Below are 228,166 nucleotides of genomic sequence, written 5' to 3' on the forward strand. Positions count from 1 at the left end.
GATTGTGGTCTAAACATGGGTCAACTTAGGGTGCAAATTTCCTGGATAAGTGGGTCAGTTTTCAGTGCAATTCAACACCGGAGTGCAAGGGTTGCCGCCGTAGCAGTTTTCATTCAGTCAGTTAGGCCAGTACGGCGTTCATGGTTTGGCAACTTTGCCGAGTAAATGACATATCGCCCCTCCCGCTTCGAGTTCGCCGTATTGTCCATGACCAGTTCCTTGAGGTCGAACGAGAGCGACAACGGGGCCAAGCCGGTCAGTGCAGCCAGCCTGCCGGCAGGTAACCCTTGGGGACGTGCTTGAACAAGATGGCGGAACACGGCGAGCCGGGATTTGTGTGCGATGGCGCTTAGCGCTTTAGATATCTCTAATTCTTCCATATTTCAGTAATAGTCGAATAATAGGAATAATCAAATCACTCCTTATGTCCTTTTTGCTGTACATATATCCAGTATAGAATGCAGTATGACAAACAACGTCGTACGCTATCAATGAGCGCTCAGCCTAATGCATCCAGTTTAGAAATTCGCACCTTCGGAAGCTTCGAAGAGATTCAAGCACTCAATCAGTTTGAAGTGAATGCGCCACTCAATCCGGCTAATTACAAACGATTGTTTGGCGACTATCACTTACCGGAAAAAGTGCGCTGCTGTGTGCAGAAAGAAAATGGAAAACTGTGCGAGGAACCGCATAATCATGGCTGGCTTGTCGAGAGAGCCGACGGAAAATTGACTTTGGTCGGAGGCGATTGTGGCGTGAACAAATTCGGCGCCGATCGCCGATTGATGATCGATCTCAGTCATTATCGGAATGAAAAGGCGCGGCAAGAGCGCATCGCCTCATTGTCGGAAGCGCTTACAGCCAAGTCCGAGCGCCTCGGAGCGCTAGGAAAGATGCAGGCGGACGTCAAAGCCCTTGAATCTCGGATGCAAAAGACAACAAGCCAGTTCGGTTTGCTGACAGCGAGACGTTTACAGGACATGGTCAGAACGCGTCGCTATGAAGTCTTCATCACTGCCACACGGCAGCGAACCGAGACAGATTCGAATGGACACACGACATACGAAAATAGCTCATTCCAACACCGGCTTGGAAGCCTTGCCGCACTTGATCTGGTTACTGCAGGAGCATTTAATGCGCTCTACGATGCAGTCAATGACATTGTACGTGCGTATGAACTTGCCGAAACATTGATCAAAGAGCCGGATTTGCGACGTAAATCTAAGCAAGTCAATGCTGTTGCAGGAAGGCTGCAACAATATGCCGGATCTATCCAAGAAGGGCAGCGTCTACTCGATCTCGAGCGGAAATTTTTCGAGAATGATTTTTCTCTGTTTTGTTTTCTGACAAAGGATAAAAACGAGCGTGCCAAGGCCGCTATGCTGGCCATGTCACGGTTAGGGAAAAAATCTGAAAAGATCGAGCCAGGGAATTGGCTGGCCAAACGTGAGGCGAATATCAAAGAGCTGCTGCAGGTACAGAGCATATCGATCGGATAAAAATGGACGGAGGAAGAATCCTCGTGAGGAAGCATCTTTATTGAAAAAGTATTTGAAGTGCAGAATGAATGACACCTCCAGACGCGACGATTCTAGTAATTGACCTTGAAGCGACTTGCTCAGCGGCGCGCGGCCGGTGGTACTGTCCATCAACGACGGCTGCGCCGTGGCGCGCTCCAACGAGGCCAAGGCCCTGGGCATCAAGATGGCCGCGCCCTGGTTCATGATGCAGGACCGGGCTCGCCAGCGCGGCATCGTCGCCCTGTCCTCCAACTACACCCTCTATGCGGACATGAGCAACCGCGTCACCGACGTGCTGCACCAGTACAGCCCGCGCCTGGAGGTCTACTCCATGATGAGAGCTTCCTCGACCTGTCCGGCTGGCCGGCCTCTGGCCGAGCATGAGCGACATGGGCCAGGCCATCCGCCATCAGGTGCTGGGCTGGGTCGGCGTGCCCGTCTGCGTCGGCATAGGTGCCACCAAGACGCTGGCCAAGCTGGCCAACCACATCGCGAAGAAGCAGCCACAATTCGCCGGCGTGCCCGAGCCGACCGACGAACTGCGGGTGATCGTCAAGGCGGCGACGTGGGGTCTGCGCCGGATCTACCGGCCCGAGTTCCTCTACAAGAAGGCCGACATCATGCTGACGGACCTGGTCGAGGGCCAGGCGCGGCAGGGCACGCTCTTTGGCAGCGGCGTGTCGACGATGTCGTTGGCCCCGCTGATGGCCGCCTTCGACAGTATCAACAAGCGTTTGGGACGCGACACCGTGCGTCGGGCCAGCGCCGCCGGACCGCACCGATGGGTGGCGCGCTTCTAGCACGTGACGCCGCATTACACAACCGACTGGAAGGCGCTGCCGCGCGTGAGGTGAGCATGCAAGTGATCGTTTATCAGATGCGCCGCAACGGCGTGGAGATGCCCGGGAGCTGCTGGGCGATGAGGCGCGCAATATCGCCGAGCTGCGCCTGGGCGTCTTCGAGGATGGGGACCGCCGTCGGCCGACCAAGGGAGCCCAGCTGCAGCGTGACAGCGGCGAAGTCATCATGGAGCTGGCGGATGTCCAGGTGGACGCCATCAAGGCATCGCGCATGGTCATCAAGGGGATCGAGCGCCGCCAGACCGAACGTGGAGTGGTGGAGTTCGCGCAGGCCTGGCGGTGCGTGCAGGCGGGAACGCCTTTGCTGGAGACTTCACGGGAGAGGTTTTTCAAGCAGAGTGGCGAGGGTAGGCAATGAACTGCGCATTTCAGCGAATACGGTCAATCTGTTCGGCGAACAATGCATCGAGCAATCTGGAAGAATCTGACTTCACATCAACTGCTCCCATTGTTTCTTTGAGCCAAGATGTCCGCAATCGGCCCAGAAACGATCATTCTTAACCAAAAAATAAGTGGTTGATGAGATATCAAAAGAGAGCGCCGCGTTAGCGACGCTCTCTTTCTTTTCGCTCAATTGCAGTTGCGGAGCTCCTGGAAATCGAAGTCTGAAAGCTCCACCCATCCAATAGGTTTGCCAGCATTTGGATTGCTACCATCCGCGCCAGGCACTTCTGCCAGTTGCACCAAGCCATTAGCTTGCTTGATCACCTTGAATCCATCGAGCTTCGTTAGGGGGCTGCTAGCGCTTTTGACGTTAGCGGCGCTATAGATAGGGATGGCTTTCTTGAGCTTCATATTCCCATTCGTTTGAATCTCATACTTGGGAAATACGCATTGACCAACGCTATTGGCAGCGAAGGAATTCAATGAGAGCAGCGCCAGGGCCGCAGTTGCGAACAGCTTTTTCATAAAGACCTTTCTTATCGATGAGAAAAGGGGATTACTTGCGACTCGCCATACCGGCGAGATACATGTAGCGAGAGGCGGTGGATTCGTAGAGGCACATCAGGTTGCCATTGCAGTAACCGTCAACCTTGTTACCCCAAGCTGCCTGGTCATTTTGGAGCTGCTGCTTTTGTTGCTGAGTGAGCTTGGGCGAAGCCATGAGGAACTGATAGTTCTGCTTGATGAGACTGACATTGGATTCAATCGCGTTCTGATAGCAGTTTTGTTGCTCCCGACGTGATGGCCGGCTATCGCAATAGCCATTGCCGGCAAGTGCTGCAGACGACGCTACCGACAGGACCGTCAGCACGAGTACTGAATTTTTCATTCCGGGGCTCCCTAACTCATCGTACGAATAGCGACCAAGATCAAGAAAATACCTAGGAGCACATACTTGGACTGCTTCGGAACCGTCTGCAGATGACCCTCCTTCTCGAAGTAGATATCGCCTGTGAAGGCAATCAGGAGCGTGATAGGCATGAAGATGACGGCTGACAGGATGACTAGCCCACGCTTGCGATACCAAGGTACTTGGTCGTAGGAGGTGTAGGCGCTGGTAGTGACAGTCTGGTTGGGCGCACCGCATTTAGGGCATGCAGGTGCGGTTTCGTGCAATTGTTGTTGGCAGTGCGGGCAATTCACAAAGTTAGACATAGTTTTCCCCTTGTTGAAATAGAGTGGCCTTATGAGCCGATCAGAATGAGAAAGGAGAGTGCGGCTAGAACGATTGCCGTCACAGAGATCCCTTTCCCGGGCTTCTTTTGCTGCAAGTTGATAGCCCCGGCGGCCAAGGCCAGGAGCGCTATGGCGCAGCCTCCGACGAGTTGATCGTGGTCGAAGCTGTTCACTTGGATGGCGCAGATGGCCGCGAAGATGGCCGAGACGATGCTGGTGATGGCCAGCCAAAGTGAGCCGCTGGTGGTGCTGGTCGCTTGGGTTTGAGGAGCCCCACAATGGGGACAGAGCGGGGCGGTGTCGTGGATTTCCTTGCCGCAGCCGCGGCAGAAGACCATTGGCATTTTTGTTCCTATCGGCTTAAACGTGATGGAGTGGCCCGCATGCGGGGTGCTATCTCCCGCAGATGAGCAAAGATGATTCCCTCAAGAATCAAATACTACCAAATCGGTAGTATTTGGCGCAACAAAACACGTGAGCATGCTTTGCAAATCAACATTGCTCGCAAATATGTCCGTTCTCGCCAATCGATTAAAAAGCGCCCGCCTTAAGGCCGGGTTTTCTCAAGAAAGGTTGGGAATAGAGGCTGGGCTTGATGAGATGTCAGCAAGTACGAGGATGAATCGTTATGAATTAGGAAAGAGAATCCCCAATCCCGCCTTGGTAGAGCGGTTTGCTCAAATCTTAGACGTCCCAGCTTGCTACTTCTATGCCGTGGATGAAAAGGAAGCAGAATTGCTGGTTTATTTCCATTCATTAGATGCCAGAGGGAAAGAAGAGGTTATTTCGTTTTCTAAGCGGCTGTCTAATAAATAAACTCTCAGATAGTTGCTGTATTTCCTCGAACTCATGGTGTTGAGGAACGCAAGGCTGCTCTTCTGACTTTGCTGAGGCCTGCGGGAGCACTGTCCTGTAAAAGATTGGGCTCGCGAAGTGATGAGTTAAAAAACTCCTCCTTTACCTCAGAAAACTCCTCTTCCGACTCCTCAAACACTCCATTGGCTAATCCTGCCTTTGCAGCTAAGTCCAGTGCCATCTGGTCAAAGCCGGCTTCCATTCGCCGCTGATGCAGATCCCGCGCTTGCTGAATAGCCCCTTCCAAGGCAATTCCCTCCCGAATTGTCAGATCCACGTAGTAGATCGGCGTCCGGTGCGATTGCGCGGTGCTCTTTCCGCGCAGTCTCAGTTCAAGCGGTAAGGAGGCAAGCAGACCGCCCGAGACCGCTTGGTAGTACTGCAGCCTGGCGGTCAGGGTACGGATGCTGTTGTAACCGGTCGTGCGGAATATGAAGGTACCCAGTTCATCGGCGGCGTCGATTTGCACATTCAAGCGACCATAGGGTTTGCACTGGCCCTGACCAAACTCACAAGTATCTGGGCCAGGGCAGGGAAGGGAGCTTACGCCCTCTGAAATCAGACGTCGGCAGTGCATGCCATTGCCGCTGCAAAGCGGTCGGCCGGCATGCCGATCAAAGAAGCAATAAGAGGCGCGCAGGTTGAGATCTGGCTCGCTGAACATGACGGTGACCGGAATGGTGCGTAGCTTCTCGGCGGGAGAGGCCTTGCGATAGATAGCATCCAGCGGGTGCGGTGCCCAGCCTTCATGCGTTTGTACCTGGCTCGTGATGGTGAATTGATCGTCTTTCTCAGGTAGGCGGCGTCCGTTTTTCTCGACCATCTTGCCAATCGAGATTCGCCCTAAGACGGGCGGGGTGATGCAGAGACCTTTAATCATGAGTGCTCCATAAACGAAAACCAGGCATCCGAGGATGCCTGGCCCCTAGGGTTGGATAAGAAAGCGGCGACTGCCGGCCTTGGGCGAGAGATAGGACTTGACCAAGTCCGGGTGATCCGCTTGCAGCCTGTCGGTATCGAGCTGGGCACCATCCTTGCTGCGCTTCCAGCTCACCGAACCAGTTTCGAAAAGCGCTCGGCTGGAGCTGCCCATCATTTGCTGGATGGTCTGCTTTAGCTGCTGTTCAACCTTGTCGCGGGTCGCAATTTCTTCCCGGATGGCCTGCAGGTCGGCAAATACGGCCGACATAGGTCGGTTGTCGCGGAAGTCAGCCACATCCCCGTAGTCGTGCGGATAAAGCGAGCGCAAGGCACGATCGGCTGATTCCGAGCCATCGGCTGGCGGTTGGGTATCGGTTTCCACGTAGTTCCAGAATTCCCGCTCGAGCTTGATGAGGCCATCAATCAATTCCTCATCTCGCTCAATGCGGTGAATTCGGATCTCCTGCCCACAGATCAGAACACAAACGTCTGCAGCAGCTTTGCCGGTAACGGCTAGCTGGTGCTGCACTTGACATTGCACGTATTCCGGGACCCCTTCGCGCCAAGCTCGGGCGCCGTACTCGCCGGCGGTTTTGCACTCAAGAATCTGGACGTCGGGGGCACCTAGAATCTCTCGATCGATATTGGCTAGCATCCAGGTCTTGTCTGGATCAGGGTGTTGGAGAACGGCATTGATTTTGCGGACCTTGTTACCGGTTTCGTGGGTGTAGTGGGCCGCCACGATGGGCTCCAGAAGACTTCCCCAATAAGTGGGACTGGTCCGATCACGCGGATCCTGCTGTGGCAGCATTTGTGACCGGCCGGTCTTGATCATCCACAGTTCCAGCATGGATTGATGAGGATTTAAGCCAATGGCCGCCGCGGCATCTGAACTGCCAATCCCGCGACGGCGTATCGAGAGCCATTCTTCCCGTGAGAGATCGTGCGTTTTAACCAGGCGTAAGGCGGCCCGCCCTGCCCGCCGCGTCAACGGGACGGTTGTAAAAGACATGGAATTCCTTTCGAGAAAAGAAAAGCCCGGGCACGAGGCCCGGGCACTATGCCGCAGAGAGGCTGGTCATCTAAGCAGGGAAATCGCCTGATCGAAGGCCTCGTTCTTGAGATTGGCGCCCATACCGAACCAAGCTGAATCGAGTCGATAGTCGGTACTCCTGGCGCGTCGCTCGTGGTCGACGAACTCGGTAACCGCATTCAACAGCCCGAAAGCGGTCCCTTTGGACGAGGCCAACTCGGCGCCGCGGCCATGGCCCGAGTAGAGCTCAAGGACCTTCTTCACGGCGCGCTCATTGGTGAACTTGGCGGTGGGATCGGTCAGTAGCGCCGAGACAAATGCCTCGGCTTCAGTGCTTTTAACCTTGCGCTCTGAGAGCTTCTTCATCTGGTAGATGAATTCATCCCAAGACGCGGACGACAGCCCCAATTGCGCTTTTACCACCTTCGGATCGAAGGTCGTGGAGTGGAGCACTTTGACCGCTGCGTTACCGTCCTTCAGCGCGATGGCCAGGGTGTTGTTGCACACCACACGAATGCTGGTGAACTGGGCGGTGGTGGCGAGCGTGCCGTCGCATCCAGTTGCCAAGAGCAGGTAGCCATTCATGGTGTCATTGCCCTTAATGTTGGCCGACATGTTCGTCTTGGCTAAAGCCCAGACTTTTCTGCCACCTTTCAAGACGCCAGCAGTTTCCAATGTGAAGCCATGCGCCTTGGTCAGATCCCGATAGAACTCCAGCACATCGCGAGGTTGGACAACGCGGAAGCGCTGAGAAACGACTGACAGAGCGGCGCCGGTATCTGAACGATAGAGCACCTTCTGCTCGTCGAACGGCACATGGGCTGCGCCTTCAGTTGGCATGAAGTAGACAGGCGACTCCTGGATTTGCCACTCCATGTCGGCTTGTTTGGCCCAGACGGAAATGGGGGACTTGGCGGACAGCTGATTGCCCACGCCGTGCCAGGGTGTTTCATTGGCATAGGCCATGGTTTCGATTAGATGAGCCATGAGTTAGTCCTTATAGACGTGTTTATACCTGCCGAGAGGCATTGTGAAAGAGAGAAATGCAAGAATTAGAGCTGCTCGGTCTCGTCAGAGAACGAGTGCGCGCAGTCGGCGCATTGATAGGTACCGAGTATGGTGCGGTCTACCATCTGGCCTAGCTTGGTCCCGGCAATGCAGCCGGCAGTCCCGGCGGCCAAGGCACCGATGATGGCTCCTGCAACGCTACCGACTGGCCCAACGATGGCTCCGACCACTACACCGGTCTCGGCACCCGCCCAGGCATTAGACAGTCCAGCGACGGCACCCGCTGTAGTACCGATGAGGCTGCCTGCGCGTTCACCCGCACGTTGGAGATGAATGTTGGGAGACCGGCAGCGAGGACATGTAGCGGTCATGGATCATCCTTGCGCTGCCAGGATGATTGTCATGAAGAGGGCATTTCCGAGCAGGCTAAGAATGAGGATCACACGAAGAATTGGCATATAGGCTCCAGATGAAATGGCGATAGAGTCGGCAATAATGTTCCGATCTCACTTGAAGAATATGAGGTTGAGATTTTTTATAATCCAATCAAGCCCGTTCGCTTCGGCAGGCAGGTGGAGGGTGGTTCAGGTGGCAAGGAACAAGTCTGGGAGCAAATCAGTTCCCGTCATGCTCTCTATTTGCTGGCGCCAAGTTGCTGTGACCTGCCTCGGTAATTTTTAGCCAGTCAGGCAGCGAGTCGGTTGTCGATCATATTCGATTCCAGCCGGGCTCGACGGACCGTAACTGGAGGTTGGTACTGATGTGCGCGGCCTGCGCTCGTTGTAGAACTGACGCCATCTTTAAATCAGCACTTTTGCCTCTGCCCGGCTGCGGAACCACTCCTGGTTAAGCAGTTCGTCACGCAGCTTGCCATTGAAGCTTTCCACGAATCCGTTCTACCATGAACTGCCTAGCGCAATGAAGGCCGGACCAACTGAGGCATCCCGCAGTCACCGCATGACTTTGGCCGCAGTGAACTCGGCGCCGTTGTCCGACCTGACGTGGGCCGGCTTTCCATGTAACCGCATCAATCGCGAGAGCGTCCGCACGACCACTCATATCACAGTTATTTCAAATCCAGGAATATCTGTTTCAGGCTTCTTAGTTGCTTACGAGATTTAATGGATTCAGCGCTCAGCCAACCGGAGAGACTGGGAACAAACACGTCAAGAGAGCTAAGCGAAAGCTCTGCTGGGTATGCTGGTTCGATCGCGTTTGACCGAATATAACGGCGAACCGTACTGCGGGAGATGTTGAGGCGGTGGACGGTTTTCTGGATGGAGATATCGTCTCTGATGTACCTGCATCGAATAATTCCAACTAGGTCCGCGTTTATTACTGCGTTCTCTCACCCGCAGTCATGAGCGGGATTGTGGTCTAAACCTGGGGCAACTTGGGATGCAAATTTCCTTTGAAAGTGGCTGAGGTTTCAATTCAAATCAAAAAGTTCGCGGATGAGCTCGGCGAGATCAATAAATCTATAATCGGTGAGTGAGATTTCCAATGGATGGGGGAAGAGTGAATTTTGCAGCGAATGGTAGCTGGGGAGCTATTGAGCCGGTAGATGTGCCGGGGAGCAGAATGAGGCTGGACTTTGGCTTGAGGGCGTCCATTATGAGCTTCAATGAATGGGCGGTGCCGGGATTGGGCGGTGCGTCTTTCGTGCGGCAACTGAGCTGGAGCTGTATTGGGATCGCATTGGCCGATCAGATGGGCAAGCCGACCATGGCAGCTCAGGTGGCCGAAGGCGTAGAGGCATTGGCCAGCTGGATTGCTTTGCGTCGTAATAAAGGTTACGAGAAGGATCGACGGGTACAGGGTAAGCGCAAGTTCGGCAGCACCGTTAGATTGTCCTTTGACGACGTGCGCAAGCGCGGTGCCTACGTCACGGTACCTTTTCGTCGACCGGCGTCGTCGTCGCTGGCCGGGCTGGGTTTTTGCCGCAAAGCAGAACAGCGCTTCAGCGCCTTGAAGCTGGACAGTCCGGGACTTGAGCTGGTGGATGCAGCACTGGGAAAGAATGGCGCGCGCAGTGATCTGCTGAAATGGTTCTCCTGTCCCGAAAAAGACTTCTCTCAAGTATCTGCTGAATTGAGTTCGGCGCTGTTGCCCGACTATCAGTCTGCCCAGGAGCGGCAACTGGTCTTGCGGCAGTTGCAAGGATTTGGTGAGTTTGCCGAACGACGTCGCAATGTCATGGAGCTCCTTCAGGGACAGTTGAATTTATCGTTGTCCGACTTTGATGCCAGTGCGCGCGCGCATTTCCTTTATGGAATCCGCTCTCCCGAGCACCGGGATCGACTGGATGGAAGCTTTGCACTGGAGCGAGTGCGTTTGTACGCCTTGCGTTGTGCCCAGAAGATCGTTGACAGTTTTACCGGCATGGCGCGCATCGCCATTGCTGATCTGGTCAAAATGGACGGAGTCGCCCGCGCGTTCGCCGAGCTGGCGGAAAGTAGCCGGCTGATGCGGGAGAAGCTGCGCCTTCTGCCCGAGCCTCCCATCGATATTACCCAGTTCTGCCAGGAGCAAGATGCGCAGAATGCGCTGGCGGATCGGTTCCGCTACCTGGTCATGCGCGTTCCGCTGTTGTTTGCGCTCAATGGCGAACAGCTCACGTGCCACGGTCGGGATCGGGGTCGCCTGGTGGACGAGGCTGAACCCGGCGAGGCTGAAATGAATCTGGTTACCGGCGATGTCCCAAGACCTTTGTGGCGACTGAAATGGCTCTTGCTTGATACCACCACCGAGATACTGGAGTCCCCATGATGGAACACGGAATTGCAGCACTGGACGCTTTGTTTTCCCCGCCAGAGGGGCGCTATGGCACGCATATGGCGCTATGTGCGATGACTGCCGATATCGATACGCTTAACCGCGCCTTGTCCAGTTTTACCGGCCAAGAATCGCTCACACGCGCCGCCACTGGTTGGCCACGTGCCGTATTGATGCTGGATGCCTCGCAACCCTTGCCCAGCGCCTCGGCCGTGCCCGGCATGGTGTGCCTCGCCCATGATGGCGTCGAGCAGTGGCAGCGGCGCACCACGCTGATGCATGCCAAGGTGGCACTGCTGGCGTTTGCCGATCAGCCAATGGGAGCGCCTACTTCATTCCGTCTGGTGGTATCCACTGGAAACTGGACCCGGGAAAGCTGGGGGGCCATGTCGTTGATCGATATGTACTGGACCTGCGAATGGAACTGCGCGGAGCTGCGGACCCAGGAGCAGTCCGATGTAGTGGCCGCTTATGATTTCCTGGACAGACTCATGCTGGGCCTCTATGCGCGCAGCGTGCAGGCTTTTGGCGAGGGTCTCTCCTGGTGGGGGGACTGGCGTGTGCGCATGAGCCGGGAGGGTATCCGTTTGCCCGCAAGCCGTTTCGTGCATAGCCTGGATCAGTCCTTGTATCAGCAGATCAAGCATGCCATGCACCGTGCTGATTTTCATACCGTCATTGCCGGTTCGGGTTTCTTTGAGCGGCCGCAGGCTAACGCAACGTCGGATGCCATGCCGCAGGTGCTGCAAAGCTTGGACAAGATAGGTGAAATTGGCCAGGCCAAGGAGAAGTACCTGATCTTCAATCCTGATCAGGCAGGGGCGTTGGCGACTTGGGGTGCTGACAAGCGCGCCGGATGGGACCTGTGTATTCCGGCCGATCCACTCGGCGAAAAATTTCGAGGCAGCAGGAATTTGCATGCCAAGTTCATCGTCGGCTTACGCAGGTGGAACCGGGATGACGGGAAGCTTGGTTTCCTTTATCTCGGTTCAGGCAACCTTTCCCGACTTGGCTTGCTTTCTCGAGCAGGTCTTGACGGCAGCCTGGCGAGAGTGGACGTTGGTAATATCGAGACGGGCATCGTTACCAACGAGGAACTCAAGCTGAATTCCGTATGGCGGTCATTGGCATGCGGAGACTACCTGGCGGATCATCCAGCGAGGACGCTGGAGCCGGGTGAAGGCGAGCCGCTGCATACCCCCTTGTCCCCTCCGCCGGTATTGCTGGCCCGTCATGAGGCGCAACAGTTGCTCTTTGTGCGCAGTGGGGATGCGTCGGCTTTCCAGTTCCAGTTGCCGCGCACTGACCAGTGGCAGGATGTTGCAGCTGATCAGGATGCGGTGCCCTGGGAAGGGCCTACGCCGATGGTCCTGGCCGTGCGGCGAACGGCCGGGGATCTCGAGAAGTTCGAGCTGCCGGTGATGTCTGCCAGCGGCGCCCTGTGCCGCCAGACACCTCCGGAACTGGCTGCGGAAGACGTTCTTGAGGGCTTGTTACAATTTCCGGATGCACCTGCCTATGCCATCGATACGATCGATGATGGCAGCGGGACCGGGGCAACGAGGGTTCGGCAGGCGACCAGCGCCCGCATGAACTATCCGCTGCGCTGGCTGGCCTCGGTCATCGAAGCCATCGGTAACCGGCAATCCAGTGTGACGCCGGAACAATTCCCGATCTGGATCAGTCAGGTACGCATGCTGCTACTGGAGCAGGTCGCGCCGCTGCATCGCAAGCAGATACGGGATTTACACCTGGATCTGTTCCCGGCCTTGCTGGAAGAAGGATTCAGGCCATCCTGGCTGATCGCGGAGCATCCGTTGCTGCCCGCTTATCAGGCATTGGTGGAAGCACTGCGCAGTTTCTGGTCGCTGCCAGAGCAGCTCCGGGAGCCGGGCGCAGACGGACATGAACACTATGTGGCAAGCGAGGCATCTTATGGAATGGAATGACGTCATTGGCCGCCTGCGCGGCTTGGTGGAGTGCGACAAGGCGTTGGCCGGAGAGGACGCACCGCTATGGCGTTCCGGTCAGGATGCATCGCTGGCCTGGATGGCCGATCGTCTGGAACAGCAGCCTGGCGTATTGGTGGCCGACGAGGTCGGTCTGGGCAAGACGCGCCTTGCCTTGGCGCTGGCGGTTTGCGTGGCCTCATGTGGCGGACGCGTGGCATTCCTAGTCCCGCCCGGCCTGATCGCCCAGTGGCGCGATGATGAACTGGGCGCGTTCCTGCGGCAACTGAGACAGTTGCCTGATGGGCGTCGACCCCCATGGATTGACGATCTGCAAGATCTGGACAGTGTCGAGCTAAAGACCTATCGCGACCTTTTTGTCCAGCAGGATGAGGAGCAGGCCTATCCACTGTCGAAGCATGCGCCGTGGCTATTCATCTCGCATCGTTTCGGATTGCCTCAGCGTATTGGGAACCAGAGCCGTGACGAACGCTGGGGGCTGCCATTTGCGTTAAAGGGGAAGATGTTCGGCGGGCGTAGCGTCAAGGGGGCAAAGCAGTTGGATATATCGGAGGCTCAGCAGCAGGCCATCACATGGCTGAGCGAAAAGAGGCATATGCGTCAACGGCTGAAGAATATGCTCGAAGCGGCCGATCTTGGGCGTGTGCGGGGCGAGACAGTCCGGACTCCAGAGAACGAGAGCCTGTTCCAGGAACTGATTGGAACCCTGATCGGTGATGTCGACCTTATCATCATCGATGAGGCGCACAAGAATCGCCTTGGCGCCGATCTGGCTGACCTGTCCAAAAAAACGGCGGAGAAGAGGCAGGAATGGTTGACCTCGCGCATGTCGGCCTGCCTGAACAACATTCTGTTGCGCCCCGGATCGGGCACGCTGGCCGCCAAGCGCCTGGCGTTGACGGCGACCCCGATGGAAATGGATGCGAGTCAATGGAGTGGTGTGCTGTATCGGATCGGACTGGACAAGCCGGAAGTCGAGCGACTCTCTGCCATAGCCCTGCGCTATTCTGACGCGGTCAAGGGCCTGACTGTGGGCAGCCCGGCACAGGTCGAGACACTCAAGCAGACGGCAGCGCAGTTCAGGCAGGCTTTCGCTGCGGTCATGACGCGACGTCTATGGCGTGATCACCCAAGTGTGCGGAAATATAGTGAGGCGACCGGCGTGGCCCACTCGGCGCATCCCCATCGGCGGCAGATGCCACCTCGCACCGTGCGTCTGAGTACGTTGCCGCCAGCACAGCGACGTATGCTTGCACATGCGGAGTGCCTGGCTGTGGCCTCGCACGGCATCGAAACGGAACAGGCGATGAAGACGGCGGGAGCCCGTCTGTCACAGGGCTTGCCGCTTTGGTCGGAGGACGTGAGTGACGTGGCGGACAAGTCCAGGTCGGACGCAGAGCAGGCCGTGCCAACTCCTGCGGCGCGTGCCAAGCAGCTTCGGCAAGCCTATTGGTTGCAGAAGATGCGTCCACCAGAAGGCAGTAATGCAGTCGTCAGACTGCAATGGCATCCACGTATCAAAGCTGCCGTTGATTTGATCGAAGAGCTCTCCCGGAATGGCGAAAAGGTATTGGTCTTTGGCGCCTTTCTGGCACCGATGCGGGCGCTGGACCGGGCACTCAATATTCGCCATTACTTGCGTGACGTGCGCAACAACACGCCTACTGCCTTGCCAACGGGGCTTTCCGTTGGTGACGCCGATATGGCCCAATGGATGCGTGACAAGGAGTTTGCATTCACCGACGAGCAGATCGTCGCGTTTCCTGCAACGGCGCAGCGGCTGGGCGAGCAGTATAGTCGCGGGCGCGAGAAACTGCGTGATCTGTGTCGCAAGGCGGTAGACGAATTCCTGCGTGTTCCCCAATTGGACCAGAATGGCGAACGTGAGCATGCCGCCGAGCAGGAAGACAAGGTGCGGCTGACCAATTGGCTAGTCCAAAGCATGATCGTAGGAAGCGATGATGATTCGCGCAGCGTTGCAGGAAGCCATGAGGAACAGGCCGAGCAACAGCGTGCCCGATCTCTGCTGGAAGATATCTGCGACACCGATACTGCGGCTACCGAAGGTGATGGTGCAGTAGAGGCCGAAGCCGAAGCGCTTACCCTAACGTACTCCAGTCGCCAGAAGGCCGTGAAGCGACATTTGGCTGAACTGGATGATGCGGGAGATGGCGCCACAGGGATTTTCCGTATGAGCCCTTTCTCCCAGATGCTGTATGGCGACACCAAGCCCGGAACTCGGCGTGTACGTCAGCGTGCCTTCAATGAACCCAGGATGCATCCGCGCGTACTGATAGGACAGGCTGCCGTGGCCAGCGAAGGATTGAATCTGCATCGTAGCTGCCGCAAGCTGGTGCTGTTTCATCTGGATTGGAATCCTGGGCGCATCGAGCAGCAGATCGGGCGGGTTGATCGCCAGGGAAGTCACTGGATGGAGAAATTCCAAGATTGGCTCGGCAACCGCGTGGATGAGGCGCCTACGATCGATATCCACACGATTGCGATCGGAGAAAGCTACGATGAGCTCCGTACAGAAGTCATTCAGGAACGAGCCAAGGTTTTGCGTTCCCAGCTGTTCGGAGAGATTCTCCCGTTCGATGTCCTGAATCGCTTGCCTGAAGAGGCTGTTGCTGCGATCAGCCAGATCAGAATCGATTTCACGCCACCGAAATTGCCTTGGCAAGCATGAAGGCCGTGTATGGGAAGAATGCTAGCTCCATCGCATCTGATCGCTTATAGCGGCGAACTATATAGCGGGAGATGTCCGGTCGGCGGGAAATTTCCCGGATTGAGATATGGTTTCTGCTGTGCCAGCATCGCATAATTCCAAGTAAGGCCACGTTTATCATTCCGGTCTTCCGCTCGCTGTCATGAGCAGGATTGTGGTCTAAACATGGGGCAATTTTGGATCCAAATTTCCTGGGAAATTGGGTCAGTTTTCGATGCAACTCAACAAGGGGCAATTTGCATGCAACTGACCCACCTGAAGACCGCAAACCCAGAGCGGTATTGAATATACAAAAAGAGTTATGGTCTGAAGATGCAATGAAAAACTCAAGCGATTGAAGAAGCTGACCCGGCTTGCAATTGGCCGGAGATGCTCTGCGTTGAATGAATATTCGTGCCGCCAGCAGTCATACGAACTGCTATTGCACGCATCATCAGTTCTTGATTGAAATGCGCCATATATTTGCATTTCAGATCAAGATGTGAACAAGTCGACTAGTCTATGTCTGGAACTGCGACCAGTGGTACGTCTTCGTACCACGGTATATTTTGCTTGATATTCTGCTGAACTCTGCGCAATGCATCGTAGATTTGGTCCCTAACATTTTTTGAGTCCGAGATCGTTGAGGACCACTCTGAACTCCAGAATTTAGAGGTCTGTAGGCGGAGAACTTTTCTAGTGGCAGTAGTCACATCCTCCTCATTCGATAAGTCTAACTCGTCCAAGATGCCCGCCATAAGGTCGATTGAATCGATAATGTAGCGATTCATCGTAATCATTCCGACCTTGGATAGCAATTTGGATTCCCCGATAAACAGCTCTGGCCAGACACTGTGTACCTCGCGCCACACTGCAAGGAACAGACCGGACACGGAATCCTCGTCATCGATTCCAACGATCTTTTTCGATTGGATATAGCTAATGCAGGATTCAATTGCAGCTGCAACGACAAGCCTGTCTTGTTCAGGTACCGAGGGGATATCTACTTTGCCGCGGAACGGACTGCCTTCCGTTTCATTTGCAATTTTAACGAAGAAGAGGTTCTTGCTTAGCGATAGCTTTGCCGTGCGAAGACGCGGCTCCAGCGCATCGTTGGAATAAGCGAATGTCAAAGCGCGTATGTGGTCGGGCGCAACTTTTGCTGCCTTATTATTAATGACAATAAACTGAAACGCCTTTTCGTCATTCGTAGCGTCGAGAATTGCCACGATTGGAGCGCGCGCGGACGCGTCAAACGCGTTCAGCCCATAGAGGCGATGTTGGCCGTCAATTACGAAAATATTGTTCGCATTTGCCGGATCGAGCGAAATCAACTGATGCCCTGTTCCGTCGTCAGCGAGTCGGTATGCCCCAGCAGACAACGCGATGACGAGAGCAGTTGGGATCGTGTTCCGTACCTCGTCGCCGAGGAACTTGGCAATTCCCTTGACACGAAAGTCGCTCCTGACGCGCTGGACTCCGTCTTGGTTATCATGGGATAAGCGTGGAACGCTCGACCAACTAAGTATTTCCCCGACAGGTGCCTCAAAGAGGCAAAACCGCGGCGCGCCCTCGCCATTTCGCTGTTGAAAAACTATGCATGGGTAATCCAAGTTGGCTCTCCCTTAAAAGTGGATTGTGAAGAAGTCAGAAGCATCGTCTAGATCGACCGGCGCGCTGGCCGAAAAGTCTACGGGGCCGTGAGTTATCGCCGCTTCCTTCAGTGTGGTATGGCGCGAAATGGCAAGCTCGAAGATTGCCTTCCGATGCCACGCGATTTTTGCGCGTCTGTTGATTGTCGTGATGTCATTTGCAGATGGATTTGGCGGAAGAATGAATGAGTGGACAGGACCATCTTGCCACAATAGCATTGAGCCTTTGGCATTATTACAGTGCGGGCATGCCGGCAAAAGGTTTTCTATGATGCTGTCTCCACCGAATGAGCTCGGCCAAATGTGCTCATACTGAACGCTCGTTTCTTCGAGCTCTCCGGATACGAAGATTTGAATGCCGCAGATGTAGCAATAGCACTGCTGCTTAGAGGTCGCTACCCCATTTTTAACGGACTGCGAGATTGTCTTCCCCGAGCTAAACGCAGCCTCAATGCTTAAGTTGATCAGTGCATTGATATTTGGTCGCCCGAATCGAAACTCAGAAATGCCGCAGTGGTTCGCCAGGAAACTAAGCATCGAGCTACGATACAAAGCTTCGCCGTAGGCATCATGTGCGATCAAAGCCTGTGCTGTCTTAATGAGTCGAGCGGTCAGATTGAAACAATAGAGTCCCGCGACATAGTCTGCAAATTCAGGCGCACGATTTCCAATAAGGGCACTTCCTCGAAGAGTGCCGACCGCGCTCTGCAGCGCCTTCTGATCATCGATGAAAAGTTCAACGAGTTTCGTATAAAGCCACTCTCCCCGCGTCACTGGGCGAAATCCGATCATCCCCTGTTCCCCTTACATTCCTACACCGTCAGAGGCCGACGCGAGGCCAAGTAGTCCTGTTAAATCTTCTGCGCCATGCACCCCCGTCAGATAGGAAATTCCTCGGTGCAAATGTAATCGAAAATAATGGGCCAGTGCCTGCTTTTCCATCGGAATCCCATCTCGGTCCGCGCGCACCAACAGCATGCCTAGATATACTTGATCAGTCTGACCGGCAAAGGTCCTCCACGACATTTCAATCGAGCTATCGGCAGGAATCACTTCATCTGGTGGAATGGACTTCTCTTGCATTGACAAGCAAAACGCCCAACGACATATCACGTTCCAGTTTGCTATGCCTGTTCGACGTTTCATAGTGATCAACTGGAGCTTGGCCTTCTCAGAAAGGCGAATTGATTCAATCGGGGTCACGCAAATGCCTCATCGGAAAAGTACTCATTCTCAAAACGCGACGTTTTGTTCGCTTCATCGTGCACAATGGTGTAGTGCTTAGCCACGTGCGGTGCTAGCATTTCACTGTAGCGTCCAACGATTTCTTCGTCCGTTGACAGCAGGATCACCTGGCTTCCGGCTTTCGGGAAATAGCTCCGAACCAATGCCGTCCTGTGAAGACTGTCCAGCCGGCTCAATGGGGTATCGATTACGGTCGGCAGCTTTCTACCAGACTCACGAGACAAGCCCCAAAGTGTCGCTACTGCAAGAAGCTGACGTTCACCGGCAGAAAGTCGATCAGCTGGCACAAGGTGACCGTCCGCGCTCGAAAGAAGAATCTGGAAAGAATCAGGATCAATAACAATCTTTTTGACCAAAGTCTTCTTGCGAAGCAGGGCCTGATAGCGCTCAAGGATGGCGTCCTCCAATTTGTGGAGGTTTTCGCTAAGTAGTAGTTGCCCAAACGTCTCTAACATTTCGCGCGCTCGAGAGGAATGGGATATGACACGCGACGACACTTGATCTCGCGTTAGACGCTCGCCCAATCGCTGTGCTTCCCTTGCAGCTTGGCCCTTCAAACGATCTGCTTTATAGCGCAAGCTGCGCAATTCTTCGTCTACGGCGCGCATAGATGTTTCGAATTCGATTCGTTCGCGACGGCATTGCTCCAATTGCTGCAAGATTGGTTGAACTGACTCGTCAGACGGTATTGCGCTGAGATTTCGTTCTGCCTCAGACAGTTTTTCGATGACATCCTTATGATCGGAACTGACTTTCGATAGTCGTGTTTTCGCTTCCTTGAGCGCCTGTCGGCTGAATTGATCCAATAACGAATCTGGAAAGGAATCGAGCCCTTCAACGACTTGATATCGGTGCGCTCTGTCGGCCACGAGGAACGCCCGCAGCTGATTGCTTACTGAAGGTGAACCACCCGCAGCTAAAATAAAGCGCACGATCTCGTCGTCACGTGTTTCTGCTTCTGCTCGCAACATCCTTGCCTGCTTGCCAATGCGGGCCTCGTTTGCCTTTTGCAGTGTCGACTCCAATAGATCACCGACAATGGCGAGGGGTAGGCTGCTTCCGGCGAGCGCGCGTAACTCGTCTTCCAGCTCCACCTTACGTTCCGCCAGATGGTCCCGGCGCTCGATCAGTGCGTCTCGCTTTCCAATGAGTTCGCCGCCAGAGCGTTTGAAAGCATTCATCGTAGCCGCTTCGCGCTTGTCTAAGTCGTCGATGAGGTTTTGGATGCCGGCGCGGCGTTGGCTGCGCTCGGAAATTGCGCGCTGCATCTCTGCATACTCGGCTTCGATTCGAATTAATTCCGCTTTCTCGTCCTTGCTAACAGTATCGACCTTACGTTTTCGCTCGACTTGAAGTAGGCTAGTCTTCAAGTCTTCAACTAGGTCAATTCCTAGAAGTGTATGCACGCCTTCTCGCAGCAAATCCGAGGCCGTCACAGGATCGGCCAATGCCTCAATCTTTTCTCCATCGAAGAAGAAGAGATCAGCCATCTTCGCAGGCATGAATTCCTCCACAAACTCCACCCAACGTTCTGATGCGACCGAATCAAGCATCGCACCACGATAGACTTCAAAGGACTCCTTTACCGCGGCACCTTTCTTAGTCCATGTGCGGACGAGTCGCATGTGCGTGTCCTTACCGCCGTGGCGTGTACGGAAATTGAACTCAACGCTCGCACCTTGGTGTGGCGGTGCGTTTCGATTAATCATCGAAGCCAAGTAATCCGTGTATCCAACACGGTCCCGGCCCGAACACTTGGCGTTCTTGCCGTAAAGGGCAAGCTGCATTGCATCGAGCAGCGTGGTCTTACCCGAACCATTCAGGGCGCCAATCAGAATAATGGGGCGGTCTCGCGATACGGAGAGATCGATCTCGTGTCGTCCAAGATAGGCGCCAAAATTATTGAGTACAACCGAGTCAAAGATCATTCCGTCACCTCTCCCATTACGGCGCCCGGGAAGAAGGTGAGGACTTCTTCGGCATTACGCATTTCATACATTATTTCGATACCACCAGCCTTTTTCTTCAAAGCAAAGTCAAGGGCTTCCGCCTCATTTTCAAACGAACGGTTCTCGAGGATCGAGTCCAGGTCGCCTGTTAGCCCCACACGGCGACTCGCTCCGCGATAGCTGTATTGGATGCCAAGAAGTTCGCGCAAGTCCCTGAAAAGCATCTCTTGAGCGGAGACCGGGCCAATATGTTTAGCGTCGATCTCGGCTTTTGCGCAGGCGGTTCGCAGCATGCGCAAATCATCAGGACGCAGCGGTGTCGCATCATCCAGCTCTCCGCAAGGATACGGTTCGCCAACGGCCGCCGCATAGATGTCCGGCACTAAGTCTTCAAACTCATGCTTCTCATGGACCCAAATGCGCCGAATCTCTTCCAGCTCTTCTTCGCTGATCACGGAAAAATGTGCCACCGAGTCCGGGAGTTTTCCACGGATTTCCGTCTGCGCCTGAAGCAGCGCATTTAGCATTGCCGCCCTATACGCCTGTGTATATGGTCCATGGACCAAGACGGCTACCTTCTCGACTTCATATTCGACTTGAGTTTGCTTGCCATGTGCATCGACCAAGCGGATCTCTTGTACAAGAACGCGGCGGTTCGGAAGTGGAAATTCAGGATCATCCGCGTCATCAAGTCGTTTAATTAGTCGCTCTGACAACACTCGTCCGCGTCGCACAACACGATCATGCTTCAGGTTGATGAACTGTAATTGAAGGCTGCCATCCATTTTGGAGAATTCGCGGACCTCCCGATCACCAGAAGTCTTTAGGAACGCGTTCCGGAAGTCGAGCAATGGTTTCATCCAGAGCTTATCTTCGTCGTTTTGGATCATTGCTTGCATGGACTTGTCTTCGCTGACCATCGTGCAAACGAAGCACCCAAATCGGCTATCGCCACAACTAGGCGTACTTTTATCAACGACGAGTGGGCACTCTGAATCTGCAGAGGCGCCGCGGTAGATATGGAAAAGCTCGATATTGTTGTAATTCCAGGGATTGGCCGTCTCGATCAGGTATTCCCACACATCGTCAGTGGACCAGTTTGCGACGGGCGTATAGACCCAGACTCGATCAAGTGTCGGATCGCTGTTTCGACTTAACAAGGCGCGAGTACTATTTTCATACTTGCTGATAACACGATCCCTTGCAGCACTTTCAGCACGACGCGTGCCAAGAACAAGAATGGCTTCGCCGGCGCGGTTCGCGAGTTCAGTTATGAAGGTGTTCGATGCACTGATCTTCAAGCGACTAGTGCACCAACGGAACTTCGGGCGAGGAGCAGGGTAGCCTTTTCCTATCAGATTAGTCCAGAACCTATCCTCAACTTTGGGCGTAAGCCGGTGAGGAGTGATAGGCATTTCTTGCTGGCCTGCAGCCACTGTCATGGCTTCCAACGAATGGGTGACCCAGATCGCTACGACAGGGTTCTCGACCAACGTATCGGTACTGATTACGTGAATTTCCTTGTGCCGCTGGTGTGGCGGTAGTTGACGAATGGATTCCCAGATCAACTGTAAAGTCGCGGTGGAGTCTTTTCCTCCGCTGTAACCGACGATCCAGGGTAAGGGATCGCTTAAGTAGAGTTCCTGGGTGTTTTTAATAGCTAGTGCGACGCGGTCGGCCAAGTTTAGGGATTCCATGAGTTACGATTGTGTCTTTCCGCGGTTGAACGACTGTTCGACCCGCTCTTCCTCAGGGCCGAGAGGCAATCCAAGGTGTTTTTTAATGAGATTGGTAGTGAGGGTTACGTTGTGAGATGCTTTGGATACGCGTCCACCAATTAAAGCGCGCCCTTCCCACAACTGTGCGTTAGATCTCGACCAGTCGATCTTCCCGATTCCGGCAAGCTTCTTGCGCCAACTCTCCTTATGAAGACGAGTCAGTTCGCGTCCAACGATGCCAAACGCTTGTAGGGCAATAGCGTGTGAGTGCAGAAAGTCTCGCCGGATCTCTCCGGAGGTCATGCGCCCGGTGCGTACAAAAGACCATTCAGGAATTTGTTTGGACACCTCGCCCCAGAACTCGACACAAGCTTCTGCTGCATGATTAACATCGGAGTATTCTTCATTTTCCAACAGAGCAGAGCAGGCGCTATGAATCGCGCTGAGGGTGAAAAGCTTACGCGAGCGCTCCGACAAGGTGCTACGCTCGGTTTCAACCAGATCTTTGAACGCCGGTGATTTGAGTGACACCAGTTTGGCGATCTGCGACATATCGGTCCGATGATCGTACAGCAGCGCCAAGGACCGGCTAGGACGCACTGCATGCTGATTCAGATCTGAAAACATCTGTTGGCTGCGCACCAGTCCACGGTCTATGAAAAAAACAACGGAAATCGTTTCATCGCCCATTTCTGGCGCACTTGCCAATGCCTGTTCAATGGCGGCACGTCTATGTTGTCCATCGTTGATGATGAAGCGAGCTGACATGTCGACGTGCAGCGCTCCTAGACGGCTAGCTTCGCCGTCTGTTCCTAATGGCTGGAACCGAACTGATCCGTCCACGGAAGCAGTGATGGCCGAGAAAACGTAGCCATTACGGTTGCTCAAGACATATCGCGCAATTTCAGGGATTCGCCCCTTGTTCAGGGTCCGCTGAGCTCGCAGCTCAGGCAGAAGTTCCTCGTCGTCAAACAGGAAGATGCGAGGGATCAGGCGAAGCGGGCACATCGAAACGAAGTATTCGCGTTCCGCCTGGATCCCACGTATAGCAGGGAAAATGTATTCGAAGTTGGCACTCATGCTTGACTCTGGATGTTTGTGAAAATTATAGCAAACAATCAGCTATAAAGTAACGAACACCGGCAGGAAACAGACGTGCCTAAACCGCTATTCTAAATGTTGCATTATTGAAATTTTTTCTCCGAAAGTAGTTCCCAGAAAGCGCGGTCCCGCATCTTGTGGACAACTTTCTCTCCGTCAATATAAAGACTGTAATGCTTGTCGAGCTTGCGTACCGTCTCCATCAACTGCTCCTGGTCGGTGCGATCATCCTTGTTGAAGATAATCTTGATATCGGCATTCTTAATTTGGCCCACGCGATGCACAACCCAGGTCAAGATATATGCCGAGTAATCGTTCTCCGCTGTTCGGAAGTGGGTTATGTCTTGCGTCGACAAGACCAGACCCACTCCATATTCACGTCCTTCCTTGAGAATCTTCCTCAGCGCGGGGAAGTCTTGGGACATGAAATTATCTGCTTCATCGACAAGAACCATTTTGGTAATTTGTCTGAAGTCTCCGTGAACACGCGGCTTGCCTTGCTTTTGCATCTGAGAGTAGAACAAGTCCAGTGTCAGGCCGACGACCAGGTTCTGGACATCAGGTGAGAATCCTGCAAGCTCTATCACGGTTACGCCATCCAGGAGTTCGTAGAGGCTCTGAATCTTGGACTTGTCGCTCTCAAATATTTTGAACCGCGCAAGTTTGGAGAGCGCTGCAAAGAGAGAATCTTCCTCCACCTTGTCTTGAGAGAGGAAAAGATTCCACACATCGTCGATAGTAGGAGGCGGTAGTGACCAGCTCGATGGTTCTTCCGGCATGATTCCCGCCTCAGCGTAGCTGGCAATTACCAGATTTTCTAGTTTCATCTGCTGCTTCTTCCCGAGCGCATATGCGCGGGTCATCGTTTCGGCAAATCCCGCTGCGGTATGAAGCGGCAGCATGGGCATGTCGCCGAACAGACTCAATGGGTTGTACGGTAACTTTGCAAGCTTGAATTTGCGAGCTCCTGTCGCTTCCACGAATTGGTCATCCACATAATCCGACTTGTAGTCGAAAATAAGGATGCCGATCGATTGGCCATCGACATTGGAGTCCTGGCTCCATGAAAGCTGGGCGATCAACGACTTGGTGAACTGCGTTTTTCCGGTTCCCATGGTCCCAATGATGCCGGAGTTCGTATTCATGAACTTCGCTGTATTGGTGGGTTCCCAATACAGTGGTGCGGCGCCGAGTGATTGATGTCCGATCAGGATGCGCAAGGGATCGTTGCTTCTAATTGTGGTGTGCGATTTCACGGAGCTTTCAACCAGCGCAGCTGGCACGCCAGTCGATGTCGACGGGACCACGTCGATCGTCGGGGCTTCGTCATTTAAATCAGCATTGGTTTGATTCTGATTCTGCTTGAGGAGGTACTGCCGAGGGACGTGGCATCCTACAGTAACTTCTTGCAGCTTAGCGCTGTCATTTGCATTGATCAGGCTATCAAGCAACGAAATAGGTAGTTCAATTTTCAGCACATCGTCAACCTGGCTGTAGGACGGGTCGAAGCACATGGCGCTATCCAAATGTGCGATGACCATACCCTGCGGGTAGTCCTTCAATTGACCAACACTATACTCGCCCCGCATCCACCATTCACGGTTTGGAAGCAGCGCGCTCAAACTCGCGTCGTCGAGCACTCCATAAAGTTTGTACTTCTCTACTTGCATGAGAACTTGTCGAACGAAGAGTCCTCGATACAACTTCGACGCAAATGACTTCGGACCTAAAATCCTTTCTTCCATGAATTGGCGCAGTGATTTGGCCTGCTCGATCGCTTTCCCAAAATCAGGTCTTGCTCCAGTCTTGACTTCGACTGGCAGCAGGTACATTTCTTGACCTTTAAAGCCGACGAAAAGGACGTCATCCGAAATCGCTCCTTTATTGCTGCCGTGAAGTCCACGTGCAAAGTCACTCGACTTGATGTCGAGACCAACATTTCCCGAAACTCGCACCATTTCAGCGACAGAGAGTGGTATCCAGCTAATTCCGGACTCCGCAAGCATTGCTCTGACAAATTTGTAAGCGCCAATGATTCCGCGCCGCTCCTTGCGTGTGTTGGCATTCGAGGTCAGCATTTCGAGCAACCAGCCGCCGTTAAAAGCGTTGAATTCCGTGAGCAGCGAATCGGACCCGAGAAGCCTCTGGAACACATCGACCTGCTTGGTGACCGTAATAGCGTCATAGCCAGCGGAACTCGTGTACTGATCTGAATAGTGAATCAGCACAACATCTTTTTGGGAAGTGAAGAAATCGAGGGTGACTTTAGGGTCGATGATTGTAGTCCACAGAGCACTATCGTAAGAGCTATTTAACAACCCTTTGAACTCTGTGGATGCAGCTACGCCGATCCCGTGGCCGGTGAACTGCGCATTATGTTGTCGCGCAGGCTGTAGTAGTCCCCCAATGGCGCGCGCAAGTCGAAGTGTTTGGAACTGCTCGTACTCTGTATTGCGAAGACCAAACGCCGTGAAGTACGACTCCGCCATCGCTTCAGATGCCTCTCCTGCGATTAACCCGTCGCAAAGCACTCCGCTGAGTGAAGATTCAATGTTAATAGTACGCACATCGACACGAGCGTTATTGCGGAAGAACGCGAGGTGTGCATACTTTAGCCCCTGGCCGGCCTTTGGGGTCGTAAATTTGCTATAAGTAAGGCGGTTACGAACCAGGTCAACCAGGAAATCGAGGTCATCATTGCGTCCATCCTCCCCAAGTCTTAACCACGCCTTTAAATCGGACACCGATGCATTCTCAGAGAACCGATCGAAATCGCTAAAGATAAGCTCTTCGTCATAGAAGTTGACGTGGATGGAGCAAGCATCAACGCCACCAGATCGCACATAGTCCAAGATGCCCAACAGGAGTTCATACGCTCGACCGAGGTTCAACGCATTCACCACAAGCGTATTTCTTGCGCCTTTGGAGAGCAGCCGTCTGTAGGCTTCGCCAAATTCGTTCAGCTTGTCCTTTACCAGGCGACGAACGAATCCGTAGCTCGCTTCTCGCTGGGGCACGAGTTGAAGCCAGAAGGAATTTTCCTTCACCGCCATCATGTGCGCTGCGGCGTTATCGGTCTCGTAAATGAACGGAATCAACCCAGCGGGCGTCAGTCGCTCTCGGGTAACGGAGGGCATGGTTTTGAGACTGTCAAACCCTTCGTCCCGTTCGTTCTTCAATGCTGAAACAATTTGAAGATGGTAGGACAGAACAAGCGGGTGGAACGGAGTGAAGTACTCGGTTTCGCCCACTCTTGCCATGCCTAAACTGAGCAAAGTCCGTTGTTTCTCCGTCAGCACACTATTTTTCGCAATACCTGCGAGGGTTCTCTCGTAAGCATCGAGTACAGCGCGCGTTAATGAGCAAAACGCTTTGCCCCAGGAGACAAGACTTGGGGTTGTGCGACGCTCATTCAAATAGCTTAACCAAATGTCATACGCATCCGCTAATTCTTGATGGTCTGAGACAATGTCTGTGGTTGTGATTGGGGATGCCGAAAATGACAGCATGCGCCCGGACACCATCTCGCTTTCGATATTCAGCAGCTGGAGTCGGACCCCAACAGCCGCGCTTTCTCGGTTATCTAAGATCAGGCGATTTGTCCGAGGGTTGTATTCCGCGTAGTAGCTGTCATCGAGCAGTTTTTCAGATCGGTCTTTGTCAAACAATAAGGGGATGCTAATCGCTTCGTCCGGAGCCGCACCTTCGATATTGAATTGGAGTGTATGTCCGCCACATGAGATGCCGAAGCGAATCTGCTCGTATGAGTCTGTTAGCCTTGAGAAGTCCACTCCTGCATATGCGGCTGCGTCGATGACTTGCTCGGCATCTTTGAGATGTTCGATTGCTCCTTCAGCGGGGCGCAATGCCAAGAAGTTGTCGACCATTTGTAGCGTAATAAAGCGCTGTTTTGGGTCAACGAGAAATAGGCTCTTGAACGCGTCCACATAGAATTGCCCCTTCTGTATGAGCAGCATTCTAAAATAATGATTCTCTGCGCTATTGGTTCTTCTAAGTCGGACCGTCAGGTAGGTGGGAGCGCCGTTGAATGGAGCAGAGAAATTGACGCGGCATTTCTTGCCGCCGCCTCGATTGATATGGATGTCGTCTCTGGCAACTGCTTGTGGCAACCCAGTTACCCGAATCTCTTCTTTCTTGATATCGTTTCCGAAGAAGACAAACTCTAGTCGAGCCTGACTTTCGCCTTCAGGAATCTCTATAATTACGCTAACATGCCGCTGCCCCGACTTGGTTGCGCTACGTGCCCGCGTGTGCACCACTGACCCAGTGGCCGGTTCGATCTTCTCAAAGCTGACTGTTGGCTTACTGCTGGCATCGCGCTCGCTCAGGTATTCGGCAAACGTTACGTCGGCCCAATCATGGCCCGCGATGAAGTGCTTTTGGATGAATTGTTCACCGAATTCGGAGAGGTGTTCTGCTGCCTGATCCGCGTACTTTTCAGCGACCAGCGCTACCTTCTCACGCAGCTCGCGATTATCCTTAATGCGACGTTGGATTTGGCCCTTGTTTCCGTCCATCTGTTCAAGAGTAGGGTCATTGAATAACTGCAACGCAGGATAATCAATCTCTGGTCCGGTGATGGATCGATAGATAGCGGCTAAGCCAAACACAGTAGACTCGTCGGTCTCAACCTGTTCACTTAGGTCTTCGAGCAGGCATAGAAGGGCCGTGGCTTTACCATTACCAGGAGAGATCAGTCGTGCTAGTCTTTCGGTTAATGATTCTGGGTGCCAAATGTTGCCCTGATCGGCCAGGTTCTCCGCGCTGTTAATAATGGTATCAAGGCGGCTGTTGTGAATAATCAGGAGTACAGACCCTTCGAAAGGCGCGTCACCTCCTGCGATCAAATCTCTGAGATGAGAAATGTAGTTCTCAGTGAATCCGCCGTCGGCGTCAGAATGCAGCACGGGAAGCACATTGAGCGAATCCAATCGTACCAGCGGAAGCTCAGTGCGGTCGTAAGTTAACGACCCAGTTGCCTTTGCAAGGAAAGCGCGGTGCAATTCGATGGCGTTGACAGCATCCGGGGATTTGAATTGAAAGCGGAAACCTGGCTTGGCGTTTCGATTGGCCCAGGTCAGAAAGTCCTCAGCTAAGAATTGTTCAAATGGTCTTGCGGACATATACAGCCTCTCCACTATCACTCATACGGTCAACATTACCCATGCGTTCATAGAACTCGATCAATACCTGCTGCGACTGAAGGTCAAAGTAGAACCCACGGCGTTCGAACTCCTTGACGAGTTCGAGGAAGCGCAGCTTCTCCTTCTGACCAACCGCTAGATTCGTGAGTAGTAGCAGCTGATCTTGGTTCAGTTCTAGTACGTTGCCTGCGCGGCCACGTGATTTAATGAAGTCACCAAATATCTTCCTTTCAAGGTCTCGGACGTAATTTTGGTTGACGCTGTGGCGTTCGCCGTTGTTCTTGCTAAACTGCGCTTTCGCGAGGGCCATCGTGGTGCTGAAAGCGGAGTGGGTATTATCTTGCGGGCCAGTGAAATCTAGTTTTCGGTCGGCGGCAAATGCTTCGTTGTATTCGTTCAGTGCCTGCAGTACCACGTCAGGACTGGCCGAAGAGATCTCTATATACAGTTGCCAAAGAGGGAGAGCCGGCGCCGAATCTTGTAGCGCTTCCGAAGCCGAAAGAAGAGGGAACAGCCATTCGGTCTGCGCGCTCAAAAATTTGTAGCCTAGGTCCCTTGGCTTCGCACGCTCAGAAGACGACTTTTCAATGTCCAAGATAAAGTAGAGTGGCTTGGTCTGGGGAACGCCTTCCGCCCATCTGGTAATTGACAATGCGAGCTGCGAGCAGAATGCAAATGCATACTGCCTCAGGACGTTAGTGAGTTCGGTGGTCAGGTATTTGGGATGGTTTGAGAGAAAAGTTAGATCTTCCTTAAACGCCTCCGCAAGATAGGGAAGATAGGGCAGTTCCTTTACAGGCACATGCGCTGGAGACTCGCACAACTTGGTGCGAAGTACCGAAATCAGTTCCTGTTCTAGAAAGTTCAGTTGGTTTTGCGGCTCGTCGGTGAATTTGAAGTCGCCGTATAGCGAAGCGAACAATTCGCTCATCCGTCGATTGGCAGCATTGTCTTCATTCGCATTTCCCTGCTTTGAGCTTCTAAATAGCAGCAGCAGTGGTGAGATTTGGTGGACGGCATCGCCTTCGAAGTACATCGAGCGGAGCAACGGCCAATTCGAACTGTCATCTAACAGTTGGCTAAAGCGTTCTTCGCAGTCAGCCTGGAATTGTTCCATGCTGTATTCCCCGAGATCCCTGCGTATGAGGTGCCCGAGAACGATGCCAGTTACGGTTTCCCACGAAAAGTCATTCCCCTTTTTGCGAACCGGAAGATAGGAAGTAAGCTGGTTTCTGTTGGAGATTTTGAGTGGGTGAGAAAATGGAAGCACTATACTTCTCCGCTAATTTCGATCTGTTCGTCAAGATATCGAGCTGTTGTTCGTTTGCCGTTTTGGACTAGCGTGAGTCGGTGTGAAGTTTTGGCGATGTCGCGAAGTCGCTCGACTACCGCTTCCAGAAGCACGATGGCGTTCTTGTCGTATTTGTTAGGGCGATATCCTTCGTTTAGCCGCTGAAGCAGTTGCAATAGGCTTAGATTTACAGGGAAAGTTTGAAGATCTTTTTCGCCGATACGGATCGATACGTTAAATTTCGACAAACTGTTCTTGCCGGCGGAAGAGGACAAGCGAGTGTAATCTGGGACCATATCGACTTCTGCGCCAACTTTCACCCCGTTAAATTCGCCAAGAAGAATGGCCCCTCTGGGCAGTTCGGGTGCGTTCCTGTTGGCATATCGGACAATCCCGGCAACCAAAAAATTTTGGTAATTCTTCCGAATCTCTGCACGCATTTCAGCGCTACCGTCAAATTCACGGTGCAAGTGCCAGAGCCTTGCGTACCGATGTAGAGCCTCGTCGGAGAATTCTGCCGAGAATTTCTTATGGAAGTTATTCCCAAGATCGGATTCCTGCGCCACGTAGAAAAGTTGAATTAGCGCCTCTGCATGCGCACCGCATGATGTGTTGAATCGAATGCCCCACTGCGCTAATGAGGCGACAAACGCATGGCATTCATCTTCGATCAAGCCTAATTCGTACTGGAGCACAAACTGATCAAGAGCCTTAGTGCGAAGCAGGGAAGGGTCGAATTCCGCAATGCGTTCGGAGAGTTCACTTCCTGACGAGTTAAACAAATTCTCGAAAAGATAACCAGGACCCGTCAAGAGATGGAACAGGAAGTCCAACAGCGTTCGCGATGTCATGAACTGGTCTTTTAGAAGTCGGACTTTGACCAGGCTCTTGACAATATGTCGTTGTACTCCGTCCATCGACAGGAGCTGATAGTTTGCGATTAGTTTCGGATCGCCATGGCTATCACGCCATGCTGCGGCTGACCGGAAAAATGGATTGTCATCCGTTGGTTGCGTTAGGCGGTGCATGATCTCGAGCGCGAAATCCGCGTAAGTCTCTCCTTCTTTCGTAAATCTGAACTTGGGATACGATTCAAAATCGAAGAAGGAGAATCGCTCGTTGTCCTTCGCTCCGTCGAGAAATCGCTGCATCGCGACTTTGATACTAGCGTGTTCGTCTGAACCTTCCTGGACGTAGTTGCCTAGTAGTCCGATGTTGATCCCAACTGCGAGCGGGATCGCCTGAGCCGAAGCCTGGCTAAACAATTGATCAAGGGCGTCAATCGCCGATTGGTGTGGCTGAAAACTATGTGTGGCATCAAGGTGAAACCTTACGCTGTCCCCGAACCGACGTGCCGCCCTGGTCAAGATCTCGGACTTTCCGTCGCCGCTACTACCGCAAAGAAAAAGTATGCTTTCCGGACCAGCTTCGTTCAGACGCTTGACAAAATCGCGTTCAATATCTTGTTCAATATAGAGCCATGCCTTGTACTCGTCGTATTCATCCGGTTCGCGCTGAGTTAGCGTTTTAACGGAAAAGGGGGAGGACTTAGAGAGAACCGAGAGGGCCTCAAGAAAGGTGATATTTGACATTGTCAGTAGGTCATCCGCCCTGCATGGGGTAGTCGAGGTAATCGTCAGTGGGGTACGTGGTTAGCAACAGTTTCTTAGTTGAAATCGTTGCAGGTTTTATATTATCGGTCAAGAATTGCAGAGCTGTTTTTCGTCTAGCTTCTAACCTGGGGGAGGCTGACTTCGATTCTATTGAATTGTCACGCTCTCCCAATGGTGATCAATTAGATAATTTCATGAGAGTTAGTGGAAGCAGTGTCTGGAGTGAGCCTAGGGGGAGCAGTACGGTAAGTGTTCTCGGTTGAAGCTAGCTCGAATTCCCGAAGTCAGAAGGACTTGCTGGCCTCTGACGATAAAAGCCGTCACGAAACAGGAGAAAAAGATTGATGCTTACCCACAGTACTGCGAAATCTCAAGCCTAAGCCTAAGATTTTTTGTAAGGCTTCAGGCCGCTACGGGATGCTCGAAACGGTATTGCCTAACTGTACTATTCTTTCCACTACGACGGCCTGTCCGAGACCCGGGGGATCCTTCGTTCCCGGTGACGGTCGATGCCCGTGCGACAGAAGCCGACCATGGCACGTGCGACTTGATCTGGTCGCTCAGCAAGCCGTAGGGGCAAACTGGCCATCTTCCACAGCGCTCCGTCCCTTGCGGCGGGGCGCGGAGTAGAGGGCTACCAGCGCATTCTGCTTGTGTAGATCGTGAAGTTCTGAATAAACAATTCGATGAAGCGACGACTGTTTTTTGCGTATCCGGCTGCGAGAGTTCGAGCGCGAATGCTCCATCTTGAAGCTCTTGCAATATCATTCGTGGGGAGTAGATATGCCAGTCGGCACGACCTATCGGCATCCAAGCAAGTACATCGTTATGTGCCGAGACTGATTTAGCTGCTTCTTCAGGCCGCAATTCATCGTTTTCTTCAAAGGCAACCAACGCGTTCATCATCTATAAGCGCTCGAAGAGCAGTTCTTCAAGAAGATGCTCGCTCAATGGCATCTCGCGCTTTTCCAGCCCTGCCAGAGTTTGCCAGAACTGATGCTTACCACCAGCCCATGCTCAAAGGAACAGCGCAGAGACCACTCGCTGGAAATGTTGTTTTGGCAAATTAGAAAATAAGTTTACGAGTAGCTGAGATCAAAAAAGAAGCCTTCATGCTTTCGACGACAGCATGGCGATTTCTTTATGTGGGTTTTTATGTGGGATTAAATGAAAAACGGGCCGTAAAGGCCCGCTCTATATGATGTTCTGGCGGAGGCTGTGAGATTCGAACTCACGGACGGGTCACCCCGTCGGCAGTTTTCAAGACTGCTGGTTTAAACCACTCACCCAAACCTCCTTGCGTGGCAGCCGGGCATGTCGCCCGTCGCACGAGGGCCGCATTATACATCACATCACTTGCTTTGCATCCACCCTTTCCGGCATGCAAGGCATCCGCCCACCAGACCACCCTGCATCCCGCTCAGAACGTCCCCGGATAAGCCCCCCCATCCATCAGCAGATTCTGCCCCGTGATGAACCCCGCCTGCGCACTGCACAGATAAGCGCAGGCATCCCCGAACTCGGCCGGATCGCCAAAGCGTCCCGCCGGATTGAGCTTGCGCCGGTCCGCCAGAACCTCGTCCACCGTGCGCCCACTCTCCTTGGCCGCCCCCGTCGCAGTGGAACGCAAGCGATCCGTCTCGAACGGCCCCGGCAGGAGATTGTTGATGGTCACGTTGTGCGCCACCGTCTTGCGCGCCAGCCCCGCCACAAAACCCGTCAGCCCCGAGCGCGCGCCATTGGAGAGCCCCAGGATATCGATCGGTGCCCGCACCGCACTCGACGTGATGTTGACGATGCGCCCGAAGCCGCGCGCGATCATCCCATCCACCGTCGCCTTGATGAGATCAATGGGCGTCAGCATGTTGGCGTCGACCGCCGCGATCCAGTCATCCCGCGTCCACTCACGAAAATCGCCCGGCTTGGGTCCGCCGGCATTGGTCACCAGAATGTCCGGGGCAGGGCAGGCGGCCAGCGCCAGGGCGCGTCCTTCCGGGGTGGTGATGTCGCACGCAACCGTGGTGATGATGGCACCGGTGGCGGCGGTCTCCGTGCGGATGGCCTGGGCCGTTGCTTCCAGTGCCTCCGCACCGCGTGCCAGCAGGGTGACGTGCACGCCTTCGCGCGCCAGCGAGAGTGCGCACGCGCGGCCGAGGCCCTTGCTCGATGCGCAGACGAGGGCGGTTTTACCTTTGATGCCGAGATCCATTCTGTCTTCCTTTGCTTGAGGGGGATGGCAGGAAAGCACAGCCGCCGGGACAGCCCGGTCCGCCTGCGCTACACTGTCGGGCCTGATCGGCGGCGCTATTTCTTCATCACCATGTAGATGGCCAGCGCAATGAGGGCGACCACGCCCATCTCCAGCGCAAACACGATGACGCCGCTCATGTCAGTCTCCTTTTTTATCCTTCGATGCGGCCACTGCACCTTGCAGCCGGCCAGCAGAGGCATCACTGTACACCGATGACGGCTTCCTTGTTTTTCTCCGGCGTAGTCAACTTCCTGCTCGGCGGCCTGCTGGGCGCCATGGGCGGTCTCTTCGGGATCGGCGGCGGTCTCATCGCCATCCCCGTGCTGGGCTACCTCTACGGCATGGACCAGCAACTGGCCCAAGGCACGGCACTCGTGATGATCGTGCCCAACGTCGTCATCGCCTTCTGGCGCTACAAGCAGCGCAATCACATCCAATGGAGTACCGCCGCCATGATGTGCGTGCCGGCTGTCTTCACCACCTATGTCTCGGCCCGCATCGCCACGGCCATGGCGGCGCGCAGCCTGCATGTCTGCTTCGCCGCCTTCATGGGCTTGCTGGCGCTGTACTACCTGTGGACACTGATGCGCAACAAGCGCAGCGTGGAATCGTCCGTGATCCTCTCGCGTCGCTACATTCCGCTGGTGGGGATGGCTGCCGGCGCCTCGGCCGGTTTCTTCAGCGTGGGCGGCGCCATCGTCGCCGTGCCCTTGCTGACGGCCTTGTTCGGTGTGACGCAGACCGCCGCGCAAGGACTGGGGCTGGCCATGGTCACGCCCGGTACGCTGGTGGCGCTGTGGACCTACGCCCAGGCGGGGCACGTGGACTGGTCAGTGGGGATTCCGATGGCGCTGGGCGGCGTGCTCAGCATCTCCTGGGGCGTGGCGCTGGCACACCATCTGCCGGAGCGGCGCCTGCGCATCCTCTTCTGCGCCGCATTGCTGTTGCTGTCGGTCTGGATGATGATCGCCGGCTGAGGGCCGGCCATCTCCGCCGCTCAGGCGGTCTTTCTGGCGTGTGCGGCGAGCTTGTCTTCGTCGCTCTCCTGCGCCATCTGCTCGCGGATGAAATCCACCAGATTGCGTGCATGCGGCGACAGCGTATCCATGTTCTGGAACACCAAGCTGCGCTCGCGCACGCTCCACGGATCGTTCAACTCCACCACCGCCAACTGCATGGTCTGCTGATGCCGCTGCGCCGCTGAACGCGGCACGATGCCGATGCCGACATTGGTTTCGATCATGCGGCACATGGCTTCGAAGCTGCGCACCTGAATGCGCAGCTTGAGACGCTGCCCCTGTTCGGAAACGATCTTGTTGAGGAAGTGGTGCAGGGTGCTGCCTTCGTGCAGGCCGATGTGTTCGTACTCCAGCGTGTCCTGGAAGGGAACGCTGCCGGCGCCCGCCAGCGGGTGTTCCAGCGCAGTGGCCAGCACCAGCCTGTCCGTCGAGAAGTTGAGTACCTGCAGTCCCTCCCCCTGCACCGGACCGGCCACGATGCCGATATCGGCCGTGCCTTCCTGGATGCCGCGCAGGATGTCGTGGTTCAGGCGCTCTTCCAGTGAGACGTTGACCTGCGGATGTCTGGCCAGGAACTTGCCCAGGATTTCGGGCATGAATTCGGTCACCGCCGTGGTGTTGGCGAAAATGCGGATATAGCCCTTGATGCCGTTGTTGTACTGCTGCATGTCGCTCTTGAGGTGTTCTACCTGCTGCATGAAGAGCTGTGCGTGATGCAGCAGGGTATGCCCGGCCGGCGTGAGCTGCACGCCCTTGCTCTCGCGATAGAGCAGGCGGGTGCCGAAGCGCGTTTCCAGTTCCTTGATGCGATTGCTGGTGGCGGCCAGCGAGAGATTCATGCGCTCGGCGCTGCGGGTGAGGCTGTTGAGTTCGGCGATGAGGATGAAGAGGCGCAGGTCGGTCAGATCGAAAAGCATGATGTCTCCCGGAAAGATTCGGTGAGGATGCCGCCTGCACTGCGGCAAGCCTGGCCATCCTGTATTGCGGCACGCTTCCGCCATCGGTGCGCGCGTGCTCTCGGTGGCTGCCCATGGTACGCCGAATCGCGTCGCTGCATGGCGTGAAATACGGACGAGTTGTGACGCGATGCCGCATCCCTGTGCTGCGCGTGACTTCAGTTCTGCGTAAGCCCCCCTTCCAAAAATACAGATTGTTCCCGGCGGGTGGACACCGCAGACTCGTGCCCAACCAACAACCACGATGCGAGGAGCCATGTCGCACCCCGACCTCGATCTCGCCCTGCTGCGGCAGTGGCTGGACAAGACCGAAACGCGCCACGACCAGATCAGCCCGGCCTTCGCGGCAGCGCTGGCGGCCACGCTGGACGGTCCGCGCCAGCCGCAGGTCGGCGACGCGCTGCCGCCGCTGTGGCACTGGATCTATTTCTGGAGCGTGTGCCGCCAGTCCGAAGTGGGCGCGGATGGCCATCCGCAGCGCGGTGGTTTCTTGCCGCCGGTGCCGCTGCCACGCCGCATGTGGGCCGGGGGAAGGCTGCGGTTTGCGGCTGCGTTGCCCATCGGCGCAGGGGCCGAGAAGGTCTCGCGCATCGCCAGCGTGGACGTGAAGCAGGGCCGCACCGGCGCGCTCGCTTTCGTGAGCGTGCAGCACACCATCCGTCATCAGGGTCAGCTGTGCCTGAGCGAAGAGCATGACATCGTCTATCGCGATCTGCCCCAGCCGGGCGCCCCGGTGGTGGTGCCGAAGAGCGCGCCCACCGATGCGCGCTGGTCGCGCCGGTTGGAACCGGATCCGGTGCTGCTGTTCCGCTATTCGGCGCTGACCTTCAACGGTCATCGCATCCATTACGACCGTAGCTATGTCACTGAGGTGGAGGGCTATCCCGGCCTCATCGTCCACGGTCCCCTGATCGCCACTTTGCTGGCCGACCTGGTGGCGCGTGAAATGCCGCAGGCGGTGATGCGCGAGTTCAACTTCCGCTCGGTGGGCACCCTGTTCGATATCGAGTCCTTCACGCTGTGCGGCAAACCTGCCGCCGATGGCAAGAGCGTGGCACTGTGGGCGCAGAATGAACGTGGCGAACTGGCGATGCAGGCTGAAGCCCTGCTGTACTGAAACGAAATAAATCATTTAAATAATATAGAGCCGGAGCCCCCTCATGTCGTATCAAGCCGTCCCTGATGCCTACACCGACCTGCGCGACGCCGTGCGTGACCTGTGCCAGACCTTCCCGCCGGAGTACTGGCGCAAGGTCGACGAAGCGCGCGGCTATCCCGAGCAATTCGTCGATGCGCTCACCAAAGCCGGCTGGATGGCGGCCCTGATTCCGCAGGAATACGGCGGCTCGGGACTGGGGCTGACCGAAGCCTCGGTCATCATGGAAGAGATCAATCGTACTGGCGGGAATTCCGGGGCCTGTCACGGCCAGATGTACAACATGGGTACGCTGCTGCGCCACGGCTCGGAACGGCAGAAGCAGCAGTACTTGCCCAAGATAGCCAGTGGTGAACTGCGCCTGCAATCGATGGGCGTGACCGAGCCCACGACCGGTACCGACACCACGCGCATCAAGACGGTGGCGGTGAAGAAGGGCGATCGTTACGTGGTCAATGGCCAGAAGGTCTGGATCTCGCGGGTACAGCATTCCGACCTGATGATCCTGCTCGCCAGGACCACGCCTTTGGATCAGGTGAAGAAAAAGTCCGAGGGCATGTCGATCTTCCTGGTCGATCTGAGGGAAGCCATCGGCAAGGGGCTGGAGGTGCGGCCCATTCTGAATATGGTCAATCATGAGACCAATGAACTTTTCTTCGACAACCTGGAAATCCCCGCCGAGAACCTGATCGGCGAGGAGGGGCGCGGCTTCAGGTACATCCTCGACGGCCTCAACGCCGAGCGCACCCTGATCGCCGCCGAGTGCATCGGCGACGGCTACTGGTTCATCGACAAGGCGAGCGCTTATGCCAAAGAACGCGTGGTCTTCGATCGCCCCATCGGCATGAACCAGGGCGTGCAGTTCCCGATTGCCGATGCCTACATCGAGATCGAGGCCGCCAACCTGATGCGCTACCAGGCCTGTGCGCTCTTTGATGCCCATCAGAACTGCGGTGCCCAGGCCAACATGGCCAAGTATCTGGCGGCCAAGGCCTCGTGGGAGGCGGCCAATGTCTGCCTGCAGACGCATGGTGGGTTTGGCTTTGCCTGCGAATACGACGTCGAGCGCAAGTTCCGCGAGACACGGCTGTATCAGGTGGCGCCGATTTCGACCAACCTGATTTTTTCCTACGTGGCCGAGCACATTCTCGGTCTGCCCCGTTCCTTCTGAATCAGGCCGCCCAAGGGAGTCTCCATGTCGCACGCCAATCGCCCGCTGGAGGGTATCACCGTCATCAGTCTGGAACACGCCATCGCCGCGCCGTTCTGTACGCGCCAGCTGGCAGACCTGGGGGCCCGTGTCATCAAGATCGAGCGGCCCGGTGTCGGGGATTTTGCGCGCGGCTACGATACGCGCGTCAACGGCTTGTCCTCGCACTTCGTCTGGACCAATCGTTCCAAGGAGAGTCTGACCCTCAACCTCAAGGATGAAGAGGGCAAGCGCATCATCGACCAGCTTCTGGGCGAGGCCGATGTGCTGGTGCAGAACCTCGCACCGGGTGCCGCCGCCGGGCTCGGCCTGTCGGCCAAGGCGCTGCATGCGAAGCATCCGGGCCTGATCGTGTGTGACATTTCCGGCTATGGCGAGGATGGCCCTTATCGCGACAAGAAAGCCTATGACCTGCTGATCCAGAGTGAAGCCGGTTTTCTGTCGGTCACCGGGACGCCGGATGAAGTGGTCAAGGCCGGATGCTCGATTGCCGATATCGCCGCCGGCATGTACGCGTATTCCAACATTCTGGCCGCCCTCATCAAGCGCGGACGTGATGGACGCGGCAGCCATATCGATCTGTCGATGCTGGAGGCATTGACGGAGTGGATGAGCTTTCCGCTGTATTACGCCTACCAGGGGGCCAGCGCGCCGGGCCGTTCGGGCGCGGAGCACGCCACCATCTACCCCTATGGACCATTCAAGGCCGGTGATGGCAAGACAGTCATGCTGGGCTTGCAGAACGAACGCGAATGGAAAGTCTTCTGCGAGGTGGTCTTGCAGGACGCGGCGCTGGCCACCGATGAACGCTTTTCCAGCAATGCGCGCCGCCATGAACATCGCGAAGTGCTGCGCCAGCGGATCCTGGGCATGTTCGCCGACATGAGTGCGGAGCAGGTGGTGGCGCGCCTGGACCAGGCGCAGATCGCCAATGCGCGCGTGAATACCATGCAGGAACTGTGGCAGCACCCGCAACTGGCCGCGCGCGAACGCTGGACCGAAGTGGATACGCCGGCCGGCAAGGTGGCGGCGCTGCTGCCGCCGGGTGCCAATGACAGTTTCGATTACCGCATGGAAGCCATTCCTGCCTTGGGTCAGCACACCGAGGCCATCCTCGCCAGACTGGGCTATGACGCAGCAGCCATCACTGCGCTGCGCGAACGGGGGGCCGTGTAATGGCACCGCACATCACCACGGCCAGCAGCTACCTGTTCGTGCCGGCCAATCGTCCCGAGCGCTACGTCAAGGCGCTGGAGAGCGGGGCCGATGCCGTCATCGTTGATCTGGAAGATGCAGTCGCCCTGCCGCAGAAGGAGGAAGCGCGCGCCACATTGGCCCGCTGGCTGCGCGGCAATGGTCCGCAGCCGCGCCTGTGGGTGCGCATCAACGCGGCCGACACCGTCTGGCACGGTGATGACCTGTTGACGTTTTCTGCACTATCGATGGCGGGCATTGTTCTGCCGAAGGCAGAGGAGGCCAAGACCCTGTCTGCCATCGCGCGTCGGCAGGGGCCTGGGCGTGGTCTGATTGCGCTGATCGAAAGTGCCGCCGGCCTGGCCGCGATGCGCGAGATTGCCGCCGTGCCGGGGGTGCAGCGGCTGGCCTTCGGGTCCATCGATGCGCAGGTCGATCTGGGCATGCAATGCGGCCCGGAGGAAGAAGAGCTGATGCACTTCCGCATGGAGATGGTGATGGCATCGCGCCTGGCAGGTATCGCGCCGCCCATCGATGGCGTGACCACGGACTTCAATGACGATGCCTTCCTCGCACGCATGGTGCAGCGGGCCAGGCGCATGGGCTTTGGCGCGAAGCTGTGCATCCATCCTAAGCAGGTGGAGGGCGTGCGGCGTGGCTTCATGCCCGGCGAGCAGGAGCTGGCGTGGGCCGAGGAAGTGATGGCGGCCGTGCGTGCCAGCGATGGCGGTGCGATTTCGCTCAAGGGAAAAATGATCGACAAGCCGGTGATCCTGCAGGCAGAGAAATTTCTGCATCAGGCTGGCCGTCTGGTGGACTGAGCCGGGATTGACCTGCGTTGCGCCGGGCGGCGCTCGTGTAATCTAGGCGTTTTCCAACAAGCAGGGAGACGACACCATGAAAATCCAGGCCGCCGTATTGCGTGAAATGACCGAGGCTTACCCATTTGCGGTGAGCCAGCCGCTGAAGATCGAGGAACTCGATCTCGATCCGCCGGGCCCCGGTGAAGTGCTGGTCAAGATGAAGGCAGCGGGCCTGTGCCACTCAGACCTGTCGGTCATCACCGGTGTGCGTCCGCGTCCGGTGCCCATGGCGCTGGGGCACGAGGCATCGGCCGAAGTGGTCGAGGTCGGGAGCGGCGTGAGCGACCTGCGTGTGGGTGACCTGGTGGTGCTGGTCTTCGTGCCGAGCTGCGGTCACTGCCTGCCGTGCATGGAAGGACGTCCTGCGCTGTGCGAGCCGGGTGCGGCAACCAACGCGGTAGGGGAATTGCTCTCCGGCCAGCGCCGGCTGCATGACCGCGCGCAGCATGTGCACCATCACCTGGGCGTATCGGCCTTTGCCGATCATGCGGTGGTGTCGCGCCGCTCTTGCGTGAAGATCGAGGCGGACATCGATCCGGTACAGGCGGCCCTGTTCGGCTGCGCCGTGCTGACCGGCGTGGGTGCGGCGGTCAATACGGCCGAGGTCAAGGCCGGGACCACGGCGGCCGTGCTGGGATTGGGCGGCGTGGGCCTGTGCACCATGCTGGGCGCGCTGGCCTCCGGTGCCCGCGAAGTGATTGCCGTCGATCTGCATGACACCAAGCTGGAAGTGGCGCGCGCCCTGGGCGCCACGGCCACCGTCAATGCCCGTGATCCGGATGCGGTGGAGAAGGTCAAGGCGCTGACCAAGGGCGGTGTTGATTACGCCTTCGAGATGGCCGGGTCGGTCCAGGCCATGGAGGCCGCCTATCGCATGACCCGGCGCGGTGGCATGACGGTCACCGCCGGCCTGCCGGCACCCAATCAGAACTGGCCATTGCAGCAGGTCAGCCTGGTGGCGGAGGAACGGACCGTCAAGGGCAGCTACATCGGCTCCTGCGTGCCGGTGCGCGACATCCCGCGCTATATCGGCCTGTACCAGGCCGGCAAGCTGCCGGTGGACAAGCTCATGGGCGAGCGCCTGGCACTGGCCGACATCAATCGCGGCTTCGACCGCCTGCACAGCGGGGAGGGCCTGCGTGACCTGATCGTGTTCTAACGCCAGAAGCCGAGGTCATCGGCTTTTGGCTTAACCCCCGGAGGAGACATCCATGACCATCATCACAAAGCGGGCGGCACTGACCGCCTGCGCCTTCGCCGCGCTGAGCCTGTCGGCCACGGCAGCGCTGGCCCAGCAGACCATCGTCATCAAGTTCAGCCACGTGGTGGCCAATGACACGCCCAAGGGCAAGGGCGCGGAACGCTTCAAGGAGCTGGCCGAGAAGGCGACCCATGGCCGCGTCAAGGTCGAGGTCTATCCCAACAGCACGCTCTACAAGGACAAGGAAGAACTGGAAGCCCTGCAACTGGGCTCGGTGCAGATGCTCGCTCCTTCGCTGGCCAAGTTCGGCCCGCTGGGCGCCAAGGAGTTCGAGGTCTTCGATCTGCCCTACATCTTCCCCAACAAGACCGTGCTGAAACGGGTGACCGAAGGGCCGATCGGGCAGGGGCTGTTCCAGAAGCTGGAGAGCAAGGGCATCAAGGGCCTGGCCTACTGGGATAACGGCATGAAGGTGATGACGGCCAACCGGCCGCTGCACAAGGTGGCGGACTTCCGGGCACTGAAGATGCGCATCCAGTCCTCCAAGGTACTCGATGAACAGTTCCGCGCCCTCAAGGCCAATCCGCAGGTGCTGGCGTTTTCCGAGGTGTATCAGGCCATGCAGACCGGCGTGGTGGATGGCAGCGAGAACACCCCGTCCAATGTCTATACGCAGAAGATGCACGAGGTGCAGTCCAACCTGACGGTGTCGGACCACGGCTACATCGGCTATGCGGTGATCGTGAACAAGAAATTCTGGGAAGCCCTGCCGGCGGACGTGCGCAGCCAGCTGGACGGGGCCATGAAGGAGGCGACGGTGTATGCCAATACCATCGCCCAGAAGGAAAATGACGATGCCCTGGTTGCCATCAAGGCCAGTGGCAAGACCAAGATCTATACCCTGAGCGAGGACGAGAAAGCCGAATGGCGGCGCGCACTGCTGCCGGTGCACAAGAGCATGGCCTCGCGCGTGGGGCAGGATCTCATCGATGCAATCTATAAGGAAAGCGAGGCGGCGGGCGTGAAGATGAATTGAGCGTACAGCCCGCAACAGCCGAAAGCGCGGCCTGCAGCGATGCAGGCCGTTTTTTCATGCGGCAGAGGAGGGAAGAAAAAACTTACTTTTTCTTGCGCTCGCGGACGTATTGCTCGGCCGCCGTGACGGCATTCTGCAGGGCTTCCATCTTGGAATTGCCCGGCTTGAAATCGCCGAATTCATGCGTGGTGCGGTCCGGAAAGTCGATATGGACGAACGCCGTCCACTTGCCATCGGTACGCAATACGGGAGTCAGTTTGATGGTCGCGTCAAAATACTTGCACGCGATAGCGCCTAAGGTGGTGGACATCTTGCTTCGAAGCGGGCGGCGGTCACTGCTGAGGGGGGAGGGCCGGCACCTGCAGGTTGGGTGGCAAATCGAGGTGCCATCATGCCACAGCCTGCGCTTTCCTGCCTTGCGCTATTTCAGTCCTTTACCGCAATTTACGAGTCAGGCGCTTGACGGCGGGCGCGGCCTCGTGGGTGTCGCCCGCCGGTCAATGGATGCGTGCTGATGAGCTTGGCCCTGATACACGAGTCAGTGGGCACCCAGCATGAGGTCCAGGTTCTGCACGGCGGCACCGGAGGCGCCCTTGCCCAGGTTGTCGAACACGGCGCACAGCAGGAGGTGTCCTTCGGCGGCATTGCCGAAGACCCCCAGCGTCATGTCGTTGCTGTTGTTGTGGCGGGTTGGATCAAGCTGGGCCGTGGCCGCGCTTTGTTCCGCATCCAGCACGGTGACGTGGCGCGCACCGGCGTAATGCGCCTGCAGGGCGGCCCGCAGGCTCTCCAGCGTGGCGTTCGGCGGCAGCAGGCGGGCCTGCAAGGCGATGGACAGCACGATGCCCTGGCGGAAGGCGCCATAGCTGGGCACGAATACCGGGCGCTGCGACAAGCCGGCGTGCAACTGCATCTCCGGCGGATGCTTGTGCGCCAGTCCCAGTCCGTATAGCACGAAGGGCGCGGCTTGCGCGGCCTCCGCCCCTTCGTATTGCTCGACCTGGGCGCGGCCGCCACCGGAATAGCCGGAGACCGCATGGATGGCCAGCGGATAATCGGCGGGCACCAGGCCGGCGTGGACCAGCGGACGCAGCAGGGCAATGGCACCGGTCGGGTAGCAGCCCGGATTGGTCACGCGCTGTGCATGGGCAATCGCCTGCGGCTGTTCTGCCGACAGTTCGGGGAAGCCATAGACCCAGCCGGGGCTGGTGCGATGGGCCGAGCTGGCATCGATCACGCGCACCTTGGGATTCTCGATCAGCGTGATGGCTTCGCGGGCAGCGGCATCCGGCAGGCACAGCAGGGCGATGTCGGCGCTGTTGATGGCCTCGGCGCGGCGGGCTGCATCCTTGCGCTCGGCGGCCGGCAGGGTCAGGATGCGCAGGTCCTTGCGGTCGCGCAGACGCTCATGGATCTGCAGGCCGGTGGTGCCTTGGTCGCCATCGATGAAGATCAGGGGAAGTGTGCTCACGGGTTGCTCCAATGCAGGGAAGACAGGGATGTGCGCCGAATCAGGACGGCTGGCGCTTGCCGAAGACCTGCATGGTGAACCGGATCGTATAATTGTAAAAGTTGAATATCACAAAGAGATCGTTCAGTTTTCCTGAACGTGGTCTTTTCCATGGGAGTCATGCAATGCGTGAATTGAGCCTGGACCGTCTGCGTACCCTGGTGGCCATTGCCGACCTGGGTTCCTTTGCCGCCGCCGCGCGCGAACTGCACCTGGCTCCGCCCACGGTGAGCCTGCACATCAGCGAACTGGAAGAGCGCATCGGTGCGCCGCTGCTGTTGCGCCAGCGCAGCCAGGTGCGGCCTTCCGGCATCGGTGCCACCCTGATCGCCCGCGCACGGCAATTGCTGGCGGCGGCCGACCAGGCACTGGAAGAAGTCGGCCGGCAAGTGCTGGGGCTGGCCGGGCGCGTCAGGCTGGGTGCCTCCACCGGAGCCATTGCCACGCTGCTGCCGCAGGTCCTTGAACGGCTGGGGCAGCGCCATCCCGACATCGACGTGCAGATCCACATCCTGACCTCGCAGGAGACACTGTCGCAGTTGAATGAAGGGCTGCTGGACATCGGCCTGGTGGCCTTGCCGCAGTCTCCCGTGAGCGGCCTGACGGTCCGGCCGTGGCGGCGTGATCCGGTGATGGCCTTCCTGCCGGCGGCCTGGCGCGCGCCGCGGCTGGTCACGCCGGGCTGGCTGGCCGCGCAGCCGCTGATCCTCAATGCGCCCGAGACGCGGCTCTCGCGCCTGACCAGCGAATGGTTCGCGGGGGCCGGTGAACAACCGGAGGCGCGCATCCAGCTCAATTTCAACGATGCCATCAAGAGTCTGGTGGCCGCCGGTTACGGTGCCACGCTGCTGCCGCATGAGGCCAGCGCGCAAGGGCGGCCGGTGCCGCTGGATCCGCGCATCGTCATGCGCCCATTGCGCCCTGCGCTGTGGCGGCCCCTCGGCATCGCCCATCGCGCCAGCCAGCTGGAACCGGCGACGCGCCATGTGCTGGAGGCGCTGTGGGAACTCAAGCAGCTCAAGACACCGCGTTCGCCTGCGTGAGCGCGGCGCGCGTCAGGACAGAAAGTGACTGGCGCTGCTGGCCCGCTGCATCGAAATTGCCGTCGTCCAGCCATTGTTCAAAGGCTGCGCGTAGTGCCGGCCATTCGCTGTCGATGATGGAAAACCACGCCGTATCCCGGCTGCGGCCACGATAGACGATGGCCTGGCGGAAGATGCCCTCGAAGCGGAAACCCAGGCGCTGCGCGGCAGCGCGCGAGGGCGCATTGAGGCTGTCGCACTTCCATTCGTAGCGGCGATAGCCGAGATCCTCGAAGACGTGGCGCATCAGCAGGTAGTGCGCTTCGGTGGCCATGCGGCTGCGCTTGAGCAGCGGCGAGAGTGCGATGTGCCCGACCTCGATCACGCCGTGCGCCGGTTCGATGCGCATGAGGGCTAGGGTGCCGATGGCGTTCCCCGTGCGCAGGTCGATCACGGCATGGTGCAGCGGATCCTGCGTGGCCTGCATCTGACCGGCTTGTCGGCGGTAGCTGGCGGCATCGGGGAAGGGGCCGCTCATCATGTAGGTCCAGTCGCGTCCATCCGGGGCGGTGGCGAAGGCGGCGTGCAGTTGCGCGGCGTGGCGGTCGGCATCCAGCCGCTCCAGCCGGCAGCTGCGGCCTTGCAGGGTGCGGCCATCGGGACGCGCACGCGGCTGCCAGTCCGGCAGGGCAGGGCCGATGGGTTGCTGGTAATCGTTGCTGCGGACGAGATCGGTCATGGTGGCTTTCATGGCGAGGGAGAGCTGGCACGATAGCGTTTTCGTGGCATCATCAAAAGTGCCACAAGACGATGATTTGATGGAGCCACGAAAACCTGCTTGCCATGCCACTTTCCTTGCTGTCTTCCCCGCTCGATGTACGGCCCGGTGCGGCCTCGCGCCAGCAGCAATTGCTGGCGCGCTTCAAGCGCGCCATCCTCGGTGGCCAGTTGCCGCCCGGCAGTCGCCTGCCTTCCACCCGCAGCCTGTGCGAGCAGTTGCAGGTAGCGCGCAATACCGTGCTGGCAGTCTATGAACAACTGGTGGCCGAGGGCTATGCCGTAGCGGATCGGCAGGGGACGCGCGTGGCGACCCTGCTGGCAGCGCCGGCAAGGCTGCATGCCGTGTCCCCTGCGTCACGCACCGGCCACGCACGCCCATCGCGCCGGGTCAGCATCATGCAGCCCACGCGCGATGCCGGTGACCGCGGGCTGGCCCTCACGCCGGGGATGCCGGCGCTCAATCGCTTTCCGCTCAATGCCTGGCTGCGCGCGCAGGAGCGCGCGCTGAAACGGGCCGGCCCGATGGCGCTGGCCTATGGCGATCCGCTCGGCGAGCCAGCCTTGCGCGAGGCCATCGCGCAATATCTGCGGGTGGCTCGCGGCGTGCGTTGCGAAGCGGGACAGGTGGTGGTGACCGAGGGCTCACAAGGGGCGCTGTCGCTGTGCGTGCGGCTCTTTGCCAATCCGGGCGAGCGCGCCTGGCTGGAGGATCCCGGCTATGGCGGAGTGCGTGCCGCCTTCCATGCGGGCGATATGAAGATTCGTTCCATGCCGGTCGACGAGGAGGGCATCCTGATTGCCGAGCGGGCGTGGCGCTCGCCGCCCCGGCTGATCCATGTGACGCCTTCGCACCAATATCCGACCGGCGCGGTACTGTCGCTGGCGCGGCGGCTGGCGCTCATCGCGCGGGCCCGCGAGCACGGCTGCTGGATCATCGAGGACGATTACGACAGCGACTTCCGCCATCACGGCCATCCCATCCCGGCCATGCAGGGACTGGTGCCGGATGCGCCGGTGCTGTACGTGGGCACCTTCAGCAAGACCCTGTTCCCGGGCTTGCGCATCGGTTTTCTGGTACTGCCGTCTTCCGTGGAAGAGGGGGCGGGGCGCGCGCTGTCCGAGTTGTTGCGCGGCGGGCATCGGCTGGAGCAGCTGGCGTTGGCGGAGTTCATGGCCGGCGGCCAGTTCGCGCGCCATCTGGGACGCATGAAGCGGCTTTACCGGGAGCGTCAGCAGGCCTTGCGCGCGGCCTTGCAGGCGCAGTTGCCGGAGTTCGGCATTTCAGGGGGCGACAGCGGCTTGCATTTGACCTTGCGGCTGCCGCCGGATTGTCCGGATACCGCCGTGAGTACGGCGGCGCGGGCGGCGGGCATGAACGTCGGGGCGCTGTCGTCGTTTTCGGCAGGGCCGGCGCAGGCTGGCAACAACGGGCTGGTGATCGGTTACGGCAATACGTCACACGAGCAATATGCAGCGCTGATCCGGCGCCTGGCGGGCATCGTCAGGCGCGTGCGGCGTGATCAGAGTGTGGCCGGCTGATGCAGGCGCTGCTTCACGCAGCGCGTGACCAGGTCCATGTAATCGGCCGCGCGGGCCGGCTTGGCGGCATACCAGATGCGGCTGTCCTGTTCCTGGGCGAAATCGGCGGACATCGGCGCGGCCGTGAACAGCACCAGCGGGATATGCGCCAGTTGCTGGTAGATGCACAGGGTGCGCAGCAATTCATACCCTTCGGTGCCGGGAAAGCTGCGCGGATCCAGCAGGATCAGGGCCGGCAGCTCCTTGCTGCGGCACAGCGCCTTGGTCAGCAGCGAAGCATTGGCCAGTTCGGCATCGTCGAACCATTCGAACTGGCAGGGCAACTGGCTGCGCCAGACGGCGAAGCGGGCGGTTTCGATGGCGTCCAGGTCGGCATCGACGACGAGTACGCTGGGCAGGTGATGGGTCAGGGACATGGCAGCCTCCTTGCTGGTATGGAGGCATCTTAGGGGAGAGGCTGCGGGCAGGGTATCAGGGGCTTCCTGATGGGCTGCGCAGGTGTTGCCGGCAGCCCCGGTGCGGATCGAAATCAGGCGCTTTCGCGGGCGCTGCTTTCGAATTGTCTGGCGTATTCGGCACGGCGCGCCTGGTCCGATTCGATCAGCAGGCGATAGCGGGTTTCCGATACGCGCTGCTGCAGCACCGCGGCATAGCGCTCGCGCTGCAGCCACTCGATGATGATCGAGGCGGTGGCGACGATGACCATGTAGACCAGGATCAGGAAGATGTCCTTGTCGTTGAGCCCGTCCATCGTGTAATACGGCTTGCGGAAGAAGAACATGGCCGTGGGGATGCTGATGGCCAGCAGGCCCAGGGAGTACAGATAGCCGAACAGATAGCTCATCACGATGCAATTGACGGCAAAGAACAGCATCGACAGCGATTCCTCGACAAAAGGCGCCAGCGCATAGCGCAGCCCGAAGGCGGCGACGAAGCCGAACGTACTGACGTACAACGGCCTGAAGCCCTGCGGGCGCCAGCTTTTGGCGTTCTTGAGTCGGATCAGGCTCATGATGGTCTTGGAGTGGGGGCGCGTCGTATCCATCTTGGTTCACATTGCACGGTGGTGCAATGGGCTCATGTTAAGAATGCTGTCTGTCAAAAGACTTACTGGCGGCCAAATTGCCGGGCTGCGTTGTATCTTCACATCAAGTCAGTGTCGTCTGTCCTTCAGCGGCGAGGCATGGGCGAGATACTTGCGGTTCATCTCGTTGCCGTGGATCTCGATGCTGCGCTTGATGAACATCACCGTTTCGTTGGTGACGATTTCACGTTCATTGTCGACGGTGATGATGTGATAACAGTCGCCCAGCCAGATCACCTTGCGTACCTCGGCGTTGATCTGTTGCAGGATCAGCTCGGCATTGCGCGGCGATGCGGTTTCATCGTCGATGGAGTGAATGATCAGGGTATCGGTGCGGACCAGGGGCAGGGATTTGCGCACGAAAGCGATCATGCGCAGGGCGGCGCGCAGGTGGCGTGCCGGGATGGCAGCGGCACCGACGGCGGCCACGCCATCCTTTTCCAGTGCGGCGGCCACACGGCGGCGCATCTCGTAATTCTTGATGCCGTAGGGTTCGCTTTCCTTGTAGGACCAGTTGCGCACGCCCATGTCATAGACCACGGTCAACATTTTCCAGTACCAGGGCACTGACCAGCCATCGTATTGCAGCACCGGCGAGAGCAGCACCACCGACAGCAGTTCCTTGCTGCGCGCCGCCACGGCCAGCGCCAGCGTCGCGCCCATGGACAGGCCGCACAACGAGACGGTACGGAATTCTTCCTTCAGGCGCGCCACCCGGCTTTCGACCACGGCGCACCAGTCTTCCCAATTGGGCGAGACGCGCGGATTGGTCAGGGCAGCGGAATAGTTGTCGATGTTGAGCGGGATGACGGTACAGCCAGCCTTCTTCAGCTGCTTGGGGATGGACCCCATTTCCAGCTGCGAACCGCACAGGCCGTGCAGCAGGATGACCGCATGCTCCTTGTGCGGGCCGCCGTGTCGCTCTTCAGGCTGAGGTTGCTCGACAGGCTCGGCCGCTGTGCTGGCCGGGCTGCTGGTATCGGTGGATGACAGTGAGTCCATAAATCTTCAAACGCTTTTCGCGCCCCGTGGGCGCCGCCCGGCGAATTCTTCGCCCCCCGTTCAGTACGAGTAAGCGGGTCGACGCTTCAGCGTTCTGTTTCCCGACTACCAACTCCGCTGCCGTCCAGGCGGATGACTTTTCGCGAAAGTCTAACTGCCTCGTTGAAATGTTGCCAGCGTTTATCAATTGCCTTCCCGGAAACGCCGGGTGAGGGTGGCCTGGCATGCCATCCGGCAGGAAAATGACAATCTGATGTCAGGATAACGTTGTAAAGACGCAATTGGTGCACAAATCTTCATATCCAGCACCAAAAGACAAATACCGGGCGGTTAAACGACAACAAAGAAAAAGCCCTTCGAGGTGACTCGAAGGGCTTGTTTGCTCGCGCCCGGAGACCGGGCGAAGGGGCTGTCGGACTTAACCGCGGCCTTCCAGGCGGCCATTGACCACGCGCACCTGGTCGCCGACACGCCAGTTTTCGCTGGTTTGCGGGAAGCTGCGGGTCTTGCCGTTGTCCATGCGCACGTCGACGACGTAGCTGGTGGTGGAGCGCACGTTCTTTTCCACTTCGTTGCCGGCGTAACCGCCGCCGACAGCACCGGCAATGGTGGCCAGGGTACGGCCGGTACCGCCACCGATCTGGTTGCCCAGCAGGCCGCCGACCACGGCGCCGCCAGCAATACCCACACCGCTGGTCGGGACGCTGTGGCGCACGGTCCGCACGCCGATCACTTCACCGCAGCTGCTGCAGACGGCCGCGGCGCGCTGGGCCACGGGTGCTGCTGCCTGGGCCGGGTAGGCGCCCTGTTGCGGCTGGTAAGAGGTGGATTGCGGAGCTTGTTGCTGCACCAGCGGTTGCTGGCCCTGGGCGGCTTGGCCCGGCTGGCCGGCTTGCTCCATGGCCGCGACCTGCTGCGGCGAATTGGCGCTCTTGGAGCTGGGCAACAGACCCGTCATCGCGGCCACGCCGATCAGGCTGACCAGAATCACGGCCACCGAGGCACCGGCGACCAGCGGATGAATCCGTCCCGACGAAGCAGGTGCGGAAGGCTGGCTCACGGCGTTGTTGCTTGCGTTCAGGTTTTGCGGGGTATTGGTATTGGCATTGGTTTCCATGATGACCTCTCTAGTTGTTCTGTTGTCGTTGATGAGTGGATGACTGGATTATGGAGTGGTCAGGGGCCAAAAAAAATCCCGATTCTGTGTCAGTTGTAAGGACTTGTAATCCTGCAACAGTCGGTCTGGACACGGGTTTGCGGCAAGACAACGCTGCTCTGGAGCAATCGAAGGGCGTTTCAGGCGGGAAGGGAGGGGCGTGCAGGGGGGATGGGGTTCCGCATCCCGGGCGGGATGCGGAGGCAGCAAGGCGGGATGCGCCAACGCGGGAGCGGCGCAGCGCCGTCCCGCGTGACGATCAGTCTTCGCGGCGCAGGTGCGGGAACAGGATCACGTCGCGGATGTTGGGCGAGTCTGTGATCAGCATCATCAGGCGGTCGATGCCGATGCCGCAGCCACCGGCCGGCGGCATGCCGTATTCCAGGGCACGGATGTAGTCGGCGTCGTAGTACATGGCTTCTTCATCGCCAGCGTCCTTGGCGGCCACTTGCGCCTGGAAGCGGGCGGCCTGGTCCTCTGCGTCATTCAACTCGGAGAAGCCGTTGGCGATCTCGCGGCCGGTGATGAACAGCTCGAAGCGCTCGGTGATGCCGGCGACCGTGTCGGAAGCGCGCGCCAGCGGCGAGACCTCGACCGGGTAATCGATGATGTAGGTCGGGTTCCACAGCTGCGATTCGGCCGTTTCTTCGAACAGCGCCAGTTGCAGCGCGCCGATGCCGGCACCGGCCAGCGGGGCCTGGTCGGTCTTGACGCCGAACTTCTTGAGTTCAGTGCGCAGGAAGTCGATGTCGGCCAGTTGCGCTTCGGTGTAGTTCGGAGCGTACTTCAGGATCGCGCCGGTGATGGTCAGGCGGTCGAAGGGCTTGGACAGGTCCAGCTCGCGGCCCTGGTAGGTCAGCACGGCGGTGCCGTGGGCGTCGATGGCGGCCTGGCGGATCACCTGTTCGGTGAAGCCCATCAGCCACTGGTAATCCACGTAGGCAGCGTAGAACTCCATCATCGTGAATTCGGGGTTGTGACGCGGCGAGACACCTTCGTTGCGGAAGTTGCGGTTGACCTCGAAGACGCGCTCGAAACCGCCCACCACCAGGCGCTTCAGGTACAGCTCGGGGGCGATGCGCATGAACATCTGCATGTCCAGCGCATTGTGGTGGGTGATGAAGGGCTTGGCCGCCGCGCCGCCCGGGATCGGGTGCAGCATCGGGGTTTCCACTTCCATGAAACCGTTGGTTTCCATGAAGCGGCGGATCGACGACATCGCCGCAGTACGCGCCTTGAAGGTGCGGCGCGTCTCTTCGCTCATGATCAGGTCGACGTAGCGCTGGCGATACTTCATTTCCTGGTCGGCCAGGCCGTGGAACTTGTCCGGCAGCGGGCGCAGCGACTTGGTGATCAGCTTCAACTTGGTGACCTTGATGGACAGCTCGCCGGTCTTGGTCTTGAAGAGGGTGCCTTCAGCGCCCAGGATATCGCCCAGGTCATAGTGCTTGAAGGCGGCCATGGTTTCTTCGCCGGTGACGTCGCGGGTCACGTAGAGCTGGATGCGGCCATCGGCGCGCGCGCCCGAGGCGTCCTGCAGGGTGGCGAAGGCCGCCTTGCCCATGACACGCTTCAACATCATGCGGCCCGCCACGGTCACCTGGACCGGTTCGGCTTCCAGCGCTTCATTCTCCAGGCCATCGTAATTGGCGTGCAGGTCGGCGGCATTGTTGGCCGGGCGGAAATCGTTGGGGAAGGCGACGCCCTGCTCGCGGATGGCGGCCAGCTTGGCGCGGCGCTCGGCGATGATGCTGTTCTCGTCGGCTGCCGGCTGGGCGGCGGGGGTGTTTTGCGTGGTCATGGTTGGAATTCTTGGTAATTGAACGGTCAGTCCGGAAAGCCGGGCCGCGCAGCACAGCCGCGCGGCCCGCCTGGATCAGACGCCCTGTTTCAGCGAGGCCGCGATGAAGTCGTCGATGTCGCCATCGAGGACGGCCTTGGTATTGCCGGTTTCGAAGTTGGTACGCAGGTCCTTGATGCGGGACTGGTCCAGCACGTAGGAGCGGATCTGGTGGCCCCAGCCGACGTCGGTCTTGGAGTCTTCCAGCTTCTGCTGTTCGCTCATGCGCTTGCGCAGTTCCAGTTCGAACAGCTTGGCGCGCAGCATGTCCCAGGCCTCGGCCCGGTTGCGGTGCTGGCTGCGGTCGTTCTGGCATTGCACGACGATGCCCGTCGGGGCGTGCGTCAGGCGCACGGCGGAGTCGGTCTTGTTGATGTGCTGGCCACCCGCGCCGGAGGCACGGTAGGTGTCCACCCGCACATCAGCCGGGTTGATCTCGATCTCGAAGGATTCATCCACTTCAGGGTAGACGAACAGGCTCGAGAAGGACGTATGGCGGCCATTGGACGAGTCGAACGGCGACTTGCGCACCAGGCGGTGCACGCCCGTTTCGGTGCGCAGGAAGCCATAGGCGTATTCGCCCTCGACCTTGATGGTGGCGGTCTTGATGCCGGCCACTTCACCGTCGGACTGTTCCAGGATTTCGGCCTTGAAGCCCTTGCGCTCGCAGTAGCGCAGGTATTGGCGCAGCAGCATGGAAGCCCAGTCCTGGGCTTCGGTACCGCCGGCACCGGCCTGGATGTCGATGAAGCAGTTGTTGGCGTCCATGGGGCCGCTGAACATGCGGCGGAATTCCATGTCTTCGACCAGCTTCTTCAGGGTCTCGGCATCGGCTTCGATGGCGACGATGGTGTCCTCGTCCTTTTCCTCGCGGGCCATCTCGAAGAGGTCACGCGCATCGCTGAGCTCGCTGTCGATCTTGATGAGGGTGTGGACGATCGCTTCCAGCGATTTCTTTTCCTTGCCGAGGTCCTGGGCCCGCTTCTGGTCGTTCCAGACGTTGGGATCTTCCAGTTCGGCGTTGACTTGTTCGAGTTTCTCCGACTTCACATCGAAGTCAAAGATACCTCCGAAGCTCGGTGGCACGGGTGGCCAGATCATCGAGCAAGGATTGGAGGGAATTGAGGCGTTCTGCTTCCATGATGGTTTCTTTTGCGATCAAACCTCGAATTATACAAGAGGAGGAGGGCAGTTTCACCCCCGTCACGCGCCTGTCATTTTCCGTCGCTACCATCGGCGCGCTTGTTTGACTGACAAAATACTGACGGGTGCGTCCGCCGCTGCCCGACATCTGCTAGCCACTACCGGAGAATCCTCGATGAGACAGCCTGCCCCCACCGCCACTCCCGCCGTCGCCGACCAGCCGCAAGCCGGCCGCCGCAACCTGCTCAAGGCCCTGGGCGCTGCGCCCCTGCTGCCGCTGGCGGGCGGCCTGTCGGCCTCGGCCCTGCTGGGCGCCTGCGCCACCCCGGGTGCGGGCAAGCCCTTCGCCTCGGCCCGTTTCACCGGCATGCCGGCCCCGACCCTGGACAACCCGGCCGCCATGGCCGCCACCACCGTCGGCTCGGCCCTGGAAGTGACTTTTGCAGATGGCAGCAAGCAGAGCTACAAGCTGGCCTATCAGCCTTTCTTCATGACCGGCGACATGGTCCCGAACGGCAAGGGCGGCAGCATCCTCGCCGGCGGCTACCTGGACATCAACAACCAGCCCATCATCGACCGCTCGGTTGCGGGCCGGGAGCGCCAGTTCTATTCCGACTGCCCGGACGGCTCTTCGCTGCTGACCGTGGCCGGTGCCAAGGTGCCGGGCGTGATGGGCAATGCGGTATTTGCCGTGGTGCAATTCGAATACACCACGCGCGACCAGAAGCAGGCGGCCATGTACGGCCAGCTGCCGTCGCCCATCGCCGTGCTGACCCTGGACCAGGATCCTTCGTCGGGCAAGCTCTCGCTGGTGCAGTACCACAATGTTGATACCTCCCAGGTCAACGGCCTGTGGATCACTTGCGGTGCCAGCCTGTCGCCCTGGAATACGCACCTGTCGTCGGAAGAATATGAACCGGACGCCTCTGCCATCGCCTCCAATCCGCAATTCAAGGCCTTCAGCAAGAACCTGTATGGCGACGAAAACCGCGCCAATCCCTATCACTACGGCCACCTGCCGGAAGTGACCGTCAACCCGGACGGCACCGGTTCCATCAAGAAGCACTATTGCCTGGGCCGCATCTCGCACGAACTGGTACAGGTCATGCCGGACCAGCGTACCGTGCTGATGGGCGACGATGCCACCAACGGCGGCCTGTTCATGTTCATCGCCGACCGCGCCGCTGACCTGTCCGCGGGCACGCTCTATGTGGCGCGCTGGGAGCAGGTCTCGGGCGTTGGTCCGGGTGCCGGCAAGCTGTCCTGGGTACGCCTGGGCAGCGCCACCAGTGCCGAAATCAAGGCCATGGCGGACCGCTACAAGTCCTCCGACATCATGGACATCCGCACTACCGATCCGGCTGACGGTTCCTTCTCCAAGATCCCGTTCAATGGCAAGTTCAACTGGGTGCGCGTCAAGCCGGGCATGCAGAAGGCCGCCGCCTTCCTGGAAACCCACCGCTACGCGGCACTGGCCGGTGGCAGCCTGGGCTTCACCAAGATGGAAGGCACCACCGTCAATGCTCGCGACAAGATCGCCTATTCGGCCATGTCCTATGTGCAGACCTCGATGCTCAACGGCTCCGGCCACATCAAGGTCGAAGGCCCCAAGGCTGGCGCCGTGTATGCCCTGAACCTGCGCGGTGGCCAGCGCGATGCTGGTGGCAATGCCATCGACAGTGAATGGGTGGCCATCGACATGGCCCCGCCGGCCGCCCTGGTGGGCGTGGACCTGAAGACCCCGGATGCCTTGGGCAACCTGGCCGACCAGGAACACATCGCCAATCCGGACAACATCAAGTTCTCCGAAAAGCTGCGCACCTTGTTCATCGGTGAAGACAGCGGCATGCACGTCAACAACTTCCTGTGGGCCTACAACGTCGATACCAAGGCGCTCACCCGCGTGCTGTCCTGCCCGGCGGGCGCTGAATCGACCGGCCTGCATGCGGTGGACGAGATCAACGGCTGGACCTACGTGATGAGCAACTTCCAGCACGCCGGCGATTGGGAGAAAGGCTTGCACGACAAGGTCAAGGACACCCTCGATCCTCTCGTGCGCGCCAACTTCAAGGACCGCTTCGGTGCCACCGTGGGCTACCTGACCGGTTTGCCGCAGACCGGCAAGGCCTGAGGTGAAGTAAAAGGCTTCAGTCTGAAGGGGGCGGACGGAACGCATTCTGCTAGGATCAGTCCTATCAGCTCGTTTCGTCCGCCCGCCGATGACCAGAAAGCTGTTTCACATTCTGCCGCTGCCCTTGCTGTGCGCCGCCCTGCTGGCGGGTTGCGCTTCGGCTCCCGCGCCGCATGGCGAAGTCAAGGGCGCCGAGGCCAGTTCACGCGAGATGGGGCAATCCGACAGCAATCGTGTGGCCACCCTGGCCATGCGCGCCAATCTCGATAGCCTGTACCTGCTGATGTCCAAGCTGTATCGGCGCAATCCGGCCGAGTGGAAGAAAACCGCTGGCAGCCGCGACGAGGCCGAGAAGAAGGTGAAACAAGCCATCGAACAGCGCCAGGCCTGGCCCGAATTGCAGGGCAAGCGCGATATCCAGGCCATGACGCTGGCCTTGTCACCGGAGTTCAAGGGGGATCGGGTCGCCGCCTTCATCGATGCGACCGCCGACATGATCATCGTCGCGCATGGCAACAAGATCGAATTCTTTCTGGTCGACGGGCTCGACGCCCAGCATCTCTACAATGCCGCGCGCAATGTGGAAATCGCCGCCTGGATCCTCTCCAGCCGCAAGAATGCCAACGGAGCGCCCCTGCTGCTGTCCGACGAGATCGGCAGCGAGGCACGCAACCTGAGTTTTGAACGGGAATTCGGCAAGATCGTCGGCCGTCTCGACCTGATGGCCGAATTCATGACCGAGCGCTATCGCCGCGCCGGCATCAGCTATGTGCAGAACCTGCTGGGCGGGTCATTCCTGCAGTTCCTCCCGGTGCGCTGAGTTCTCCTGGCACTCCCGGCCAAGCCGGTGCAATCACGTAGCAACCGCGCCCATTGCCCTTGGCGGCATACATGGCCTTGTCAGCGGCCTGCAGCAGGCTGTCGGCGTCACAGCTGCCATCACACACGGCGATGCCTACTGACACGCCCAGCTGGTACTCGCCCTGCGCCAGGTGCAGTGGTTCGGAGACCACCCGGATGCATTTTTCGGCCAGTACCTGCGCGCCGTTTTCATAGGGCTGGCCGAGGTCGGTGATGAGCAGCACGAATTCATCCCCGCCCACACGCGCCAGCGTGTCGCCGTGGCGGGCCACCTGACGCAGCCGCCGCGTGACTTCCTGCAGCACCTGGTCACCGGCCTTGTGGCCGAGGGTATCGTTGATCGGCTTGAATCCATCCAGGTCGAGGAACAGCAGCGCCACCCCATTGCGTTCGCGGCAGGCGTGAGTGAGTGCGGCTTCCATGCGTTCGGCCAGCATCATGCGGTTGGGCAGGCCGGTGAGTACATCGTGATGCGCCTGGTGCTGCAATTCCGCCTGGTGCAGCTTGAGGCGCGACAGCAAGCCGTTGAAGGCCATGGTCAGGTGGCCGACTTCATCGCGCCGTTCCACTGGCAGCGGCGACAAGGGCAATTCACCGCGCGTCATGCGGTCTGCCAGCGCGGCGGCGCGGCGCAGCGGGCGGAAGAACCACAGGTAGGCCAGCGTGACCAGCAGGATCACCATGGCTCCCTGGATCAGCCCGCCGCGTCCGATCAGGGCGCGCGTGCGCTCGACCGTCGGCAGGGCGTCGGCCAGCGGCAGCGTCACGGCCACCAGCCAGCTGGTACCGGGAATCGACGCGAAGGCTTTGATTTCATTGATGCCATTGGCGGCCAGGCCCACGCCATTGCCGCGGAAACCCTGTTGCAGGGCGCGATCCATCAGCAGGTCCTTGCCGACCGGGGGCAACTGGCTGTAGACCAGGGCTTCGTCACTGGAGGCGATGATCAAGCGCTGGCTCGGTGAAATCAGCAGGAAGCTGCCGGTCGGCCCCAGCCGGGCCCGTTGCAGATGATCGAGGAAGCCCGGCGCATTGAGTTCGGTACTGCCGCCCAGCACGCCCACCACCTTGCCTTCGGTATTGCGCAGCGGGGTGAGCATGGCGATGATGGGTTTGCCGCTGGCCGGGCTGGTCATGGGGGGGCAGATCACCGTCGCCCCTTGCAGCACCCGTTCGAAATCCGTGTACTGGGTCAGCGAGAGCGCGCGGCGGCCATTGAGCGTGGGGTAGTCGACCACGATGAGCCCATTGGCATCGGCCACGAACAGGCCCTGGGCAAACAGCGGCTGCAGCTCCTGGTGGTCCTGCAGCCAGGCGCGGATGGCGGCACGGTCGTCCAGCATCGGCGAGGGCATGTGCCGGGCCAGGCGCTCCAGATAACGTGCACGTTCCTGCACGCGGTAGCCGATGTCTTCGGCCAGATAGCTGGCGATGGTGCTTTGCTGGTCGGCGGCGACCTGGGCCTGCTCCTTTTCGAGAAAGCCGATCAGGATGTGATAGCGCAGGAGCGCGCTGCCCACGATCAGCAGGAGGCCGAAGAGGACGAGACGAGTCACCAGGCTGCAATGGATGCGCTTGAGCTTCATTCAGGGGTTTGCTGTTGTTGTTATTCCTCGGAGCGCCCGTGTTGTCCACTTCCCTCAAATCGATTCGGAAGTCGCTCCAAGCCAACATTGTGCCACTGCAACGTTGCGATTGTTGGCTTTTTTTACGCTTGTTTCCATGCCGCAATCCATGTCTGGCGCGGGTTCGCGGCCAGACAAGGGTGTGATGATCCGTCAGTTTTCCGGCAGGAAGCGGCTGTGTCCGATCAGGCCGGCTCAGCGTGCTCCACCATCAGCTGCACCGTGGTTTTGCCGTTGTACTCATTGGCATCGAGCCGGAAGGCAACCTGGGCGTGATCGGGCAGGGCATCGGTATGGCCGAACCAGATGGCATCGTACTTGCGGCCCCCCTTTTCCAGCTGCAGCTTGAGGTGCTTTTCCTTCAGGATGCGCTGGCTGAGTACGCGGAAATGGTCGCAGAACACCGGCGGGGCGAAGCCCTGGCCCCAGACCTGCTGGTCCATCAGGGTGATGAATTCGACCGAGTAATAGCTGTCCTCCAGTTCACCATCAGTCTCGATGACACGTTCCAGCTGGTTCTGCGTGAGCCAGTCGCGGCCGACCGCCTCAAAGGCCTGGGAGAAGGCATCGAAGGCGTCGGCATGGATGGTCAATCCGGCCGCCATGGCGTGGCCGCCGAACTTGGTCATCACCGAAGGCGCGTGCTTGGATACCAGGTCCAGCGCGTCGCGCAGGTGGAAGCCGGCAATCGAGCGGCCCGAGCCCTTGATGAAACCTTCATCGCCGGGCGCGAAGGTGATCGTGGGGCGGTAGAACTTGTCTTTCAGGCGCGAGGCCACGATGCCGATCACGCCCTGGTGCCAGGAGGGATCAAAGATGGCGATGGTACGGCGGTCGGCCGGATTGAAATCGTCCAGCAGCAGCAGGGCGGTGTCCTGCATGCCGGCCTCGATGTCGCGCCGTTCGCGGTTGATGGCATCGAGTTGCTGGGCGATGGCCCAGGCCCGGCCTTCGTCATCGGTAGTGAGGCATTCGATGCCCAGCGACATGTCGGCCAGGCGGCCGGCTGCGTTCAGGCGCGGGCCCACGGCAAAGCCGAGGTCGAACGGGGTGGCGCGGCGGGCTTCACGGCCGGCGGCGCGGAACAGGGCGGCGATGCCGGGATGCATCTTGCCGCTGCGCATGCGCTTCAAGCCTTGGGCCACCAGGATGCGGTTGTTGGCATCGAGCTTGACCACGTCGGCCACCGTGCCCAGGGCCACCAGGTCCAGCAGGCTGTCCAGGCGCGGCTGGGTCTGGGCATCGAACAGGCCGCGCTTGCGCATCTCGGCGCGCAAGGCCAGCAGCACGTAGAACATCACCCCCACGCCCGCCAGGTTCTTGCTGGGGAAGCCGCACTGCGGCTGGTTGGGGTTGACGATCACGCGTGCGTCCGGCAGGGCGTCGCCCGGCAGGTGGTGGTCGGTCACGACGACGTCGATGCCGCGCCGCTTGGCTTCGGCCACGCCGTCGATGCTGGCGATGCCGTTGTCGACGGTGACGATGATGTCGGGATTCTTCTCGCGCACGGTCAGTTCGACGATCTCGGGCGTGAGGCCATAACCGTATTCGAAGCGGTTGGGCACGATGTAGTCCACCTGCGCGCCCAGCAGGCGCAGGCCGCGCAGGCCGACGGCACAGGCGGTAGCACCGTCGCAGTCGTAGTCGGCGACGATGACCAGCTTCTTGCGCTCGGCGATGGCGTCGGCCAGGTAAATGGCGGCCGCCTCGATATGCAGCAAGCCGGAAGGCGCAATCAGGGCATTGAGCTCGCTGGCCAGTTCGCGCGCAGTGGACAGCCCGCGCGCCGCGTAGACCCGCGCCAGCACCGGATGCACGCCTTCGGCGATCAGTTGCTCGGCTTGGGAAATGTCATAGGAACGGGTGGTGACGCGAATCATGCCGACAGCCCCGAAAGTGAAGCTTTACGCCAGAACCGGCGCAGTGCGCCCCGCGTGACCGCCACTTCCTGGCTGCGGTCAGCGCCGGTCAGGATCAGGTTCAGCGATTCCAGGCTGCCGGCCTTGAGCGACACCAGCAAGGGCGCCAGCCAGTCGCGATCCAGGTGTTCCAGATGCTGCAGCCACAGGCCCCATTCCTCGGCCAGTGCCGCTTCGGCCAGCGCATCCAGTACCAGCAGGCGATGGCCACTGCCTTGGGCTACTTGGGCCGCACCACCGTCGGCGCGCTCTTCGCCGAAGGCGCGCAGCCAGCCGCGCAGGCCGAAGCGGGCGGCGTAAGTGGCGTCGGCGCGTACGCCAGCATCGGCTCCACCCCAGATCCAGATCGAATTGATGGCCTTCTGGCCGCGCATTTCGCGCTGTTCATTGAGCGACTCGGCAAACCACTGCATCTGCACTTCGTTCTGCAGCTTGCGCCAGGCCAGTTCGCCCGGTCCTTCCGGCATCCAGATGTCGACGTTGCGCCCGCTCGCGGCCGAGGGCGTGGAGGTGCGCAGCCCGGCCCAGGCGTCGGCCCGGATGAACCAGGTGCGGGCATCGCCATAGACCAGCTCATGGCCGATCTCGGTGAACAGGGGCAGGGCGGCGGCAAACAGGCGGCGCGATTCATCCTCTTCCAACTGCAGCTGGCCGATGTCGGTCAGCACCAGGTGGTCGCGCGCCACGTGGATGTGGGCCGGATGCAGCACGAACCAGTGACCGGCCGCAGGCGCGTGGCCCAGGCGCTGCATCAGGGCGCTGGCGGCAGCGGGGCTGGAATCCTGGGGCGCAGGCGGCAGGCCGAAGCGCCGGGCCAGCCAGTGCTCATGGGGCAGGGCGCGCGAAAACGGGTCATGCGCCTGGCGTGGCGCAGCCTTGCCACGGCCCAGCAGCATGGCCAGGGCCGGTGCCTGGCTCTGGCGCAACAGGTCGCGCGCCAGTTCAGCCGGGGGCAGGGCAAAGGGAATGAGGATGTCGAGTTGATTCATGGGGCGCTATTTTAGCGGCTGGCGCGCCGCTTGGCCCCGGTTGCCTGAACAAGGCTTCACTTCAAAGCGGGGTCAGCCATTGTTCCAGGCCTTTTTTGCACGCTGGCGCACCAGCATGCGCACGCTGTCGGGCATGGGCGTGCGCGCGCCATTGGTCTCGGCCGAGAACCACAGGCTGTCTTCGAAGAACGGCAGCATGCGCGGCGTGATGAAGCGGCTGCGGATGCCGTTGACGTGGCGGTCCCCCTGCGCGGTTTGCTGGGTGATGTAGAAGCGCTGCGGCACCACCAGGTGTAGATACTCCTTGGCGCGCGTCATGGCCACGTACAGCAGGCGCCGCTCCTCGGCGATCTCGGCCTCGCTGCCGGTGGCCAGGTCCGACGGGATGCAGCCATCGACCACGTTGAGCACGTGGACCGAGCGCCATTCCTGGCCCTTGGCGGAGTGGATGGTGGAGAGTGTCAGGTAATCCTCGTCGCGGTAGGGCGGAGCGGAGAAGTCGCTGCTGGCTTCGGGCGGATCCAGCGTCAGTTCGGTCAGGAATTTCTCGCGCGAGGCATAGCCATTGGCCAGCGCGGTCAGTTGCTCGATGTCGGCAGCGCGGGCGTCGGCGTCTTCATAGCGCTGCTCCAGGTGCGGCAGATACCAGTCGCGCGCGGCCTGGATGTCGGTCGGCCAGCTGGCACTGGCGCGGCGCATCAGGTCGTAGGTGTCGGCAAAGGCCTGCCATTGCAGGGCGATACTGGCGGGTGCGCCGAAGTTCAGCAGCGCATCGGCCGGGTCGCTGGCGGCGGCCATGAGGTCCAGTACCTTCCTGGCCGTAGCGGGACCGACCCCGGGAATCAGTTGCAGCGCCCGGAAGCCCGCCATGCGCCCGCTGGGATTGTGCGCCAGGCGCAGCAGCGAGAGCAGGTCCTTGATGTGGGTGCTTTCCAGGAATTTGAGTCCGCCGAACTTCACGAAGGGGATGTTGCGCCGGACCAGCTCCAGTTCCAACGCCGCGCTGTGGGTGGCGGTACGAAACAGCACCGCCTGGGATTTCAGGGTGAGCCCTTCTTCACGATGCGCCAGGATGCGGTTGGCGACCCAGCGCGCCTGTTCGGCCTCATCCGGGATGACCACCAGTTGCGGCTTCTGTGAGGACGGCTTGTCGCTCCAGAGCTGCTTGACGTGCCGTTCCGGCGCATCGGCGATGACGGCGTTGGAGGCCTGCAGGATGGGCTGCGTGGAGCGGTAATTCTGTTCCAGCGTCAACAGCCGCGCCGGCTGGGTGAACAGCTCGGGAAAATCGAGGATGTTGCGCACCGTCGCGCCCCGGAAGGAATAGATGGACTGGGCATCGTCACCCACGGCGGTCACGCCGGCGCCATCGGGCTTCATCCGTTGCAGGATCTCGGCTTGCAGGCGGTTGGTGTCCTGGTACTCATCCACCAGCACATGATCGAAGCGTGCACCGACCGATTGCGCAATCTCGCGGTCGGAGAGCATGTCGGCCCAGAACAGCAGCAGGTCGTCGTAATCGAGCACGTGCTGTGCTTCCTTGGCCTCGACATAGCGGGTAAAAAGTTCGCCCAGCAGCCTCTCCCATTCCCGGCACCAGGGGAATTGTGTCTGCAGCACGGTGCCCAGGTCTTGCCGGGTATTGACCGCACGTGAATAAATCGACAGGCAAGTGCCCTTCAGCGGAAAACGCTTGTCGTTAGAGGACAGCCCCATCTCGTGGCGCAGCAGTCCGATCAGGTCTTCGGAATCGCCGCGATCCTGGATGGTGAAGTCTTCTTCCAGGCCGATGACGGCCGCGTACTCGCGCAACAGCCGCGCGCCGATGGCATGGAAGGTGCCTGACCAGGGCAGTTGCGGCGGGCTGTCGGTGGCCGCCAGCCCCAGCACCTGGCGGATCACCTGGCCCACGCGCCGGCCCATGTCGGCCGCCGCCCGGCGCGAGAAGGTCAGCAGCAGGATGCGTTGCGGGTCGGCCCCGTCGAGGATCAGCCTGGCCACCCGGTGCGCCAGGGTATTGGTCTTGCCCGAACCGGCACCGGCCACGATGAGCAGCGGCGGCTGCTGTGCTGCCGGCAAGGCGCTGCCATGCTCGACCGCCTCGCGCTGCTGTGCGTTCAGGCACGCAAACGGGTCGCGCTCGCCGGTGGGCGGGCTGCTGGTGTCGGGGACGTCCTGGGCGAGTTCGGGTGGCATGGTGCGGGGAAATTCATATCGGCGATGGCTGGGCAAGGATGTACTGTATATATAACCAGTCCCCGATGCAACATCAGGCACATCCACTATATGAAACATCTTGGCGCGAACCTCTGCCGTAGAAGTGAATCTACAGGCTTCACGGCAGACGACCGACGGGTCCGGCGCGAGTATGGAGCAGATGGCCAGGGATGGGCCATGACTGCAAACTGTGGCAAACTTCGCGCTTTGTCTTCGCCCGTGTTGGCGTGCGGCCAGAGGATTGCGTCCCGGAACCGGGAGGCGAGGCCACTGGCAGCACATTGTGCAGGCCCTCTCCCGGAGCAATTTTGAGTCTGATTAAAAACCTGCCGTTCGAATGGCTGGTCGGCATCCGCTACACGCGGGCCGGCAAGCGCAGCGGCCGCAACAGTTTCATTTCCTTCATTTCCCTCATTTCCATGGCCGGCATCGCGCTGGGCGTGGCTGCCCTGATCGTGGTGCTGTCGGTCATGAATGGTTTCCAGAAGGAAGTGCGTGACCGCATGCTTTCCGTGCTGGCCCACATCGAAGTCTTCGATGCCTCCGGCTCCATGAAGGACTGGCAGGCGGTGGCCAAGCAGACCTTCCAGAACCCCGAGGTGCTGGGCGCTGCGCCCTATGTATCAGGCCAGGCCATGATGACGCGTGACGACAACCTGCGTGGCGTGCTGGTGCGCGGCGTGCTGCCCGAGGAAGAGCCCAAGGTCTCGGACGTGGCCAAGCAGGTCAAGCAGGGCAGTTTCGATTCCCTGAAACCCGGCGAATTCAACATCGTCATCGGCGGCGAGCTGGCGCGCGGCATGCGCGTGGGCCTGGGCGACAAGGTCACGGTGATCGTGCCGCAAGGGCAGGTGACCCCGGCCGGCGTCTTGCCGCGCCTGAAGCAATTCACGGTGACCGGGATCTTCGAAGCCGGCCATTATGAATTCGATTCGTCGCTGGCCTTCATCCAGCTGCAGGATGCCGAGACCCTGTTCCGTATGGATGCCCCCACCGGCGTGCGCCTGCGCATCCGCGACATGCTGCAGGCCCCGGAAGTGACCCAGCAGCTGGCGCGCACCCTGAGCGGCGACCTGTACCTGCGCGACTGGTCGCAGCAGAACAGCAACTGGTTCGCGGCCGTCAAGACCGAAAAGCGCATGATGTTCATCATCCTCGCGCTCATCATTGCGGTGGCGGCCTTCAACCTGGTGTCCACGCTGGTGATGACGGTCACCGACAAGCAGGCTGACATCGCCATCCTGCGCACGCTGGGGGCTTCTCCCGCCTCCATCATGAAGATTTTTGTCATCCAGGGGGCCCTGGTGGGCCTGGTTGGTACTGCCATCGGCGTCGGCCTGGGGGTGGTGGTGGCACTCAATATCGACGTGCTGGTACCGGCCATCGAGCGGGCTTTCCACGTACAGTTCCTGCCCAAGAGCATCTACGTGATTTCTGAATTGCCATCCGAACTGATCTGGTCGGACGTCTATACCATCGGCGGTCTGGCCGTGGTGCTGGCCTTCCTGGCTACCTTGTATCCGAGCTGGGCAGCGGCCCGTGTCAAACCGGCGGAGGCGCTGCGCTATGAATAACAACGATCCGATCAAGAATCGCCAGGCCGTGCTGTCGTCGCGCGGCCTGGGCAAGACCTTCACTCAGGGCAAGTATTCGGTGAAGGTATTGGGTAATGTCGATATCGACGTCTACCATGGTGAGCAAGTCGCCATCGTCGGTGCCTCGGGCTCCGGCAAGTCGACTTTGCTGCACCTGCTGGGCGGGCTCGATACGCCCAGCACCGGCACCGTCAGCCTGCTGGGCAAGGATTTCGCCAGCCTGGGCGAGAGCGAGCGTGGCACGCTGCGCAACCAGTCGCTGGGCTTTGTCTACCAGTTCCACCATCTGCTGCCGGAATTCTCGGCGCTGGACAACGTGGCCATGCCGCTGATGATTCGCCGCGTCAAGCGGGCCGAAGCGCAGGAGCAGGCGCGCGAGATGCTGGACAAGGTCGGCCTGGCGCAGCGCGTGACGCACGTGCCGGGTGAGCTTTCCGGTGGCGAACGCCAGCGCGTGGCCCTGGCGCGCGCGCTGGTGACGCGTCCGGCCTGCGTGCTGGCCGATGAACCGACCGGCAACCTGGACCGCAGCACGGCCGACCGCACCTTCGAGCTGATGATCGAACTCTCGCGCACGCTGGGCACGGCCTTCGTGATCGTGACCCACGACATCGAACTGGCAGGCCGCTGCGCGCGCGTATTGCGCTTGTCCGACCAGGGCCTGAAAGTGGCCGGTCAGCAGCCTTGATGCATTCCGGGTAAGCTATCGCCTTTGACGCCGCCGTCTTGATACAAGACGGCGGTCTGCTTTTGAAGACACGAATACCTGTACAGACGGAAACTGGAGCAAGACAATGAACACCCGCCAATGGCTAGAGACCCTGGTCGCCTTCGATACCACCAGCCGCAATTCCAACCTGGAACTCATCACCACCGTGCGTGACAGCCTGGAAAAGCAGGGCATCTCCTCCTGGCTGGCGCACAACAAGGAGCAGACCAAGGCCAACCTGTTCGCCACCTTGCCCGCGACCGCCGGCCCCCATGCCGGCAGCACCGAAGGCGGCATCGTGCTCTCCGGCCATACCGACGTGGTGCCGGTGGATGGCCAGAAATGGGATACCGACCCCTTCAAGCTGACCGAGAAGGATGGCAGCCTGTTCGGTCGCGGTACCTGCGACATGAAGGGTTTCATCGCCACTTCGCTGGCCTTGGTGCCTGAATTCCTGGCCATGCCGCGTGTAAAGCCGATTCACCTGGCGTTCTCTTATGATGAAGAAATCGGCTGCATCGGCGCGCCCGTGATGCTGGAAGAAATCGTCAAGCGCGGCATCAAGGTCGATGGCTGCGTGGTGGGTGAGCCCACCAGCATGAACGTGGTGGTGGCGCACAAGGGCATCAACGTGTTTGCCTGCAAGGTGCACGGCAAGTCTGCGCACTCTTCGCTGACCCCGCAGGGCTGCAACGCCATCGAGCACGCCGCACGCCTGATCTGCGCCATCCGCGATTTCGCCGATGGCTACAAGGCCAATGGCCCGTATGACCAATTCTTCGATGTGCCCTTCAGCACCATGACCACCAATCAGATCCGGGGCGGCATCGCGGTCAACACGATTCCCGAGCTATGTGAATTTACTTACGAATTCCGCAACCTGCCCGGCATGAGCGTGGCCGACATCCAGGCGCAGATCGACAAGTACATCGCCGAGGTCCTGCTGCCCAAGATGCGCAGCGAATTCCCGGAGGCCCGCGTGGAGATCGACAACTTCGCCGGCAGCCCGGCGCTGGAAGCGGTCGAGCAGGCGGCCATCACCGAGCTGGTGCGCGCCCTGACGGGGGATCGTGAAACCCGCAAGGTGGCGTATGGCACCGAGGCCGGCCTGTTCCAGCAGATCGGCATCCCGACCATCGTCTGCGGTCCTGGCGACATCGGCAATGCCCACAAGCCCAACGAGTTCGTGACACTGTCGCAGATGGAACGCTGCGAGCACTTCCTGCGCAAGCTGGGCAAGTCGCTGCAGCCGGCCTGATCAAGCCTGATCGGTGCGCCCGGGTAGCGTGCGAGATGAAGGACGCGAGCGATCGCGTCCTTTTTTCATGTCCGCGCGTGAAGGATCTGGAATTTCTTTACCATTGTTAATTACTGCAAGAGGGCGTTAGACGGTAAACTGCGCGGGTTGAAGCCGGTTCAAACCGGCTATGCTGTTCAAACAACAAGACGCTTCGGGGGAAGCGAGCCGCATCAGCAGCCTGGCTGAATCATGCGATCGCGGCCCCTGCGGCGGGTGTCGTTATCCGGAACCGCTGCCCTGAGGCCGGTCTTCCGATTTTCGCCAAGCCAGCACATGTGGGTCGATACGCACTGCCATCTCGACGCCGGGGAATTCGGCGACCGTTCCGCTGCCGTGGCCGCCGAGGCTGCGCAGGCCGGCGTGCGCGCCATCGTCATTCCCGCCATCGCCAAAGTGAACTTCAAGGAAGTCGGACGGCTCGCGCGCGAAGTCGGCAATGCCGTCTATGCGCTGGGCATTCATCCGCTTTACGTCCCCACTGCCAAGGAATCCGATCTGGAGATCTTGCGTACGGCCATCGGCGAGGCGCTGGACGATCCGTTGTTCGTGGGGATCGGTGAGATCGGGCTGGATTTCTTCGTGCCGGCCCTGAAAGAAGCGCCGCTGCGCGAGAAGCAGGAATTCTTCTTTGCCGAGCAGCTCAAGCTGGCACGCGACTTCGACCTGCCGGTGCTGCTGCATGTGCGGCGTTCGCAGGACATCATCCTCAAATACCTGCGCCGCATCCGCGTGCCTGGCGGCATCGCGCATGCCTTCAATGGCAGCGACCAGCAGGCCCGGGCCTTCGTGGAGCTGGGGCTGCACCTGGGATTTGGCGGCGCCATGACTTTCCCGCGTTCGCTGCAGATCCGCCGGCTGGCGACCGAATTGCCCTTGTCCTCGATCGTGCTGGAAACCGACGCGCCGGATATTTCGCCGGCCTGGCGGCATCCCGGCATCAATACCCCGGACCAGATCCCGCGCATCGGTGAAGTCCTGGCCGAGCTGCGTCAGCTGCCGCTGCAGGAGATCGCCGCCGCCACCAGCGCCAATGCCCGGGCCGCGTTGCCGCGCCTGGCGCATGCAGGATTGCCACTCTGATGCGCGCGCTGATCATCGGGTTTGCCATCGGCGTGGGATTGCTGCAGGTGCAGGGCCAGTTGCCGGGCACCGAATGGGTTGCGGTCGGGCTGGTGCTGGCGCTCTTGCTGGGTTTGACGGCCTGGAAGTTCTGGCAGCCCTGGCTGCGGGTGCCCCTGTTGCTGACCTGTGGTGCCTGGCTGGGCTTTCTGTGGGCGGCTTCCTTTGCCCAGTATTACCTCGATCAGGAGCTCCCCAAAGCCTGGGAAGGACGTGATATCACCGTCATCGGTACCGTCGCGGATTTGCCCGCGCATACCGAGCAGGGCGTGCGCTTCCGTTTCGATGTGGAGCAGGTGGTGGTACAGGGGGGCGTGAAGCCGCCGGTGCCGCCCCGGCTGGCGCTGTCCTGGTACGGTAACCAGCGCTACCAGCAGCCCTCCGAGGATGGCGAGCAGGCCGCGCCGCCCAGGATGGCCGTGCCCGACCTGCGGCCGGGTGAGCGCTGGCGCTTGCAGGTGCGGCTCAAGCGTCCGCATGGCAATGCCAATCCGGATGGCTTTGATTATGAATTGTGGCTGCTGCAGGACGATGTGCGGGCTACCGGCTACGTGGTCGGCCGTCCGGCAGCGGCCGGGGCAGCGCTGACGGCGCTCAACCGGCGTGTTGACGACTTCGTCTGGACGCCTTCCCATATGATCGACAGCGCCCGCGGCTGGCTGCGCGACCGCATCTACTCGGCGCTGCCCGGCGCCCCTTATGCCGGGGTGATCGCGGCGCTGGTCATGGGCGACCAGCGCGGCATCAACCAGGCGGACTGGACCGTGTTCAATCGCACCGGCATCGGCCATCTGATGGCCATCTCCGGCCTGCACATCACCATGCTGGCTGCCTTGTGTGGCGGTCTGGCAAGCTGGCTGTGGCGGCGCTCCTTCTTCACGGGGGCGCAATTGCCGCTGCGGCTGCCGGCCCAGAAGGTGGCGGTGATCGTCGGGATGGGGGCGGCGTTCATCTACGTGTTGCTGGCCGGGTTCGGGGTGCCGGCGCAGCGCACGCTGTACATGCTGATCGTGGTCGGGATCGCTTTCTGGCGCGGCCGCATCGTGCGCGTCTCGGTGGTGCAGTGCCTGGCCTTGGCGCTGGTCTTGCTGCTGGATCCCTGGGCGGTGCTGTGGCCGGGCTTCTGGCTTTCCTTCGGTGCGGTGGCCTTGTTGCTGTATGGCTCGGTCGGGCGCATGCAGCCGCCGCAGGCCATGGCCGCTGCCGCTTCGCACAAGCACTGGTGGTCGGCGCTGCTGCAGCGGATCAAGCAAGCCGGTTATGCCCAATACGTCGTCACGCTGGGACTGGTGCCGCTGACGGTGCTCTTGTTCGGACAATATTCGCTGGTCAGCCCGATTGCCAATGCGGTGGCCATTCCGCTGGTCTCGCTGGTGATCACGCCGCTGGCGCTGCTGGGCAGCATCCTGCCGGCCGTGCTCGCGCAATTCGTGCTGCAGGTGCCGCATCAACTGCTGGTCTGGCTGGCCGAATTCCTGCAGGGGCTCAATGCCATGCCCTGGGCCGTGTGGCAAACGCCGCTGCCCAGCACCTGGATGTTTGCGCTGGCCCTGGGCGGAACCCTGCTGGTGCTGGCACCGCGCGGCTGGCCGGTGCGCTGGCTGGGCCTGTTCGGCTGGTTGCCTTTGCTGCTCAATGCCCCGGTAGCGCCGGCGGAAGGAAGCATGCGTGTGACTGCCTTCGACGTCGGGCAGGGGATGGCGGTGCTGGTGGAGACGCCGGGCCATCGCCTGCTCTACGACACAGGCCCGTATTACACGGCCGAGTCGGACGGGGCCACGCGGGTGATCCTGCCCTACCTGCGTGCGCGCGGGATCGACCATCTGGATCGCGTGGTGATTTCACACAATGACAACGATCATTCCGGCGGGGCGGTATCGCTCTTCAGGCATTTGCCGGTTGACAGCGTCTATTCTTCGCTGTCGCCGGACAGCCCGATCCTGCGCGCCGCCCCCGAGCACACGCGCTGCCAGGCCGGACAATCCTGGAACTGGGATGGCATCGGCTTTACCGTGCTGCATCCGGATGCAGCCAGCTATGACAGCGACAAATGGCGGCCGAATGCCCGCAGTTGCGTGCTGAAGGTGCAGATCGGACGGCAATCGGTCCTGCTGGCCGGGGATATCGAGGCGGTGCAGGAAGATGAGCTGGTGAGCGGGCCGCTGGCCGACCGCTTGCCCTCCACGGTGTTGCTGGCTCCGCATCATGGCAGCGGTACTTCGTCCACCGACCCTTTCCTGCGCGCGGTGCGGCCGGAACTGGCGGTGTTCCAGGTCGGCTATCGCAACCGTTTCAATCATCCCAAGCCGGAAGTCTATGAACGTTATGGCCGACTCGGCATTCGCCGCCTGCGCACTGACGAAACCGGCGCGCTGACCATGACCTTGGGCGACCAGTTGCAGGTGGAGCAATACCGCAAGCAGCACGCGCGTTACTGGTACGAGCAGTGATGCCCTTGGGCGGGGTCGGTCCTGCCTGATCCTTCATTTCGCGATGCGGGAAAATAGCACGCTCGCGGCGCTGGCCGTTTTGCTATGCTGCGGCCATTGCCCAGCCTGTGCCTTTCCATGAGCCATCCGATTCTTCATTTCGCCCACGCCAACAGCTATCCGGCGGGGACTTACGGCATGTTCTTCGAGCAGCTGCGCGCCCATTACGATGTGCGTGCCTTGCCGATCCACGCCCACAATCCGCGCTTCCCGGTCGATGACGGCTGGCGTACCCTGGCCCGCGAGCTGCGCGAGGAGCTGGAGCGCAGCTACACCGAACCGGTGATCCTGGTCGGCCATTCCATGGGCGGTATCCTGGCGCTGATGGCTGCGCGCAAGCGGCCTGCGCTGGTGCGCTGCGTGGTGCTGCTGGATTCGCCCATCGTGGCTGGCTGGCGTGCGCACCTGCTGCGTCTGGCTAAGATCCTCAAATACGAGAGCCGCCATTCGCCCTCGGTGGCCTCGGCGCGCCGCCGCGACAACTGGCCCGACATGGAAGCGGCTTATCAGCATTACGCGGCCAAGTCCCTGTTTGCTGCGTGGCCGCAGCAGGTGCTGCGCGACTACGTGCAGCATGGGCTGGTGCCCCAGCCGGGCGGGGGCGTCAGGCTGCGCTTCTCGAGGGAGACCGAAACGGCGGTCTACCGCACCATTCCGCATCACCTCGGGCGTCTGGCGCGCCAGACCTATCCGGTGCCGGTGGGCTTCGTCGGTGGCGTCGATTCGGTCGAGTGCCGCCTGGCCGGACTGGACGCCACGCGCCGGCTGGTCGGACCGAATTTCCTGCAGATCGCCGGAGGGCACCTGTTCCCGATGGAGTCGCCGGTGGAGGCGGCCCAAGCCACGCACGCCATGATCGGGCAGCTGTTGCAGGGCAGGGGGCTTCAGGTTAAATAGCGCGGAGATGAACCAATCTGCCGGGATGATGGTCAAGAAGCCATTCCCGGCGGCCGGGCATGTTTTCCTGCTGCAAGTTTGTCGATGGCGAGACACTAATCGCAAGCAGGCTTAAAAAACGAGCCGGTTTTGGGGTATAATTTGAATTTCCCGCATGTGCCGTTCGGCACTCATCTGTAATGACCAAGTTTGTATTTGTCACTGGCGGCGTCGTGTCTTCCCTGGGTAAAGGGATTGCCGCCGCGTCCCTCGCTGCGATCCTCGAATCGCGCGGCCTCAAAGTCACCCTCCTGAAGCTCGATCCCTACATCAACGTCGACCCCGGCACGATGAGCCCGTTGCAGCACGGTGAAGTGTTCGTCACCGATGACGGCGCCGAAACCGACCTCGACCTGGGCCACTACGAGCGTTTCATCTCGGCCAAGATGAAGAAGGTGAACAATTTCACCACCGGCCAGGTGTATGAATCGGTGATCCGCAAGGAACGCCGTGGCGAATACCTGGGCAAGACCGTCCAGGTGATCCCGCACATTACCAACGAGATCCAGGAATTCATCCATCGTGGTGCCGAAGGTTTCGAAGTGGCGCTGGTGGAAATCGGCGGTACCGTCGGTGACATCGAGTCGCTGCCCTTCCTGGAAGCTGCGCGCCAGCTGAGCCTGCGCTCCGGCCGCAACGCCACCGCCTTCGTCCACCTGACCCTGGTGCCGTTCCTGGCCTCGGCCGGCGAACTCAAGACCAAGCCCACCCAGCACAGCGTGCAGAAGCTGCGCGAGATCGGCATTTCGCCCGACGCGCTGCTGTGCCGTGCCGACCGCCGCATTCCTGACGACGAACGCGACAAGATCTCGCTGTTCTCCAACGTCGCCGCCGACGCCGTCATTTCGGTGTGGGATGCCGATAGCATCTACAAGATTCCGCAGATGCTGCACGACCAGGGTTTGGATACCATCATCTGCGAAAAGCTGGGCCTGTCGCCCAAGCCGGCCGATCTGTCAATGTGGGACAAGCTGATCGATGCGCAGAACAATCCTTCGCACGAAGTCACCATCGGCATGGTCGGCAAGTATGTCGACCTGACCGAGTCCTACAAGTCCCTGACCGAAGCGCTGCGCCACGCCGGCATCCATACCGGCAGCCGCGTCAACATCGAGTATCTGGATTCGGAAGAGATCGAAGCCAACGGCACCGACAGCCTGAACAAGTACGATGCCATCCTGGTGCCGGGCGGCTTCGGCAAGCGCGGCGTGGAAGGCAAGATTGCCGCCGCCCGCTACGCCCGTGAGAACAAGGTTCCGTATCTGGGCATCTGCTTGGGCATGCAAGTGGCCCTGCTGGAATACGCGCGCAACAAGGCCGGCCTGTCCAAGGCCAACTCGACCGAGTTCGATCCGGATACCGAGCAACCGGTGGTGGCCCTGATCGACGAATGGCAGAACCATGATGGCAAGGTCGAGCGTCGCGATGCCAATTCCGACCTGGGCGGCACCATGCGCCTGGGCGCGCAGACCTGTGCGGTCAAGCCGGGTACCCTGGCGGCAGAGATCTATGGCGACAGCGTGACCGAGCGTCACCGCCATCGCTATGAAGCCAACAACTTCTACCTGACCCGTGTGGAAGAAGCCGGCATGGTGGTTTCGGCCCGTACCCCGACCGAAGACCTGTGCGAAATCATGGAACTGCCGCGCACCGGCGAGAACGCTCACCCGTTCTACATCGGCGTGCAATATCACCCGGAGTTCAAGTCCACCCCGCGTGATGGCCATCCGCTGTTCATTTCCTACATCCGTGCAGCCCTGGCGCATCACGCCGAGTTGCAGCAGGATGCCGCTGCAAAGGGCAAAGCATGAAACTGTGCGGTTTTGATGTCGGTCTGGAACACCCGTTCTTCCTGATCGCCGGCACCTGCGTGATCGAGTCCGAGCAGATGGCGCTCGACACCGCCGGTACCCTGAAGGAGATCACGACGGAACTGGGTATCCCGTTCATCTACAAGTCGTCCTTCGACAAGGCCAACCGTTCTTCGGGTACCTCGTTCCGTGGCCTGGGCATGGAGAAGGGTCTGGAGATCCTGGCCAAGGTCAAGAAGGAAATCGGTGTGCCGGTTCTCACCGACATCCACGAGATCGACGAGATCAAGCCCGTGGCCGCCGTGGTGGATGTGCTGCAGACGCCGGCCTTCCTGTGCCGCCAGACCGACTTCATCCGCGCCTGTGCGCAATCGGGCAAGCCGGTCAATATCAAGAAGGGCCAGTTCCTGGCACCGCACGACATGGTCAACGTCATCGACAAGGCCCGTGCTGCTGCCAAGGAAGCCGGGCTGCCGACCGACCAGTTCATGGCCTGCGAGCGCGGCGCTTCGTTCGGCTACAACAACCTGGTGTCCGATATGCGCAGCCTGGCCATCATGCGCGAAACCGGCGCTCCGGTGGTGTTTGATGCCACCCATTCGGTGCAGCTGCCGGGCGGGCAGGGCACGTCGTCAGGCGGTCAGCGCGAGTTCGTGCCGGTGCTGGCGCGCGCCGCCATTGCCGTCGGCATTTCGGGTGTGTTCATGGAAACCCACCCGAACCCCGCCGAAGCCAAGTCGGATGGTCCCAATGCCGTGCCACTGGCGCGCATGAAGGATTTGCTGGGCACGATGATCGATCTGGATCGCATCGTGAAGAAGGCAGGCTTCCTGGAAAACAATTTTTCCTGATGTGTGCATGAAACGGCTGCCGCCCGGCGGCCGTTTCATCATGGGCGCAACGCACGCTGACAGGGTGCGGCTGTCCCGGCCACCGGGCCTGCACCCGCCAACAATTTTTAAAACCTCGATGGAGATCTGGAATGAGTGCAATCGTTGATATTATCGGCCGCGAAGTGATCGACTCGCGTGGCAATCCGACCGTGGAATGCGACGTGCTGCTGGAATCCGGCGTGCTGGGCCGCGCTGCCGTGCCTTCGGGCGCCTCCACCGGTTCGCGCGAAGCGATCGAACTGCGCGACGGCGACAAGAGCCGCTACTTCGGCAAGGGCGTGCTGCAAGCCTGCGAAAACATCAACACCGAGATCTCGGAAGCCATCATGGGCCTGGACGCCAATGAGCAAGCCTTCCTGGATCGCACCCTGATCGACCTGGACGGCACCGAGAACAAGAGCCGCCTGGGTGCCAACGCCATGCTGGCCGTCTCGATGGCCGTGGCCAAGGCCGCTGCCGAAGAATCGGGCCTGCCCCTGTACCGTTACTTCGGTGGCAGCGGCTCCATGCAGATGCCGGTGCCGATGATGAACGTCATCAACGGCGGTGCCCACGCCGACAACAACCTGGATATCCAGGAATTCATGATCATCCCGGTCGGCGCACCGAGCTTCCGTGAAGCCCTGCGCTACGGCGCCGAGGTGTTCCACACCCTCAAGAAGATCCTGCACGACCGCGGCCTCGCCACCTCCGTCGGCGACGAAGGCGGCTTCGCCCCGAACGTCTCGAGCCACGAAGAAGCCATCAAGCTGATCATCGAAGCCATCGAGAAGGCCGGCTACGAGCCGGGCACCCAGATTGCCCTGGGCCTGGACTGCGCCGCTTCCGAGTACTACAAGGACGGCAACTATCACCTGGCCGGTGAAAACATGGTGCTGACCCCGGCGCAAAAGACCGGCCTGCTGGCATCCTGGTGCGACAAGTACCCGATCATCAGCATCGAAGACGGCATGGCCGAGAACGACTGGGCCGGCTGGAAGCTCTTGACCGAAACCCTGGGCAAGAAGGTGCAACTGGTGGGCGACGACCTGTTCGTCACCAACACCAAGATCCTCAAGGAAGGTATCGACAAGGGCATCGGCAACTCGATCCTCATCAAGATCAACCAGATCGGCACCCTGACCGAGACCTTCGCCGCCATCGAAATGGCCAAGCGCGCTGGCTACACCGCCGTGATCTCGCACCGTTCGGGCGAAACCGAAGACTCGACCATCGCCGATATCGCCGTGGGCATGAACGCCCTGCAGATCAAGACCGGCTCCATGTCGCGTTCGGATCGCATGGCCAAGTACAACCAGCTGCTGCGTATCGAAGAAGATCTGGGCGACATCGCCAGCTACCCCGGCCGCGCTGCGTTCTACAACCTGAAGTAAACAAGCTTGCGGTGCCGACCCTGAAGGCAGGCACCGCATCGAGAGCTCCCGGCTATGCGCCTGATCATCCTTTGCCTGTCCTTCCTGCTGGTCGTGATCCAGTATCCTCTTTGGCTGGGGAAGGGTGGCTGGTTCAAGGTCTGGGAGCTCGACCGCCAGGTTCAACTGGCACACAAGAAGAACGACGAACTCAAGGAACGCAACGCCAAGCTGTCCTCTGAAGTGGACGACCTGAAGCAGTCCAAGGGGGCCGTCGAGGAACGTGCACGCTTTGAGCTGGGCATGATCCGCCAGAACGAAATCTTCATTCAGCTGCTCGATGGCAGCTCCGGCAAGCCTGCGGCAGCCGTCAATCCGAATCCCTACATGCCTGGTTCCGGGCAGCCCAACAGTGTCTCCGTGCCGGCCAATGCGCCCGCCGCCGGTGGCCGTGTCGCCTCGCGCTGAGCACCTGCAGTTTTTTCCTTCACATGCGTCCTGATACCCCGCTGGTGTGGCTTGGCCTGAGCACCACGCCACTGGAACTGGTCTCCTTCGCGCTGGCCGTGATCACGGTCTGGCTCAATATTCGCCAGAATCACTGGGCATGGCTGTTTTCGATTCTCTCTTCGTTGTTGTACGCGGCCGTCTTCGCCGATGCGCGCCTCTATGGCGACGCCGGCTTGCAGTTCGTCTTCGTGGCAGTGTCAGTATGGGGCTGGACGCAGTGGCTGCGTGGCGGCGACCAGCACCAGGCTTTGCAGGTATCGCAGTTGGCCGCACGTGGCTGGGCAATCATGGCAGTCGCCTGGCTGGGCGGGTGGCTGCTGCTGTCCTGGTTCCTGCAGCGTTATACCGACACCGATGTGCCGCATATGGATGGCTTCCTCACGGCGGGCAGCCTGGTCGGGCAGTTCCTGTTGTCTCGGAAGAAGCTGGAAAACTGGCTGGTCTGGATCGCGGTGGACGTGCTCTACGTCGGCCTGTATCTCTACAAGCACCTGACGCTCACCGCCATCCTGTACGCACTGTTCGTGCTGATGGCGATGGCCGGCTGGCGCAGCTGGCAGCGTGCGCTGGCGGACATGCGGCGCTGAAGCGCCGGCAGCGGATCCCTTCAGTCCGGCGACGGCAGGCTGGGAGCGTCCGCCGGCGGATCGGCAAAGACGATGCGGTTCTTGCCGGCATTCTTTGCCTTGTACAGCGCCACGTCGGTGCGCTTGAGCAATTCGGCCTGGCTCTCGCCGGGATGATAGACCGACACGCCGGCACTGAAGGTAATCAGCAGGCGCTGGCTTTCATGCATGAAGATGCGCTTGGTCAGTTCGCGCTGTACGCGGGTGATGATCTGCACCGCATCCTGCGGGCTGGTCTCCGGCATGAGGATGACGAACTCTTCGCCGCCGAAACGCGCAATCACATCCAGCTTGCGCAAGGTTTCCCGGATCACCTGCACCAAGTGCACCAGCACTTCGTCGCCGGTGGCGTGACCATGCGTGTCATTGATGCGCTTGAAATCATCCAGGTCCAGCAAGGCCACACACAGTGGCGTTTCGCGGCGCAGGGCGTTGGCGATCTCGCGATCCAGGGATTCATCCATGCCGCGCCGGTTGAGGCTGCCCGTCAACTGGTCTTCGCGCACCAGTTCACCCATCTGCTGCAATTGCTGTTCCAGCGCCTGGATACGTTCTTCGGCTTTTTCCACTTCCTGGCGCGCATCGACCATGGCGTCGCGCGAGCGGGTGGCTTCTTCCTGGGCCTTCTGCGTCTCGGTCATGATTTCGCTGAGCACGCTGTTCAGATCGGCGATGTTGCCGGCCTGGCTGATCTGCTGCGAGAAGCCGCGAATGGTGCGCTGGTAGTTGTCGGTGGTGGAGACCATGGCCGAGAGCCGGTCCACGAAGGTCAGCATCATGTTCTTGACCACCACTTTTTCCTCGGACAGCGTGTTCTTCAGCAGGCCCTGCTTGTAGATCACTTCCTTGAGGTTCTTGGTGGCATCGGCCAGCGAGGTATTGCTGAGCGGACCGGCGATCAGGCTCTGTACGGTTTCGATCTGGCTCGACAGCCAGGAGCCTTGTTCCAGTAGCCCGTTGATGTTTTCCAGCAGCAGCTGGAACAGGCGCATCAGCAATTCCTGCTGCTGGGCCATGTCGTCGGTCTTGAGCTCGATCTGGAAGCTCAGCTGCTTGACGCGGGTGATGATCTCGTTCATCGCCTGCTCGGAGAACGCCATTTTGAGATCCTGGCCGCTGTTGCGCGACTCGTTGGCCAGTTCCGGTGCGGTCGAGAGCAGCGAGGGCAGGTTGAAGACCAGGATGCGGGCCAGCATTTCGCGCAGCATCTTCTCCTTGATGCTGTCGCGGATGAATTGCCGTTCCAGGTCGATCGGCACCAGTTCACCATGCGGCACGGCCGGTTTGGCCGGTACGATGGGTCGGCTCTGCCAGTTGGCGTCAGCGAACTCGATCAACTGGCGCTCGAACTCGGTCCAGTCGCCATTCTCGCGGGCGCGCACCAGGCGCGTGCCCAGCAATCCGTTTTCCCCTGGCTGGCGCGAGAGCTTGGTGGCGAAGGTACTCAGTACCGACTCGGCCGTCACGCCGGGCATGCCCCCCTGGATTTCCTCGTAGGCGATGCGATAGGCATCCGGGGTAGGCGAGATGCGACGCGCCCCAAGCCTCTGGAAAGCTTCTCGGGCGATCTCGACGGGCGTGAGCGTGGTCGGTTTCTTGGACATGCCGGCTGGTGACTGTATTGTTGGTGTGATTGTCTGTGTGCCACGGGGAATTTCCTACGGTATCGGCGCAGGCAGGCATTGCTTGAGCACGGCCTTCCACCCCGATCATCGTGCGGACGCACCCTGGTCTCCCCCCTCAGTTGCAGTCCGTTGCCGCTCGCCCGGAAGGGAGAGGCAAAAATGACAACTAATTGTACGTCAGCGCCTGTTCTCTGGATGCATTTAATAGGAGGAGAAAAGCCCCTTTCCAACTGGGAAGCCAGCGCTTCCCGCGTGACGGGAGCGTGGCGATGGCTTACTCGACCAGATTGTTCTTGAGTGCGTAGTGGGTGAGTTCCGCGTTGTGGCGCATCTTCATTTTGGCCAGCACGCGCGAGCGATACATGCTGATGGTCTTGACCGACAGCAGCAGTTCGCTGGCGATGTCGCTGACGGTCTTGCCGGAGGCGATCATGACCATGGTCTGGTATTCCCGGTCGGAGAGGGTTTCATGCAGCGGGGTGTCGTGGTCGAAGCCGATCTGGTTGGCCAGTTCCTGCGCCAGCGAGGGGCTCACGTACTTGCGCCCGGCCGCCGCCTGGCGGATGGCGGCCAGCAGCTCACCCGGGCTGGCCTGCTTGTTCAGGAAACCGGCGGCCCCCGCCTTGAGCGAGCGGATCGCGTATTGGTCTTCGCGATGGATGGACAGGATCAGCACCGGCAGGTCCGGCTGTTCCTTGCGGATCTGCTTGAGGATATCGATACCGCTGCGGTCGGGCAGCACGATGTCCAGCAACATGACATCGCCATTGCCTTCGCGGGCCAGCTTGATGGCCTCCAGCCCGTTGGCGGCATTGCCGGCCACGACGATGTCCTTGCTGCCGGCGCAGATCTGGCGCAGGCCTTCGCGCACGATGGCGTGGTCGTCGGCGATCAGGACCTTGATGGCGGCGGTGGATTTCTTGCTCATGGGCGGACGGCGACACTCCTCTGGAAGCCTTGCTGCATGCTGCTGAAGGCGAGGGCGTATTCTATAGCGTTCATTCAGTGTGCGACAGGTATGCAGATATGTACGCGAGAACCATGTCCTGCGCGCGCCTCCCATGCGGCGCTGCCGCCCAGGGCTGCGGCGCGCTGGCGCATGTTGGCCAGGCCATGGCCACGCCTGCCATCGCGCCCGGTAGCGGCGGGGTCGAAGCCACGGCCGTTGTCGTCGATGTGCAGATGCAGGCTGTCGCGGGTCTGCTCCACGCGAACCTCGACCTGACTGGCGGCAGCGTGTCTCGCAATATTGTTGAGTGCCTCCCGCAGGATGCGCAGCAGGCTCAGTACCAGGAAGTCGTCCTGTACTGCCAACTGATCCGTGGCCAGGAACCGGCAATCCACTCCGCTCTGGCGGCTGAAGTGGCGGCACTGCCAGCGCAGGGCATCGGCCAGGCCGAACTCGACGATGGGCGGATGCAGATCGTCAATGATGCGCTCCATGCCCTCGCGTGCCTGCTGCAGCAATTGCGCCGCGTAGTCGGCTTGGGGCAGGGCGGCATGGCGCTCCAAGGCCAGCTGTTCGCGCAACTGGCCCAGCGCCATGCCGATGCCGGTCAGCTGCGCGCCCAGCTCATCATGCAGATCGCGGGCGATGCGCGTGCGTTCTTCTTCACGTAGGCGAAAAGCGGCGGACAGGGCGGGGGCAGCTGGATCGGACATTCGGGGCGGATCAGGTCAACGGTGGTGAATATTCCTTCATAATAGCTGTGAGGGACCGGCTGGTCATCCATCCTGCATCAATAGCGTAGATGCGCCGTTGGCGTTCGGTGGCCGTGGCGTTCAGGACCCATGGGATGAAGAGGGAAGAAAAGCCGAATTTCTCGTCAGGCAAAAAAATTTCAAAAAGGGCCTTCCCAAACGGGAAAACATGCTGCTATAATTTTGTTTTTCGCGGCTGTAGCTCAGCTGGATAGAGTACTTGGCTACGAACCAAGGGGTCGTGGGTTCGATTCCTGCCAGCCGCACCAGATTTAAAGGGTCCATCGCAAGATGGACCCTTTTGTCTTTTCTGCTTCCGTTTTTGTTTTCCGGTGTCTTCTCTGTGGTGTCGCTCCGTGCGGCAGGCAGGGTGTCGTCGCAGGATCAGCCTGGTTCTGTTGTCACCGGAGGATGTTGCAGCCAGTAATTCACGGTCTGGTTGATCAGCAGCATGAACTCCCTTGCATCCACCGGTTTGACCAGATAGTCATTGGCCCCCGCTTCTCGCGAGCGGGTGGCGTCGGTTTCGTCGTAGGACGTGGCAAACATGATGACCGGCAGGGTCTGTGTATGTGGCTGGCTGCGCAGCATGTGCAGCAGGTCCAGGCCTTCCATGCGCGGCAGGCGGGGTTCCAGCAGGATCAGGCAGGGCAGGGTGTCGGGGTGGTGTTGTGCGTGCGGGCTGAACAGCGATTCCATGGCCCGTTCCGCATCTTCGAACCAGCCGAAGTCGCACTCCAGCTTGCTGCGCCAAAGGCTGAAGCGCGCCAGTTCCACCGACTCCGGACTGGGATCGACCATCAATATGCTGGGGCGAGACATGCGTTATGTGCGGGACTGGGTATTGTTTTTTGAATGTTGCATTTCTGATTTCCGGCAAGTTTGACATAGCAGGGTGCAGAAATCCATTATTGAATACGCTCGCCAAGCCCGGCAGCGCTTGAGTCTCCCCGATACGACGCATTCCGCCGCGAGCGCGCGTTACCGCAGTGAGCTTACGTGAGAATTACAACGCAAGCTTGATTGCCCCCTCCCGACGCCATTTGCCGTGCTCCTCGGCCTCGATACTGGATCATTCAATTTCTGAATGCCAGATATGCGTGAATAAAATCTCGCACTGCAGCATTTCTTCATTGCTGCTCGGCTATATTCCTGACAGCCGCGTCACAGGTTGAGACGAAATTACGTCGTAAACCGTCATCGCGTACGTGGCAGCGATGCTTCCGGTGCATCGCACAAAAAATCCAAAAAAATCAGGACAGGCATTCAACAAGGGGAGTGCAATGAAGGTGTCGCCACGACGAAACAGAAAGGCCTTGGTCATCGGGGGCGGGGCGCCCAATTCGACCTTGATCGCCGGGGCACTGGCGGCCTTCCTCGCGGAAGGGGTGGAGTTCGATGTCATCTCGGCCTCCGGTGCCGGGGTGCTCATGGGCTTGCTGGCGACCGCACCGCGCGACGCCGCGCCGCAGGACGCACTGATGCAATGGGCGGAAGTGGGTGTGGCCGACAGCATCTACAAGCTGTTCCCGGTCAACTACAAGGTCTTCAAAAAGCCGGGGGCGCAGGCGGAGAACTACCGCGATGCCATGCTGGCGCAATGGCAGCAGATGCCGGGCCTGGCCGCCTCGCCCTTCGCCGCCATGTTCAATCAACACTTCGCCGACGCCTCGGCCAAGTGGAATGACTGGATGCATCTGATGATGTCGGCCTTGTCACCTTCCGACCTGCATTCGGGCAGCCTGGGACTGTGCGCCCATCTTCCCTTCCTCGAGCAATCGATCGATTTTTCGGCGGTGCCGCAGATGCGCCCCGAGTTCTACATCAACGCCTACAACCTCGACCGCCACCAGATGCAGATCTGGAGCAAGGAGCAGATCACGGCGGCGCATGTGCGGGCCTCGCTGTCCTTTCCCTTCCTGTATGCACCCACCGAGATCGATGGCGAGCACTACATCGAAGGCGCGGCGCTCGATACGCTCAACTTCACGCCTTTCATCACCGATCCGGCCACCGGCGTGGCGCCGGCCGGTGAGGTCGATACCCTGGTGGTGCTGGACATCTTGGGCGAGGATCGCCTGATCCGCAAGCCGCGCAACCTGTATGACGCCTGGGTGCGTTCCATCATCACGCCGCTGGTCAAGATCTCCCAGACCGAGCAGCGTCTCTTCGAGCTGGAACACAACCGTGATCCCGCGACCGGCGCGCCGCTGCGCCAGGTGCTCAAGGTCGATCTGATGGCCGGAGTGCCGCAGGATCACTGGCCGCAGGTGCTGGACTGGTCCGCTTCCAACATGCAGCTGCTGTTCGGCGTGGGATATCGCGCCGGCGTCGACTTCTGTCGCCAGCACGGCGAGCTGCTGGGTGCCGTGGCGCAGGATGCGCCGCTGGCCGCGTAGGCGGGCGGGTTGGCCAGCGGGCCTGTTTCTTCATCTCCTTGTTTTGTTGTGTAGCTGAACCGGCGCGCTGCGGCGCGCTTTCCTTTCTCCGGTGAATTTTCCATCATGACCATTACCAAGCGCCTCATCCTCACTCTCTCGACAGCCCTGCTGGCGCTGCTGTTCGTCGGTGCCGACGGACTCTGGCAATTGCAGCGCGCCCAGCAGCGTCTGGAACTGATCCAGAACCGCATCATTCCGGGCATGGACAGCCTCAACCTGCTGAAGGGCTATCTGGCCGATTCACGCCTGGCCGGCTATCGCCTCTCGGTCTTTGCCAACCTGCCCGACAAGACCGCGTTGCAGAAGGCGGTCGATGCCTCCAACAAGGCGCTGGATGAGGAATTCGCCCACTATGAGCGCGATCTCATCTTCGATGAGAAGGACCGCGCCCTGATCCAGGCCGACAAGGCCAACATCGAGGCCTACCGCAAGGCTCTGGTGCCATTCTTCGCCGCGGCTTATGCCAATGACATGGACGGCGTGCGCGCCACGCTGCAGGCCGGGACACCGCTGGCGGTGTCGGCGGCTGCTGCCAAGAAGGGTTTCGACGACCACATTCTGGTGGGTCGCCAGATGATCGATACCGTCAAGCAGGAGAGCGATGCCGCCTATGCCTTCGCATTGCGCGCGATGATCGCCGTGATCGTGGTGGCGGTGCTGCTGACCGGCGTGCTGGGCATCCGCACCCTGCGCAGCGTCACGCGCAGCCTGGGCAAGATCCAGCAGACCTTCGAGCATGTCAGCCAGACGCTGGACCTGTCGCGTCCGGTGCCGGTGGAACGCATGGATGAAATCGGCCGCACCGCTGCTGCCTTCAACAAGCTGCTGGCCCGCATTGTCGATGTGGTGGCGACGACCCGTACCTCGACCGATTCGGTAACCGTGGCGGCGCGCCAGATTGCCGCCGGCAATGCCGACCTGTCGGCCCGTACCGAACAGCAGGCGGCAGCGCTGGAGGAAAGCGCGTCCAGCCTGGAGGAGCTGACCTCGGTGGTGCTCCAGAACACTCAGAACGCCCGTCAGGCCAATGAGCTGGCGCAATCGGCGTCGCACATCGCCTCGCAAGGCGGTGACGTGGTGCGCCAGGTCGTCGATACCATGAACTCCATCAATGCCTCCTCGCGCAAGATCGTCGACATCATTGCGGTCATCGATGGCATTGCCTTCCAGACCAATATCCTGGCGCTCAATGCGGCAGTGGAAGCGGCCCGTGCCGGAGAGCAGGGACGCGGTTTTGCCGTCGTTGCCTCTGAAGTTCGTTCGCTGGCGCAGCGCTCGGCCGCCGCTGCCAAGGAAATCAAGGAGCTGATCGACGACTCCGTGGACAAGGTCGGCAGCGGCAGCAAGCTGGTCGAGCAGGCGGGCGCCACCATGAGCGATATCGTCGATAGCGTGCAGCGCGTGACCCAGATCGTGGGCAACATCGCCGACGCCAGCGAGGAGCAGAGCGCCGGCATCACCCAGGTCAACCAGGCCATTTCGCAAATGGACCAGGGCACCCAGCAGAATGCGGCGCTGGTGGAAGAGGCGGCCGCAGCAGCCCAGGCCTTGCAGGGCCAGGCGGAGAAGCTGGAAAGCGTGGTTGCCGTCTTCAAGCTGGAAGGGCGCGCAGCCATGCCTGTGCGCAGCGTGGAGGTGAAGCCGGTGGCGGCACCGCGAGCACCGGTGGCCGCTGGCCAGATCGCTGAGCTGGAAGAATTCTGAGCGCTGAGTTCCGAATCCTGACTCCCGGATTCTGAACCCGGCACCGGTGGCAGCCTGCCGCTACCGGCGCACTCCGCACCCTGAAAAACCGCCCGGTTTCAACGCCGGGCGGTTTTTCATTTTTTGCCTGTTTTTACGCTTTGGTCAGCATTGCTGTGAAGGATTGCACTAAGGTGCGGCGTCGGCTGCCTCAAAGGGTGATATACTTAATGCTAATCATTATCATTTGTCACCAGGAGAATACGCAATGATCGGTTTCAAGAAACTGGCGGTCGCCGCAGCACTCGGACTGTGCTTTGCAGGTACCGCTTCGGCCGCCGAATACCCCATCGGCAAGCCGCAGATCCAGAACGGCTTTGAAGTCAACGCCGTCTACCTGCAGCCGGTGAAGATGGAGCCGGACGGCATGATGCGCAAGGCAGAGGAATCCGATATCCACCTCGAAGCCGATATCCGCGCCGTGGCCAAGAACCCCAATGGTTTCGCCGAAGGCGACTGGATGCCTTACATGGTCATCAAGTACGAACTGACCAAGGTCGGTTCCACCAAGTCCATCAAGGGCGACATGATGCCCATGGTGGCCAACGACGGTCCGCACTACGGCGACAACGTCAAGCTGGAAGGCCCGGGCAAGTACAAGCTCAAGCTGACCATCTCCTCGCCGCAAGCCAATGAACACGCCCACTTCGGCCGTCACGTCGACAAGGAAACCGGCGTCGGTCCGTGGTTCAAGACCTTCGAGCTGAACTACGACTTCACCTTCGCCGGCATCGGCAAGAAGGGCGGCTACTAAACAGGTCGCCGGGTCTTGATCCAGACCGCACGTTTGCAGTGATGCGATGCCGGTCCGCGCCGTGATGGCGGACCGGCTTCACCGTTTTGAGAGTTCCGGAGTTTTCATGATCGCAAGAATCGTCCGACTGATCTGCCTGTCCCTGGCTGCGATGGCCATGCTGGGCAGCGCCGTGCAGGCCAGCGCTTCCGACCTGCTGACCTTCAAGCTGGAGATGCAGGATGGCAAGCTCATCCCGCCGCGCATCGAAGTGCCGGCAGGACAGCGCATCAAGATCGAAGTGCACAACATCGGCAAGTCCGCCGCCGAGTTCGAGAGCGTTGAACTGCGCAAGGAAAAGGTGCTGGCACCGGGTGCGCAGTCCTTCGTGGTGATCGCTCCCTTGCGTCCGGGCGAATACAAGTTTTTCGATGACTTCCACCTCAACATGCCGCCCGGCGTGATCGTCGCCAAGTAAGAGGGGATGCGCGCAAGCAGTAAGGAAGCAGGGAAGTCCAGGTTTTCAGGAAGGGAAGAGTTTCATGGGACAGGTCATGTTCATCGTCTGGCGCGAAAGCGTCGAGGCGCTTCTGGTGGTCGGCATTCTGTATGCCTGGCTGAAGAACGGCGATGCCGGCGCGCGGCGCGGCATTCCCTATCTGTGGGGCGGCGTGGTTGCCGGCGTGGTGTTGGCGGGTGCCCTGGGCGCAGCGCTGCTGGGCTTTTCGGAACTGCTCTCGGGCGATGCCCAGACCTACTTCCAGATAGCCATCGTCCTGATTGCGGCGGTGCTGATCGTGCAGATGGTGTTCTGGATGCGCAAGCACGGACGCACCTTGAAGAAGGAGATGGAAAGCTCCATGCAGTCCAGCTATGAAAGTGGCAACTGGTGGGGCGTGTTCGTGCTGGTGATGCTGGCGATCGCCCGCGAAGGCAGCGAGACCGCCGTGTTCCTCTACGGCATCGGCCTGGGCCAGCAGGATGCCAGCACGGCGTCGCTGGTGCTGGCAGGCGCGATCGGTTTCGGACTGGCTTTCCTGACCTTCTATCTGCTGCAGCTGGGCGGCAAGATTTTCTCCTGGCGGCGTTTCTTCCAGGTCACCGAAGTGATTCTGCTGTTGCTGGCGGCCGGTTTGCTGGTCACCGGCGTGGAAAAGCTGTTCGACGTATTGCTGGAAAGCTCCGACATGCTGGCCTCGGCCAACTGGACCATGACCCTGACTGGCCAGCTCTGGGATACCTCGGCGCTGCTGGATGACTCCACCACCCTGGGCAGCCTGGTCTCGACCCTGACCGGCTACCGCGCCCGGCCGGCGCTGCTGTCGGTGATCGTCTACGCCCTTTACTGGGTCGTGGTATGTTCGTTCCTCTATCGAAAACCCCAGCCTCAGCTCAAGAGCAAGAGGCAGGAAGCCGTCTGAACCTCATGACAACCTGTACGCAATCGCCGACTCTGCTCACGCGTACCGGAGACTGGATGCGCCGCCATGGCGCATTCATCCGAGGCCTGCAATGGATCGTGGTGGCTGTCTATGCGCTGCTGATCCTGGTCCCGGTGTTCCTCCCGCTGCCTGATGAAACCGCGCATCTCTGGTCCAACCTCACCCTGATCGCCCAGTTTGCCTTCTGGGGCATCTGGTGGCCCTTCGTGCTGGTCAGCATGGTGCTGATGGGCCGTGTGTGGTGCGGCGTTCTATGCCCGGAAGGGGCGCTGACCGAGTTCGCCAGCCGCCATGGACGCGGACGTGCGATTCCCAAATGGGTACGCTGGGGCGGCTGGCCCTTCGTGGCCTTCGCCCTGACCACCGTGTATGGCCAGATGGTCAGCGTGTACCAGTATCCGAAGGCGGTGCTGCTGGTGCTGGGCGGCTCCACCGTTGGTGCCATGATCATCGGCTACCTCTATGGCCGCGACAAGCGCGTCTGGTGCAAGTACCTGTGCCCGGTCAATGGCGTCTTCGGCCTGCTGGCCAAACTGGCCCCGGTTCACTACAAAGTGAACGAAGATGCATGGCGCGCCTCCTATCATCCCGAGCACAAGATCATTCCCATCAATTGCGCGCCGCTGGTCCCCTTGCGCAATATGAAGGGTGCTTCCGACTGCCATATGTGCGGCCGCTGCAGTGGCCACCGCGATGCGATTGCCCTGAGCTTCCGTCCGCCTGCCGTCGAGGTGGTGCACTTCGGCAAGACCCAGAACAACCTGTGGGAAAGCGCCCTGGTGCTCTACGGCCTGCTGGGCATCGCCATCGGTGCCTTCCACTGGACGGTCAGCCCCTGGTTCATCGCCATCAAGCAGGACATCGCCACCTGGCTGATTGACCGCGACATCATGTGGCCTTTCGGGACCCAGGCACCGTGGTGGCTGCTGACCAATTACCCGCAGCAAAGCGATGTCTTCACCTGGCTCGATGGCGCCATGGTCGTGGGCTACATTCTCGCCACCGGCCTGGTGCTCGGCACCGGGGTGGCGCTGATGTTCGGGCTGGCCACGCGCCTGCTGGGCAAGTGGGAGTGGAGCCGCTTCAACCACCTGGTACAGGCATTGATCCCGCTGGCGGGCTGCGGCGTCTTCATCGGCCTGTCGGCGACCACCATCAGCCTGCTGCGGGCCGAGCACTGGCCGGTCTATTGGGCCAATGACGTGCGCGCGGCGCTCCTGACGGTCATGACGCTGTGGAGCCTGTGGCTGTGCTGGAAAGTGGTGGCGCGCCATGCCACCCATTGGGTTCAGCAAGTGCTGGCGATGCTGCCGCTGATCGGTGGCCTGGCGCTGGTCAATACCGCCTGGTGGCTGATGTTCTGGGGCTGGTAAAGCGTCTTCCGCAGCAGTGATATGAAGGAAAATGGCAGGCTTGCTCGCAAGCCTGCCATTTTTATTTGCGTCTTATTTGATCTTGGGTCCCGCAAGCTATGTGAAGTTGGCGACCGAAGCAGTACAATCGCTGCCTTTTCAAGCCAATTGCCGGAGTTTAATTTACATGAGCACCTTGCCCGCCTGTCCCCAATGCCAGTCCGAATTCACCTATGAGGATGGCAGCCAGTTCGTCTGCCCCGAATGCGGCCACGAATGGAGTGCCCAGGCTGCTCCCGCCGAGCAGGCCCGCGTCTGGCGCGATGCCTCGGGCAACGTGCTGCAGGATGGCGATACCGTCACCGTCATCAAGGACCTGAAGCTCAAGGGCGGCGGTGGCGTGGTCAAGATGGGCACCAAGGTCAAGAACATCCGCCTGGTTGAGGGCGACCACGATATCGACTGCAAGATCGACGGATTCGGCTCCATGGGCCTGAAGACCGAATTCGTGCGCAAGGCCTGATCCTGGCCTGCATCCTGAGCGGAGCCCTGCAAGCCGGGCCCGCTCTCACGTAGAATGGCGGTTTGCCTGCAGCCTATGTATACATAAGCTTGCGGGTTTCCCGATCAAGACAACAACGAAACCGCCATGGCCCGTCCCCGCTTCCTGCCCGATAACATGACCCTGATGCTGCTGGCCGTCGTGCTGACCGCATCCTTCCTTCCCTGTACCGGCCAGGTGGCCGAGGCCTTCGACGGGCTGACCACGTTCATGATCGGCCTGCTGTTCTTCATGCACGGGGCCAAGCTCTCACGGGAAGCCGTGGTGGCCGGGTTCACGCACTGGAAGCTGCACGTCACCGTGCTGCTGTGTACCTTTGCACTGTTCCCCCTGATCGGCCTGGCACTGAAGCCAGTGCTGCTGCAATTCATCACGCCCGAGCTGTATCTGGGCTTGCTGTTCCTGTGCGTATTGCCCTCTACCGTCCAGTCTTCGATTGCCTTCACCTCGGTGGCGCGCGGCAATGTGCCGGCGGCGATCTGCGCGGCGTCCGCCTCCAACCTGCTGGGCATCTTCCTGACGCCGCTGCTGGTGGGCGTGCTGGTGGTGGCCCATGATGGCGGCGGGCATTCCTCGCTCGATTCCATCCTGAAAATCGTTTATCAATTGCTGCTGCCCTTCGTGGCCGGCCAGATCGCGCGTCCCTTCATCGGCCGCTGGGTCGAGCGCAACAAGTCCTGGCTCAAGTTCGTCGACCAGAGCTCCATCCTGCTGGTGGTCTATGTAGCCTTCAGCGAGGCAGTGGTGCAAGGCCTGTGGCACCAGGTGCCGCTGTCGATGCTGGTGGCGCTGCTGGTCATCAATGCGGTGCTGCTGGCCATCATCATGGGGCTGACCACCTTCGGTAGCCGCCGGCTGGGCTTCAACAAGGAGGATGAGATCACCATCGTCTTCTGCGGCTCCAAGAAGAGCCTGGCCTCGGGCGTGCCCATGGCCAAGGTGCTGTTTTCCAGCGGTGCCATCGGCATGGTGCTGTTGCCGGTGATGCTGTTCCACCAGATCCAGCTGATGGTGTGTGCCGTCATGGCCGCGCGGTATGGTGCGCGTGACGAACAGGTGAAGGCGGCCGTGGCTACTGAAAGCGGCGGCGACTGAGATTCCCGGGCGCTGTATCCGCCAACAAAAAATGACCGGCACAAGCCGGTCATTTTTTTGCTTTGGCGGTTCGCTCGTTTCGGCTCAGGGCGCCGGATTGGGCTGCTTGCGGTGGATGGCTTCGATGCCCGCCAGCACCTCGTCGCTCAATTGCACCTGGGCGCTGTCGATATTGCTGCGCAGTTGTTCCAGGGTGGTCGCGCCGATGATGTTGGAGGTCAGGAAGCGGCGGCTGTTGACGTAGGCCAGCGCCATCTGCGCCGGATCCAGTCCGTGCTGGCGCGCCAGTGCGACGTACTGCGCGGTGGCGCTTTCCGCTTGCGGATTGTTATAGCGCACGAAGCGTTCGAACAGCGTCAGGCGGCCGCCTGCAGGACGTGCACCGTCCAGGTATTTGCCGCTCAACATGCCGAAAGCCAGCGGCGAGTAGGCCAGCAGGCCGACTTGCTCGCGATGGGCGAATTCAGCCAGGTTCACTTCGAAGCTGCGGTTGAGCAGGTTGTACGGATTCTGGATGGTGACGATGCGCTCAAGTCCATGCTGCTCGGCCGCGCGCAGGAATTGCGCTACGCCCCAAGCGGTTTCGTTGGACAAGCCGATGGTGCGGATCTTGCCGGCCTTCACGAATTCAGAGAGCACCGTCAGCGTCTCTTCGATGGGCACCGTGGTTTCATCTTCCACATGCTCGTAGCCCAACTGGCCGAAGCTGTTGACGCTGCGGTCGGGCCAGTGCAACTGGTACAGGTCCACGTGATCCAGTTGCAGGCGCTCCAGGCTGCCATGCAGTGCATCGGTGAGGCCCTTGCGGTCCAGCTCGTTGTTGCCGCCACGGATGTGGCGCGGGTTGTGTGGTTTGCGGGCGGGGCCGGTGCACTTGGTGGCGATCAGCAACTGGTCGCGCTTGCCGGATTTCTTCAGCCAGGTGCCGAGATAGCGTTCAGTGAGTCCTTGCGTTTCCGCCTTGGGCGGGACCGGATACATTTCGGCGGCGTCGATCAGGTTGATGCCGCGTTCGACGGCGTAGTCCAGTTGCGAGTGGGCGTCGGCTTCCGTGTTCTGCTCGCCCCAGGTCATGGTACCCAGAGTGATGAGACTGACCTTCAGGTCGGTGCGGCCGAGTTGGCGGTACTGCATGCGGATTCTCCTTGTGATGCGCAGGCAGGGACCGGGGCGTGTCCTGCCGGCTGGCGCGGGATCGGGTAGTATAGCGGCGCTCGTCCTGCCTTGCAGGGCAGGGCCGCAGCGGCGCCAAGACCGCTCGCGCCAGGCCGGTTGCCGCTTGCAGTGCCCGGACTCGATAACGCCAGAACACTTCCTTCCCATCCACGAGACATGTCAGTTCCTTCCCCCAGTATCCCCCCGGATGAAGCCGCCGAATCCCTGCGCCATCACACCCCATTCAAGCTCTTCTGGTGCGCCAGCGTCGCATCCACCATTGCCCTGCAGATGCAGATCGTGGCGGTTGGCTGGCAGGTCTACCAGCTCACCCACAGCGCCTTCGATCTCGGCATCGTGGGCCTGGTGCAGTTCATTCCTTCGCTGATCCTGGTGTTCGTGGTGGGCCATGTGGCCGACCGCTTTGATCGCCGCAACGTTGCGCGCGTCAGTTCGCTGGTGGAAGCCGCCGCTGCCGCCACGCTGGCGCTGGGCAGCCTGCATGGCTGGCTCAGCCGCGAGATGATTTTCGTGATCGTGGCCATCATCGGTGCAGGCCGGGCCTTTTCCAAACCGACCATGTCGGCGCTGCTGCCCAGCCTGATGTCGCCCAAGGCCTTGCCGGGCGCGGTGGCGGGCTCGGCCTCGGCGACCCAGTTCGCCATCATCATCGGCCCGGCGCTGGGGGGCTTTCTCTACGTGGCGGGACCAGCGGTGGTGTATGCCAGCAGCTGCGCGCTGTTCGTTGCATGCAGCGTACTGTTGTCGCTGATCCGGCGTCCGGCCCAGGTCGCGGCGGCCCAGGCTGCACCGGCCAAGCCGACCGGGGCCAGTCTGTCGTCGGTGTTCGCAGGACTGGCTTTCATCCGCAGCAAGCCCGCCATCTTCGGTGCCATCTCGCTGGACATGTTTGCCGTGCTGCTGGGCGGTGCTACCGCCTTGCTGCCGGTCTTCGCCAACGACATCCTGCATACCGGTGCGGTCGGCCTGGGTCTGCTGCGCTCGGCACCGGCGGCCGGGGCCTTGATCGTGGCGCTGCTGCTGGCGCGCTTTCCGCTGGGCGGCAGGGTAGGGCGCACCATGTTCATCGCCGTGGCCGTGTTCGGATTGGCCACCATCGTGTTTGGCCTGTCACGCTCCTTCCCGCTGTCGCTGGCCGCGTTGGCGGTGCTGGGCGCAGCCGACATGATCAGCGTGGTGGTGCGCTCGTCCTTCGTTCAGCTGGAAACGCCGGACGCCATGCGCGGCCGCGTTTCGGCCGTCAATTCGGTCTTCATCGGAACGTCCAATCAGCTCGGAGAATTCGAATCGGGCCTCACCGCCGCCTGGTTCGGTGCGGTGCCGGCCGTGCTCATCGGCGGGATCGGCACGCTGCTGATCGTGCTGCTGTGGATGCGCCTGTTCCCCTCGCTCTATCAGGTCGACCGGCTGGCCGCACGCCAGTCCTGAAGCCGGCGGCAAGCAGCCGCGCGCTCACGGCGGATCGCCCTCGGTCACCAGCATCTGGCTGGACTGGCGCGTGAGCTCCTGCTGCATCACCAGCATCTGCAGGAACTGCGCATAGGGAACCGGCTTGCTGAAGTAATAGCCCTGGTACTCATCCGAGCCGAACTCGCGCAGCGCCTGCAACTGTTTCTCCGTCTCCACGCCTTCGGTCACCACCTTCAGGTTCAATGCATGGCTCATGGCGATGATGGCCTGCACGATGGCGCTGCTGTTGGCATCGTCGGGAATGTCGTTGATGAAGGATTTGTCGATCTTCAGCGTATTGACCGGGAAACGCTTGAGATAGGCCAGCGAGGAATAGCCGGTGCCGAAGTCGTCAATGGAAATGGTGAAGCCTTCTGCACGGATGCCATCCATGATCGCGATCGCACGGTCGCGGTTGTGCATCACCATGCTTTCGGTGATCTCGAACTCCAGGCAGGCCGGTGGCGTGCCGTGGCGCTGGACCACGCTCTTGATGTCTTCCAGCAGATGTTCATCGCCGAACTGGCTGCCTGTCAGATTGATGGAGATGCGTCCGCACACCAGTTCGCGTTCCAGCATCAGGCCGATGTCGCGGCAGGCCACGTCCAGCACCACCAGGCCGATCTGGTCGATCAGGCGGGTCTCCTCGGCCAGCGGGATGAATTCACCCGGCGGCACCAGGCCGCGCACCGGATGCTGCCAGCGGACCAGGGCTTCCGCACCGACGATGCCGCCGGTGGCCAGGTTGATCTTGGGCTGGTAGTGCACCACGAACTCGGCGCGTTCGATGGCGCGGCGCAGTTCCGCTTCCAGCGCGATGCGCTCTACCGTATTGGTGTTGACCTCGTCGGAGAAGAAGCGATAGTCATCCTTGCCATGGTGCTTGGCGCGGTACATGGCAATGTCGGCATTCTTGATGAGCGTTTGCGCATTGTCGCCATCGCCCGGATAGGTGGCGATGCCGATACTGGCCGAGAGCATGGCTTCCTGGCCGTCGATGATGAAGGGCTTGCGCGCCTCGGTGAGCAGCTTCTGTGCAATCTCGCCCAGTTGCAGCGGATCGTCGAAGTCATCCACCAGCACGATGAATTCATCGCCGCCCACGCGCGCCAGGATATCCAGCTCGCGCAGGGTATTGCGGAAGCGCTGGGCGATTTCCTGCAGCACCGCTTCGCCGGCCTCGTGACCGAAGGTATCGTTGATGTTCTTGAAGCGATCCAGGTCCATCAGCAGTACGGCCACCATGCCGTCGCGGTGCTCGGCGTGGGTAATGGCATTGGAAACGTGCTGGGTGCACAGGAAGCGGTTGGGCAGGCCGGTGAGCTCGTCATAGTGCGCCAGGTGGCGGATGCGCTCGTCGGCGCGGCGGCTCTCGATGGCCACGCTGGCGAGGTCGGCGGCGATGTTGGCCAGCTGCAGGTATTCATTGCTGGGGGCCTGGTTTTCCTTGAGCAGGGCGGCGAACACGCCCAGCAATTGGCCTTCCTTGCCCATGATGGGCCAGGCCCCGCAGGACGGGTAGATCTCCACATCGATGAGCACCCGCAGGTGTTCGGTCACCGGATCGCGCGCGATGTCGGTGACGATGCAGGGGCCGCGCCGCAAAGCCGCTTCAGCGCCGACGCCGCAGCCGTGACGGATCGGCATGCCCTGCAAGGCACGCAGCAGGCGTGGCGGATAGCGCTTGCTCAGCACGGAAGTGAAATGCGAGGCTTGCTCATTGACCAGCATCACGCAACTGGCCCCATATGGAATCTGCGCATCGGCAAAGCCGATGATCTCGTTGAGGATGCCGTCCAGGTCATCGTCGGCCATCACCATGTGCAGCACCCGGTTCTGTTCGCTCTGCAGCAACTCGGCGCGCTTGCGGGCGCTGATATCGCGCAGGATGGCGAAGATCGCATAGCCACGATCGAATTCGGCGCGGTTGAGGGTAACGTCGGTATGAATGATCTTGTTGCGGCGGACTGTCACCCATTCGAACTGCTGCGGTTGCCCCGCGAGCACCCGGCCGACCAGCTCATCGATGTCCGGCTGGTCGGGCTGGCGCGCCTTGTGGCGAGAAAACAGGCCGACCTTGCGGCCGATGATGCGGTCCTTGTCCGGCACGCCGAAGAAGCGCAGCGCGGCCGCATTGCAGTCGAGGTAGCGCAGCTCCGAGGAGATCAGCACGATGGGATCGCTGCCTTCCTCGTAGAGCTTGCGGTAGCGGTATTCGCTGCTCGACAGGGCGTGATCCAGGCGGCGCTGGTAGCGGTAGTACACCAGGAAGGCAATGAGCGCGATGAGGATGAAACCAAGGATGCCGGTGGTCAGCAGGATGCGGTTTTCGGTGCGGCTGCGCCATGGCGAGAGCACGTCTTCCATGCGCCGCGCATAGACCGCCACCAATGACCATTTGTCCAGGCGCTTGTAGGAGAACAGCAGTGGTTCGCCGGTCAGATGCGAGATCTCTTCGAACGACCCTTCCTCGGCCCCGGCACGGATGCGTGCCATGCTTTTGGCATCGGCCAGGCTGACGCTGAGCCAGCGCTCTTCGAAAGGCGAGCGCAGCATCATCGAGCCGCTGTCGGTGCGCAGCGAGACGATGGATTCGAAATTGGTGATGCGCTTGTAGAAGTCGAAGAAGGTTGCAGCCTTCAGTTCGGCGACCAGCAGGCCGATGGGGCGGCTGCTGCGGTCGTAGAGATTCATGGCCACCGGCAGCACCAGGTCACGGTTGTAGCGACTGCGCATGAGCTGGCCCACGAACAGGTTGGGCCTGGCCGGATTGCCGTCCACGTGGGTCAGCTTGTGGTCTTCGGGGATGCTGGTGGTGTCGAAGGGGCGCAGCGAACTGGCGCGGGTGTTGCCGTTTCGGTCGATGTAGCGCAGCACCATCACGGTGGACAGCCGCTGTTGCGTGTCCGACAGCAGTCGGTACAGCGCCTGGTCGTCGTCCAGCAGGTCGGGGCCGGCGACGTGGATTTGCTCGGCGGCGGACCAGAGCAACTTGTCCAGTTCGCCGAAAACGCGTTCGGCGTGCTCCTGCACGCTGCGCACGGCCGCCATCGAGCTGGCGCGTTCGGCGTCGATGGTCAGCTGGCGGTCCTGGCGGATTTCCCACCAGGTCTGCACGACAATGAACGACCCGACGAAGCCGACGAACAGCAGCAAGGTTTTCAGGGTGTAGCCTGGGCGTCCTGGCGATTTGTTCTGTTTTCCCATGTGACCCACTATCACATTACCTGTCGTTAGGCAGCAGATTGCTGCACGTCCCTTGGCCCGGAAAGATGCCGGACGACCGTTTCGACAGCCCTCGCACGCAATCGGCACGTTCCTGCCAGCGGAACGGCGGCTGCTGACACGGGCATGGTGGATAGCCCTTGTCAGTGCGGCAAGCCGCGCGCGTTCACACGGTGTGATCGCGCTTACGCCAAAATTACGTGGATGCCCCCACTTCGTGATACGCGAGGCGTCAGTATGCCACCTCGTGTCCTGCTGCGCTTTGTTGGCGCTTGTCCTTGCTTTGTGCCCTTGTTGTGCGCTGATCAATGGCCGCTGCGCCAGCCACGTTCACCGTTTGTTTTGTAGCAACCTTACCGCAAGCTCAGGGCTTTGTCATCCTGCGCGCAACGTCGCTGCAACGCGACAGCGTGATTTTCATGTCAGATGGAAATTTTCACTTGTTCTGGCATCAACATGAAGGGTGTTAAGCGTGGCAGATGCGTTTTCGTTTGCAATGCGATAATACCGCCCAGCCGGAAGTTTCACAGGCATCACCAGTTTTACTGAATTTTCCTGACGAGGCCCAACTGGCCGGTCGGGAAGTTTTACTTCAATCATCACGCAAAGGACCCATCCCTATGAAGACAAGAGCAGCGGTAGCATGGCAGGCAGGCAAGCCCTTGACCATCGAGGAAGTCGAACTCGGCGGCCCCAAGGCCGGCGAAGTCCTGGTCGAGATCAAGGCCACCGGCATCTGCCATACCGACTATTACACGCTCTCGGGCGCCGACCCGGAAGGCATCTTCCCGGCCATCCTCGGCCACGAAGGCGCGGGTGTGGTGGTCGACGTCGGCCCGGGCGTGAAGTCGCTCAAGAAGGATGACCATGTCATCCCCCTGTACACGCCGGAATGCCGCGAGTGCAAGTTCTGTCTCTCGCAAAAGACCAACCTGTGCCAGGCCATCCGTGCCACCCAGGGCCGCGGCCTGATGCCGGATGCCACCAGCCGCTTTTCGCTGGACGGCAAGCCGCTGTTCCACTACATGGGCACCTCGACTTTCTCCAACTACATCGTCGTACCGGAAATCGCCCTGGCCAAGATTCGTTCGGATGCCCCTTTTGACAAGGTCTGCTACATCGGCTGTGGCGTGACCACCGGCGTGGGTGCGGTGCTGTTCACCGCCAAGGTGGAAGCGGGTGCCAACGTGGTGGTGTTCGGTTTGGGCGGCATCGGCCTGAACGTCATCCAGGCGGCCAAGATGGTGGGGGCCAACAAGATCATCGGCGTCGACCTGAATCCGGCGCGTGAAGCCATGGCGCGCAAGTTCGGCATGACCGACTTCATCAATCCCAAGGACGTGCCCAACGTGGTTGATGCCATCATCGGCATGACCGATGGCGGCGCCGACTACAGCTTCGAGTGCATCGGCAACACCACCACCATGCGCCAGTCGCTGGAGTGCTGCCACAAGGGCTGGGGCCAGTCCATCATCATCGGCGTGGCCGCAGCCGGCCAGGAGATCTCGACCCGTCCGTTCCAGCTGGTGACCGGCCGCGTCTGGAAGGGCTCGGCCTTCGGTGGCGCGCGTGGGCGTACCGACGTGCCGAAGATCGTCGACTGGTACATGGAAGGCAAGCTCAACATTGATGACCTGATCACGCACAAGCTGCCGCTGGAGCGCATCAATGAAGGCTTCGACCTGATGAAGAGCGGTGAGTCGATCCGCTCCGTGGTCGAGTTCTGAGGAGAGCGCGATGCTGGAGACTCTCTCCGAGCACGGCTGTTTTGGCGGCGTGCAGGGCTTTTATCGCCATGCCTCGTCCGCCATCGGGCTGGACATGCGATTTTCGGTATTCGTGCCGCCGCAGGCCGGGCAGGGCAGCGGCAAGCTGCCCGTGCTGTTCTACCTGGCCGGGCTGACCTGCACGGAAGAAACCTTCATGATCAAAGCTGGTGCGCAGCGCGTGGCGGCTGAACTGGGCCTGATTCTGGTGGCTTGTGACACCAGCCCGCGCGGTGCCGGCATTGCCGGTGAAAGCGACAGCTGGGACTTTGGCGTGGGTGCGGGATTCTACCTGGATGCCACACAGACGCCGTGGAGCCAGCGCTACCGCATGGAAAGTTACGTGGTCGAGGATTTGCGCCGTGCCGTGCTGGAGCACTTCCCGGCTGACCCGCAGCGCATGGGCATTTTCGGTCATTCCATGGGCGGGCATGGCGCACTGACGCTGGCCTTGCGGCATCGTGATCTGTATCGCTCGGTATCGGGCTTCGCGCCGATCGCCGCGCCGGTGCACTGCCCGTGGGGGCAGAAGGCCTTCAGTCACTATCTGGGCGACGATCGGGAAAGCTGGCAGGCGCATGACGCCAGCGAACTGATGCGCAAGCTGTATGCGCCTTTCCCGCAGGGGATCCTGATCGATCAGGGGCTGGCAGACAAATTCCTGATCGAACAGTTGCACCCGGAACGCTTCGAGGCAGCCTGCAAGGAAGCCTCACAGCCGCTGACCTTGCGTCGGCATGCGGGTTATGACCATGGGTATTACTTCATCGAGAGTTTTGTGGAAGATCATTTGAGATTCCATCATGCGAATTTGACGGGTTGATGCCTCTGAAGGGGAGGTTCGGGTTGAGCAAGGGGACTGCGATCAGTATTGGCAGTCCTCTTTTTTTGCTCAGCTTTTCTCGATGTCGCGATCAGCCAACAGCCTCATCTTTCTGAACGATTGTAAATAACTGCCTCCTTGTTTTGCCAGCTCGGCTCAGCAATAGTTGGCCATGATGATGTTGCCGAGAAATCGTCATTTGACGATGGGTCGATCAGCGGCCGCGGCTTACCTTCTCTGTTTTCAGAGGAGAAAGCATGTCATCAGCAATCATTCGAAAAGGAGATTCGACGTCGCACGGCGGTACGGTTCTCGAAGGACTTGTTTCGTTTAAGGTACTCGGCCTGCCTGCTGCGTTAGTTGGACATATGGTGTATTGCCCACGCTGTAAAGGTAGCTACGCCATTGTGCAGGGTGTCCAACATTTCAGATGTGGAGGAAACCCAGTTGCAGTGGCTGGTATGAAGACAGCGTGTGGGGCGGAGCTACAAGCCAGCCAGAGTGCTTTTCTCATCGGTGTCAGCGCAAGTCCTGTTGTCGCTCCCTTGCGAGCCGCCGAAAAATCTGATGAAGAGGTTATTGAGCATTGGTATAGCCTGGAAGACGGCGATGGAAACCCTGTAGAAGGCTATCTCTTCGACGTTTATCAGCAAGAGAAAATCGTTGCCCAAGCGTGCCATTTTCTTGGGGGGAGGAGTGTTTCCTTTGCAGGTGATTCATCAGGCATGATCATGTGGTTAGCTGGCGAGTCAGAACTTTTCGCCAAGGACATGCCATGACAAAGAACATCCCAGAGCCTGCCGTGAAGCCGATAGGGCAAGAGGTTCGATTGCTCGCGGCGATGGCCTATGGAGAGGCATCTACCCAAAATAACGCGGATGAAATATATGGCCTTGCCAGCGTATTAAAAAGGCAAAGAGACGCCAGAGGATATTCATCTATGGAGGCGTTTGTTCGCGGAGAATCGAGTTTCAGCTTCGTCGTCAATGATGGCAACAAACGATATCAACTTTTCCGGCGTTCTACGGACACGCAGATTCTGTCAGATCCGGTAATGAAGACGGCTGTTGAAGCAGCCGAAAATGCTTTGGCAGATGGGCCTGATAAGTCCAATGGCGCTTGGTTTTGGGACGGCGCAGATATCAGCAGCAACTATGCGAAGCATTTCAAAGTAAAAAATGGCATTCGCTTTGGGCACCCTTCTCACAACATTTATTCCATCAAGGAGTCTTCAAAGCTGGTCATCAAGTACAAGACGGTAAAAAAGAAGATCAACGGTGAAATCAAGATCGAGAAACAGGAGGTTTATCGTTATGACCATATTTATGTTTCAACCGCTGCGCATGGTGGAACCATCTTCTGGAAGCAAGATGCTGCCTATTTGAAGCATACGAAAGCTAAGGAGTACAGGTGAGGCACTGCTTGCTAGTTTTGTTCGTGCTATCGACGCGAGTGCTCGCCGCTCCCTCAGGGGAGGCCGTCAGAAGCTGCCTCTCGGCCAAAGCCCTTGATGGAGTGTCGCTGACTTCCATTGAAACCCGTGATATCTATCTCGAGGACAATTACCGGCCCGGTTACCAGGCCGAGTATCTTTTGTTTCGTGGCATCGAGATCGGGATGGCCCGATCTCAAAGAGGCGATGCGCTAGTCTATCGCGGCTTGCTCCACCCACTGCAGAAGGCAACTGCCTTGCCGCACACAAGGACCAAAGCAGGAAAGACGATGCAGGTTGCGCTCGCAGACTGGTCCTTGATCCGGGAGAACGGCAAGCAATATCTGTGCGTCAGCGATCAGTTCGACGGTATCGGTCGCAGTGGCAGTTTCCAGAAAGCCAGATATGGCTATCTGCTGGAGACGTGCAAGAAGGGGAGGCTGTTCTTCTTCGATGGGCTAGTGGACTGATTCAGCGCTCAAAAGCGGAAAAATCGGCCCGAGGGCCGATTTTTCTGAATCGATGCAGCTAGACGCCGCGTGCGCGTAATCAGACGAACGCGTCAGTAACAACATGCTCCCCCAGCATGAACGCATCGGCCACATGCCGCAGCGGTGCCACATCCACATCGGACGATCCGCTGCGGATCAATTGGCAGAAATATGCATACAGCGAGGGATACTCCCCCTCCACCAGCAGCTCGCACGGCGCATCGTTGATCCAAAGTTCATGTCCGCCCTTTTTCAGGTGGACCCGGGTGCTGTCGGTCTCGATGACGATGTCCCAGGTCTGTTCACCCGTCTGGCGCCAGTCGAAGTCCGCTTGCACATCCGTGCCCAGGGCATCGGTAAAGCCCAGGCGCGCGGCAATCGGCGTCTGGCGGTTGGATGGCACTTCCAGCGTGGCCTGCTTCAGGAACATCGCCTGCGGCAGGATCTCGGTGACGATCGACAAGGCATTGATGCCCGGATCGAACACGCCCAGGCCGCCCGGCTGCCAGATCCATTCCTGGTCCGGGTGCCAGTGGCGCACGTCTTCACGCCAGATCACCTTGACCTTGCGCGGCGCATGTTCCTGCAGATGGCGCTTGACCACCTGCACCGCCGGCGCATGGCGCGAGTGCCAACTGGCGAACAGGGTCACGCCTTTTTCGGCCGCCAGGTTCTTCAGCGACTCGACTTCGGAGAGCGTGGCACCTGGCGGCTTTTCCAGGAACACGTGCTTGCCCGCGCTCAGTGCTTCACGTGCGGCTTCATAGCGGTACTGCGGCGGCATGCACAGGGAGATGGCCTCGATGGCCGTGCCCGAGGCCAGCATCTCGGCCATGCTCTTGTAGGCGGTCACGCCCTCGATGCTGTGGTTGCGGCTGGCGGTCGCGACCAGCTTGAAATCGGCATTGCCGGCAATGGCCGGGGCATGCTGGTCATAAACGATCTTGCCGACGCCGGCGATGGCGAGCTGGATGGGTGTCATGGTGTCCTTGCTTATTATTGGTTACATGAAGGGGAGGGGCCACAGATTACCAGCGTTGATGCACGTACGGTGCAATGTCATGCAGATAGAGTTCGCGCAGCGCCTGCATCACCTCATCCGTGATCGGCGGCAGGGCGCTGGCAGCACTGTTGGACTGCGCCTGCGCGACGTTGCGCGCACCGGGGATCACGGTGCTGATGGCGCTTTCCATCAGGATCCAGCGCAGCGCGAATTGCGCCATGGGAACACCCTGCGGCAGAAGCGCGCGGATCTTCTCCACGGCGGCCAGTGCGACCTCATATGGCACGCCCGAGAAGGTCTCGCCGACATCGAAGGCTTCGCCGTGGCGGTTGAACTGACGATGGTCGTCGGCGGCAAAGGTGGTCTGCGCATTCATCTTGCCGGTCAGCAGGCCCGAGGCCAGCGGCACGCGGGCGATCACGGCGATGTCGCGGCGCTGCGCTTCCTGCAGGAACAGCCCGATGGGGCGCTGGCGGAAGATGTTGAAGATGATCTGCACCGATTTCACGTTCGGATATTCGATGGCCTTGAGCGCTTCTTCCACCTTCTCTACCGAGACGCCGTAATGGCGGATCTTGCCGGCCGCCACCAGCTCATCCATATGCGCGAACACTTCCTGCTGGTAATACACCTCGGTAGGCGGGCAGTGCAGTTGCACCAGGTCCAGGCAGTCGACCTCCAGGTTCTTGAGCGAACGGTCGACGAAGGCGGTGAGATTGTCCTTGTTGTTGTAGCCGCTGGCCACATGCGGCGAGAGCCGGCGTCCGGCCTTGGTAGCCACGAACGGACGTGCGCCGCCGCGTTCCTTCAGGACTTGCGCAATCAACTGCTCGGAGCGGCCATCGCCATAGACATCGGCCGTGTCGATGAAGGTGACGCCCGCATCCAGTGCGGCGTGCAGCGCGGCCTTGGCATCCTGGGAGGAGACGTCACCCCACGAGCCGCCAATGGCCCAGGCGCCAAATCCGATTTCGGAAACTTCCGCACCCGTGCGGCCAAAGCGTCTTGTTTTCATGCCGGTACTCCTTCTGAGCATTCCAAAAGCCGTAGTTATACCGCGCACCACGCGCGAGGGTGGCTGGTTTAAGATGAGCCAGATTCATTCCTGAAGTGATTTCAATTCATCCATGTCCCTCCTCGACCATATCGAATTTTCCGATCTGCGGATCTTCGTCACCATCCTGCGCACCGGCAGTTTCAAGGCCGCCGCGATCCAGCTTGGCCTGACGCCCTCGGCCACCAGCCATGCCATGAAGCGGCTGGAAGAGCGGCTGTCGACCCAATTGCTGTACCGGTCCAGCCGCGCGATCTCGCCCACGGCGGCCGGCAGTGAACTGGCGGCCCGGCTGGAAGAAGGATTTGAGCAGATCGCGCAGGCGCTGGGCCAGCTGGAAAGCTCGGCAGAGGGGAGCCTGGGCGAATTGCGCATCAACGTTTTCGCCGACGCCGCCCATCTGCTGATCGAGCCGGCCATTCCCGAATTCGTGCGGCTATGTCCCAAGGTCAAGCTCACCATCGTGGTTGATGACAAGCCCATCGACATCGTCAGCGAAGGCTATGACGCCGGCATCCGTTACGGCCACTACGTGCCGGAGGGCATGGTGACTGCGCCGCTCACGCGCGCGCATCGCTGGGTGGCAGCGGCCTCGCCGGCGTATCTGGATCGGCATGGACGGCCGCTCACATTGGAAGACCTGCAGCAGCACACCTGCCTGCAATTGCTTCTGGGTGACAACTCCAGCTACCAGTGGGAATTCGGTAAAGGCAAGCACCGCCAGCGCATTCGCGTGCCGGGCCTGGTGACGATCAACAATACGGCGGCCACCATCGCGGCGGCCAAGGCCGGGGTGGGTATCGCCTATCTGTTGGAGGGAAGGATCAGCAAGGAAATCGATGAAGGCTCGCTGGAAGCCATCCTGGAAGAATGGGCGGCCCCCAGCGAGCCGTTTCACATGTACTACAGCAGCCGCCGCCATGCGCATCCGGCCTTGCGCAAGCTCATCGACATCATCCGCCTGCAGCACGGCCTGTCACGGCTGCGTTAGCCGCCACAGGCCGGCCAGTTCAGTGTGCCGCCGACGCTTCGGCCGCACCCGCGCCGCCCTTGGAGGGCTTGATGATCCAGATCAGCGGGATGATGACGATGAAGATCACCGCCGAGACATAGAAGATGTCATTGATGCCCAGCATGGCCGCCTGGAAGGTGATGGTCCGCTCCAGCATGCCTGCGGTCTGCTCGGCGTTCAGGCCCAAGGTGCTGCTGAGGTTGTTGACGGTCTCCTGCAGCCAGGGGCTGTAGGGGGTGGCGTGTTCGGTCAGCTGTGCGTGGTGCATGATGGTGCGGTTGTTCCAGGCCGTGGTCGAAATGGAGGTGCCGACCGCGCCGCAGAAGACGCGCACGAAGGACGACAGCCCCGCCGCCGCCGGGATGCGTTCCGGTGGCAGGCCGGAGAGCAGCAGCACCGTCAGCGGCACGAAGAACATGGCCGTCGGAATCCCCTGCAGCAGCGTGGGCAGGATCACCGTCATCTGATCCACCTGCAGGTTGTAGCGCGAGCGCAGCCAGAACACGATGGCAAAGCCGATGAAGGACGCCGTGGCCACCTTGCGCGCATCCACCAGCGGCAGGAAGCGTCCGATGAGCGGCATCAGGATCACCGCGAAGATGCCGATCGGTGCGGTCGACAGCCCCGAGTCGATCGAGCGATAGCCCAGGTATTGCTGCAGCCATTGCGGCAGGATCACCAGGTTGCCGAAGAAGACCCCGTAGCCGATGGAAATGGCGATGGTGCCGCCGGCGAAATTGCGCCGGCCGAACAGGCGCAGGTCCACCACCGGATGGTCATTGTTCAGTTCCCACACGACGAAATAGGCAAAGGCGATCAGCGCGATGATGCCCAGCGTGACGATGGTGGGCGAGGAGAACCAGTCCAGGTCCTTGCCCTTGTCGAGCATGATCTGGAAGGCCGCGACCCAGGTCACCAGCAGCGCCAGGCCGATCTTGTCGATGGGCAGCTTGTGGGTCGGTGTCTCGCGCGAACGGTAGATGGCCAGCGTGATGCCGGCGGCAATCAGACCCACCGGGATGTTGATGTAGAAGATCCAGGGCCAGGTGTAGCTGTCGGTGATCCAGCCGCCCAGCGCGGGGCCGGCCACCGGTGCCACCACCGCCGTCATGCCCCATAGCGCCAGGGCGAAGGAGGATTTCGATTTGGGGTAGGCCCCCAGCAACAGCGATTGCGACAGCGGCACCATGGGGCCGGCCACCAGGCCTTGCAGCACGCGCGCGGCCAGCAGGATGGGCAGGGTGGGCGCCAGGCCGCACAGCCAGGAGGCCAGCACGAACAGCAGCACCGAGGTTACGAACAGGCGCACCGCGCCCAGGCGCTGCGTCAGCCATCCGGTCAGCGGGATCGAGATGGCGTTGGCAGCGGCAAACGAGGTGATGACCCAGGTGCCCTCATCGACCGACACACCCAGGTTGCCCGAGATGGTCGGAATGGCGACGTTGGCGATGGAGGAATCCAGCACGTTCATGAACACCGCCAGCGACACCGACAAGGTGCCCAGCACCAGGTTGGCACCCGTCAGCGGCGGTGGCGGCGTGTAGGGTTTGGGGGGAGTAGTGGCCATAAGGCTTGATCAATGTCCGGTGAAGGTCGGGTAGGGACAGCCGCACCCCATCAGGTGTGCGGCACCGCCACCGGTGCGGCGGCCGCCTTGCTCTTGCGCGCCTGCGGCAGGCCGCTGGCGTTGTCGCTGATGATGCGCTCGACGATGGCATCGGCCTGCTTGCCGAGGTCGTCATAGACATTGGTCTGGTAATTGGTCGGCACCGCTTCCAGCGCACGGCCATCGCCATGGATGTCCACGGTGGCGGTGGTGGACAGGCCGATGCGCAGCGGATGTGCGCGCACCTGTTCCGGATCGAGCGCAATGCGCACTGGTACGCGCTGCACCACCTTGATCCAGTTGCCGGTGGCGTTCTGTGCCGGCAGCAGCGAGAAGGCGCCACCGGTCCCGGCCGAGAAGCCGATCACGGTGCCCTTGTACTTGACGCTGGAACCGTAGACGTCAGCGATCACTTCCACCGGCTGCCCCAGGCGGATGTGCTGCAACTGGCTTTCCTTGAAGTTGGCGTCGATCCAGATCTGTTCCAGCGGCACGATGGCCATGAGCGGATTGCCGGCCGCGATGCGCTGGCCGACCTGCACCGAACGCTTGGAGACGAAACCGGAGACCGGTGCCACGATGTTCACGCGGGCATAGTTCAGGTAGGCATTGCGCACGGCGGTGGCCGCCTGCAGCACGTTGGGGTGCTCGGTCACGCTGGTGTGGTCGGTCAGGGCGCGGTTGGCGGCTGCAGCAGCGCGGGCCTGGTCGAGTGCGGCGACGGCGCTCTTGACGGCGTCGCGCGCGTGCGAGACGTCTTCCTGCGAGACCGCACCGGAAGACAGGCCAGCCTGGCGGCGCTGCAGGTCTTCCCGGGCACGGGCCAGGTTGCTGTCGGCTGCGGCCACATTGGCGGCGAGCGTGTCATTGTTCAGGAACAGCTGGCGCGTTTGGCGCACGGCTTGGGCCAGTGCGGCCTGGGCCTGCTCCAGCGCGAGCTTGGTGTCCGCTGCATCGAGTGCCACCAGCGGCTGGCCGGCCTTGACCACTTGCGTGTCGTCGGCCTTGACGGCCACCACGGTGCCGCCAACCTGGGCGGAGATTTGCACGACGTTGCCGCCGACATAGGCGTCATCGGTTTCTTCAAAGAAGCGGGCATGCAGGAACCAGTACAGGAAACAGGCGATGGCGATCACCAGCAGGACCAGCGTGAGCAGGATCAGCTGACGCTTGCGCTTGCCGTTGCCATTTCCGTTGCCATTGCCATTGCTGTTGGCTTGCGGGTTTTGTTGGGTGGTGCTGTCACTCATGGAGGACTCCGTTCTATCTTTTTGTAGTCGGTCGATCAGCCCCGCCGCAGCAGCGGGGCCGTCCCGTCACCGGCGGCAGGGTGGAGAAGCCGGTGGCGGGCTGGGTTCAGTTCATTGGCTCAGGTCGTCTTGGGGCAGGCTCATCGCGACGGCGGCGGGGCTGCCGCCAGTCCGGCCTGCTGGGCGTCGAAACCGCCGCCCAGAGCCTTGTAGAGCGCCACTTGCTGTTCACGGCGCTGGGCTTCCAGCGCCACCAGCGACTGGCGCTGGGCCAGCACGCCGGTTTCCGAGGACAGCAGCGTCAGTTGCGACACCAGGCCCAGGCGATAGCGTTCGCGCGCCAGGTCGTAGGCACGCTCGGCGGCTTGCAGCGCTTCACGGCGGATCGGCAGCTGGCGCTCGATGGAGTGGATTGCCGCAATCTGGCGCGCCACATCGGCATAGGCATCGTTCAAGGTCTTGTTGTAAGTGGCGACGGCCAGCTCATAGTTGGCGTATTCGCCCTTGAGCCCGGCCCGCAGTGCGCCGCCTTCGAAGATCGGCAGCGTGATCGCCGGACCGAAGGCGATGCTCTTGCTGGCGGCCGTGAAGGGATTGGCATCGACCAGACTGTCGAAACCGATCATGGCGCTCAGGTTGATGTCCGGATAGAAACGCGCCTTGGCGACATCCACACCACGGCTGGCGGCTTCCACCTGCCAGCGCGCGGCCACGATGTCGGGACGGCGGCCCAGCAGGTTCAGCGGCAGGTCGGCCGGCAGGCCCGGCGTGGCCAGGTTCTGCAGGGCGGGCGGGGCCAGTTGCAGGCCGCGGTCCGGTCCCTTGCCGCTGAGCGCGCCCAGTTGCTGGCGCAGCAGCACGATCTGGCCGGCATTCTGTTCCAGCTGGGCGCGGGCATCGGCACTGCTGGTGCGCGACTGGTTGCGTTCGATCTGGCTGTCCAGACCGGTCTTGACGCGGTCGGCGGTGATGGTCTCCAGATTGCTGCGCTGCTGTACCGTGCGCTGCAGGATGTCCTGTACCGCATATTGCGCCGCCAGCTGGCTGTAGACCGAGACGATCGAGGCCGTGAGTGCCAGGCGCGCTTCCTGCTCGCTGGCCTGGGCCGCCTTCTCGCTGGAGATGGCTTGCTCCAGGGCAGACTGGTTCTTGTTCCAGAGGTCAAGCTCATAGCCGACGTTCAGGCCAGCCTTTTTTTCGTTGTACCAGTTGCCACCGTAAGGCGGCGGGTAGATCGAGGTACTGGAAAACTGATTGCGGATGACCGAGGCTTCGGCGTTCACGGTCGGCAGCAGCGGTGCACCGCGTGACTCAGCCAGTGCGGCCGCTGCACCGATGCGGGCGCGCGCCTGTTGCAGGCCGGGATTGGCGGCGAGAGCGTCCTCGATCAATGCGGTGAGCTGGGCGTCACCGAACTGGCGAACCCAGTCGCTGCCCGGCCATTGACCGTTGGGGGCACCGGGATTGGGATCGGAGAGGCTGCGTGTGGTACTGAAGTCGCGCGCCTGGGCCAGCTGCTTGTCGCTGCCGATGCCCTCGAAGCTGGCACAGCCCGCCAGGCCGATGGCCCCGATCAGCGCGGCCAGCACGGCGCAGGCTGCCTTCGCCCGCGGCCGGGTGGCGGGCGAGATGATGCGTTGCATAGAATTCTCCACGAAGAATGTTTGGCGATACGAGTTGTTTTTCGAGTTTTGCGATACGCGCCGCGACGTTCCGACAGCCTTCAGTCGCGAAGACTCGCAGGACCGGGCCGATGGGGCAGGCAGCGCTTGCCTGGATTTACGAGTACCATGACGGGGTCGGGCGAGTAAAAACTCATTTTTCGTATTATACTTCGATATACGAACAATCACTCACGTTGCGAATTCGCGTCGGGGGCGGGCGAATTCCTCACCAAAGCTGCCAATGAAACTGCAACCCAGAAAAGAACCACGCCAGGCACGTTCCCGGGCGATGGTCGATACCATCCTTGATGCCATGTCGCGCGTGCTCGTCGAGCGTGGCTATGCCAAGACCAATACCAATCTCGTGGCCGAATCGGCCGGCATCAGCGTCGGTTCGCTGTACCAGTATTTCCCCAACAAGGATGCGCTGATCTTCGCGCTGCGCGAGCGCCACAGCACGCGCATGCTCACGCTGTTCGAAGACGTGGTGGCGCACATTGATGCCTCCGGGACGCTCTCGGGCGATTTCGAGAAACTGATCAACGCACTGGTGGCGGCGCACCTGCTGGAGCCGGAACTCAATCGCATCCTCGAAGAGGAATTTCCGGCCTTCAACCTGCCGGTCTCGCAGGAAATCCGCCAGGGCTTCTTCGATTCCATCCGCCGGGTGCTGGAAAAGCACCGTGCCGCGATTACGCCGCCCGATCTGGACGTAGCGACCTTCGTGGTCCAGCGCATGATGAAGGCGCTCATCAAGGCGGTGGTGCTGACCGGTTACGGCGGCGTCTCCCCGGCCAGCGTGCGGACCGAGATCCTGCCCGCCGTGATCGGCTATCTGACCGCTCCGCGCAGTCAGTAGCGCGACATCAAATGATCTGGTTGCTGAGGGGCATCCAGTATTGAAATTCACGGGCATAATTGCCAGAGTGAAGATTGAAACGGGGATCGAGGCGGCCACCGAGGGCGGGAAGGCCGATGATCCTGGAATATTGCGCACAGGCAAGTCAGAAACTCCCCGATATCCATCCCGCAGGGCTTCCGTATAGTGCGGGGATGGAAGGCTGGAAGGATGCGCTGTTGCCGCGGTCGCCGCCGGTCATCTTCATTGCCCTTATTTTTCAATGACAGCGATATGCAGAAAAAGAACATGCGCCGCGCCCCCCTCCTGACTCTCTTCCTGTTGTGGGCAGGAACGTGGGCCTTGAGCGCTCAGGCCGCCGTCTCGGTGCAGGTGCTTGACAGCGCCGGCCAGCCGGTGCCCAATGCCGTGGTCTATGCCGAACCGGCGGGTGGCGGGGGCGCCATCAAGGCGGCGCGCCAGGTGGAGATTGAGCAGAAGAACAAGACCTTCATCCCCTTGGTGACGGTGGTGCAGACCGGGACAGCGATCCTGTTCCCCAACCATGACAATGTCCGGCACCATGTCTATTCGTTTTCCCCGGCCAAGACCTTCGAACTGAAGCTGTATTCGGGCGTGCCGGGCAGTCCGGTAGTGTTCGACAAGGCCGGTACCGTGGTATTGGGTTGCAACATCCACGACGAAATGGTGGCCTACGTGCAGGTGGTCAACACGCCGCATTTCGGCGTGAGCGAACGTAACGGCGTGGTGAAGCTGGACGGCATCGCCAATGGCCGCTACACGCTCAAGGCCTGGTATTTCACCATGGGACCGAACCAGGCCGCCGTCGAGCAGCCGCTGGAAGTACAGGGAGACGGCCGGGCCGTCATCAAACTCAACGTCAAGGCGGTGCCGCTCTGAAGCGGCGGCATCACGCCAATCTGAACAACAGGAATCGGGGCCGGGGTGCGTCTTTACCGTCTGGAAAGCAAGATCGTCGCGCTGTTCATCATCCTCATCGTGGTGGTGCAACTGGCCGGCTTCGTGGCGATCCGAACCGCCATTGATCGCAATGCGCGCAGCGCCATCAGCGAGGAGCTGATCATTGGCGAGCGCGTCTTCACGCGCCTGCTGGACCAGAATGCCCAGAAGCTGACCCAGGGCGCACGTCTGCTGGCCTCCGATTTCGGCTTCCGCCAGGCCATCGGCACCGATGACCGCGACACCATCGCCTCGGTACTGGCCAATCACGGGGCGCGCATCGGTGCGTCCATGGGCATGCTGGTCGGCACCGACGGCCTCATCCACGCCTCCACCCTCGAATATCCCGATACCGACCTGCAGCGCAGCAGCCTGGAACTGGTCCGCAAGGCCGGCAACGGCAATGGCGCGGCCGAAAGTGCGGTGGTCGGCGACAACCTGTTCCAGATCGTAGCGGTGCCGATCAAGGCCCCGGTCACCATCGCCTGGGTGGTGATGGGCTTCCCGGTGGACCGCGACCTGGTCAACGACATGCGCGCGCTGTCGCAACTGCAGGTCTCCATCCTGGTGCGCCAGCGTGGCAGCGCGGGCTGGACGGCCGATGTATCGACCCTGCCCAAGGCAGAAGCGCAGATGATGGCCAAGGAGGCCAGCAGCCCGCAGATGGGCCAGGCGGGTGCCACCGACCTGCAGATCGACGGCAACCAGTATCGTGCCCGCGTGCTGCCGCTGGCACGCGCCAGCAATGGCCAGGAAGCGGTGGCCATATTGCAGCGCTCGGTAAGCGAGGCGGTGGCCCCATACCAGCGCCTGCAACTGATCTTGCTCAGCATCACCGTGCTGGGCGTGCTCGGTGCGGCGGTCGCCAGCGCCGTAATGGCGCGCCGCATCACCAGCCCCCTGCGTGACCTGGCCACTGTGGCCAAGCGGCTGGGGGAGGGCGATTACAGCGAAGGGCTCTACATTCGCCGGCAGGACGAAATCGGCCGCCTTGGCGCGGCCTTCGAAACCATGCGCTCGGAAATCGCCAGCCGCGAACTCAAGATCAGCCGGCTGGCGTATCAGGACCAATTGACCGGCCTGCCCAACCGGGTGCAATTCGGCGACCTGCTGCGCGAAGCGCTCGGCCAGGCGCAGGCGCTGCCGGGAGGCAGCTGCCACATCCTCATGATGGACCTGGACCGCTTCCAGCAGGTCAACGATGTGCTCGGCCACAGCTTCGGCGACGACCTGCTGCGCCAGGTAGCGGCACGCCTGGACGCGCAGCTGCTGTATCCGGGGGCCAAGGTGGCGCGCCTGGGCGGGGATGAGTTCGCCATCCTGCTGCCGGGCGTCGATCTCGCTGGCGCGCTGGATCAGGCGGCACACATCCTGCGTGCGCTGGAACAGCCCTTGTCGCTGCAGGAACAGACCGTGGACCTGGGGGCCGGCATCGGCGTGGCCGGCTATCCGGCCCACGGTGACAGCAGCGAAGTGCTGCTCAGCCGGGCCGAGGTCGCCATGTACACCGCCAAACGCAAGGGCAATGGCGTGACGATCTACGATCCGGCCATCGACCAGAGCAGCCAGGAAAGCCTGTCGCTGCTGTCCGAACTGCGCCGCGCGCTGGAACGCGACGAATTCATGCTCTATCTCCAACCCAAGCTGGACCTGGCCACGGGTGCCGTGGTCGGCGGCGAAGCGCTGGTGCGCTGGGTGCATCCGGAGAAGGGCTTCATCGGGCCCGACAATTTCATTCCGTTTGCCGAGACCACCGGTTTCATCCGCATGCTGACCATCTGGATGATGGAAAAGGTGGCGGGGCTGTCGGCCCGGTTGCAGGCGCAGGGGCTGCGCCTGAAGTTCTCGGTCAACCTCTCCACGCGCGACTTGCTGGACCAGGAATTGCCGAACGCCTTCGGGGCCATCCTCGAACGCCATCGCCTCACGCCCGCCGCGCTCTGCCTGGAAATCACCGAGAGCGCCATCATGGATGATCCGGCCCGCGCCCAGAGCACGCTGGACCGGCTGGCCGCCATGGGCTTTGCGCTGAGCATCGATGACTTCGGTACCGGCTATTCCTCGCTGGCCTACCTCAAGCGCTTGCCGGTGGATGAGCTGAAGATCGACAAGTCTTTCGTCATGAAGATGGCGCAGGATCAGGATGACGCCAAGATCGTGCGCTCCACCGTGGACCTGGGTCACAACCTGGGCCTACGGGTGGTGGCCGAAGGAGTGGAAAGCGAAGAGGTCTGGTTCCTGCTGCGGCAGATGGGCTGCGACCAGGGACAAGGGTATTTCATGGGCAAGCCGATGCCGGTGGAGCGCTTCCTGGAGTGGCTGCAGCAATGGCGGGCGCCGGAGATGCTGGATCAGTCGGAAAACGTCGCAATATGAAGGATGGCGCGAGGGGTCGCGCCAGCAAAGAATCACCAAGAGGGGGGCAGGGGACAGCATGAAGAAAATCACCAAAAGTGGCGCGTTCGCGCTGCTGGCGACACTGTCTGCGCCGGCGTTGGCGCAGCTCAGCGATGCTGACCGCGAGGCGTGGATGCAGGCCCAGCAGCGCAAGGCCGCCCAGGCCATGCGCGCCGCGCCGGGCCCCGTCAGTTCCGGCGCGGCAGCTACTGCCGCCGAACCCGCTGCCGATCAGGACAAGACGCGCTGGATGCCCGACCTCGGCAAGCTCACCGCCACCGGCGGCGTGATCCAGGTCGAGGGGGCCGGCGGCGGCGGCCTGACGCCCTGGGCGCTCATCACCGGCTATGGCACGCGCGACAGCTATGGTGCCAACGCCCATTACACCTATCTGGCGACCCAGGATTACACGCTCAAATCCTATGGCGTGGCCGTCGGGATACTGGACCGGTTGGAACTGTCGCTGGCCAAGCAGGAGTTCTACGGCAGCCTGGCCCCGTTGGCCGATCTCAAGATCACGCAGGACATCGTCGGCATCAAGCTCAAGCTGGCCGGTGACGCCGTCTATGATCAGGACCGCTGGCTGCCCCAGATCGCCGTCGGTGGCATGTTCAAGCACAACAACGGCATCGGCGGGCTGGGCACGGTCACCAGCGTCAAGCAGCTTGGCGCGGCCAGTGATGCCGGCATCGACTATTACCTCTCGGCCACCAAGCTGCTGCTGGAGCAGAGCCTGCTGCTCAACGGCACGCTGCGGCTGACCAAGGCCAACCAGATGGGACTGCTCGGTTTCGGCGGCGACCTCAACGACCGCTACCAGGCCATGGGCGAGTTCTCGGCGGCTTATCTGATCAACCGGAAGCTGGCGTTGGGCGTGGAATACCGCATGAAGCCGCGCAACCTGGCGGCCGACCACGAGAAGGATTATTACGATGCCTTCCTGGCCTGGTTCCCCAGCAAGAACCTGTCGATGACCCTGGCCTACGTGGCACTGGGCGACATTACCGTCTACAACCCCAAGCGGCAACGCGGCGTCTATCTGTCGCTGCAGGCCGGTTTCTGAGCCCACGGGAGCCGCGATGAACAAGTTCAGAATGCAGCATGCCTTGCTGGGATTGACCCTGGCCGGTGCCCTCGGTTTGGCGCAGGCCCAAGCTCCGGCCACGCCCGATGACAGCCTGTTTCGCGCACTGGGCGGCTTGCCCGTGATCGAGCGGGTGGTGCAGGATTTCATGGACAACATGCTGGCGGATGCCCGCATCCGCCATACCTTCGACAATTCCAACGTCAAGCGCGTCAGGGAAAAGCTGGTGGAGCAGTTCTGCCAGCTCAGCGGCGGCGGTTGCGTCTATACCGGCGATCCCATGCGCGAAGTGCACCAGGGTCTCAAACTGAGCAATGCGGACTTCAATGCCTTGGTGGAAGATCTGCAATTGGCCATGGACAAGAATGGCATCCCGTCCCGCACCCAGAACCGCCTGCTGGCGCTGCTGGCACCCATGCAGCGCGAGACGGTCAGCCGATAGCAAAAAATATTTTGTGGCGGCGGGAATAAAGCAGGGCCGCCTTCCGTATACGTCGGCATGGGTATGGCACATCGCGCAACCCGACCACGAAAAGGAAACATCATGAGACTGCTCGCAACCTCCCTGCTGGCGCTGGCCTGCGCCTCGGTTTCTTTCACCGCCTCGGCCCAGAGCGCCGGTGTCAAGACCATGGACGGCATCCTGGTCGACGCCAGCGGCATGACCGTCTACACCTTCGACAAGGACACCGCCAACAGCGGCAAGAGCGTCTGCAACGGCCCCTGTGCCAAGCTGTGGCCGCCGGTCGCACCGATGGGCAAGCCGGCCGCGCCGTATTCCACGGTGACGCGCGACGATGGCAGCGCCCAACTGGCCTACCAGGGCAAGCCGCTGTACCTGTACGAGGCCGACAAGAAGCCGGGTGACCGTACCGGCGACAACTTCAAGGACGTCTGGCACGTCGTCAAGCCCTGATCGTCCTTCAGACCCTCCGGCCCGCCATGTTCGGACGCACCGCCAGGCTGCAGCGCCAGCAACGGGAACGTCAGGCCGACGAGCAAGCCATGCTCGCCTGCCTGCCGCGCCTGCGGCGGTACGCCCGCGCGCTGACGGGCGGGCGCGACAGTGCCGACGACCTGGTGCAGGACACCCTGGAGCGCGCCTGGCAGAAGCTCGACAGCTGGCAACGCGGCAGCGACATGCGGCCCTGGCTGTTTGCCATCATGCACAACCTGCACGCCGACCAGCGCCGTCAGCCGACGCTGGTCACGGTGGACCTGGAGCAGGCAGCAGACGCTGCGGCCCCGGCGTCGGTGGCCGAACACGGCTTGGCCCTGGATCTGGAAGCGGCCTTGCAGCTACTGCCGGCGGAGCAGCGGGAAGTCCTGCTGCTGGTGGTGCTGGAAGAGATGCGTTATGAAGAAGTCGCGGCCACGCTGGGCATTCCGACCGGGACCGTGATGTCCCGCCTGTCGCGCGCCCGCGAGCGTCTGCGGCAATGGATGGAGGGACCCGGCGGGCAGGGTGAAGCCGGTGCGACCCTGAAGGTGGTGAAATGAAGACCCCGGCATTCCCCGAAGAAGATTTGCACGCTTACACCGACGGCCAGCTGCCGGCGGCGCGTGCTAGCGAGATGGCCGCCTGGCTGGAGCAAGACCCGGCACACGCCGGGGATCTGCACCGCGTGCGCGCCTGGCGCGCCCAGAACCGCGCCTTGCATGCTCATTACGACCCGGTCCTCGAAGAACCCCTGCCGCCGCGTCTGGCTGCAGCGGTGCTGGCCGGGGCGGGGGAGCCGCACCGCCGCCGCGATGAGGCAGGCGAGGGGGCGGCCAATGGTCGGTTCTGGTGGCGTTATGCGGCCATGCTGTTGCTCACGCTGGCGGGCGCTACGGGCGGCTGGCTGGCGCATGACCTGAGCGGCGGCGGCCGCGCCGGCACGCTGGCATCCGCGCCCGTGATGCTGGCGCGCCAGGCCGCGGTGGCCCATACCGTCTTCAGTGCCGACTTGCGGCGGCCGGTGGAAGTCGGGGCCGATCAGGAACAGGCGCTGGTGACCTGGCTGTCGCGCCGGCTGGGCGTGAACGTGCGCGCCCCCCAGCTGGCACCGCTGGGGTACGACCTGATCGGTGGCCGGCTGCTGCCGGGTCAGAGCGGTCCGGTGGCGCAGTTCATGTATCAGGATGCGGCCGGACAGCGGTTGACCCTGTATGTCTCGCACGACCAGGTGCAGAACAGCGAGACCGGCTTCCGCTTCGCTCAGGAAGGCAAGGTCAACGTCTTCTACTGGATCGATGGCCAGTTCGGTTATGCGCTGTCGGGCGGCGTTGCACGCGCTGAACTGTCGCGCATTGCCAGTTCGGTCTACGAGCAACTGGTGCCATTGCAGCCCGCGCCGTCACGCTGAGCGCCTTACGGCGGACCTTGTTCCGACTTGAGGTTTACACATGCAAAAGTGGGTAAGGGCAGGGCAACTCCCGTCAAGACTGTCTGCTTGCCTGCCGCTAACACATTTACCCATGACGTAAAGCCTGATCAACCATGGTGGGGGGATGTGGAAACATGCGAGATCAGGCTGACGCCGTGGTCCGGTTGCACTTCAGACAAGGAGTTTCATATGGAGCTAGCAACTATCGCCAGCGGTGCAGCAACGGCCTGGCTGGTCGACAAGGCGGCGCAGTCCGTCGGCATCGATCTGGGCAAGGTCGCCAAGGCGGCGGTGGATGATGTGGTAGGTGTCGCGACGACCGTGGCGCGCCTGCCGGCCAATGTCAACATTGGACGCATCATCAATACCATCGTCTAGGTGGCCAGGGCTTGCTGCCTTGGCGTTCGCTTGATCGCACCCTTCGGGGTGCGATTTTTTTTGTGCGGGCTTTGGGGGCTTTTCAGGCTACGGTCAAAGTCAGGCATCCGAGGGAGGCGGCTGCAGGCCGCACCTGGATCTCGATGTCGTAGCCCAGCCGTGTCAGACAGTCCATCAGCTTGCGCTCGGACAGGTTGCTGAAGTCGCCGCGCATCATGCCCGACACTTTGGGTTGGGGAATCCCCATGCGTTGGGCCGCCGCCTGTTGACTCAGTCCTAGTGCACGCATCGCCTTGCGGATTTCGATGACCAGACCAGTCTTGATGCGCAGCTTGTCGGCATCCGGCAGACCAAGATCGGCGAAGACATTGCCGCTGCTGCGGAGGATGTCGGTTCCCTCAACGATTGTTTTTTGCATGATGACGTAGCTCCTCGGCTCTGGCAGTAGCGATCTTGAGTCTGGTCCGGATGATTTCCATGTCCGGCTGGGGTGTGGCTATTCCGCTTTTGCTTTTCTTCTGAAAGCAGTGCAGTACGAACACGGCTTCTTCGAACTTCACGGTGTAGACAGCCCGGAAGGTGTCGCCAATATGGTCTTCCAGAATCTCCAGTACGCCGGCACCGCTGAAACCCTTCAATATCTTGGTTTTTTCATAGCGCTCGCCCATCTGCGCCAGCGACAATGCGAAGCCGAAACGCTGGCGGACTTCCGCTGGCAATGCCAGCAGATCCTTGTAGCTGCTGGCGATCCATTCGAGTGGTTTCTCATTGATAAACATCGTAGCAGGCTATACCTGTTCAGGTAAATAGCTGGCTGGCTGCGATTTTTAATGGGAGGTTCTCGAACAACCTTGATACGAGTCGACGTTCGCGTGTGAGTATCTCGAAATTTTTCTTGATTGATGTAAAGAAACGGCGTCCAATGCCGTAACCAAGGCACCGGGCGACGCATCCTGTTTCCCGGTATTCCCCAAGAGGAGAGCACCATGGATGTCAATCAAATCGCATCACTGGCCACCAGCATGGCGTCGGCGCAGACTTCGGATTCGGTCAACGTACTGATGCTGAAGAAAGCGCTCGACAGCCAGGCTTCTGCTGCCGTGGGCCTGTTGCAGGCATTGCCGCCGTTGCCGGCCAACCCGAACATCGGGCGCAACGTCAATACCACTGCCTGAACACCGTCCTCTTGAAATCGCAGTCCTTGCCGGACTGCGATTTTTTTTGTGCATCGTCGGATCGCCGCCTGCCAATTCTTCGGAAGAACAATAGATTGTGCGTTTAGGTAAATGCACAATCTGTTGTTCTTGATTTCGTGCAGATGACCAATATAATGGTTATATGTAAAAAGAACCATTTAATTGGATCTTCTGATGACCAATCTGCAAGACATCGGCCGTCGCATCCGCACCGCGCGTAAAGCACGGGGGATGACGGCTGTCGCGCTGGCCGCGCTGGCCGGAATGCACCGCAACACCTTGCTGGCGCTGGAAACCGGGCGCGGCAACATCGAACTGGTCAAGCTGCTGGCCCTGTGCGAGGAGCTGGAGCTGGACCTGCTGCTGTTGCCGCGCCAAGCAGCGCCGCTGCGCGCCGCCGAGGCGCAAGGCGCTGGCAGCCAGACCGAACTGTGGGCGCGGCTGCAAGCGCTCATGGGCGAAGGAGGCGGGGCATGAGCATGCTGCGTTCCCTGCGCATCCGCCTCGGGCAGACCGAGGTCGGTTCCTTGTTCGCCCTGGATGACGGGCGCTGCTATTTCCGTTTCGATGACGCCTATGCCTTGCAGGGGGACGATCGTCCCGTCCTCTCGCAGCTTTATCTGGCCTCCACCGAAGAGCGTACCCGCGCCCAGTTGCTCGATCCCACGCTGGCGGCCAACCGGGGGGATGGCCGTGGCGGATTGCCTCCATTCTTCCAGAATCTCCTGCCCGAAGGGCAGTTGCGCAAACACCTGATCCAGCGCGCCGGTCTCGCTCCGGACGATGAATTTGGCCTGCTGGCCTACTGCGGACGCGATCTGCCCGGCGATGTCTCGGCGCTGGCCGAAGAATTGGATGAACGCGGTCTCGGCCGCCTGCTGGGCCAGGGCCATGACAGCTACGAGATGAGTTCCGGCCAGTTGCCGGTGCCGGGCGGGGAATCGCTCTCGGGTGTCCAGCCCAAGCTGGCGCTGGTGCGGGAGAGCGGGGGACGCTACGTCATGCGCTCCAAGGATAGCCAGGGCAGCCACTTCATCGCCAAGCTGCCGGCCACCGACTACCCCAACATGCCGCAGGTTGAGTTTGCCTCGCTGACCCTGGCCGCTGCCGCTGGCGTGCAGACTTGCCGGTTCAGCCTGGAGCCGTTGTCGGCCATCGGTGATCACCTGCCGTTCGGCCTGCGCAACGACGCCAGCCGTTTCCTGCTGGTGCAGCGCTTCGACCGCGACGCGCCCACGCCCACCGGACGCTTGCACATGGAGGATTTCGCCCAGGTCACCGGTACTGCGCCGGCGGCCAAGTATGTCGGTACCTACGCGGCCATCGGCGTGGTACTGCTGGAGCGCAGTACGCGCGGGGCCGAGGATGTCTACGAGTTGCTGCGGCGGATCAAGGTCAACGAGCTGCTCGGCAATTTCGATGCGCACCTGAAGAATTTCAGCCTGCTGTATTACACGCCCCAGCAGGCGACGCTGTCGCCGGCTTATGACATCGTGGCCTATGCGGCCTACGTGGGCGGCGATGGCCATGCGCTGGCCTTCGTGCCGGGACAGAAGGGCAAGCAATTGCTCACGCCCGCCATCCTGCGCCAGCTCGCCAACCTGTGGCGCCTGCCGGAGCCGCGATTGCAGGCGGTGCTGGTGGAGACGGTGGAACGCGCCATGACGCAATGGCCGGCCCTGATTGAGAGCCTGCCCTTCACCGACGCCCAGCGCGGCAAGCTGCTGGCGCATCTTGAGGCCAATGCCAGCGTGGCCGCATGGCGCCGCCGCGCCGCGCGCAGAAAGCCTGTCGACGGGGAGGGCGCATGAGGCCCACGCCCACCCTGCCCATGCGCGAAGGCCTGTCGCCCAGCTACCTGTGGCTGCAACCGGGGCCCTGGCGCGACATGCTGTCCTTCCTGGCCGAGCGCTTTACGGCCGTCCCCGAATCGATCTGGCGCGAGCGCCTGCTGCGGGGGGAAGTCCGCAACCAGCATGGTGAAGCATTGCGCCCGGAGTCGCCCTATCGCAGCGGCGATTGCATTTTCTACTACCGCGAATTACCCGAGGGTGAAGCGCGCATTCCGGTGGAAGAAAAGATTCTGCATCTGGACGACCATTTGTTGGTAGCCGACAAACCGCATTTCCTGCCGGTGATCCCGACTGGCCGCTTCGTGCAGGAAACCCTGCTGGTGCGACTCAAGAAGGCCACCGGCCTGCAGGACCTGGTCCCCATCCACCGGCTGGACCGGGAGACGGCCGGGGTGATCGTCTTTTCGCATCAGCCGGCCAGCCGGGGCAAGTATCAGTCCATGTTCCAGCAACGGTCCATGTTCAAGGTGTATGAAGCGATTGCCCCGCTGCGGCCGGATCTGGCGTTGCCACGGGTGCACCGCAGCCGAGTGGAAGAGATCCCTGAACAGTTCTTTAAGATGTATGAGGCCGAAGGCGCGCCCAATTCTGAAACCCACATTTCCCTCCTCGAGCAGCGGGGAGAACTGGGCCTCTACCAGCTGGAACCGGTCACCGGACGGCGTCACCAGTTGCGGGTGCACATGGCCTCGCTGGGCATTCCCATCCTCAACGATCTGTTCTATCCGCACGCCGTGCCCGTGGGCGTGGCCGATGATCTGGACAAGCCCCTCAAACTGCTGGCCCGTTCCCTGTTCTTCATCGATCCGCTCGATGGCAGCGAGCGGCATTTCGTCAGCCAGCGCAGCCTTTAGCCGGGACGTTAACGCGGGTCAGGCAGCCGATTTTAGCTGGTGCAGAGAAGCCACCAGATCAGCAAACCGCTGCCCCTGGATCATGATGTGCTGGCGCAGCACCTCGACGGTGCGTTCCGGGTCACCGGCGATGATGGCATCCACCACGGCCTGGTGTTCGTCATAGGACATCCTGAGACGATCCCGCACCCGCAACTGCAGGCGGCGATACGGCCGCAAGCGGCGGTGCAGGGCGCGCGCCTGCTCGGCCAGGAAGCCATTGTGGCTGCCGGCATAGATGTGGTCGTGGAAGGCTTCGTTCAGGTAAAAATAGGCATCCGGATCGCTGGCATCGCGCGCTGCCTGGCAGGCCTGGTGCGCCGCCAGCAGCTCGGCATGCTCGGCCGGCGTCATGCGGCGCGCCGCCAGGCGGCCGCACATGGCTTCGAATTCGGCCATCACTTCAAACATCTCGATCAATTGCTGCGGGCCGATCTCGGCCACGATGGCACCCCGGCGCGGCCGCATCTCGACGATGCCCATCGAGGCCAGCTGGATCAGCGCTTCACGGATGGGCGTGCGCGAAACACCGAATTCCTCGGCCAGCGAGGTTTCATCCAGATGCTGGCCCGGTGCCAGCTTGCCGACGGCGATCAGCTCTTCAATCGATTCGCGCAGGGTTTCAGAACGGGTCTTTGGCGTGTCCATGGTGTGTTGCCTCTAAAACAAGCATTGTAAAGGGAAGGGCTTCCACGGGATTAATGCTTGACAATGTATGCTTTTCGGCTGAAATTGTATACACGATGAGAGCATAAAAACACAGTAGTTCCATCAATTCCTGGAGGAGATACCAGCATGACCGCATTCAACCGTCGCCATTTCCTTGGCACCCTAGCTGCTGCACCGCTTGCCGCCGCCATGCCCGCCGCCTGGGCGCAAACGGCCAGCCTGAAGATTTCTCACCAGTTTCCCGGTGGCACCCTGACCGAAGGCGACTTCCGTGACCGCCTGGTGCGCATGTTCGCGCAGCAGGTGAACGAAAAGACCAAAGGGGCCTTGAAGTTCGAGATCTATCCCGGCTCCTCGCTGATGAAGACCAACGCCCAGTTCTCCGCCCTGCGCAAGGGCGCGCTGGACATGTCGCTGGTGCCGCTGAACTATGCCGGCGGCGAAGTCCCGGAAACCAACATCGGGCTCATGCCGGGCCTGGTGACCTCCTACCAGCAGGGCGCGGCCTGGAAGAATGCCGAAGTGGGCAAGGAATTAGCCCGCATCCTGGGCGAGAAGGGCGTGGTCATCGTCAGCTGGATCTGGCAGGCGGGCGGTGTGGCCTCGCGCGGCAAGCCCATCGTCGATCCGGCCGATGCCAAGGGCATGAAGGTGCGCGGCGGTTCACGCGAGATGGACCTGATCCTGAAGGAAGCGGGCGCCGCCGTGGTGACGCTGCCTTCCAATGAAATCTACGCCGCCATGCAGACCGGCGCGATGGATGCGGCGATGACTTCGTCGACTTCCTTCATGTCCTTCCGCCTGGAGGAGGTGGCCAAGGCACTCACGACCGGCCGCGACAAGGCCTACTGGTACATGTTCGAGCCGCTGATGATGTCCAAGGCCGTGTTCGAACGCCTGCCCAAGGACCAGCAGGCCGTCATCATGGCCGTCGGTGCAGACATGGAACAGTTCGCCACCAAGGCTGCCCAGGCCGACGATATCGCCGTGGCCCAGGTCTACCAGAAGGCCGGTGCCAAGGTGGTTGACCTCAACGCCGAGGTCGTCAAGAAGTGGCAGGACATCGCCCGCAATACCGCCTGGAAGGACTTCGCGGCCCGCAACGCCAACTGCGCCAAGCTGCTGGCCCTGGCGGAGAAGACCGTATGAGCCACGGCTTCGAGATGCCTGGCGCGGCGGCCACGCGCCCGGCCGTACCGGCCAGCGCCCCGGTGGCCTGGCTGGCGGCCTTCCTGCAGGGCTACCACCGCGTGGCCGTGTTCCTGGGGATGATTGCGCTGCTGGTCACCTCCTGCATCCTCACCTATTCGGTGGTGGTGCGTTACTTCTTCCATCAGCCGACCGACTGGCAGGATGAAGCCTCGGTCTTCATGCTGGTTGGCGTGATCTTCCTGTGCTCGGCTTATGTGCAGTCGCTGCGCGGGCACATCGGCATCGAGGCGCTGGCCGGCTTGCTCTCGCCGCTGGCCAACAAGGTGCGCATGTTCATCGTGGATGTGGTGTCCTTCCTGTTCTGCGCTTTCTTCACCTGGAAGTCGTGGACCCTGTTCCATGAAGCCTGGGTGGAGGGGCAGACCACGTCGTCCACCTTCGCGCCGCCGCTGTGGATTCCGTATTCCCTGATGGCGCTGGGCATGAGCATGCTGACGCTGCAATTGCTGGTGCAGGTGCTCACGCGCATTACCGGCACCGTGCCTGCTGCAACGTCCGGAGGTGCGCAATGAGTCCGCTGACCCTGGGTGTGCTCTATGGCGTGGTCACCATCCTGGTGATGTGTTCGGGCATGCCGATCGCCTTTGCGCTGGGCGTGGTGGCGACCGGCTTCATGTATTTCTTCATGCCGGAATCGTCGCTGGATACCATCACGCAAAACGTTTATGAAGAAATCGCTTCCATCACGCTGCTGTCGATTCCGCTCTTCATTTTGAAGGGGGCGGCCATCGGCAAATCTCCTGCCGGCAAGGACTTGTATTCGGCCATCCACGCCTGGTTGAACAAGGTGCCGGGTGGACTGGGCATCGCCAACGTGTTTGCCTGCGCGCTCTTTGCCGCCATGGCCGGTTCGTCGCCGGCGACCTGCTCGGCCATCGGTTCGGCGGGCATTCCCGAGATGCGCCGTCGCGGCTATTCACCGGGGTTTGCAGCGGGCATCATCGCCGCAGGCGGCACGCTGGGCATCCTGTTGCCGCCGTCCATCACCATGATCCTGTATGCCGTGGCCGCCGAGCAGTCGCTGGGACGCCTGTTCCTGGCCGGTATCGGGCCGGGCGTGCTGCTGGTGATCCTGTTTGCGGGTTATGCGGTCTTCCGGGCGCGCAAGGAATACAAGCTGGCGCATGCCGTCTACACCGCCGGTGGGGCCAAGTCGGCCTACCTGGATGACGAGCATTTCACGCTGGCCCAGAAAGTGGAAATGCTGCCGCGCGTGCTGCCTTTCCTGATCTTGCTGATCGGGGTGATGGTGGCGCTCTATGGGGGCCTGGCCACGCCTTCCGAAACTGCTGGCCTGGGCGCGCTGCTGGCGCTGGTGCTGATCGCGGTGGTCTATCGCATCTACAAGCCGAAAGAGATCGCGCCCTTCCTCAGTTCCACCATCAAGGAATCGGGGATGCTGCTGCTCATCATCGGCATGTCGCTGCTGTACTCCTACGTGATGAGCTACCTGCACATCAGCCAGTCGGCAGCGCAATGGGTGGTGGACCTGCACCTGTCGAAGTGGCTGCTGCTGGCCGTGATCCTGGGCATGGTCATCGTGCTGGGCTTCTTCCTGCCGCCGGTGTCGATCATCCTCATGACCGCGCCTATCATCCTCCCGCCGCTCAAGGCCGCCGGTTTCGACCTGATCTGGTTCGGCATCGTCATGACGGTGGTCATGGAGATGGGCCTGATCCACCCGCCGGTGGGGCTGAATCTGTTCGTGATCAAGAACATCGCACCCGATATCGCACTGGGCGATGTCATCAAGGGTACGATTCCTTTCCTGGCGCTGATGTTTCTCGCGGTCCTGCTCTTGTGCATGTTCCCGGGCATCGCGACCGTATTGCCTGATCTGTTGATGGGAGCCAAGTAAATGAGTAGTAGCGAACGCGTGTGGAATGCGCGCCAGAAGAACCGTGAACAGCGGCTGGCGCGCGCCACCGCCGCATTGGGCAGCCAGTTGCAGGGCAAGATCGCCCCTGCGGACAAGCTGGCGGACCTGCTCTATGCGGTGCTGGAAAACGGCGACCGGGTCTGTGTCGAGGGCAACAACCAGAAGCAGGCCGATTTCCTGGCCAAGGGCCTGGCGGCACTCGATCCGGCGCGGGTCAAGGGCTTGCACATGCTGTTTTCGGTGCTGGCCTTGCCGGAACATCTGGACGTGTTCGAGAAGGGCATTGCCGACCGGCTCGATTTTTCCTTCTCCGGTCCGCAGGCCGGCCGCCTGGCCAAGCTGGCCTCGGCCGGCAAGCTCAACATCGGTGCCATCCATACTTACCTGGAGCTGTTTGGCCGCTACTTCGTCGACCTGACCCCGCGCGTGGCGCTGGTGGCCGCGCAGGCGGCCGACCGCCACGGCAATCTCTATACCGGACCCAATACTGAAGATACGCCCGCCATTGCCGAAGCGACGGCCTTCTCCAGCGGCATCGTCATTGCGCAGGTGAACGAAATCGTCGATGAGCTGCCGCGCGTGGACATTCCGGCCGACTGGGTCAGCTTTGCCATCAAGGCCCCCACGCCGCATTACATCGAACCGCTCTTCACGCGCGACCCGGCGCAGATTTCCGAGATCCAGGTGCTCATGGCGATGATGGCCATCAAGGGCATCTATGCCGAATACGGTGTGCAGCGCCTGAATCACGGCATCGGTTTCGATACGGCGGCCATCGAGCTGATCCTGCCCACCTATGCCGAATCGCTGGGCCTGCGCGGCAAGATCTGCAAGCACTGGGCGCTCAATCCGCACCCGGCGCTCATTCCCGCCATCGAGGCCGGGTTTGTGGAATCCGTGCACTCCTTCGGCTCCGAGCTGGGCATGGAAGATTACATCCGCGCACGGCCCGATGTCTTCTTCGTCGGACCCGATGGCTCCATGCGCAGCAATCGCGCCTTCTCGCAGACGGCCGGCCACTATGGCTGTGACATGTTCATCGGGTCGACCTTGCAGATCGATTTGCAGGGCAATTCCTCCACGGCCACGCTGGGCCGCATCGCCGGCTTTGGCGGCGCCCCCAACATGGGTGCGGATGCACGCGGACGCCGCCACGCCAGCGAAGCCTGGCTCAAGGCCGGCCAGCAGGCGCGCGCCGGACGTAATACCATTCCGCGCGGGCAGAAGCTGGTGGTGCAGACGGTGGAGACCTTCCGCGAGCACATGCAACCGGCTTTCGTCGAGAAGCTGGACGCATGGCAGCTGGGCGAGCAGGCCAAGATGCCGATTCCACCCGTCATGATTTATGGCGACGACGTCACCCACATCCTCACCGAAGAGGGCATCGCCAACCTGCTGCTGTGCCGTACCGAAGAGGAGCGCGAGCAGGCCATCCGTGGCGTGGCCGGTTATACGGCGGTCGGCATGGGTCGCGACAAGCGCATGGTGGAAAACCTGCGCGACCGTGGCATCATCCGCCGCGCCGAAGACCTGGGCATCGACAAGCGCATGGCCACCCGCGACCTGCTGGCGGCCAAGAACATGAAGGACCTGGTGCGGGCTTCCGGCGGGCTGTACAACCCGCCCAAGCGCTTCCGCAACTGGTGATTCCCCTGCAATGAAAGCGACACTATGGAAACTTTGACTTTTCGCTTCGAGCACGGCCACCGCCGCCTCAAGGCCACGCCTGAACTGGTCGGCGTGGTCAGCTCGGGCAACCTGGAGGTACTGATCGAGCATGCGGCCCTCAATGGTGCCTGCGCCATCGAGGTCAAGACCGCCGCGCGCGGCTTCGGCACCATCTGGAAAGCGGTGATGACCGACTTCCAGCAACGCTGGCAACTGGCCGATACCCGCATCTCCATCAATGACATGGGGGCCACGCCGGCCGTGGTCAGCCTGCGCCTGGATCAGGCCGTGGAAGCCATGGTGGAGGAGGGCGCATGAGTGCGAGCTATCTGGAAGCCACGGCGCGCGAGCGCATCCTGGCGGTGCTGGACGCCGCCAGCTTCAAGGAACTGCTGCCGCCCGCGCAGCGCGTAGTCAGCCCCCATTTGGGTCAGCTCGATGCACCGGTCTCCTTCGATGATGGCGTCATCATCGGCGAAGGCCTGCTGGGCGGACGCGCCGTGATGGCCGCCGCGCAGGAAGGCGGATTCATGGGTGGGGCAGTGGGCGAGGTGCACGGTGCCAAACTGGTGGGGCTGCTCAAGCGCGCCATGGCCAGGCAGGCCGCAGGCGTGATCCTGCTGCTGGAAACCGGCGGCGTGCGCCTGCATGAAGCCAATGCCGGGCTCATCGCCGTCTCCGAAGTGATGCGTGCGGTGCTGGAGGCGCGTGCCGCCGGCATTCCCGTGATCGTGCTGGTCGGTGGCGCCAATGGCTGCTTCGGCGGCATGGGCATCGTGGCGCGCTGTGCCAATACCATCATCATGTCCGAGGAAGGGCGGCTGGCCATGTCCGGTCCGGAAGTGATCGAGACTGCCAATGGCGTCGAGGAATTCGATTCGCGCGACCGTGCCCTGGTCTGGCGTACCACCGGCGGCAAGCATCGCTACCTGATCGGCGATTGCCAGCAACTGGTGAGCGACGATATTGATGCCTTCCGCACGGCAGCCATCGCCGCGTTGTCCGCCGTCAGCGATGCGAAGCTCACGTTGGCCGGGCTGGAAGCCGAGCAGGAGATGCTGCGCCGTCGCATCGCCACTTTCGGCCATGCCGAGGACCCGATGGATATCTGGGCCGAGCTGGGCGTGGCCCGACCGGAAACGGTACCGATGCTGGAAGCCGCTGCCTTCACCGCCATGGCCGAGCGCCTGCGCATCGTCTCCAAGGCCTGAGAGGAATTCATGAACCAGACTGTTACTCAACCCCAGGTCGACTGGCGCGCACTGGCGCAGGACTTGTTCCCGCAAGGCCACGCGATCACCGACCAGGATCACTTCCTTTCCGGCACGGCGCAGGTGGATGGCCGTACCGTCACCGTAGTCGGTACCACCGGGCATACGCCCATCGGCATCGAAATTGCGCTGGCCCAGGCCAGTGCGATCCTGCAGACGGTGCGTGAACATCCCGGCCGGCCCATCGTGATCCTGGTCGATACCCAGGGCCAGCGCCTGCGTCACCGCGATGAAATGCTGGGCATCAACAGCTTCATGGCGCATCTGGGCAAATGCGTGGAACTGGCGCGCCGCCAGGGTCATCGCGTGGTCGGCCTGGTGTATGACCAGGCGCTGTCGGGCGGCTTCATCACCAGCGGCCTGATCGCCGATGCCTGTTATGCCTTGCCGGAGGCGACCATTCGCGTCATGGGCCTGCCCGCGATGGCTCGCATTACCAAGGTGCCGGAAGAGCGGCTGACCGAACTGGCCAAGAGCAATCCGGTGTTTGCCCCCGGACCTGAAAATTATTTACGCATGGGCGGCGTTGCCGCGATCTGGAATGGCGACCTCGCCAAGGCGCTGGCCGATGCGCTGGCCCAGGATCGCAGTGCCGACACGCGTGCGGCCACGGGTCTCGAACGGGGCGGGCGCAAATGGGCGCAACGCGTCATCGATGCGGTCGCCAACGATACGCCCTTGAACGGATGAGCATGCCGTCCGCGTCCGCTCTGGCCGACTCGCGTCATCACCTGCTCTGGCTGAGCGAGGCGGGCTGGTCGCGCCTGCTGGCCGGTGGCAGTGATGCACGCCAGCAGGCCACGCTACAGCACTGGCAGCGCATGCGCTGGCCGCTGATCGTGCGTCGCCGCGACGTGGAGGCCAAGGACGAAGAGATCTGTGTCGGCATCGCCTTGCCGCCCGATGCGCAGGGCAACAAGCCGCGCATCGCGCTGCGGGTGAGGGCCGATGAAGTGGCATCAAGCCGCGCGCCTTTCCTGCTGCGCGACATCGTCGCTGCGCGTCTGGCCGGTCTGCCGGCCGCGTGGCAGGCTGGGCTGGCGGAGTTGCAGGAGCACATGGAGCGCGCCGGTATTGCTCTCTCTGTATTCGGTTCTCTGGCCTGGCAGGCGGTGACGGCGCAAGTCTATCTGCGCAGCAGTTCCGACATCGACCTGCTGTTCCAGCCGCGCAGCCAGGCCCAGCTGGAAGCAGGCGTGAGGCTGCTGGCCTGGCAGGCGATGTTCCTGCCGCTGGATGGAGAAATCGTGTTTCCTGACGGGGCCGCCATGTCGTGGAAGGAATGGCGACAGGTCGCGGTGCTGGGCAGCCATCCCGAAGGCCAGGTGCTGGTCAAGCGGCCAGCCAGCGTAGCGCTCGAACGCGTGGGCGCACTGCGCGCCAGCCTGCCGCAGGAGCAGACATGCGCCGCCTGATGCAGCACCCCGATACGCTGGCCCGGCCGCTGCACCACACGCAGAAGCGCCGGGCCGCCCGCGAGAACCTGGCGTTCTGCCGCCAGCTGGCGCGCCTGGCGGTGCGCAGCCTGTACCAGGAACTGGTGCTCTATCCCAAGCCCGGCCTGGTCTCGCGCGTGGACAATGGCAGCCACACCGACATGACGGCCGAGACTTTCCTGCGCAGTCTGTTTGCGCTGCGCCATTACTTTTTCCAGATCGCCGCCGCAGGCCTCGACGGCGCGTCTTTCCGCGCCCTGCAGACGCTGGCGATTCGCGCCGAAGAGCGCATGTTGCGCGCCACCGGCGGCATCAACACGCATCGCGGCGCGATCTTTGCGCTGGGCATGCTGTGCGCGGCCACGGGATATGCGCGGGGCCGTCACATGCCCCTGCAACCGGCCACTATCCGCGCCACCTTGCTGATCCAGTGGGGCGATGCACTGGCCCGCCATAGCGCGGCAGCGATGCCGTGCGGCCAGCACAGCCATGGCCAGCGCGTGGCCGCCGAGCATGCCGTGGGCGGGGCGCGAGAGGAGGGCGCGCTGGGCTTCCCGGCGGTGTTCGAGGTGGCCTTGCCGCAATTGCAGGCCACGCTGGCGGCTGGGCGCGATCTGCATCACGCTCGTATCGATGCGCTCTTTGCGCTGATGGCGCATCTCAGCGATACCAATGTCTACCATCGCGGCGGGGCCGAGGGCGCTGCCCTGGTTCGCAGTCGCAGTGCGGCCTTCCTGGCGGCGGGCGGTACTGCGCTTGCCGATTGGGAAGCGCGTGCGCTGGACTGCCATCGCGAGTTCGTCACCCGCCGCCTGTCGCCGGGCGGCGCGGCCGATCTGCTGGCGGCGGCTTGCCTGGTCCATGAGGTTTGCAACTTATGAGTCTGCGCCTGGCTATCCTGTGTCCGGGGCAGGGCGCGCAGCATGCGGGCATGTTCGATCTGCTGCGCGAGGATCCCGTGGCCAGCGCTTTCCTGACGCAAAGCGATCTGTCGTCGCATCTGCAAGCGCCGGTGGAAACGGTGCTCAACGATCCTGCGCAGCTGTACGCCAATCGCAACGCCCAACCGCTGATCGTCGCGGCGCAACTCGCCGCATGGCAAGCGTTGCGGGAGCCGTTGTCAGCCTTCGCGGGTGCGCCTTTGGTGGTGGCGGGTTACAGCGTGGGCGAACTGGCCGCCTATGCGGTCGCCGGGGTCCTCGATCCCGCGCAGTCCGTCGCGCTGGCTGCACGACGCGCAGCAGCGATGACCGAGGCTGCCAGCGTGCAGCCGGAACAAGGCTTGATGTCCATCGGTGGAGTGGCGTTGTCCGTCGCGCAGGAATGCCTGGCGCGTCACGGTGGCGATGTGGCCATCGTCACCGGTGACGATACCCTCATCGCCGGTGGTGCCGGAACAGCCTTGCAAGCCGCTGCGGATGAGCTTGCGGCCGCTGGCGCGCGGATTTCCTCCCTGCCCGTCGGGCTGGCCTCGCACACCCCATTGATGCAGGCGGCCACGGACTTGTTTGCGGCAGAGCTTGCCGCACTCCAGCTGCGCTCGCCCGGTCCGGCCTTGCTGGCGGGTGTCACCGGGCAGGCGATTGCCGATGCAGCGCAGGCGCGGACACTGCTGGTGCGACAGCTGGTCGCGCCCATCCAGTGGGCCGGCTGCATGGATGCCATGGCTGAGCGTGGCGTGACGGTCGCGTTGGAATTGGGGCCTGGCGCGGCACTGTCGCGCATGCTGCGCGAGCGCCATCCGCAGATGGCCTGCCGTTCGCTGGCGGACTTCCGCAGCCTCTCGGGCGCGCTGGCATGGCTGCGTCGGCAAACTGACTGAATCGGCGCGCGGTCCGCCCTCGGCTGGCTTCTGCGCGATGCTGGTGCTATCGTGAAATGAAGAATTCTTCCATTGTCCATGCGCCTGTCGGATCCGGCTGACAGCGCAACCCGCTTTGTGCAGTTCAGTCCATCGCGGCGGCGAACCAATGACCGAACCCTCAGTCGCATCTTGAAGCAGTGCCCATGTTCAACCCGACCAGGAGGCCCCAAGATGAAAGTCGATGTGTACAAGCGCCCGGACGGCGACGGTTTGTTTTCCTACCTCGTCCTGCCCCACGAAAAGCCGATGCCGGAAGAGGTGACCAATACCGACTGGCAGCTCCACGAGCAAAACGTGGACTTTGAGCGCGACGGGAAGCGGCATTTCACGCTGGAGCCGGAAGATGCCTTCATGCAGATCGGCGAGAAAGGCTACGCCATCACCCATCTGGACCAACGCAGCGGCGACGGCGCGGCCTGAGACCCCAGGCTATCGGCCCATCCGCAGAGGAGACCATCATGCCCACTGAACAAGTAGGCGATTACGAAGTGGAATACGCTGGCGTGCGCCTCATAGGCGGCGACGAATGGGTGGCCCAGGTGGCCATCTTCGGCCATTCCACCAATCCCATGCATCGCAACCCGGTATTCCCGGTGCAGCGCGTGCTGCCCGACCAGACCTTCGCCGATGAAAAGGCGGCCGAGGAGGGCGCGCGTCAGGCTGCGCATGACCTGCTGGAGAAGCAGACAGCGCGGCATTGACCGCCGTTTCCCACTAGGGCCTGTTCACATTTAATCTGCGAGATGCGTTGCCCCCAGAAGGCGGGGTGGCAAGGCGCGCGTCAGGGCTGGTGGTGGTGCCACCAGCCCTGACGTGCAACGCGGCCAGCGCGCCTTCTGGGGGCAACCCTCCGGGAGAGGCCGCCAAGCGTCGCCTGCCGTTGTTGCAGCTCCTTGCCGTGGCACCACCACGGCGCGTCGCCGCGCCTAGGCAGACAACGCTTGGCGACCTCTCGCACTCGCAGATTAAATGTGAACAGGCCCTAAAGAAGCCCGATCCGCCTGTTGGTGCATCGGGCTTCTTCGCATTGATGGACGCTGATGGCATGGAATTCGCATGCTGACGGCAGCGGCTGATGAGTGGCAGGCTGCTCACTCTGCTGTTTCGCAATAGAATGGCGTTGATTGCGTTTTCCTTCACGTCTTCCTTTTCCTCGTCCGGCCAGGTCCCCCTCATGAAACCGCCTCTGCTCGTCCTGATTCACCTTTCCGAAGAAAGCACTGCCACCATCGCCGCCCACTACGACATCCTCTACGCGCCGGATCGCCAGCGCCGTGACGCGATAATCGCCGGCCCGGCCAAAAAGGTGGCGGTGGTGCTGACCAACGGCTCCACCGGCCTCACTGCCGACGAAATGCGCGCCTTGCCGCATCTGCAGCTGGTGTGTGCCCTGGGCGCCGGTTTTGAAAACATCGATGCCGCCCACGCCAAGGCGCATGGCATCGAGATCGCCACCGGTGCCGGTACCAACGAGGACTGCGTGGCCGACCATACGCTGGGCCTGCTGCTGGCCATCCTGCGCAACATCCCGGTGCTGGACCGCTACACCCGCGACGGCGGCTGGCGCGAAACCATCCCCCTGCAACCGCAGCTGGCGGGCAAGCGGGTAGGCATCGTCGGCATGGGCAATATCGGCAAGAAGATCGCCCGCCGCGCTGCCGCCTTCGATGCCGAGATCGCCTATTGCAACCGCAAGAAGCGTGATGACGTTGATTTCCACTACTTCCCGGACGTGGCCCAGATGGCCGGCTGGGCCGACTGCCTGATCGTGGCAGCGCCCGGCGGCGCCCAGACCCATCACCTCATCAATGCACGCGTGCTGGAAGAACTCGGTCCCAAGGGCTACCTGGTCAACATCGGCCGTGGCAGCATCGTCGATACCGAGGCCCTCGCCGCGGCCTTGTCGGCCGGCCGCCTGGCCGGCGCCGGGCTGGATGTCTACGAAGGCGAGCCCAAGCCGCCTGCCGCCCTGATCGGCCTGCCCAATGTGGTCCTGACCCCGCACATCGCCGGCTGGTCGCCGGAAGCCATCAGCGCTTCCGTGCGCCAGTTCCTGCGCAATTGCGAGGAGCATTTCGCGGCAGCCGAGCCGGTGGTGCGGGCCTGAGCGGGCGGCTGCGCGACAGCTGACGCGAGTTTTTTTGCCATAGCCGGGCTGGCTGGCCGATAATGTCGGCCGCGGCCGGGGTGCTTTCCTCCACGAGAGCGTCCCGGCCGGTCGCCTGCGCGCGCTCGGGGGAGCGTGCCGGCGCACGGCACTCCGGTGTCATTTCATTCCAAGATCAACCCATCGCCATCACACTACAGAGAGAGCCACGCACCATGGATCTGCCATCTCACCAACTCACCATGACGGTCCTGATGACCCCGGACATGGCCAACTTCGCCGGCAATGTACACGGGGGCACCATCCTCAAGCTGCTTGACCAGGTGGCCTATGCCTGCGGCAGCCGCTACGCCGGCCAGTACGTGGTGACCCTGTCGGTGGACCAGGTGATGTTCCGCCAGCCCATCCACGTGGGCGAGCTGGTGACCTTCCTGGCCAGCGTCAACCACACCGGCAAGTCGTCCATGGAAATCGGCATCAAGGTGGTGGCCGAGAACATCCGCACCCAGGAAACGCGCCACGTCAACAGCTGCTTCTTCACCATGGTGGCCGTGGACGACCAGCGCAAGCCGATCCCGGTGCCGCCGCTGCGACCCTTCTCGCAGGAAGAAAAGCGCCGCTTTGACGCCGCCGTGATCCGCAAGTCGCTGCGCCAGGAACTGGCGCGCCGCTACGAGGAAGTCAAGCCCGGCACGGACAAGGCCACCTGAGCTTTCCGGATCGCCCAATGAAAAAGGGGATGAGCCAGCGCTCATCCCCTTTTTTGATTCCGGCCGGACTGGCGCTCAGTCCAGATGCACCACCACCGAGCCAAGCACGCCCAGCTCGGCCAGCACCGTCTGTCCTGCCCGCACCGGCATGGGCACGATGGTGGAGCCGGTGGCAACCAGCTGTCCGGCCGCCAGTGTCAGGCCGTACTCGCGCAATTCATTGGCCAGCCAGGTCAGCGCCACGCGCGGATCGCCCAGCACTTGGGCACCACTGCCGGTGCGCCTTTCACCGCCTTCGATGGTGGCCGAGGTCGCCAGCGCGGCCAGGTCCAGGCTGCGCCAGTCGATGCTGGCCGGTGCGCCCAGCACGAACTGGTCGGCACAGCTGTTGTCGGCGATCAGCTGCGCTGCGCCTACTTCGCGGAACAGGTCATACCGGGTGTCGGGGATCTCGATGGCCGGATGCACCGTGGCCACGGCCGCCATCACTTCTTCCTGCGTGTAAGGCGTATTGCGTGGCGCGAGCGTGCTGCCCATGCGGAAGGCCACTTCCACTTCGGCCACGCGCATCAGGTTGTCGCCCAGCGTGATGCGGGCACCGCTGCGGTGAATGCGCTCGGCCAGCAGGCGGCCAGCCAGCGGCGCATCGACCTTGAGCAATTGCTGTCCGCCGGGACCGGTGGCGGCGTTCTTCCAGCCGGCCAGCGGCGCGAAGCTGCGCGCCTCCAGGCGGCGTTGGATGTCATAGGCCTGACGCCGGTCCCCCGGCTGCAGATGCGCCGGCAATTGCGGGATGCGGCGGTTGTGCGCCCAGCAGTCCCACAGCAGGTCGGCGGCTTCCTGGCATTGTGAATCGGTCAGCACGGCGGTCTCCCCAAAATGAAGGCTTGTGTTCAGACGCTCAAGGGGCCGAGTGCGCCGATGGCGATGGTCAGCAGGCCCAGGCACAGGTTGATGCCTACCAGCATGCGCACCTGGCGCAGGGCGCGCGAGGCGCGGTCCCAGTCTTGCTGGGCGGCCGCCAGCTTGAGGCGGCGGAAGGGGGCGAAGAAGATGTGGGCGAAGATCAGCATCATCACGATACCGATGCCGGTCATGGCGTGGACATAAGGCGGCAGCTTGGCAGCGCCCATCATGGCCATCATGTGCAGGCCGCTGCCCAGCACCAGTGCGATGGCGACCCAGACCCAGATGAAGAAATTGGCCAGCACGGCCGCCATCAGGCTCAGCCGCTGCTCAGGATGCAGCACGCCCAGCGCGGGGCGCAGGGCCATGTGGGCGAAGAACATGCCGCCGACCCAGATCGTCAGGCCCAGCAGATGGAAGAATTTGGCAAACAGCATGGCGCTCCCGTCAGAAAAGTTCATATGCGTCCGTGGCGCATTGTCGCATGAGTGGGAACACGGCGTATCGTCAGCCGGGCGAAACCGCCAGCTTGTGGTAATGTCTTGCAGAAACTTCATCACTAATACTACTCATCGGGCGCTTCTTTGCGCCGCCATCCGGGGGGACGGTCACACCATGTCGAACACTAGCTTCAGCGGTACTACGCTCAGTGCCATCTTCTTCTATCCGATCAAATCCTGCGGCGCGCTCTCCCTGAGCCGCGCCGAGATCAGTCCGCTGGGCCTGGCGCTGGACCGCCACTGGATGCTGGTGGACCGCCAGGGCCAGTTCCTGACCCAGCGCACGCATCCGGCGATGGCCTGCATCACGCCCGCTTTCGAGGGTGATGCCCTGGTGCTGCGTGCGCCCGGCATGCCCGCGCTGCAGCTGGCCGCCGCCGGCCAGGATGGTGCCACGCTCGCCGTCAAGGTCTGGGACAGCCGGATCGAAGCGCTCGACCAGGGTGAGCAGGCGCGCGAGTGGTTCTCCGCCTACCTGCAGGATGACGCCCGCCTGGTGCGCTTCAATCCGGCCGTCAAGCGCGCCTGCAGTACCCGCTGGACCGGCGAGCATCGGGCCACGACGCAGTTTTCGGATGGCTATCCGCTGCTGGTGATCGGCCAGGCCTCGCTGGATGACCTCAACGCCCGGCTCGCTGCCAAGGGCGCACCGGCCTTGCCCATGGATCGCTTCCGTCCTAACCTGGTGATCGCCGGTTGGGAGGCCTATGAAGAAGACTTCATCGATACCGTGCGCCTGGGCAGTGAAGACCGTCCGGTACAACTGAAGCTGGTGAAGTCTTGTGCAAGATGTCCGATCCCCGGCATCGACCAGCGCAGCGGCCAGCGCGATCCGCAGTGGCCCAATGAACCCATGGACACGCTGGCCACCTATCGTGCCAATGCCAGGGTGAATGGCGGTCTCACCTTCGGCCAGAACGCCATCGTGATCGGCGGGGAGGGCGGCGTGATCGAGGTCGGCCAAGCCTGCGAGTGGGAACTGAATTTCTGAGCGTCCCGGCGGGTAGCCCCGTCAATCTCAATCCAGACTCAAGCCATCTCGGCAGTACCGCAGCAAGGAACAAGATGATCAAGGCATTGCGACAATCCCTCCTGCTCACCCTGGCTCTGGCGGGCGCAGGGTGCTTTATTGCCAGCGGCAGCGCAGGGGCCCAGGCACGTACCGTGCTGATCGGCCTGGCCGCGCCCATGAGCGGCCCGTCCGGCAGCACGGGCGTGAGCCTGGAACGCGCCGCCCAACTGGCGGTGGACGACATCAACAACAGCAAGCCCGTCATCGCCGGCGAGCCGGTACTGTTCAAGCTGCTGCCGCAGGACGACCGGGCCGATCCGCGCACGGGCGAGCTGATCGCCGATTACTTCGTCAAGAGCAAGGTGGCCGCCGTAGTCGGTCACTGGAACAGTGGCGTGGGCATCCCCGCCGCACGCATCTATGCCGCGGCCGGCATTCCGCACGTGGCCCCCGCCGTAACGGCCCCGGCTTACACGCAGCAGGGCGACGCCAGTGCCTTCCGCATCGTGCCGCACGACGGCGAGGGCGCGCGCCTGACCGCCGACTATGTCGTCCGCGAGCTGAAAGGCGTCAACGTCGCCGTGATCGATGACAGCACGGTGTTTGGCTCCACTTACGCCGATGAATTCGTCAAGTCGCTGACGGCCTTGCAGGGCAGGGTCACGGGACGCTATGCGGTGAGCAGCAAGACCTCCGACTTCAACAGCGTCCTGCGCAGCATCCGCGACAGCCATCCCGACGTGGTCTTCTTCGCCGGACTCGATGCTCAGGCCGCGCAACTGGTACAGGACCTGCGGCGTCTGCAGATCCGCGCCCCGCTGGTGGGGATCGGCGGACTGGTGGGGCCGACCTTTCTCAAGCTGGCCGGTGCCGCCGGGGAGGGGGTGAGCGTGGTGGAACCGGGACTGCCTTCCTACAAGGGCCCGCAGTGGAGCCATTTCGAACAAGCCTGGAAGGCGCGTTATCAGTGCGAGATCTATCTCTATGCGCCCTTTGCCTATGATGCCGTGCGCGTGATCGCGGCCGCCATGCGCGAGGCCGATTCGGTGGAGCCGGCCAAGGTCACGGCCAGTCTGCACCGGATTCGATACAAGGGGATTTCCGGCACGATCGCCTTCGATGCCCAAGGCAACTTGCGTGATCCCGTATTTACCTTGTATCGCGTCAGTGGCGGACGGTGGCGCGTCGTGCGCAGCATCGGCAATCCGGACAGGAGTTGAGGGCGATCGAAGAATTCGAAGGAAATTCTCGCTGCCAAAAACAATGCCGCCCGGATGAACCGGGCGGCATTGCTGTTTGCGAAGAGCAGGGGGGCTTACTTCTTGGGACGTCCCACCTTCAGCGGGGTCAGGCTGCCGAGGATGTCCTTCAATTCGTTGATCTTGAGGTTCTTGATCAGCGACACGCCGATACGCAGCAGGTCGCTCTTCTTGATCTCGACACCGGACTTCAGGCAGGTCTTCTTGACCTGGGCCAGCACGGCGTACTCGTTCTCGGGCATGGTGAAGCTGTCGCGCACTTGCTTGACCTTCTTGGCCTTGGGGGCTTTCTCGACTTTTTCTACCTTCTCGGCCTTGACCGGCTTGTCGGCCTTTTCAGGCTTGACGACTTTCTCGACCTTCTTTTCGGCCTTGGGTGCTGCCGGTGCAGCTGCTGCAGCGGCCGGCTTGGCGGCTGCGCGGGTGGCGGGCTTGACGGCTGGTTTCTTCACCGCGGCGGGCTTGGGGGCTGCCGGCTTGGCGACAGGTTTCTTGGTTTCGGTTGCTGCTGCTGCGGCTTGAACTCTGGTGGCCATGAACGCTCCTCTGAAAATTGATATAAACAATATATATTTTTTGCGCCTTTGCCGCAACATTCCTGCCGCCTGGCAACGATTTCATCGTCGTATTTCGATGTTGCAAACGTTTTCAGGGGTGCGGTGACCACAGCATACGCGCCTGGCCGTATTGCGGCGAATTACTTGTCCCGGGCGAAATGAACTTCTCCAGATTCATGGCCGCGATGCTAGCAAGTCCAGGTTAAAACTCTGTGACAAAGGTCAAAACAATTTATACGAAGCGCAAAGCCACAAAAAAAAGCAGCCCGGCCTTGCGGACGGACTGCAATCAACAACGCTCTCTACCGGGGACTTACATGATGCTGTTGGCGACGGCTGGCAACTTATCGCTGGAGACCGGTGTGCTGCCAGGCTGGTTGCCGGCAGCAGTCTTCAGTGGGGTCACGGTGGCCGGGCCCTTGGGCTGGGCGGCCTGCGCCAGATCGTTCTGGCTGGTGAATTCCTGCAGGAACTGGGCGAAGCCGGTGCCGACTTCCTTGTGCTTGAAGCCCATGGCGACGGCTGCCTTCAGGTAGCCCAGCTTGGAGCCGCAGTCGAAACGCTGGCCTTCGTAGCGATAGGCCAGGATCTGTTCCTGTTCCAGCAGGGCAGAGATGGCATCGGTCAGCTGGATTTCGCCACCGGCACCGGTGCCGATGTTTTCCAGGCGCTCGAAGATGGCCGGGGTCAGCACATAGCGGCCCACGACGGCGAGGGTCGACGGTGCGTCTTCCGGCGACGGCTTTTCGACGATGCCGCTCAGCAGCTCGGTACGCTCGCCGTGTGCGGTGCCGCTGACGATGCCGTACTGGCGGGTTTCCGGACGAGGTACGTCCTGCACGGCCAGCAGGCTCTTGCCTTCACGTTCGTACAGTTCGGTCATCTGTGCCATCACGTTTTTCTGGCCGGGCGCGGCATCCATGAAATCGTCAGCCAGCAGCACGGCGAAGGGCTCGTCACCCACCAGCGGCTTGGCCAGCAGCACGGCGTGGCCCAGGCCCAGCGGCTCGGCCTGGCGTACGTAGACGCAGTTGATGTGCTTGGGAATGACGTTGCGGATGGTTTCCAGCAGCTTCACCTTGCCGGCCGCTTCCAGTTCGGATTCCAGCTCATAGGCCTTGTCGAAGTGGTCTTCGATGGCGCGCTTGTTGCGGCCGGTGATGAAGATCATTTCGGTAATGCCCGCTTCCACCGCTTCTTCAACGGCGTACTGGATCAGCGGCTTGTCGACGATGGGCAGCATTTCCTTGGGCTGTGCCTTGGTGGCGGGAAGGAAGCGGCTGCCGAGGCCAGCGACGGGGAAAACGGCTTTGGTGATTTTTTTCATGGTAAGTCCAGTTTTGGTTGAGTGAAGGGCGTGACACCCAAAGGCACACAATGCAGGCTTGCTAGCGACTCGCGCCTCCTCACGCCTGTCTGTTGTTCTTGATCATCTTCATTTGCAAAAACGCGCGGCATCCCTGAAACAGGGGCGCGACGCCGGGGAATGCGTGGCTCAATGCATGCGCCGCAGTCTCCAGCAGGGAAGCGCGCGGCTGACGGCGCGTTGCCGGTACAGCGGCCGCTGCCTGCTCATCGACCAGCGCGATGCGCTGCGGCAGGCTGCCTTCGTTGAGTTGGTCCAGCACCGAAGCCAGCTGTGGTGCCTTCATCGAAATCTGATGCAGCATCTCGGCCGATTCGCGGGCGTAGCGGGCATAGTGTTCGACGAAATCAGCGCCCTCGGCGGCCTGCGGTGCAGTGCCGAAGGTGTTCAGCGCGAAGGCATTGGCAAAGACGGGTGACGGACGGGCACTGGTTTCGGTGGCGGACATGATGGCGGCTCTCTTGGAAATCGGGCTGGCGAATGCGGTATTGGGCAGGCGCGGCGGCAAGCGATGGATGCTGGGTTCGATGCTGCACTGCGCTTATGTGCAGCAAGAGTAAAAAAACTCGCGCTTCCTCTCTATAGGAATGCCGCCTTTTGCGATGTAGGAAAAGAGGAAGGCGCGGCCATGACCGCTTTGCGCGCCGCAAACCAGCCTGGCCTGGCGCTGATCGGCTCAACAGCGCCACATGCCGGGCTTGTCCTACAAGGAAATGGGCCGCTGTCCGATACCTTGCCGACGCGCGCTTTTCTATCATCACCTCATCTGTTGCGCAGAGCGCTTGCAGAGAAGTGGAAGCAAGAGGAAGCCCCTGCATTGCACGGTTTCCGACATCAACCCAAGAACGACAGAACGATTGAAAGGGAACATCATGGAACACGGACTCATCGCATGGCTGATCATTGGTGCCGTCGCCGGCTGGCTGGCCGGTGTGCTGGTCAAGGGTGGCGGCTTCGGTCTGCTGGCTGACATCCTCATCGGTATCGTCGGTGCCGTCATCGGTGGCTGGCTGGCCGGGCTGCTGGGCATCGCCGTGGGTGGCGGCATCCTGGCCTCCATCGTCACCGCGACGCTGGGTGCGATCGTGCTGCTGGTGATCGTGCGCGCCTTCCGGCGAGCCTGACCAGGCCAGCACGCGGCCACGCCTGAAGGGGCGCGGCCGGTGTTTCTGCCCTGACCGAATGCGTCCGTGCCAAGGCCCGGACGCGTTTTGCTTTTCGGCAAGAAGCTTCATGCGTCAGCGGCACTCGCGCATCGCCGTGGCCCGCAAAGCCCCGTGAAGAGTGCCTCGTGGCAAGCTTTCTGCAAGAATCTTCATATCGATGCTGCAGCGCGCCATCCTGGCGTTACAATGTCCGGGACGTTGAAAAAAGATCAAGTAGCGAAGTGGCCGTGCCACCTCGTTTCCTCAGATATCCATTCATCCAGAACAAACCTATGAGTAGCGTCAATCCCCTCGCCGGCAAGCGTGCCGCACCCTCAGCCCTGGTGAACCTGCCGGTGCTGCTGTCGAACTACTACAGCCTGCGTCCTGATGTGGCCGATGCCAGCCACCGTGTGGCGTTCGGTACCTCCGGCCATCGCGGCAATGCCAATCTGCACAGCTTCAACGAATGGCACGTGCTGGCCATCACGCAGGCCATCTGCGACTACCGCAAGGAGCAGGGTTTCAAGGGGCCGCTGTTCCTGGGCATCGATACCCACGCCCTGTCGGAACCGGCCTGGCACAGCGCACTGGAAGTGCTGGCCGCCAACGAAGTGGTGACCATGCTGGCCGAGGGCAGCCCCTATGCGCCCACGCCGGCGGTGTCGCACGCCATCCTCACGCACAACCGCGTGCACCGCGACAAGCTGGCCGATGGCATCGTGGTCACGCCTTCGCACAACCCGCCGGACAATGGCGGTTTCAAGTACAACATGCCCAATGGCGGTCCCTCGGATTCCAACGTCACCAGCTGGATCGAGAAGCGCGCCAATGGCTATCTGGAGCAGAAGCTGGAAGGCGTGCGCCGCATCAGCTTCGAGAAGGCCCTGAAGGCCGAGACCACGCGCCGCTACGACTATCTCGACAACTACGTCGGCGACCTGCCCAACATCATCGACCTGGGCGCCATCTCGGCGGCCAATGTCAAGATCGGCGTGGATCCGCTGGGCGGTGCCGGCCTGCATTACTGGTCGGCCATCGCCGATCGCTACAAGCTCAACCTGGAAGTGGTCAACACCGATGTCGATGCCAGCTTCCGCTTCGTGCCGCTGGACTGGGACGCGCAGATCCGCATGGATCCGTCCTCGCCCTATGCCATGAGCGAGCTGATCGCCCTGAAGGACCGTTTCGACGTCGCCATGGCCTGCGACACCGACCATGACCGCCACGGCATCGTCGCCAAAAGCACCGGCCTGCTGCCGGCCAACGACTACCTGTCGGTTGCGGTGTATTACCTGTTCCGCCATCGTCCGGCCTGGCGTGCTGACGCGGCCGTGGGCAAGACCCTGGTGTCGAGCCAGATGATCAATCGCGTGGCCGATCACCTGGGCCGCAAGCTGCTGGAGATGCCGGTCGGTTTCAAGTGGTTCGTCGATGGCCTGTACGACGGCAGCCTCGGCTTCGGTTGCGAGGAAAGCGCCGGCGCCTCCTTCGTGCGTTTCGACGGCCAGCCCTGGAGCACCGACAAGGACGGCATCACCGCCGCCTTGCTGGCCGCCGAGATGACCGCCCGCACCGGCAATGATCCCGGTCAGATCTACCAGGACCTGACCCGCCAGTTGGGCGCGCCTGTCAATGGCCGCAAGGAAGCCGCCGCCACGCCGGAGCAGAAGGCGCGCCTGTCCAAACTGTCGCCGCAGGATGTGACGTCGACCGAGCTGGCCGGCGAGACCATCCGCGAGGTGATGACGACCGCACCGGCCAACGGCAAGCCCTTCGGCGGCCTGAAGATCGTCACCGACAATGGCTGGTTCGCGGCCCGTCCTTCCGGTACCGAAAGCATCTACAAGATCTATGGCGAGAGCTTCCGCGACCAGGCGCATCTGGACCGCATCTTCGCCGAAGCGCAAGAGATCGTGACGCGCGCGCTCAAGGCCAGCTGATTGCGCTGACGTCCTGCATTGCGCATGCCGATGACGCCGCCACCCCTTGGGGCTGGCGGCGTTTTTTTTCCGGCCTTCCTACAGGCGAATGGGCCGATGTCTGGCTGAGGGCAGGGCAGGGGCTTCGTAAGATGAGGTATTGTTTGCCACCTTGTCAGGAGGACCGCCATGAACCTGCCTCGTCCGGATCTCGCTGCAGAGTCCGCTGCAGCGCAGGGCGCGCGACCACCGGAAACCCCGGCAGCCGCACTGCTGCGTCCACCCGGCACGCCGCCTGCGCCGTCAGGCGCGCCCGTGCCGGATCACATCGTGGCCGATCCCGGCCATGTCGTTGAGCCCGACGGCACCGAAGACCCGCTGGCCAATGCCGATGATGGCTTGCTGCCCATGCTGCCGGCACGGCCCGGCGACCACACTACCCCGTTACCCTCAGAGGAGAACACCATGCACAAGCCCCAGGACACCCCGCCGGTCGAGGTCCCGCCGCTCGATCCGACGCCGCCCCAGGACCCGATTCCCCATCAGAACCCGATGGCCGGCCAGGGTTGAGCTTGCCTGCCGGATCTGCCACCCGAATTGCCCTGTCCGAGGAGGTCTGTTTGTACCATTCCCTGCACACTCCCCAAGAAACCCCGCCGGTCAACGAGCCCAACCTGCCGCCGCCGGCACTGCCCGATGATGAGCCGGTGCCGGTGCAAGATCCGCCCGACAATCCCCGGCCTTCCGACAAGCCTTTGCGCATGTAAGTAGCTGTCGTTGAGCGCGCTTGCGAAGCAGGCGCGCCGTTCTTCGTTGCGCTTGCAGCCGTCCATCGCGACCTTGGTTTTTGCATTTCCGTTCACGTCTTGCGAGCGATCGAGCGTGCAACATGCCGCTACGCGGCCATTGCGACTGCGCGCTGTCTTTTTCTTTCATATCGCCCCGGAACCGCCCTGATTTCGGTCCGCACCATCTCCTTTGCAGTCTGCCATCTCTCCCCGCCATTCTTTCGCGTTGATTGAGACTTTTCTCGTTCAAGCCGCTTTGCATTTGTGAAAGCATCTGCTTTTTGCGGAGACAGCAGATGAATTGAGCAGGACTGCCACCTCCGCCGTCCTTGTCAGGAGTGGCACCTTGTATCCCTATCCTCCGCAGTCCATGGGTTTTCCCGCTGGCCGCCGCCACACCGTGCTGGCGGCGCTTCCCCTGCATGTGCTGGTACGCCTGCAGCCAAGCGGCAGCAGCACCGCCCGGGTGCTGTGCGAGCCGGTCAAGGCCGGGCCGGCTGCCGGTGCGCAGGCCATGGTGCTCTACCTGTCTCCCTTTGATGCGCATCTCGATGCGCTCTGGCTGGGTCTGGCTGTGGAGGATTACCAGATACTGCCGGTGGCGTCCTTTTCCCCCGATGAACTGGTGGCGCGTCATCAGGGCCACTTGCCGTACTGCCTGCATCTGGCATGGGGCGCGCACGATGGCCGCATCGCCGTGCGCGCGCAGGGCGATCCCGTGCGGCTGTCGTCGGCGCGCGTGGCGCAGGTGTCGGCGAGCATCGACAGCATCCCGCTGGACATCGGACTGGCCGATCTCGAATGCCACGCCCGGCTATGGGAGTGCGCCGGTCTCTACGCCCATGCGGAGACAGCGGCCCGGCTGGAACAACTGAACCCGCAGCAGCGCCACCGGCATGCCGAGCGGGCCATGGAGCGCATCCCGGGCCGCACTGAACCGGGCCGGGAAATCAACCAGATCGCGCTGTATGACGCCGAATCGGCGCAATGGCACTTCGTCGCCCTCGATTTTCTTGCCGAGATGGTCGCCGGGCCGCGCTGAGGCCGTCGCGAGCCGACATCGGCCTCTCGGTGTTGTCGCCGGGCGCACAACAGGGCGCACGCCGTCCGTGGCAAGTGACTTGTTCCTGCTCATTGAGAGTTTTCTGATATCCATGGCATTGCCCTTCTGCAACCATGGTGGCCGGTTGTGTTTCTGCTGCAGCCGATCTGATCCGCCGTCTGTTGAAGGAGCTGTCAATGATTTGCTTCCTTGTCCATGCCTCTCCCTGGAAGAAGTGCGCGCTGCGCTGCCTGCCCTTGGTCCTGCTGTTCGTCTGTCTGGCGGCGCTGCCCGGTCCGCCATCGCCGCCCGAAGAAGTGCTGGCCAGTTGCCTGGCCGTAGACCATTTTCCCCTCAGCCGGGTCAGCATCGATCCGGTCGCAGGGCGGGTCGAGGTGATGGAAAGCGGCCCGGCATCCCCCTACAGCCTGTATCTGCCCGATGGCGACAATCGTCAGTGGCGCATCGGTTATGCCAGCGGCAAGCCCCCCGGACGTGACTATCTGTTCGTCAATTCCCATCGCGGCTACCTTGACCGGGCCATCGGCCTGTCACCGGAGCGCGCCCCCCGGCTGTCCCGCCCGCAAAAGGCCTCGTTTGCCGTGCTGGGCTTCCTGGGGGATCGCTACCTGTGCCTGATGGAAGTGCACGGGCACGGTCCCCGGTCCGGCCAGCGCTCGGTGTACGTGGCGCGCATTCCCACCCGCATGGGGGCGGAAATGAGCCTGTATTACAAGCTGGCCGCTTCGCCTGCCTTGCCGCAACTGCCGGCTGCTTCCTCCAGTGCATCCCCCTCATCCTCCTCGCCGCTCCAGCCCGCCTTGCCCCGCTGAAGTTGCCGCCAGCCCCGTGCAGGCTGACAATGCAGGTTGCCCAAGCCCGCCCCCGCCTTTATACTTCGCCCCTTAGCATTGCTTCTGGTATTCCGTGCGCACCCGCGCCCGGGATTGAAACGGGAAGCCGGTGCGGCCGGTGCCACAGCATCGGGCCAAAGCCGGCGCTGCCCCCGCAACGGTAAGCGAGGAAGGACACGCACTACGCCACTGTGCCCCGCGCATGGGAAGGCGCCTGTCCCGAAGCCCAAGGCTTCCCCTCGCCAGCCCGGAGACCGGCCCGAGGCAAGTTCTTGAATGCATCGCGGAGGGCGATCATGCGGAAAGCTTCCATCATTTCCCGCTGGTGTGAACCGGTGCCGTCAGCCGACGGCGGGATTGTGCTTGGGCGCTCGCCGTGTGGCTTCCTTCGTTTCATCCACCTGCCAAGGAAAGCGCATGTCCACTCCCTCCGGTCTCGACGCCCGTCACACCGCTGATTCTTCCTCTTCCAGCCGCTCCGGCAGCCAGGTCTGGCGCGACCGCATCGCGCCCTCGCTGCTGGCCTTCGCGCTGGGCGTGGCGCTGATCTACGGCGCCGGCTTCGCCTCCAAGGTCGAGCTGCACAATGCCGCCCACGATGGCCGCCACTCGGCCGGTTTCCCCTGCCACTGAGGAGCGGACGATGAACTGGACCGTATTCCGGCGCATGGCGTCGGCAGTGGTGGTGGCGGGCGCCTTGTCGGGCGTGCTGCTGTCGGGCGTGCAGCAATTCCAGGTCGAAAAGATCATCCTCAAGGCCGAGGAATATGAAAAGGCCGGCGAATCGGCGGCCCCCGCGGCCGATGACCACGCCCACGAACCCGCCGCCCAGGCGGCTGCGCACGAGCACTCCCATGCGAACGCACATGAGCACGAACACGCGCATGACGCCAATGCCTGGGAGCCGGCTGACGGCGCCGAGCGCACCGGCTACACCGTGCTGGCCAACGTCAGCATGGCGGTCGGTTTCGCCTTGCTGCTGGTGGCGGCCTTTGCCCTGAGCGGACGCCAGATCAGCTGGCGCAGCGGCCTGCTGTGGGGCCTGGCCGGTTATGGCGTGTTCTTCGTCGCGCCCTCGCTGGGCTTGCCGCCGGAAGTCCCCGGTACCCTGGCCGCACCGCTGCAGGCGCGCCAGCTCTGGTGGGTGATGACCGCCGCCATGACGGCGGCCAGCCTGGGCCTGTTCGTCTTCACCCGTGGCTGGCCGTGGAAGCTGGTCGGCGTCATGCTCCTGGTGGTTCCGCATTTCATCGGCGCACCGCAGCCGGATGTGCATGGCAGCGTGGCACCCGAAGAGCTGGCACAAGCCTTCATCCGCGCCACGGCGACGGCCAATGCCGTGTTCTGGCTGGCGCTGGGCGGCTTGACCGGTTTCTTCTATCGCCGCTTCGGCTGATGGGCTGGCCCTGACGGCCCCTGTCCGGCGTTGCTGCGCCGGGGAAAGTAAAGCATCAAAGCCATGAGAACTCATCATCGTCACGTGCTCATGTGCGTGGGTCCGCGTTGTACCGAAAACGGCGTGCTGGCCGAAGCCATGTTCGGCGTGCTGGGCGAGCAGATTGACGCCCGCCCCGAGCTGCGCGTCAAGCGTACCCGTACCCACTGCATGGTGGCCTGCAAGGCGCAGGCCCCGGTGGTGGTGGTCTATCCCGAGGGCGTGTGGTATCGCTGCGAGGATGCCGCCGCCATCGAGCGCGTGGTGGTGGAGCACCTGGAAGGCGGGCGCGAAGTGAGCGACCTGGTCTTCCATCGCATGGGCAGCGGCGATGTGTTGCCGGAAGCGGAGGTCTCCGATGCATGATCCCGTGGCTCGCATCGTCCTGCTGACGCACGCCCCGACCGACCTGGCGCTGCTGGCTGCTGCACGCGCGCAGTTGCCGGCGGAATTCCCCGCCGTAGCGGGCTACGACCTGCAAGCCCTGCAATCCGGCACCGATGAGCAGGGTCAGCCGCTGCGCTCGCTGGCGACCCTGCTGCGCGCGGAGCTGGCCAGCGCGCAGGTGATCGTGCTGCGCGTACTCGGACGGCTGGGGGCAGTAGCCGGTTTTCCTGAATTGCTGCGCGCTGCGCGCGCCGAAGGGCGGCACTTGATCGTGCTGTCCGGCACTGGCGAGCCCGATGCCGAACTGGCTGCGGCGTCCACTGCTGCGCCCGATGTGCAACAGCAGGCGCTGGCGTATTTCAACGGCGGCGGCAGCGTCAACCTGGCGCAGTTGCTGCGCTGTCTGTCGGACCGCCTGCTGCTGAGCGGCTACGGCTACGAACCCGCGCAAGCCTTGCCCGAACACGGCCTTTATCATCCCGACCTCGAACAGGACGCCCGCCTCGACGACTGGCTGGCCCTGCGCGCTCAGGCCCCGGCGGGCAAGCCGGCGGTGGGCATCATCTTCTACCGGGCGCATTGGCTCTCGGGCAATACCGCCTTCATCGATGCGCTGGTGGCGGCGCTGGAGGCGCGCGGCATGGATGTGCTGCCAGTGTTTACTTCCTCGCTGCGGGTGTCGGCCAGCAGTGGGGCAACGCTGCCGCCTGCGCTGGCGTATTTCGCCGAGGGCCGGGTCGATCTCATCATCAACACCACCAGCTTCGCCATGGGCGAGATTACGGCAGGCGGCATCACGCCGGCGGGCTGGTCGGTCTCGGTGCTGGAACAGTTGAACCGCCCGGTGCTGCAGGCCATCACCAGCGGCATGACGCAGGACCAGTGGCAGCATTCCACGCGCGGCATGAATCCCCTGGATGCGGCCATGAACGTGGTCCTGCCCGAATTCGACGGCCGCATCATCGGGGTGCCGCTGTCCTTCAAGCACACCAGTGAAGCGGGCGTGGTGCAGTACCAGGCCCTGCCGGACCGCGTGCGCCGCATCGCCGGGCTGGCGCAGCGGCTGGTACGCCTGCGCTGCACGCCCAATGCGCAAAAGCGCATCGCCTTCATCTTCACCAATTCCAGCAGCAAGGCCGCGCAGATCGGCAATGCCGTGGGGCTGGATGCGCCCGAGTCGCTCATGGCCGTGCTGCGCGCGCTGGCAGCAGATGGCTATGCCATCGGCGGTCTGCCCGACACCGGTACGGCCCTGATCCACGAACTGGTGGACTGCTGCTCCTACGACGACATCCTGCTCTCCGAAGACCAACTGCGCCGCGCTGCCGCGCGCATTCCGGCGGCGCGCTATGCGCAATGGTTCGCCGCCTTGCCCGCCGTCTTGCAGGCCAGGATGCAGCGCCAATGGGGCGCCGCGCCCGGCGAGGCTTACGTGCACGACCAGCATCTGGTGATCGCCGGCCTCGACCTCGGCAATGCCTTCGTGGCCCTGCAACCGCCGCGCGGCTACGGCATGGACCCGGACGCCATCTACCACCAGCCCGACCTGCCGCCCACGCATCACTACTACGCGCTGTACCGCTGGCTGGATGAAGAATGGGGCGCGGATGCCATCGTCCACGTCGGCAAGCACGGCACTCTGGAGTGGTTGCCGGGCAAGGGCGTGGGCCTGTCTGAAGAATGCTTCCCGGATGCCTTGCTGGGCGACGTGCCGCTGTTCTATCCCTTCATCATCAACGATCCCGGCGAAGGTTCGCAGGCCAAGCGCCGCGCCCATGCCGTGGTGGTGGACCACCTGACGCCACCCATGACCACCGCCGACAGCTACGGCGCGCTGGCCCAGCTCACGCAGCTGGTGGACGAGTATTACCAGGTCGAGGTGCTCGATCCGGCCAAGCTGCCGCTGCTGCAGCAGCAGATCTGGGAGCTGGTGCGGCAGACCAATCTGGATACGGACCTGCAGTACAAGCTGCTGCATCATGACCACGATCATGACCATGAGCACGGGCACGACCATGGGCATCACCATCATCACGGACATCATCATCACGATGACCATCACCATCATCACGACCATGACCATGCGCACGACGACGGCGCGCTGCCGCACGCGCTGAGTGAACTGGATGGTGCCGGTGTGGCGCACCTGATTGAGGATCTCGACGGCTACCTGTGCGAACTGGGCGCGGCCCAGATCCGCGACGGCCTGCACATCCTCGGCCGCATGCCCGATGAACAGCAACTGCCGGACATGCTGGTGGCCCTGACGCGTCTGCCCAACCAGGACCTGCCGGGCCTGCAGGAAGAAGTGGCGCGTCTCTTCGGCCTGTCGCTGGATATGCTGCTGGAACACAAGGGCCGCCGCCTCAACATCGACGATGCGCTCTCCCGCACGGCCGGGCGCGCCATCGTTACCCGTGCCGATGCGCTCGAAGCCATCGATGCGCTGTGCCTGTCGCTGATGCAGGCCCTGCAGCAGCAAGGCTTTGCAGTGCAGTCCATCGAGGGCGTGATCCAGGCCTTGTTCGCCCCCTTGTTCAGCGCCCCCGCCGAAGAAAAACCGCGCCTGCAACCGACCCTGCAAAAAAGTGCGGGCAGCGTGCTCGGCGGCATGCGCGCCATGGCGCGACCGGCCCCGGTCAAGCGCGCAGTACCGGCCGCCGCCATCAAGGCCACCGACACCAGCGCCGTGCGCCGCATCCTCAGCTTCGCCTGCGAACAACTGGTACCGCGCCTGCAGCGCACCGATGAGGAAATCAGCAACCTGCTCAACGGCCTGCGCGGTGGCTACATTCCGGCCGGACCCAGCGGCTCGCCCACGCGCGGCATGGCGCATATTCTTCCGACCGGGCGCAATTTTTACTCGGTCGATCCACGCAGCGTGCCCTCGCAGTCGGCCTGGCGCGTGGGCCAGCAACTGGCGCGCGAAGTGCTGGAGCGCCATCACCGCGAGAGCGGCGACTATCCCGAGAGCGTGGCCATCAGCATCTGGGGCACCAGCGCCATGCGTACTCATGGCGACGATGTGGCGCAGATCCTGTCATTGATGGGCGCGCAGCCGGTCTGGCGCGAGGGCAACCGGCAGGTGGCGGGCGTCGAACTGATCCCGCTGGATCAATTGCAGCGTCCCCGCATCGACGTGACCACGCGCATCAGCGGCTTCTTCCGCGATGCCTTCCCGCAACTGATCGACCTGATCGACGATGCCGTGCAACTGGCCATCGCCGCCGACGAGCCCGACCACCTGAACTTCGTGCGCAAGCACTACCTGCGCGATCTGCAGCAGGCCATGCAGGGCGGACTGGGCCAGGCCGAGGCGGCGGCGCAGGCCTCCTATCGCGTCTTCGGGGCCAAGCCCGGCAGCTACGGCGCAGGCATCCTGCCGCTGATCCAGGAAAAGAATTGGCAGGACCAGGCCGATTTCGCCGAGGCCTACATCAACTGGGGCGGCTACGCCTACGGACGCAAGGTGCAGGGCGCGGACCAGCGCGAGGCCTTCCGCCAGCGTCTCTCGGGTGTGCAGGTCGCCTTGCACAACCAGGACAACCGCGAACACGACATCTTCGACAGCGACGACTACCTGCAATATCACGGCGGCATGATCGCCACCATCCGCGCCTTGTCCGGCCAGCAGCCGCGCCATTATTTTGGCGACAGCCACGACCCGCAGCGCGCTGCCGTGCGCGACCTGAAGGAAGAAACCCTGCGCGTCTTCCGCGCCCGCGTGGTCAATCCCAAGTGGCTGGCCAGCATCCGCCGCCATGGCTACAAGGGAGGCCTCGAGTTGACGGCCACCGTTGATTACCTGTTCGGCTACGATGCCACCGCCCAAGTGATGGAGGACTGGATGTACCAGCAACTGGCCGAGACCTATGGTTTCGATCCGGCCATGCGCGAGTTCCTGGAGCAGGCCAATCCCTGGGCCCAGAACGCCATCGCCGAGCGTCTGCTGGAAGCCGCCAGCCGCGGCATGTGGCAGACACCTGCAGTACAGACCATCGAACAGTTGCGCTCACTGTACCTGCACAGTGAAAGCCTGCTGGAAGCACGCGGTGAAACCGTGCGCGGCAGTGAACATAACAAGGACATGCAATGACGGCCTTCCATGCCTATCCCTTCGCGGCCATCGTCGGCCAGTCGCTGCTGAAGCAGGCGCTGCTGCTGTGCGCGGTCGATCCCGGCATTGGTGGCGTGCTGGTGCGCGGCGACAAGGGCACGGCCAAGAGTACCGCTGCCCGTGGGCTGACCCAGGTACTGCCACCGATCACCCTGACCGAAGGCTGTGCATTCCAGTGCGCACCGGGCCAGCCGGCCAGTGCCTGTACAGTTTGCAATACAGACCCGGTACAGCGCCAGGACACCGTGCCCTTCGTGACCTTGCCACTTGGCGCCACCGAAGACCGCGTGCTCGGTTCGCTCGACCTGCAGCAGGCGCTTCAAGGTGGCCAGCGCGCGTTCCAGCCCGGTCTGCTGGCAGCGGCCCATCGCGGCATCCTCTACATCGATGAAGTCAATTTGCTGGCCGACCACCTGGTCGATGTGCTGCTGGATGTGGCCGCCATGGGCGTCAATTCAGTGCAGCGCGAGGGCATCTCGATCAGCCATCCGGCGCGCTTTACGCTGATCGGCACCATGAACCTGGAAGAGGGCGATCTGCGGCCGCAATTGCTGGACCGCTTCGGGCTCATGGTGGAAGTGAGCGCACCGACCGACAAGATCGTGCGCGCCGAGGTGGTACGCCGACGCATCGCCTTCGAGACCGATCCCGCCGCCTTTGCGCAGCGCTGGCAGCCGCAGCAGGATGCCTTGCTTGCGCAGGTGGCCGAGGCCCAGCGCCTGCTGCCAGCAGTGGTGCTGGACGATGCCATGCTGGAGCTGATCAGCCATCTCTGCTGCGAGTTCGAAGTGGCGAGCCTGCGGGCCGACATCGTCATGCACAAGACCGCGCGCGCCATCGCCGCCCTGCAGGCCCGCACGCGGGTCACACCGGACGATGTACGCGAAGCCGCCTTGCTGGTGCTGCCGCATCGCCGCCGCCGCAAGCCCTTCGAGCAAACCGGCATGGACGAGGACAAGCTGGATGACCTGGTCGATCAGGCGCGCCAGCCCGAGCCGCCGCAGCCGCAAGCCGAGCATGGCGATACCCCGAGCGTAGATACGGCAGAGACGCCTCCCTCAGATGAGCCGCAGCAGGAACAGGAGCAGGAAGGCGAGGGCGGGCAACAGACCTTCGCCGTTGCCGCAGCGGGTACGGCCCGCAGAATCAGTGTGGCTGCCACGCCGCAAGCCGCCGCCAATGCAGCCAGCGGCCGCCGCAGTACCGTGGCTGATGCCAACCGGGGCAGCGCCGTGCGCGCCGTGCCCGATGCGAATCCTGACCGCCTGGCCATCGGTGCCACCCTGCGCAGTGCCGCCGTGCGCGGCGCACTGGCGGGCGAGACGGACGGGCCACTCACCGTCACCCGCGACGACCTGCATCGCCAGGTCCGCAGCGGGCGCGGTGCCAACCTGATCGTCTTCGTGGTCGATGCGTCCGGCTCCATGGCCGCACAGCGGCGCATGGAAGCGGTCAAGGGCGCGGTGCTTGCGCTGCTGACCGATGCTTATCAGCGCCGCGATCAACTGGCCGTGATCGCCTTCCGTGGCGAGCAGGCGCAATTGCTGCTGGCCCCGACGCGCAGCGCCGATCTGGCCGAGCAGGGCTTGCGCGAGCTGCCGACCGGCGGCCGCACGCCGTTGCCGCATGCGCTGCAACTGGCGGCACAAGTGCTGCAGCAAGCCGCCCAGCAGAGCGCGCAGGAAGCACCGCCGCTGCTGGTGATCCTCTCCGACGGCAAGGCCAACGTCAGCCTGCCCGGCAGCAGCGGCGACCCCTGGACTGAAACCCTGCAAGCCGCACAGACGCTGGCCGCGCAGGGCGTACCGGCCTTGGTGCTGGACACCGAAGCCGGCTACCTGCGCCTGGGCCGTGCGGCCCAGCTGGCCGAGGCGCTGGGTGCGCCTTGCCTGACCCTCGAACAATTGACCGGCGACGCCCTGGCGTTGACCGTGCGCGCGCAACTGGGCGCGCGCTGAACAAGGAAAACACATGATCATCTGCATCGGTGCCGGACCCGGCGACCATTCCTACCTGACGATGCGCGGCGCGGAACTGATCCGCAATGCGGACGTGGTGGCCGGCTTCAATGCCGTGGTCGATGTGGTCAAGGACCTCATCCCCGCCAGCGCGCAGGTCGTGCTGATGGGTTATCGCGACCAGGTCGCCAAGCTCGACGAAGTCGCCGCCCTGCATCACGCGGGCAAGCGCTGCGTAGTGGTCTTCATGGGCGATATCCATTTCAGCGGTTTCCAGTACCTGGAGCGCGTGGAGCGTGCCTGCGGCCATCGCGTGGAGACCTTGCCGGGCATTTCCTCGGCGCAGATCCTCGCTTCCAGGGCGCGGGTGTGCTTTGATGAAACGACCTTCATCACCTTCCACCGGCGCGGCGACCTGGAGCCCTTCAAGCGCCACCTGGTGAACGTATTGAACGATGGACGCAATGCCATCGTCATCCCTTGTCCGTGGGATGCGGCGCGCTCCTTCATGCCGCGTCATATTGCGACTTATCTGCTGCAACAGGGCGTCAATCCCGAACATCCCACGGAAGTCTGGGAAAACCTGACCCGGGGCGATGCCGAGTGGCACGGCAAGCTCGCCGATTGTGCCGACAAGGAATTCAGCGACATGAGCATCATGCTCATCCGCACCTTGACGCCCATGGACAGCCAGATTGAACCGCCGCCGGAGAAGGTGGCAGCGGGAGCCCCGGCATGAGCGCCACGCGCCAATCGGCCGTCGTGATCGCCGGCCACGGCAGCCGCGATCCCGATGCCCTGCGGGAATTCGAGGCACTGGTCGCGCTGGTGCGGGATCGCGCCGAGGGCCGCATCGTGCGCCATGGCTATCTGGAATTTGCGGCCCCCACGATCTCGGAAGCGGCGGCTGCCTGCGTGGCCGACGGCGCCACCGAAGTGGCGGTGGTGCCCGGCGTGCTGCTGGGCGCGCGCCATGCCAAGAACGACATGCCGGCCGAACTGCTGGCCCTGGCCCGCGATTATCCGCAGGTCGATTTCCATTTCGGCGCGCCCATGGACCTGCACCCGCTGCTGCTGCAACTGGTGCAGCAGCGCGTGGTGGAAGCCGAAGCCGGTTCGGAAGAAATCATCCATCGCCAGGATGCCTGCCTGGTGCTGGTCGGCCGTGGTACCACCGATCCGGACGCCAATGGCGAGATCGCCAAGCTGGCGCGCATGGTGCAGGAAGGCATGGGCTTTGGCGGCGTCAAGGTTTGCTTCTCGGGCACGGCCACGCCGCTGGTGCGGGACGGCTTGTCCCAGGCCGCTGGCGAAGGCTGGCAGCGTCTGGTGGTGTTGCCGTTCTTCCTTTTCGATGGCGTGCTGGTCAAGCGCATCTACGCCGCTGCCGATGAACTGGCACAGCGCGAGCCGGGCGTGGAAGTGCTCAAAGCGGCCTATCTGGGCGTGCATGCGCACGTGGCCGATGTGATGCTGGAACGCGCGCGTGATGCCGCTGAAGGCCGTGCCGCCATGAACTGCACGCTCTGCAAGTACCGGGTGCAGATCGTCGGCTTCGAGCAGCAGGTCGGCGAGCCGCAGCGCGCGCATCACCTGCAGGTGCGTGATCTGTCCGCGCGCGAGCAGCTGGCGCCGGCCACGGCAGGCACGGCCCCTTACGTGCCCCATCCCATCGAAGCGGAAAGCATGGAGATCATCCAGGCCGGACGCGACTGGAGCAGTTTCCCTCCCGATCACCTGACGGTCTTGCAGCGCCTGGTCCACACCAGCGGCGACTTCGCCGTGGCTGATGAAATCTATTTTTCCGCCGGTGCCGTACAGGCCGGCATGAAGGCCTTGCTGCGCACCAAGCGGGTAGTAACGGATGTGACCATGGTCCAGACCGGCCTCAAGCGCGCCGTGCTGGAACAGCTGGGCGTGGAAACCTGGTGCGGCGTGCATGATCCCGAATCGCACCTGATGGCGCAGAACCTGGGCATGACGCGTTCGGCCGCCGGTATCCGCCGCGCCTGGCAAAAGTTTGGCAACGACATGGTGTTGGCTATCGGCGATGCACCGACGGCCATCACCGAGGCGGTGCGCCTGATCCGCGAACACGGCTGGCGGCCGCAACTGGTGATCGGCTTGCCGGTCGGCTTTGTCGGCACGCGCGAGAGCAAGGATGAACTGCGCCGCTGCCTGCAGGTGCCGCGCATCACCAACAGCGGCACGCGCGGCGGCTCGCCCTGGGCGGCCAGCGTGGTCAATGCACTGATGATCGATGCCATCGCCTGGCTGGTCGCGCAGGAAGCGCAGAGCGAAGGAGTGCAGTGAACGAGGCCAACGGCGAGCTGCAGCGGGCCGAGTACGACCTGTCCGTGCTGGCGCCCAATGGCCTGCGGCGCGGACGCAGTACCGGCAGTTGCGCCACCGCTGCGGTGCGTGCGGCCTTGTATCGCTTGCTGGCGGGCATGACGGTGCAGCAGACCGAAGTGAGCCTGCCCGATGGCCTGCATTACCTGAGTGTGCCGATCCAGTCGGTGAGCATGATCGATGCCGATACCGCGCAGGCGGAAGTGCTCAAGGATGGCGGCGATGATCCCGACAATACGCACGGCGCGACCATTGTGGCGCAGGTGCGGCGCAATGCCGGGAGCGAGATCCGCTTCTTCGCCGGAGAGGGCGTCGGCACGGCCACCATGCCGGGCTTGCGGGTAGCCGTCGGCGAGCCGGCCATCAACCCGGTGCCGCGTGCCATGATGCGGGCGGCCGTGGCGGAGGTGCTGGCGGAGCTGTTGCCCGGTGCGCAGGGATGGGGCTTCGACCTCACCATCGGCTGTCGCGAAGGTCTCTCGATTGCGCCCAAGACTTTCAATCCCAAGCTGGGCATCGTCGGCGGCATTTCCATCCTGGGCACCGCGGGCATTGTGGAACCGATGTCGATGGCCTCGTGGATCGCCTCCATCGAGGTCTACATCCGCGTGGCCTTGGCCGCCTGTAGGCCGGGCGATGCGGTGGCCTACCTGCCGGGCAAGATCGGCCGTGTCTTTGTGGCACAGACGCTGGGCCTGCCCGACAAGCGCAGCGTGCAGATCGCCAATTTCCTCGGCGATGCGCTGGACTTCACGCAAAAGGCGCTGGCCGAAGAGGGACGCACGCTGCCGCTGCTGTGGCTGGCGGGGCATCCGGGCAAACTGGCCAAGGTGCTGGATGGCGTATGGGATACACACTCCAGCAAGAGCAACATGGCCATGCAGGGCGTGGCCCGCGTGGCCGAAGAAATGAACGCGGCAGGGCAGGGTGTCTGGTTTGACGCCAGCCTGCTGCAGCAGATGAAGGAAGCCAATACGGTGGAAGCAATCATAGAACTGGTGCGCCAGCAGGATGCCGCGTTGTCGCGCCGCCTCTGGTGCGAGATCGAAGCCCGCATTGCGGCGCTCACCCAGGCGCGCGTGCCGGCGGTTGAACGCATCGCGGTGCGGCTGTTCGATCTGGATGGACAGCAACTTGGAGAGGGCGCATGAGCGGACGTCTCACGGGGATCGGTGTCGGCCCCGGTCCGGCCGGCTATCTGCCGCTGGCGGCGCTCACTGCGCTGCGTTCGGCCGATGTGATCTACATTCCGCGTGCGCGTGGCGCGGACTTGTCGGTGGCCCTGCAATGCCTGGAAGGTGTGGAGTTTGACCGCAGCCGCTTGTGCGAGATCGAATTCAACATGGACCCGGACCGCCAGGTCCTGCAGGAACATTACGCGCAACTGGGGCAGCAACTGGCGGCACAACTGCGCGAGGGGCTGCAGGTGGTGTATCTCACCATCGGTGACGCGCTGACCTATTCGACCTACGGCTATGTGCTGGCGGCGGTGCGTGACCTGTATCCCGGGTGTGATTGCGTGACGCTGCCCGGCATCACCAGCTACGCCGCTGCGGCGGCCGCGCTGGAGTGGCCGCTGGGGGTGGGCAAGGAGCGCACGCTGATCCTGCCCTGTCCGGAAGACGCCGCCACCTTGCGCGCCGAGATCGAAGGCCATGACATCGTCGTGCTGATGAAGGTCGGCGCGCGCCTGCCCTGGGTGCTGGCCTTGCTGCGGGAGATGGGCATTGCGCAGCACTGCGGCTTCGCCCGTCGCATCGGTCTGGAAGGCGAAGTGCTGGCCACTGACCTCACCGCGCTGGATGCGGCAGAAGCGAGCGGCTATCTCGCCGTGCTGCTGATCCGCAAGACGGCCCAGGCGCAGCGCCATCGCGCGCCCGAAGAGAATTCGAAAGGAAATGCATGAAAGTTTATTTCGTCGGGGCCGGCCCCGGTGCGGCCGACCTCATCACCCTGCGCGGTGCGCGCCTGCTGGGCCAGGTGCGCATGGTGCTGTACGCCGGTTCGCTGGTGCCGACCGCCTTGCTGGAACATTGCCACCCCGAGGCCGAGATCATCGATACCGCCGCCCTCGATCTGGAGCAGCAGCAAGCCTGCTACGTGCGTGCGCAGGAGCAGGGCATCGACGTGGTGCGCCTGCATTCGGGCGATCCGGCCATCTATGGCGCCACGGCCGAACAGATGCGCCGCCTCGATGCGCTGGGCATTGCCTATGAAGTGGTGCCGGGCGTGTCGTCCTTCACCGCTGCCGCAGCGGCCGTGTCGGCCGAACTGACCAAGCCCGAAGTGTCGCAGAGCGTGATCCTGACGCGGGTGTCGGGACGTGCTTCGGCGGTGCCGGAATCGGAATCGATCGCCTCGCTGGCGGCACATCGCGCGACCATGTGCATCTTCCTCTCCGGCCCGCACCTCAAGAAGATCGTCAACGACCTGCTGCTGCACTATCCGCCGGAAACGCCCGTGACACTGGTCTATCGTGCGACATGGCCGGAGCAGCGCATCTATCAGGGCTCGCTCGACAAGGTGCTGGAAGAGAACAAGCGCGGCGAGTGGAACCTGACCACCATGATGCTGGTGGGTGCCGCCCTGAACAAGGAACAGGTCGCCGAATCCAGTCTCTACTCCAAGGACTTCACGCACCTCTTCCGCGTGGTCAAGAAGAACAAGGACGCCGCATGAATCCCCCCGTCGCCCCGGCTGAACTCGGCCTGTGGCCGGTGCGTGCCGAGGCGGCGGCGCTGGCTCTTTACCTGCAGGACAGGCTGGGCGGCGAGCTGTATCAGCCCTGGCTGCAGGCCGAGGGCGGACTGTCGCAGCGGCAGCAGTTTGCGCTGGCCTATCGCCGCCATCGTCAATGGATCATGATCGGCGCCACCGGCATTGCCGTGCGCTTCCTGGACGGCCTGCCGCAGGACAAGCACAGCGATCCGGCGCTGGTGGTGGTCGATGAGGTGGCCCGTTTTGCCATCGCCTTGCTGGCCGGACATGAGGGCGGGGCCAACGGCCTGGCCTATCGCGTGGCGCAACTGACGGGGGCGCAGCCGGTGGTGACGACCGCCACTGAGGCGGTCAAGCCGCTGGTACTGGGCATCGGTTGCCGCAAGCTGGCCTCGGCGGAGCAGATTGCCCTTGCCGTGTCGCAGGGGCTGGCGCTGTGCCCCGGCGCGTCACTGGCCCAGGTGCGTGAAGTGGCCACCATCGACATCAAGGCGCAAGAGCCGGGCCTGCTGGCCTTTTGCGCCACCCATGACTTGCCGCTGCGCGTGATTGCACGCGAGCAGATCGCCCAGCGTGCCTGGGTCGGCAAGCCCTCGGAGTGGGTGCGCCAGAATGTCGGCGTGGACGGCGTCTGCGAACCGGCCGCCTTGATCGCCAGCCCCCGTGGCCGTCTGTTGCTGGGCAAGACCGCGCTGGACGGGGTGACCGTGGCCGTGGTGGATGACGCCGATGCTTGGCGGACATTCAAAGACAAGCTGTAAAACATGGAAAGTATGCAGATGGAAGCCGTCAAGAAAAAAGGCGTATTGAACCTGGTCTCCGTAGGCCCCGGTTTTGAAGAGATGATCGTCCCGCGCGCCATCGAGGCCTTGCGCGACAGCGAGGTCATCGTCGCCTACGAGTTGTACCTGCGCTGGATCGCATCGCATATCCAGGGCAAGGAAATCCACACGCCGCCGCTCACGCAAGAGCGCGAGCGCGCCTTGCTGGCTATCGAGCAGGCCCGCGCCGGACGCCGCGTGGCGCTCATCTCCAGCGGCGACATCGGCATCTACGCCATGGCCGCGCTGGCCTTCGACGACATGCGCGAGGACGATACCTATGAGGTCAACGTCATTCCCGGCGTGACCTCGGCCAATGCCTGCGCTTCGCTGCTGGGGTCGCCACTGTCGCATGACTTCGCCACGCTGTCGCTGTCGAACCTGCTGTGCCCGTGGTCATGGATCGAGCAGCGCGCCAGCCACATCGCCCAAGCCGACCTGGCCTGCGTGCTCTACAACGTGCAGAGTGCCGGGCGGCAGGAGGGCGTCTATAGCATCCTGCAGCTGATGCTGCAACACAAGGCCCCGCACACCCTGTGCGGCGTGGTGCGCAACGCCTATCGGCCGGGCCAGCAGGTGTCCATTCATCGCCTGGATGAATTGCCGGGCCTGCAGTTCGACATGCTGACCTCGATCGTCATCGGCAACCGCTTTACCCAGCGCAAGCGCGACTGGATCTTTACGCCGCGCGGCTACAACGACTGGAGCGAAGAATCGCAGGCCGCTGAAGTGGCGCAACTGCCGCCGCAGGCGGTGTGGGTCTTTGCGGGTACCAGCGATGGCAATCTGGTGGCACGCGAGCTGGCCGGGCAGGGCGAGCGGGTGGTGATCTCCACGGCGACCGCTTATGGCGGCGAACTGGCCAGCCAGGATTGTCCGGGGGCCCACGTCTGGTCTGGCCGCCAGGGTGTGGAAGCGCGCCGCCAGGCCTTGCGCGAGAGCCAGGCGCGCGTGCTGGTGGATGCCACGCATCCGTTTGCGGTGCAGATGTCGCAGCAACTCATGACGCTGGCCAAGGAGTTGGCGATACCGTATCTGCGCTACGAACGTGCTAGCGAGCTGGCCACCGATGATCCGCACGCCTGCGCCGACATGGAAGAAGCCGCCACCCGCGCCATCGCCATGGGCCGCCGCATCTTCCTGGCCACCGGCTCCAAGGACCTGGGCAGCTTCGTGCAGGCGCCCGGTGCGGCCGACAAGCAATGGTTCGCCCGCGTCACCGCCGATCCGGACTTCATCAAGCGCGCGCTGGAACTGGGCTTGCCGCGCGCCCACCTGTGCGCCATGCAGGGACCGTTCTCGCAGGCCTTCAATGAAGCGCTGTGGCGGGATTGGGGCATCGACTGCGTGGTCACCAAGGATTCGGGCGAGGCCGGTGGCTATCGGGCCAAGGTGGAGGCGGCGCGCGCCTTGGGCATCCCGCTGTTGACGGTGCGCCGGCCAGCGCTGGCCTATCCGCAGGTGGCCCATGATGTGCCGACCCTGCAGGCGCAACTGGCGGCACTGGCCGGGGGCTGAAGATGGCCAGCGTCTTACCTTCCTTGCCGCCACCATTGCCGCCGATACCAGTAACAGTGGTGACGGGTTTCCTCGGTGCCGGCAAGACCACTTTGCTGCGCGGCCTGGTCCAGCGCCGCCAGTCGCGCCGCCTGGCCTTGCTCATCAATGAATTCGGCGAGGTCGCCATCGATGGCGACCTGCTGCGTGCCGAAGGGGATGCGCAGGGTCACGTGCAGATCCAGGATTTCGCCCATGGCCTCATCGCCTATGGCGACGATGAACATTTCGTCCCCGCCATGCTGGCCCTGGCCGCACGGCGGGCACAGATCGATCACGTGCTCATCGAGACGTCCGGCCTGGCCCTGCCCAGTGCCGTCATGGAAGTGCTGCAATCGCCGGAACTGGCCCCACACTTCGTACTCGATGCCACGCTGGCCGTGGTCGACACGCCGCTGCTGCTGGAAGAAGCCTTTGCCAGCGGTGACGCCGTGCGCGATGCGACGGCGCAGCTGTTCCGCCAACAGCTGGAATGCGCTGACGTGGTGGTGTTGAACAAGATCGATGGCATGGAAGAAGCGCCACTGCTGCAGGCCGAGGAGACCGTGCGCGCATTGGCACCGAACGTACGTTTCCTGGAGCTGGCCTATGGAGCGAGGCTGGACATCCGTCTCGCACTCGGCTTGCGCCTGCACCAGGCAGGCAGTACCGTGCATCACCATTACACGCCGGTGGGCATGCCGGGCGAACGCGCCAGCGTGGCAGCGGACCAGTGGCGCTTCAATGGCCATGCACACTCCGGGCTGGGCGCGCACAGCCATGGCTTGTCCACCCACAAGCATTTCCATGAGCAGGACCCCGGCTGGCAATCCTTTACGCTGCGCAGCCAGGCAGCGCAGGAGCCGGAGTCCCTGCGCCGTGCCGTGGTGGCCGTGGCGCTGGACCAGCCCATCCTGCGCACCAAGGGTTTCATCGCCACCGCCGAGGGCAGCACGCAATTGCTGCAAGCCGTGCGTGCGCGGGCCGTCGTAGCCGGTGCGCAGGGCGGCAAGAGCGCGGGACGATCGGAACTGGTCTTCATTGGCTACCACCCCAGTCGCACGCGTGTGGCGCAGTTGCTGTCGTCGCTGACCGGCACCGAATGGATTTGAATTTGTTGCAGTACCAGGAAAGAACCTCACCATGAAAACCGATCCCGAATCGCACAAGCGCATGACCCAGCGCCACAAGGAGGGCTTCGAAAAGAAGAAGGCCGCCGCCCAGAAGGAAAAGGGTCTCCTGATCGTCAACACCGGTACCGGCAAGGGCAAGTCCAGTGCCGCATTCGGCATGGGCATGCGCATCCTCGGCCACGGCATGAAGCTGGGCGTGGTGCAGTTCATCAAGGGCGCGCTCTACAGCGCCGAGCGCGACTTCCTGGGCGGGCACGCCAACTGTGACTTCCACGTCGTCGGCGAAGGCTACACCTGGGATACCCAGGACCGCGACGCCGACATGCGCACCGCCGCGCGCGGCTGGGACGAGGCCGTGCGCATGATCGGGGATCCGAGCTACGACATGGTGATCCTGGATGAACTCAACATCGTCCTGAAATACCAGTACCTCGATCTGGAGGAAGTGCTGCGTGTCTTCGCGGCACGCCGCGAGATGCTGCACATCGTCGTCACCGGCCGCCATGCGCCGGATGCCCTGATTGAACAGGCCGACCTGGTCAGCGAGATGCGCCCGCTGAAACATCCCTACAAGGAGCAGGGCGTGAAGGCGCAGAAAGGCGTGGAGTTCTGATGTCTGCCCCGCAATATCGTTGCCCGGCCCTGTTCATCTCGGCCCCGGCCTCCGGCCACGGCAAGACCACCATCACCGCTGCGCTGGCACGCCTGTACCGGCAACAGGGCAAGCGGGTGCGGGTGTTCAAGACCGGACCGGATTTCCTCGATCCGATGGTGCTGCAGCAGGCCAGCGGCCAGCCGGTGGCCAACCTCGATCTGTGGCTGGGCGGGGAGGATCACTGCCGCCGCCAGGTGGCACTGGCCGCCGCCGAATCCGATGTGTTGCTGGTGGAGGGCGTGATGGGCCTCTTCGATGGCGAGCCCAGCAGTGCCGACCTGGCGCAGTTGCTGGGCATTCCCATCGTGGCCGTCATCAATGCGCGCGGTATGGGCCAGACCATCGGCGCGCTGGCGCAAGGCTTGCTGGCCTATCGTCCCGAGCTGAAGTTCGCCGGGGTGCTGGCCAATGGCGTGGCCAGTCCGCGCCATGCGCAGATGCTGCGCCAGGGCTTGCAGAATGCACGTCCTTCGGTGCCGCTGCTGACCGGCTTGCAGCGCGACATGCAATTCGCCTTGCCGGAGCGCCACCTGGGCCTGGTGGCTGCGCCCGAGATCGCCGATCTGGATGCGCGCCTGGATGCCGTGGCCGAAAGAATGTCCGCTACTTCACTGGCCAATCTGCCTCCGGAAGTGGACTTCGGCACGCCCCCGCCGGAACGCGCATTCCCGCGCCTGCTGGAGGGCAAGACCATCGCCGTGGCGCGCGATCTGGCGTTTTCCTTCATTTACCCCGCCAACCTCGATCTGCTGGCGCTCATGGGGGCCACCGTGACCTTCTTCTCGCCGCTGGCCGATGAAGCGGTCCCGGAGTGCGACGCGGTTTGGCTGCCGGGCGGTTATCCGGAACTGCACCTGCCAGCCCTGCAGGCCGCGCAACGTACCCAGTCCAGCCTGCGCGCGCATGCCGGGGCCGGCAAGCCGCTCTATGCGGAATGCGGCGGCATGCTGTTCCTGTTGGAGACGGTCATTGCCGGTGACGGCAGCAGCGGCCAGCTGTGCGGCATCCTGCCCGGCCAGGCCACGGTGCAGCCGCGCCTGCAGGGACTCGGTTACCAGACCTTGCAACTGAACCTGCCCGGTGCAGTCGGCGAGCATCTGCGCTGCCATACCTTCCACTATTCGCGTGCGGTGGTCGGGGCGGAATTCATCGCACGCGGCGAGCGTCTCTTTGATTCTTCCGAAGGGGAAGTGGTCTATCGCCGTGGCCAGGTCACCGCCAGCTATCTGCACGCCTATTTCCGTTCGGCGCCGCGCACGGTGGCGGCGCTGCTGGGAGGGGCGGCCTCATGAGCGAGGGCGTCTCTCACCGCTATCCGCAGGCGCAGATCGATGCGGTCTACCGTGTCATCCGCGAGCGGCGCGACATGCGCCATTTCCTGCCCGATGCGGTCGCGCCTGAACTGCTGGAACGCCTGCTGCAGGCGGCCCATCACGGTCCCAGTGTGGGCTTCATGCAGCCGTGGCGTTTCATTCGCATCCGCAGCCAGGTGCTGCGCCAGCAGATCCATGCCCTGGTGGAGCAGGAGCGTATCGCCACTGCCCGCGCACTGGATCAGCGCGAAGACGAATTCATGCGCCTGAAGGTAGAAGGCATTCGCGAGTGTGGCGAGGTACTCGTCGCCGCACTGATGGATCAGCGCGAGACCCATATCTTCGGTCGCCGCACCTTGCCGCAGATGGACCTGGCCTCGCTGTCCTGCGCGCTGCAGAACATGTGGCTGGCCGCCCGTGCCGAAGGGCTGGGGATGGGCTGGGTATCGCTGTTTGAACCGGCGGCACTGGCGCAATTGCTGCATCTGCCTGAGGGGGCCGAACCGGTAGCGGTACTGTGCCTGGGCCACGTGCCCGCATTCTATGACAAGCCCATGCTGGAGCAGGAGCAATGGGCGACCCGCCAACGTTTGGAGGACCTGGTCTTTGAAGACCGCTGGCCCGTGCAAGGAGCATCACAAGCATGACTTCCCCAATCTCAACCCGACATCGCAGCCTCATCTTCGGCGGCGCCCGCAGCGGCAAGAGTGCCCACGCGGAGCGCCTGGCCCTGGCGGCGGCGCAGTCCGGTCCGCAGGAGATCGTCTATCTGGCCACCGCCAATCGCGCCGCCAGCCGCGACGATGCCGAGATGCAGCAACGCATCGCCCATCACCAGCAGCGCCGCCGCGCGCTGGGCGGCCACTGGAGCACCGTGGAAGAACCGCTGGCATTGGGTCAGGCGCTGCGGAGCCTGAGCCGGCCCGAGTCCGTGGTGCTGGTCGACTGCCTCACCGTCTGGCTGGCCAACCTGCTCTTCGCCGAGGGCGTGGACTATCCGGAGGTAGGGCCGATCACGCCGCCGCTGGCCTTCACGCAGCAGCGCGCGGATTTCCTGCGCGCCTTGCAGGAAGTGCAGGGCACCGTGATCCTGGTCTCCAATGAAGTGGGCATGGGCATCGTGCCGCAGGGGGCGATCTCGCGCTGGTTCGTCGATGAGGCAGGGCGCCTGAACCAGGCTGTAGCGGCCCTGTGCGAACGCGTGCAATGGGTGGCGGCCGGCCTGCCGCTGACCTTCAAGGACCATCCATGCTGAGCGGGCTGTCGTGGCCCGCGCTGGCCGCATTGATGGCGGTGGGCATCGCGCTGGACCTGCTGCTGGGCGAGGCGCGGCGCTGGCATCCGCTGGTTGGCTTCGGCAACCTGGCCAAGTGCATCGAGGGCAGGCTCAATCACGCTCCCGCGCTGCGTCTGCGCGGTGTGCTGGCCTGGTGCCTGGCGGTGTTGCCGCCGGTGCTGGCTTGCGCCTGGCTCATTGCCGTATTGCCGGGATGGCTGGCCGCGCTGGCGCACGCGGCGCTGCTGTATTTCTGCATCGGCCTGCGCAGCCTGCGCGAACATACGCTGCCGATTGCGCAGGCGCTGGCGCAAGGCGATCTGCCACTGGCACGGCGGCTGACCTCGTACATCGTCAGCCGTGATACGCGTGAGTCCTGCGAGGGCGAGCTGGCCAAGGCGGGCGTTGAATCCCTGCTGGAGAATGGCAACGATGCCGTCTTCGGCACCTTGTTCTGGTTTCTGGTGGCGGGCGGTCCGGGGGCGTTGTTGTTCCGGCTGGCCAATACGCTGGATGCCATGTGGGGCTATCGCAATGCGCGTTTCCTGTATTTTGGCTGGTCTGCCGCCCGCATCGATGATGCCCTCAACTGGCTGCCCGCCCGCCTGACCGCGTTCTCCTATGCGTGGCTGGGCCAGCGCCGCCAAGCGCTGGATTGCTGGAAGGCGCAGGCACCCGCTTGGAGCAGCCCCAACGCCGGCCCCGTGATGGCGGCCGGTGCCGGCGCACTGGGGCTGGCCCTGGGTGGACCTGCCATCTACGACGGTGAAGTGGAAGAGCGCCCTCCGCTGGGACGCGGCCTGCCGCCGCAAGGGCCGGACATCGTGCGTGCCTGGCGTCTGGTGGCGATGACCACGGCGCTGTGGGTGGCCGTGGTCTGCGCACTGGCAGTGCTGACCCTCGCAGTCGGAACGGGAGCGCACCATGCTTGAACACGGCGGTAATCTGAACGACGCGGCCCGCCATTACGGCCGTCCGCGCAGTGAATGGCTGGACCTCTCTACCGGCATCAATCCGCGTCCTTACCCGGCCCCTGCACCTGCGCCCGATGCATGGCATCGCCTGCCCGAGCCCTCGCACGCGCTGGAACAGGCCGCCTGCGCGTATTACGGCGCGCCCCGCCTGCTGGCCGTGGCGGGCACGCAAGCGGCGATACAGGCATTGCCGCAACTGCGCCTGCAACAGCAAGGCCGACCGGCACAGGTGGTGGTCGCGGCCCCCATCTATGCCGAACACGCCCACTGCTGGCGGCGTGCAGGGCATGCCGTGCTGGAGGTGCCGTATGACGATCTGGATGAGGCGGTCCGTGAGTCGCGCTGCGAGGTGCTGGTGCTGTGCAATCCCAACAACCCGACCGGTGCCATGGCGGCACCGGAGGATGTATTACGCTGGTCGACGCTGCTGGCCGCACGCGGTGGCTGGCTGGTGGTGGATGAGGCTTTTGGCGACACCGTGCAGGGCCACAGCGTGGCCGCCCACAGCGGCCAGCCTGGCCTGATCGTGCTGCGGTCGGTCGGCAAGTTTTTTGGCCTGGCCGGTTTGCGGCTGGGTTTCGTGGGGGCTGCGCCCGCGGTGCTGGAGGCGCTGGCCGACTGGCTCGGTCCCTGGTCCATCAGCGGCCCGGCCCAGCAGATCGGCAGCGCCGCGCTGTGTGATCGACCATGGCAGGCCGCCACGCTGCAGACCTTGCTGGCCGAAGGCGAACGCCTGCATGCGCTGCTTGCGCAGCACGGCATCCGCGCCAGTGGTACGGCGCTGTTCCAGTGGTGGCTTGAGCCCGAGGCGCAGGCGTTTCATGAATCGATGGCGCGTGCCGGCATCTGGGTGCGCCTCTTCACGCGCGGTGCCGGTGGCATCCGGCTCGGCCTGCCACCGGATGAAGCGGGCTGGTCGCGTCTGCAAGACGCCTTGAACACATGGAGCCAACGTGGCTGATTTTCCCTTTCATACCTTGATGATTCAGGGCACCACGTCGGATGCCGGCAAGAGCACCCTGGCCGCTGCGCTGTGTCGTCTGCTGAAGAAGGATGGCATCGGCGTCGCCCCCTTCAAGCCGCAGAACATGGCCTTGAACAGCGCCGTCACCAGCGACGGTGGCGAGATCGGACGGGCCCAGGCCTTGCAGGCGCAGGCCGCAGGCATCGCGCCCCACACCGATATGAATCCGGTGCTGCTGAAACCTTCCAGCGATACCGGCGCTCAGGTCATCGTGCATGGCAAGGTGCGCGCGGATATGAACGCCCGTGACTATCACCGCTACAAGACCGAAGCCATGCAGGCCGTGCTGCAATCCTACGAGCGCCTGCGCATGCAATATGCCTGCGTGATCGTGGAGGGCGCGGGCAGTCCGGCCGAGATCAACCTGCGCGCGCGCGACATCGCCAACATGGGCTTTGCGGAAGCGGTCGATTGTCCGGTCATCATCGTGGCCGACATCGACCGGGGCGGCGTCTTCGCCCATCTGACCGGCACGCTCGATTGCCTTTCCGAGAGTGAGCGCGAGCGCGTGATCGGCTTCGTCATCAATCGTTTTCGGGGCGATATCAGTCTCTTGCAGGGCGGCCTGGATTGGCTCGAAGCCCGCACCGGCAAGCCCGTGCTGGCGGTGCTGCCTTACCTGCACGGACTACATCTCGATGCCGAGGATGCCGTGGCGGCCACGCAGGAGAGCAAGGGCGATTTCCGCATTGTGGTGCCGGTCTTTCCGCGCATCAGCAACCACACCGACTTTGACGCGCTGCGCGCCCATTCCGGTGTGGACCTGCGTTTCATCGGGCCGGGTCAGCCGGTGCCGCCCGCCGATCTCATCATCCTGCCCGGCAGCAAGAACACGCGCGGCGACCTGCGCTGGCTGCGGGAACATGGCTGGGACACGGCCATCGCACGGCACCTGCGCTATGGCGGCAAGCTCATCGGCATTTGTGGCGGCTTCCAGATGTTAGGGGAGAGCGTGGACGATCCGCATGGTGTGGAAGGTGCGCCCGGCAGCAGTGCCGGCCTCGGCTTGCTGCCCATGCGTACCGAACTGACGCGTGAGAAGAAACTGCTGCAGGTCAGCGGCCAGTGTGCCTTCGGAGAGACGGCTGCAACGGTCAGTGGCTACGAGATCCACATGGGCGTGTCCTCCGGCCCGGCGCTGGGGCGTCCTGCGTTCGTGATCGACGGGCGCGGCGAGGGTGCGCAATCGGAAGATGGTCAGATCCTGGGCAGCTACCTGCATGGCATGTTCGATACGCCGCAAGCCTTCGGTGCGCTGCTGGCCTGGGCCGGACTGGCGGGAACGGCGCCGGTGGATCTGGACGCGTTGCGCGAGGCAAGTCTGGAGCGTCTGGCCGAGTCCTGCCGGCCCTTGTATGACGCCCTGCAGCGGGTGCCGACGCGGTTTGCGCTGAAGTAATACGGCAGGCCAGACGCACGTCTGATTGCCTGGCGCTGCCGGAAGGGCGGCTTGCTAACGCAAGGTGTACATCAAGGTGCCATAGCCGGTCTGATCGTAACCACCACTGTTGGGTCCGTAGTCGCCGCCGCCTCCCTCTGGCCGCACCTTCTCGGCAAAGCGTTGCACGGCGGGCGCGGGCAGGCCTTTGAGCACCACATAGTGCTGGTACAGCAGTTCCCAGATCGGGCGTATTTCGCCACGGCCTGCGGGTGAGATGGTCTCCTGCGTCACGTCGCTGTTGTGATAAGGCGTGAAGGGAACGGTATCGCCCAGGTTGTAGCGCGCCACATATTCGGCACCGCGCAGCAGCCGATTGTTTTCGTAGCCGAACAGGTCATCACCCTGGTTCCAGGCCATCTGGCAGAACGCGCCGGCAAGGGCCAGGTCCAGCAGGCTGTGTCCCTGGTCGCGACCGCTTTCCTGAATCTGGCCAAGACCGTCGGGATAGAGCGTCCAGACCAGATTGTTGATGGCACCATTGCCGGCTCCCTGCTTGAAGTAGCGGACGGCTTCCTGGTAGAGATCGTGGCGATCGGCCAGGATCCCGATCGCCATCATCGAACTCATGTTGGCGAGGTCCCAGTTGGCCCAGTAGTGATCGATGCGGGCCCCATTGTGGCGGGTGAGGAAGTCGTGATTCATCGGGTAGAAGACCCGCAGCATCATGTCCTTGAACGCGTTGAAGCCGCCGCCGGGCCAGTGTGGATAGTCGCGCAGGAGTTCTCCTGCGTTGGCCAGCTGGTAGCCATAGATGCCCGATGCCAAAAAACGGTCCGAACTGCCTTCGATGGCTTGCAAGGTGCTGGCCCATGCGTCAAGCAGGAGCGTCGCGCGCGCGGCATAGCGATCGTCGCCGCTGATTTTCCAGCGCAGGGCCAGGGCATAGGCTGCGGCCGCATCGTTGAAGAGGCGGCTGTAGTTTTCTGCATGTCCGGCTCCATCCTTGCCGCGATAGATCACCGGGACCGCCGCCGGCTGCCAGTCGAGGCCGGCGCGGCGGTTGCCGGTGAGGCGCTGCCAGCCTGCAGTCCAGGGCTGGTCCATGGCGGCCAGGCGGGTCTTGATCCGGGTGAAATCGGCGGTGGTGTGCAGGCCGCCCGGATGAACGAAGGCGCTGCCTTCGGCCAGCGCCAGCGGCGTGCATCCCGCGCACAGGCAAAGCAAGGCGGTACGCAGTGTGGTTCGGGTGGTCTGCAAGAAAATTGTCAGCATGGTGTGCGCGTCCAAGGAGCAACAATGGAGTGTCCTGCAAAGCCTGGCATCACTGAACCAGGCTCGTCCTCTGACTGCGTTACGTTGGCCGGGTTCAGCTCAGATCACAGACGTTTCACTTGCCTTGTCCTGTGAATGGTGGCCTGCCCCGGCGGCCCCGGTGTCACGGTGCAGCGTGTCAGCCAAAGAAAATCCCGGCCTTGCGGGCCGGGATGCGGTTGGGGGAGTGGCGGATGAGAATCAGGCCAGGGCTTCCTTGGCGGCTTCTTCCGGGGTGAGGCCATCGTAGTAGAGGTCAGTGAACCATTCGACCTGTTCCTCGATGTGCTCTTGTGCCTGGTCCAGCGTGGCACCGCCCTTGACCAGGAATTGCTCGACTTCGGTACACCATTGGATCAGGGCTTCGGTTTCCGGGTCCAGTTTCTCTTTCTTGGGCATGTTGACTCCTTTGCTTCGGTGATGATGGGCGTGAGTGCCCTGTGCAAGGATAGGCCAAACTGGGCGTTCATGTGAAATATTCTCGTCGGCACGGACCTCAAGACTGGCTCCACAGTATTTCATCGTCGGGCGCTCGCCCGTCGCCGGCGGCGGCAGGTGAGGGGGCGGGCGCACTGGTTTTCACGTGTGACGAGGGATTCCTCTCCTGCTTCAGCTTGAACAGGCTGACGGCTTGTTCCAGTTGTGCGGACTGGTCACGCAGGGACTGGGAGGCCGCAGTGGCTTCTTCGACCAGGGCGGCATTTTGCTGGGTGGCGTCATCCATCTGGGTAATGGCCTGTTTGACCTGCTCGATGCCTGCACTCTGCTCCAGACTGGCCGCACTGATTTCGCCGATCACATCCGTGACCCGGCGCACGCTGCGAACGACCTCCGCCATCGTCTTGCCCGCTTCAGCGACCAGCCGGCTACCTTCCCCGACACTGCTGACCGAATCATCAATGAGCAGTTTGATTTCCTTGGCGGCAGCGGCACTGCGCTGCGCCAATGCACGCACCTCCGATGCGACCACTGCAAAGCCACGTCCTTGTTCGCCGGCGCGGGCCGCTTCGACAGCCGCATTGAGCGCCAGGATATTGGTCTGGAAAGCGATACCATCAATGACGCTGATGATATCGACGATCTTCAGGGACGAATCATTGATGGCCTCCATGGTCGCCACCACCTTGTTCACTACGGCACCGCCCTGAGCGGCAACCGTTGAGGCCGAGACTGCCAGCTGGTTGCCTTGCTGGGCATTGTCGGCGTTCTGCCTGACGGCCGCCGCCAGCTGCACCATGGCTGACGTGGTTTCTTCCAGTGAGCTGGCCTGTTGCTCGGTGCGAGAGGACAGATCCAGATTGCCGTTGGCGATTTCGGACGAGGCTTTGGCGATGGTGGTGACGCCACCGCGCACGTTGCCGACGATCCCGGCCAGGCTGTCACGCATGTTGCGCATGGCGAACAGCAGGCTGGCGCGGTCGCTTTCCTTGATCCTTACCTCGGCAGCCAGGTTGCCTTCGGCAATGGCCTTCGCCACAGCCGCCGCATAGGCGGGTTCGCCGCCCAGTTGCAGCAGCAGATTGCGTACCAGCCACAGCCCTCCTGCCAGTACCAGCACGGCGACCGCCAGTGTCGCGCCAAAGGAAAACTGGCGCGTCGATGCAGCTTCGTTCTGTTGGAATTCAACCTTGTGCTGCGCGGAGAGAGCCTGCTTCTGCTTCAGATCGCCCAAGGAGGCAAAGGTCTTGTCAGCATTGTCCTTGACTTCGGTGCGATTGATTTCGCCGGCACCCTTCATGTCACCACTCTGCACCGCTTGTACCTGATGTTCCATTCCCTTGCGCATGGCGAGGTACGAAGTTTGCAATGTGTCGATTTGACCCGCAGTGGCCGGCGAGGATGCCTTGCGCAATTCATCAATCAACTGATCCACCTGCCGGAAGCGGGACGTGTTTTGCTCCTTCCATGCGGCAATGGAGGAGGGATCACCGATAGCGATCATGCGCAGGATGTTGATGTCGACGCGCGTGAGCAAGCCATCGATCTGGCCAATGATGGACGCCGCCTGGTAGTCCCGTTCGTAGAGCTCCTGCATATCGTTGGCAATCGCGGCCTGGCGGCTGATCAGGTAGGAGCTCAGTGCAGCGAAGCAGCAGATGGAGGCGAGAATGAGCGCAAGCAGTTTGCGCTTGATGGTCCAACCGGACATGGAATTCCTTTCTTGTTTTGTTTTGTTCAGGTGATGCGCACGATCACGGCGATGGCGGCCGGGGCAGGGCGAATTGGGAGAGGATGCCCCCGGCCTGGCTCATGAAGACATGGGGATGCATGGCCATCAACAGTTCCAGCTGGATTAGCAGGCGTGGCGATGCGGGAAGGTCCTTGCACTCCCCCGACTCCGCACGCCAGACCATGCGGTTGATGAATCCGATCGCGCCCAGTTCTCGCAAGAGTCTCAGCCCCTCCTGATATGAACGTGCGTCCTTGACCGGATCGAAGTTGCGTTCGAGGATGGCCAGGACTTCGTCTTCGAGCCGCTCCTTGATGTCATGCGTGAGCTGTTCAGTGATTTTCTGAAAAATGGTATTGAGGCCATGAAGCGATGCCGTCAGCTCGGTGACGTTGGTGAGCAACTCGTCCAGGCTCTGCTTGAGCGCTTCTTCTTCACGGCCTTTTCCCGATTCCATTGTCGACAACCTCCATTGCTCATGTTTCATCATTTGGACGGTAGCCCTGTTGTGGTGCAGCCAGTCCATTTCACAGGCGAACGCCTTAAGGAGACGATCAGATGCTAGTCTTGCGTACTCGCATATTTAAAACAATGCATCTTCAGAAAAACACTGTGTTCAATTATGGAAACACCAATCAGCCTGGATTTATTAAGTACGTTCGTCGCGGTGGCAGAACTCAGGAGCTTCTCCCGCGCTGCCGAACAACTGGGGGTGGCCAAGGGAACGGTAAGCCGTGCAATCACTGCGCTGGAGCAATCGCTGGGGACCGAGCTGCTGCACCGAAGCACCCATCGCGTCGATCTTTCTACGGCTGGTATCGCCCTGTACCACCGCGCGCGTGAGCCGGTGGACTTGTTGCGCAGAGCGGTACAGTCATTGCCGGAACGCGACGAGATGCCCTCCGGCTTGCTCAAGATCCTGGTGGTATGGGACTTTGCCGAGATTCTCTTGCCTGCGGCGTTGGCAGCGTTTTCTCAAAGGTATCCACGCGTGCGCTTCGATGTCCGGGTTGCCGGACCATTTGTAGACTGGGGCAAGGAGAACTTTGATATCGGTATTGCGGTAGTGACCGGACCGCTCAAGGATTGCAATCTCAAACTACGCAAGCTGGGGCGATCTACAGCAGGCTTCTACGCTTCCCCTGGCTATCTCAGCCGACGAGGAAAGCCCAGGAATCTGGAGGATGTGGAGCATTCCTGGATCTTGCATCCCGAGGTGGTCCGGCGCTACCGGATGAATCCTGAGCACGTGTCGTTTCAGATCGATGATTTCCTGATCGCGCGCGAGCTGCTCATCAGCGGAGCCGGCATCGGACTGTTGCCGGGCTTCGTGGCCCGCGCGCCCTTGCGTGCCGGATTGCTGGAACGGGTGCCGGTGAAGAAGGAATTCCAGCCACTGCACGGCGACTGGGCGCTGCTTTATTCGGGCAACGGGACGGTATCGAAGAAGGTCATCGCCTTCCGTGATTTCCTGTGCGAGGTGGTGGACATCGATTGACGCGAAGGTTCACTGCAACAACTGGCTGGCACTGCTTGCGGTCAGGCTGCTGGCCAGCACCGCCGCCGCCGAGCGCGTCTCCACCCCCAGCTTCACGAAAATATGTTCCAGGTGCTTGTTGACCGTGCGCGGACTCATGCCGAGGATCTCGGCGATGTCGCGGTTGGTCTTGCCCTTGCCCAGCCAGAGCAGCACGTCGCTTTCGCGCGGCGTCAGGCGCGCGCCTTCCAGAGTGGCCGGCAGGACCATGAGCTCTTCGCCACGCTGCGCCCCGCCAGCGATTTTCTCCTCCAGCACCAGACTCACGCCATGCCCCTGACCCGGACCGGAGAGGGTGATGTGCAGTTCATCCTGTTGCTGGCGCACGATCAACGGCGGTACGTGATCCAGGCTCTCGCCCTGGCGCTGCCGTACCAACTGCTCGTTGAGCCAGACCTGCAAGGGCCCGGGCAGCTTGTGACTGGCCGGTGCCGCCGGACCATAGTATTTTTCCAGCCACTGTGAGGCTTTGCTGGTCTGCCACATCGGCAAGCCATTGCCGCCCAGCACGATCACCGCATGTGCCGCATGTTCCAGCATGCCGCGCGTCTGCGTCATCATGCGCGCAGTACGGATATGCGCACCGATGCGTGCCACTACCTCCTGCGGACGGATCGGCTTGGTCACGTAGTCGATGCCGCCGACCTCGAAGCCGCGCACCACGTGCTCGGTCTCCGACAGGCCCGTCATGAACACCACCGGGACATGCGCCACGCGCTTGACCTGCTTGATGCGGCGACAGGTCTCGAAGCCATCGATGCCGGGCATCATCGCATCCAGCAGGATCAGGTCGGGCGTGATGTGATCCAGCCGCTCCAGCGCCGCCAGGCCGTCGGTGGCGACCAGCACGATGTGGCCGCTCTCATCGAGCGCGTCGGACAACATGGCCAGGTTGTCGGGCATGTCATCGACGATCAGTACCACGTGTCTATCGAACGTCGTTGAGATCATGTCGGATCAGCTCCTTGATGCGGGTGACGTATTCGTTCAATCGGAATTGCTTGACCAGCTGCCGCAGCTCGGTGGTGAAGGGCAGGTAGGCCGGCTGCTGGCGCTCCATGGCGTCGAGCTGGCGCAGGATTTCCTTGGCGTAGCCGATGCTGCCCAGTTCGAGCAGGGTGGCCAGCTTGTCTTGCGGTGGCACCAGCATCAGGGCCTGTGGCGCCGCAGATGGCGGTGGCACTTCTTCCTGCACAGCAGGAAGGATGCTCGCCACCCAGTCTAGTTGCAGATGCTGGCGGATCTTGCCCAGCAATTCGTGATACGAGACCGGCTTGACCACGAAGTCATTGACCAGCGGCGGCTCGTTGCGCTCATGCAGGTTCTCGAAGGCATTGGCCGAGACCAGCAGGATGGGCAGCTGCGTGAGCCCGCGTGCGCGAATGGCGCGGGCCACCGTCCAGCCATCCATCTGCGGCATGGCGATGTCCAGCAGGATCAGGTCCGGGACTTCGCGTCCCAATCGCTCCATGCAGGCCAGTCCGCTGTCGGCTTCGCTCACCACGAATCCCAGCGGCATGAGCATGTCCCTGAGCAGGCGACGTTGCGAGGCCTGGTCGTCCACCACCAGGATGTGGCGAGAAGGACCGGCGTAGCCCGACATCTGGTCTTCCAGCTTGATGCGCGGGCGCGGGACGTGTACTTCAGGCAGGTAGATCTTGAGATGGAAACTGCTGCCCTGGCCGACCCGGCTCTGCACGCTCAGTTCACCGCCCATGATGTGCACCAGCATGCGGCTGATGGCCAGGCCGAGGCCGGTGCCGATGTCTTCGCGCAGATTGGCGGCGCTGCTGCGCTCGAAGGGCAGGAAGATGCGTTCCAGGTCTTCATCGGCAATGCCGATGCCGCTGTCGATCACATCGAAATACGCGATCTCGCGGGCGTAGCGCAGCTTGAGCGTGACGCCGCCGTGATCGGTGAATTTCACCGCATTGCCCAGCAGGTTGATGAGGATCTGGCGCAGCCGCTTCTGGTCCGCGTGCACGATCTGCGGCAGGCGTCCGGATTTCTCGAAGCGGAAGTGCAGCCCCTTCTGTTCGGCCTGTGGCGCGAACATGCCGACGATCTGTTCCAGGAAAGCTTCCAGCGCCAGCTCGTCCGAGGCCAGGCGCATCTTGCCGGCTTCGATCTTGGCGATGTCGAGCAGGCCATCGATGAGACTCAACAGGTGTTCGCCGCTGCGGCGGATGATGGCGATGGCTTCCTTGCGGGCCGGCGGGATGGTGGCATCCACGTGCAGAATCTGGGCATAGCCGAGGATGCTGTTCAAGGGCGTGCGCAATTCGTGGCTCATGCCGGCCACGAAACGGCTCTTGGCCAGGTTGGCCGATTCGGCGGCTTCCTTGGCGCGCTGCAGTTCGGCATCGGTCTGCTTGTGGGCCTCGATTTCCTGCAGCAGCAGGTTGGTCTGGCGTTCCGATTCCTCTTGGGCCACGGCACGGCTTTCGTTGGTCAGCACCAGCCACCAGGCACCGACGCCGACCACCACCAGCAACAGGCAGAACAGCTTGATGAAAACACCCCGCAGCGAATCCGGTGCGGACAAGCTCAGCCCGGAAAGATCGGCCATCTGCTGGAAATACAGCATCCACAACACGATGGCCAGCCCGCCGGCCAACAGCCCGAAGACACTCAGGTAATGCCCGATACGCGTATTGAGCTTGAGTGCGAAGCGCGCCGGGATCAGCTGGCGCAGCGTATGAAGAATCTGGTTGGGCAGGCGTGCGCGGGGCGTCTTGCAGCGGTCCTTGCAGCGTGCATCGAGTGAACAGCACAGCGAACAGATGGCCCCCTGGTAGGCTGGACAATGCGCCATGTCCGGCGTCTCGAACGCATTGCCACAGATCACGCAATCCAGTACCGAATGCGCCTGTCCGGGCGTGACGGGACGATAGTTCTGCTCGGACAGCGTATCGCGGCGCGCGATGTAGTAGCGGCTGCCGGTGGCCAGCGCGATCAGCGGCGCCGTCACCAGCGCCGTCCCCAATGCGATGAAGGGGGCCATCGCGGCAATGGTCTTGCCCAGCACGCCCGACATGGCCAGCGTGGAGAGCAGGGTGGCAATCACCATCGATCCCACACCCACCGGGTTCACGTCATACAGGTGCGCGCGCTTGAATTCGATGTGCGCCGGGCTCAGGCGCAGCGGCTTGTTGATGACCAGATCGGCCACCACGGCCCCGATCCAGGAGATGGCCACCAGGCTGTAGAGCGCCAGCACGTGTTCCAGCGCATTGAACACCCCCAGCTCCATGAGCAGCACCGCGATCAGCACATTGAACACCAGCCACACCACGCGCCCCGGATGGCTGTGCGTGAGGCGCGCAAAGAAATTGGACCAGGCCAGCGACCCGGCATAGGCATTGGTGACATTGATCTTGATCTGCGACACCACCACGAACAGCACCACCGCCCCCAGCGCAAAGGCCGGATTGCCGAACACGTACTGGTAACCGATCAGGTACATCTGGGTTGGCTCCACGGCACGCGCCATGGGCACTTCATGCTGGATGGCGAGGAAGGCCAGCAGCGTGCCGCCCAGCATCTTGGCCCCGCCCAGCAGGATCCAGCCGGGTCCGGCCAGCAGCAGGGCGCTCCACCAGCGGCCGCGATTGGCGGCGGTCTTCTGCGGCAGGAAGCGCAGGAAGTCCACCTGTTCGCCCACTTGCGCAATGAGCGAGAAGGCCACCGTGGCGGCAGCGCCGAAGAGCGTGAGGTTGAAGGAGCTGCCTTCTTCGGCGCGGCCGGCGAAGCTCATCAGGTTCGACAGCGCCTCCGGTTCCTTGTACAGCACGCAGGCATAGGGCAGCACCAGCAGCACCAGCCACAGCGGCTGGGTCCACATCTGCAGGCGATTGATGAGGGTGATGCCGTAGGCCACCATGGGGATGATGATGAGCGAACAGAGCACATAGCCATACACCAGCGGCAGGCCGAAATAGATCTCGATGGCCTGCGCCATGATGGCCGCTTCCAGCGCGAAGAAGATGAAGGTGAAGCTGGCGTAGATCAGCGAGGTAATGGTCGAACCGATGTAGCCGAAGCCGGCGCCCCGCGTGAGCAGGTCCATGTCGACCCCGTAGCGCGCCGCGTAATAGCTGATGGGCAGGCCGGTTGCGAAGAACAGCACCATCACGCAGATGATGGCCCAGAAGGCATTGGTGAAGCCATAGCTCAGGGTGATGGCACCGCTGATGGCTTCCAGCGCCAGGAAGGAGGTGGCCCCCAGCGCCGTGTTGGCCAGGCGAAATTCGGACCAGCGGCGAAAGGACAGCGGCGTGTAGCGCAGCGCGTAGTCTTCCAGCGTCTCGTTGGCGACCCAGGTGTTGTAGTCGCGCCTGACCTTGACGATGCGTTGTGTGGCGGGATGGGTCACGTTGGCTCTTGGTGGGGTCGGGGGTTCCGGTGGGTCATGTCCGTCAGCATTCTGTCAGTGTGCTGCAGCGCAGACGGGCTGCCTGGCTCGTGTTTATGTCCAAGCAATTTTCAAACCATTCGGGGCAAGAGGGCATACGTCAAATGACGTAGATGCCTGTCTGCATGACATGAGAATTCACCAAGAAAAGGCAGCCGGCATGAACGCCGTCGCCGCATCCCGACGCCCTGCACGCAAAGTGCGCACCAACAGCAGGCAAGCCATGAGCAAAAGCTGTGCAGGCCGGCAGGCCGCACCAGCAGGGGGCTTACGTCAAACAACGTATTGTTGCGCTGCACGGGCGAACCTATTCTGCGCCTCAGAACGAAGCGCCGGAACCGTGTGATGGACGGGGTTTCCCGAGCTGCGCCACTGCCGGGGCAGTGACTTGTCCGGTCTTCGTTTCACCGCTTGCATGACGCCACGATGGCCCAGACCGAGTCCAACAACAACGCCCGAAAGGAGTACCGCATGTCGCATTCCTCGTCTTCCAATCCTCCCTCGCTCCCGCGCCGCAAGATCCTCATGGGCCTGGCCGCCGGGGCGGCAGCAGCGGCCCTGCCGGGCATGGCCTCGGCCCAGCAGTATCCGACCGCCAAGGTCAACACCACCAAGCTTGCCATCACCGATACCGAAGTCACGGTCGGCCAGCTGCACTCGGCTACCGGCACCATGGCCATCAGCGAAACCGGTTCGATCCAGGCCGAGCGCCTGGCCATCGACCAGATCAATGCCATGGGCGGCATCCTCGGCCGCAAGATCAAGATCATCCAGGAAGACGGTGCCAGCGACTGGCCGACCTTCGCCGAAAAGGCCAAGAAGCTGCTGGAAAACGACCGCGTGGCTGCCGTCTTCGGCTGTTGGACCTCGGCCTCGCGCAAGGCGGTGCTGCCGGTGTTCGAGAAGGACAACGGCCTGCTGTATTACCCGACCTTCTATGAAGGCCTGGAGCAGTCCAAGAACGTGTTCTATACCGGGCAGGAGGCGACGCAACAGGTGCTGGCAGGCCTGAATTGGGTGGCCAAGGAGAAGAAGGCCAAGACCTTCTTCCTGGTTGGCTCGGACTACATCTGGCCGCGGACTTCCAACAAGATCGCCCGCAAGCACATCGAGAACGTGCTCAAGGGGTCGGTGGTGGGCGAGGAATACTACCCGCTGGGCAACACGCAATTCGGTTCGCTCATCAACAAGATCAAGTTGAAAAAGCCCGACGTGATTTTCGCCGACGTGGTCGGTGGCTCCAACGTCGCTTTCTACAAGCAGCTGAAGGCCGCCGGCGTGACCGCCAAGACCCAGAACCTGCTGACCATTTCGGTGACCGAGGATGAAATGCTGGGCATCGGCGGCGAGAACGTGGAAGGCTTCTTCGCCTCGATGAAATATTTCCAGAGCCTGGACAACGCCAACAACAAGAAATTCGTGGCCGAGTTCAAGGCCAAGTTCGGTGCCAATTCGGTCATCGGCGACGTCACCCAAGCCGCCTATCTCGGCCCCTGGCTGTGGAAGGCTGCCGTGGAAAAGGCCGGCAGCTTCGATGTCGACAAGGTGGTGGCCGCTTCGCCCGGCATCGAACTCAAGACCGCGCCCGAAGGCTACGTCAAGGTCCACGAAAACCATCACCTGTGGAGCAAGACCCGCATCGGCGAGGCGCAGAAGGATGGCCAGTTCAAGGTGGTCTACGAGTCCGAACTGATCGAGCCGAATCCCTTCCCCAAGGGCTACCAGTAAGGCGGCCCGGCCGGTGCCGCACCGGCCCTTCGTGCAGCAAAGCGGCGGCGTCTGTAGTGACATGCGGGCGCTGCCGCCCATTTCTCCAATCTGCATCGGGAGTCATCATGGTTTCTCTATCCGAATTCGGCGCCATCTTCGCCATGCAGGGCTTCAATGGCCTCTCGGTCTTCTGCGTGCTGCTGCTCATGGCGCTGGGCCTGGCCATCATCTTCGGGCAGATGGGCGTGATCAACATGGCCCACGGTGAATTCCTCACCATCGGTGCCTACATCACCTACCTGCTGTCGCACCTGACCACCACCTATGCACCGGCCTTGCAGCCTTTCTATTTCTTCGTGGCCATCGTGCTGTCCTTCGCCGTGGCTTATGGCGTGGGTTATCTCACCGAGCTGCTGCTCATCAGCCGCCTCTACAAGCGTCCGCTCGATACGCTGCTGGCGACCTGGGGCCTGTCGCTGGCGATGCAGCAGACCTTCCGTTCCATCTTCGGCGCCAAGGAAGTCAGCGCCACCTTGCCGGACTGGCTCATGGGTTCCTTCAAGCCGACCGATGCCATCGATATCCCCTTGAACGGTCTCTTCATGATGGGCCTCACGGTGCTGCTCACCGGTGCCATCTTCGTATTGCTGTTCCGTTCACGCTGGGGCCTGCAGGTACGGGCCACGATGCAGAACCGCGTCATGAGCGGAGCGGTAGGCATCAATACCCGCAAGGTGGACCGTACCACTTTCGCGCTGGGTTGCGGCGTCGCCGGCGTGGCCGGTGCGGCCTTCACCACCATCGGCTCCACTGGCCCGACCAGCGGATCGCTCTACATCGTCGACACCTTCCTGGTGGTGGTCTTCGGTGGCGCGCAAAGCCTGATCGGCACCATCGCCTCAGCCTTCTCGATTGCCCAGACGCAGTCTACGGCGGAATTCTTCCTGACCGGTTCCATGGCCAAGGTGCTGACCTTGTCGGCGGTCATCCTGATCCTGATGCTGCGTCCGCAAGGGCTGTTCTCGGCGAAGGTGCGCAAATGAACGTGAAAGATGGCCACTCCCGATCCAACTACATGAGCGAGGTCCGATGATGAATGCAGCCTATGAAAAACTGCTGGGCGGGCGCTCCGGTGCGCTTGGCCTGCTGGTGATGGCGGTACTGCTGCTGGTGGTGTTCCCGCTGACGATGGACATGTTCCGTCTCAACCTGGTGGGCAAATACCTGTCCTACGCCTTCGTGGCCGTGGGCCTGGTGCTGTGCTGGGGCTACGGCGGCATCCTCAGCCTGGGGCAGGGCGTGTTCTTCGGACTGGGCGGCTATTGCATGGCCATGTTCCTCAAGCTCGAAGCCTCTGACCCCATCAGCACCAAGATCCAGTCCACGCCGGGCATTCCCGACTTCATGGACTGGAACCAGATCACCGCCTTGCCGGCCATGTGGGAGCCTTTCCATAGTTTTGCCTTCACGATTATTGCCGTGCTGGTGGTACCGACCGCGCTGGCCATGCTGATCGGGCTGGCGATGTTCAAGCGCCGTGTGGGGGATGTGTATTTCTCCATCGTCACGCAAGCCATTGCGGCCATCCTGTCCATCCTCATCATCGGCCAGCAGGGGCTGACCGGCGGCGTCAATGGCATCACCGACCTCAAGACTCTGATGGGCTGGGATATCCGCACCGACCACGCCAAGCTGGTGCTGTATTTCGTCAATGCGGGATTGCTGTTCGGCTGCATCCTGTTTGGCCGCTACGTGCTCGGGTCCAAGCTGGGCCGCCTGCTGGTGGCCATGCGCGACAAGGAAGAACGGGTGCGCTTCTCCGGCTATGACGTGGCCAGCTTCAAGGTCTTCGTCTTCTGTGCGGCGGCCATGTTCTCGGCCATCGGCGGGGCCATGTTCACGCTGCAGGTGGGCTTCATGTCGCCGTCCTTCGTCGGGATCGTGCCTTCCATCGAAATGGTGATCTTTGCTGCAGTGGGTGGCCGCATGTCGCTGCTGGGCGCGGTGTACGGAACGCTGCTGGTGAACTTTGGCAAAACCTACTTCTCCGAAACCTTCCCCGAATTGTGGCTGTTCCTGATGGGCGGTCTCTTCATCGCGGTGGTGATGTATTTCCCCAATGGCCTGGCCGGCCTCTGGCAGACCCAGGGCAAGCGCCTGATGGACAAGCTGCGCGGCCCATCCAAGCCGGTAGCCCCCGTTGCTGCAGAAGCCGCCAAGCCGGTTTCCCGAGCATCCACCCCTGAACCCAAGCGCGATGGCATCGAGCCGGGCGCGACCCTGGAGGCCAGCAAATGAGCGAGAACGCCATCGGTTTCGAATCGGACGCCCATCCGGTCCTGGCCATCGAAGACCTGACCGTGTCTTTCGATGGGTTCAAGGCAGTCGACAAGCTCAATCTCTACGTGCAGCGCAATGAGGTGCGCGTGGTGATCGGCCCCAACGGCGCAGGCAAGACCACGGTGCTGGACCTGATCTGCGGCAAGACCCGCGCCACCTCCGGCAGCATCAAGTTCAACAATCACGAACTGACGAAGATGAGCGAGCACGCCATCGTGCGGGTAGGCGTGGGACGCAAGTTCCAGACCCCGTCCATCTACGAGAACCTCTCCGTGTTCGAGAACCTGGAGATGTCCTTCCCGCGTGGCCGCAAGGTGTTCGGCGCGCTGACTTTCAAGCGTTCGCCGGATGTGGTGGCGCGGGTGGAAGCGGTGGCCGCCGAGATCTTCCTGGACGAACAGCTGCATACGCAAGCCGACCTGCTCTCGCACGGCCAGAAGCAGTGGCTGGAGATCGGCATGCTGCTGATGCAGGAGCCGGAGCTCTTGATGCTGGATGAACCGGTGGCCGGCATGAGCGTGTCCGAACGCGAAAAGACCGCCGAGCTGCTGGGCCGCATCAGCCAGGGCCGCTCGGTGGTGGTGATCGAGCACGACATGGATTTCGTCAAGAGCATCGCCCACAAGGTCACCGTGCTGCACCAGGGAAAAATCCTGGCCGAAGGCAGCATGGAGAAGGTGCAGTCCGATCCCAAGGTGATCGACGTCTATCTCGGTCACTGAACTTTCCTCATCCTCGGAGCCTGCCATGTTCAAAGTCTCGCAACTCGCCTCCGGCTACGGCCAGAGCAAGGTCATCCACGATGTCGACCTGTCGGTGGCCAAGGAAGAAATCGTCGCCGTCATGGGCCGCAACGGCATGGGCAAGACCACGCTGTTCAAGACCCTGATGGGCATCCTGCCGCTGCGCGGCGGCAGCATCAGCATCGATGGCGTGGAACTCGGTGGCCTGGAAAGCCACCAGCGCGTCGAGCGCGGCGTGGCCTACGTGCCGCAGGGGCGCATGATCTTTTCGCACATGACGGTGCTGGAAAACATCCAGACCGGCTTGCCCGCATCGGCCAAGGGCAAGGTGCCCGATGAACTGTATTCGCTGTTCCCGGTGCTGTATGACATGCGTACCCGCAAGGGCGGCAATCTGTCCGGCGGACAGCAGCAGCAACTGGCCATTGCGCGCGCACTGGCGACCAACCCGCGCGTGCTGCTGCTGGATGAACCGACTGAAGGGATACAGCCTTCCATCATCAAGGACATCGCCAAAAGCCTCAAGGAAATCCGCAAGATCCGTGCGCTCACCATCGTGGTCTCGGAGCAGGTGCTGAGCTTCACGCTGGAGATTGCGGACCGTTTCCTGGTCATCGACAAGGGCCGCTTCGTCTACGAGGACACGCGCGAGAACGTCGATGCGCCCACCATCAGCAAGTATCTGTCGGTCTGATCCGACCGTCTTTTCAGAGGAGCAAGCCCATGCGACACGGAGATATTTCAGCCAGCCGGGACGCCGTCGGCGTGGCCGTTGTGAACTACAAGATGCCACGCCTGCATACGCGCGGCGAGGTGCTGGAGAACGCCAGGAAGATCGCCGCCATGCTGGTCGGCATGAAGCAGGGACTGCCAGGGCTGGACCTGGTGGTGTTTCCCGAGTATTCCACCCACGGCATCATGTATGACCGTGAAGAAATGTTCGAGACCGCCGCCGCCATCCCCGGCGACGAAACCGCCATCTTTTCCGAAGCCTGCCGCATCGCCGGCGTGTGGGGCGTCTTTTCGCTCACCGGCGAGCGCCATGAGGAGCATCCGCGCAAGGTGCCTTACAACACCCTCATCCTCATCAACGACCAGGGCGAGATCGTGCAGAAGTACCGCAAGATCATGCCGTGGACGCCCATCGAGGGCTGGTATCCGGGCGATACCACCTACGTCTGCGACGGCCCCAAGGGCTTGAAGATCAGCCTCATCATCTGTGATGACGGCAACTATCCCGAGATCTGGCGCGACTGCGCCATGAAGGGTGCGGAACTGGTGGTGCGCTGCCAGGGCTACATGTATCCGGCCAAGGAACAGCAGATCATGGTCTCCAAGGCCATGGCCTGGATGAACAACCTGTATGTGGCCGTGGCCAATGCGGCCGGGTTCGATGGCGTCTATTCCTACTTCGGTCATTCGGCCATCGTCGGCTTCGATGGCCGCACGCTGGGCGAGTGCGGGACCGAGGAGATGGGCATCCAGTATGCCGAACTGTCGGTCTCGGCCATCCGCGATGCACGCCGCAACTGGCAGTCGCAGAACCACCTCTACAAGCTGCTGCATCGCGGCTACACCGGCAAGATCAATTCTGGCGAATCGCCGGCCGGCGTGGCCGAGTGTCCCTTCGACTTTTATCGCACCTGGGTCAACGACTCGGCGGCTGCACGCGCCCAGGTCGAGGCATTGACGCGCAACAGTGCCGGTACGCCCGAATGCCCGATGCCGGGGATTCCCACCGAGCCGGCAGCCTGAGGCCGAAGGCGCAAGGCCTCATCACACATCCACCACCAAGGAGATCGCATGCAACACTTCAAGATCAAGCCCGGCGTCCCGCTGGCAGAGCAGGCTGAACTGGGTCACAACCGCTGGCACCCGGACCTGCCTTTCCTGGCCTCGGTCAAGCCGGGCGAATCCATCCTGATCGAGTCGCTGGACTTCCTCGACGCGCAGATCCAGGACACCGACGATGTCTCCGACGTCAAGAACGTCGATCTCACCCGCGCCCATCCGCTGACCGGTCCCTTCCATGTCGAGGGTGCAGAGCCGGGTGACCTGCTGGTGATCGACCTGCTGGACATCAAGCCGGTCACGCCGGTCGGTTTCTCGGGCGTGTTTGCCAAGGAAAACGGCGGCGGCTTCCTGGCCGATTATTTCCCCGAAGCCGACAAGGCGATCTGGGACCTGAAGGGCTTGTATGCCACCTCGCGCCATATTCCGGGCGTGCGCATCGCAGGCCTGACCCACCCTGGTCTGATGGGTTGCCTGCCGTCCCACGATCTGCTGGCTGAGTGGAATCGCCGGGAAGCGCCGCTGGCCGCCAAGGGTCTGGCGCAACCACCGAACCCCAGCACTGCCGTCTTGCGCGGCCTGACCGGTGCGAAATTCGACGAGATGGCCAAGGTTGCCGCCCGCACCGTGCCGCCGCGCGAGCATGGCGGCAACACCGACATCAAGGACCTGTCGGCAGGCACCCGCATCTTCTTCCCGGTGTACGTGAAGGGCGCGGGTTTCTCGATGGGGGACCTGCACTTCTCGCAGGGTGATGGCGAGATCGGTTTCTGCGGCGCCATCGAGATGGATGGCGTGAGCCACGTCGGCTTCGACCTCATCAAGGGCGGCATGGCCAAGTACAACATCACCTCGCCCATCTTCATGCCCAGCATCGTCAAGCCGCATTACGAGCAGTGGCTGACTTTCGAAGGCATCAGTGTGGAAAACGGCGTGAACTACTACCTCGACGCCACCGTGGCCTATCGCCAGGCCTGCCTGAAGGCCATCGACTACCTGACCCACTTCGGCTACACCGGCAGCCAGGCCTACATGCTGCTGACGGCCGCGCCGGTGGAAGGGCGCATCGGCGGCATCGTCGATATTCCCAACTGCGCCTGCACGGTGGCCTTGCCGACCTCCATCTTCGATCAGGACATCACGCCCAAGGGCATGCTCAACGACAAATCCTATTGGGGCCGCAAGGGCTAGCGATCAACACAGTGACGTGTGTGTTCCCGGCCGGGCGCAGGCCTGGCCGGTTTTTTTCGTGATAACGGATTGGTGAAGGAGTCCCCATGCCCTTGTATGACATTCGTTGCAGCCATTGCGAAGGCATCTTCGAACGCCTCATTCCCCTTCAGGGATTGCACGGCCAGACTTGCTGTCCCTATTGCAAGGAGGAGACGGCCGCCTCACCCATGCCCACGGGCGGTCATGTCGGCTTGCAGGTCAAGCATCGCTGGCAGCCGCGCAACGGTGCCGAGCAACTGGCCGGGCAGGGGGCGACCGGGCCGGGCACCCATGCAGGGGCAGGCCGCAGCAGCGTGCTGCACAACTGCAAGGGACACAGCTGCAGTATCTGCGCGACCTGAGGCCGGCCGGATTGCTCCAGTTACTCCAGCATGGCGTCCAGCCCCGCCGCCAGTTCGGTGAGCGAGGGCATGGCACGCTCGGCCTTGTCGGGATCGCGCTTCACCAGCACCGGCATCCAGGCCGGATCCACGCCCAGCCTCTTGCCCACGGCCACCGGATAGGTGGCCAGTGCGGCTTCGTCATCCAGTGACAGCACGGTCACGCGTGCGGCCCACGCGCCCAGGTGTACCCAGGCAGCGGCGCGGTCGAGCCGGCCCGCTGCCAGCGGATCAGGCACCGAGCGCAGTGCCGTGACCAGCGCTTCAGGGAAATTCCAGATCGCCGCCAGTTCGGCCGAGACATCGGCGTAGTGAAAGCCCCAGGCCTGCTTTTCCCGTTCGGCGCGGTCGCCGTCGAGCACGTTGCATTGCTTGTCCAGCGGGGCGACTGTCGCGGCGGCCACTGCATGCAGTTGCAACTGGCCGATGCCATGCATCATGCCGACGGTGAAGACAGCGTCGCCATTGTCTTCCCCGTGGATGCCGGCGTGCATCGACAGCCAGCGCGCTGCCACGGCGGTGTAGAGGGTATGTCGCCAGAACTGCGGCAGCTCCATGCCGCGCGTGCTCTTGAAAGCCGCCACCATGCCATTGCCCAGCACCAGATTGCGCACCATGATGAAACCCAGCATGCGCAGCGCATCGTCGACCGTCCCGATGGTGCGCGAAGCGTGAAAGAACGCCGAGTTCGCCAGTCGCAGCAGTTTGGCGGTGAGCGTCGGGTCGGCCGCGATCTGGTGGGCGATATCCTGGGCCGAGACTTCCTCGCTGTCGAAGCTGGTCATCAGCTGCTGCACGACCTTGGGGATGGTCGGCAGCTTGCCGGGCTGGTCTACCAGGCTCTTGAGCTCCATGACAGTTCCTCCATGCAATGGTTTGTGTGGTTTTTGCAGGCAATTCCGGGAATTGCGGTTCCATTGTCGCAGAGTTCGGACGATTTGCTGACGATCCAGGTCAGTATGATGGAAGTCTCACTTGACCGGAGTGCACCCATGGCAAGCCGCAAGACGTCCGACCCGCATCCTCCCGAGCAGCCCGTCACGCCCGCCGGGGCGTGGGGAGATGTACCGAATTATGTGCAGGATTGCGTACAGCGCAGTTTCCTTTTCCTCGATACCTTGCTCGACCGGGGCAATGACTACCTGGAGCATCTGGAGCAGGGCACGCCGCCGCTCCTCAAATTCGAGCACGAACTGGTGCTGGACGGTCACGACCTGCCGCAGCCCTGCAACTACGCCTTGCTGCGCCTGCAACCGCCGCCGGGCCTGCCGGTTGATCCACAGGCACGACCGGTGGTGGTGGTCGATCCGCGCGCCGGACACGGCCCCGGTATTGGCGGCTTCAAGTTCGATTCGGAAGTGGGCATGGCGATGAAGGCCGGGCATACCGTGTATTTCGTCACTTTCCGGCCCGAGCCCGAGGAGGGCCAGACGCTGGTCACCGTGATGGATGCGGAGGCGCGCTTCCTCGAAGAAGTGATACGCCGCCATCCGCAATGCCCGGCCAAGCCGGTAGTGATCGGCAATTGCCAGGCCGGCTGGGCCATGATGACGCTCGATGCCGTGCGGCCCGAGCTGTTCGGGCCGCTGATGATGGTGGGTGCCCCGGCCTCCTACTGGGCCGGCAGCTCCACGCTCAATCCCATGCGCTACAGCGGCGCCAACCTCGGCGGGACCTGGCTGGCCTCACTGGCTGCCGATCTCGGGGCCGACCGCTTCGATGGCGCCTATCTGGTCGAGAACTTCGAGAAGCTCAATCCGGCCAATACCTTCTGGAGCAAGTATTACAACCTCTGGGCCGGAGTCGATCAGGAGGCAGCGCGTTTCCTGGAATTCGAACGCTGGTGGGGCGGTTTCTTCCGAATGACCGGGGCAGAGATCGAGGCCATCACCGAGAATCTGTTCGTGGGCAACAAGCTGGCGCGCGGAGAGCTGGAGGTCAAGGGCAGGGCAGTCAATCTGCGCGACATCACGGCGCCCATCGTGGTCTTCGCCTCCTGGGGGGACAACATCACGCCGCCGCCGCAGGCGTTGAACTGGATCATCGATGTCTGGGGCGACGAGCGGGCCATCGCCGCCGCCGGCCGCACCATCATCTACGTGCTGCACGAGAGCGTGGGCCATCTGGGCATCTTCGTGGGCGGCTCGGTGGCGCTCAAGGAACACGACCAGCTGGTCAGCTCGCTGGACGTCATCGAGAGCCTGCCACCAGGGCTCTACGAAATGAAGCTGGAACGCAAGGACGGCCGCGCGACCCAGCGCTGGGATGCGCTGGAGCCGGGTGACTACACGGTGCACTACCAGCACCGCACCATGGAAGACCTGCGCAAGCTCAATCCCGAAGGCCGAGAGGAAGAGTCGCTGTTCTCGACCATCAGCCAGTGGTCGCAACTCAATGCGCAGTGGTACAAGACCTGGGTCCGGCCCTGGGTGCGCATGACGGCGACCCGCGACAGCGCCAATGCACTGATGCGCATGAATCCCTTGCGCATGCAGCGGCAACTGTTCTCGGACAAGCACCCGGCCGCCGCCTTCATTCGCCAGCAAGCTGCTGCCGCGCGCACGCACCGGGTACAACTCGACCCCGACCATCCGCTGAAGCAATACGAACGCCGCATGGCGCAGAAGATCACCGACGAGCTCAATGCCTGGCGCGACCAGCGCGATGCCCGCACGGTACGGATGACGCGCCAGCTGTTCGGTCCGACCGGACTGGGTGCCTGGCTGCCGCCGCGCGAGCCGGATGCCGATCTGGCCCAGCGCTGGGCGCAGCAGGAGCTGGGAAGCTACCGTGATACGGTCATTGGCCAGATAGCCGACGGCGGTTTTGCCGAAGCGGTTTGCCGGATCGTCATCGCCGGCATGGTCTCCATCGGTGCGTTCGAACGGCGCAGCCTGCGTCTGGCCAGGCTGCTGGCGCAACTGCCGAACATGCATGCCAGCGTGTCGCCCCAGACCAACTGGGTGCAGTTGTTGAAGGAGCAGGCACGCATTACCGCGGTGGCCCCTGTGGAGGCGCTCAATGCACTCGGGCAGATGCTGCCTGATGCAGCCTCGCGCGAGCGCGCGCTGGCACTGGCAGCGGCGGTGATGATGATCGAACCGACGCTGGCCAATCCGCGCTCGGAAATCATTGAACTGCTGGTCGGAACGCTGGAGGTCGATCCTGATCGCGTGATCGCGCTGGCCCGCAAGCTGACCAAGGCCATCGGTGAAGACGGTGATGCGCTGACCTTGCCGTCGTCTGATGAGGAACCGGCGCGACCGGCGGCAGCACCGCGCAAGCGGGCCGCACGCCCGCCTGCGTCCGTGGCCAAGCCGGCCAAGGTGAGTGCGCCGCCGAAGCCGGTCAGAAGCGCACCCTCGGCCAAGCCTGCCAGCGCCAAGACCAAGACCTCCGCCAAGACAGCGAAGTCTGCGCCCATCGTCAAAGCCACGGGGACCGCCAAGACCACCAGGAGCGGCACACCGGCGCGCACGCGGTCCAAGCGCAGCTGAAACACTCAAGGCCAGGTTCACGTTGCCCTTTGCGGATGGCCTTCATGGTTTGCCGAAGGTGCCGGCGGGCAGATTCCACATGGCCTGCTCACTGGTGGACAAGGCCACCGCGCCGCCCGCCAGTGCCGCACGCGCATCGTCTGCATTGCAGACGAAGCCCGACGCGACGATGGGCGGAAGCACGGCGCGGTCCGCCGGCTTGAGTTGCGTGAGCATCGGTGCCGGCATCAGTTGCACCAGGTTGGGTTCGCTCTGTTCGAGCGCCTTCAGGCTGCGCGGCCAGGTGGTGCGATCGGTCACGAATACCTTCTGCATGGTGATCATGCCGGCCCGGCTGGCCCGCAGCAGCGTGGCCACCCGCGTTGACACCAGCGACGGTACGCCCAGGGCGACCAGATAATCGATGGCGGCCTTGTCCTGCGCCAGTCCTTCACAGGTATCCACATTGAGCATCAGGAACTTGCCCGCATCCCGGATACGGGTGCTGAGCGCCTGCAACTCACGCAACTCCACGTTGGCAACGATGCCGACTTCAGCGGCGCTGGCGAGAAAGGCTGGCAGGTGCTGGGTTCCATAGACCGCTGCCATGACCGGATGCCGCCTGAGCCTGGCTTGCAGGGAGCGGTCGTCAGGGGAGGCGGGCGCGGAGGCCGGCGCGGCGGCGGCGCGTGCCGGGGAACGAGGAGGAGAGGGAGAGCGCATGCAAGGTTCCAGAGTGAAAAAAGAGAAGCAAGAAAGAAAGGCGAATGGAAAACGCGCGGCTAAGGTGCGTTTTCCTGGCGCACATGGTCCAGTTCGGCACACAGCCGTGCCTGCCACCGGGCACGGCGGCAGGCACGCTCGGCGAAGTCGATGCGTGGCTTGAAGACCGCCTGCAACCGGGTCCGGGCGCAGGCCTGGGGCAAGTCATCCCACAGCAGGCCATGGCTGCCGGCCAGGAAAGCGATGCCGCGCAGGCTGGCGTGCGCACTCTGGTGGGTGCGGCAGGTGGTTACGCCCGACAGGTCGGCTTGCAACTGCAGCAGCAGGTCGCTGCTGGCCAGCGTACCGCCGCTCATGATCCGCGAGACCGGTAGTCCGGCCGTGTCGGCGCTGGCACTGACGCACGCGGTCACCGATTGCGCGATTCCCTCCACCAGCGCATGTGCCACTTCGGCGCGGCCCGTGGCCAGCGACAGCCCCTGCAGGGCTGCTCGCGCTGCGGGTTGGCGTTGCGGTGACTGCATCCCGGCCAGCGCCGGCAGGAAGCTGACGCCGCCGGCCGAACTCACGCTGGCCGCCAGGGCCAGCAGCTGGCGCGCATCCGGAAACCAGCGCAGGCGCTGGCAGGCCCAGGTGAGTGCGGCTCCGGTGGAGGCGGTGTAGCTTTCGAGGGCGAAGTGGGAGACGCCGTTCTGACGCCTGGCGGTGACTACTACGCTGGCCTCGGCGGTGCTGTCGGCGGGGGCGAGTGCAACGCGCGGGCCGACCAGCACGTCGATGAAGCTGCCGGTGCCGTGCTGACACAGCGCCTGGCCGGGTTCCAGGCAACCCTGCCCGATGGCAGCGGCCAGCTGATCTCCGGCGCAGGCGCGAATCGGCAGGGCGGCGCCGAGAACGGCAGCGTCGCTGCGGCCGTAGTCGTCGGCATCCTGGCACAGCGTGGGCAGCAGCCCGGCGGGGAAGCCAAGCGCCTCCAGCCAGTCCAGCGCATAGGCATGCGCGTCCAGTACATAGGCGTTGCAGGCCGTGGCATTGGTCGCGCTGGTAGCCAGCAGGCGGCGGCCGCTCAGTTGCCACAGCAGCCAGGTGTCAATGCCGCCAAAGCCCAGCCGTCCTTGCGCCCAGGCACGCGCCACGCGCGGCTGATGGCGCAGCAGATGGGCCGCCCAGAGGTAGGGCGAGCGGCTGCCGACCGGTCGCCCCAGACGCGGTCGCAGCCGCTGATCCCAGTGCGGTGCCAGTGCCGCCAGTTCGGCCGCGTGCCGGCTGTCCTGCCAGGACAGTGCCGGTGCCAGCGGTTCTCCGCTCACGGTATCCCACACCACGGCGCTGGCGCGCTGGTTGCACAGACCGATGGCGCGCACCCGCAGTCCCTTCTGCCGCGCCTGCTGCAGGCTGGCGCGGCACGCGGCCAGGGTCTGCTGCCAGATCAGCGCCGCATCCTGTTCCACCACGCCGCTGCGTGCGGAGTGCGTGCGCAAGGGGCGTCGGTGCAGGCAGGAGACCAGGCCATCGGCCGTCACGATCGCCGCGCGTGTGCTGGAGCTGCCGGCATCGATGGCGAGGATCCCGTCACGGCTGTTCATGGCGGCTTCTGTCGACAGGAACGGGCGCACTGCTGGCGGTGGCGTGGCCGCAGCGGTAGGGGCGGGAGTCAATCAAGGCGGCGACATCGTCGATGTCGCGCAAGGGGACTGCGGTGTGCACAGGGCTCTCCTGAAGTTGACTGCAAGAGGCCTGCGCACTGCGCGCGTGAAGAGACCATCTTGCAGATGGTCTCTTGTGTGAATTATCTGCCGGGCAATTCTATGAGCCCGGCGACGGGCTTGTCAACGACCGCAAAGGATGGCGCAGCAGCCGGTGCCGCCTGTTTTCAGGGGCGTTCACCCCTTGCCAGCCGCGCCCGGACATGAGCCACGATCTGCGGCAGGTCGGCCACCGAATCGATCACGTAGTGCGCGCCGGCGGCGAGCAGGCGTGTTTCGGCGTGTGTCTTGAGGCGCTCGATTTCCTCGGTCGGCGAGGCGTCCAGTTCGGCTCGCGTGAGCCCCACTTCATTGCCCGAAAGGGAGAGGCCAACGCTCCACATGCCGGCGCGAATACCTTCCTCAATTCCCGGCACCGTATCGTCGACCTTGATGCAACAGGCCACGTCATCGATCTGCAGCGCCAGTACGTTGGCCAGTGCCATGTAGGGGCCCGGACGGCCACCGGCCTCCAGTTCGTCGCCGGCCACCACGTGGTCGGGGCGCAGGCCTTCCTCGGCCGCCATCGGCAGCAGCACATCCAGCACCTGGCGCGGATAGCCGGAGCAGGAACCGATTTTGAGACCTTGGCCGCGCAGCCAGGCCAGCACCTGCGCCGCGCCCGCGATTGGCTGCGAATACTGGCCGACCTTGGCGATCTGCATCGGCATGAAGCGGGCATAGATGGCATCGACATCCGCATCGGTGGGCGCCCGGCCGTTCTGCTGCTGCCACTGCGCCGCGATGGCCGTATCGTCCAGCAGCACGCGGATATGCTGCCACTTGGACAGACCCATGGGGCCGCGTGCCTGTTGCAGGGTGAGGTTGATGCCGAAGCTCTTGAAAGCATCGACGAAGATTTGCGTGGGTGCCAGCGAACCGAAGTCGACCAGTGTACCGGCCCAGTCGAAGATGACGCCTTGCAGGTTGCGCGGACGGGCGAGTGATGGGTGCATGGGTTTTTCCTTGAAAGTGAGTCAGCAGAAGTCAATGGATTGCGGCGATGAAGTTGCGTCCGCGCGGCCCGCACAGCGCTGCCTGCAGGGCCGCTTCCCACCGGTCTTGCAGGCCATAGTGGGCCGGGTCGGTGGACACGCCCAGCGATTCGAGCAAGCCGGCCAGGCGCGCGACGGCCTGCTCGGTACTGGTGGCATCGAAGATCTGCAGCAACAGGGTATCGACGGTTCTGTCGCGCCCCATCGCCAGGCGCAGGATGTGCGGCAGCGAGAACGAACAGGCGATGCCGTGCGGGACACCGCGCTGCAGCGTGATGTCATAGGACAAGGAATGCGCCAGCGCAGTCCGGGTATTGGAAAAGGCCAGGCCGGCCTGGAGCGCAGCCAATGCCATCTGTTCGCGCAGGGCCAGGTCCTCAGGCTCGCGGATGAGTGCCGGCAGCGTGGCCACGATGGCGCGGGCGGCGCTGCTGGCCAGGGTCGAAGAGACCGGGTTGCGATGCACGTTCCAGATCGCCTCCAGCGCATGGGAGAGGGCATCCAGGCCGCTGGCCAGCGTTGCCGGGGCGGGCAGGCTCAGCATCAGGCTGGCATCGATGATGGCGGCCTGCGGCCAGGTCCAGGGGCGATGCAGTGAATACTTGCGCCCGCGCTGCGCATCCCACAGCGTGGCCCAGGGCGTGACTTCGCTGCCGGTGCCGGCCGTGGTGGGGATGGCAATGAGCGACTTCAGATGCGCCGGATCGGGTTCAAAGGGGGTGTCTTCGCGCAGATGCGCGAGCAGTTCGTCGAAGTGGCCCGACGGCGTGGGTGCCAGCATGGCCTTGGCACAATCGATGACGCTGCCGCCCCCGAGGGCGATCAGGCAGGGGACATCGGCGTGGCGCTGCCACAGGCGCTGGTACATGCCGGTCAGCCAGTTCACGTCAGGATTGGGCAGGACGCCGTTGTCGATGCCAACCAGTTGCGGGCCCAGCAGGTCGGCGACCTTCTGTTGCAGCCCCAGGGCAGCGGCCTCGGGAAAGGTGATCAGCAATGCAGGCCGGCCGGCCAGCAGCTGCGGCAATTGTGCGAGGCTGCCGACACCGGCATGGAGATCGACAGGATTATGGAAATGCCACATGGTTTTTTCTCTTCTTGCATCAAAACGGGGACGGGTGAAGTCAATGGGCATGGCCGTCCTGGATCATGCGCCGCAGCCGGCTCGACAGGGCATCTGCCGCCACCACCATCAAGGTCACCACCACGATGCAGGTGGCCGTGTCCTGGTACTTGAACAGCTTGAGGCTGTTGACCAGTTCAAAGCCCAGTCCGCCGGCGCCGACCATGCCCAGCACAGTGGCCTGGCGCAGGTTGACTTCGAAACGGTAGAGCACGGTGGCGATCCAGGCCGTAGCCACCTGGGGCAGCACCCCGAAGACGATCACCTGCAGGGGCCGGGCTCCGGTGGCACGCAGGGCTTCCAACGGGCCCTGGTCGATTTCCTCGATGCTCTCGGCAAAGAACTTGCCGATCATGCCGACGCCGTGTACAGCCAGCGCCAGCACCCCGGGAAAGGGCCCCAGACCCACTGCCGAGACGAACACCAGCGCCAGGATCAGTTCATTGATGCTGCGCGTGACGTTGAGGCCCTGGCGTACCAGCGCATGCAGGGTGCGGTTGGCATTGAGATTGCGCGCGGCCAGCAAGGCCACCGGTACTGCGCCCAGCACACCCAGCAAGGTTCCCCAGAGGGCGATCTGCAAGGTTTCGACGGCCGGGGCCAGCAGTGACGGCAGCAAGCCCCAGTTGGGCGGGAAGGAGCGCCCCAGGAAGTCACCGATCTGCGGCAGGCCATTGGCCAATTCGCTCCACGACAGTTGCGTGCCGGCAGCGCTCCAGGCCAGGATCCAGACCGCCAGCAGCACAATCGCCATGAAGCCCAGCCAGCCGCGCAGCGTCGCCGGACGCGGACCGGTCCACAGGTAGCCGCGCGGTCCTGAAGGGGGGGCGGCCGGAGAAGAAAAATTCATGTCAGTGCTCCTGTTGCTGCCTGCACGGCCGATGCCATCAGGGGCAATTCAGCCTCGTTCATGTCGGGCTTTCCGCCGTAGATGGCGTCGAGATGTCGTTCCTTGAGCGTTTCACCGGTACCATCGAAGACCAGGCGTCCCCCGGACAGGCCGATGATGCGGTCGCCGAACTCGCGGGCGTAGTCCACCTGGTGCAGGTTGCAGAGCACGGTAATGCCCAGCTCCCGCGATGCGGCGCGCAGGTAATGCAGCACCAGCCGCGCGGTCTTGGGATCCAGGCTGGCAATGGGCTCGTCGGCCAGGATCACCTGCGGCTGCTGGGCCAGGGCGCGGGCGATGCCGACCCGCTGGCGCTGGCCGCCGGAGAGCGCATCGGTGCGTTGATGGGCCTTGTGTTCCAATTCCACCCGGCGCAGGCAGTCCAGGGCCAGAGCAATGTCCTGGCGCGAGAACAACTGCAGGATCGACGCCAGGGTGGAAGCCTGACCGAGGCGGCCGGTCAGGGTATTCTTCAGCACCGACAGGCGCGGCACCACGTTGTGATGCTGGAAGATCATCGCCACCTGGCGCCGCAACTGGCGTACCTGGCGGGCGCGGGTGTCGGTGGCATCGTAGCCGGCCACCCGTAGTTCTCCCGAGCTGGGCTGGACCAGGCCGTTCAGGCAGCGCAAAAGGGTCGATTTGCCCGCCCCGGACGGGCCCAGTACCACCAGGAACTGGCCGGCCGGCACGTCCAGGTCGATCCCGCGCAATACGGCATGGCTGCCGTATTGCTTGGCGAGGCCGCGGAGGTGGATCATTTCATGGCCTTCAGGTCCAGGTTCAGGATCTTGGCGGTCTCGCGCACCACGTCGTAAGCACCGTCGGTAGTGGGCACGAAACCGTTGAGGACGCCCTGGTCACCCCATTTCACGTCCTTGATGCTGGCGAAGGCGGCGGCGATCTTCTGCTTCAGGGCCGGGTCCAGATCCTTGCGCCAGACCATGGGCGACTCGGGAATGTCCGGCGAGGTCCACACCACGTTCAGTTCCGATTGCTGCACCACACCCTTGGCCACGGCCGCGGCCAGGATGCGGTCGGCCACGGCGGCTGCGTCGACCTTCTTGTTGGCCACGGCCAGGATGCTGGCGTCGTGCGAGCCCGAGAAGATCACCCGCGAAAAATACTTGTTGGGATCGATGTTGAGTTTCTGCAGGCCGGCGCTGGGGAACAGGTGCCCGGAAGCCGACGAGGGGTCAACAAACGCCATGGTGCGGCCCTTCAACTGTTCCAGACTCTGCAGCCCGCTCTCCTTGCGGGTGATGATGAGGCTCTTGTAGAAGCTGCGGCCGCTCTTCTTGGTCTCGGCCACGGCGAAGGCTTCCACGTTGGCCACCGAACTGGCCAGCACGTAGGAGAACGGGCCGAGATAAGCCACATCCAGCTTGCGCGAGCGCAGCGCTTCGATGATGCCGTTGTAGTCGGTGGCGATGAAGGGCTTGACCGGCATGCCCAGTTGCTGCTGCAGGCTGTCGATGACGGCCTTGCTGTTTTCCAGCATGGCCTGCGAATCTTCGGCCGGGATCAGGCCGACAGTCAGTGGCGGTACTGCGGCTGCAGGCCCGGCCAGCAAGACAGAGGCGAGGGCGCCCAGGCACAGGGTGAAGAAGCTGCGTCGCTGCATGATTGCATCCTTGTTGAGGGCGTCCCGGGGACGGGACGCGATGAGCGGGGTGCCAAAGGACCGATGGTTCGGCCTTGGCGCTCGTCAGGAGCCGTTGCGGTTGATGCGGCGCCGACAGGACAGAAGCTTAAAGAGACATTGTGACGCCCCTGTTATCGATATAATCGTGAAAATCGAATGAATCTATTGATAGGATCTATAGATGACCCCTTCACAATTGCGCGCTTTCCTGGCCGTCGCACGCCATCGTGGTTTTTCGGCCGCTGCCCGGGCGCTGGGCGTGAGCCAGCCCACGCTGACCACCCAGGTGCAATCGCTGGAGCGTGAGCACAACGTGGAACTGTTCTTCCGGCGCGGGCGACGTGTCGATCTTTCCGAGACCGCCCAGCGCCTGCTGCCGATCGCCCAGAACATCGCCGAGCTGGAGCTCGATGCCCTGAACCTGCTGGTCAATTCGGGCGCGCTGCACGTGGGCCATCTGCGCATCGGCGCGGTCGGCCCGTTTCACGTGATCGAGATGGTCGATGCCTATCGCGCCCGTTATCCGCAGGTGGAGCTGTCGATCAAACTGGGCAACTCCGCGCAATCTCTGGCTGACCTGGAAAACTACGTGACCGACGTGGCGGTGCTGGCCAGTTTCACTGACGACGCGCGCTTTCATGCGCTGCCCTACGCCGACCATGCGGTGGTGCTGTTCGCCCATCGCAGTCATCCTTTCTACCAGCGCGATGCGGTCTCCCTGGCCGAGCTGGACCAGCAGCCCATGCTCATGCGCGAGCAGGGATCCACCACCCGCCTGGCGCTGGAGAAAGCCATGCAGCAGGCCGGCGCAAGCCCACGGGTCGTGATGGAAATCGGCAGTCGGGAAGCCTTGCGCGAAGCGGTGGCACGGGGCCTGGGCCTGGGGGCGGTTTCCGAGGCAGAATTCATTGCGGATGAACGTTTCCGCATGGTGCGCATCGAGGGCGATCCGGTCAGCACCCACACCTATGTCTATTGCCTGGCCGAACGCAGGGAAGGGCGGCTGGTCGGCTCCTTCATGAAGATCGCCCAGCGCAACGCTGGCAACTGAGGCAGCTGGCACTTTGGCTTATCATTACGGACTGTTCATTTCTGACCGGGAAGCCCGACCGTGATCAAGCATATCGTCATGTGGAAACTGAAGGACCATGCAGAAGGGGCCGACAAGGCCACCAACCTGCTCAAGATGAAGGCACTGCTGGATAGTTGTGCCAACGTGGTGCCCGGCATCCTGAAGTTCGAAGCCGTGCTGGCCCAGCCGGGCCTGGAAGCGACCTACGATGTAGTGCTCTATTCCGAATTTGCCTCGCGCGAAGCGCTGGACGCCTATCAAGAGCATCCGGACCACGTGGCCATCAAGCCCTTCATCGGTGCCGTGCGCGAAGCGCGCCAGTGTATGGATTACGAAATTTGAGGCCGGCATGAGTCTGTCCGTTACTGACATCTTCCCGCAGGGGAATCCGTATCTGGAAGCACTGGGCGTGGAGGTGCTGGAATATGGCAATGACCGTGCCGTCATGGCACTGAAGCTCAAGCCCGAGTTCATGAACAGCTGGCATGTGGCCCAGGGTGGCATCAGCATGACCCTGCTGGACGTTGCCATGGGCCTGTCGGCCCGCGCCGGCGCTCCCGATGCCAAATCCTCCGCCACCGTCGAGATGAGTACCAGTTTCCTGCAGCCGGCCGGGCACGCAGGGGACACCATCATCGCACGCGGCCACACTTATCACCGCTCCACCACCATGTGCTTCTGCCAGGCCGAACTGTTCAACGGTGATCGCCTGGTGGCCAAGGCCATGGGCACCTTCAAGCTGATTCGCCGCCTGGATATCTCGCGCAAGCTGGATCAGGAGTGAGCGGAGCACGCTGTTCTTTTTTTTTTGCAGGAAGTCCACCATGAAAATCACCACCGGCAGCTGGGAGCAGCTGCGTGCGCAGGCCCAGCCGATTCGCTTCGAGGTCTTTGTCGATGAACAGAAGGTCCCCGCCGAGATCGAGCTCGATGAGATGGACCCGCATTGCGTACACGCCGTGGCCTATGACGATGCTGACCAGCCGCTGGCGACCGGCCGCTTGCTGCCGGACGGGCACATCGGCCGCATGGCCGTGCGCAAGGCCGGGCGCGGCCAAGGCGTGGGCGGCGCCGTCTTGCAGGCCTTGATTGCCGCGGCTCGTGCACGCGGTGACGCCGAAGTCATCCTCAATGCCCAGGTGCATGCCGAGGGCTTCTACCAGCGCCATGGTTTCGCCCGCGAGGGTGAGCAATTCATGGAAGCTGGCATCCCCCACATCACCATGCGCGCGCGACTGCAAGGGGCGGCCGCTTGATCGTCCTGCTCAAGCTTGCGAGGCCGGCGGCGGCATTGCCGGACGGGTCTCGTCCAGTCTGAAGTAGCACAACTGGGCGGTCAGTTCGCGCGCCCGTTCGGCCACCAGTTCCGCAGTGGTGGCCAGTTCCTCGGAGGCGGCCGCGTTGCGCTGGGTGGTGTCATTGAGCTGCATCACCGCCGAACCGATTTCTTGCACACCTTCCTCCTGCAGGCGCGCAGACAGTGTGATCTTGTTGATCTGCTGTGAGGCTTCGCGGATGCCGTTGAGCGTGCCGGCGGCCAGGCGCTGGCTGGTGGCCTCGGCCAATTCCACGCTTTGCTGGGCAATCACGCTGATCTCCTGCGCGCTGCATTGGCTGCGCTCGGCCAGCTTGCGGATTTCAGCCGCCACCACGGAGAATCCGCGTCCGTGTTCTCCCGCGCGCGCCGCCTCGATGGCGGCGTTCAAGGCCAGCAGATTGGTCTGGTAGGCGATGTCGTCGATCACCCCGACCTGGCGCGCGATGCCGCGCATGGCCGCCACCGTGCTCTGGACGGCCGCACCGCTCTGGTCGGCATCGGCAGCAGCGTTCAGGGCGATCTGGTCGGTGCGGCGGGCATGTTCTCCGGTCTGCTGGATGGCCAGGCTGATGTTGCTGATGGCGCTGTGTACTTCTTCCACGGCGGCCGCCTGCTCGTTGGAAGCGCTCGCCAGGTCCTGGGCGGTGGCATTGAGCTGGCGGGCGGAGTCGCCCAGGGCCTGCGTCAGAAGCGTGACGCCGCGCAGGATGTCGGTGAGCCGTTCGCGCATGCCTTGCATCGCGTACAGCAGGCTGCTGCGGTCCCGGCGGCGCAAGGTGACCTCCACGCCCAGATTGCCTTCGGCGATCTGATGCACGATGTGGGCGGCGTAATCCGGCTCTCCACCCAGCTGGCGGCGCAGGCTGATCATGATCCACAGCGCAATGGCCACGCCGATGGCCAGCGCCAGTCCGGCAATCTGCAGGTTGTGGGTGCGCAGTTGCCGATAATCCTGCAACGCCGCCTCATAAGAGGTGCGCGTAAAACTTTCCTGCAACTGGCCCAGGGTGGCCAGCTGCGTCGCCAGGCCGGCCAGCTCGCTGGTAAGCGGGGTCCAGCGGCGGTTGGCCTGCAGCGGCTCGTTGCTGCGCAACAGGTCCAGCACCACGGCGCGCTCGGCGACGTAGCGCCGCCAGCTCTGCTCGAAGCGTTCCGCCTCGGTCTGTTCCTGAGGTTCCAGCCGCGTCGCCCGGTAAGCTTGCCAGCCTTGCTCAAAGGTCGCATCCAGCGCCGGGATGCGTTCCAGCAGGGGTTTGATGCGATCGCTGCTGGTGCCGTTGCTGTCGTCAATGGCCGGAGCGGGCAGGTTGGCGATCATCAGGGCGCGGCCCATGACGTCGCGGTTCAGGTAGAGCGCGTCGCGCACCCGGGCGATGTGGATCAGCGCCATGGTGCGGTCTTCATAGACGTAGCGCAGCTTGTCGTTGCTGGATGCCATGCCCTGTATGTCGCGCCAGGCCAGCAGGACTACGCTGCCGCACAGTACCGCCACCAGGATCGCCAGGCGGGCGGTGACCGTCAGTTTTCGTTGCACGATGTTTTCCTTGTAAGTGCCGACTGCATCCGGAGAAAGAATGAACCGTTCAGTCCGGCACAGAATATAGCGAATTTTGTTGCTATGCAGAATGAAGAATAAAGCAGTTTGCGTGCCTCTTTAGTGACGCTATGTGGTTTCCCACAATACCCGCCCGGAAATGACTGCGAGATACTTGCGGCCGAACCGGGGAGGGGGAGTTCTCCCGGACAAACAATAAGTACCCGCCAGAACGGACGACGATCCGACAACGGCAGGCGGCAGGTCTCCACGGACCCGCCGGTCATCCATGTTTCAAGGAGAAAGCACTATGTCGGCGCAAAAACCGCCCCTTTACAAATCCCTGTATTTCCAGGTCCTGTGTGCCATCGTGATCGGTATCGCGCTGGGTCACTTCTATCCGTCTACCGGTGAAGCCATGAAGCCGCTGGGCGATGGCTTCGTCAAGCTGATCAAGATGATCATCGCGCCGGTCATCTTCTGTACCGTCGTCATCGGCATCGCCGGCATGGAAGACATGAAGAAGGTCGGCAAAACCGGCGGCCTGGCCCTGCTGTATTTCGAAATCGTCAGCACCGTGGCACTGATCATCGGCCTGTTGCTGGTGAACTTCCTGCAACCGGGCGTGGGCATGAACGTCGATCCGGCTTCGCTGGATACCAAGAGCATCGCCGCCTACACCGCCCCGGGCAAGATGGGTTCGGTGACCGACTTCGTGCTGGGCATCATCCCCACCAGCATGGTGGACGCCTTTGCCAAGGGTGACGTGCTGCAGGTGTTGCTGGTGGCAGTGCTGTTCGGCTTCGCGCTGCACAAGTTCGGCGGCCGCGGCACGCTGGTGTTCGATTTCATCGAAAAGATCTCGCACGTGCTGTTCTCGGTGGTGGGCGCGATCATGAAGGTGGCCCCGATCGGTGCCTTCGGCGCGATGTCCTTCACCATCGGCAAGTACGGCGTCGGTTCGCTGTTCTCGCTGGCCAAGCTGATGGGCACCTTCTACCTGACCTGCCTGCTGTTCATCTTCGTGGTGCTGGGCATCATCACCCGCCTGCACGGTTTCTCGATCTGGAAGTTCGTCAAGTACATCAAGGAAGAACTGCTGATCGTGCTGGGCACCTCGTCCTCGGAATCGGTGCTGCCGCGCATGCTGGCCAAGATGGAAAACGCCGGTGCCAAGAAGACCGTGGTCGGCCTGGTGATCCCGACGGGTTACTCCTTCAACCTGGACGGCACCGCGATCTACCTGACGATGGCGGCCGTGTTCATCGCCCAGGCGACCAACACCCCCATGACCTTCGTGCAGGAACTGACGCTTCTGGGCGTGCTGCTGCTGACCTCCAAGGGGGCAGCCGGCATCACGGGTTCGGGCTTCATCGTGCTGGCGGCGACGCTGTCGGCCGTGGGCCACGTGCCGGTGGCCGGTCTGGCGCTGATCCTGGGTATCGACCGCTTCATGTCGGAAGCTCGCGCACTGACCAACACCATCGGCAACGGCGTGGCCACCCTGGTGGTCGCCAAGTGGAGCGGTGAACTGGACAGCGAACGCCTGACCAAGGTCTTGAACAACGAGACCGTGGAAGACGCGCAAGCACCTGAAGCCGTCCTGGATCGTACCGAAGCCAAGATGCATCACTAAGCAGGGAGGCGGGAAGCATTCCCGCACCCATTGCCTCGTCGGCCCCATCTTCGCGTCTTAGTTGGCGTGGCGATGGGGCCGATGTTTTATGGCCGCACCGCCTGCATCACGAAATCCACAAACGCCCGCACCCGCGCCGACAGATGGCGATTGTGCGGATACAGGATGGAGAAACGCCGGGTACGATGCCCGGCCGACTGCAGCACTTCCACCAGCTCGCCCCGTTGCACGGCGGCTTGCGCGATGAAGTGATAGATCTGGAACAGGCCCCCGCCGGCAATGGCCCAGTTGACGCAGCCCAGTACGTCGTCATGGATGCGCTGCCGGCTCCGGAAATGAAAATCCATGTCGCGCCCTTGTCCGTCCTTGAAGATCCACGGCATCGCGCGTCCGGTACTGGGCAGGATGAACTGGATGCAGTCGTGTTGTTTCAGCGCTTCCACGCTGTCGGGCGTGCCGCGCCGGGCCAGATAGGAGGGGGACGCAAAGACGCCCAGCGTGGCATCCTCCAGCGTGTGCGCGATCAGCCGCGAATCCTGGGGCACGCCCAGGCGGATGGCCAGGTCATAGCCCTCTTCGACGAAATCGATGACGCGGTTCGCAATGCTCAATTCCACCTCGATCTGCGGAAACGCCGACTGGAAACGCGGCAGCAACGGCAGCAGCCGATAGTGCGCATAAGGCGTGCCGACGCTGATGCGCAGCGGGCCGCTGGGCACTTTCTGCTGGCCGGTGAGGATGCGTTCGGCCTCGGCGATCTGTTCCAGCGCCTGGCGGCACTGCTCGTGATACAGCTCGCCCTCGCGGGTCAGCCGGATCTGGCGCGTGGTCCGGGCGAACAGCCGTACGCCCAGACGAGCTTCCAGCCGGCTGATGGAACGGCTCACCGAGGCCGGCGTCAGGCCCAGCGCCTCGGCGGCGGCCGTGAAGCTGCCCAGTTCGGCGGCTTTGCAGAACAGTTCGATGCTGCCTAACTGGACGGGATCGAAGTTGCGCATTTGTTCAATGGTGTAATGAATGAATTGATAGGAATGGAGTTTATCTTTGTTTGTGATGGGAATACAGTGATCGGCAGTCTGGCAATGCCGCTTTGCTGCAGATGCCGTCCCTCCCTCGTGAAGAAAGGAACACCATGAAGAAGCTCAACATCCTGATGATCGTCACCTCCAGCAGCCGCATGGGTGACACCGACAAGCCCACCGGCCTGTGGGCCGAAGAGCTGGCGGCCCCGTACTACGCCCTGGTGGATGCCGGTGCCTCGGTCGTCATCGCCTCCACCGCCGGTGGCAAGGCCCCGATCGATCCGGGCAGCGTCAAGCCGCAAGGCCAGAACGATGCCATCGTCGAACGCATGCTGGCCGATGCGGAACTGCAGCAGCGCATCGCGGCCACGCGTGCGCTGGGCGAGATCGAAGTCGGCGCATTTGATGCGGTGTTCTTCCCCGGCGGCCATGGCACCATGTGGGACCTGCCCACCGATGCCAACGTCAAGAAGACCGTCGAGAGCGCCTATGCCGCCGGCAAGTTCATTGCTTCAGTCTGCCACGGTGCCGCTGGCCTGGTGTCGGCCGTGAAGGCCGATGGCAAGCCGATGGTAGCTGGCAAGCGTGTCAATTCCTTCACAGATGCCGAAGAGCGCGAAGTGGGACTGGCCGAGGTCGTGCCCTTCCTGCTGGAGAGCCGTCTGCGTGAACTGGGTGCCGTCTTTGAGGGGACCGACAACTGGCAGGTGTTTGCCATCCGTGACGGCCAGCTGATCACCGGCCAGAATCCGCAGTCTTCCGAGCGCGTGGCTGAAATGTTGCTGGAAGCGCTGGAACTGGGTGCCTGATCTTTCCTGTCGTCTGCTGGTTGAAAGGCTCGTCCCGTGCGGGGCGGGCCTTTATTTTTCTGTGCCGACGATGCCCTTGACGAACCAGCGCTGCGCCGCCACCACGAACACGGCGGGGATCACGATGGCCACCAGGGCCGCCGCCATCAGCAGGTTCCACTGCGGCATCTGCCCGCTTTCCACTGGCAGGAAGCTGGCCAGCGCGAGGGTGATGGTGCGCATCTGGTCATGGCTGGTGATGACCAGGGGCCACATGTAGTCTTTCCAGGTATTGATGAAGACGATGGATCCCAGCGCCGCAAAATTGGTCTTCGACAGCGGCAGGAGGATATCTACGTAGAAGCGCCACGGCCCGGTCCCGTCGATGCGCGCCGCTTCCACCAGCTCGGGCGGGATGGTGCGGTAGAACTGCAGAAACAGGAAGGTTCCCGTGGCGGACGCCACCAACGGCAAGGACAGGCCTGCATAGGTATTGATCAGGCTGATCGACGGCACCGCATGCTGTCCGCTCAGGCCCAGCGCCTGCAACAGGCTGCGCAGCGGTTCGAACAAGTCAGAGGCCGCTGCATAGGTCGGGACGATGCGTACTTCCAGTGGCAGCAGCAGGGCACTGAACAGCAAGACCAGGATCAGGCCCCGGCAGCGCGGCTGGAAGTAGGTCACCGCAAAAGCCGTGACCGAGGACAGCAGCAGCTTGCCGGTCACCACCAGAGCGGCCACCAGCAGACTGTTGAAGAGATAGCGCCACAGGTCGATGCGCTGCGCCACTTCGCGCAGATTGTCCGGCAGCGCGGTGCCTGGCATGAGCGGCATGCCTTGGCTGATCCACTGCTGGCTGGAGACGCTGGCCGAGCACAGGATCAGGTACAGCGGCCCCAAGGCCAGCACTACGCCTAGCCCCAGGATGCAGTAGGCCAGCGCGGTCATGCGCGGATGGCGCTCTACCATCGTCCTGCTCCCTGGCGGAAGAAGCGCAGCTGCAACACCGTGAGCGCCACGATGAACAGCATCAGGATCACCGACAAGGCCGATGAGCCCGAGAGGTCCAGCCCGATGAAGCCATCCGAATAGATCTGATAGGCCAGGATCGCCGTGCTGCGGCCGGGTCCGCCCTGGGTCAGTGCGTCCACCAGCCCGAAGCCGTGGGTAAAGGCCTCGATCACGTTGAGGACACCGGCCAGCAGCAGTGCCGGTGCGATCATCGGCAACTGGATATCCATGAAGCGCCGCCACGGGCCAGCCCCATCGATGGCGGCGGCTCCCGTCAGATCGGCGGGAATCCGCTGCAAGGCGGCAGAAAACAGGATGAAGTTCAGCGGCACCTGGGTCCAGGCGAAGGCCGCGATCAGTACCAGCATGGCTTGCTGGCCAGCCAGATGGGGTGCCCACAGGCCCGGCCAGAGGTGGTTGAGAAAAGCCAGCAAACCGGTAACCGGATTGATCAAGACCTTCAGCACGATACCGACCACTACCCCGGCCACGGCATAGGGCCAGATGAAGATGCTGCGCAGCAGGCGCTTGGCGCGCACATCCAGTTCCAGGCAGGCCGCCAGTGCCAGGGCGATGGTCACGGCCAGCAGGGTACTGCCGGCCGTGAAGACCAGCGTGGCGCGCAGGGAGGCATAGAAACCGTCATCGGTGAGAATGCGCAGGTAGTTGTCCAGTCCGACGAAGCGCGAACCGTTGCCGAAGGGACGTACCAGATAGAAGGACCAGGCGATCGCCTTGACGGCCGGCCACAGGAAGAACAGAAACACGATCAGCATCTGCGGCGCGGCCAGCAGCAAGGGGAACCAGCGGGCAGGGAAGGCGGGGCGGGTATCCATGATGTGTGCTAGCGCTGCGGTGCAGGGGAATCGGCGGGGGCATAGGTGAGGCGGAAACGCTGCAGCAAAGCATCCCCCCGGCGGCGCGCCTTGGCCAAAGCACTCGCCATGTCCTGCTGGCCGGCCAGTGCGGTCTGCACCTGCTCGGTCCAGGCCAGTCGCAGCTGCGGGAAGAAGCCCAGGCGCGGTCCGACTCCTGTCTGGCCAGCGTTCGCATCCAGCGAATGAATGCCCGCCACCACCGAGGCCGGATAGTGCCCCGCATCGTCCATGATCTGGGCTGCCACCTGGCGGGTAACGGGCAGGTAACCGGTCTGCCGCACCAGCAGACGCTGGTTCTGCGGTTGCTGCAGATAAGCGATGAAGGCCGCCACGGCCGCATAGACCTGGTCGTCAAATCCCTTCATCACCCACAGCGAGGCGCCGCCGGGTACGCTGTTGTGGCGTGCGCTCCCGGCATGCACCGGCAGCGGCAGCACTGCCAGTCCGGGCAGGCCGCTGCGCGCCACGGCATGCCAGGCGCTGGTGGAGTCGAGCAGCATGGCGCATTCCCCGGTAGTGAAGGCCAGGGTATGGCGCCCGGTGCGGGTGGCGGCGGCTTCCACCAGCAGATGCTGTTGATGCCAGCGCTGTACCTGCTGCATGAAGCGCAGATGCAGTCCCTGGTCGAACAGATAATGGGTGGCCAGGCTCCGGTGGCCGTTGTCTTGGTCGGCCAGCGGTGCGCCCTCGATGGTGCTGACCTGCTCCAGCAGGATCCAGGGATTGAAGTCGCTCACCAGAGGGCAGGTCTGGCCAACCGCGCGCAACTGCCGTGCAGCCTGCTCCAGTTCACTCCAGGTGGCGGGCAGGGTGTTGATGCCGGCTTGCTGCAGCCAGCCAGTGTTCAGGTACAGAACAGCGGTGGAGACATTGAAGGGCAGGGAATCAAACTGCCCCTTGGCATCGGTGTAATAGCTGCGGATCGCGGGCAGGTAATCCTGCCAGTCCACGTGGTAGCCATGCGCGGCCATCAACTGGTGGACCGGCACGATGGCTCCGCTCAGCATCATGTCCAGCGTGCCGACATCGTATATTTCCACCAGCGCAGGTTGTTGCGCGGCGCGATAGGCGGCGATGGTCTTCTGCATGGTCTGCTCGTAGGAGCCGGGCGTGACACAACGTACCTGATGCTGCTTTTGTGCGGCATTGAAGCCCGCGCATAGTTGCCGAACGGCCTGGGCCATGGGGCCGCTGTGGCTGCTCCAGAATTCGAAGTTGGCCGACTGCGCGCGCGGCACCGCCAAGACCAGCAGCAATGCCATGCAGTGCCGGAAGAGAGTGAGGCGGCAGCGTGCGCGGCCAGGACGGGGAGGATGTTTCACATGACCGGGCGGGTACTGTCGCGGATCACCAGGTGCGTCGAGAACATCTTCTGCACCAGGGCCGCCTGGGCGGCGGCAGCATCACCGGACTGGTTGCGTTGCTCCTGGCGCAGCTCGATGCGTTCCAGCAGCAGCTTCACGGCAAACTCGCACATCTCCAGCATGGGCGCGTCCACGCTGGTGAGGGACGGGATGCTGAAGTCGGCATAGCGCATGTTGTCGAAGCCCACCACGCTGATCTCTTGCGGCACCTTCACGCCAAGGTCGTAGAGCGCCTTGAGCGCGCCTAGCGCCATGCGGTCATTGCCGAGGAAGATGGCGTCCGGACGCTCGGACTGGTGACAGAGCTGGGCGGCCGCGCGATAGCCGCTTTCCAGCGACCAGTCTCCGGTCACTATCCATTCCGGGCGCGGCGTCAGGCCGCACTTTTCCAGTCCGTCGAGATAACCGAAATAGCGCGCTTCGCTGGAAGTCGGTACGCCGTCCTCGCGCGATTTTCCCTGTTCATGATCCTTGTGCGGTCCGGTCACCAGGGCGATGCGGCGGCAGCCGGTGCGATAGAGATGTTCAACCACGGCCAGCCCGGCCTGCCGGTCCGATTGCACGACGTGGTGACAAGCCGGATCGGCCATGCCATAGACCACGCAGGGGTAGCCCAGCCGATGCAATTCACTCACCACCGGATTGCCGGCGCGATTGACCATGGCAATCATGCCGTCGATGCGTCCGGCCAGGAACAGGTCGCGCACATAGACCAGCGAGGCTTCGTCTTCGCGCATCAGATTGCGTTGCAGGAGCGTATAGCCGGCGCGATCGGCTGCGCGGGTGAGGGTCTGCACCACGTTGTGGTAGTGGGTGTCCTGGGTGCGCTCGGAGCGTTCGTCGTAGGACGAACCATTGAACATCACGCAGGCCAGCGTGCGCGTGGAAATGTTGCGCAGCGAGCGGGCGGCCACGTTGGGGATGAAATTGAGCGAATCGATGGCCGCTTGCACCAGCTCGCGCGTCCTAGGGGCGACTTTCTCCGGGTGGTTCAGCACCAGCGAGACGGTCTGGAAACTGACACCGGCCGCCTTGGCGACATCCTTGATGGTGAGGCGACTCATGAACGGGGCGGTTGGCGCAAGCGCAGCGAGGAGGGGGAGGGGCGGAGCAGGCAAGTCATGTCATGTCGGCGTCGGGTTGCAGCGGCGCAAGAGCGTGCCGCGCTGCGCAATCATATATGACGCCATGCACAATCGGACCGGCTCGCCGCCAAAAATGTTTTTGCGACAAGGGCATCGGATGTAATCACGAGGTCACAAATCTTCGAGAAAATACGAGTCTATTAGAACGTTCTAATGTAAAGCAACTAAAGCAAAGTTGCATAAAAAGAATATTGGCAGGGACTTATTGTAAAGACTGCCATTTTTTTCTTTCTTAAATTAGAACGTTCTATAAATGATAGCCCGCTTCGCATCCCGCCGCCATGGCTGATCCGGATGCGCACGCCTTCTCGCCACGACTTGATTTTCAGGGGAATACCATGTCTTACCGCAGTGGAAGTCCGCAGTACCGACGTTTGTCTTTGATGAGCCTGGCGATGCTGTCGGTGCTGCCGCTGCTGGCGCGGGCAGCCGATGACGCCGCCCCGCCTGCTGCCACGGCTCAGGCCGATGGCGTGCCGGCAGCCCAGGATGGGAGCGTCAAGCGCCTTGACAGCGTGGTGGTCACGCGCAAGCGCAGCCAGACCAGTGCGGCGGTGGCCGGCAAGCAGGTGGAAGAGCGTGTGATGGACAGCGTGACCCGCGAGCAGGTGGAGCGCCTGCCGGATTCCACGGTGACCGATGTGGTCAAGCGCGTGGCTGGTGTATCGGTCAGTTTCAACCCGGACAATGTGAACGGTCGTGACAAGGCCCAGTTCATCGCCATTCGCGGTCTCGATGGCAGCTACAACAACGTCACCATCAACGGTGCGCCGCTGGCCTCGGTCGACCAGACCACCCGCAGCGCCCGTACCAACATGCTGCCGGCCTCGATGGTCAAGGAAGTGCAGGTCTTCAAGACCTGGACTCCGGACATGGATCCCAATGCGGTCGGCGGCTCGGTCAACATCGTCAGCCGCAGCGCCTTCGATAACGGCGGCAAACCCATGTTCAGCGCCACCGGTGCCCTCGGCCACGCCGGCGGCAGCGGCAAGGTCGCTTCGGGCGCGGAGGGTCTGGCCAAGAAGTCGGATGTTACCTTCAGCAACACCTTTGGTCCGGACAATCGCTTCGGCTACGTGATCTCGGCCAATTTCGAGAAGGAAAACACGGTCTCCATCGGTCACATGACCACCGACAACATCTTCTACAACTATTACAACGCCAACGGCAGCATCGCCAACCCGGCAGCATCCGGCGGGCCCAACACCGGCAACGGTTTCCCGGTGCCGCAGCAGTTCAAGTATTGGCAGCACCTCAAGAACAGCGAGACCAGCGGCTTCAATGCCAAGCTGGAAGGGCGCTTCACCCCGGATGTCTACGGCTTCCTGGGCTTTGGCTACAACAGCGATTCCACCCACATCCTGCGCAATGAAACCTTCATCGACGACAGCCGCAGCACCGGCAACAATCCGGTCCTGAACCAGACCGCCACCAGCGGGCAGTTCGCGCGCGGCGAGGCCGAAGCCGGCTATGCTGCCTCCACCATCAAGCGCACCACATCGGCCCTGCAGGGCGGTCTGGACTGGAAGCTGGACGACAGCCAGGTGCTCTCGCTGCGTTCTTCCTACTCGCAAGCCCAGCACCGTGAACCGCGCGAGCTGGCCAAGTACATCTTTGCCAACTTCGCCTATCCGGGGGCGGGATCGGCACCGGTCCTGAGCGGCACCAATGCGCTCGGCATGAGCTACAACACCTCCGGTTTCGAGCCTTCGGTCGCACTGAACAATCCTTCCAACTTCACCAACCTGAACAACTGGCAGGCTTATTACTGGCGCAAGGAGATGGTCAGCATCGATGATCAGGTCGGCGACGTGAAGCTGGATTACCGCTGGAACATGGACCAGGATGCCCGCGGACTGGGTGCCGGCGTGGGCGTCGATTATCGCCGCCTGGAGCACAGCTATGACTACGTCAACAACCAGTACTTCCCGACCTCGGGCGGGATGACGCTGGCCGGCAATGGTTCGGTATCCGGCACCATCATGCCCTACAGCGGCGGCTTGCCCTTCATCCTGGTCAACGGTGCCCAGGCCTGGCAGCAGTTCGCGGCCAACCAGGGACAGATCGCCGCCAGCAGCGCCAACAGCGTCAACAGCCTGCAGAGCAATTACTCGCACAGTGAACAGACCGCCGCGCTGTATGCGATGGGGTCCTACCGGACCGATCGCTGGAGCGCATTGTTCGGCCTGCGCCAGGACAATACGAATCTTTCCACCACCGGCAATGTGCGCAACGTCAGCAATGGCAGCACCACCTGGGTGTCGCAGACCAAGGATTCCAGCTACAACTATCTGCTGCCGGCAGCGTCGCTGGTCTTCAGCGCCACCGATGCCGTCAAGCTGAAGCTGGCGGCGAGCCAGACCATCGGCCGTCCCAACTACGATGCCTATGCGCCCAACACCACGATCAGCCAGAACACCGATGGCTCGGTCACCGTGACCCAGGGCAATCCGGACATCAAGCCGCGCGAATCGACCAACCTCGATGCCTCGGCCGAGTGGTACCTGCCCAATTCCAGCCTGGTGTCGCTGGCGGTGTTCAACAAGAAGATCAAGAACGAGATCTACACCCTTTCCAGCCAGGGCACTCTGTTCTACAACGGCGCGACCCGTGCGGCCTCGATCACCCAGCCGGTCAATGCCTCCAGCTCGCGTATCAACGGCGTGGAACTGAGTTACGTGCAGAGTTCGCTGGGCTGGATCAGCCCGGCCCTGCAAGGCCTGGGCTTCAGCGCCAACCTGAGTTTCCTGGACGGCCGGCTCAACGCCGCCACCAGCAATGGCGGTACGCGCACCATCCAGAACCTGGTCAACCAGCCCGACCAGATCCGCAACCTTACCGTGTTCTACAACTACCAGAAGCTGGATCTTTCGGCCGCCTACAACTGGACCGGCCGCAGCCTGCGCCTGGTCGACGCCAGCCTGCCCAGCCAGGATGTCTACTGGCAGCCCCGCAAGCAGATCGACCTGCAGGCCCGTTACGACCTGGGCGGTGGCTGGCGCGCCTTTGCCGAGGTGGCCAACCTGACCAATTCGCCGGTGACCAGCGTCACTGGTCCCAACAAGGACCAGCTCAAGGACACCTTCTCCATGGGCCGGATGATCTGGCTCGGAGTGAACTACAGCCCCAAGAACCTGTGATGCATTGTTTTGTTTGACTCACCCTTTGTACCTCCCCCCTGTAAGGAAACGCCATGTCCAATCTTGAACAACTGCTGGAACTGAGCCGCCAATCGATGGGCATCATTCCCGTCCTGGCCCTGTTGCTGCTGGTCGTGCTGGCCGTCTCGGTCGAGCGCTTCATCTTCTTTGCCCGCTGCCTGCCGTCGGGCAAGCAGATCGACCAGGCGCTGCTGCGCGCCGATCACCGCAGCGACGCCGCCTTGCAGGAGATCGCCCAGCGCTATCGCAACACGGTCTTCGGCCCGACCCTGCATGCGGCCGTGGAGTCGCGTGCACTGGCCTCGGGCGAGGCCATGGATCGTTACATCGACGAGGCCATCGTACGGACCATGCCCGAACTGGACCGCGCACTGTGGCTGCTGGGTGCGGCCATTACGCTGGGCCCGCTGATCGGCCTGCTCGGTACCATCATCGGCATCACCGAATCCTTCAACGTGCTGGGCACCGCCGGCAGCAGCAGCGGGGCGGTCACCAACGGGATCGGCCACTCCTTGCTGGCCACGGGCTGTGGCTTGCTGGTGGCCATCGCCGGGGTGGCGGCCAATAGTTACTTCTCCAAGCGAGTGCGCCTGGCGCTGCTGGAGCTGGATCTGATCAAGCTGGTCTTCATCAAGCAGCACTGTCTGCTGGAAGAATCCATCGTGGTGCGTCAGGCCGGAGAGTCGCCAGCCTCCGGGCAGGGCAAGCCCGTCATCAAGCGCGCCGCCGAGGTCGTCTATGCCGGAGCCGCATCATGAGCCGCACCCGCTACCTGCAGTCGGATGAGCCGCATATCGAGATCATCCCGATGATCGACATCATGATGTTCCTGCTCATTTTCTTCATGGTGACGATGCTCAAGATGATCGATGTGAGCGGTCTCAAGATCAACGTGCCACAAGCCGCCAGTGCCGCCACGCTGCCCAGCAAGTCGCTCACCATCGTGGTGGACAAGACGGGGGCCATGTTCTTCGAAGGCAAGCCGGTTGAGCATGATGCGCTGGTTGGCCAACTGAAAGAGCGCGCCCGGACCGCCAAGCTGGAAGTGCTGGTAGCCGGCGACAAGGACGTGTCGCTGGAAAACCTGCTGCACGTGATGGATGTGGCCCGCGCTGCCGGGGTCGAAGACATCGGCATTGCGGCCAAGCATTGAGGTGGATATGCGTCATTCCATGACCCTGCCGCGATCCGCCGCGCCGTCATCTTCCTGGCAGGATCAGCCACCCGCCGTACCCGCCGGCAGCGCCCTGCGCTGGCCGCTGGCGGTCGGCGTGGCGGTGGCGGTCGAGTGCGCCATCGTGCTGCTGGCCTGGCCCAAGGCACAGGTGCCCGAACCTCCGCCCGAACCGGTCAAGGTGATGAAGCTGGTGAGCATTGCCGAGGCACCGCCGTTGCCTGCGCCCACACCGCCGACGCCGGTGCCTCCGACGCCCAGGCCGCCGCCCAAACCGGTCCCGCCCAAGCCAGCGCCCACGCCGAAGCCGGCTCCGGTGGTGCCCGCACCGAGCGCGCCGTCTCAGGAAGTGCCAGCCCCGGTGTCTCCCAGTCAGCCTGCCCCTGCTGCCGCTGCGCCCAGTACGCCGCCGGCACCGGCGGCGCCTGCGCCCAAGGCCCAGCCCGGCGAGGTACGGCGCGGTCTGGTGCCGCTGAAGCGAGTTGAGCCGGACTACCCGCCCAAAGCCCTGGCCAGCAATACCGAAGGTGTGGTGGTGGCCCACCTGACCATCGAGAAGGATGGCTCAGTCAGCGCCGTGCAGATCGTGCGCGCGCAGCCGCCCAAGCTGTTCGACCAGGCCGCGACCAAGGCGTTGATGCAATGGAAGTTCTCACGTACCGATGAGCCGGTGCTGGGTGAGGTCGAACTGCGCTTCAGTCTGAACTGAGCGTAACAATACGAAGATTGCGAGATTCGCCGATGAACAGAAAATCCCCCGGCCGCCGCCATTTCCTCAAGAATGCTGCCCGCACCGGCAGCGCGGCGCTGGCACTGACGGCCTTGCCAGCCAGCATCCGCAAGGCGCTGGCAGTGGCCCCCTCGTCACCGACCGGCACCATCAAGGATGTGAAACACGTGGTGATCCTGATGCAGGAGAACCGGTCCTTCGATCATTATTTCGGCTGCTTGAAGGGCGTGCGCGGCTTCGCTGATCCTATCCCGCGTCCCTTGCCGGACGGCAGTCCGGTGTTCCACCAGCGCGATCCGCAGGGCCGACTGGTGCTGCCGTATCGCATGGAGATGGCCACCACCAGTGCCGGGCGCGCCGGCGGCAATCTGCCGCATGCCTGGAAGGATCAGCACGCGGCCTGGAACCGCGGCGACTATGACAAGTGGATCGAGGCCAAGAAGGACACCGTGACCATGGCCTACTTCACGCGCGAAGACCTGCCTTTCCACTACGCGCTGGCCGATGCCTTCACCATTTGCGATGCCTATCACTGCTCGGTGCTGGGGTCGACCAATCCCAATCGCTTTCACATGATGAGCGGCGGCATCGACCTGCAGGGCAGGGCAGGTGGACCCATGACCTTCCAGCCACGTACCGGCAGCTGGTCCGGGGTGCCGGGCGAGCGCCGCAACGGTGCCGACAGTTTCCGCTGGACCACCTATCCGGAGCGGCTGGAGCAGCATGGCGTGTCGTGGAAGGTGTATCAGGGGACCGATGACCTGCACAAGGACCACGGCGACTATCCGAGCGACTTCAACGTGCTGCAGTATTTTTTCGCGCAGTACCAGAATGCCGCGCCCGATTCGCCGTTGTGGCAGAAGGCCTGCAGCAAGTTCACGCTGGCCGACCTGGCGCGTGATGTCAACGGCGGCACGCTACCGCAGGTATCCTGGCTGATGCCGCCCAAGCTCAGTTGCGAGCATCCCGACCGCACTCCCGGCTACGGCGCGCATTACATCAGCCAGGTGCTGGACATCCTCACTGCCAATCCGGCGCTGTGGAGCAGCACCGTACTGCTGGTGAACTACGACGAGAACGATGGCTTCTTCGACCACGTTGCACCGCCCACGCCGCCGCTGCATGGGGGGCAGGGCCAGTCGACGGTAGAGGTTAGCGGCGAATTCCATCGGCTGGGCGACTATGTCAATCCGGCAGATGACCTGCCCGCCGGGCTGGGGGCGCGGGTGCCGATGATGGTGATCTCGCCCTGGTCCAAGGGCGGCTATGTGTGCTCGGAAGTGTTCGACCATACCTCGGTCATCCGTTTCCTGGAGCAGATCTTCGATGTGCACGAACCCAACATCAGCCCATGGCGGCGCGCGGTGTGCGGGGATCTGACCTCGGCCTTCGATTTCAGTCGCCGCGACGTGGCCAGTCCGGTCTTGCCCGACACGTCGGCCTATCGCGCGCTGTCGGATGCGCAGGCCCGCCTGCCCGCACCCGTTGCGCCTGCCAGTCCGATGATGCCGCAGCAGGAGCGCGGCATGCGGCCGGCGCGGGCCTTGCCGTATGTGCTGGCGGTGGATGACCTGCCGCTGCCACAAGGGGGCGCTCTGCAGCTGGAGTTCCTCAACCCCGGCAAGGCGGGTGTGGTCTATCAGGTGTATGCCCGTCAGGAGAGCGAACGCTACCAGACCTTCACCGTACAACCGGGCAAGTCACTGACGGCGCAATGGCGCGGCGTCGGGCCGGCGGGCGTCTACGACCTGAAGGTGTACGGCCCCAACGGTTTCCTGCGCGAGCTGCGAGGCAGCCTGGACGCTGGCGGCGATGCCGGGCCGGTAGTGCAGGTGCGCCATGACGGCGAGCGTGGCGAGCTGGTACTGGCCTTGTCCAATCCGGGTGCGCAAGTAGTGCGCCTGGTGCTGCGGGATCAGGCCTACGGGCAGCCTGCGCGTATGGCTGCGCTGGCACCGGGGCAGTCGGCCACGCTGCGATGGCCGCTGCAAAACAGTCACCACTGGTACGACCTGCTGGTCCAGAGCGAGGACAGGCCGGGTTTTGCGCGCCGGCTGGCGGGCCATGTGGAAACCGGGCGTCCGTCCTTTTTCGTCACCTAGTCATTTCTTCATGGGTCATTTCAGGACGGCCCATTTTTACATTCCTTCATCTACCAGGAAGTTTTCATGCATTCTCTTGGCCGTTTTCTCCTCACCTGTACCTTCTGCCTGCTCATGGATCAAGCTCTCGCACAAGCAGCACCCCTTGCCTGGCGTCAGTCGGCGCTGACCACCGCGACCGGCCCGGTGCTGGTGTCCTCGCACCGCAGCTGCTGGACTGAAACCTCGGAGAATTCGCTCGATGGCATCCGTCGCTGCATCGCCGAAGGCATCGATATCGGAGAAATCGATGTCCGCACCACGCGCGATGGCGCGTTGGTGCTGATGCACGATGAGACCGTGGATCGCACGACCAACGGACATGGCGCGGTGGCCGACCTTACGCTGGCCGAGATTCAGGCCCTGCGGCTGTATGCGCGCGGCGGTGGCAAAGGCGCGTCCCTGACCGCGCGCCGGGTGCCTACGCTGCAAGAAGCGTTGGCTGCGGCGCGCGGGCGCATCCTGCTCAATCTGGATGTCAAGGCGGCGGACATCGGGCCAATGGTGGCGGCGATCCTGGAGACGGATACCGCGCGCGACGTGCTGCTGAACATCAATGCAGGTGTCGATGCGCAGCAGGTGGCCTGGGCGCGTTCGCTGGGCATTGCCGTGCAGACGCTGTATTTCGATGAAAAGACCGGAGCGTCAGCGCGCAGCGGGCAATTGCAAACCATGGCCCGACAGGAGCCGACGGTGTTGCAGATCATCTTCCGTGATCCCGCCGTAGTCGGCGAGGCAGTTCAGGCGATCGGGCGCAGGCCGGTACGCCTGCTGGTCAACACCATGGCGATCGACATCGACAGCGGACGGCCCATGGATCTGGCCGGACCTTACCTCGATACGGTGGCGGTGGTTCATCCCGAGCAAGTGTGGGGCAAGCTCATCGCCAGTGGGGTGAGCATCATCCAGACCGATGAACCGCAGCGATTGCTGGCGTGGTTGAAGCGCAAGAAGTTGCGTTGAGAGCGGCACCGGGCGGCGGGAGCAATCCCGTTGGCCCGGTATCGCCGTGTATGGACGAAAAAAAAAGCCCACGACCTTGCGGTGTGGGCTTCAATCCAATTCTTTAGGAGGAAATTGGAGGAGACAGGTGCAACTTTACTGCTCCGCACCAAATTCAGCCAATTTATCTTTCGTATATCAGATATTCGATTTGCTTATTTCTCGTTGGGCTCATGTGAAGCCGAATCATCACGCCGGGCGTGTGGTTTCACCCTGCAGCCCGTCTTCTGGTGAAGCTTCTTGCACACGTGGTTTGCACGGAATCTTGCAAGCCTTGTCCGTGGCCGGCTCGGCACTATATTGCATTGCCATAGGATCGACCACGTGCTCGGTCAGCACCGGCTCACCGACGATGGGCACGCGCAGCACCGTCGAGCAGCGGGTACCGTAGTCCGGGGAGCGAATGAAGATGGGCGAGAGCATGCGCTCCTTCTCCAGCCCCACCCCGGTATCGGGCAAGCGGCAATCATTGGCGCGGGTGCCATCAGTGAGCATCTCGAAGAAGGTCTCTTCCGGAGCTCCCTGGCACAGCAGGCTGGCAAATTGCGCCTTGGCGCGGGTGAGCTTGGGCCAGGGGGTATCGAGCAAGGCGTTGGAAACGCCGTAGACGCCATACTCCAAAGGCTGTCCGTTGCGCGGATCCTCCTGCCCCCGGTTGGAATACCACACCATCGTTTCCCGGTTGCCCAGCAGCAGGTTGAAGCCGTTGTAGCGTTGCGCTTGCGGTTCGATCTGGCGCAAGTAGGCTTGCGGATCAAGGTCTCCGGCCAGATAGCCGGCCACCAGTTGCCCGCGTGTGGGCGCATCGGCCCGTCGCTCCGAAGGTGCGCGCACATTGGTGAGCGCCGCAAAACGTCCGTCCCGGGTCACGCCCAGCCAGGTACCGCCGCCTTGCAGATCGCGCCCGGCGTAAATGTGGGGATGGTCGTTCCACCAGCCGGCATCGGCGGCGGGGCGGGCATAGAACTCGTCCCGGTTGGCCGCCAGGATCAGCGGCATGCCGGGGATCACTTTCCAGGCGAAGATGATCAGGCACATGGCGCAACATCCTCGAAGTGCTCGACGTGGCGTTCGCCGCTGATGAGCGCTGCTGCGCCGGAATCTGTCAGCGCGCGGTCCAGGGTCCGGGTGAAGTCCTCAGCGGAAGCGGGCAGGATGCCCTGGTAGATTTCCATCCAGGTCTGCAGGCCGTCTTGTTCGCCGGGACGACGCTTGAGCGCGCCGGCGATGCCCAGGCGCGCTTGCAGCATGGCTTGCACGCCTTTGATCTTGCCGAACAGGGTAGTCGCGTGCGCACTGTCGACCCGATAGTAAATGTAGAGATCCATGGATGCGTCCCTATGGCTGCGGTGTGGCTCAGGCGGCGCGCCGCTTATTGCGGATCGGCCAGCTCATAGGGAAGGGCGTGGAAATGCAGGGCCGGGCCATCGGCGGCACCAAGATGCACGGCATCCTCGGCAGCGGCCAGTTTCATTTCCACCAAAGCCAGTGCGTGCTCCGCATCCAGCGCTTCGGCGTTGACCACCATGCCGCAGGGCTGCCCCGGATCGGCGGCAGCGAAGACTTCTTGCCCGGCGCGCGCCTCGGCGCTGGCAATGGTGGCCAGCATGGTACGGCGCTTGAGCTTGCCCAGGTACTGGCTGCGCGCCACGATTTCCTGGCCGGGATAGCAGCCCTTCTTGAAGTTGACGCCCCCGATCAGTTCGAAATTGATCATCTGCGGGACAAACTGCTCCTGCGTGGCTTGCACGATCCCCGGCACGCCCGCACGGATCTCCGACAGCCGCCAGGCCAGGCTGGCCGTCGGGGTCAGATGCTGGGCCAGCTTGGGCCAGGCGGCGGTGAGGATGTCGACCGGCGCGATCCACTGGTAGCGCGGGCTGCCGGCGGCATCGGCCAGGCGTATCAGGGTGCCGTGGCTGTTGTCGATCTTGGCGTAGGGGGCCGCCGGCAAGACCGGGAACCATTCAGCGAGGGCATTGGCCGTGGCCGGGCCGACCAGGCCAAGCACGGCACGTTCGGCACTGGCATCGGCCAGTTTTGCCTTGGCACGCATCACGAACATCTGCAAACGCTTCTGGATCGCCGGCTGCAGGCTGCGCGGCAGTTGCAGCCAGATGGCCTGCTCGTCGCGCCAGATCAGGAAGGTCGCCAGCAGACGGCCCTTGGGGGAGCAATAGCCGGCCAGGCGGGCCGCACTGCTGTCGAGCTGTTGCACATCATTGGTGAGCTGCCCATGCAGGAAGCTGGCGGCGTCCTCGCCGGTGGCTGTGATCAGGCCCAGGCTGGCGAGGGGGGCCATGAAGCTTTCCAGGCTTTGCGGTGCCGGGGCGGTCGGGCCAAAGCCCGTGATGTCGCCACTCTCGGCGTCGAACTGGGCGCCTTGTTGCGCCAGAAAGTCACGCCAGCCGGAGGGCAAAGAAGTCATGTCTGTCATAAAGGAAATCTTTTACGGATTACGTCTTGCCGGGTCGGTCGGTCCGGCAAATTAGGCAACTGTCGTGCCAGCGATTATCATTGATGCCTCGATTATAGTGATCTCCGAAAAATCGCGTCGGAGCAACAAGGATTTCGCCTCTGGTATGAAGAAGTTATTTGTGACATTGCTGGTGCTGGCAGCCTTGGTGGCAGGGGCAGGCGTCTATTGGTCCAAGCAGCCCATCGTGGAGCCGAACGGACAAGTGATTGCCTTCACCATCACGCCGGGCGCGGGCGTCAACGGCGCTGCCCAGCAGATTGCCGCGGCCGGGGTGCCGGTCAACCCCGACCTGTTTGCCCTGTACGCGCGCCTGTCCGGCGAAGGCGGCCGCATCAAGGCCGGCAGCTATGAAATCAAGCCCGGCTACACGCCGCAGCGCCTGCTGCTGCAACTGGTGCGCGGGGAATTCGCCCAGGAAGCGCTGACGGTGATCGAAGGCTGGACCTTCAAGCAGATGCGTAAGGCCATCGCCGATCAACCCGCCCTGAAGCACGACACCGCCACCTGGACCGATCAGCAGATCCTGGCCAAGCTGACCAACGAATACACCTATCCGGAAGGCCTGTTCTTTCCCGATACCTACCTCTTCGCCAAGGGGGCCAGTGATATGCAGGTCTACAAACAGGCCTTCGCCCTCATGAGCAAGAAGCTCAACGAAGCCTGGGCGCGGCGCGACCTGTCGCTGCCGTACCGTACGCCTTATGAGGCGCTGACCATGGCTTCCATCGTCGAGAAGGAGACCGGGCAGAAATCCGAGCGTGGCATGGTGGCCGGGGTCTTCGTCAACCGCCTGCGCACCGGCATGCTGCTGCAAACCGATCCGACCGTGATTTATGGCATGGGCGACCGTTACCAGGGCAAGATCCGCAAAGTCGACCTGCTCACCGACACCCCCTACAACACCTACACGCGCGCCGGTCTGCCGCCCACGCCGATTGCCTTGCCCGGAGCAGCCTCTCTGGCGGCGGCCTTGAACCCGGACAAGACCGAGGCCTTATACTTCGTGGCGCGCGGGGATGGCACCAGCCATTTCTCCAGCAACCTGAACGAACACAACCAGGCCGTCAACCGCTACCAGCGTTGAGCCAGTCTTTCTTTTACCGTTTCATTCATTGAGTAGCGATACCTTCATGGCATCAGGCAAATTCATCACCTTCGAAGGCATCGACGGCGCCGGCAAGTCGACCCACATTCCTTTCGTGACCCAGCTGCTGCGCGAGCGCGGCATGACTGTGGTCGCCACCCGTGAACCCGGCGGCACCGACCTGGGCGAACGCCTGCGCGAGCTGGTCCTGCATCACAAGATGCATCTGGAAACCGAAGCCCTGCTGATGTTCGCCTCGCGCCGCGAGCATCTGGCCCAGGTCATCGAGCCGGCCCTGGCACGCGGCGACTGGGTCATCTCGGATCGTTTTACCGATGCCACCTTCGCCTACCAGGGGGGCGGCCGCAAGCTGGCGCTGGACAAGCTGGACAGCCTCGAACAGTGGGTCCATCCCCATCTGCAACCGGATCTGACGCTGCTCTTCGATGTGCCGCTGGAAGTGGCGCGGGCGCGGCTGGATGCCGAACGCACGCTGGACAAGTTCGAGCAGGAAAAGGCCGATTTCTTCGCCAACACCCGCGCCGAATACCTGCGCCGCGCCGCGCAGTTCCCGCAGCGTTTCCGCCTGATCGATTCCACGCGTCCCATCCCGGTGATCCAGGAAGAACTGCGCGCCATCGTGGCAGCGCTGTGAGGGAGGCTGCATGTCCGTGACCGTTTCCGAGGTATTGCTGCCCTGGCAGGGCGAGAGCTGGCGCCAGTTGCAGCAGCTGCGTGAACGCCTGCCGCATGCGCTGCTGTTCTATGGCGCGGCCGGCACCGGCAAGACGCAGTTCGTCGAAGCCTTCGCCAAGTCCCTGCTGTGCGAATCGCCCACGCCAGAGGCCCATGCCTGCGGCGTATGTGCCTCCTGCAACTGGTTCTCGCAATCCAATCATCCTGACTACCGGCGCGTGCGCCCTGAAGTACTGGAGGATGAGACCGCCGAAGACGAGGCAGGTGAAGAAAAGAAAACCGCCAAGGCCAGCAAGGCCCCCTCCAAGGACATCAAGATCGACCAGATCCGTGCGCTGGCCGATTTCATGAACGTTTCCACCCACCGCTCGGGCTTGCGGGTGGTGATGCTGTATCCGGCCGAAGCGCTCAACACGGCGGCCGCCAATGCGCTCCTCAAGACGCTGGAAGAACCGCCGCCGGGCACCATGTTCCTGCTGCTGTCCAATCGCCTGGACCGCCTGCTGCCGACCATTCTGTCGCGCTGCCGCAAGTTCGCCCTGACCGCACCCGGCCATGACGAAGCGCTGGCCTGGCTCAAGCAGCAGGGCGTCAAGGATGCCGATGCCTGGCTGGCCGAGCAGGGGGGGGCACCGCTGGCCGCGCTGGAAGCTGCCCAGGGCGAGGGCCGTGATGCCCTGGATGAATTGCTGCGCCACCTGGCCCAGCCCGGCGTGGATGGTGCCTTGCGCGCTGCCGACAAACTGCAGAAAACGCCGGCCGCCGACCTGGTCGGCTGGGTACAGCGCTGGCTGTATGATTTGCTGTCGCTGAAGTCGGCCGGGGTGGTGCGCTACTACCCGCGGTATGGCAAGGAACTGGGGCGTCTGGCCGAACGGGTCGATGCGCTGGCCGTGTCCAAGGCCTTGCGCGGCATGGGCGATCGCCGCGCCATTGCGGATCACCCCTTGTCGGCCAAGCTGTTCATTGAGGAAATGCTGATCGATTACGCGCGCTTGTTCGATTGACGCCGCGTCGACCAGGCCGGGCCTGCGGCAAATCGCCGCGCCTGGGGGGAAGCGGCGTGCCGGACCGTATAATTCCGGCATGATGTCGCTGACCTCCTTCTTCATTCCCGTCTCCGAGCAGATGAACCAGCCGCAGCACCTGCTTCTGTCGCGGCTGTTCTGGCTGCGCTGGGCCATGGTGGCGGGCGAGCTGCTGGTGCTGGCCGGGGCGCATGCCTGGCTGCATATCGCCTTGCCCTTGCCGGCGCTGCTGGCCTTGATCGGCCTGCAGGCCCTCATCAACGCTGCCACCTGGCTGCGCATGCGCTGGGCGCGGCCGGCCGAGCAGGCCGAACTGTTCATGCAATTGCTGCTGGATGTGACGGTATTGACGGCGCTGCTGTATTTTTCGGGCGGCTCGACCAATCCCTTCGTTTCCTTCTACCTGCCGGCACTGGCAGCAGGCGCTGCCACGCTGGCCTGGCCCTATGCCTTGCTGCTGGCCCTGTGTGCGCTGGGCTGCTATTCGGGGCTGGTGTACTTTTACCAGCCGCTGCACATCCACGACCACGGGCAGGCGATGGCCTATCACCTGGCCGGGATGTGGATCAACTTCTCGATCTCGGCCTTGCTCATCACCTGGTTCGTCAGCCGCATCGCAGCGGCCGTGCGCTTGCGCGACGGCCAGCTGGCACAGGCGCGCGAGCGCCAGCTGCAGAGCCATCGCATCGTCGCCCTCGGCACCCAGGCTGCCGGTGCCGCCCATGCGCTCAATACACCGCTGTCCACGGTAGCAGTGATCGCTGGCGAAATGCGCCGCGACATGGCCAGCAATCCCGCGCTGGCGGCCTATGAGGAAGACGTGCGGGTGGTCGAGGAACAGATCGCCGTCTGCAAGGCCGCATTGGAAAACATGCGGCTCGACGCCGATGCCCAGTTGCGCAATGAAGACAGCGCGCCCATCACGCCCTGGCTCACCAGCCTGCTGGAAGGCTGGCGGCTGCGCCATCCGGCCGTGCTGCTGGCAGCTGAGGTGCATCAGCCGGGCTGGAAGGCCAGCCAGTTGCAGGACCTGTCGCAGATCCTGCTGACCTTGCTGGACAATGCGGCCCATGCCGTGCGTGGCCTCGGCCACCAGGGCGAAATCCGCATCCGCCTGGCACCGGCCGAGGCGGGCGAGGGCGGATCTGCCGCCTCCGGCAAGCCGGGGCGCACCATGGCGATCATCGAGGTCTCCGACAATGGCGCCGGCATCAGCCCGGAACTGTTGCAGCGCCTGGGCCACGGGCCGGTGGCCAGCAGTTCGGGCGGCTCGGGCATCGGCCTGATGCTGGCCTCGGCCAGCGCCACCCACCTGGGCGGCAAGCTGAAGCTGCGCTCGTCGCCGGGCCAGGGCACGGTCGCGCAGTTGCGCTTCCCCCTGGTGTGAACCGCCATCCTTCATTCTTCTGGTTTTACGGATATCCCCATGAGTGCCGCCTTCCTGATCCTCGATGACAATGACGTCTTTGCCAGCACGCTGGCACGTTCGCTGGCACGGCGCGGCTTTCGTGCCGTCGTCGCCCACACCGGCGAAGAGGCGCTGGAAGCCGCGCGCCGCGAGCGTTTCGACTACGTCACCATCGACCTGCAGCTGGAAAAGGATTCCGGCCTGCAATGGGTCGGGCCGCTGCGCCAGGCGTTGCCGGAGGCGCGCCTGCTGGTGCTGACCGGCTATGCCAGCATCGCCACCACGGTGCAGGCCATCAAGTCCGGCGCAGATAACTACCTGGCCAAGCCGGCCAATGTGGATTCCATCCTGTCGGCGCTGTCGTACGTGGCCGAAGGCGAGGCAGTCGATGAGCCCGTATTGCCGGTGGAAGAGGCATCGCCACTGTCGCTGGAACGACTGGAATGGGAGCACATCCAGCGCGTACTGGCCGAGCACGAAGGCAATATTTCCTCCACCGCACGGGCGCTGAACATGCACCGCCGCACCCTGCAGCGCAAGCTGGCCAAGCGGCCGGTGGCACGCTGAGCCGACCTCGCGCGGCTCTGTAACGAAAGGTAAGCGCCCGACAAGCAGGGGCGACAGCCTGTCGGCATGGCTTTACAATAGCGGCCATGTATATCGATTCCCATTGCCACATCAATTTTCCCGACCTGGCGGCGCGGTTGCCCGAGATCTTCGGCAAGATGGCCGACAACCAGGTCAGCCATGCCCTGTGCGTCTCGGTGGACCTGCCGGATTTCCCGCAGGTGCTGGCTCTGGCCGAGCAGTATCCCAACGTCTACGCCTCGGTCGGCGTGCATCCGGACTACGAAGACACCCCCGAGCCGACGCTCGATGAGCTGATCCGCCTGGCGGACCATCCGCGCATCGTCGCCATCGGTGAAACCGGGCTGGATTACTACCGCCTGCAGGGTGACCTGGAATGGCAGCGCGAGCGCTTCCGTACCCATATCCGCGCCTCGCGGGCCACTGGCAAGCCGCTCATCATCCATACCCGTTCTGCGTCGGAAGACACCATCCGCATCCTGCAGGAAGAGGGTGCCAGCCCACAGGCGGGCGGCGTGGCAGGGGTCATGCATTGCTTCACGGAATCACAGGCGGTGGCCGATGCGGCCATTGAACTGGGTTTCTACATTTCCTTCTCCGGCATCGTCACCTTCAAGTCGGCCAAGGACTTGCAGCAAGTCGCCCGCACCATTCCGCTGGAGCGCATGCTGATCGAAACCGATTCACCCTACCTGGCACCGGTTCCGTTCCGGGGCAAGACCAACGAGCCAGGTTACGTGCGCCATGTCGGTGAATTCATCGCCGACCTGCGCGGCATCAGCGCGGCCGAAGTGGCGCGCCAGACCTCTGACAATTTCTTCAAGCTGTTCGGAATCAAGCCATGACCCTGCTGGAAAAGCTGCGCGCCCGCTTCGGCGGCATCGGCCGTATCGTCCTTTATACCTCGCTGCTGTTGCCGGGGGCCGCCCGCGCGGGTGCGTATGAAGATTATTTCCAGGCCATCCGCATGGACAATGTCTATTTCCTCAAGCAGCTGATGCAGCGCGGCATGGGGCCCAACCTGATCGAGCCCAAGCGCGGCTATACCGGACTGATGCTGGCCATTCGTGAAGATTCGATGAAGGCTTTCGACGTGCTGGTCAATGCGCCCGATGTGAACCTGGAAGCCCAGGCCACCAACGGTGACACGCCGCTGATGCTGGCCTCCTTCTACGGCAATATCCCTGTGGTGAAGCTGTTGCTGGCGCGCGAGGTCGAAGTCAACCGTCCCGGCTGGACCGCCCTGCATTACGCCGCCATCAATGGCAGCTCCGAGATCGTCAAGCTGCTGCTGGATGCCTCGGCCTATGTCGATGCCGAGTCCCCCGATGACAAAATGACGCCCGTCATGCTGGCCGCCATGCGCGGCCGCGTTGCGGCAGTGGAAGTGCTGCGCGACAACGGCGCTGACCTCACGCTCAAGAACAAGGATGGCTTGACTGCCATGGACCTGGCCCGCCGCTACGGGCAGGAGGGCGTGATCGACGCGCTCAACGTCAAACCGCGCCAGTAAGCCGCACATTCGGTCCCGCAAAAGGAAACGTCCCGGCCACCTCACGGTGGACCGGGACGTTTTACATGGTCGGCTGCTTCAGCGCACCAGGATCTGCGGACCGACGTCCTTGATGTCCTTGGTACCGGTCAGCGCCATGCTGACGTCGAGTTCCTTGCGCATGATTTCCAGCATCTGCGACACGCCATCGCCGCCCATGGCGCCCAGGCTGTAGAGGAAGGCGCGGCCGATCATGGTGCCGCGTGCGCCCAGGGCGACCGCCTTCAACACATCCTGGCCGGAGCGGATGCCGCCGTCGAACCAGACTTCGATCTGGTCGCCCACGGCTTCGGCAATGGCGGGCAGGGCTTCGATGGAGGACATGGCCCCATCGAGCTGGCGGCCACCGTGGTTGGAGACCACGATGGCATCGGCACCGCTTTGCACGGCCAGTTTGGCATCTTCCACATCGAGGATGCCCTTCAGAATCAGCTTGCCGCCCCATTGCTGCTTGATCCAGGCGACATCCTCCCAGTTCAGGGTCGGATCGAACTGGCTGGCGGTCCACTTGGACAGCGTCTGCACACCACCGGCCCCTTCGCCGCCCTTGATGTGGCCGGCCAGGTTGCCGAAGGTCTTGCGGCCGCCCAGTGCACGCAGCGCCCAGCCGGGCTTGCTGGCCAGGTCGAGCAGGGTGTCGAGGGTGAGCTTGGGGGGTACGGACATGCCGTTTTTCAGGTCCTTGTGGCGCTGGCCGAGGATCTGCAGGTCCAGCGTCAGCACCAGGGCCGAGCACTTGGCGGCCTTGGCGCGGTCGATCAGGGACTGCACGAAGCCACGGTCGCGCATCACGTAGAGCTGGAACCAGAAGGGTTTCGTGGTCACGCTGGCCACGTCCTCGATGGAGCAGATGCTCATCGTGGAGAGGGTGAAGGGGATGCCGAATTTCTCGGCCGCGATGGCACCCAGCATCTCGCCATTGGCCCATTGCATGCCGGTCAGGCCGGTCGGGGCGATGGCCACCGGCATGGTCACGTCGTGGCCGATCATGGTGCTGCGGGTGCTGCGCTCATCGACATTGATGGCAACGCGCTGGCGCAGCTTCAAGGCGGCCAGATCCTTGGTGTTGGCGCGATAGGTGCTCTCGGTGTAGGAGCCGCTGTCGGCGTAATCGTAGAACGCCTTGGGAACGCGCTTCTTGGCCAGCAGGCGGAAGTCTTCGACACAGGTCATGACCGGCATGGTGTTTTCTCCGTTGTTATGGTGGGCGGCCAGGGCCGCCTTGTGTTGGGCTTGCAGACACGAACCGGAATCGGGCTGCGGACAAAAGGACTGCAGAATGCCCGTTATGCTAGTGCATACCTGCCGCGCTTGGGGTGAATCCCTTTGCCGCCATCCATGAAAATTTTACGGTCAGGCCGCCAGCAGCCGCGCAGCTGCCATCCCGCTGCGCACCGCGCCTTCCAGGGTGGCAGGGTAATCGCCCGCCACGTAATCGCCGGCCAGTGCCAGTCCGGCGGGCATGCCGGTATTGTCGGGCCGCTGCAGGCCGGGTGTGCAGGCGAAGGTGGCGCGCTTTTCGGTGATGACGCGGCTCCAGCCGGGCGTGGCGAGGGCCGCTTCGCCGAAGTCGCTGGCCAGTTGGCGTGTGATGCCCGCGCTCAGTGCCGCATGGCCATCAGCGATGGCCATGCCGGCCGCGCTGACGACGACGGCCAGCAAGCCCGCATCGCCCCCCAATTGCCCGCGATCAAAGACGAACTGGCCCCAGGCCTGGCGCTGCGGATCATCGGCCAGCGCCAGGAAGGGAGCCGGCAGGCGCACGCCAGACGGGTATTGCAGGTAGCAGGTGGTGATCGGTTCGTGGTCCAGCGCCTGCAGCAGCGCCGTGTCATGCAGGCCTTCCAGCAACTGGGCGGCGGCGTCTGGGCCGGTGGCCAGCACCACCCCGGCGAATTCGCCCAGGCTTTCAGCGGCGCGGTCTTCCAGCCGCCAGCTGCCCTCGTCATTGCCCGGCAGCAGGCGTGCCACGGCCACGCCTGCCTGCACCAGACCGCCGCGCTTGCCCAGATAGGCCGCGGCCGCATCGGGCAGCAATGCGCTCAGGTCAACGCGGGGGAGCAGCATGTCGGAGGCGGCGCGGCGCGCGCCCAGGCTGTCACGCAGCACGTTCAGGAAGACTTGCGCCGAAGCCCGTTCCGGCGCGGTATTGAGCGCGGCGATGCACAGCGGACGCCACATCAGGCGGATCAGGCGCGCGGTCTGCTCATAACGTTCCAGCAGCTCGGCCACGCTGCAATCCTGATGCAGCTGCCAGCCCATCCAGCGCGCCGTGGTGGAAAAGCGCGCCAGCGCCATCTTGTCTTCGCGTTGCAATCCCTTGGCCCGCAGCAGCGCCACGGCCACATGCCAGGGGGCAGGCAGGCGGGATGCCACGAAATCCATGCCCTCGGCCCCCGTGGCCAGCGGATAGCGCATCTGCAAGGGCAGGCGCAGCAAGGCGCTGGCCGGATCGACGCCGACCTGCTTCATCAGCGCCAATGTCGAGCGATAGGCCCCCAGCAGGATGTGCTGGCCATTGTCGAGCGTGCGCTCGTCCAGTTCCACCCGGCGCGCGCGGCCGCCCAGCGTACGGGCAGCTTCGAACAGGCTCACGCGATGGCCGCCGGCAGCCAGCGCCACGGCAGCAGCGCACCCGGCCCAGCCGGCACCGATGACGGCGTAGTGACGCGGGGCGTTCATCGGGAGAATGCCCGGTCAGCCGAAGACATAGGTCTTCCAGGCCAGCCAGAGCTTGCGGATGGGGGTGAGTGAGATGCGCTGGTTGAGCACGTGGTAGCCGTCACGCGTGATCTCGTCCAGCAGGGTGCGATAGATGGCGGCCATCATCAGGCCGGGGCGCTGGGCGCGGCGGTCCTCCTTGGGCAGCAGGGCGAAGGCTTCGTCATAGACCGCCTGGGCGCGCTCGACCTGGAACTTCATCAGTGCCTCGAAGCGCTCGCTGTGGCGGGCGTTGAGGATGTCGGCGGCGGTGACGTTGAATTGCTGCAATTCGTTGACGGGCAGGTAGATGCGGCCCTTGCGGCCATCCTCGCCGACATCGCGGATGATGTTGGTGAGCTGGAAGGCCAGCCCCAGCTTTTCGGCAAAGAGCAGGGTACCGGGCTGGGTATGGCCGAAGATGCTGGCCGAGAGCACCCCGACCACCCCGGCCACGTGCCAGCAGTAGCGCTGCAGGCCGGGATAGTCGAGGTAGCGGGTCTGGTCCAGGTCCATTTCCATGCCATCGATGATGGCTTGCAGGTGTTCTCCCTTGAGCTGGTAGGTCGCCACGTGCGGATGCAGGGCCTTGGTGACCGGGTGCGTGGGCTGGCCTTCGAGCATGACGGCGATTTCCTTGCGCCACCACATGAGCTTGGTGCGGGCCACCATGGCGTCTTCGATTTCATCGACGGTATCGTCGACCTCGCGGCAAAAGGCGTACAGCGCCGTGATCGCCAGCCGGCGTTGCGGCGGCAGGAACAGGAAGCTGTAATAAAAACTGGAACCGCTGGCGGCGGCCTTCTGCTGGCAGTATTCGTCTGGAGACATGGATGCGTGGCGGGCGGTTGAAGCATGGGGCAGGCAGCCTGACGGCCCCCTGCGGCAAAGGCGCTATGCTAGCCGAGTGCGCCCGGCAGGGCAAATGCCGGCTGCCGTTGACCCGGCCTTGAAACGGGGCCTGAAACCCGTCTATTGCGGCCCCCGGCGTTGTCCATTAAGCTCGGGTCAAGCGCATCCCGGAAAAACAAATTCACATGACATCAAATCCGGATGAATTCTGCCGTTAATCTAACCAGACGTGGCGCTGCAGCGGTCAACCCCGCTTGCAGCGCGGCACATCGGCAACCCCGGCCATCGACGATGGCCCCCTGGAGGCTGGAGACAATATGGACAGACTGGAAATCTTTCGCAACATCGCCTCGCAGGCTGGTCGCGGCGAGCTGGTATTCCCGGCCAACGTCAGCGCCTCGCTGAAGCTGCAAAAGGCCTTGGCCGACCCGGAATGCCACCTGGAGCTGGCCGCCAAGCTGGTGATGGCCGAACCGCTGGTCTCGGCACGCACCGTGGCCATTGCCAATTCGGCGGCCTACAACCGTTCCGGCGGCGAGATCAACAACGTGCGGGCGGCCGTGATGCGGCTGGGCTTCCGCACCCTCAACACCATCACCACCTCGGTGATCGTGCGCCAGTTGGGGCGGACCATCAACAATCCCGGCATGCGCATCAAGTCGGCCCAGCTGTGGGAGCACTGCGCCCACGTGGCGGCCACCGCCTATGTGCTGACCTCCAAGCTGACCAAGGCCGATCCGGAAACGGCGATGTTTGCCGGCATCGTGCATGAAGTGGGTGGCTTCTACCTGCTCTCACGCACGGATGACTTCCCCGGGCTGCTCGACGGCGGTACTGAGGACTGGATGGAATACGGAGAGAAGATGATCGGCCGCGCCGTGCTCAAGAAGCTGGGCGTGCCGCAGCCGGTGGTCGATGCCATCGAATCCCTGTGGCACGGCGTGCGGGTACTGCCGCCCCAGACCATCGGCGACGTGCTGCTGCTGGCCAAGGAACTGTCGCCGGTGCCCTCGCCGCTGCAGCGCACCGTGGTGGCCGAAGCGGGTATCGGTGGCGAGACCCTGGTGGATGATTACATCGGGGACCGTTCGCTGCGCGAGATGCTGGATGATTCCGAAGAGCAGATCCGCACCCTGACCGCTGCCTTGCTGGTCTGAAACAGTACGCTACCGCTTCTTCTTGAAGCCCTGCCTGGCCAATGCGCCGGGCGGGGCTTTTTCATTGCGGCTACGGCTTATCGGGTCAGGCCGCGCCAGCCGATGATGAGCCAGTCCGGCTTGCCCAGTTTGGGGCGCTGGCGGAAGACATCGCCTTGCACCGCCTCGATGCGCTCCAGGATGCGCAATCCGCCTTGTACGACCATGCGCAGTTCCAGTCCGATACGGCCCGGCAGGCGGCGCGCCAACGGGGCACCGGAAAGCATCAGTGCCCGCGCCCGCGTAACCTCGAACTGCATCAGTTGCTGCCAGCGCTGGTCGCTGCAGGCTTGGGCGATGTCGTTTTCATTGATCCCGAATCGCTCCAGGTCTTCGAGTGGGAGGTAGATGCGCGTCTTTTGCCAGTCGATGGCGACGTCTTGCCAGAAGTTGATGAGCTGCAAGGCGGTGCAGATGGCATCCGAATCCCGGAGGTTTTCTTCATTCGCCGCAC

At 62.4% G+C, this 228,166-nt stretch carries 209 protein-coding genes, 2 tRNA genes, 3 pseudogenes and 1 riboswitch (1 of these 215 cut by a window edge); of the genes and pseudogenes, 132 read left to right on the top strand and 82 right to left on the bottom strand.

Features of this window, described 5'->3' with window-relative positions; all coding sequences use genetic code 11:
- Positions 1-54: 54 nt before the first annotated feature.
- Positions 55-380, bottom strand: a pseudogene (locus MKD49_RS06045) (ArsR/SmtB family transcription factor).
- A 78-nt stretch (positions 381-458) separates the two neighbouring features.
- Here MKD49_RS06045 and MKD49_RS06050 point away from each other — a divergent pair.
- From MKD49_RS06050 to MKD49_RS06065, 4 genes and pseudogenes are all read left to right on the top strand, one after another.
- Positions 459-1,499: a hypothetical protein gene (locus MKD49_RS06050; RefSeq protein ID WP_252695776.1), complete on the top strand. Its 1,041-nt coding sequence runs from the start codon at positions 459-461 to the stop codon at positions 1,497-1,499.
- 166 nt (positions 1,500-1,665) lie between these two features.
- Positions 1,666-1,794: pseudogene (locus MKD49_RS06055) on the top strand (SOS mutagenesis and repair protein); the annotation flags it as partial.
- A gap of 115 nt (positions 1,795-1,909) precedes the next feature.
- On the top strand, positions 1,910-2,320 hold the full coding sequence (locus tag MKD49_RS06060; protein ID WP_252695777.1) for a DUF4113 domain-containing protein: 411 nt from the start codon (positions 1,910-1,912) through the stop codon (positions 2,318-2,320).
- Between the two features lie 226 nt (positions 2,321-2,546).
- On the top strand, positions 2,547-2,738 hold the full coding sequence (locus MKD49_RS06065; RefSeq protein WP_252695778.1) for a hypothetical protein: 192 nt from the start codon (positions 2,547-2,549) through the stop codon (positions 2,736-2,738).
- Positions 2,739-2,950: 212 nt separating this feature from the next.
- On the opposite strand, the gene MKD49_RS06070 is transcribed toward MKD49_RS06065, so the two are convergent.
- The 3 genes from MKD49_RS06070 to MKD49_RS06080 form a co-directional block, all read right to left on the bottom strand.
- Positions 2,951-3,289, bottom strand: coding sequence for a hypothetical protein (locus tag MKD49_RS06070; RefSeq protein WP_252695779.1), 339 nt, complete (start codon positions 3,287-3,289; stop codon positions 2,951-2,953).
- A 31-nt stretch (positions 3,290-3,320) separates the two neighbouring features.
- On the bottom strand, positions 3,321-3,653 hold the full coding sequence (locus MKD49_RS06075; RefSeq protein ID WP_252695780.1) for a lysozyme inhibitor LprI family protein: 333 nt from the start codon (positions 3,651-3,653) through the stop codon (positions 3,321-3,323).
- A 355-nt stretch (positions 3,654-4,008) separates the two neighbouring features.
- A complete protein-coding gene (locus MKD49_RS06080; protein WP_252695781.1) occupies positions 4,009-4,344 on the bottom strand; it encodes a zinc-ribbon domain-containing protein in 336 nt (111 codons plus the stop codon).
- Positions 4,345-4,510: 166 nt separating this feature from the next.
- Here MKD49_RS06080 and MKD49_RS06085 point away from each other — a divergent pair, with 166 nt between their 5' ends.
- Positions 4,511-4,816 carry a helix-turn-helix domain-containing protein gene (locus MKD49_RS06085; RefSeq protein ID WP_252695782.1) on the top strand — a complete coding sequence of 102 codons (306 nt, stop codon included), beginning with the start codon at positions 4,511-4,513 and terminating at the stop codon, positions 4,814-4,816.
- A gap of 31 nt (positions 4,817-4,847) precedes the next feature.
- On the opposite strand, the gene MKD49_RS06090 is transcribed toward MKD49_RS06085, so the two are convergent.
- The 5 genes and pseudogenes from MKD49_RS06090 to MKD49_RS06110 form a co-directional block, all read right to left on the bottom strand.
- Positions 4,848-5,735 carry a hydrolase or metal-binding protein gene (locus tag MKD49_RS06090; protein ID WP_252695783.1) on the bottom strand — a complete coding sequence of 296 codons (888 nt, stop codon included), beginning with the start codon at positions 5,733-5,735 and terminating at the stop codon, positions 4,848-4,850.
- A gap of 45 nt (positions 5,736-5,780) precedes the next feature.
- Complete coding sequence (locus MKD49_RS06095) at positions 5,781-6,788, bottom strand: YqaJ viral recombinase family protein (RefSeq protein WP_252695784.1); 1,008 nt, start codon at positions 6,786-6,788, stop codon at positions 5,781-5,783.
- A gap of 66 nt (positions 6,789-6,854) precedes the next feature.
- Positions 6,855-7,796, bottom strand: coding sequence for a DUF932 domain-containing protein (locus MKD49_RS06100; protein ID WP_252695785.1), 942 nt, complete (start codon positions 7,794-7,796; stop codon positions 6,855-6,857).
- 65 nt (positions 7,797-7,861) lie between these two features.
- Complete coding sequence (locus tag MKD49_RS06105) at positions 7,862-8,188, bottom strand: hypothetical protein (protein ID WP_252695786.1); 327 nt, start codon at positions 8,186-8,188, stop codon at positions 7,862-7,864.
- A 314-nt stretch (positions 8,189-8,502) separates the two neighbouring features.
- Positions 8,503-8,869: pseudogene (locus MKD49_RS06110) on the bottom strand (integrase core domain-containing protein); the annotation flags it as partial.
- A 562-nt stretch (positions 8,870-9,431) separates the two neighbouring features.
- Here MKD49_RS06110 and MKD49_RS06115 point away from each other — a divergent pair.
- The 3 genes from MKD49_RS06115 to MKD49_RS06125 are packed head-to-tail and all read left to right on the top strand — an operon-like array spanning position 9,432 to position 15,251.
- Positions 9,432-10,586, top strand: a complete 1,155-nt coding sequence (locus MKD49_RS06115) for a hypothetical protein (RefSeq protein ID WP_252695787.1) — start codon at positions 9,432-9,434, stop codon at positions 10,584-10,586.
- A complete protein-coding gene (locus MKD49_RS06120) occupies positions 10,583-12,541 on the top strand; it encodes a hypothetical protein (RefSeq protein WP_252695788.1) in 1,959 nt (652 codons plus the stop codon). Before MKD49_RS06115 ends, MKD49_RS06120 begins: the two co-directional genes overlap by 4 nt.
- A complete protein-coding gene (locus MKD49_RS06125) occupies positions 12,498-15,251 on the top strand; it encodes a hypothetical protein (RefSeq protein WP_252695789.1) in 2,754 nt (917 codons plus the stop codon). Before MKD49_RS06120 ends, MKD49_RS06125 begins: the two co-directional genes overlap by 44 nt.
- Positions 15,252-15,784: 533 nt before the next feature.
- Here MKD49_RS06125 and MKD49_RS06130 read toward each other — a convergent pair.
- From MKD49_RS06130 to MKD49_RS06190, 12 genes are all read right to left on the bottom strand, one after another.
- On the bottom strand, positions 15,785-16,882 hold the full coding sequence (locus MKD49_RS06130) for a DGQHR domain-containing protein (RefSeq protein ID WP_252695790.1): 1,098 nt from the start codon (positions 16,880-16,882) through the stop codon (positions 15,785-15,787).
- 12 nt (positions 16,883-16,894) lie between these two features.
- Entirely contained in the window at positions 16,895-17,713 is an 819-nt protein-coding gene (locus MKD49_RS06135) for an HNH endonuclease (RefSeq protein WP_252695791.1), read from the bottom strand.
- A 12-nt stretch (positions 17,714-17,725) separates the two neighbouring features.
- Complete coding sequence (gene dndE, locus MKD49_RS06140; protein WP_252695792.1) at positions 17,726-18,124, bottom strand: DNA sulfur modification protein DndE; 399 nt, start codon at positions 18,122-18,124, stop codon at positions 17,726-17,728.
- On the bottom strand, positions 18,121-20,094 hold the full coding sequence (dndD, locus tag MKD49_RS06145; protein WP_252695793.1) for a DNA sulfur modification protein DndD: 1,974 nt from the start codon (positions 20,092-20,094) through the stop codon (positions 18,121-18,123). Before dndD ends, dndE begins: the two co-directional genes overlap by 4 nt.
- Positions 20,091-21,797, bottom strand: a complete 1,707-nt coding sequence (gene dndC / locus MKD49_RS06150; RefSeq protein WP_252695794.1) for a DNA phosphorothioation system sulfurtransferase DndC — start codon at positions 21,795-21,797, stop codon at positions 20,091-20,093. The genes dndD and dndC overlap by 4 nt, the downstream gene beginning before the upstream one ends.
- A gap of 18 nt (positions 21,798-21,815) precedes the next feature.
- Positions 21,816-22,913, bottom strand: a complete 1,098-nt coding sequence (dndB, locus tag MKD49_RS06155) for a DNA sulfur modification protein DndB (RefSeq protein WP_252695795.1) — start codon at positions 22,911-22,913, stop codon at positions 21,816-21,818.
- Positions 22,914-23,017: 104 nt separating this feature from the next.
- Positions 23,018-28,078: a DNA phosphorothioation-dependent restriction protein DptH gene (gene dptH, locus MKD49_RS06160; protein WP_252695796.1), complete on the bottom strand. Its 5,061-nt coding sequence runs from the start codon at positions 28,076-28,078 to the stop codon at positions 23,018-23,020.
- A complete protein-coding gene (gene dptG / locus MKD49_RS06165) occupies positions 28,059-29,216 on the bottom strand; it encodes a DNA phosphorothioation-dependent restriction protein DptG (protein WP_252695797.1) in 1,158 nt (385 codons plus the stop codon). The genes dptH and dptG overlap by 20 nt, the downstream gene beginning before the upstream one ends.
- Before the next feature lie 152 nt (positions 29,217-29,368).
- Positions 29,369-30,982 carry a DNA phosphorothioation-dependent restriction protein DptF gene (dptF, locus tag MKD49_RS06170; protein WP_252695798.1) on the bottom strand — a complete coding sequence of 538 codons (1,614 nt, stop codon included), beginning with the start codon at positions 30,980-30,982 and terminating at the stop codon, positions 29,369-29,371.
- Between the two features lie 1,228 nt (positions 30,983-32,210).
- Positions 32,211-32,300: transfer RNA gene (locus MKD49_RS06180), tRNA-Ser, on the bottom strand.
- A 123-nt stretch (positions 32,301-32,423) separates the two neighbouring features.
- Positions 32,424-33,212, bottom strand: coding sequence for an SDR family oxidoreductase (locus MKD49_RS06185; RefSeq protein WP_252695799.1), 789 nt, complete (start codon positions 33,210-33,212; stop codon positions 32,424-32,426).
- A gap of 95 nt (positions 33,213-33,307) precedes the next feature.
- Complete coding sequence (locus MKD49_RS06190; RefSeq protein ID WP_157845819.1) at positions 33,308-33,454, bottom strand: hypothetical protein; 147 nt, start codon at positions 33,452-33,454, stop codon at positions 33,308-33,310.
- Positions 33,455-33,466: 12 nt separating this feature from the next.
- Between MKD49_RS06190 and MKD49_RS06195 the strand changes: the two genes are divergently transcribed.
- A complete protein-coding gene (locus MKD49_RS06195) occupies positions 33,467-34,231 on the top strand; it encodes a sulfite exporter TauE/SafE family protein (protein WP_121041732.1) in 765 nt (254 codons plus the stop codon).
- Positions 34,232-34,251: 20 nt separating this feature from the next.
- Here the strand turns inward: MKD49_RS06195 and MKD49_RS06200 are convergent, their stop codons facing one another.
- On the bottom strand, positions 34,252-35,190 hold the full coding sequence (locus tag MKD49_RS06200; protein ID WP_252695800.1) for a LysR family transcriptional regulator: 939 nt from the start codon (positions 35,188-35,190) through the stop codon (positions 34,252-34,254).
- Positions 35,191-35,485: 295 nt separating this feature from the next.
- Here MKD49_RS06200 and MKD49_RS06205 point away from each other — a divergent pair, with 295 nt between their 5' ends.
- The 6 genes from MKD49_RS06205 to MKD49_RS06230 all read left to right on the top strand — a co-directional run bounded on the left by MKD49_RS06205 (position 35,486) and on the right by MKD49_RS06230 (position 41,889).
- The gene (locus MKD49_RS06205) at positions 35,486-36,346 is read left to right on the top strand and encodes a MaoC family dehydratase N-terminal domain-containing protein (protein WP_252695801.1); all 861 of its coding nucleotides are present in this window, start codon (positions 35,486-35,488) and stop codon (positions 36,344-36,346) included.
- A 43-nt stretch (positions 36,347-36,389) separates the two neighbouring features.
- Entirely contained in the window at positions 36,390-37,556 is a 1,167-nt protein-coding gene (locus MKD49_RS06210) for an acyl-CoA dehydrogenase family protein (protein ID WP_121041726.1), read from the top strand.
- A 24-nt stretch (positions 37,557-37,580) separates the two neighbouring features.
- Positions 37,581-38,771, top strand: a complete 1,191-nt coding sequence (locus MKD49_RS06215) for a CaiB/BaiF CoA-transferase family protein (protein WP_252695802.1) — start codon at positions 37,581-37,583, stop codon at positions 38,769-38,771.
- The gene (locus tag MKD49_RS06220) at positions 38,771-39,610 is read left to right on the top strand and encodes a CoA ester lyase (RefSeq protein WP_252695803.1); all 840 of its coding nucleotides are present in this window, start codon (positions 38,771-38,773) and stop codon (positions 39,608-39,610) included. The genes MKD49_RS06215 and MKD49_RS06220 overlap by 1 nt, the downstream gene beginning before the upstream one ends.
- 76 nt (positions 39,611-39,686) lie before the next feature.
- Complete coding sequence (locus tag MKD49_RS06225; protein ID WP_252695804.1) at positions 39,687-40,811, top strand: zinc-dependent alcohol dehydrogenase family protein; 1,125 nt, start codon at positions 39,687-39,689, stop codon at positions 40,809-40,811.
- A gap of 52 nt (positions 40,812-40,863) precedes the next feature.
- On the top strand, positions 40,864-41,889 hold the full coding sequence (locus tag MKD49_RS06230; RefSeq protein WP_252695805.1) for a TRAP transporter substrate-binding protein: 1,026 nt from the start codon (positions 40,864-40,866) through the stop codon (positions 41,887-41,889).
- Positions 41,890-41,971: 82 nt separating this feature from the next.
- Here MKD49_RS06230 and MKD49_RS06235 read toward each other — a convergent pair whose 3' ends face one another.
- Entirely contained in the window at positions 41,972-42,199 is a 228-nt protein-coding gene (locus tag MKD49_RS06235; protein WP_039785514.1) for a hypothetical protein, read from the bottom strand.
- Between the two features lie 228 nt (positions 42,200-42,427).
- Positions 42,428-43,360 carry an N-acetyl-gamma-glutamyl-phosphate reductase gene (argC, locus tag MKD49_RS06240; RefSeq protein WP_204726579.1) on the bottom strand — a complete coding sequence of 311 codons (933 nt, stop codon included), beginning with the start codon at positions 43,358-43,360 and terminating at the stop codon, positions 42,428-42,430.
- A gap of 164 nt (positions 43,361-43,524) precedes the next feature.
- Here argC and MKD49_RS06245 point away from each other — a divergent pair, with 164 nt between their 5' ends.
- Complete coding sequence (locus MKD49_RS06245; protein ID WP_209581469.1) at positions 43,525-44,442, top strand: LysR family transcriptional regulator; 918 nt, start codon at positions 43,525-43,527, stop codon at positions 44,440-44,442.
- Here MKD49_RS06245 and MKD49_RS06250 read toward each other — a convergent pair.
- Positions 44,417-45,172, bottom strand: coding sequence for a GNAT family N-acetyltransferase (locus MKD49_RS06250; protein ID WP_371925444.1), 756 nt, complete (start codon positions 45,170-45,172; stop codon positions 44,417-44,419). The genes MKD49_RS06245 and MKD49_RS06250 overlap by 26 nt on opposite strands.
- 92 nt (positions 45,173-45,264) lie before the next feature.
- Here MKD49_RS06250 and MKD49_RS06255 point away from each other — a divergent pair, with 92 nt between their 5' ends.
- Positions 45,265-46,740 (top strand): PLP-dependent aminotransferase family protein, encoded by a 1,476-nt coding sequence (locus MKD49_RS06255; RefSeq protein ID WP_252695807.1) that lies wholly within the window; start codon positions 45,265-45,267, stop codon positions 46,738-46,740.
- Here MKD49_RS06255 and MKD49_RS06260 read toward each other — a convergent pair.
- The 6 genes from MKD49_RS06260 to prfB form a co-directional block, all read right to left on the bottom strand.
- A complete protein-coding gene (locus tag MKD49_RS06260) occupies positions 46,722-47,156 on the bottom strand; it encodes a histidine kinase (protein WP_252695808.1) in 435 nt (144 codons plus the stop codon). The two genes, MKD49_RS06255 and MKD49_RS06260, sit on opposite strands and share 19 nt — an antisense overlap.
- A gap of 113 nt (positions 47,157-47,269) precedes the next feature.
- Positions 47,270-47,785, bottom strand: coding sequence for a DUF4118 domain-containing protein (locus MKD49_RS06265; RefSeq protein WP_209566801.1), 516 nt, complete (start codon positions 47,783-47,785; stop codon positions 47,270-47,272).
- A gap of 108 nt (positions 47,786-47,893) precedes the next feature.
- Positions 47,894-48,826 carry a carboxylesterase gene (locus MKD49_RS06270; protein WP_121041705.1) on the bottom strand — a complete coding sequence of 311 codons (933 nt, stop codon included), beginning with the start codon at positions 48,824-48,826 and terminating at the stop codon, positions 47,894-47,896.
- A 418-nt stretch (positions 48,827-49,244) separates the two neighbouring features.
- Positions 49,245-49,943, bottom strand: coding sequence for a glycine zipper 2TM domain-containing protein (locus MKD49_RS06275; protein WP_209566797.1), 699 nt, complete (start codon positions 49,941-49,943; stop codon positions 49,245-49,247).
- Positions 49,944-50,241: 298 nt separating this feature from the next.
- Positions 50,242-51,783, bottom strand: coding sequence for a lysine--tRNA ligase (gene lysS / locus MKD49_RS06280; RefSeq protein ID WP_252695809.1), 1,542 nt, complete (start codon positions 51,781-51,783; stop codon positions 50,242-50,244).
- 75 nt (positions 51,784-51,858) lie between these two features.
- Positions 51,859-52,963 (bottom strand): peptide chain release factor 2 gene (gene prfB / locus MKD49_RS06285; protein WP_134222691.1). Its coding sequence is split into 2 segments (ribosomal slippage): positions 51,859-52,881 and positions 52,883-52,963, totalling 1,104 coding nucleotides; the frame shifts between segments, so codons are not numbered across the junction.
- Positions 52,964-53,140: 177 nt separating this feature from the next.
- On the opposite strand from prfB, the gene MKD49_RS06290 reads away from it, so the two are divergent.
- Together MKD49_RS06290 and MKD49_RS06295 are read left to right on the top strand one after the other, a co-directional pair.
- Positions 53,141-55,096, top strand: coding sequence for a PhoX family phosphatase (locus MKD49_RS06290; protein ID WP_252695810.1), 1,956 nt, complete (start codon positions 53,141-53,143; stop codon positions 55,094-55,096).
- A gap of 88 nt (positions 55,097-55,184) precedes the next feature.
- Complete coding sequence (locus tag MKD49_RS06295) at positions 55,185-55,916, top strand: hypothetical protein (RefSeq protein WP_252695811.1); 732 nt, start codon at positions 55,185-55,187, stop codon at positions 55,914-55,916.
- On the opposite strand, the gene MKD49_RS06300 is transcribed toward MKD49_RS06295, so the two are convergent.
- The 4 genes from MKD49_RS06300 to MKD49_RS06315 all read right to left on the bottom strand — a co-directional run bounded on the left by MKD49_RS06300 (position 55,858) and on the right by MKD49_RS06315 (position 62,686).
- Entirely contained in the window at positions 55,858-57,543 is a 1,686-nt protein-coding gene (locus MKD49_RS06300; RefSeq protein ID WP_121041693.1) for a diguanylate cyclase domain-containing protein, read from the bottom strand. The two genes, MKD49_RS06295 and MKD49_RS06300, sit on opposite strands and share 59 nt — an antisense overlap.
- 224 nt (positions 57,544-57,767) lie before the next feature.
- A complete protein-coding gene (recJ, locus tag MKD49_RS06305; RefSeq protein ID WP_121041691.1) occupies positions 57,768-59,462 on the bottom strand; it encodes a single-stranded-DNA-specific exonuclease RecJ in 1,695 nt (564 codons plus the stop codon).
- Positions 59,459-60,490, bottom strand: coding sequence for a hypothetical protein (locus MKD49_RS06310; protein ID WP_252695812.1), 1,032 nt, complete (start codon positions 60,488-60,490; stop codon positions 59,459-59,461). Before MKD49_RS06310 ends, recJ begins: the two co-directional genes overlap by 4 nt.
- Before the next feature lie 72 nt (positions 60,491-60,562).
- Positions 60,563-62,686: an ATP-dependent helicase gene (locus MKD49_RS06315; RefSeq protein ID WP_252695813.1), complete on the bottom strand. Its 2,124-nt coding sequence runs from the start codon at positions 62,684-62,686 to the stop codon at positions 60,563-60,565.
- Positions 62,687-63,015: 329 nt separating this feature from the next.
- Between MKD49_RS06315 and MKD49_RS06320 the strand changes: the two genes are divergently transcribed.
- The 11 genes from MKD49_RS06320 (at position 63,016) to pnuC (ending at position 76,008) form a co-directional block, all read left to right on the top strand.
- Positions 63,016-64,281, top strand: coding sequence for a lipoprotein-releasing ABC transporter permease subunit (locus MKD49_RS06320; protein WP_134135884.1), 1,266 nt, complete (start codon positions 63,016-63,018; stop codon positions 64,279-64,281).
- Positions 64,274-64,990, top strand: a complete 717-nt coding sequence (gene lolD, locus MKD49_RS06325) for a lipoprotein-releasing ABC transporter ATP-binding protein LolD (protein ID WP_134135883.1) — start codon at positions 64,274-64,276, stop codon at positions 64,988-64,990. Before MKD49_RS06320 ends, lolD begins: the two co-directional genes overlap by 8 nt.
- Before the next feature lie 106 nt (positions 64,991-65,096).
- Positions 65,097-66,269: an acetylornithine deacetylase gene (argE, locus tag MKD49_RS06330; RefSeq protein WP_252695814.1), complete on the top strand. Its 1,173-nt coding sequence runs from the start codon at positions 65,097-65,099 to the stop codon at positions 66,267-66,269.
- A gap of 315 nt (positions 66,270-66,584) precedes the next feature.
- Positions 66,585-67,391: a TatD family hydrolase gene (locus MKD49_RS06335; RefSeq protein WP_252695815.1), complete on the top strand. Its 807-nt coding sequence runs from the start codon at positions 66,585-66,587 to the stop codon at positions 67,389-67,391.
- Positions 67,391-69,880, top strand: a complete 2,490-nt coding sequence (locus tag MKD49_RS06340; protein WP_252695816.1) for a DNA internalization-related competence protein ComEC/Rec2 — start codon at positions 67,391-67,393, stop codon at positions 69,878-69,880. The genes MKD49_RS06335 and MKD49_RS06340 overlap by 1 nt, the downstream gene beginning before the upstream one ends.
- A gap of 117 nt (positions 69,881-69,997) precedes the next feature.
- Positions 69,998-70,816 (top strand): alpha/beta fold hydrolase, encoded by an 819-nt coding sequence (locus MKD49_RS06345; protein ID WP_199725069.1) that lies wholly within the window; start codon positions 69,998-70,000, stop codon positions 70,814-70,816.
- 179 nt (positions 70,817-70,995) lie between these two features.
- Positions 70,996-72,666, top strand: coding sequence for a CTP synthase (locus MKD49_RS06350; protein WP_039785542.1), 1,671 nt, complete (start codon positions 70,996-70,998; stop codon positions 72,664-72,666).
- A complete protein-coding gene (gene kdsA, locus MKD49_RS06355; protein ID WP_121041675.1) occupies positions 72,663-73,517 on the top strand; it encodes a 3-deoxy-8-phosphooctulonate synthase in 855 nt (284 codons plus the stop codon). The genes MKD49_RS06350 and kdsA overlap by 4 nt, the downstream gene beginning before the upstream one ends.
- 131 nt (positions 73,518-73,648) lie before the next feature.
- On the top strand, positions 73,649-74,932 hold the full coding sequence (gene eno / locus MKD49_RS06360) for a phosphopyruvate hydratase (RefSeq protein ID WP_039785546.1): 1,284 nt from the start codon (positions 73,649-73,651) through the stop codon (positions 74,930-74,932).
- 54 nt (positions 74,933-74,986) lie between these two features.
- Positions 74,987-75,379 (top strand): cell division protein FtsB, encoded by a 393-nt coding sequence (gene ftsB, locus MKD49_RS06365; protein WP_121041673.1) that lies wholly within the window; start codon positions 74,987-74,989, stop codon positions 75,377-75,379.
- Positions 75,380-75,402: 23 nt separating this feature from the next.
- Complete coding sequence (gene pnuC, locus MKD49_RS06370) at positions 75,403-76,008, top strand: nicotinamide riboside transporter PnuC (RefSeq protein WP_134135877.1); 606 nt, start codon at positions 75,403-75,405, stop codon at positions 76,006-76,008.
- Between the two features lie 20 nt (positions 76,009-76,028).
- On the opposite strand, the gene MKD49_RS06375 is transcribed toward pnuC, so the two are convergent.
- The 3 genes from MKD49_RS06375 to MKD49_RS06385 form a co-directional block, all read right to left on the bottom strand.
- Complete coding sequence (locus MKD49_RS06375) at positions 76,029-77,651, bottom strand: GGDEF domain-containing protein (RefSeq protein ID WP_034332073.1); 1,623 nt, start codon at positions 77,649-77,651, stop codon at positions 76,029-76,031.
- A 295-nt stretch (positions 77,652-77,946) separates the two neighbouring features.
- Positions 77,947-78,600 (bottom strand): response regulator transcription factor, encoded by a 654-nt coding sequence (locus MKD49_RS06380; RefSeq protein ID WP_121041669.1) that lies wholly within the window; start codon positions 78,598-78,600, stop codon positions 77,947-77,949.
- 74 nt (positions 78,601-78,674) lie between these two features.
- Positions 78,675-79,334: a sensor histidine kinase gene (locus MKD49_RS06385; RefSeq protein ID WP_252695817.1), complete on the bottom strand. Its 660-nt coding sequence runs from the start codon at positions 79,332-79,334 to the stop codon at positions 78,675-78,677.
- 231 nt (positions 79,335-79,565) lie between these two features.
- Here MKD49_RS06385 and MKD49_RS06390 point away from each other — a divergent pair.
- Positions 79,566-79,642, top strand: a tRNA-Arg gene (locus MKD49_RS06390).
- Positions 79,643-79,757: 115 nt separating this feature from the next.
- Here MKD49_RS06390 and MKD49_RS06395 read toward each other — a convergent pair.
- Entirely contained in the window at positions 79,758-80,195 is a 438-nt protein-coding gene (locus MKD49_RS06395; RefSeq protein WP_209581517.1) for a response regulator, read from the bottom strand.
- A gap of 461 nt (positions 80,196-80,656) precedes the next feature.
- Here MKD49_RS06395 and MKD49_RS06400 point away from each other — a divergent pair, with 461 nt between their 5' ends.
- From MKD49_RS06400 to MKD49_RS06435, 8 genes are all read left to right on the top strand, one after another.
- Positions 80,657-81,772, top strand: coding sequence for a patatin-like phospholipase family protein (locus MKD49_RS06400; RefSeq protein ID WP_121041664.1), 1,116 nt, complete (start codon positions 80,657-80,659; stop codon positions 81,770-81,772).
- 105 nt (positions 81,773-81,877) lie between these two features.
- Complete coding sequence (locus tag MKD49_RS06405) at positions 81,878-83,518, top strand: methyl-accepting chemotaxis protein (protein WP_121041662.1); 1,641 nt, start codon at positions 81,878-81,880, stop codon at positions 83,516-83,518.
- Between the two features lie 247 nt (positions 83,519-83,765).
- A complete protein-coding gene (locus MKD49_RS06410; protein ID WP_039785564.1) occupies positions 83,766-84,311 on the top strand; it encodes an iron transporter in 546 nt (181 codons plus the stop codon).
- A 106-nt stretch (positions 84,312-84,417) separates the two neighbouring features.
- On the top strand, positions 84,418-84,768 hold the full coding sequence (locus MKD49_RS06415; protein ID WP_039785565.1) for a cupredoxin domain-containing protein: 351 nt from the start codon (positions 84,418-84,420) through the stop codon (positions 84,766-84,768).
- A 64-nt stretch (positions 84,769-84,832) separates the two neighbouring features.
- Positions 84,833-85,711: an FTR1 family protein gene (locus MKD49_RS06420; RefSeq protein WP_121041660.1), complete on the top strand. Its 879-nt coding sequence runs from the start codon at positions 84,833-84,835 to the stop codon at positions 85,709-85,711.
- Positions 85,712-85,767: 56 nt separating this feature from the next.
- Entirely contained in the window at positions 85,768-87,105 is a 1,338-nt protein-coding gene (locus MKD49_RS06425; protein ID WP_121041658.1) for a 4Fe-4S binding protein, read from the top strand.
- 166 nt (positions 87,106-87,271) lie between these two features.
- Positions 87,272-87,607: a zinc ribbon domain-containing protein YjdM gene (locus tag MKD49_RS06430; RefSeq protein WP_034330597.1), complete on the top strand. Its 336-nt coding sequence runs from the start codon at positions 87,272-87,274 to the stop codon at positions 87,605-87,607.
- A gap of 126 nt (positions 87,608-87,733) precedes the next feature.
- Positions 87,734-88,741, top strand: a complete 1,008-nt coding sequence (locus MKD49_RS06435; protein WP_121041656.1) for a bile acid:sodium symporter family protein — start codon at positions 87,734-87,736, stop codon at positions 88,739-88,741.
- 84 nt (positions 88,742-88,825) lie between these two features.
- Here the strand turns inward: MKD49_RS06435 and MKD49_RS06440 are convergent, their stop codons facing one another.
- Positions 88,826-89,875 carry an NADP(H)-dependent aldo-keto reductase gene (locus tag MKD49_RS06440; protein WP_252695818.1) on the bottom strand — a complete coding sequence of 350 codons (1,050 nt, stop codon included), beginning with the start codon at positions 89,873-89,875 and terminating at the stop codon, positions 88,826-88,828.
- A gap of 198 nt (positions 89,876-90,073) precedes the next feature.
- On the opposite strand from MKD49_RS06440, the gene MKD49_RS06445 reads away from it, so the two are divergent.
- The gene (locus MKD49_RS06445) at positions 90,074-91,345 is read left to right on the top strand and encodes an MFS transporter (protein ID WP_121041652.1); all 1,272 of its coding nucleotides are present in this window, start codon (positions 90,074-90,076) and stop codon (positions 91,343-91,345) included.
- 24 nt (positions 91,346-91,369) lie between these two features.
- On the opposite strand, the gene MKD49_RS06450 is transcribed toward MKD49_RS06445, so the two are convergent.
- Positions 91,370-94,573 carry an EAL domain-containing protein gene (locus MKD49_RS06450; RefSeq protein ID WP_252695819.1) on the bottom strand — a complete coding sequence of 1,068 codons (3,204 nt, stop codon included), beginning with the start codon at positions 94,571-94,573 and terminating at the stop codon, positions 91,370-91,372.
- 638 nt (positions 94,574-95,211) lie between these two features.
- Here MKD49_RS06450 and MKD49_RS06455 point away from each other — a divergent pair.
- The 5 genes from MKD49_RS06455 to MKD49_RS06475 all read left to right on the top strand — a co-directional run bounded on the left by MKD49_RS06455 (position 95,212) and on the right by MKD49_RS06475 (position 99,082).
- Positions 95,212-96,318, top strand: coding sequence for an S-(hydroxymethyl)glutathione dehydrogenase/class III alcohol dehydrogenase (locus MKD49_RS06455; protein WP_013234687.1), 1,107 nt, complete (start codon positions 95,212-95,214; stop codon positions 96,316-96,318).
- Between the two features lie 10 nt (positions 96,319-96,328).
- Complete coding sequence (fghA, locus tag MKD49_RS06460; RefSeq protein WP_252695820.1) at positions 96,329-97,180, top strand: S-formylglutathione hydrolase; 852 nt, start codon at positions 96,329-96,331, stop codon at positions 97,178-97,180.
- Between the two features lie 257 nt (positions 97,181-97,437).
- Positions 97,438-97,959, top strand: a complete 522-nt coding sequence (locus MKD49_RS06465) for a PAAR domain-containing protein (RefSeq protein WP_252695821.1) — start codon at positions 97,438-97,440, stop codon at positions 97,957-97,959.
- Positions 97,956-98,594, top strand: a complete 639-nt coding sequence (locus MKD49_RS06470; protein ID WP_252695822.1) for a hypothetical protein — start codon at positions 97,956-97,958, stop codon at positions 98,592-98,594. The genes MKD49_RS06465 and MKD49_RS06470 overlap by 4 nt, the downstream gene beginning before the upstream one ends.
- An 8-nt stretch (positions 98,595-98,602) precedes the next feature.
- Complete coding sequence (locus MKD49_RS06475; RefSeq protein WP_252695823.1) at positions 98,603-99,082, top strand: hypothetical protein; 480 nt, start codon at positions 98,603-98,605, stop codon at positions 99,080-99,082.
- A gap of 79 nt (positions 99,083-99,161) precedes the next feature.
- On the opposite strand, the gene MKD49_RS06480 is transcribed toward MKD49_RS06475, so the two are convergent.
- Together MKD49_RS06480 and MKD49_RS06485 are read right to left on the bottom strand one after the other, a co-directional pair.
- Positions 99,162-100,085, bottom strand: a complete 924-nt coding sequence (locus MKD49_RS06480) for a Gfo/Idh/MocA family protein (protein ID WP_252695824.1) — start codon at positions 100,083-100,085, stop codon at positions 99,162-99,164.
- A gap of 46 nt (positions 100,086-100,131) precedes the next feature.
- Positions 100,132-101,121 (bottom strand): aldo/keto reductase, encoded by a 990-nt coding sequence (locus tag MKD49_RS06485; RefSeq protein ID WP_252695825.1) that lies wholly within the window; start codon positions 101,119-101,121, stop codon positions 100,132-100,134.
- A 112-nt stretch (positions 101,122-101,233) separates the two neighbouring features.
- Between MKD49_RS06485 and MKD49_RS06490 the strand changes: the two genes are divergently transcribed.
- Positions 101,234-102,151 (top strand): LysR family transcriptional regulator, encoded by a 918-nt coding sequence (locus MKD49_RS06490; RefSeq protein ID WP_039785660.1) that lies wholly within the window; start codon positions 101,234-101,236, stop codon positions 102,149-102,151.
- 19 nt (positions 102,152-102,170) lie between these two features.
- Here the strand turns inward: MKD49_RS06490 and MKD49_RS06495 are convergent, their stop codons facing one another.
- The 3 genes from MKD49_RS06495 to MKD49_RS06505 all read right to left on the bottom strand — a co-directional run bounded on the left by MKD49_RS06495 (position 102,171) and on the right by MKD49_RS06505 (position 106,671).
- Positions 102,171-103,739, bottom strand: a complete 1,569-nt coding sequence (locus tag MKD49_RS06495) for a DHA2 family efflux MFS transporter permease subunit (RefSeq protein ID WP_252695826.1) — start codon at positions 103,737-103,739, stop codon at positions 102,171-102,173.
- 50 nt (positions 103,740-103,789) lie between these two features.
- Positions 103,790-105,028 (bottom strand): efflux RND transporter periplasmic adaptor subunit, encoded by a 1,239-nt coding sequence (locus tag MKD49_RS06500; RefSeq protein WP_134135863.1) that lies wholly within the window; start codon positions 105,026-105,028, stop codon positions 103,790-103,792.
- Positions 105,029-105,168: 140 nt separating this feature from the next.
- Positions 105,169-106,671 (bottom strand): efflux transporter outer membrane subunit, encoded by a 1,503-nt coding sequence (locus MKD49_RS06505; protein WP_209581535.1) that lies wholly within the window; start codon positions 106,669-106,671, stop codon positions 105,169-105,171.
- Positions 106,672-106,933: 262 nt separating this feature from the next.
- Between MKD49_RS06505 and MKD49_RS06510 the strand changes: the two genes are divergently transcribed.
- The 10 genes from MKD49_RS06510 (at position 106,934) to MKD49_RS06555 (ending at position 114,739) form a co-directional block, all read left to right on the top strand.
- Positions 106,934-107,551 carry a TetR/AcrR family transcriptional regulator gene (locus tag MKD49_RS06510; protein ID WP_252695827.1) on the top strand — a complete coding sequence of 206 codons (618 nt, stop codon included), beginning with the start codon at positions 106,934-106,936 and terminating at the stop codon, positions 107,549-107,551.
- Positions 107,552-107,667: 116 nt separating this feature from the next.
- Positions 107,668-107,817 carry a hypothetical protein gene (locus MKD49_RS06515; protein ID WP_209566782.1) on the top strand — a complete coding sequence of 50 codons (150 nt, stop codon included), beginning with the start codon at positions 107,668-107,670 and terminating at the stop codon, positions 107,815-107,817.
- 7 nt (positions 107,818-107,824) lie between these two features.
- On the top strand, positions 107,825-108,451 hold the full coding sequence (locus MKD49_RS06520; protein WP_209581537.1) for a methylamine utilization protein: 627 nt from the start codon (positions 107,825-107,827) through the stop codon (positions 108,449-108,451).
- Positions 108,452-108,496: 45 nt separating this feature from the next.
- Positions 108,497-110,887 carry an EAL domain-containing protein gene (locus MKD49_RS06525; RefSeq protein WP_252695829.1) on the top strand — a complete coding sequence of 797 codons (2,391 nt, stop codon included), beginning with the start codon at positions 108,497-108,499 and terminating at the stop codon, positions 110,885-110,887.
- A 58-nt stretch (positions 110,888-110,945) separates the two neighbouring features.
- Positions 110,946-111,971 carry a DUF3034 family protein gene (locus MKD49_RS06530; RefSeq protein WP_252695830.1) on the top strand — a complete coding sequence of 342 codons (1,026 nt, stop codon included), beginning with the start codon at positions 110,946-110,948 and terminating at the stop codon, positions 111,969-111,971.
- A 16-nt stretch (positions 111,972-111,987) separates the two neighbouring features.
- A complete protein-coding gene (locus tag MKD49_RS06535) occupies positions 111,988-112,434 on the top strand; it encodes a group 1 truncated hemoglobin (RefSeq protein WP_252695831.1) in 447 nt (148 codons plus the stop codon).
- Positions 112,435-112,536: 102 nt separating this feature from the next.
- A complete protein-coding gene (locus tag MKD49_RS06540) occupies positions 112,537-112,908 on the top strand; it encodes a hypothetical protein (protein ID WP_121041624.1) in 372 nt (123 codons plus the stop codon).
- Positions 112,909-112,934: 26 nt separating this feature from the next.
- Positions 112,935-113,492, top strand: coding sequence for an RNA polymerase sigma factor (locus MKD49_RS06545; protein ID WP_252695832.1), 558 nt, complete (start codon positions 112,935-112,937; stop codon positions 113,490-113,492).
- Positions 113,489-114,340 carry an anti-sigma factor gene (locus tag MKD49_RS06550; RefSeq protein WP_252695833.1) on the top strand — a complete coding sequence of 284 codons (852 nt, stop codon included), beginning with the start codon at positions 113,489-113,491 and terminating at the stop codon, positions 114,338-114,340. The genes MKD49_RS06545 and MKD49_RS06550 overlap by 4 nt, the downstream gene beginning before the upstream one ends.
- Positions 114,341-114,550: 210 nt before the next feature.
- A complete protein-coding gene (locus MKD49_RS06555) occupies positions 114,551-114,739 on the top strand; it encodes a hypothetical protein (RefSeq protein WP_034331488.1) in 189 nt (62 codons plus the stop codon).
- Between the two features lie 82 nt (positions 114,740-114,821).
- On the opposite strand, the gene MKD49_RS06560 is transcribed toward MKD49_RS06555, so the two are convergent.
- Positions 114,822-115,157: a helix-turn-helix domain-containing protein gene (locus MKD49_RS06560; RefSeq protein ID WP_121041619.1), complete on the bottom strand. Its 336-nt coding sequence runs from the start codon at positions 115,155-115,157 to the stop codon at positions 114,822-114,824.
- Positions 115,138-115,518, bottom strand: a complete 381-nt coding sequence (locus MKD49_RS06565; RefSeq protein WP_121041617.1) for a type II toxin-antitoxin system RelE/ParE family toxin — start codon at positions 115,516-115,518, stop codon at positions 115,138-115,140. Before MKD49_RS06565 ends, MKD49_RS06560 begins: the two co-directional genes overlap by 20 nt.
- A 207-nt stretch (positions 115,519-115,725) precedes the next feature.
- Here MKD49_RS06565 and MKD49_RS06570 point away from each other — a divergent pair, with 207 nt between their 5' ends.
- The 4 genes from MKD49_RS06570 to MKD49_RS06585 all read left to right on the top strand — a co-directional run bounded on the left by MKD49_RS06570 (position 115,726) and on the right by MKD49_RS06585 (position 118,642).
- Positions 115,726-115,914: a YjfB family protein gene (locus tag MKD49_RS06570; RefSeq protein WP_121041615.1), complete on the top strand. Its 189-nt coding sequence runs from the start codon at positions 115,726-115,728 to the stop codon at positions 115,912-115,914.
- 195 nt (positions 115,915-116,109) lie between these two features.
- On the top strand, positions 116,110-116,412 hold the full coding sequence (locus MKD49_RS06575) for a helix-turn-helix transcriptional regulator (protein ID WP_252695834.1): 303 nt from the start codon (positions 116,110-116,112) through the stop codon (positions 116,410-116,412).
- Positions 116,409-117,746: a type II toxin-antitoxin system HipA family toxin gene (locus tag MKD49_RS06580; RefSeq protein ID WP_252695835.1), complete on the top strand. Its 1,338-nt coding sequence runs from the start codon at positions 116,409-116,411 to the stop codon at positions 117,744-117,746. Before MKD49_RS06575 ends, MKD49_RS06580 begins: the two co-directional genes overlap by 4 nt.
- Positions 117,743-118,642: a pseudouridine synthase gene (locus tag MKD49_RS06585; RefSeq protein ID WP_209581548.1), complete on the top strand. Its 900-nt coding sequence runs from the start codon at positions 117,743-117,745 to the stop codon at positions 118,640-118,642. The genes MKD49_RS06580 and MKD49_RS06585 overlap by 4 nt, the downstream gene beginning before the upstream one ends.
- 18 nt (positions 118,643-118,660) lie before the next feature.
- On the opposite strand, the gene MKD49_RS06590 is transcribed toward MKD49_RS06585, so the two are convergent.
- Positions 118,661-119,329, bottom strand: coding sequence for a GntR family transcriptional regulator (locus MKD49_RS06590; protein WP_134135855.1), 669 nt, complete (start codon positions 119,327-119,329; stop codon positions 118,661-118,663).
- A 147-nt stretch (positions 119,330-119,476) separates the two neighbouring features.
- On the opposite strand from MKD49_RS06590, the gene dctP reads away from it, so the two are divergent.
- The 14 genes from dctP to MKD49_RS06660 all read left to right on the top strand — a co-directional run bounded on the left by dctP (position 119,477) and on the right by MKD49_RS06660 (position 131,497).
- Positions 119,477-120,499 (top strand): TRAP transporter substrate-binding protein DctP, encoded by a 1,023-nt coding sequence (gene dctP / locus MKD49_RS06595; RefSeq protein WP_252695836.1) that lies wholly within the window; start codon positions 119,477-119,479, stop codon positions 120,497-120,499.
- Positions 120,496-121,074 carry a TRAP transporter small permease gene (locus tag MKD49_RS06600; protein ID WP_134135853.1) on the top strand — a complete coding sequence of 193 codons (579 nt, stop codon included), beginning with the start codon at positions 120,496-120,498 and terminating at the stop codon, positions 121,072-121,074. Before dctP ends, MKD49_RS06600 begins: the two co-directional genes overlap by 4 nt.
- The gene (locus tag MKD49_RS06605) at positions 121,071-122,420 is read left to right on the top strand and encodes a TRAP transporter large permease (RefSeq protein ID WP_121041604.1); all 1,350 of its coding nucleotides are present in this window, start codon (positions 121,071-121,073) and stop codon (positions 122,418-122,420) included. The genes MKD49_RS06600 and MKD49_RS06605 overlap by 4 nt, the downstream gene beginning before the upstream one ends.
- Entirely contained in the window at positions 122,421-124,088 is a 1,668-nt protein-coding gene (gene mdcA / locus MKD49_RS06610) for a malonate decarboxylase subunit alpha (RefSeq protein ID WP_252695837.1), read from the top strand.
- 24 nt (positions 124,089-124,112) lie between these two features.
- The gene (gene mdcC, locus MKD49_RS06615) at positions 124,113-124,427 is read left to right on the top strand and encodes a malonate decarboxylase acyl carrier protein (protein ID WP_252695838.1); all 315 of its coding nucleotides are present in this window, start codon (positions 124,113-124,115) and stop codon (positions 124,425-124,427) included.
- Entirely contained in the window at positions 124,424-125,320 is an 897-nt protein-coding gene (locus tag MKD49_RS06620) for a biotin-independent malonate decarboxylase subunit beta (RefSeq protein ID WP_252695839.1), read from the top strand. The genes mdcC and MKD49_RS06620 overlap by 4 nt, the downstream gene beginning before the upstream one ends.
- Before the next feature lie 9 nt (positions 125,321-125,329).
- Complete coding sequence (gene mdcE / locus MKD49_RS06625; RefSeq protein ID WP_252695840.1) at positions 125,330-126,070, top strand: biotin-independent malonate decarboxylase subunit gamma; 741 nt, start codon at positions 125,330-125,332, stop codon at positions 126,068-126,070.
- A 2-nt stretch (positions 126,071-126,072) separates the two neighbouring features.
- Entirely contained in the window at positions 126,073-126,795 is a 723-nt protein-coding gene (gene mdcG, locus MKD49_RS06630; RefSeq protein WP_252695841.1) for a malonate decarboxylase holo-[acyl-carrier-protein] synthase, read from the top strand.
- Complete coding sequence (mdcB, locus tag MKD49_RS06635; protein WP_252695842.1) at positions 126,783-127,697, top strand: triphosphoribosyl-dephospho-CoA synthase MdcB; 915 nt, start codon at positions 126,783-126,785, stop codon at positions 127,695-127,697. Before mdcG ends, mdcB begins: the two co-directional genes overlap by 13 nt.
- Positions 127,694-128,638 carry an ACP S-malonyltransferase gene (locus tag MKD49_RS06640; protein ID WP_252695843.1) on the top strand — a complete coding sequence of 315 codons (945 nt, stop codon included), beginning with the start codon at positions 127,694-127,696 and terminating at the stop codon, positions 128,636-128,638. Before mdcB ends, MKD49_RS06640 begins: the two co-directional genes overlap by 4 nt.
- A 213-nt stretch (positions 128,639-128,851) precedes the next feature.
- The gene (locus tag MKD49_RS06645; protein ID WP_039785709.1) at positions 128,852-129,100 is read left to right on the top strand and encodes a DUF6139 family protein; all 249 of its coding nucleotides are present in this window, start codon (positions 128,852-128,854) and stop codon (positions 129,098-129,100) included.
- Between the two features lie 38 nt (positions 129,101-129,138).
- Positions 129,139-129,381, top strand: coding sequence for a hypothetical protein (locus MKD49_RS06650; RefSeq protein WP_034334153.1), 243 nt, complete (start codon positions 129,139-129,141; stop codon positions 129,379-129,381).
- A gap of 473 nt (positions 129,382-129,854) precedes the next feature.
- The gene (locus tag MKD49_RS06655; RefSeq protein ID WP_252695844.1) at positions 129,855-130,787 is read left to right on the top strand and encodes a 2-hydroxyacid dehydrogenase; all 933 of its coding nucleotides are present in this window, start codon (positions 129,855-129,857) and stop codon (positions 130,785-130,787) included.
- A 215-nt stretch (positions 130,788-131,002) separates the two neighbouring features.
- Positions 131,003-131,497, top strand: a complete 495-nt coding sequence (locus MKD49_RS06660; RefSeq protein WP_121041586.1) for an acyl-CoA thioesterase — start codon at positions 131,003-131,005, stop codon at positions 131,495-131,497.
- 75 nt (positions 131,498-131,572) lie between these two features.
- Here the strand turns inward: MKD49_RS06660 and MKD49_RS06665 are convergent, their stop codons facing one another.
- The gene (locus tag MKD49_RS06665; protein ID WP_204726547.1) at positions 131,573-132,361 is read right to left on the bottom strand and encodes a 2-keto-4-pentenoate hydratase; all 789 of its coding nucleotides are present in this window, start codon (positions 132,359-132,361) and stop codon (positions 131,573-131,575) included.
- 29 nt (positions 132,362-132,390) lie between these two features.
- Positions 132,391-132,840 carry a CopD family protein gene (locus tag MKD49_RS06670; protein WP_252695845.1) on the bottom strand — a complete coding sequence of 150 codons (450 nt, stop codon included), beginning with the start codon at positions 132,838-132,840 and terminating at the stop codon, positions 132,391-132,393.
- A gap of 178 nt (positions 132,841-133,018) precedes the next feature.
- On the opposite strand from MKD49_RS06670, the gene MKD49_RS06675 reads away from it, so the two are divergent.
- Positions 133,019-133,894 carry an MOSC domain-containing protein gene (locus MKD49_RS06675; protein ID WP_252695846.1) on the top strand — a complete coding sequence of 292 codons (876 nt, stop codon included), beginning with the start codon at positions 133,019-133,021 and terminating at the stop codon, positions 133,892-133,894.
- A gap of 74 nt (positions 133,895-133,968) precedes the next feature.
- Positions 133,969-135,135 (top strand): branched-chain amino acid ABC transporter substrate-binding protein, encoded by a 1,167-nt coding sequence (locus MKD49_RS06680; RefSeq protein WP_252695847.1) that lies wholly within the window; start codon positions 133,969-133,971, stop codon positions 135,133-135,135.
- 95 nt (positions 135,136-135,230) lie between these two features.
- On the opposite strand, the gene MKD49_RS06685 is transcribed toward MKD49_RS06680, so the two are convergent.
- From MKD49_RS06685 to MKD49_RS06695, 3 genes are all read right to left on the bottom strand, one after another.
- Complete coding sequence (locus MKD49_RS06685; RefSeq protein ID WP_252695848.1) at positions 135,231-135,710, bottom strand: hypothetical protein; 480 nt, start codon at positions 135,708-135,710, stop codon at positions 135,231-135,233.
- A gap of 334 nt (positions 135,711-136,044) precedes the next feature.
- The gene (gene galU, locus MKD49_RS06690; protein ID WP_121041574.1) at positions 136,045-137,058 is read right to left on the bottom strand and encodes a UTP--glucose-1-phosphate uridylyltransferase GalU; all 1,014 of its coding nucleotides are present in this window, start codon (positions 137,056-137,058) and stop codon (positions 136,045-136,047) included.
- 79 nt (positions 137,059-137,137) lie between these two features.
- The gene (locus MKD49_RS06695; protein WP_198516508.1) at positions 137,138-137,545 is read right to left on the bottom strand and encodes a hypothetical protein; all 408 of its coding nucleotides are present in this window, start codon (positions 137,543-137,545) and stop codon (positions 137,138-137,140) included.
- Between the two features lie 424 nt (positions 137,546-137,969).
- Between MKD49_RS06695 and MKD49_RS06700 the strand changes: the two genes are divergently transcribed.
- From MKD49_RS06700 to MKD49_RS06825, 26 genes are all read left to right on the top strand, one after another.
- A complete protein-coding gene (locus MKD49_RS06700; protein WP_017450312.1) occupies positions 137,970-138,221 on the top strand; it encodes a GlsB/YeaQ/YmgE family stress response membrane protein in 252 nt (83 codons plus the stop codon).
- 314 nt (positions 138,222-138,535) lie between these two features.
- On the top strand, positions 138,536-140,185 hold the full coding sequence (pgm, locus tag MKD49_RS06705; RefSeq protein ID WP_252695849.1) for a phosphoglucomutase (alpha-D-glucose-1,6-bisphosphate-dependent): 1,650 nt from the start codon (positions 138,536-138,538) through the stop codon (positions 140,183-140,185).
- A gap of 168 nt (positions 140,186-140,353) precedes the next feature.
- Positions 140,354-140,734, top strand: coding sequence for a hypothetical protein (locus tag MKD49_RS06710; protein ID WP_252695850.1), 381 nt, complete (start codon positions 140,354-140,356; stop codon positions 140,732-140,734).
- A gap of 50 nt (positions 140,735-140,784) precedes the next feature.
- Positions 140,785-140,931, top strand: coding sequence for a hypothetical protein (locus MKD49_RS06715; protein WP_166675071.1), 147 nt, complete (start codon positions 140,785-140,787; stop codon positions 140,929-140,931).
- A 367-nt stretch (positions 140,932-141,298) separates the two neighbouring features.
- On the top strand, positions 141,299-141,994 hold the full coding sequence (locus MKD49_RS06720) for a hypothetical protein (protein WP_252695851.1): 696 nt from the start codon (positions 141,299-141,301) through the stop codon (positions 141,992-141,994).
- A gap of 197 nt (positions 141,995-142,191) precedes the next feature.
- The gene (locus tag MKD49_RS06725; RefSeq protein WP_252695852.1) at positions 142,192-142,827 is read left to right on the top strand and encodes a hypothetical protein; all 636 of its coding nucleotides are present in this window, start codon (positions 142,192-142,194) and stop codon (positions 142,825-142,827) included.
- A 68-nt stretch (positions 142,828-142,895) separates the two neighbouring features.
- A riboswitch (cobalamin riboswitch) is annotated at positions 142,896-143,126 on the top strand.
- 139 nt (positions 143,127-143,265) lie between these two features.
- On the top strand, positions 143,266-143,481 hold the full coding sequence (locus tag MKD49_RS06730; protein WP_121041568.1) for a CbtB domain-containing protein: 216 nt from the start codon (positions 143,266-143,268) through the stop codon (positions 143,479-143,481).
- 10 nt (positions 143,482-143,491) lie between these two features.
- On the top strand, positions 143,492-144,244 hold the full coding sequence (locus MKD49_RS06735) for a CbtA family protein (protein ID WP_252695853.1): 753 nt from the start codon (positions 143,492-143,494) through the stop codon (positions 144,242-144,244).
- Between the two features lie 63 nt (positions 144,245-144,307).
- The gene (locus MKD49_RS06740; RefSeq protein WP_252695854.1) at positions 144,308-144,649 is read left to right on the top strand and encodes a ferredoxin; all 342 of its coding nucleotides are present in this window, start codon (positions 144,308-144,310) and stop codon (positions 144,647-144,649) included.
- Positions 144,642-148,766 carry a cobaltochelatase subunit CobN gene (locus MKD49_RS06745; RefSeq protein ID WP_252695855.1) on the top strand — a complete coding sequence of 1,375 codons (4,125 nt, stop codon included), beginning with the start codon at positions 144,642-144,644 and terminating at the stop codon, positions 148,764-148,766. Before MKD49_RS06740 ends, MKD49_RS06745 begins: the two co-directional genes overlap by 8 nt.
- Entirely contained in the window at positions 148,763-150,745 is a 1,983-nt protein-coding gene (locus MKD49_RS06750; protein ID WP_252695856.1) for a putative cobaltochelatase, read from the top strand. The genes MKD49_RS06745 and MKD49_RS06750 overlap by 4 nt, the downstream gene beginning before the upstream one ends.
- Positions 150,746-150,758: 13 nt before the next feature.
- Positions 150,759-151,484 carry a cobalt-precorrin-7 (C(5))-methyltransferase gene (locus MKD49_RS06755; protein WP_252695857.1) on the top strand — a complete coding sequence of 242 codons (726 nt, stop codon included), beginning with the start codon at positions 150,759-150,761 and terminating at the stop codon, positions 151,482-151,484.
- The gene (locus tag MKD49_RS06760) at positions 151,481-153,058 is read left to right on the top strand and encodes a precorrin-8X methylmutase (RefSeq protein ID WP_252695858.1); all 1,578 of its coding nucleotides are present in this window, start codon (positions 151,481-151,483) and stop codon (positions 153,056-153,058) included. The genes MKD49_RS06755 and MKD49_RS06760 overlap by 4 nt, the downstream gene beginning before the upstream one ends.
- Positions 153,055-154,248: a cobalt-precorrin-5B (C(1))-methyltransferase CbiD gene (gene cbiD, locus MKD49_RS06765; RefSeq protein ID WP_252695859.1), complete on the top strand. Its 1,194-nt coding sequence runs from the start codon at positions 153,055-153,057 to the stop codon at positions 154,246-154,248. Before MKD49_RS06760 ends, cbiD begins: the two co-directional genes overlap by 4 nt.
- A complete protein-coding gene (cobI, locus tag MKD49_RS06770) occupies positions 154,245-155,003 on the top strand; it encodes a precorrin-2 C(20)-methyltransferase (protein WP_252695860.1) in 759 nt (252 codons plus the stop codon). The genes cbiD and cobI overlap by 4 nt, the downstream gene beginning before the upstream one ends.
- Positions 155,000-155,776 carry a precorrin-4 C(11)-methyltransferase gene (gene cobM, locus MKD49_RS06775; protein WP_034339136.1) on the top strand — a complete coding sequence of 259 codons (777 nt, stop codon included), beginning with the start codon at positions 155,000-155,002 and terminating at the stop codon, positions 155,774-155,776. The genes cobI and cobM overlap by 4 nt, the downstream gene beginning before the upstream one ends.
- Complete coding sequence (locus MKD49_RS06780) at positions 155,773-156,576, top strand: cobalamin biosynthesis protein (RefSeq protein ID WP_252695861.1); 804 nt, start codon at positions 155,773-155,775, stop codon at positions 156,574-156,576. The genes cobM and MKD49_RS06780 overlap by 4 nt, the downstream gene beginning before the upstream one ends.
- An 18-nt stretch (positions 156,577-156,594) precedes the next feature.
- On the top strand, positions 156,595-158,154 hold the full coding sequence (gene cobJ, locus MKD49_RS06785) for a precorrin-3B C(17)-methyltransferase (protein ID WP_252696365.1): 1,560 nt from the start codon (positions 156,595-156,597) through the stop codon (positions 158,152-158,154).
- Between the two features lie 2 nt (positions 158,155-158,156).
- On the top strand, positions 158,157-159,284 hold the full coding sequence (locus MKD49_RS06790; RefSeq protein ID WP_209581599.1) for a GTP-binding protein: 1,128 nt from the start codon (positions 158,157-158,159) through the stop codon (positions 159,282-159,284).
- A 31-nt stretch (positions 159,285-159,315) separates the two neighbouring features.
- Positions 159,316-159,918 carry a cob(I)yrinic acid a,c-diamide adenosyltransferase gene (gene cobO / locus MKD49_RS06795; RefSeq protein WP_252695862.1) on the top strand — a complete coding sequence of 201 codons (603 nt, stop codon included), beginning with the start codon at positions 159,316-159,318 and terminating at the stop codon, positions 159,916-159,918.
- Positions 159,918-161,252 (top strand): cobyrinate a,c-diamide synthase, encoded by a 1,335-nt coding sequence (locus tag MKD49_RS06800; protein WP_252695863.1) that lies wholly within the window; start codon positions 159,918-159,920, stop codon positions 161,250-161,252. The genes cobO and MKD49_RS06800 overlap by 1 nt, the downstream gene beginning before the upstream one ends.
- On the top strand, positions 161,249-161,920 hold the full coding sequence (bluB, locus tag MKD49_RS06805; protein WP_252695864.1) for a 5,6-dimethylbenzimidazole synthase: 672 nt from the start codon (positions 161,249-161,251) through the stop codon (positions 161,918-161,920). Before MKD49_RS06800 ends, bluB begins: the two co-directional genes overlap by 4 nt.
- Positions 161,917-162,528 carry a bifunctional adenosylcobinamide kinase/adenosylcobinamide-phosphate guanylyltransferase gene (gene cobU / locus MKD49_RS06810; RefSeq protein WP_252695865.1) on the top strand — a complete coding sequence of 204 codons (612 nt, stop codon included), beginning with the start codon at positions 161,917-161,919 and terminating at the stop codon, positions 162,526-162,528. The genes bluB and cobU overlap by 4 nt, the downstream gene beginning before the upstream one ends.
- Positions 162,522-163,481 carry an adenosylcobinamide-phosphate synthase CbiB gene (gene cbiB / locus MKD49_RS06815; RefSeq protein ID WP_252695866.1) on the top strand — a complete coding sequence of 320 codons (960 nt, stop codon included), beginning with the start codon at positions 162,522-162,524 and terminating at the stop codon, positions 163,479-163,481. The genes cobU and cbiB overlap by 7 nt, the downstream gene beginning before the upstream one ends.
- Positions 163,474-164,484, top strand: coding sequence for a threonine-phosphate decarboxylase CobD (cobD, locus tag MKD49_RS06820; protein ID WP_252695867.1), 1,011 nt, complete (start codon positions 163,474-163,476; stop codon positions 164,482-164,484). Before cbiB ends, cobD begins: the two co-directional genes overlap by 8 nt.
- Positions 164,477-165,946 (top strand): cobyric acid synthase, encoded by a 1,470-nt coding sequence (locus MKD49_RS06825; protein WP_252695868.1) that lies wholly within the window; start codon positions 164,477-164,479, stop codon positions 165,944-165,946. Before cobD ends, MKD49_RS06825 begins: the two co-directional genes overlap by 8 nt.
- A 54-nt stretch (positions 165,947-166,000) precedes the next feature.
- Here the strand turns inward: MKD49_RS06825 and MKD49_RS06830 are convergent, their stop codons facing one another.
- From MKD49_RS06830 to MKD49_RS06845, 4 genes are all read right to left on the bottom strand, one after another.
- Positions 166,001-167,200, bottom strand: a complete 1,200-nt coding sequence (locus MKD49_RS06830; RefSeq protein WP_252695869.1) for an alginate lyase family protein — start codon at positions 167,198-167,200, stop codon at positions 166,001-166,003.
- A 240-nt stretch (positions 167,201-167,440) separates the two neighbouring features.
- Positions 167,441-167,638, bottom strand: coding sequence for a hypothetical protein (locus MKD49_RS06835; protein WP_008329502.1), 198 nt, complete (start codon positions 167,636-167,638; stop codon positions 167,441-167,443).
- Between the two features lie 97 nt (positions 167,639-167,735).
- Positions 167,736-169,388: a methyl-accepting chemotaxis protein gene (locus MKD49_RS06840; RefSeq protein ID WP_252695870.1), complete on the bottom strand. Its 1,653-nt coding sequence runs from the start codon at positions 169,386-169,388 to the stop codon at positions 167,736-167,738.
- A 43-nt stretch (positions 169,389-169,431) separates the two neighbouring features.
- Positions 169,432-169,935 carry a hypothetical protein gene (locus tag MKD49_RS06845; protein WP_252695871.1) on the bottom strand — a complete coding sequence of 168 codons (504 nt, stop codon included), beginning with the start codon at positions 169,933-169,935 and terminating at the stop codon, positions 169,432-169,434.
- A 96-nt stretch (positions 169,936-170,031) separates the two neighbouring features.
- On the opposite strand from MKD49_RS06845, the gene MKD49_RS06850 reads away from it, so the two are divergent.
- Positions 170,032-170,907 carry a LysR family transcriptional regulator gene (locus MKD49_RS06850; protein ID WP_252695872.1) on the top strand — a complete coding sequence of 292 codons (876 nt, stop codon included), beginning with the start codon at positions 170,032-170,034 and terminating at the stop codon, positions 170,905-170,907.
- A gap of 9 nt (positions 170,908-170,916) precedes the next feature.
- Here the strand turns inward: MKD49_RS06850 and MKD49_RS06855 are convergent, their stop codons facing one another.
- A complete protein-coding gene (locus MKD49_RS06855) occupies positions 170,917-171,897 on the bottom strand; it encodes a response regulator transcription factor (protein ID WP_252695873.1) in 981 nt (326 codons plus the stop codon).
- The gene (locus tag MKD49_RS06860; RefSeq protein WP_252695874.1) at positions 171,875-175,321 is read right to left on the bottom strand and encodes an ATP-binding protein; all 3,447 of its coding nucleotides are present in this window, start codon (positions 175,319-175,321) and stop codon (positions 171,875-171,877) included. The genes MKD49_RS06855 and MKD49_RS06860 overlap by 23 nt, the downstream gene beginning before the upstream one ends.
- Positions 175,322-175,831: 510 nt before the next feature.
- Between MKD49_RS06860 and urtA the strand changes: the two genes are divergently transcribed.
- The 8 genes from urtA to MKD49_RS06900 all read left to right on the top strand — a co-directional run bounded on the left by urtA (position 175,832) and on the right by MKD49_RS06900 (position 183,518).
- On the top strand, positions 175,832-177,088 hold the full coding sequence (gene urtA, locus MKD49_RS06865) for an urea ABC transporter substrate-binding protein (RefSeq protein WP_039788032.1): 1,257 nt from the start codon (positions 175,832-175,834) through the stop codon (positions 177,086-177,088).
- Positions 177,089-177,195: 107 nt separating this feature from the next.
- Complete coding sequence (gene urtB, locus MKD49_RS06870) at positions 177,196-178,113, top strand: urea ABC transporter permease subunit UrtB (protein WP_039787923.1); 918 nt, start codon at positions 177,196-177,198, stop codon at positions 178,111-178,113.
- Positions 178,114-178,162: 49 nt separating this feature from the next.
- The gene (urtC, locus tag MKD49_RS06875) at positions 178,163-179,368 is read left to right on the top strand and encodes an urea ABC transporter permease subunit UrtC (RefSeq protein WP_252696366.1); all 1,206 of its coding nucleotides are present in this window, start codon (positions 178,163-178,165) and stop codon (positions 179,366-179,368) included.
- The gene (gene urtD / locus MKD49_RS06880; RefSeq protein ID WP_034332310.1) at positions 179,365-180,132 is read left to right on the top strand and encodes an urea ABC transporter ATP-binding protein UrtD; all 768 of its coding nucleotides are present in this window, start codon (positions 179,365-179,367) and stop codon (positions 180,130-180,132) included. Before urtC ends, urtD begins: the two co-directional genes overlap by 4 nt.
- A gap of 25 nt (positions 180,133-180,157) precedes the next feature.
- Entirely contained in the window at positions 180,158-180,847 is a 690-nt protein-coding gene (gene urtE, locus MKD49_RS06885) for an urea ABC transporter ATP-binding subunit UrtE (RefSeq protein WP_034332312.1), read from the top strand.
- A gap of 29 nt (positions 180,848-180,876) precedes the next feature.
- Positions 180,877-181,908 (top strand): aliphatic amidase, encoded by a 1,032-nt coding sequence (locus MKD49_RS06890; RefSeq protein ID WP_252695875.1) that lies wholly within the window; start codon positions 180,877-180,879, stop codon positions 181,906-181,908.
- A 48-nt stretch (positions 181,909-181,956) separates the two neighbouring features.
- Entirely contained in the window at positions 181,957-183,135 is a 1,179-nt protein-coding gene (gene fmdA, locus MKD49_RS06895; protein WP_013234603.1) for a formamidase, read from the top strand.
- 86 nt (positions 183,136-183,221) lie between these two features.
- Positions 183,222-183,518, top strand: a complete 297-nt coding sequence (locus tag MKD49_RS06900) for a zinc ribbon domain-containing protein (RefSeq protein WP_034333572.1) — start codon at positions 183,222-183,224, stop codon at positions 183,516-183,518.
- Between the two features lie 20 nt (positions 183,519-183,538).
- On the opposite strand, the gene MKD49_RS06905 is transcribed toward MKD49_RS06900, so the two are convergent.
- A complete protein-coding gene (locus tag MKD49_RS06905; protein WP_252695876.1) occupies positions 183,539-184,411 on the bottom strand; it encodes an HDOD domain-containing protein in 873 nt (290 codons plus the stop codon).
- A 138-nt stretch (positions 184,412-184,549) separates the two neighbouring features.
- On the opposite strand from MKD49_RS06905, the gene MKD49_RS06910 reads away from it, so the two are divergent.
- On the top strand, positions 184,550-187,054 hold the full coding sequence (locus MKD49_RS06910; RefSeq protein WP_252695877.1) for a DUF3141 domain-containing protein: 2,505 nt from the start codon (positions 184,550-184,552) through the stop codon (positions 187,052-187,054).
- Between the two features lie 42 nt (positions 187,055-187,096).
- Here MKD49_RS06910 and MKD49_RS06915 read toward each other — a convergent pair whose 3' ends face one another.
- The 8 genes from MKD49_RS06915 to phnD form a co-directional block, all read right to left on the bottom strand.
- Entirely contained in the window at positions 187,097-187,642 is a 546-nt protein-coding gene (locus MKD49_RS06915; RefSeq protein WP_252696367.1) for a glycerol-3-phosphate responsive antiterminator, read from the bottom strand.
- 173 nt (positions 187,643-187,815) lie between these two features.
- Entirely contained in the window at positions 187,816-189,342 is a 1,527-nt protein-coding gene (locus tag MKD49_RS06920) for an FGGY family carbohydrate kinase (protein WP_204726530.1), read from the bottom strand.
- Positions 189,329-189,463, bottom strand: a complete 135-nt coding sequence (locus MKD49_RS26420) for a hypothetical protein (protein ID WP_256497630.1) — start codon at positions 189,461-189,463, stop codon at positions 189,329-189,331. The genes MKD49_RS06920 and MKD49_RS26420 overlap by 14 nt, the downstream gene beginning before the upstream one ends.
- 166 nt (positions 189,464-189,629) lie before the next feature.
- The gene (gene phnX / locus MKD49_RS06925; protein WP_204726529.1) at positions 189,630-190,457 is read right to left on the bottom strand and encodes a phosphonoacetaldehyde hydrolase; all 828 of its coding nucleotides are present in this window, start codon (positions 190,455-190,457) and stop codon (positions 189,630-189,632) included.
- A 31-nt stretch (positions 190,458-190,488) separates the two neighbouring features.
- The gene (gene psrA / locus MKD49_RS06930; protein WP_209581654.1) at positions 190,489-191,580 is read right to left on the bottom strand and encodes an iron-containing alcohol dehydrogenase PsrA; all 1,092 of its coding nucleotides are present in this window, start codon (positions 191,578-191,580) and stop codon (positions 190,489-190,491) included.
- A gap of 40 nt (positions 191,581-191,620) precedes the next feature.
- Positions 191,621-192,469, bottom strand: a complete 849-nt coding sequence (phnE, locus tag MKD49_RS06935; RefSeq protein ID WP_252695878.1) for a phosphonate ABC transporter, permease protein PhnE — start codon at positions 192,467-192,469, stop codon at positions 191,621-191,623.
- Positions 192,466-193,269, bottom strand: coding sequence for a phosphonate ABC transporter ATP-binding protein (gene phnC, locus MKD49_RS06940; protein ID WP_252695879.1), 804 nt, complete (start codon positions 193,267-193,269; stop codon positions 192,466-192,468). The genes phnE and phnC overlap by 4 nt, the downstream gene beginning before the upstream one ends.
- Positions 193,266-194,132 (bottom strand): phosphonate ABC transporter substrate-binding protein, encoded by an 867-nt coding sequence (gene phnD, locus MKD49_RS06945; RefSeq protein WP_252695880.1) that lies wholly within the window; start codon positions 194,130-194,132, stop codon positions 193,266-193,268. The genes phnC and phnD overlap by 4 nt, the downstream gene beginning before the upstream one ends.
- Positions 194,133-194,334: 202 nt before the next feature.
- On the opposite strand from phnD, the gene MKD49_RS06950 reads away from it, so the two are divergent.
- The 4 genes from MKD49_RS06950 to MKD49_RS06965 are packed head-to-tail and all read left to right on the top strand — an operon-like array spanning position 194,335 to position 196,481.
- Entirely contained in the window at positions 194,335-195,204 is an 870-nt protein-coding gene (locus MKD49_RS06950) for a LysR substrate-binding domain-containing protein (RefSeq protein ID WP_252695881.1), read from the top strand.
- A gap of 60 nt (positions 195,205-195,264) precedes the next feature.
- On the top strand, positions 195,265-195,567 hold the full coding sequence (locus MKD49_RS06955) for a Dabb family protein (RefSeq protein WP_088753589.1): 303 nt from the start codon (positions 195,265-195,267) through the stop codon (positions 195,565-195,567).
- Between the two features lie 7 nt (positions 195,568-195,574).
- Positions 195,575-196,009, top strand: a complete 435-nt coding sequence (locus MKD49_RS06960) for a PaaI family thioesterase (RefSeq protein ID WP_039787905.1) — start codon at positions 195,575-195,577, stop codon at positions 196,007-196,009.
- Between the two features lie 40 nt (positions 196,010-196,049).
- Positions 196,050-196,481 (top strand): GNAT family N-acetyltransferase, encoded by a 432-nt coding sequence (locus MKD49_RS06965; RefSeq protein WP_252695882.1) that lies wholly within the window; start codon positions 196,050-196,052, stop codon positions 196,479-196,481.
- A gap of 9 nt (positions 196,482-196,490) precedes the next feature.
- On the opposite strand, the gene MKD49_RS06970 is transcribed toward MKD49_RS06965, so the two are convergent.
- Positions 196,491-198,077, bottom strand: coding sequence for a methyl-accepting chemotaxis protein (locus MKD49_RS06970; protein ID WP_252695883.1), 1,587 nt, complete (start codon positions 198,075-198,077; stop codon positions 196,491-196,493).
- A 310-nt stretch (positions 198,078-198,387) separates the two neighbouring features.
- Here MKD49_RS06970 and MKD49_RS06975 point away from each other — a divergent pair, with 310 nt between their 5' ends.
- A complete protein-coding gene (locus MKD49_RS06975; protein WP_121041495.1) occupies positions 198,388-199,713 on the top strand; it encodes a dicarboxylate/amino acid:cation symporter in 1,326 nt (441 codons plus the stop codon).
- Positions 199,714-199,799: 86 nt separating this feature from the next.
- On the opposite strand, the gene MKD49_RS06980 is transcribed toward MKD49_RS06975, so the two are convergent.
- Complete coding sequence (locus MKD49_RS06980; RefSeq protein WP_252695884.1) at positions 199,800-200,711, bottom strand: LysR family transcriptional regulator; 912 nt, start codon at positions 200,709-200,711, stop codon at positions 199,800-199,802.
- A gap of 134 nt (positions 200,712-200,845) precedes the next feature.
- Here MKD49_RS06980 and MKD49_RS06985 point away from each other — a divergent pair, with 134 nt between their 5' ends.
- Entirely contained in the window at positions 200,846-201,544 is a 699-nt protein-coding gene (locus MKD49_RS06985; RefSeq protein ID WP_252695885.1) for a type 1 glutamine amidotransferase domain-containing protein, read from the top strand.
- A gap of 51 nt (positions 201,545-201,595) precedes the next feature.
- On the opposite strand, the gene MKD49_RS06990 is transcribed toward MKD49_RS06985, so the two are convergent.
- From MKD49_RS06990 to MKD49_RS07005, 4 genes are read right to left on the bottom strand one after another with little or no spacing between them, the layout of a single operon-like run.
- Complete coding sequence (locus tag MKD49_RS06990; RefSeq protein ID WP_209534751.1) at positions 201,596-202,492, bottom strand: carbohydrate ABC transporter permease; 897 nt, start codon at positions 202,490-202,492, stop codon at positions 201,596-201,598.
- The gene (locus tag MKD49_RS06995; RefSeq protein ID WP_134135805.1) at positions 202,486-203,370 is read right to left on the bottom strand and encodes a carbohydrate ABC transporter permease; all 885 of its coding nucleotides are present in this window, start codon (positions 203,368-203,370) and stop codon (positions 202,486-202,488) included. Before MKD49_RS06995 ends, MKD49_RS06990 begins: the two co-directional genes overlap by 7 nt.
- 8 nt (positions 203,371-203,378) lie before the next feature.
- On the bottom strand, positions 203,379-204,674 hold the full coding sequence (locus MKD49_RS07000; RefSeq protein ID WP_252695886.1) for an extracellular solute-binding protein: 1,296 nt from the start codon (positions 204,672-204,674) through the stop codon (positions 203,379-203,381).
- Between the two features lie 56 nt (positions 204,675-204,730).
- The gene (locus MKD49_RS07005; RefSeq protein ID WP_252695887.1) at positions 204,731-205,840 is read right to left on the bottom strand and encodes a LacI family DNA-binding transcriptional regulator; all 1,110 of its coding nucleotides are present in this window, start codon (positions 205,838-205,840) and stop codon (positions 204,731-204,733) included.
- Positions 205,841-206,259: 419 nt separating this feature from the next.
- Here MKD49_RS07005 and MKD49_RS07010 point away from each other — a divergent pair, with 419 nt between their 5' ends.
- The 6 genes from MKD49_RS07010 (at position 206,260) to MKD49_RS07035 (ending at position 214,090) form a co-directional block, all read left to right on the top strand.
- Positions 206,260-209,061, top strand: a complete 2,802-nt coding sequence (locus MKD49_RS07010; RefSeq protein ID WP_252695888.1) for a TonB-dependent receptor — start codon at positions 206,260-206,262, stop codon at positions 209,059-209,061.
- A gap of 53 nt (positions 209,062-209,114) precedes the next feature.
- Positions 209,115-209,840 (top strand): MotA/TolQ/ExbB proton channel family protein, encoded by a 726-nt coding sequence (locus MKD49_RS07015; protein ID WP_121041479.1) that lies wholly within the window; start codon positions 209,115-209,117, stop codon positions 209,838-209,840.
- Entirely contained in the window at positions 209,837-210,235 is a 399-nt protein-coding gene (locus MKD49_RS07020; protein WP_121041477.1) for a biopolymer transporter ExbD, read from the top strand. Before MKD49_RS07015 ends, MKD49_RS07020 begins: the two co-directional genes overlap by 4 nt.
- A 19-nt stretch (positions 210,236-210,254) precedes the next feature.
- Positions 210,255-210,965, top strand: coding sequence for an energy transducer TonB (locus MKD49_RS07025; RefSeq protein WP_252695889.1), 711 nt, complete (start codon positions 210,255-210,257; stop codon positions 210,963-210,965).
- A gap of 32 nt (positions 210,966-210,997) precedes the next feature.
- Positions 210,998-213,088, top strand: coding sequence for a phosphocholine-specific phospholipase C (locus MKD49_RS07030; protein ID WP_252695890.1), 2,091 nt, complete (start codon positions 210,998-211,000; stop codon positions 213,086-213,088).
- A 114-nt stretch (positions 213,089-213,202) separates the two neighbouring features.
- Positions 213,203-214,090 carry a glycerophosphodiester phosphodiesterase family protein gene (locus MKD49_RS07035; protein WP_134135800.1) on the top strand — a complete coding sequence of 296 codons (888 nt, stop codon included), beginning with the start codon at positions 213,203-213,205 and terminating at the stop codon, positions 214,088-214,090.
- 228 nt (positions 214,091-214,318) lie between these two features.
- On the opposite strand, the gene MKD49_RS07040 is transcribed toward MKD49_RS07035, so the two are convergent.
- The 3 genes from MKD49_RS07040 to MKD49_RS07050 are packed head-to-tail and all read right to left on the bottom strand — an operon-like array spanning position 214,319 to position 216,566.
- Positions 214,319-215,167, bottom strand: a complete 849-nt coding sequence (locus MKD49_RS07040; RefSeq protein WP_121041469.1) for an NRDE family protein — start codon at positions 215,165-215,167, stop codon at positions 214,319-214,321.
- The gene (locus tag MKD49_RS07045; RefSeq protein ID WP_252695891.1) at positions 215,158-215,457 is read right to left on the bottom strand and encodes a DUF4936 family protein; all 300 of its coding nucleotides are present in this window, start codon (positions 215,455-215,457) and stop codon (positions 215,158-215,160) included. The genes MKD49_RS07040 and MKD49_RS07045 overlap by 10 nt, the downstream gene beginning before the upstream one ends.
- Before the next feature lie 44 nt (positions 215,458-215,501).
- Positions 215,502-216,566 (bottom strand): folate-binding protein YgfZ, encoded by a 1,065-nt coding sequence (locus MKD49_RS07050; protein ID WP_252695892.1) that lies wholly within the window; start codon positions 216,564-216,566, stop codon positions 215,502-215,504.
- Positions 216,567-216,711: 145 nt separating this feature from the next.
- Between MKD49_RS07050 and mltG the strand changes: the two genes are divergently transcribed.
- The 7 genes from mltG (at position 216,712) to MKD49_RS07085 (ending at position 222,925) form a co-directional block, all read left to right on the top strand.
- Positions 216,712-217,692 (top strand): endolytic transglycosylase MltG, encoded by a 981-nt coding sequence (gene mltG, locus MKD49_RS07055; protein ID WP_039787874.1) that lies wholly within the window; start codon positions 216,712-216,714, stop codon positions 217,690-217,692.
- Between the two features lie 46 nt (positions 217,693-217,738).
- Positions 217,739-218,347, top strand: a complete 609-nt coding sequence (gene tmk / locus MKD49_RS07060; protein WP_121041461.1) for a dTMP kinase — start codon at positions 217,739-217,741, stop codon at positions 218,345-218,347.
- A gap of 10 nt (positions 218,348-218,357) precedes the next feature.
- Positions 218,358-219,395 carry a DNA polymerase III subunit delta' gene (locus tag MKD49_RS07065; RefSeq protein WP_252695893.1) on the top strand — a complete coding sequence of 346 codons (1,038 nt, stop codon included), beginning with the start codon at positions 218,358-218,360 and terminating at the stop codon, positions 219,393-219,395.
- A 79-nt stretch (positions 219,396-219,474) separates the two neighbouring features.
- Positions 219,475-220,803, top strand: a complete 1,329-nt coding sequence (locus tag MKD49_RS07070; RefSeq protein WP_252695894.1) for an ATP-binding protein — start codon at positions 219,475-219,477, stop codon at positions 220,801-220,803.
- Between the two features lie 39 nt (positions 220,804-220,842).
- Positions 220,843-221,391: a response regulator transcription factor gene (locus MKD49_RS07075; protein ID WP_121041455.1), complete on the top strand. Its 549-nt coding sequence runs from the start codon at positions 220,843-220,845 to the stop codon at positions 221,389-221,391.
- A gap of 86 nt (positions 221,392-221,477) precedes the next feature.
- Positions 221,478-222,257: a TatD family hydrolase gene (locus tag MKD49_RS07080; protein ID WP_034331577.1), complete on the top strand. Its 780-nt coding sequence runs from the start codon at positions 221,478-221,480 to the stop codon at positions 222,255-222,257.
- A complete protein-coding gene (locus MKD49_RS07085; RefSeq protein ID WP_252695895.1) occupies positions 222,254-222,925 on the top strand; it encodes an ankyrin repeat domain-containing protein in 672 nt (223 codons plus the stop codon). The genes MKD49_RS07080 and MKD49_RS07085 overlap by 4 nt, the downstream gene beginning before the upstream one ends.
- Positions 222,926-223,003: 78 nt before the next feature.
- On the opposite strand, the gene MKD49_RS07090 is transcribed toward MKD49_RS07085, so the two are convergent.
- From MKD49_RS07090 to hpnD, 3 genes are all read right to left on the bottom strand, one after another.
- Positions 223,004-224,146, bottom strand: a complete 1,143-nt coding sequence (locus MKD49_RS07090; protein WP_034331575.1) for an alpha-hydroxy acid oxidase — start codon at positions 224,144-224,146, stop codon at positions 223,004-223,006.
- Positions 224,147-224,317: 171 nt separating this feature from the next.
- Positions 224,318-225,646 (bottom strand): hydroxysqualene dehydroxylase HpnE, encoded by a 1,329-nt coding sequence (gene hpnE, locus MKD49_RS07095; RefSeq protein ID WP_252695896.1) that lies wholly within the window; start codon positions 225,644-225,646, stop codon positions 224,318-224,320.
- Positions 225,647-225,661: 15 nt separating this feature from the next.
- Positions 225,662-226,495, bottom strand: coding sequence for a presqualene diphosphate synthase HpnD (gene hpnD / locus MKD49_RS07100; RefSeq protein ID WP_252695897.1), 834 nt, complete (start codon positions 226,493-226,495; stop codon positions 225,662-225,664).
- Between the two features lie 338 nt (positions 226,496-226,833).
- On the opposite strand from hpnD, the gene MKD49_RS07105 reads away from it, so the two are divergent.
- Positions 226,834-227,673 carry an HDOD domain-containing protein gene (locus MKD49_RS07105; RefSeq protein ID WP_209581711.1) on the top strand — a complete coding sequence of 280 codons (840 nt, stop codon included), beginning with the start codon at positions 226,834-226,836 and terminating at the stop codon, positions 227,671-227,673.
- Between the two features lie 77 nt (positions 227,674-227,750).
- On the opposite strand, the gene hpnC is transcribed toward MKD49_RS07105, so the two are convergent.
- On the bottom strand, positions 227,751-228,166 hold the 3' portion of the coding sequence (gene hpnC, locus MKD49_RS07110) for a squalene synthase HpnC (RefSeq protein ID WP_252695898.1). Its footprint extends 394 nt past the window's final position; the window shows 416 of its 810 coding nt (coding positions 395-810); the start codon falls outside the window, past its right edge — the gene reads right to left on this strand; it ends in the stop codon at positions 227,751-227,753.

This window comes from Herbaspirillum sp. WGmk3 (genome assembly GCF_023952535.1).
GTDB classification, from domain to species: domain Bacteria; phylum Pseudomonadota; class Gammaproteobacteria; order Burkholderiales; family Burkholderiaceae_D; genus Herbaspirillum; species Herbaspirillum huttiense.

Bases quoted from the DNA above. Each gene is read 5' to 3' on its own strand.
- MKD49_RS06250 (WP_371925444.1), bottom strand. From the start codon at position 45,172: ATGAAAGCCACCATGACCGATCTCGTCCGCAGCAACGATTACCAGCAA.
- ftsB (WP_121041673.1), top strand. From the start codon at position 74,987: ATGCGCCTGATCATCCTTTGCCTGTCCTTCCTGCTGGTCGTGATCCAG.
- MKD49_RS06735 (WP_252695853.1), top strand. From the start codon at position 143,492: ATGAACTGGACCGTATTCCGGCGCATGGCGTCGGCAGTGGTGGTGGCG.
- MKD49_RS07040 (WP_121041469.1), bottom strand. From the start codon at position 215,167: ATGTGCCTGATCATCTTCGCCTGGAAAGTGATCCCCGGCATGCCGCTG.
- MKD49_RS07080 (WP_034331577.1), top strand. From the start codon at position 221,478: ATGTATATCGATTCCCATTGCCACATCAATTTTCCCGACCTGGCGGCG.
- MKD49_RS06420 (WP_121041660.1), top strand. From the start codon at position 84,833: ATGGGACAGGTCATGTTCATCGTCTGGCGCGAAAGCGTCGAGGCGCTT.
- hpnE (WP_252695896.1), bottom strand. From the start codon at position 225,646: ATGAACGCCCCGCGTCACTACGCCGTCATCGGTGCCGGCTGGGCCGGG.
- MKD49_RS06185 (WP_252695799.1), bottom strand. From the start codon at position 33,212: ATGGATCTCGGCATCAAAGGTAAAACCGCCCTCGTCTGCGCATCGAGC.
- MKD49_RS06395 (WP_209581517.1), bottom strand. From the start codon at position 80,195: ATGTCTCGCCCCAGCATATTGATGGTCGATCCCAGTCCGGAGTCGGTG.
- MKD49_RS06065 (WP_252695778.1), top strand. From the start codon at position 2,547: ATGGAGCTGGCGGATGTCCAGGTGGACGCCATCAAGGCATCGCGCATG.
- MKD49_RS06830 (WP_252695869.1), bottom strand. From the start codon at position 167,200: ATGCTGACAATTTTCTTGCAGACCACCCGAACCACACTGCGTACCGCC.
- MKD49_RS06680 (WP_252695847.1), top strand. From the start codon at position 133,969: ATGATCAAGGCATTGCGACAATCCCTCCTGCTCACCCTGGCTCTGGCG.
- MKD49_RS06650 (WP_034334153.1), top strand. From the start codon at position 129,139: ATGCCCACTGAACAAGTAGGCGATTACGAAGTGGAATACGCTGGCGTG.
- MKD49_RS06295 (WP_252695811.1), top strand. From the start codon at position 55,185: ATGACCAGAAAGCTGTTTCACATTCTGCCGCTGCCCTTGCTGTGCGCC.
- dptG (WP_252695797.1), bottom strand. From the start codon at position 29,216: ATGGAACAATTCCAGGCTGACTGCGAAGAACGCTTTAGCCAACTGTTA.
- MKD49_RS06910 (WP_252695877.1), top strand. From the start codon at position 184,550: ATGGCAAGCCGCAAGACGTCCGACCCGCATCCTCCCGAGCAGCCCGTC.
- eno (WP_039785546.1), top strand. From the start codon at position 73,649: ATGAGTGCAATCGTTGATATTATCGGCCGCGAAGTGATCGACTCGCGT.
- MKD49_RS06105 (WP_252695786.1), bottom strand. From the start codon at position 8,188: ATGACCGCTACATGTCCTCGCTGCCGGTCTCCCAACATTCATCTCCAA.
- MKD49_RS06100 (WP_252695785.1), bottom strand. From the start codon at position 7,796: ATGGCTCATCTAATCGAAACCATGGCCTATGCCAATGAAACACCCTGG.
- MKD49_RS06455 (WP_013234687.1), top strand. From the start codon at position 95,212: ATGAAGACAAGAGCAGCGGTAGCATGGCAGGCAGGCAAGCCCTTGACC.
- MKD49_RS06725 (WP_252695852.1), top strand. From the start codon at position 142,192: ATGATTTGCTTCCTTGTCCATGCCTCTCCCTGGAAGAAGTGCGCGCTG.
- MKD49_RS06580 (WP_252695835.1), top strand. From the start codon at position 116,409: ATGAGCATGCTGCGTTCCCTGCGCATCCGCCTCGGGCAGACCGAGGTC.
- MKD49_RS06070 (WP_252695779.1), bottom strand. From the start codon at position 3,289: ATGAAAAAGCTGTTCGCAACTGCGGCCCTGGCGCTGCTCTCATTGAAT.
- MKD49_RS06075 (WP_252695780.1), bottom strand. From the start codon at position 3,653: ATGAAAAATTCAGTACTCGTGCTGACGGTCCTGTCGGTAGCGTCGTCT.
- dctP (WP_252695836.1), top strand. From the start codon at position 119,477: ATGACCGCATTCAACCGTCGCCATTTCCTTGGCACCCTAGCTGCTGCA.
- cobU (WP_252695865.1), top strand. From the start codon at position 161,917: ATGACTTCCCCAATCTCAACCCGACATCGCAGCCTCATCTTCGGCGGC.
- MKD49_RS06520 (WP_209581537.1), top strand. From the start codon at position 107,825: ATGCAGAAAAAGAACATGCGCCGCGCCCCCCTCCTGACTCTCTTCCTG.
- psrA (WP_209581654.1), bottom strand. From the start codon at position 191,580: ATGTGGCATTTCCATAATCCTGTCGATCTCCATGCCGGTGTCGGCAGC.
- phnX (WP_204726529.1), bottom strand. From the start codon at position 190,457: ATGCACCCATCACTCGCCCGTCCGCGCAACCTGCAAGGCGTCATCTTC.
- MKD49_RS06485 (WP_252695825.1), bottom strand. From the start codon at position 101,121: ATGAAAACAAGACGCTTTGGCCGCACGGGTGCGGAAGTTTCCGAAATC.
- MKD49_RS06620 (WP_252695839.1), top strand. From the start codon at position 124,424: ATGAGTGCGAGCTATCTGGAAGCCACGGCGCGCGAGCGCATCCTGGCG.
- urtD (WP_034332310.1), top strand. From the start codon at position 179,365: ATGAGCGAGAACGCCATCGGTTTCGAATCGGACGCCCATCCGGTCCTG.
- MKD49_RS06755 (WP_252695857.1), top strand. From the start codon at position 150,759: ATGATCATCTGCATCGGTGCCGGACCCGGCGACCATTCCTACCTGACG.
- MKD49_RS07105 (WP_209581711.1), top strand. From the start codon at position 226,834: ATGGACAGACTGGAAATCTTTCGCAACATCGCCTCGCAGGCTGGTCGC.
- MKD49_RS06535 (WP_252695831.1), top strand. From the start codon at position 111,988: ATGAACAAGTTCAGAATGCAGCATGCCTTGCTGGGATTGACCCTGGCC.
- MKD49_RS07085 (WP_252695895.1), top strand. From the start codon at position 222,254: ATGACCCTGCTGGAAAAGCTGCGCGCCCGCTTCGGCGGCATCGGCCGT.
- MKD49_RS06695 (WP_198516508.1), bottom strand. From the start codon at position 137,545: ATGTCCGCCACCGAAACCAGTGCCCGTCCGTCACCCGTCTTTGCCAAT.
- MKD49_RS06915 (WP_252696367.1), bottom strand. From the start codon at position 187,642: ATGGCAGCGGTCTATGGAACCCAGCACCTGCCAGCCTTTCTCGCCAGC.
- dndD (WP_252695793.1), bottom strand. From the start codon at position 20,094: ATGATCTTTGACTCGGTTGTACTCAATAATTTTGGCGCCTATCTTGGA.
- MKD49_RS06335 (WP_252695815.1), top strand. From the start codon at position 66,585: ATGTGGGTCGATACGCACTGCCATCTCGACGCCGGGGAATTCGGCGAC.
- MKD49_RS06345 (WP_199725069.1), top strand. From the start codon at position 69,998: ATGAGCCATCCGATTCTTCATTTCGCCCACGCCAACAGCTATCCGGCG.
- MKD49_RS06085 (WP_252695782.1), top strand. From the start codon at position 4,511: ATGTCCGTTCTCGCCAATCGATTAAAAAGCGCCCGCCTTAAGGCCGGG.
- urtA (WP_039788032.1), top strand. From the start codon at position 175,832: ATGTCGCATTCCTCGTCTTCCAATCCTCCCTCGCTCCCGCGCCGCAAG.
- MKD49_RS06255 (WP_252695807.1), top strand. From the start codon at position 45,265: ATGCCACTTTCCTTGCTGTCTTCCCCGCTCGATGTACGGCCCGGTGCG.
- MKD49_RS06430 (WP_034330597.1), top strand. From the start codon at position 87,272: ATGAGCACCTTGCCCGCCTGTCCCCAATGCCAGTCCGAATTCACCTAT.
- cobI (WP_252695860.1), top strand. From the start codon at position 154,245: ATGAGCGGACGTCTCACGGGGATCGGTGTCGGCCCCGGTCCGGCCGGC.
- MKD49_RS06965 (WP_252695882.1), top strand. From the start codon at position 196,050: ATGAAAATCACCACCGGCAGCTGGGAGCAGCTGCGTGCGCAGGCCCAG.
- MKD49_RS06740 (WP_252695854.1), top strand. From the start codon at position 144,308: ATGAGAACTCATCATCGTCACGTGCTCATGTGCGTGGGTCCGCGTTGT.
- MKD49_RS06435 (WP_121041656.1), top strand. From the start codon at position 87,734: ATGGCCCGTCCCCGCTTCCTGCCCGATAACATGACCCTGATGCTGCTG.
- MKD49_RS06090 (WP_252695783.1), bottom strand. From the start codon at position 5,735: ATGATTAAAGGTCTCTGCATCACCCCGCCCGTCTTAGGGCGAATCTCG.
- MKD49_RS06555 (WP_034331488.1), top strand. From the start codon at position 114,551: ATGGAGCTAGCAACTATCGCCAGCGGTGCAGCAACGGCCTGGCTGGTC.
- MKD49_RS06275 (WP_209566797.1), bottom strand. From the start codon at position 49,943: ATGGAAACCAATGCCAATACCAATACCCCGCAAAACCTGAACGCAAGC.
- MKD49_RS06855 (WP_252695873.1), bottom strand. From the start codon at position 171,897: ATGATCTCAACGACGTTCGATAGACACGTGGTACTGATCGTCGATGAC.
- MKD49_RS06245 (WP_209581469.1), top strand. From the start codon at position 43,525: ATGCGTGAATTGAGCCTGGACCGTCTGCGTACCCTGGTGGCCATTGCC.
- MKD49_RS06570 (WP_121041615.1), top strand. From the start codon at position 115,726: ATGGATGTCAATCAAATCGCATCACTGGCCACCAGCATGGCGTCGGCG.
- MKD49_RS07075 (WP_121041455.1), top strand. From the start codon at position 220,843: ATGAGTGCCGCCTTCCTGATCCTCGATGACAATGACGTCTTTGCCAGC.
- cobO (WP_252695862.1), top strand. From the start codon at position 159,316: ATGAAAACCGATCCCGAATCGCACAAGCGCATGACCCAGCGCCACAAG.
- MKD49_RS06465 (WP_252695821.1), top strand. From the start codon at position 97,438: ATGTCATCAGCAATCATTCGAAAAGGAGATTCGACGTCGCACGGCGGT.
- MKD49_RS06440 (WP_252695818.1), bottom strand. From the start codon at position 89,875: ATGCAGTACCGCCAACTCGGCCGCACCGACCTGAAGGTCAGTCTCATC.
- cobM (WP_034339136.1), top strand. From the start codon at position 155,000: ATGAAAGTTTATTTCGTCGGGGCCGGCCCCGGTGCGGCCGACCTCATC.
- MKD49_RS06505 (WP_209581535.1), bottom strand. From the start codon at position 106,671: ATGCAACGCATCATCTCGCCCGCCACCCGGCCGCGGGCGAAGGCAGCC.
- MKD49_RS06515 (WP_209566782.1), top strand. From the start codon at position 107,668: ATGATCCTGGAATATTGCGCACAGGCAAGTCAGAAACTCCCCGATATC.
- MKD49_RS07065 (WP_252695893.1), top strand. From the start codon at position 218,358: ATGTCCGTGACCGTTTCCGAGGTATTGCTGCCCTGGCAGGGCGAGAGC.
- MKD49_RS06125 (WP_252695789.1), top strand. From the start codon at position 12,498: ATGAACACTATGTGGCAAGCGAGGCATCTTATGGAATGGAATGACGTC.
- cbiB (WP_252695866.1), top strand. From the start codon at position 162,522: ATGCTGAGCGGGCTGTCGTGGCCCGCGCTGGCCGCATTGATGGCGGTG.
- MKD49_RS06115 (WP_252695787.1), top strand. From the start codon at position 9,432: ATGAGCTTCAATGAATGGGCGGTGCCGGGATTGGGCGGTGCGTCTTTC.
- mdcG (WP_252695841.1), top strand. From the start codon at position 126,073: ATGCCGTCCGCGTCCGCTCTGGCCGACTCGCGTCATCACCTGCTCTGG.
- lolD (WP_134135883.1), top strand. From the start codon at position 64,274: ATGAATAACAACGATCCGATCAAGAATCGCCAGGCCGTGCTGTCGTCG.
- argE (WP_252695814.1), top strand. From the start codon at position 65,097: ATGAACACCCGCCAATGGCTAGAGACCCTGGTCGCCTTCGATACCACC.
- MKD49_RS06310 (WP_252695812.1), bottom strand. From the start codon at position 60,490: ATGAATCAACTCGACATCCTCATTCCCTTTGCCCTGCCCCCGGCTGAA.
- MKD49_RS06950 (WP_252695881.1), top strand. From the start codon at position 194,335: ATGACCCCTTCACAATTGCGCGCTTTCCTGGCCGTCGCACGCCATCGT.
- phnE (WP_252695878.1), bottom strand. From the start codon at position 192,469: ATGAATTTTTCTTCTCCGGCCGCCCCCCCTTCAGGACCGCGCGGCTAC.
- MKD49_RS06790 (WP_209581599.1), top strand. From the start codon at position 158,157: ATGGCCAGCGTCTTACCTTCCTTGCCGCCACCATTGCCGCCGATACCA.
- MKD49_RS07045 (WP_252695891.1), bottom strand. From the start codon at position 215,457: ATGGATCTCTACATTTACTATCGGGTCGACAGTGCGCACGCGACTACC.
- MKD49_RS06445 (WP_121041652.1), top strand. From the start codon at position 90,074: ATGTCAGTTCCTTCCCCCAGTATCCCCCCGGATGAAGCCGCCGAATCC.
- MKD49_RS06225 (WP_252695804.1), top strand. From the start codon at position 39,687: ATGAAAATCCAGGCCGCCGTATTGCGTGAAATGACCGAGGCTTACCCA.
- MKD49_RS06500 (WP_134135863.1), bottom strand. From the start codon at position 105,028: ATGAGTGACAGCACCACCCAACAAAACCCGCAAGCCAACAGCAATGGC.
- MKD49_RS06990 (WP_209534751.1), bottom strand. From the start codon at position 202,492: ATGGTAGAGCGCCATCCGCGCATGACCGCGCTGGCCTACTGCATCCTG.
- MKD49_RS06975 (WP_121041495.1), top strand. From the start codon at position 198,388: ATGTCGGCGCAAAAACCGCCCCTTTACAAATCCCTGTATTTCCAGGTC.
- MKD49_RS06960 (WP_039787905.1), top strand. From the start codon at position 195,575: ATGAGTCTGTCCGTTACTGACATCTTCCCGCAGGGGAATCCGTATCTG.
- MKD49_RS06415 (WP_039785565.1), top strand. From the start codon at position 84,418: ATGATCGCAAGAATCGTCCGACTGATCTGCCTGTCCCTGGCTGCGATG.
- MKD49_RS06760 (WP_252695858.1), top strand. From the start codon at position 151,481: ATGAGCGCCACGCGCCAATCGGCCGTCGTGATCGCCGGCCACGGCAGC.
- tmk (WP_121041461.1), top strand. From the start codon at position 217,739: ATGGCATCAGGCAAATTCATCACCTTCGAAGGCATCGACGGCGCCGGC.
- mltG (WP_039787874.1), top strand. From the start codon at position 216,712: ATGAAGAAGTTATTTGTGACATTGCTGGTGCTGGCAGCCTTGGTGGCA.
- MKD49_RS07090 (WP_034331575.1), bottom strand. From the start codon at position 224,146: ATGCCGGTCATGACCTGTGTCGAAGACTTCCGCCTGCTGGCCAAGAAG.
- MKD49_RS06995 (WP_134135805.1), bottom strand. From the start codon at position 203,370: ATGGATACCCGCCCCGCCTTCCCTGCCCGCTGGTTCCCCTTGCTGCTG.
- MKD49_RS06060 (WP_252695777.1), top strand. From the start codon at position 1,910: ATGGGCCAGGCCATCCGCCATCAGGTGCTGGGCTGGGTCGGCGTGCCC.
- bluB (WP_252695864.1), top strand. From the start codon at position 161,249: ATGAGCGAGGGCGTCTCTCACCGCTATCCGCAGGCGCAGATCGATGCG.
- MKD49_RS07015 (WP_121041479.1), top strand. From the start codon at position 209,115: ATGTCCAATCTTGAACAACTGCTGGAACTGAGCCGCCAATCGATGGGC.
- MKD49_RS06640 (WP_252695843.1), top strand. From the start codon at position 127,694: ATGAGTCTGCGCCTGGCTATCCTGTGTCCGGGGCAGGGCGCGCAGCAT.
- MKD49_RS06660 (WP_121041586.1), top strand. From the start codon at position 131,003: ATGGATCTGCCATCTCACCAACTCACCATGACGGTCCTGATGACCCCG.
- cobD (WP_252695867.1), top strand. From the start codon at position 163,474: ATGCTTGAACACGGCGGTAATCTGAACGACGCGGCCCGCCATTACGGC.
- MKD49_RS06675 (WP_252695846.1), top strand. From the start codon at position 133,019: ATGTCGAACACTAGCTTCAGCGGTACTACGCTCAGTGCCATCTTCTTC.
- MKD49_RS06985 (WP_252695885.1), top strand. From the start codon at position 200,846: ATGAAGAAGCTCAACATCCTGATGATCGTCACCTCCAGCAGCCGCATG.
- MKD49_RS06890 (WP_252695875.1), top strand. From the start codon at position 180,877: ATGCGACACGGAGATATTTCAGCCAGCCGGGACGCCGTCGGCGTGGCC.
- MKD49_RS06490 (WP_039785660.1), top strand. From the start codon at position 101,234: ATGTCCCTCCTCGACCATATCGAATTTTCCGATCTGCGGATCTTCGTC.
- MKD49_RS06050 (WP_252695776.1), top strand. From the start codon at position 459: ATGCAGTATGACAAACAACGTCGTACGCTATCAATGAGCGCTCAGCCT.
- mdcE (WP_252695840.1), top strand. From the start codon at position 125,330: ATGAACCAGACTGTTACTCAACCCCAGGTCGACTGGCGCGCACTGGCG.
- dndB (WP_252695795.1), bottom strand. From the start codon at position 22,913: ATGAGTGCCAACTTCGAATACATTTTCCCTGCTATACGTGGGATCCAG.
- MKD49_RS07020 (WP_121041477.1), top strand. From the start codon at position 209,837: ATGAGCCGCACCCGCTACCTGCAGTCGGATGAGCCGCATATCGAGATC.
- mdcC (WP_252695838.1), top strand. From the start codon at position 124,113: ATGGAAACTTTGACTTTTCGCTTCGAGCACGGCCACCGCCGCCTCAAG.
- phnD (WP_252695880.1), bottom strand. From the start codon at position 194,132: ATGCAGCGACGCAGCTTCTTCACCCTGTGCCTGGGCGCCCTCGCCTCT.
- MKD49_RS06980 (WP_252695884.1), bottom strand. From the start codon at position 200,711: ATGCGCAACTTCGATCCCGTCCAGTTAGGCAGCATCGAACTGTTCTGC.
- MKD49_RS06845 (WP_252695871.1), bottom strand. From the start codon at position 169,935: ATGGACTGGCTGCACCACAACAGGGCTACCGTCCAAATGATGAAACAT.
- pgm (WP_252695849.1), top strand. From the start codon at position 138,536: ATGAGTAGCGTCAATCCCCTCGCCGGCAAGCGTGCCGCACCCTCAGCC.
- MKD49_RS06235 (WP_039785514.1), bottom strand. From the start codon at position 42,199: ATGTCCACCACCTTAGGCGCTATCGCGTGCAAGTATTTTGACGCGACC.
- MKD49_RS06135 (WP_252695791.1), bottom strand. From the start codon at position 17,713: ATGATCGGATTTCGCCCAGTGACGCGGGGAGAGTGGCTTTATACGAAA.
- MKD49_RS06710 (WP_252695850.1), top strand. From the start codon at position 140,354: ATGAACCTGCCTCGTCCGGATCTCGCTGCAGAGTCCGCTGCAGCGCAG.
- MKD49_RS06800 (WP_252695863.1), top strand. From the start codon at position 159,918: ATGTCTGCCCCGCAATATCGTTGCCCGGCCCTGTTCATCTCGGCCCCG.
- MKD49_RS06510 (WP_252695827.1), top strand. From the start codon at position 106,934: ATGAAACTGCAACCCAGAAAAGAACCACGCCAGGCACGTTCCCGGGCG.
- MKD49_RS06380 (WP_121041669.1), bottom strand. From the start codon at position 78,600: ATGAGCAAGAAATCCACCGCCGCCATCAAGGTCCTGATCGCCGACGAC.
- MKD49_RS06700 (WP_017450312.1), top strand. From the start codon at position 137,970: ATGGAACACGGACTCATCGCATGGCTGATCATTGGTGCCGTCGCCGGC.
- MKD49_RS06560 (WP_121041619.1), bottom strand. From the start codon at position 115,157: ATGCAAAAAACAATCGTTGAGGGAACCGACATCCTCCGCAGCAGCGGC.
- MKD49_RS06470 (WP_252695822.1), top strand. From the start codon at position 97,956: ATGACAAAGAACATCCCAGAGCCTGCCGTGAAGCCGATAGGGCAAGAG.
- MKD49_RS06260 (WP_252695808.1), bottom strand. From the start codon at position 47,156: ATGTCCCTGACCCATCACCTGCCCAGCGTACTCGTCGTCGATGCCGAC.
- MKD49_RS06340 (WP_252695816.1), top strand. From the start codon at position 67,391: ATGCGCGCGCTGATCATCGGGTTTGCCATCGGCGTGGGATTGCTGCAG.
- MKD49_RS06480 (WP_252695824.1), bottom strand. From the start codon at position 100,085: ATGACACCCATCCAGCTCGCCATCGCCGGCGTCGGCAAGATCGTTTAT.
- MKD49_RS06195 (WP_121041732.1), top strand. From the start codon at position 33,467: ATGACGGCTTCCTTGTTTTTCTCCGGCGTAGTCAACTTCCTGCTCGGC.
- MKD49_RS06300 (WP_121041693.1), bottom strand. From the start codon at position 57,543: ATGAAGCTCAAGCGCATCCATTGCAGCCTGGTGACTCGTCTCGTCCTC.
- MKD49_RS06350 (WP_039785542.1), top strand. From the start codon at position 70,996: ATGACCAAGTTTGTATTTGTCACTGGCGGCGTCGTGTCTTCCCTGGGT.
- MKD49_RS06645 (WP_039785709.1), top strand. From the start codon at position 128,852: ATGAAAGTCGATGTGTACAAGCGCCCGGACGGCGACGGTTTGTTTTCC.
- MKD49_RS07025 (WP_252695889.1), top strand. From the start codon at position 210,255: ATGACCCTGCCGCGATCCGCCGCGCCGTCATCTTCCTGGCAGGATCAG.
- MKD49_RS06080 (WP_252695781.1), bottom strand. From the start codon at position 4,344: ATGCCAATGGTCTTCTGCCGCGGCTGCGGCAAGGAAATCCACGACACC.
- fmdA (WP_013234603.1), top strand. From the start codon at position 181,957: ATGCAACACTTCAAGATCAAGCCCGGCGTCCCGCTGGCAGAGCAGGCT.
- urtC (WP_252696366.1), top strand. From the start codon at position 178,163: ATGAATGCAGCCTATGAAAAACTGCTGGGCGGGCGCTCCGGTGCGCTT.
- MKD49_RS06410 (WP_039785564.1), top strand. From the start codon at position 83,766: ATGATCGGTTTCAAGAAACTGGCGGTCGCCGCAGCACTCGGACTGTGC.
- MKD49_RS06120 (WP_252695788.1), top strand. From the start codon at position 10,583: ATGATGGAACACGGAATTGCAGCACTGGACGCTTTGTTTTCCCCGCCA.
- MKD49_RS06425 (WP_121041658.1), top strand. From the start codon at position 85,768: ATGCGCCGCCATGGCGCATTCATCCGAGGCCTGCAATGGATCGTGGTG.
- galU (WP_121041574.1), bottom strand. From the start codon at position 137,058: ATGAAAAAAATCACCAAAGCCGTTTTCCCCGTCGCTGGCCTCGGCAGC.
- urtE (WP_034332312.1), top strand. From the start codon at position 180,158: ATGTTCAAAGTCTCGCAACTCGCCTCCGGCTACGGCCAGAGCAAGGTC.
- MKD49_RS06655 (WP_252695844.1), top strand. From the start codon at position 129,855: ATGAAACCGCCTCTGCTCGTCCTGATTCACCTTTCCGAAGAAAGCACT.
- MKD49_RS06670 (WP_252695845.1), bottom strand. From the start codon at position 132,840: ATGCTGTTTGCCAAATTCTTCCATCTGCTGGGCCTGACGATCTGGGTC.
- MKD49_RS06730 (WP_121041568.1), top strand. From the start codon at position 143,266: ATGTCCACTCCCTCCGGTCTCGACGCCCGTCACACCGCTGATTCTTCC.
- MKD49_RS06270 (WP_121041705.1), bottom strand. From the start codon at position 48,826: ATGGACTCACTGTCATCCACCGATACCAGCAGCCCGGCCAGCACAGCG.
- MKD49_RS07070 (WP_252695894.1), top strand. From the start codon at position 219,475: ATGATGTCGCTGACCTCCTTCTTCATTCCCGTCTCCGAGCAGATGAAC.
- MKD49_RS07005 (WP_252695887.1), bottom strand. From the start codon at position 205,840: ATGAGTCGCCTCACCATCAAGGATGTCGCCAAGGCGGCCGGTGTCAGT.
- MKD49_RS06605 (WP_121041604.1), top strand. From the start codon at position 121,071: ATGAGTCCGCTGACCCTGGGTGTGCTCTATGGCGTGGTCACCATCCTG.
- MKD49_RS07000 (WP_252695886.1), bottom strand. From the start codon at position 204,674: ATGGCATTGCTGCTGGTCTTGGCGGTGCCGCGCGCGCAGTCGGCCAAC.
- MKD49_RS06215 (WP_252695802.1), top strand. From the start codon at position 37,581: ATGTCGCACGCCAATCGCCCGCTGGAGGGTATCACCGTCATCAGTCTG.
- MKD49_RS06575 (WP_252695834.1), top strand. From the start codon at position 116,110: ATGACCAATCTGCAAGACATCGGCCGTCGCATCCGCACCGCGCGTAAA.
- mdcB (WP_252695842.1), top strand. From the start codon at position 126,783: ATGCGCCGCCTGATGCAGCACCCCGATACGCTGGCCCGGCCGCTGCAC.
- MKD49_RS06230 (WP_252695805.1), top strand. From the start codon at position 40,864: ATGACCATCATCACAAAGCGGGCGGCACTGACCGCCTGCGCCTTCGCC.
- MKD49_RS06385 (WP_252695817.1), bottom strand. From the start codon at position 79,334: ATGTCCGATCCAGCTGCCCCCGCCCTGTCCGCCGCTTTTCGCCTACGT.
- lysS (WP_252695809.1), bottom strand. From the start codon at position 51,783: ATGACCACGCAAAACACCCCCGCCGCCCAGCCGGCAGCCGACGAGAAC.
- MKD49_RS06375 (WP_034332073.1), bottom strand. From the start codon at position 77,651: ATGTCCAAGAAACCGACCACGCTCACGCCCGTCGAGATCGCCCGAGAA.
- MKD49_RS06780 (WP_252695861.1), top strand. From the start codon at position 155,773: ATGAATCCCCCCGTCGCCCCGGCTGAACTCGGCCTGTGGCCGGTGCGT.
- MKD49_RS06900 (WP_034333572.1), top strand. From the start codon at position 183,222: ATGCCCTTGTATGACATTCGTTGCAGCCATTGCGAAGGCATCTTCGAA.
- MKD49_RS06405 (WP_121041662.1), top strand. From the start codon at position 81,878: ATGACCATTACCAAGCGCCTCATCCTCACTCTCTCGACAGCCCTGCTG.
- MKD49_RS06905 (WP_252695876.1), bottom strand. From the start codon at position 184,411: ATGGAGCTCAAGAGCCTGGTAGACCAGCCCGGCAAGCTGCCGACCATC.
- MKD49_RS06530 (WP_252695830.1), top strand. From the start codon at position 110,946: ATGAAGAAAATCACCAAAAGTGGCGCGTTCGCGCTGCTGGCGACACTG.
- MKD49_RS07010 (WP_252695888.1), top strand. From the start codon at position 206,260: ATGTCTTACCGCAGTGGAAGTCCGCAGTACCGACGTTTGTCTTTGATG.
- MKD49_RS06205 (WP_252695801.1), top strand. From the start codon at position 35,486: ATGTCGCACCCCGACCTCGATCTCGCCCTGCTGCGGCAGTGGCTGGAC.
- mdcA (WP_252695837.1), top strand. From the start codon at position 122,421: ATGAGTAGTAGCGAACGCGTGTGGAATGCGCGCCAGAAGAACCGTGAA.
- MKD49_RS07030 (WP_252695890.1), top strand. From the start codon at position 210,998: ATGAACAGAAAATCCCCCGGCCGCCGCCATTTCCTCAAGAATGCTGCC.
- MKD49_RS06920 (WP_204726530.1), bottom strand. From the start codon at position 189,342: ATGAACAGCCGTGACGGGATCCTCGCCATCGATGCCGGCAGCTCCAGC.
- MKD49_RS06590 (WP_134135855.1), bottom strand. From the start codon at position 119,329: ATGGACACGCCAAAGACCCGTTCTGAAACCCTGCGCGAATCGATTGAA.
- MKD49_RS06400 (WP_121041664.1), top strand. From the start codon at position 80,657: ATGAAGGTGTCGCCACGACGAAACAGAAAGGCCTTGGTCATCGGGGGC.
- cobJ (WP_252696365.1), top strand. From the start codon at position 156,595: ATGGAAGCCGTCAAGAAAAAAGGCGTATTGAACCTGGTCTCCGTAGGC.
- MKD49_RS06745 (WP_252695855.1), top strand. From the start codon at position 144,642: ATGCATGATCCCGTGGCTCGCATCGTCCTGCTGACGCACGCCCCGACC.
- MKD49_RS06750 (WP_252695856.1), top strand. From the start codon at position 148,763: ATGACGGCCTTCCATGCCTATCCCTTCGCGGCCATCGTCGGCCAGTCG.
- pnuC (WP_134135877.1), top strand. From the start codon at position 75,403: ATGCGTCCTGATACCCCGCTGGTGTGGCTTGGCCTGAGCACCACGCCA.
- MKD49_RS06290 (WP_252695810.1), top strand. From the start codon at position 53,141: ATGAGACAGCCTGCCCCCACCGCCACTCCCGCCGTCGCCGACCAGCCG.
- MKD49_RS06190 (WP_157845819.1), bottom strand. From the start codon at position 33,454: ATGCCTCTGCTGGCCGGCTGCAAGGTGCAGTGGCCGCATCGAAGGATA.
- dptH (WP_252695796.1), bottom strand. From the start codon at position 28,078: ATGTCCGCAAGACCATTTGAACAATTCTTAGCTGAGGACTTTCTGACC.
- MKD49_RS06565 (WP_121041617.1), bottom strand. From the start codon at position 115,518: ATGTTTATCAATGAGAAACCACTCGAATGGATCGCCAGCAGCTACAAG.
- phnC (WP_252695879.1), bottom strand. From the start codon at position 193,269: ATGATCCACCTCCGCGGCCTCGCCAAGCAATACGGCAGCCATGCCGTA.
- MKD49_RS06315 (WP_252695813.1), bottom strand. From the start codon at position 62,686: ATGCCACCCGAACTCGCCCAGGACGTCCCCGACACCAGCAGCCCGCCC.
- MKD49_RS07050 (WP_252695892.1), bottom strand. From the start codon at position 216,566: ATGACAGACATGACTTCTTTGCCCTCCGGCTGGCGTGACTTTCTGGCG.
- urtB (WP_039787923.1), top strand. From the start codon at position 177,196: ATGGTTTCTCTATCCGAATTCGGCGCCATCTTCGCCATGCAGGGCTTC.
- kdsA (WP_121041675.1), top strand. From the start codon at position 72,663: ATGAAACTGTGCGGTTTTGATGTCGGTCTGGAACACCCGTTCTTCCTG.
- MKD49_RS06220 (WP_252695803.1), top strand. From the start codon at position 38,771: ATGGCACCGCACATCACCACGGCCAGCAGCTACCTGTTCGTGCCGGCC.
- MKD49_RS06835 (WP_008329502.1), bottom strand. From the start codon at position 167,638: ATGCCCAAGAAAGAGAAACTGGACCCGGAAACCGAAGCCCTGATCCAA.
- hpnD (WP_252695897.1), bottom strand. From the start codon at position 226,495: ATGTCTCCAGACGAATACTGCCAGCAGAAGGCCGCCGCCAGCGGTTCC.
- MKD49_RS06210 (WP_121041726.1), top strand. From the start codon at position 36,390: ATGTCGTATCAAGCCGTCCCTGATGCCTACACCGACCTGCGCGACGCC.
- fghA (WP_252695820.1), top strand. From the start codon at position 96,329: ATGCTGGAGACTCTCTCCGAGCACGGCTGTTTTGGCGGCGTGCAGGGC.
- MKD49_RS06850 (WP_252695872.1), top strand. From the start codon at position 170,032: ATGGAAACACCAATCAGCCTGGATTTATTAAGTACGTTCGTCGCGGTG.
- MKD49_RS06840 (WP_252695870.1), bottom strand. From the start codon at position 169,388: ATGTCCGGTTGGACCATCAAGCGCAAACTGCTTGCGCTCATTCTCGCC.
- dptF (WP_252695798.1), bottom strand. From the start codon at position 30,982: ATGTCAAATATCACCTTTCTTGAGGCCCTCTCGGTTCTCTCTAAGTCC.
- MKD49_RS06545 (WP_252695832.1), top strand. From the start codon at position 112,935: ATGTTCGGACGCACCGCCAGGCTGCAGCGCCAGCAACGGGAACGTCAG.
- MKD49_RS06495 (WP_252695826.1), bottom strand. From the start codon at position 103,739: ATGGCCACTACTCCCCCCAAACCCTACACGCCGCCACCGCCGCTGACG.
- MKD49_RS06265 (WP_209566801.1), bottom strand. From the start codon at position 47,785: ATGGATACGACGCGCCCCCACTCCAAGACCATCATGAGCCTGATCCGA.
- MKD49_RS06600 (WP_134135853.1), top strand. From the start codon at position 120,496: ATGAGCCACGGCTTCGAGATGCCTGGCGCGGCGGCCACGCGCCCGGCC.
- MKD49_RS06450 (WP_252695819.1), bottom strand. From the start codon at position 94,573: ATGGGAAAACAGAACAAATCGCCAGGACGCCCAGGCTACACCCTGAAA.
- MKD49_RS06550 (WP_252695833.1), top strand. From the start codon at position 113,489: ATGAAGACCCCGGCATTCCCCGAAGAAGATTTGCACGCTTACACCGAC.
- MKD49_RS06540 (WP_121041624.1), top strand. From the start codon at position 112,537: ATGAGACTGCTCGCAACCTCCCTGCTGGCGCTGGCCTGCGCCTCGGTT.
- MKD49_RS06095 (WP_252695784.1), bottom strand. From the start codon at position 6,788: ATGTCTTTTACAACCGTCCCGTTGACGCGGCGGGCAGGGCGGGCCGCC.
- MKD49_RS06685 (WP_252695848.1), bottom strand. From the start codon at position 135,710: ATGGCCACCAGAGTTCAAGCCGCAGCAGCAGCAACCGAAACCAAGAAA.
- MKD49_RS06585 (WP_209581548.1), top strand. From the start codon at position 117,743: ATGAGGCCCACGCCCACCCTGCCCATGCGCGAAGGCCTGTCGCCCAGC.
- MKD49_RS07035 (WP_134135800.1), top strand. From the start codon at position 213,203: ATGGATCAAGCTCTCGCACAAGCAGCACCCCTTGCCTGGCGTCAGTCG.
- MKD49_RS06200 (WP_252695800.1), bottom strand. From the start codon at position 35,190: ATGCTTTTCGATCTGACCGACCTGCGCCTCTTCATCCTCATCGCCGAA.
- recJ (WP_121041691.1), bottom strand. From the start codon at position 59,462: ATGATTCGCGTCACCACCCGTTCCTATGACATTTCCCAAGCCGAGCAA.